General features: G+C 46.4%; 191 protein-coding genes, 1 tRNA gene, 1 other RNA gene and 2 other annotated features (1 of these 195 cut by a window edge). Of the genes, 75 read left to right on the forward strand and 118 right to left on the reverse strand.

Features of this window, described 5'->3' with window-relative positions; translation table 11 throughout:
* Positions 1 to 458: 458 nt before the first annotated feature.
* The 6 genes from hpf to yjjX all read left to right on the forward strand — a co-directional run bounded on the left by hpf (position 459) and on the right by yjjX (position 7,297).
* Positions 459 to 794: a ribosome hibernation-promoting factor, HPF/YfiA family gene (gene hpf, locus KI655_RS09090; protein ID WP_285403833.1), complete on the forward strand. Its 336-nt coding sequence runs from the start codon at positions 459 to 461 to the stop codon at positions 792 to 794.
* Positions 795 to 905: 111 nt separating this feature from the next.
* Positions 906 to 1,027: a sequence feature (Phe leader region), on the forward strand.
* Between the two features lie 12 nt (positions 1,028 to 1,039).
* Positions 1,040 to 2,215, forward strand: coding sequence for a prephenate dehydratase (gene pheA / locus KI655_RS09095; RefSeq protein WP_285403835.1), 1,176 nt, complete (start codon positions 1,040 to 1,042; stop codon positions 2,213 to 2,215).
* 97 nt (positions 2,216 to 2,312) lie between these two features.
* Positions 2,313 to 3,389: a PotD/PotF family extracellular solute-binding protein gene (locus KI655_RS09100; protein ID WP_285403837.1), complete on the forward strand. Its 1,077-nt coding sequence runs from the start codon at positions 2,313 to 2,315 to the stop codon at positions 3,387 to 3,389.
* Positions 3,382 to 4,422 carry a spermidine/putrescine ABC transporter substrate-binding protein gene (locus KI655_RS09105; protein ID WP_285403839.1) on the forward strand — a complete coding sequence of 347 codons (1,041 nt, stop codon included), beginning with the start codon at positions 3,382 to 3,384 and terminating at the stop codon, positions 4,420 to 4,422. The genes KI655_RS09100 and KI655_RS09105 overlap by 8 nt, the downstream gene beginning before the upstream one ends.
* Entirely contained in the window at positions 4,406 to 6,754 is a 2,349-nt protein-coding gene (locus tag KI655_RS09110) for a bifunctional diguanylate cyclase/phosphodiesterase (protein ID WP_285403841.1), read from the forward strand. The genes KI655_RS09105 and KI655_RS09110 overlap by 17 nt, the downstream gene beginning before the upstream one ends.
* Before the next feature lie 18 nt (positions 6,755 to 6,772).
* Complete coding sequence (gene yjjX, locus KI655_RS09115; protein WP_285403843.1) at positions 6,773 to 7,297, forward strand: inosine/xanthosine triphosphatase; 525 nt, start codon at positions 6,773 to 6,775, stop codon at positions 7,295 to 7,297.
* Between the two features lie 147 nt (positions 7,298 to 7,444).
* Here yjjX and trpR read toward each other — a convergent pair whose 3' ends face one another.
* Together trpR and sltY are read right to left on the reverse strand one after the other, a co-directional pair.
* Positions 7,445 to 7,738, reverse strand: coding sequence for a trp operon repressor (gene trpR, locus KI655_RS09120; RefSeq protein WP_216651666.1), 294 nt, complete (start codon positions 7,736 to 7,738; stop codon positions 7,445 to 7,447).
* Positions 7,739 to 7,879: 141 nt separating this feature from the next.
* Positions 7,880 to 9,829, reverse strand: a complete 1,950-nt coding sequence (gene sltY / locus KI655_RS09125) for a murein transglycosylase (protein ID WP_285403846.1) — start codon at positions 9,827 to 9,829, stop codon at positions 7,880 to 7,882.
* A gap of 264 nt (positions 9,830 to 10,093) precedes the next feature.
* Here sltY and ettA point away from each other — a divergent pair, with 264 nt between their 5' ends.
* The 3 genes from ettA to KI655_RS09140 all read left to right on the forward strand — a co-directional run bounded on the left by ettA (position 10,094) and on the right by KI655_RS09140 (position 13,318).
* Positions 10,094 to 11,761 carry an energy-dependent translational throttle protein EttA gene (ettA, locus tag KI655_RS09130; RefSeq protein ID WP_032553197.1) on the forward strand — a complete coding sequence of 556 codons (1,668 nt, stop codon included), beginning with the start codon at positions 10,094 to 10,096 and terminating at the stop codon, positions 11,759 to 11,761.
* Between the two features lie 85 nt (positions 11,762 to 11,846).
* Positions 11,847 to 12,242: a PilZ domain-containing protein gene (locus KI655_RS09135; RefSeq protein WP_285403849.1), complete on the forward strand. Its 396-nt coding sequence runs from the start codon at positions 11,847 to 11,849 to the stop codon at positions 12,240 to 12,242.
* A 38-nt stretch (positions 12,243 to 12,280) separates the two neighbouring features.
* Positions 12,281 to 13,318, forward strand: a complete 1,038-nt coding sequence (locus tag KI655_RS09140) for a M23 family metallopeptidase (protein WP_285403851.1) — start codon at positions 12,281 to 12,283, stop codon at positions 13,316 to 13,318.
* 157 nt (positions 13,319 to 13,475) lie between these two features.
* On the opposite strand, the gene tyrA is transcribed toward KI655_RS09140, so the two are convergent.
* From tyrA to nagZ, 3 genes are all read right to left on the reverse strand, one after another.
* Positions 13,476 to 14,603: a bifunctional chorismate mutase/prephenate dehydrogenase gene (gene tyrA / locus KI655_RS09145; protein ID WP_285403853.1), complete on the reverse strand. Its 1,128-nt coding sequence runs from the start codon at positions 14,601 to 14,603 to the stop codon at positions 13,476 to 13,478.
* Positions 14,604 to 14,645: 42 nt separating this feature from the next.
* Positions 14,646 to 15,719, reverse strand: coding sequence for a 3-deoxy-7-phosphoheptulonate synthase (locus tag KI655_RS09150; RefSeq protein ID WP_150895798.1), 1,074 nt, complete (start codon positions 15,717 to 15,719; stop codon positions 14,646 to 14,648).
* A 247-nt stretch (positions 15,720 to 15,966) separates the two neighbouring features.
* Entirely contained in the window at positions 15,967 to 16,956 is a 990-nt protein-coding gene (gene nagZ, locus KI655_RS09155) for a beta-N-acetylhexosaminidase (RefSeq protein ID WP_285403856.1), read from the reverse strand.
* A 99-nt stretch (positions 16,957 to 17,055) separates the two neighbouring features.
* Between nagZ and KI655_RS09160 the strand changes: the two genes are divergently transcribed.
* Together KI655_RS09160 and murQ are read left to right on the forward strand one after the other, a co-directional pair.
* A complete protein-coding gene (locus KI655_RS09160) occupies positions 17,056 to 18,171 on the forward strand; it encodes an anhydro-N-acetylmuramic acid kinase (RefSeq protein ID WP_285403858.1) in 1,116 nt (371 codons plus the stop codon).
* Between the two features lie 31 nt (positions 18,172 to 18,202).
* The gene (murQ, locus tag KI655_RS09165) at positions 18,203 to 19,132 is read left to right on the forward strand and encodes an N-acetylmuramic acid 6-phosphate etherase (protein ID WP_285403860.1); all 930 of its coding nucleotides are present in this window, start codon (positions 18,203 to 18,205) and stop codon (positions 19,130 to 19,132) included.
* Positions 19,133 to 19,276: 144 nt separating this feature from the next.
* Here murQ and KI655_RS09170 read toward each other — a convergent pair whose 3' ends face one another.
* Positions 19,277 to 19,627 carry a DUF2799 domain-containing protein gene (locus KI655_RS09170; protein ID WP_285403862.1) on the reverse strand — a complete coding sequence of 117 codons (351 nt, stop codon included), beginning with the start codon at positions 19,625 to 19,627 and terminating at the stop codon, positions 19,277 to 19,279.
* 290 nt (positions 19,628 to 19,917) lie between these two features.
* On the opposite strand from KI655_RS09170, the gene KI655_RS09175 reads away from it, so the two are divergent.
* The 3 genes from KI655_RS09175 to btsR all read left to right on the forward strand — a co-directional run bounded on the left by KI655_RS09175 (position 19,918) and on the right by btsR (position 24,068).
* Positions 19,918 to 21,405 (forward strand): carbon starvation protein A, encoded by a 1,488-nt coding sequence (locus tag KI655_RS09175; protein WP_285403864.1) that lies wholly within the window; start codon positions 19,918 to 19,920, stop codon positions 21,403 to 21,405.
* Positions 21,406 to 21,597: 192 nt separating this feature from the next.
* On the forward strand, positions 21,598 to 23,268 hold the full coding sequence (locus KI655_RS09180; protein ID WP_285403866.1) for a sensor histidine kinase: 1,671 nt from the start codon (positions 21,598 to 21,600) through the stop codon (positions 23,266 to 23,268).
* A gap of 68 nt (positions 23,269 to 23,336) precedes the next feature.
* Complete coding sequence (gene btsR / locus KI655_RS09185) at positions 23,337 to 24,068, forward strand: two-component system response regulator BtsR (protein ID WP_285403868.1); 732 nt, start codon at positions 23,337 to 23,339, stop codon at positions 24,066 to 24,068.
* Positions 24,069 to 24,189: 121 nt separating this feature from the next.
* Here btsR and ispH read toward each other — a convergent pair whose 3' ends face one another.
* The 6 genes from ispH to murJ form a co-directional block, all read right to left on the reverse strand.
* Positions 24,190 to 25,134 carry a 4-hydroxy-3-methylbut-2-enyl diphosphate reductase gene (ispH, locus tag KI655_RS09190; protein ID WP_285403870.1) on the reverse strand — a complete coding sequence of 315 codons (945 nt, stop codon included), beginning with the start codon at positions 25,132 to 25,134 and terminating at the stop codon, positions 24,190 to 24,192.
* Between the two features lie 142 nt (positions 25,135 to 25,276).
* Positions 25,277 to 25,708: an FKBP-type peptidyl-prolyl cis-trans isomerase gene (gene fkpB, locus KI655_RS09195; RefSeq protein WP_285403872.1), complete on the reverse strand. Its 432-nt coding sequence runs from the start codon at positions 25,706 to 25,708 to the stop codon at positions 25,277 to 25,279.
* Between the two features lie 126 nt (positions 25,709 to 25,834).
* Entirely contained in the window at positions 25,835 to 26,335 is a 501-nt protein-coding gene (gene lspA / locus KI655_RS09200; protein ID WP_285403875.1) for a signal peptidase II, read from the reverse strand.
* 220 nt (positions 26,336 to 26,555) lie between these two features.
* On the reverse strand, positions 26,556 to 29,393 hold the full coding sequence (gene ileS / locus KI655_RS09205) for an isoleucine--tRNA ligase (RefSeq protein WP_285403877.1): 2,838 nt from the start codon (positions 29,391 to 29,393) through the stop codon (positions 26,556 to 26,558).
* A gap of 63 nt (positions 29,394 to 29,456) precedes the next feature.
* The gene (gene ribF, locus KI655_RS09210) at positions 29,457 to 30,392 is read right to left on the reverse strand and encodes a bifunctional riboflavin kinase/FAD synthetase (protein ID WP_150895806.1); all 936 of its coding nucleotides are present in this window, start codon (positions 30,390 to 30,392) and stop codon (positions 29,457 to 29,459) included.
* Between the two features lie 70 nt (positions 30,393 to 30,462).
* A complete protein-coding gene (murJ, locus tag KI655_RS09215) occupies positions 30,463 to 32,025 on the reverse strand; it encodes a murein biosynthesis integral membrane protein MurJ (protein ID WP_373417282.1) in 1,563 nt (520 codons plus the stop codon).
* Between the two features lie 251 nt (positions 32,026 to 32,276).
* Between murJ and rpsT the strand changes: the two genes are divergently transcribed.
* Positions 32,277 to 32,537 carry a 30S ribosomal protein S20 gene (gene rpsT, locus KI655_RS09220; RefSeq protein WP_032553178.1) on the forward strand — a complete coding sequence of 87 codons (261 nt, stop codon included), beginning with the start codon at positions 32,277 to 32,279 and terminating at the stop codon, positions 32,535 to 32,537.
* Positions 32,538 to 32,673: 136 nt separating this feature from the next.
* Here rpsT and KI655_RS09225 read toward each other — a convergent pair whose 3' ends face one another.
* Both KI655_RS09225 and nhaR read right to left on the reverse strand, forming a co-directional pair.
* Positions 32,674 to 32,967, reverse strand: coding sequence for a metalloregulator ArsR/SmtB family transcription factor (locus KI655_RS09225; RefSeq protein WP_285403883.1), 294 nt, complete (start codon positions 32,965 to 32,967; stop codon positions 32,674 to 32,676).
* Between the two features lie 104 nt (positions 32,968 to 33,071).
* Entirely contained in the window at positions 33,072 to 33,962 is an 891-nt protein-coding gene (gene nhaR, locus KI655_RS09230) for a transcriptional activator NhaR (protein WP_285403885.1), read from the reverse strand.
* Positions 33,963 to 34,349: 387 nt separating this feature from the next.
* On the opposite strand from nhaR, the gene KI655_RS09235 reads away from it, so the two are divergent.
* A complete protein-coding gene (locus tag KI655_RS09235) occupies positions 34,350 to 35,495 on the forward strand; it encodes a Na/Pi symporter (RefSeq protein WP_285403887.1) in 1,146 nt (381 codons plus the stop codon).
* A gap of 672 nt (positions 35,496 to 36,167) precedes the next feature.
* On the opposite strand, the gene KI655_RS09240 is transcribed toward KI655_RS09235, so the two are convergent.
* The 5 genes from KI655_RS09240 to rppH are packed head-to-tail and all read right to left on the reverse strand — an operon-like array spanning position 36,168 to position 41,475.
* Positions 36,168 to 37,019 carry a thymidylate synthase gene (locus KI655_RS09240; protein WP_285403889.1) on the reverse strand — a complete coding sequence of 284 codons (852 nt, stop codon included), beginning with the start codon at positions 37,017 to 37,019 and terminating at the stop codon, positions 36,168 to 36,170.
* Positions 37,020 to 37,028: 9 nt separating this feature from the next.
* Positions 37,029 to 37,850 (reverse strand): prolipoprotein diacylglyceryl transferase, encoded by an 822-nt coding sequence (lgt, locus tag KI655_RS09245; RefSeq protein ID WP_285403891.1) that lies wholly within the window; start codon positions 37,848 to 37,850, stop codon positions 37,029 to 37,031.
* 54 nt (positions 37,851 to 37,904) lie between these two features.
* Positions 37,905 to 38,696, reverse strand: a complete 792-nt coding sequence (locus KI655_RS09250; protein WP_285403893.1) for a sulfite exporter TauE/SafE family protein — start codon at positions 38,694 to 38,696, stop codon at positions 37,905 to 37,907.
* A gap of 8 nt (positions 38,697 to 38,704) precedes the next feature.
* Complete coding sequence (ptsP, locus tag KI655_RS09255) at positions 38,705 to 40,954, reverse strand: phosphoenolpyruvate--protein phosphotransferase (RefSeq protein WP_285403895.1); 2,250 nt, start codon at positions 40,952 to 40,954, stop codon at positions 38,705 to 38,707.
* Between the two features lie 2 nt (positions 40,955 to 40,956).
* Entirely contained in the window at positions 40,957 to 41,475 is a 519-nt protein-coding gene (gene rppH, locus KI655_RS09260) for an RNA pyrophosphohydrolase (protein ID WP_032553170.1), read from the reverse strand.
* 614 nt (positions 41,476 to 42,089) lie between these two features.
* On the opposite strand from rppH, the gene mutH reads away from it, so the two are divergent.
* Positions 42,090 to 42,755, forward strand: coding sequence for a DNA mismatch repair endonuclease MutH (mutH, locus tag KI655_RS09265; RefSeq protein ID WP_285403898.1), 666 nt, complete (start codon positions 42,090 to 42,092; stop codon positions 42,753 to 42,755).
* 31 nt (positions 42,756 to 42,786) lie between these two features.
* On the opposite strand, the gene KI655_RS09270 is transcribed toward mutH, so the two are convergent.
* The 9 genes from KI655_RS09270 to xerD all read right to left on the reverse strand — a co-directional run bounded on the left by KI655_RS09270 (position 42,787) and on the right by xerD (position 52,125).
* On the reverse strand, positions 42,787 to 43,098 hold the full coding sequence (locus tag KI655_RS09270; protein WP_032553168.1) for a DUF6482 family protein: 312 nt from the start codon (positions 43,096 to 43,098) through the stop codon (positions 42,787 to 42,789).
* Between the two features lie 191 nt (positions 43,099 to 43,289).
* On the reverse strand, positions 43,290 to 43,541 hold the full coding sequence (locus tag KI655_RS09275) for a DUF1127 domain-containing protein (RefSeq protein ID WP_285403900.1): 252 nt from the start codon (positions 43,539 to 43,541) through the stop codon (positions 43,290 to 43,292).
* Positions 43,542 to 43,648: 107 nt separating this feature from the next.
* The gene (locus KI655_RS09280) at positions 43,649 to 43,771 is read right to left on the reverse strand and encodes a hypothetical protein (RefSeq protein ID WP_263641666.1); all 123 of its coding nucleotides are present in this window, start codon (positions 43,769 to 43,771) and stop codon (positions 43,649 to 43,651) included.
* A gap of 317 nt (positions 43,772 to 44,088) precedes the next feature.
* Positions 44,089 to 45,423 carry a cyclic-di-GMP-binding transcriptional regulator VpsR gene (gene vpsR / locus KI655_RS09285; protein ID WP_285403904.1) on the reverse strand — a complete coding sequence of 445 codons (1,335 nt, stop codon included), beginning with the start codon at positions 45,421 to 45,423 and terminating at the stop codon, positions 44,089 to 44,091.
* Between the two features lie 276 nt (positions 45,424 to 45,699).
* A complete protein-coding gene (gene lysS, locus KI655_RS09290) occupies positions 45,700 to 47,217 on the reverse strand; it encodes a lysine--tRNA ligase (protein ID WP_285403906.1) in 1,518 nt (505 codons plus the stop codon).
* A 50-nt stretch (positions 47,218 to 47,267) separates the two neighbouring features.
* Positions 47,268 to 48,366, reverse strand: a protein-coding gene (gene prfB, locus KI655_RS09295; protein ID WP_150895812.1) for a peptide chain release factor 2 whose coding sequence is annotated in 2 segments (ribosomal slippage) — positions 47,268 to 48,290 and positions 48,292 to 48,366 — 1,098 coding nt in all. Because the reading frame shifts where the segments join, the coding sequence is not laid out codon by codon here.
* A gap of 227 nt (positions 48,367 to 48,593) precedes the next feature.
* Positions 48,594 to 50,330, reverse strand: coding sequence for a single-stranded-DNA-specific exonuclease RecJ (gene recJ, locus KI655_RS09300; protein WP_285403909.1), 1,737 nt, complete (start codon positions 50,328 to 50,330; stop codon positions 48,594 to 48,596).
* Between the two features lie 74 nt (positions 50,331 to 50,404).
* Entirely contained in the window at positions 50,405 to 51,184 is a 780-nt protein-coding gene (locus KI655_RS09305; protein ID WP_285403911.1) for a thioredoxin fold domain-containing protein, read from the reverse strand.
* Between the two features lie 26 nt (positions 51,185 to 51,210).
* Positions 51,211 to 52,125, reverse strand: coding sequence for a site-specific tyrosine recombinase XerD (gene xerD / locus KI655_RS09310; protein WP_285404381.1), 915 nt, complete (start codon positions 52,123 to 52,125; stop codon positions 51,211 to 51,213).
* A 150-nt stretch (positions 52,126 to 52,275) separates the two neighbouring features.
* Here xerD and fldB point away from each other — a divergent pair, with 150 nt between their 5' ends.
* Positions 52,276 to 52,797, forward strand: coding sequence for a flavodoxin FldB (gene fldB / locus KI655_RS09315; protein WP_285403913.1), 522 nt, complete (start codon positions 52,276 to 52,278; stop codon positions 52,795 to 52,797).
* A gap of 123 nt (positions 52,798 to 52,920) precedes the next feature.
* Here the strand turns inward: fldB and brnQ are convergent, their stop codons facing one another.
* A complete protein-coding gene (gene brnQ / locus KI655_RS09320; RefSeq protein ID WP_285403915.1) occupies positions 52,921 to 54,234 on the reverse strand; it encodes a branched-chain amino acid transport system II carrier protein in 1,314 nt (437 codons plus the stop codon).
* Positions 54,235 to 54,546: 312 nt separating this feature from the next.
* On the opposite strand from brnQ, the gene KI655_RS09325 reads away from it, so the two are divergent.
* Positions 54,547 to 55,269: a tRNA1(Val) (adenine(37)-N6)-methyltransferase gene (locus KI655_RS09325; RefSeq protein WP_285403917.1), complete on the forward strand. Its 723-nt coding sequence runs from the start codon at positions 54,547 to 54,549 to the stop codon at positions 55,267 to 55,269.
* Between the two features lie 108 nt (positions 55,270 to 55,377).
* Positions 55,378 to 56,610, forward strand: a complete 1,233-nt coding sequence (gene srmB, locus KI655_RS09330; RefSeq protein WP_285403919.1) for an ATP-dependent RNA helicase SrmB — start codon at positions 55,378 to 55,380, stop codon at positions 56,608 to 56,610.
* 125 nt (positions 56,611 to 56,735) lie between these two features.
* Here the strand turns inward: srmB and yaaA are convergent, their stop codons facing one another.
* Positions 56,736 to 57,512: a peroxide stress protein YaaA gene (gene yaaA / locus KI655_RS09335; protein WP_285403921.1), complete on the reverse strand. Its 777-nt coding sequence runs from the start codon at positions 57,510 to 57,512 to the stop codon at positions 56,736 to 56,738.
* Between the two features lie 209 nt (positions 57,513 to 57,721).
* Positions 57,722 to 59,149 (reverse strand): sodium:alanine symporter family protein, encoded by a 1,428-nt coding sequence (locus KI655_RS09340; protein ID WP_285403923.1) that lies wholly within the window; start codon positions 59,147 to 59,149, stop codon positions 57,722 to 57,724.
* A gap of 709 nt (positions 59,150 to 59,858) precedes the next feature.
* Here KI655_RS09340 and KI655_RS09345 point away from each other — a divergent pair.
* Positions 59,859 to 60,047, forward strand: coding sequence for a DUF3545 family protein (locus KI655_RS09345; protein ID WP_285403925.1), 189 nt, complete (start codon positions 59,859 to 59,861; stop codon positions 60,045 to 60,047).
* A 127-nt stretch (positions 60,048 to 60,174) separates the two neighbouring features.
* On the opposite strand, the gene KI655_RS09350 is transcribed toward KI655_RS09345, so the two are convergent.
* The 4 genes from KI655_RS09350 to nfo all read right to left on the reverse strand — a co-directional run bounded on the left by KI655_RS09350 (position 60,175) and on the right by nfo (position 62,843).
* Positions 60,175 to 60,726, reverse strand: a complete 552-nt coding sequence (locus KI655_RS09350) for a hemerythrin domain-containing protein (RefSeq protein WP_285403927.1) — start codon at positions 60,724 to 60,726, stop codon at positions 60,175 to 60,177.
* A gap of 86 nt (positions 60,727 to 60,812) precedes the next feature.
* Positions 60,813 to 61,493 carry a uracil-DNA glycosylase gene (gene ung / locus KI655_RS09355; protein WP_285403928.1) on the reverse strand — a complete coding sequence of 227 codons (681 nt, stop codon included), beginning with the start codon at positions 61,491 to 61,493 and terminating at the stop codon, positions 60,813 to 60,815.
* A gap of 195 nt (positions 61,494 to 61,688) precedes the next feature.
* Positions 61,689 to 61,823, reverse strand: coding sequence for a hypothetical protein (locus KI655_RS09360; protein WP_285403930.1), 135 nt, complete (start codon positions 61,821 to 61,823; stop codon positions 61,689 to 61,691).
* Between the two features lie 114 nt (positions 61,824 to 61,937).
* Entirely contained in the window at positions 61,938 to 62,843 is a 906-nt protein-coding gene (gene nfo, locus KI655_RS09365) for a deoxyribonuclease IV (RefSeq protein ID WP_285403932.1), read from the reverse strand.
* A gap of 327 nt (positions 62,844 to 63,170) precedes the next feature.
* Between nfo and grcA the strand changes: the two genes are divergently transcribed.
* Positions 63,171 to 63,548, forward strand: a complete 378-nt coding sequence (gene grcA, locus KI655_RS09370; RefSeq protein ID WP_150895821.1) for an autonomous glycyl radical cofactor GrcA — start codon at positions 63,171 to 63,173, stop codon at positions 63,546 to 63,548.
* Positions 63,549 to 63,628: 80 nt separating this feature from the next.
* Here the strand turns inward: grcA and KI655_RS09375 are convergent, their stop codons facing one another.
* From KI655_RS09375 to thrA, 4 genes are all read right to left on the reverse strand, one after another.
* On the reverse strand, positions 63,629 to 64,288 hold the full coding sequence (locus KI655_RS09375) for an NADPH-dependent FMN reductase (protein WP_285403934.1): 660 nt from the start codon (positions 64,286 to 64,288) through the stop codon (positions 63,629 to 63,631).
* A gap of 140 nt (positions 64,289 to 64,428) precedes the next feature.
* Complete coding sequence (gene thrC, locus KI655_RS09380) at positions 64,429 to 65,712, reverse strand: threonine synthase (protein ID WP_285403936.1); 1,284 nt, start codon at positions 65,710 to 65,712, stop codon at positions 64,429 to 64,431.
* A complete protein-coding gene (gene thrB / locus KI655_RS09385; protein WP_285404383.1) occupies positions 65,709 to 66,665 on the reverse strand; it encodes a homoserine kinase in 957 nt (318 codons plus the stop codon). Before thrB ends, thrC begins: the two co-directional genes overlap by 4 nt.
* Before the next feature lie 17 nt (positions 66,666 to 66,682).
* The gene (gene thrA / locus KI655_RS09390; protein ID WP_285403938.1) at positions 66,683 to 69,142 is read right to left on the reverse strand and encodes a bifunctional aspartate kinase/homoserine dehydrogenase I; all 2,460 of its coding nucleotides are present in this window, start codon (positions 69,140 to 69,142) and stop codon (positions 66,683 to 66,685) included.
* 32 nt (positions 69,143 to 69,174) lie between these two features.
* Positions 69,175 to 69,290, reverse strand: a sequence feature (Thr leader region).
* 320 nt (positions 69,291 to 69,610) lie between these two features.
* Between thrA and KI655_RS09395 the strand changes: the two genes are divergently transcribed.
* Entirely contained in the window at positions 69,611 to 70,078 is a 468-nt protein-coding gene (locus tag KI655_RS09395; RefSeq protein ID WP_285403939.1) for a ribonuclease regulator, read from the forward strand.
* An 11-nt stretch (positions 70,079 to 70,089) separates the two neighbouring features.
* Here KI655_RS09395 and KI655_RS09400 read toward each other — a convergent pair whose 3' ends face one another.
* The gene (locus tag KI655_RS09400; protein ID WP_285403940.1) at positions 70,090 to 70,575 is read right to left on the reverse strand and encodes a putative 4-hydroxy-4-methyl-2-oxoglutarate aldolase; all 486 of its coding nucleotides are present in this window, start codon (positions 70,573 to 70,575) and stop codon (positions 70,090 to 70,092) included.
* Between the two features lie 541 nt (positions 70,576 to 71,116).
* Here KI655_RS09400 and arcA point away from each other — a divergent pair.
* Complete coding sequence (gene arcA, locus KI655_RS09405; protein ID WP_004741534.1) at positions 71,117 to 71,833, forward strand: two-component system response regulator ArcA; 717 nt, start codon at positions 71,117 to 71,119, stop codon at positions 71,831 to 71,833.
* 130 nt (positions 71,834 to 71,963) lie between these two features.
* Here the strand turns inward: arcA and KI655_RS09410 are convergent, their stop codons facing one another.
* From KI655_RS09410 to KI655_RS09425, 4 genes are all read right to left on the reverse strand, one after another.
* Positions 71,964 to 72,404: a hypothetical protein gene (locus KI655_RS09410; protein ID WP_285404061.1), complete on the reverse strand. Its 441-nt coding sequence runs from the start codon at positions 72,402 to 72,404 to the stop codon at positions 71,964 to 71,966.
* Positions 72,405 to 72,411: 7 nt separating this feature from the next.
* The gene (gene arcB / locus KI655_RS09415) at positions 72,412 to 74,757 is read right to left on the reverse strand and encodes an aerobic respiration two-component sensor histidine kinase ArcB (protein WP_285404062.1); all 2,346 of its coding nucleotides are present in this window, start codon (positions 74,755 to 74,757) and stop codon (positions 72,412 to 72,414) included.
* 127 nt (positions 74,758 to 74,884) lie between these two features.
* Entirely contained in the window at positions 74,885 to 76,657 is a 1,773-nt protein-coding gene (locus KI655_RS09420; protein WP_285404063.1) for a diguanylate cyclase domain-containing protein, read from the reverse strand.
* Between the two features lie 121 nt (positions 76,658 to 76,778).
* A complete protein-coding gene (locus KI655_RS09425) occupies positions 76,779 to 77,729 on the reverse strand; it encodes a TIGR01212 family radical SAM protein (protein ID WP_285404064.1) in 951 nt (316 codons plus the stop codon).
* A 531-nt stretch (positions 77,730 to 78,260) separates the two neighbouring features.
* Between KI655_RS09425 and gltB the strand changes: the two genes are divergently transcribed.
* The 12 genes from gltB to KI655_RS09485 all read left to right on the forward strand — a co-directional run bounded on the left by gltB (position 78,261) and on the right by KI655_RS09485 (position 98,177).
* Positions 78,261 to 82,808: a glutamate synthase large subunit gene (gene gltB, locus KI655_RS09430; protein WP_285404066.1), complete on the forward strand. Its 4,548-nt coding sequence runs from the start codon at positions 78,261 to 78,263 to the stop codon at positions 82,806 to 82,808.
* Entirely contained in the window at positions 82,808 to 84,277 is a 1,470-nt protein-coding gene (locus KI655_RS09435) for a glutamate synthase subunit beta (protein WP_285404068.1), read from the forward strand. Before gltB ends, KI655_RS09435 begins: the two co-directional genes overlap by 1 nt.
* 512 nt (positions 84,278 to 84,789) lie before the next feature.
* A complete protein-coding gene (locus KI655_RS09440) occupies positions 84,790 to 90,240 on the forward strand; it encodes a glutamate synthase-related protein (protein ID WP_285404070.1) in 5,451 nt (1,816 codons plus the stop codon).
* 137 nt (positions 90,241 to 90,377) lie between these two features.
* Complete coding sequence (locus tag KI655_RS09445) at positions 90,378 to 92,135, forward strand: sulfite reductase flavoprotein subunit alpha (RefSeq protein ID WP_285404071.1); 1,758 nt, start codon at positions 90,378 to 90,380, stop codon at positions 92,133 to 92,135.
* 147 nt (positions 92,136 to 92,282) lie between these two features.
* Positions 92,283 to 92,711, forward strand: a complete 429-nt coding sequence (locus tag KI655_RS09450) for a DUF1499 domain-containing protein (protein WP_285404072.1) — start codon at positions 92,283 to 92,285, stop codon at positions 92,709 to 92,711.
* A gap of 133 nt (positions 92,712 to 92,844) precedes the next feature.
* The gene (gene mtnN, locus KI655_RS09455) at positions 92,845 to 93,540 is read left to right on the forward strand and encodes a 5'-methylthioadenosine/S-adenosylhomocysteine nucleosidase (RefSeq protein ID WP_239841577.1); all 696 of its coding nucleotides are present in this window, start codon (positions 92,845 to 92,847) and stop codon (positions 93,538 to 93,540) included.
* 10 nt (positions 93,541 to 93,550) lie between these two features.
* The gene (locus KI655_RS09460) at positions 93,551 to 94,504 is read left to right on the forward strand and encodes a cobalamin biosynthesis family protein (protein ID WP_285404073.1); all 954 of its coding nucleotides are present in this window, start codon (positions 93,551 to 93,553) and stop codon (positions 94,502 to 94,504) included.
* A gap of 1 nt (position 94,505) precedes the next feature.
* On the forward strand, positions 94,506 to 95,366 hold the full coding sequence (locus tag KI655_RS09465) for a cobalamin-binding protein (RefSeq protein WP_285404074.1): 861 nt from the start codon (positions 94,506 to 94,508) through the stop codon (positions 95,364 to 95,366).
* Positions 95,367 to 95,440: 74 nt separating this feature from the next.
* The gene (locus KI655_RS09470; RefSeq protein ID WP_285404075.1) at positions 95,441 to 96,061 is read left to right on the forward strand and encodes a TRIC cation channel family protein; all 621 of its coding nucleotides are present in this window, start codon (positions 95,441 to 95,443) and stop codon (positions 96,059 to 96,061) included.
* Between the two features lie 220 nt (positions 96,062 to 96,281).
* Complete coding sequence (locus KI655_RS09475; RefSeq protein WP_285404076.1) at positions 96,282 to 96,695, forward strand: VOC family protein; 414 nt, start codon at positions 96,282 to 96,284, stop codon at positions 96,693 to 96,695.
* 3 nt (positions 96,696 to 96,698) lie between these two features.
* Positions 96,699 to 97,271, forward strand: coding sequence for a flavodoxin family protein (locus KI655_RS09480; RefSeq protein WP_285404077.1), 573 nt, complete (start codon positions 96,699 to 96,701; stop codon positions 97,269 to 97,271).
* A 60-nt stretch (positions 97,272 to 97,331) separates the two neighbouring features.
* Positions 97,332 to 98,177 (forward strand): LysR family transcriptional regulator, encoded by an 846-nt coding sequence (locus KI655_RS09485; protein WP_285404078.1) that lies wholly within the window; start codon positions 97,332 to 97,334, stop codon positions 98,175 to 98,177.
* Here the strand turns inward: KI655_RS09485 and KI655_RS09490 are convergent.
* The 22 genes from KI655_RS09490 to rsmI form a co-directional block, all read right to left on the reverse strand.
* The gene (locus tag KI655_RS09490) at positions 98,128 to 98,907 is read right to left on the reverse strand and encodes a TSUP family transporter (protein ID WP_285404080.1); all 780 of its coding nucleotides are present in this window, start codon (positions 98,905 to 98,907) and stop codon (positions 98,128 to 98,130) included. The genes KI655_RS09485 and KI655_RS09490 overlap by 50 nt on opposite strands.
* Positions 98,908 to 99,082: 175 nt before the next feature.
* The gene (gene carB / locus KI655_RS09495; RefSeq protein ID WP_285404082.1) at positions 99,083 to 102,313 is read right to left on the reverse strand and encodes a carbamoyl-phosphate synthase large subunit; all 3,231 of its coding nucleotides are present in this window, start codon (positions 102,311 to 102,313) and stop codon (positions 99,083 to 99,085) included.
* A gap of 16 nt (positions 102,314 to 102,329) precedes the next feature.
* Complete coding sequence (gene carA / locus KI655_RS09500; protein ID WP_285404084.1) at positions 102,330 to 103,469, reverse strand: glutamine-hydrolyzing carbamoyl-phosphate synthase small subunit; 1,140 nt, start codon at positions 103,467 to 103,469, stop codon at positions 102,330 to 102,332.
* A gap of 482 nt (positions 103,470 to 103,951) precedes the next feature.
* On the reverse strand, positions 103,952 to 104,776 hold the full coding sequence (dapB, locus tag KI655_RS09505) for a 4-hydroxy-tetrahydrodipicolinate reductase (RefSeq protein ID WP_285404086.1): 825 nt from the start codon (positions 104,774 to 104,776) through the stop codon (positions 103,952 to 103,954).
* A 77-nt stretch (positions 104,777 to 104,853) separates the two neighbouring features.
* Positions 104,854 to 105,264 carry an 8-oxo-dGTP diphosphatase MutT gene (mutT, locus tag KI655_RS09510; RefSeq protein WP_285404088.1) on the reverse strand — a complete coding sequence of 137 codons (411 nt, stop codon included), beginning with the start codon at positions 105,262 to 105,264 and terminating at the stop codon, positions 104,854 to 104,856.
* 361 nt (positions 105,265 to 105,625) lie between these two features.
* Positions 105,626 to 108,352, reverse strand: coding sequence for a preprotein translocase subunit SecA (secA, locus tag KI655_RS09515; protein WP_285404090.1), 2,727 nt, complete (start codon positions 108,350 to 108,352; stop codon positions 105,626 to 105,628).
* Positions 108,353 to 108,731: 379 nt separating this feature from the next.
* Positions 108,732 to 109,649: a UDP-3-O-acyl-N-acetylglucosamine deacetylase gene (gene lpxC / locus KI655_RS09520; protein ID WP_032553123.1), complete on the reverse strand. Its 918-nt coding sequence runs from the start codon at positions 109,647 to 109,649 to the stop codon at positions 108,732 to 108,734.
* A gap of 95 nt (positions 109,650 to 109,744) precedes the next feature.
* Positions 109,745 to 110,974, reverse strand: coding sequence for a cell division protein FtsZ (ftsZ, locus tag KI655_RS09525; RefSeq protein WP_032553122.1), 1,230 nt, complete (start codon positions 110,972 to 110,974; stop codon positions 109,745 to 109,747).
* A 30-nt stretch (positions 110,975 to 111,004) separates the two neighbouring features.
* Positions 111,005 to 112,273, reverse strand: coding sequence for a cell division protein FtsA (gene ftsA, locus KI655_RS09530; protein WP_032553121.1), 1,269 nt, complete (start codon positions 112,271 to 112,273; stop codon positions 111,005 to 111,007).
* The gene (locus KI655_RS09535; RefSeq protein ID WP_032553120.1) at positions 112,266 to 113,045 is read right to left on the reverse strand and encodes a cell division protein FtsQ/DivIB; all 780 of its coding nucleotides are present in this window, start codon (positions 113,043 to 113,045) and stop codon (positions 112,266 to 112,268) included. Before KI655_RS09535 ends, ftsA begins: the two co-directional genes overlap by 8 nt.
* A 194-nt stretch (positions 113,046 to 113,239) precedes the next feature.
* Entirely contained in the window at positions 113,240 to 114,700 is a 1,461-nt protein-coding gene (gene murC / locus KI655_RS09540; RefSeq protein WP_152468145.1) for a UDP-N-acetylmuramate--L-alanine ligase, read from the reverse strand.
* A 13-nt stretch (positions 114,701 to 114,713) separates the two neighbouring features.
* Positions 114,714 to 115,775 (reverse strand): undecaprenyldiphospho-muramoylpentapeptide beta-N-acetylglucosaminyltransferase, encoded by a 1,062-nt coding sequence (gene murG / locus KI655_RS09545; RefSeq protein ID WP_032553213.1) that lies wholly within the window; start codon positions 115,773 to 115,775, stop codon positions 114,714 to 114,716.
* 7 nt (positions 115,776 to 115,782) lie between these two features.
* Complete coding sequence (gene ftsW / locus KI655_RS09550; protein ID WP_373417284.1) at positions 115,783 to 116,970, reverse strand: cell division protein FtsW; 1,188 nt, start codon at positions 116,968 to 116,970, stop codon at positions 115,783 to 115,785.
* Positions 116,971 to 117,000: 30 nt separating this feature from the next.
* Complete coding sequence (gene murD / locus KI655_RS09555) at positions 117,001 to 118,317, reverse strand: UDP-N-acetylmuramoyl-L-alanine--D-glutamate ligase (RefSeq protein WP_285404098.1); 1,317 nt, start codon at positions 118,315 to 118,317, stop codon at positions 117,001 to 117,003.
* A 59-nt stretch (positions 118,318 to 118,376) separates the two neighbouring features.
* Positions 118,377 to 119,459 (reverse strand): phospho-N-acetylmuramoyl-pentapeptide-transferase, encoded by a 1,083-nt coding sequence (gene mraY, locus KI655_RS09560; protein WP_032553116.1) that lies wholly within the window; start codon positions 119,457 to 119,459, stop codon positions 118,377 to 118,379.
* On the reverse strand, positions 119,456 to 120,832 hold the full coding sequence (gene murF / locus KI655_RS09565) for a UDP-N-acetylmuramoyl-tripeptide--D-alanyl-D-alanine ligase (protein WP_285404100.1): 1,377 nt from the start codon (positions 120,830 to 120,832) through the stop codon (positions 119,456 to 119,458). Before murF ends, mraY begins: the two co-directional genes overlap by 4 nt.
* Positions 120,825 to 122,315, reverse strand: coding sequence for a UDP-N-acetylmuramoyl-L-alanyl-D-glutamate--2,6-diaminopimelate ligase (gene murE / locus KI655_RS09570; RefSeq protein ID WP_285404102.1), 1,491 nt, complete (start codon positions 122,313 to 122,315; stop codon positions 120,825 to 120,827). Before murE ends, murF begins: the two co-directional genes overlap by 8 nt.
* 18 nt (positions 122,316 to 122,333) lie before the next feature.
* Positions 122,334 to 124,094, reverse strand: coding sequence for a penicillin-binding transpeptidase domain-containing protein (locus KI655_RS09575; protein ID WP_285404103.1), 1,761 nt, complete (start codon positions 124,092 to 124,094; stop codon positions 122,334 to 122,336).
* Positions 124,091 to 124,408 (reverse strand): cell division protein FtsL, encoded by a 318-nt coding sequence (gene ftsL / locus KI655_RS09580; RefSeq protein WP_150870876.1) that lies wholly within the window; start codon positions 124,406 to 124,408, stop codon positions 124,091 to 124,093. The genes KI655_RS09575 and ftsL overlap by 4 nt, the downstream gene beginning before the upstream one ends.
* A 3-nt stretch (positions 124,409 to 124,411) precedes the next feature.
* Positions 124,412 to 125,362 carry a 16S rRNA (cytosine(1402)-N(4))-methyltransferase RsmH gene (gene rsmH, locus KI655_RS09585; protein WP_285404106.1) on the reverse strand — a complete coding sequence of 317 codons (951 nt, stop codon included), beginning with the start codon at positions 125,360 to 125,362 and terminating at the stop codon, positions 124,412 to 124,414.
* Between the two features lie 228 nt (positions 125,363 to 125,590).
* Positions 125,591 to 126,018, reverse strand: an RNA gene (gene rnpB / locus KI655_RS09590) — RNase P RNA component class A.
* A 467-nt stretch (positions 126,019 to 126,485) separates the two neighbouring features.
* Complete coding sequence (gene rsmI / locus KI655_RS09595) at positions 126,486 to 127,352, reverse strand: 16S rRNA (cytidine(1402)-2'-O)-methyltransferase (protein WP_285404108.1); 867 nt, start codon at positions 127,350 to 127,352, stop codon at positions 126,486 to 126,488.
* Between the two features lie 62 nt (positions 127,353 to 127,414).
* Here rsmI and KI655_RS09600 point away from each other — a divergent pair, with 62 nt between their 5' ends.
* From KI655_RS09600 to KI655_RS09615, 4 genes are read left to right on the forward strand one after another with little or no spacing between them, the layout of a single operon-like run.
* Positions 127,415 to 129,226, forward strand: a complete 1,812-nt coding sequence (locus tag KI655_RS09600) for a penicillin-binding protein activator (RefSeq protein WP_285404110.1) — start codon at positions 127,415 to 127,417, stop codon at positions 129,224 to 129,226.
* Entirely contained in the window at positions 129,213 to 129,611 is a 399-nt protein-coding gene (locus KI655_RS09605) for a YraN family protein (protein WP_285404385.1), read from the forward strand. The genes KI655_RS09600 and KI655_RS09605 overlap by 14 nt, the downstream gene beginning before the upstream one ends.
* A gap of 2 nt (positions 129,612 to 129,613) precedes the next feature.
* Positions 129,614 to 130,204: a phosphoheptose isomerase gene (locus tag KI655_RS09610; RefSeq protein ID WP_004729817.1), complete on the forward strand. Its 591-nt coding sequence runs from the start codon at positions 129,614 to 129,616 to the stop codon at positions 130,202 to 130,204.
* Positions 130,205 to 130,214: 10 nt separating this feature from the next.
* Positions 130,215 to 130,847, forward strand: a complete 633-nt coding sequence (locus tag KI655_RS09615) for a BON domain-containing protein (protein ID WP_152468138.1) — start codon at positions 130,215 to 130,217, stop codon at positions 130,845 to 130,847.
* Positions 130,848 to 130,930: 83 nt separating this feature from the next.
* Here the strand turns inward: KI655_RS09615 and sspB are convergent, their stop codons facing one another.
* The 8 genes from sspB to zapE form a co-directional block, all read right to left on the reverse strand.
* On the reverse strand, positions 130,931 to 131,431 hold the full coding sequence (gene sspB / locus KI655_RS09620; RefSeq protein WP_285404136.1) for a ClpXP protease specificity-enhancing factor: 501 nt from the start codon (positions 131,429 to 131,431) through the stop codon (positions 130,931 to 130,933).
* A gap of 5 nt (positions 131,432 to 131,436) precedes the next feature.
* A complete protein-coding gene (sspA, locus tag KI655_RS09625; RefSeq protein ID WP_032553106.1) occupies positions 131,437 to 132,072 on the reverse strand; it encodes a stringent starvation protein SspA in 636 nt (211 codons plus the stop codon).
* Positions 132,073 to 132,168: 96 nt separating this feature from the next.
* Complete coding sequence (locus KI655_RS09630; RefSeq protein WP_285404139.1) at positions 132,169 to 132,906, reverse strand: cytochrome c1; 738 nt, start codon at positions 132,904 to 132,906, stop codon at positions 132,169 to 132,171.
* Positions 132,903 to 134,168, reverse strand: a complete 1,266-nt coding sequence (locus KI655_RS09635; protein WP_285404141.1) for a cytochrome bc complex cytochrome b subunit — start codon at positions 134,166 to 134,168, stop codon at positions 132,903 to 132,905. Before KI655_RS09635 ends, KI655_RS09630 begins: the two co-directional genes overlap by 4 nt.
* On the reverse strand, positions 134,168 to 134,758 hold the full coding sequence (petA, locus tag KI655_RS09640) for a ubiquinol-cytochrome c reductase iron-sulfur subunit (protein WP_137358368.1): 591 nt from the start codon (positions 134,756 to 134,758) through the stop codon (positions 134,168 to 134,170). The genes KI655_RS09635 and petA overlap by 1 nt, the downstream gene beginning before the upstream one ends.
* Positions 134,759 to 135,090: 332 nt before the next feature.
* Complete coding sequence (rpsI, locus tag KI655_RS09645; protein ID WP_004740758.1) at positions 135,091 to 135,483, reverse strand: 30S ribosomal protein S9; 393 nt, start codon at positions 135,481 to 135,483, stop codon at positions 135,091 to 135,093.
* A 15-nt stretch (positions 135,484 to 135,498) separates the two neighbouring features.
* Positions 135,499 to 135,927: a 50S ribosomal protein L13 gene (gene rplM / locus KI655_RS09650; protein ID WP_032553102.1), complete on the reverse strand. Its 429-nt coding sequence runs from the start codon at positions 135,925 to 135,927 to the stop codon at positions 135,499 to 135,501.
* Between the two features lie 246 nt (positions 135,928 to 136,173).
* Positions 136,174 to 137,277, reverse strand: coding sequence for a cell division protein ZapE (gene zapE / locus KI655_RS09655; protein WP_285404163.1), 1,104 nt, complete (start codon positions 137,275 to 137,277; stop codon positions 136,174 to 136,176).
* A gap of 219 nt (positions 137,278 to 137,496) precedes the next feature.
* On the opposite strand from zapE, the gene zapG reads away from it, so the two are divergent.
* The 3 genes from zapG (at position 137,497) to degS (ending at position 140,658) form a co-directional block, all read left to right on the forward strand.
* On the forward strand, positions 137,497 to 137,952 hold the full coding sequence (gene zapG / locus KI655_RS09660; RefSeq protein ID WP_285404165.1) for a Z-ring associated protein ZapG: 456 nt from the start codon (positions 137,497 to 137,499) through the stop codon (positions 137,950 to 137,952).
* A gap of 125 nt (positions 137,953 to 138,077) precedes the next feature.
* Positions 138,078 to 139,433 (forward strand): DegQ family serine endoprotease, encoded by a 1,356-nt coding sequence (locus KI655_RS09665; RefSeq protein ID WP_285404167.1) that lies wholly within the window; start codon positions 138,078 to 138,080, stop codon positions 139,431 to 139,433.
* Positions 139,434 to 139,593: 160 nt separating this feature from the next.
* Positions 139,594 to 140,658, forward strand: a complete 1,065-nt coding sequence (degS, locus tag KI655_RS09670; protein ID WP_285404169.1) for an outer membrane-stress sensor serine endopeptidase DegS — start codon at positions 139,594 to 139,596, stop codon at positions 140,656 to 140,658.
* Positions 140,659 to 140,787: 129 nt separating this feature from the next.
* On the opposite strand, the gene parC is transcribed toward degS, so the two are convergent.
* The 6 genes from parC to nudF all read right to left on the reverse strand — a co-directional run bounded on the left by parC (position 140,788) and on the right by nudF (position 147,726).
* A complete protein-coding gene (gene parC / locus KI655_RS09675) occupies positions 140,788 to 143,040 on the reverse strand; it encodes a DNA topoisomerase IV subunit A (RefSeq protein ID WP_285404171.1) in 2,253 nt (750 codons plus the stop codon).
* 3 nt (positions 143,041 to 143,043) lie between these two features.
* The gene (parE, locus tag KI655_RS09680) at positions 143,044 to 144,924 is read right to left on the reverse strand and encodes a DNA topoisomerase IV subunit B (protein ID WP_285404173.1); all 1,881 of its coding nucleotides are present in this window, start codon (positions 144,922 to 144,924) and stop codon (positions 143,044 to 143,046) included.
* 241 nt (positions 144,925 to 145,165) lie between these two features.
* The gene (gene yqiA, locus KI655_RS09685) at positions 145,166 to 145,771 is read right to left on the reverse strand and encodes an esterase YqiA (protein WP_285404175.1); all 606 of its coding nucleotides are present in this window, start codon (positions 145,769 to 145,771) and stop codon (positions 145,166 to 145,168) included.
* Complete coding sequence (gene cpdA, locus KI655_RS09690; protein ID WP_285404177.1) at positions 145,771 to 146,595, reverse strand: 3',5'-cyclic-AMP phosphodiesterase; 825 nt, start codon at positions 146,593 to 146,595, stop codon at positions 145,771 to 145,773. Before cpdA ends, yqiA begins: the two co-directional genes overlap by 1 nt.
* A 53-nt stretch (positions 146,596 to 146,648) precedes the next feature.
* Entirely contained in the window at positions 146,649 to 147,092 is a 444-nt protein-coding gene (locus tag KI655_RS09695) for a DUF1249 family protein (RefSeq protein WP_285404179.1), read from the reverse strand.
* Between the two features lie 4 nt (positions 147,093 to 147,096).
* A complete protein-coding gene (gene nudF / locus KI655_RS09700; RefSeq protein WP_285404181.1) occupies positions 147,097 to 147,726 on the reverse strand; it encodes an ADP-ribose diphosphatase in 630 nt (209 codons plus the stop codon).
* A 226-nt stretch (positions 147,727 to 147,952) separates the two neighbouring features.
* On the opposite strand from nudF, the gene tolC reads away from it, so the two are divergent.
* Positions 147,953 to 149,260 carry an outer membrane channel protein TolC gene (tolC, locus tag KI655_RS09705; protein WP_285404183.1) on the forward strand — a complete coding sequence of 436 codons (1,308 nt, stop codon included), beginning with the start codon at positions 147,953 to 147,955 and terminating at the stop codon, positions 149,258 to 149,260.
* A gap of 117 nt (positions 149,261 to 149,377) precedes the next feature.
* On the opposite strand, the gene hldE is transcribed toward tolC, so the two are convergent.
* The 3 genes from hldE to KI655_RS09720 form a co-directional block, all read right to left on the reverse strand.
* Positions 149,378 to 150,808, reverse strand: coding sequence for a bifunctional D-glycero-beta-D-manno-heptose-7-phosphate kinase/D-glycero-beta-D-manno-heptose 1-phosphate adenylyltransferase HldE (gene hldE, locus KI655_RS09710; RefSeq protein WP_285404185.1), 1,431 nt, complete (start codon positions 150,806 to 150,808; stop codon positions 149,378 to 149,380).
* Between the two features lie 134 nt (positions 150,809 to 150,942).
* A complete protein-coding gene (gene glnE, locus KI655_RS09715) occupies positions 150,943 to 153,795 on the reverse strand; it encodes a bifunctional [glutamate--ammonia ligase]-adenylyl-L-tyrosine phosphorylase/[glutamate--ammonia-ligase] adenylyltransferase (protein WP_285404387.1) in 2,853 nt (950 codons plus the stop codon).
* 139 nt (positions 153,796 to 153,934) lie between these two features.
* On the reverse strand, positions 153,935 to 155,191 hold the full coding sequence (locus tag KI655_RS09720; protein ID WP_285404187.1) for a methyl-accepting chemotaxis protein: 1,257 nt from the start codon (positions 155,189 to 155,191) through the stop codon (positions 153,935 to 153,937).
* Positions 155,192 to 155,289: 98 nt separating this feature from the next.
* Between KI655_RS09720 and KI655_RS09725 the strand changes: the two genes are divergently transcribed.
* Positions 155,290 to 156,039 carry a potassium channel family protein gene (locus KI655_RS09725; protein WP_285404189.1) on the forward strand — a complete coding sequence of 250 codons (750 nt, stop codon included), beginning with the start codon at positions 155,290 to 155,292 and terminating at the stop codon, positions 156,037 to 156,039.
* A gap of 39 nt (positions 156,040 to 156,078) precedes the next feature.
* Here the strand turns inward: KI655_RS09725 and KI655_RS09730 are convergent, their stop codons facing one another.
* On the reverse strand, positions 156,079 to 157,596 hold the full coding sequence (locus tag KI655_RS09730; protein WP_285404191.1) for an inorganic triphosphatase: 1,518 nt from the start codon (positions 157,594 to 157,596) through the stop codon (positions 156,079 to 156,081).
* Between the two features lie 208 nt (positions 157,597 to 157,804).
* On the opposite strand from KI655_RS09730, the gene KI655_RS09735 reads away from it, so the two are divergent.
* The 3 genes from KI655_RS09735 to KI655_RS09745 all read left to right on the forward strand — a co-directional run bounded on the left by KI655_RS09735 (position 157,805) and on the right by KI655_RS09745 (position 160,695).
* Positions 157,805 to 158,485 (forward strand): TIGR00153 family protein, encoded by a 681-nt coding sequence (locus KI655_RS09735; protein WP_285404192.1) that lies wholly within the window; start codon positions 157,805 to 157,807, stop codon positions 158,483 to 158,485.
* A 129-nt stretch (positions 158,486 to 158,614) separates the two neighbouring features.
* Positions 158,615 to 159,877 carry an inorganic phosphate transporter gene (locus tag KI655_RS09740; protein ID WP_285404194.1) on the forward strand — a complete coding sequence of 421 codons (1,263 nt, stop codon included), beginning with the start codon at positions 158,615 to 158,617 and terminating at the stop codon, positions 159,875 to 159,877.
* 206 nt (positions 159,878 to 160,083) lie between these two features.
* The gene (locus tag KI655_RS09745; protein ID WP_285404196.1) at positions 160,084 to 160,695 is read left to right on the forward strand and encodes a TIGR04211 family SH3 domain-containing protein; all 612 of its coding nucleotides are present in this window, start codon (positions 160,084 to 160,086) and stop codon (positions 160,693 to 160,695) included.
* A gap of 68 nt (positions 160,696 to 160,763) precedes the next feature.
* Here KI655_RS09745 and KI655_RS09750 read toward each other — a convergent pair whose 3' ends face one another.
* Both KI655_RS09750 and KI655_RS09755 read right to left on the reverse strand, forming a co-directional pair.
* The gene (locus KI655_RS09750) at positions 160,764 to 161,693 is read right to left on the reverse strand and encodes a general secretion pathway protein GspB (RefSeq protein ID WP_285404198.1); all 930 of its coding nucleotides are present in this window, start codon (positions 161,691 to 161,693) and stop codon (positions 160,764 to 160,766) included.
* On the reverse strand, positions 161,693 to 163,345 hold the full coding sequence (locus tag KI655_RS09755; protein WP_285404201.1) for an ExeA family protein: 1,653 nt from the start codon (positions 163,343 to 163,345) through the stop codon (positions 161,693 to 161,695). Before KI655_RS09755 ends, KI655_RS09750 begins: the two co-directional genes overlap by 1 nt.
* Positions 163,346 to 163,381: 36 nt before the next feature.
* On the opposite strand from KI655_RS09755, the gene KI655_RS09760 reads away from it, so the two are divergent.
* A complete protein-coding gene (locus KI655_RS09760) occupies positions 163,382 to 164,689 on the forward strand; it encodes a multifunctional CCA addition/repair protein (protein WP_285404203.1) in 1,308 nt (435 codons plus the stop codon).
* Between the two features lie 88 nt (positions 164,690 to 164,777).
* On the opposite strand, the gene KI655_RS09765 is transcribed toward KI655_RS09760, so the two are convergent.
* Genes KI655_RS09765 through folB form a run of 3 tightly spaced genes read right to left on the reverse strand, consistent with a single transcriptional unit; the run spans position 164,778 to position 166,436 of the window.
* Entirely contained in the window at positions 164,778 to 165,581 is an 804-nt protein-coding gene (locus tag KI655_RS09765) for an undecaprenyl-diphosphate phosphatase (RefSeq protein WP_285404205.1), read from the reverse strand.
* A 16-nt stretch (positions 165,582 to 165,597) separates the two neighbouring features.
* Positions 165,598 to 166,080, reverse strand: a complete 483-nt coding sequence (folK, locus tag KI655_RS09770; protein WP_285404207.1) for a 2-amino-4-hydroxy-6-hydroxymethyldihydropteridine diphosphokinase — start codon at positions 166,078 to 166,080, stop codon at positions 165,598 to 165,600.
* Complete coding sequence (gene folB / locus KI655_RS09775) at positions 166,077 to 166,436, reverse strand: dihydroneopterin aldolase (protein ID WP_032553075.1); 360 nt, start codon at positions 166,434 to 166,436, stop codon at positions 166,077 to 166,079. Before folB ends, folK begins: the two co-directional genes overlap by 4 nt.
* Positions 166,437 to 166,558: 122 nt before the next feature.
* On the opposite strand from folB, the gene plsY reads away from it, so the two are divergent.
* Entirely contained in the window at positions 166,559 to 167,155 is a 597-nt protein-coding gene (gene plsY / locus KI655_RS09780; protein WP_285404210.1) for a glycerol-3-phosphate 1-O-acyltransferase PlsY, read from the forward strand.
* Positions 167,156 to 167,201: 46 nt separating this feature from the next.
* On the opposite strand, the gene KI655_RS09785 is transcribed toward plsY, so the two are convergent.
* Complete coding sequence (locus KI655_RS09785; protein WP_285404212.1) at positions 167,202 to 168,020, reverse strand: alpha/beta fold hydrolase; 819 nt, start codon at positions 168,018 to 168,020, stop codon at positions 167,202 to 167,204.
* Positions 168,021 to 168,084: 64 nt separating this feature from the next.
* Positions 168,085 to 169,104, reverse strand: a complete 1,020-nt coding sequence (gene tsaD / locus KI655_RS09790) for a tRNA (adenosine(37)-N6)-threonylcarbamoyltransferase complex transferase subunit TsaD (protein ID WP_285404214.1) — start codon at positions 169,102 to 169,104, stop codon at positions 168,085 to 168,087.
* Between the two features lie 229 nt (positions 169,105 to 169,333).
* Between tsaD and rpsU the strand changes: the two genes are divergently transcribed.
* From rpsU to KI655_RS09825, 7 genes are all read left to right on the forward strand, one after another.
* The gene (gene rpsU, locus KI655_RS09795) at positions 169,334 to 169,549 is read left to right on the forward strand and encodes a 30S ribosomal protein S21 (protein WP_001145625.1); all 216 of its coding nucleotides are present in this window, start codon (positions 169,334 to 169,336) and stop codon (positions 169,547 to 169,549) included.
* Between the two features lie 25 nt (positions 169,550 to 169,574).
* A complete protein-coding gene (locus KI655_RS09800; protein ID WP_032553070.1) occupies positions 169,575 to 170,018 on the forward strand; it encodes a GatB/YqeY domain-containing protein in 444 nt (147 codons plus the stop codon).
* Positions 170,019 to 170,134: 116 nt separating this feature from the next.
* Positions 170,135 to 171,886 carry a DNA primase gene (gene dnaG / locus KI655_RS09805; RefSeq protein ID WP_285404216.1) on the forward strand — a complete coding sequence of 584 codons (1,752 nt, stop codon included), beginning with the start codon at positions 170,135 to 170,137 and terminating at the stop codon, positions 171,884 to 171,886.
* A 99-nt stretch (positions 171,887 to 171,985) separates the two neighbouring features.
* Positions 171,986 to 173,836 carry an RNA polymerase sigma factor RpoD gene (rpoD, locus tag KI655_RS09810; protein ID WP_285404219.1) on the forward strand — a complete coding sequence of 617 codons (1,851 nt, stop codon included), beginning with the start codon at positions 171,986 to 171,988 and terminating at the stop codon, positions 173,834 to 173,836.
* 162 nt (positions 173,837 to 173,998) lie between these two features.
* Positions 173,999 to 174,074 (forward strand) — tRNA-Ile (locus tag KI655_RS09815).
* Between the two features lie 245 nt (positions 174,075 to 174,319).
* The gene (locus KI655_RS09820; protein ID WP_285404220.1) at positions 174,320 to 175,588 is read left to right on the forward strand and encodes an O-acetylhomoserine aminocarboxypropyltransferase/cysteine synthase family protein; all 1,269 of its coding nucleotides are present in this window, start codon (positions 174,320 to 174,322) and stop codon (positions 175,586 to 175,588) included.
* Positions 175,589 to 175,898: 310 nt separating this feature from the next.
* Positions 175,899 to 176,975 carry a TRAP transporter substrate-binding protein gene (locus KI655_RS09825; protein WP_285404221.1) on the forward strand — a complete coding sequence of 359 codons (1,077 nt, stop codon included), beginning with the start codon at positions 175,899 to 175,901 and terminating at the stop codon, positions 176,973 to 176,975.
* Positions 176,976 to 177,050: 75 nt separating this feature from the next.
* Here KI655_RS09825 and glmS read toward each other — a convergent pair whose 3' ends face one another.
* Together glmS and KI655_RS09835 are read right to left on the reverse strand one after the other, a co-directional pair.
* Positions 177,051 to 178,883 (reverse strand): glutamine--fructose-6-phosphate transaminase (isomerizing), encoded by a 1,833-nt coding sequence (glmS, locus tag KI655_RS09830; protein ID WP_285404223.1) that lies wholly within the window; start codon positions 178,881 to 178,883, stop codon positions 177,051 to 177,053.
* Positions 178,884 to 178,991: 108 nt separating this feature from the next.
* The gene (locus KI655_RS09835; protein WP_285404225.1) at positions 178,992 to 179,762 is read right to left on the reverse strand and encodes a DeoR/GlpR family DNA-binding transcription regulator; all 771 of its coding nucleotides are present in this window, start codon (positions 179,760 to 179,762) and stop codon (positions 178,992 to 178,994) included.
* Between the two features lie 430 nt (positions 179,763 to 180,192).
* On the opposite strand from KI655_RS09835, the gene pykF reads away from it, so the two are divergent.
* Positions 180,193 to 181,605 carry a pyruvate kinase PykF gene (gene pykF, locus KI655_RS09840; protein ID WP_285404227.1) on the forward strand — a complete coding sequence of 471 codons (1,413 nt, stop codon included), beginning with the start codon at positions 180,193 to 180,195 and terminating at the stop codon, positions 181,603 to 181,605.
* Between the two features lie 188 nt (positions 181,606 to 181,793).
* Positions 181,794 to 182,453 carry a GntR family transcriptional regulator gene (locus KI655_RS09845; protein WP_285404229.1) on the forward strand — a complete coding sequence of 220 codons (660 nt, stop codon included), beginning with the start codon at positions 181,794 to 181,796 and terminating at the stop codon, positions 182,451 to 182,453.
* A gap of 514 nt (positions 182,454 to 182,967) precedes the next feature.
* Here KI655_RS09845 and KI655_RS09850 read toward each other — a convergent pair.
* The 10 genes from KI655_RS09850 to KI655_RS09895 all read right to left on the reverse strand — a co-directional run bounded on the left by KI655_RS09850 (position 182,968) and on the right by KI655_RS09895 (position 197,887).
* On the reverse strand, positions 182,968 to 184,851 hold the full coding sequence (locus KI655_RS09850; RefSeq protein ID WP_285404231.1) for a sensor domain-containing diguanylate cyclase: 1,884 nt from the start codon (positions 184,849 to 184,851) through the stop codon (positions 182,968 to 182,970).
* A 103-nt stretch (positions 184,852 to 184,954) separates the two neighbouring features.
* A complete protein-coding gene (gene ilvN, locus KI655_RS09855; RefSeq protein ID WP_285352336.1) occupies positions 184,955 to 185,449 on the reverse strand; it encodes an acetolactate synthase small subunit in 495 nt (164 codons plus the stop codon).
* A 1-nt stretch (position 185,450) separates the two neighbouring features.
* Positions 185,451 to 187,190, reverse strand: coding sequence for an acetolactate synthase 3 large subunit (locus KI655_RS09860; protein ID WP_285404234.1), 1,740 nt, complete (start codon positions 187,188 to 187,190; stop codon positions 185,451 to 185,453).
* A gap of 458 nt (positions 187,191 to 187,648) precedes the next feature.
* The gene (locus tag KI655_RS09865; protein ID WP_285404236.1) at positions 187,649 to 189,457 is read right to left on the reverse strand and encodes a long-chain fatty acid--CoA ligase; all 1,809 of its coding nucleotides are present in this window, start codon (positions 189,455 to 189,457) and stop codon (positions 187,649 to 187,651) included.
* Positions 189,458 to 189,659: 202 nt separating this feature from the next.
* On the reverse strand, positions 189,660 to 190,619 hold the full coding sequence (gene leuO / locus KI655_RS09870) for a transcriptional regulator LeuO (protein ID WP_285404237.1): 960 nt from the start codon (positions 190,617 to 190,619) through the stop codon (positions 189,660 to 189,662).
* Positions 190,620 to 190,965: 346 nt separating this feature from the next.
* Complete coding sequence (locus KI655_RS09875; protein ID WP_285404239.1) at positions 190,966 to 192,030, reverse strand: MJ1255/VC2487 family glycosyltransferase; 1,065 nt, start codon at positions 192,028 to 192,030, stop codon at positions 190,966 to 190,968.
* A 59-nt stretch (positions 192,031 to 192,089) separates the two neighbouring features.
* Positions 192,090 to 192,614, reverse strand: a complete 525-nt coding sequence (locus KI655_RS09880; protein ID WP_285404241.1) for a phosphatase PAP2 family protein — start codon at positions 192,612 to 192,614, stop codon at positions 192,090 to 192,092.
* Between the two features lie 175 nt (positions 192,615 to 192,789).
* Complete coding sequence (locus KI655_RS09885) at positions 192,790 to 195,897, reverse strand: efflux RND transporter permease subunit (RefSeq protein ID WP_285404243.1); 3,108 nt, start codon at positions 195,895 to 195,897, stop codon at positions 192,790 to 192,792.
* Complete coding sequence (locus tag KI655_RS09890; protein WP_285404245.1) at positions 195,894 to 197,225, reverse strand: efflux RND transporter periplasmic adaptor subunit; 1,332 nt, start codon at positions 197,223 to 197,225, stop codon at positions 195,894 to 195,896. Before KI655_RS09890 ends, KI655_RS09885 begins: the two co-directional genes overlap by 4 nt.
* A 5-nt stretch (positions 197,226 to 197,230) precedes the next feature.
* Complete coding sequence (locus KI655_RS09895) at positions 197,231 to 197,887, reverse strand: TetR/AcrR family transcriptional regulator (protein WP_285404247.1); 657 nt, start codon at positions 197,885 to 197,887, stop codon at positions 197,231 to 197,233.
* Between the two features lie 559 nt (positions 197,888 to 198,446).
* Between KI655_RS09895 and leuA the strand changes: the two genes are divergently transcribed.
* From leuA to leuD, 4 genes are all read left to right on the forward strand, one after another.
* On the forward strand, positions 198,447 to 199,994 hold the full coding sequence (gene leuA, locus KI655_RS09900; RefSeq protein WP_285404249.1) for a 2-isopropylmalate synthase: 1,548 nt from the start codon (positions 198,447 to 198,449) through the stop codon (positions 199,992 to 199,994).
* A 97-nt stretch (positions 199,995 to 200,091) separates the two neighbouring features.
* On the forward strand, positions 200,092 to 201,183 hold the full coding sequence (gene leuB / locus KI655_RS09905) for a 3-isopropylmalate dehydrogenase (RefSeq protein ID WP_285404250.1): 1,092 nt from the start codon (positions 200,092 to 200,094) through the stop codon (positions 201,181 to 201,183).
* 106 nt (positions 201,184 to 201,289) lie between these two features.
* Positions 201,290 to 202,702 carry a 3-isopropylmalate dehydratase large subunit gene (gene leuC, locus KI655_RS09910; protein WP_285404252.1) on the forward strand — a complete coding sequence of 471 codons (1,413 nt, stop codon included), beginning with the start codon at positions 201,290 to 201,292 and terminating at the stop codon, positions 202,700 to 202,702.
* Positions 202,703 to 202,717: 15 nt separating this feature from the next.
* Positions 202,718 to 203,320, forward strand: a complete 603-nt coding sequence (leuD, locus tag KI655_RS09915; RefSeq protein ID WP_285404254.1) for a 3-isopropylmalate dehydratase small subunit — start codon at positions 202,718 to 202,720, stop codon at positions 203,318 to 203,320.
* 125 nt (positions 203,321 to 203,445) lie between these two features.
* On the opposite strand, the gene KI655_RS09920 is transcribed toward leuD, so the two are convergent.
* Together KI655_RS09920 and KI655_RS09925 are read right to left on the reverse strand one after the other, a co-directional pair.
* Complete coding sequence (locus KI655_RS09920; RefSeq protein ID WP_285404256.1) at positions 203,446 to 204,840, reverse strand: hypothetical protein; 1,395 nt, start codon at positions 204,838 to 204,840, stop codon at positions 203,446 to 203,448.
* Between the two features lie 57 nt (positions 204,841 to 204,897).
* Positions 204,898 to 206,703, reverse strand: a complete 1,806-nt coding sequence (locus KI655_RS09925; protein ID WP_285404257.1) for a hypothetical protein — start codon at positions 206,701 to 206,703, stop codon at positions 204,898 to 204,900.
* Positions 206,704 to 206,897: 194 nt separating this feature from the next.
* Between KI655_RS09925 and KI655_RS09930 the strand changes: the two genes are divergently transcribed.
* Entirely contained in the window at positions 206,898 to 207,680 is a 783-nt protein-coding gene (locus tag KI655_RS09930) for a DUF547 domain-containing protein (RefSeq protein ID WP_285404259.1), read from the forward strand.
* A gap of 84 nt (positions 207,681 to 207,764) precedes the next feature.
* Here the strand turns inward: KI655_RS09930 and KI655_RS09935 are convergent, their stop codons facing one another.
* Positions 207,765 to 208,310 carry a DUF924 family protein gene (locus KI655_RS09935; RefSeq protein WP_285404261.1) on the reverse strand — a complete coding sequence of 182 codons (546 nt, stop codon included), beginning with the start codon at positions 208,308 to 208,310 and terminating at the stop codon, positions 207,765 to 207,767.
* Positions 208,311 to 208,363: 53 nt separating this feature from the next.
* A complete protein-coding gene (djlA, locus tag KI655_RS09940) occupies positions 208,364 to 209,218 on the reverse strand; it encodes a co-chaperone DjlA (RefSeq protein WP_285404263.1) in 855 nt (284 codons plus the stop codon).
* Positions 209,219 to 209,367: 149 nt separating this feature from the next.
* Here djlA and lptD point away from each other — a divergent pair, with 149 nt between their 5' ends.
* The 6 genes from lptD to KI655_RS09970 all read left to right on the forward strand — a co-directional run bounded on the left by lptD (position 209,368) and on the right by KI655_RS09970 (position 216,156).
* A complete protein-coding gene (lptD, locus tag KI655_RS09945) occupies positions 209,368 to 211,722 on the forward strand; it encodes an LPS assembly protein LptD (RefSeq protein WP_285404265.1) in 2,355 nt (784 codons plus the stop codon).
* A 44-nt stretch (positions 211,723 to 211,766) separates the two neighbouring features.
* On the forward strand, positions 211,767 to 213,062 hold the full coding sequence (gene surA / locus KI655_RS09950) for a peptidylprolyl isomerase SurA (protein ID WP_285404267.1): 1,296 nt from the start codon (positions 211,767 to 211,769) through the stop codon (positions 213,060 to 213,062).
* Positions 213,052 to 214,041, forward strand: a complete 990-nt coding sequence (gene pdxA, locus KI655_RS09955; protein ID WP_285404269.1) for a 4-hydroxythreonine-4-phosphate dehydrogenase PdxA — start codon at positions 213,052 to 213,054, stop codon at positions 214,039 to 214,041. The genes surA and pdxA overlap by 11 nt, the downstream gene beginning before the upstream one ends.
* The gene (rsmA, locus tag KI655_RS09960; RefSeq protein ID WP_285404271.1) at positions 214,038 to 214,853 is read left to right on the forward strand and encodes a 16S rRNA (adenine(1518)-N(6)/adenine(1519)-N(6))-dimethyltransferase RsmA; all 816 of its coding nucleotides are present in this window, start codon (positions 214,038 to 214,040) and stop codon (positions 214,851 to 214,853) included. The genes pdxA and rsmA overlap by 4 nt, the downstream gene beginning before the upstream one ends.
* Before the next feature lie 81 nt (positions 214,854 to 214,934).
* Positions 214,935 to 215,315, forward strand: coding sequence for a Co2+/Mg2+ efflux protein ApaG (gene apaG / locus KI655_RS09965; RefSeq protein WP_285404273.1), 381 nt, complete (start codon positions 214,935 to 214,937; stop codon positions 215,313 to 215,315).
* 37 nt (positions 215,316 to 215,352) lie between these two features.
* Positions 215,353 to 216,156, forward strand: coding sequence for a symmetrical bis(5'-nucleosyl)-tetraphosphatase (locus KI655_RS09970; RefSeq protein WP_285404275.1), 804 nt, complete (start codon positions 215,353 to 215,355; stop codon positions 216,154 to 216,156).
* Between the two features lie 53 nt (positions 216,157 to 216,209).
* Here the strand turns inward: KI655_RS09970 and folA are convergent, their stop codons facing one another.
* The 6 genes from folA to rplU form a co-directional block, all read right to left on the reverse strand.
* A complete protein-coding gene (folA, locus tag KI655_RS09975; protein WP_285404277.1) occupies positions 216,210 to 216,689 on the reverse strand; it encodes a type 3 dihydrofolate reductase in 480 nt (159 codons plus the stop codon).
* Between the two features lie 38 nt (positions 216,690 to 216,727).
* The gene (locus KI655_RS09980; RefSeq protein WP_373417283.1) at positions 216,728 to 217,195 is read right to left on the reverse strand and encodes a threonine/serine exporter family protein; all 468 of its coding nucleotides are present in this window, start codon (positions 217,193 to 217,195) and stop codon (positions 216,728 to 216,730) included.
* On the reverse strand, positions 217,195 to 217,962 hold the full coding sequence (locus KI655_RS09985; protein ID WP_285404281.1) for a threonine/serine exporter ThrE family protein: 768 nt from the start codon (positions 217,960 to 217,962) through the stop codon (positions 217,195 to 217,197). Before KI655_RS09985 ends, KI655_RS09980 begins: the two co-directional genes overlap by 1 nt.
* A 123-nt stretch (positions 217,963 to 218,085) precedes the next feature.
* Positions 218,086 to 219,252 (reverse strand): Obg family GTPase CgtA, encoded by a 1,167-nt coding sequence (cgtA, locus tag KI655_RS09990; protein ID WP_285404282.1) that lies wholly within the window; start codon positions 219,250 to 219,252, stop codon positions 218,086 to 218,088.
* A 250-nt stretch (positions 219,253 to 219,502) separates the two neighbouring features.
* The gene (rpmA, locus tag KI655_RS09995) at positions 219,503 to 219,760 is read right to left on the reverse strand and encodes a 50S ribosomal protein L27 (protein WP_032553028.1); all 258 of its coding nucleotides are present in this window, start codon (positions 219,758 to 219,760) and stop codon (positions 219,503 to 219,505) included.
* 19 nt (positions 219,761 to 219,779) lie between these two features.
* Positions 219,780 to 220,091: a 50S ribosomal protein L21 gene (gene rplU, locus KI655_RS10000; RefSeq protein ID WP_032553027.1), complete on the reverse strand. Its 312-nt coding sequence runs from the start codon at positions 220,089 to 220,091 to the stop codon at positions 219,780 to 219,782.
* A gap of 253 nt (positions 220,092 to 220,344) precedes the next feature.
* Between rplU and ispB the strand changes: the two genes are divergently transcribed.
* Positions 220,345 to 221,316 carry an octaprenyl diphosphate synthase gene (ispB, locus tag KI655_RS10005; RefSeq protein ID WP_285404285.1) on the forward strand — a complete coding sequence of 324 codons (972 nt, stop codon included), beginning with the start codon at positions 220,345 to 220,347 and terminating at the stop codon, positions 221,314 to 221,316.
* Positions 221,317 to 221,390: 74 nt separating this feature from the next.
* Here ispB and KI655_RS10010 read toward each other — a convergent pair whose 3' ends face one another.
* Together KI655_RS10010 and mdh are read right to left on the reverse strand one after the other, a co-directional pair.
* Positions 221,391 to 221,582, reverse strand: coding sequence for a hypothetical protein (locus KI655_RS10010; RefSeq protein ID WP_285404287.1), 192 nt, complete (start codon positions 221,580 to 221,582; stop codon positions 221,391 to 221,393).
* Positions 221,583 to 221,703: 121 nt separating this feature from the next.
* Positions 221,704 to 222,639, reverse strand: coding sequence for a malate dehydrogenase (gene mdh, locus KI655_RS10015; protein ID WP_285404289.1), 936 nt, complete (start codon positions 222,637 to 222,639; stop codon positions 221,704 to 221,706).
* Positions 222,640 to 222,970: 331 nt separating this feature from the next.
* Here mdh and argR point away from each other — a divergent pair, with 331 nt between their 5' ends.
* The 4 genes from argR (at position 222,971) to KI655_RS10035 (ending at position 228,133) form a co-directional block, all read left to right on the forward strand.
* Positions 222,971 to 223,441, forward strand: a complete 471-nt coding sequence (argR, locus tag KI655_RS10020; protein ID WP_285404291.1) for a transcriptional regulator ArgR — start codon at positions 222,971 to 222,973, stop codon at positions 223,439 to 223,441.
* A 342-nt stretch (positions 223,442 to 223,783) separates the two neighbouring features.
* On the forward strand, positions 223,784 to 224,752 hold the full coding sequence (locus tag KI655_RS10025; protein ID WP_032553022.1) for a TAXI family TRAP transporter solute-binding subunit: 969 nt from the start codon (positions 223,784 to 223,786) through the stop codon (positions 224,750 to 224,752).
* A 259-nt stretch (positions 224,753 to 225,011) separates the two neighbouring features.
* Entirely contained in the window at positions 225,012 to 227,591 is a 2,580-nt protein-coding gene (locus KI655_RS10030) for a TRAP transporter permease (RefSeq protein ID WP_285404293.1), read from the forward strand.
* Between the two features lie 104 nt (positions 227,592 to 227,695).
* Positions 227,696 to 228,133, forward strand: a complete 438-nt coding sequence (locus KI655_RS10035; RefSeq protein WP_285404295.1) for a universal stress protein — start codon at positions 227,696 to 227,698, stop codon at positions 228,131 to 228,133.
* A gap of 75 nt (positions 228,134 to 228,208) precedes the next feature.
* On the opposite strand, the gene KI655_RS10040 is transcribed toward KI655_RS10035, so the two are convergent.
* From KI655_RS10040 to rapA, 3 genes are all read right to left on the reverse strand, one after another.
* Positions 228,209 to 229,171: a D-2-hydroxyacid dehydrogenase gene (locus tag KI655_RS10040; protein WP_285404297.1), complete on the reverse strand. Its 963-nt coding sequence runs from the start codon at positions 229,169 to 229,171 to the stop codon at positions 228,209 to 228,211.
* Positions 229,172 to 229,209: 38 nt separating this feature from the next.
* Positions 229,210 to 229,944, reverse strand: a complete 735-nt coding sequence (locus tag KI655_RS10045; protein WP_285404299.1) for a pseudouridine synthase — start codon at positions 229,942 to 229,944, stop codon at positions 229,210 to 229,212.
* Positions 229,945 to 230,067: 123 nt separating this feature from the next.
* Positions 230,068 to 230,686, reverse strand: the end of a protein-coding gene (gene rapA / locus KI655_RS10050) for an RNA polymerase-associated protein RapA (RefSeq protein ID WP_285404302.1). The gene runs 2,291 nt beyond the window's last position; only the last 619 of its 2,910 coding nucleotides appear in the window; the start codon falls outside the window, past its right edge; its stop codon occupies positions 230,068 to 230,070.

Raw genomic sequence — 230,686 nt, forward strand, 5'->3', positions numbered from 1 at the left:
TGGTGACTTTAGCTAAGGAAGCTAAGGAAGCTAAGGAACCTAAGGAAGCTAAGGAAGCTAAGGACAAGTTCACAGCTCCGACAGCTTGCCGTAAACAACAAAAAGCTGCTTGAAGCTATGCTCAAGCGGCTTTTCAAATTTGGCAGATTATCAAAAAAATTCTGATGTGACACACATCACAAAAACAAAGTGTACATTTATTCGCCAAGCACCTTTTGAGGGCTGAACGATTTCCCTAAAAACCGTTGTAATTTTTAGCGAACCCTTGGTTTCAATTTATCCTTTTTATTATTGATAACAAGCATTTTTCTCGAAAAACATAGCAATGTTTGCGTGAGATCACATTTGATTTCAATCCTAAAAAACGCCCACCAAAAGGCGATCTAGATCACATTCTTTCTCACCTAAAAACGTAATCTGGAGTTAACCCATGAGGGATACAACAGAGGAAAACTTCTATGAAAATGAACATCACTGGTAAGAACATCGACATCACCTCTGCAATCCGTGAGCACATAGAAAGTAAATTTAGCAAGCTAGAAAAGTGGCAAGTAGACATCATTAGCTGCCAAGCAAGCTTTAGTGAAGAGCCTAACAAGAAGAAAAAATTTGAAGCGGTAATTACCGTACCAAAAGGCCAGCTTGTTGCTTCATCAATCCACGATGACCTATACGTCGCCGTTAATGAGGTTGAACAGAAACTAGAACGACAACTGAATAAGCTAAGACACAAACCAGAAGCTCGCCGCGCTGAAAAGCCTCAAATTGAAGAGCTAGAAGCTGAAGTAGAATAAGAGAAATAAAAGGATTCGAAGATAGCGCCAATACGGCGCTATTTTTTTGCTTGACGCTTGTAGCTCGCTTGCTTATTGTGTTTAAACATTCAAAAAACAAACTATTTTTATGCACACTCAAACTCTGTTTATTTTTGACTTCTTTTTCCTTCCGTAAATCGGAGGCTAAGTCGTTTTAGAAAAACAAGTCAAAAACGAACAGAAAGCCTCCCACTCAAGGGAGGCTTTTTTATAAGGACCCATTTATGACTGATCAACCCATTTCGCTTGATGAAATTCGCCTTCGCTTAAATGAGCTTGATGACCAGCTCCTAAGCTTGTTGTCTGAGCGCCGTAAACTCAGCATTGAAGTTGCTAAAAGCAAAGTAGAGACATCAAAGCCAGTTCGAGATGCCGTTCGTGAGCAACAACTGCTAGTGAAACTGATCGGTAATGGAAAAGACAAGTACGAGCTTGATGCTCAGTACATCACAAAACTGTTTCACACCATCATTGAAGATTCCGTCCTTCTACAACAGTCTTATTTGCAAAACCTTGCTAACCCACAAAGCCGTAAGCCATTGGCACGTGTCGCTTTTCTTGGAGCAAAAGGGTCATACTCACACCTTGCGAGCCGCGAATACTTCAGCCGTCGTAATACCGAGCTGATCGAACTGAACTGCAGCCACTTCAAAGAGGTGACATCAACGGTTGAGTCTGGTCATGCTGACTATGGCGTGCTGCCAATTGAGAACACCAGCTCAGGGTCAATCAATGAGGTTTATGACCTACTACAGCACACGACGCTCTATATCGTGGGTGAACTGTCTCAACCTATCGAGCACTGCTTGGTCGCGAAAAAAGACATTCGCTTAGAAGACATCACCACATTGTACTCGCACCCACAACCGCATCAGCAATGTAGTGAATTCTTAAGCCGCTTAAAGGGTGTGACTCTAGAGTCTTGTGCGAGCACTGCTGACGCAATGAAGAAAGTCAAAGATCTTGATGACGACACCGTAGCTGCGATCGGTAACTCTTCAAGCGGTAAGCTTTACGGCCTTCAGCCAATTCAAGGCAACATTGCCAATCAAACCGAAAACCACACTCGCTTTATTGTAGTTGCGCGTAAGCCCGTTGAAGTATCAACCCAAATCCCAGCGAAAACGACTTTAATCATGTCAACTTCGCAAGAAGCGGGCTCTCTAGTGGAAACACTACTGATTCTTCAACGCTACGGTATCAACATGACTAAGCTAGAATCGCGTCCAATTATGGGTAATCCTTGGGAAGAGATGTTCTATGTTGATCTAGAAGCTCACCTAGATTCCGACAACATGCAACAAGCAATTGCCGAACTGACCAGCATTACGCGCCACTTGAAAGTTCTTGGTTGCTACCCAAGTGAAAACATCAAAGCAACACAAGTAAAGCTCAACTAGTTTGTTAACAAATTGGTTATTTAGTTAAAAAACAGAATAAGTAGCTACTGACTTATTAGCCTAGAAACCGTACAATACCCCCATTAAGAGGTGATGTATGCGTTTGTTATGTTCGTTGGTTAGTGGCTTACTTATTGTGTTAATGCCATGTTTTGCTGTGGCAAAGAGTAACCCGACCCTCACTATCTTCAACTGGCAACACTACCTTTCTGACCACGTCATCGCGCTCTGGGAGCAAGAGACGGGCGTCACCATCAAACAACTCTATTTCGACAGCGATATCAAACGTGATCGCATCATCAATCAGTTGACACGTAACGACCTAGATATCGCGATTTTAGATGAAGTCTCTGCGCGAAACTTTTCTCGCCAACACCGGCTCCATAAGCTGAGTGATAGCGCATTGATCCCTAATCAAAGCAACATTCCAGAGCTATGGCGCAATCAGTGTGGTGAATATGCCGTCCCTTATTTTTGGGGCACTATCGGCCTTATCTACCGTAAAGATATGTTCCCAGAGCCACCGACAAGCTGGAACGAGATTTTATCGCCGAAGCCAGAGCATCAAGGTCATCTAGCTATGCAGGGTGACTATATCGACCTACTGCTCCCCTCTTTGTTTGTGCGCGGCGTATCGGCACATACTACCAATCAAGCGGTGCTCAAAGAGGTTTATCAAGAGTTACTGGCACAGGTTCCCTACGTAGCAACCTATGAATACCTACTAACGTACATCGAGAAAGACCCATCACGAGCGAGCAACATTCACCTTGCCGCTGGTTACAGCGGTGATGAGGTAACACTGCAAAGCTTCACTCCCGATTATGAATGGGGGTTCAATGTTCCAGACGAAGGGACTATTTTGTGGGTTGATTGCCTAGCTATACTCAACGATGCACCAAATCCTGAACTGGCCGCGCGCTTTCTTAACTTTCTTCATCGTCCAGATATCGCGGCTCTCAATGCATTAGATTTGTCGATGACCACCACTAACGACCAAGCGCACCAGCATATTCCTCCTTACGAGAAGCAGTATTTGGCGCTCTATCCCGACCAAAGTTTGCTGGACAAGGCGCAGTTCTACTCTACCTTAATCAATACCTCGATGACGCTTCGCAACCGAATCAGCCATGCGGTGATTCAACATCACAGGCAGCTTACCGACAATGATTAAACCGTTTTTATTTTCTCTCGCTGCAATGCTCCCCACAGCACTCAATGCAGCAGAACCACTCCAGCTTTATGTCTGGGAAGATACATTGGGCTCAGGGGTGCAGAAGAAGTGGGAATCGGACAATAACCAGTCCTTACTGTTGCACTACTTTGATAATGATGATGAACGCAACAAGCTAATGCTCAACAGCGATAGTTTGCCGTTTGATGTTGTGGTATTCGATAATGTTTCTGCCAACATTTATGGGAAACAAGGGGCGCTCGTCGATCTCTCTGAATTACCTAATCGCCAGCACATCAGTCCGCGTTGGTTAGAAGCGTGTGGTGATCACGCTGTTCCTTATTTTTGGGGCGTCTTGGGTCTGGTTTATCGAGAAAGCAAACTGGCGGTTCCTCCCTCGTCATGGCGTGAACTCATCTATCCAAGCAGCGATGTGAAAGGTCACATTAGCCTTATCGAGGATACCATAGAGACACTTTTACCCGTGATGTACGTACTTGGTTACCCAACTCATTCGGACGATACTAAGTCACTGAGAGAAGCGCATCAGGTATTGCTTAATCTCCAGCCCGATATCTTGACCTATGAGTATCCAATCTCATACGTCAAAAGCCATGATAATGCGGACTCTCTCTTTCTATCAATGGCTTACAGCGGCGATCAATTCTCGCTAAATCAATCTCTTGAACAGGAGGATTGGCAGTTTGTTATTCCGTCTGAAGGTACGCATATTTGGGTCGATTGTATCGCGATTAATAGCGCATCAATACAGCAAGAAAATGCTAAGAAACTTCTGAACGATCTTATGAACCCTGCTATTGCGGCACAAAACGCCTTGGAAGTAATGGCAGCGACACCAAACCTTTCTGCGCTCGCACTGCTTCCGGAATCTTATACTCAAGACAGCACACTGTTCCCTTCACAGGAAATCATCAGCAAAAGTGTAATTGATAGAAGACTTACTCCGAATAACATAAACTTGCGAGCTAAAATCATTAATAATGTTGTGAAAAGTCATGAAGCTCAGTACTAAAATATTACTTCTCATTGCACCAGTGATTCTTTTCAGCGCGGCCGCTTCGAGCTACATCATCTACACCAACCAAAAAATTAGCTTAATTAAACGAGAAGACAACGCACTTCAACTGAGCATGGAAAAATTGGCGGGGCACTTTCGTCAATCGCGCTCTTTTCTCAACAGTTACTCTTATACCCTAACTAAAAGCGACATCGTAAAGCGCTACTTCTTGGTTGGCGATAACCCCTACCGAGAGTTGGAGCTGATCGACAACTTGCAACAGACTATTCAGCTACTTCAAGATGGCAATGAAAGCTTCACGGGATTAGCCCTATTGGACGGCAACCGCCAGCTCAGCTACTACGCCGAAAACAGCAGTGACCCATTTGCCGAAATAGATCCTAAGATCCTGAAGTTTATCAACGATAAGTACCTTGAAACCGCCGCAACCTCTAACATCAGTTACACGCAGAACTCCCAAGGAGAAGGCATGTTAGTGCGTTATGAGGTTCTCGATAAACGCACTATCTCGACACCGCTTAGCTATCAACTCGACGATGTATTCTTTGTGGTGGTCTCAGTCTCGTTAGATAAATTCAATTCATTGCGCAAACAGATAGAGTTTGAATATCAGACCAGTCTGTTTTTCACCTCATCGCCCGTTGCGCCGGAAAGTGAATTGACCCAATCAGTCAGGTTGGCACCGAGCCTCTATGTCACCGTAGACCCAGCCAAGTTCCTCCTCAATAACAAACTCCACTCGATCTGGAATGAGATCAGCTTCTCCTTTGCCTTATCAGCGCTAGTTACTGTCATTCTGCTTCTGTTGCTACTTTCTCGGAGCGTGATAAATCCGATCGCGAGACTGGATCGACAACTGCAGCAGGTTGAAAAGCGCCAACGTAAAAACATCGAGCGACTGAGCAGCAACGATGAAATCGGCCGCCTGTCTGAGCGATTTTACGATATGTACCAAGAGCTGGATGATACCTACCAGCAGACCAAGATATTGGCGGAAAACGATCCGCTAACCAAGATCGCCAATCGTCATCAATTTCAGTCCTTTGTCGACAATGCGCTGCCAGAGAAAGACGCCACCAGCAATACTTGGATCCTCTACTTAGATCTCGATAACTTTAAGTTTGTGAATGACAAGTATGGCCACCAAGTCGGTGACTCGATCTTGATCGCCTTTTCAGAAAGAATCACCGCGCTATGTCAGGAATATCAAACTCGCCACTTAGCCCACTGTATGCCTGCAAGGCTTTCTGGCGATGAGTTTGTGGTGTTCATCAATGCGCCTGAAATATCAGGCAATATTGAGCACTCGTTCTCAGAGCAACTACTGACACCGCTCCAACAAGGCTTTGTTACGCACTCGGGCAACTTCCCTATCACCGTCAGTATTGGGGTTGCGACCTACCCGAATGATGGTGAAGACATAGAGAAACTGCTGTCCAATGCCGATACCGCCATGTATCAAGCCAAGCGAGCAGGTAAGAACCAATCGGCCTACTACTCACGCGATTTAGACAAAGCGATTCAGCGTCAAGCCAACATTGAACGTGCACTGCGTGACGGCAGCTGTAATAGTGAATTCTCGCTGGTTTATATGCCGTATATGAACGCCAGCGGTGAGACCGTGGTCGGTTTTGAGGTATTACTGCGCTGGCATTCGAAGCAGTTAGGGTTTGTTCCTCCTGATGAATTCATCCCCATTGCTGAACAGACCGGGCTATTTGAGCAGGTCGATAAATGGGTTATCGAGCACGCCTTTAACGGTTTTGACCGCCTACAGTCACAGTTCGAACACCCGGTTCAGTTATCGATCAACCTCTCCTCTGCGGGTATTGAAACCACGCACTTGGCAGAGTTCATCGATCAACATGCCGACGCTCACAACATTCCGCCTCACCTGATCGATTTCGAGATAACAGAGACCTTTGAATCAGGTGCTCAAGGTTTCCCTCTGCTCAACGAGCTGTCCCGAATGGGCTATATGCTGGCAATTGATGATTTTGGCTCCGGCTTTACCTCGATAACCCAACTGGTTCAGTACCCAACACAAAAAATCAAACTGGATAAGGGCTTCTTAGAGACCTTAATTGAAACCGATAATCAAAACATAGTGAAACCTGTAATCGAGCTATGTCACGCTCAAGGTAAAAAGGTAACGGCTGAGGGCATTGAAACCCAAGCGATGCATCAATGGTTAGTTGAAGCAGAGTGCGACCTTTTGCAAGGCTATTATTTTGGCAAACCGATGCCACTAGAGGAGCTCGGTATATGGTATAAAAGCCATCAGGATCGATGGAGCGCATCGCCACAAAAAGCACTAACAAAATAACGAATAAGAAAGAGAATCATGAAAACAGTCATTATTGCGTCACTCAACCCAGCCAAAATCAACGCGGTAAAAAGTGCGTTTGATGCCGCTTTCCCAAATCAAGAATTTGACTTTCAAGGCGTTAGCGTTGCCAGTGGTGTTGCGGACCAACCGATGAGTAATCAAGAGACCTATCAAGGTGCCGTTAATCGCGTGAACAACGCTATTCAAGCCAGCCCAAATGGCGATTTTTATGTTGGCCTAGAAGCCGGGATTGAAGGCAATGTTACCTTTGCTTGGATGGTGATTGAATCGAACGGGCAGCGTGGTGAATCTCGCTCTGCAAGTTTAATGCTACCACCGCTGGTTATTGAGAAGCTCGCCGATGCTAATGAACTGGGTGATGTCATGGATGAGGTGTTTGGCACTGACAACATCAAACAGAAAGGTGGCGCGATTGGGTTACTGACTCATAACCAACTCACTCGCAGTTCGGTCTACCACCAAGCGCTCATTCTAGCTCTGATTCCATTTGTAAATCCTGAGCACTTCCCAAAACAATAACGGGAGCAAATGAGGGCGTGTCTTTCTGAGTCGATAAAAGAGAGCGACCAATCAGAGCAATATCGTTGAAGAGAAAGCCGTTCCTTGAATTAAAAAGCAAAAACGCTAGCCGAAGCTAGCGTTTTTTTGTTGTCTGATTAAGATGCGCTATTTAAGCAACAACTGGGCAATCTCTTGCTTCTCTTGTTCCGACTTGGCCTTTAGCTCATTGGAACCTCTAGTGATGGTTGCCACACCTACCCCTAGCATCTGGCTGATTTGGCGCTGAGATAGATCACCTTTCATCAACTCACAAAGAATGTTAACACGAGCGACCAAGGCTTCACGCTCATCGGGTGTCATCATCATGGTCAGTAACAGTTCATGCTGATCATTTTCAGCGGCACTTTTTACTAAATCCATCAACTCTTGCCAATTGCTGTACTCTGGTTGTGATGCCATATCCCTACACTTATCTCTTACTGTCATTCAATCTAATAAAGGCAGACGCGCTGCGACTGCCTTTTAATGTATACCGAAACCCTATAGTGAATCCAATTTAAAAAAGAATTCCATCAGCAATCACTAGGTTGGGTTTGACGGTTAGTATTTTGCTTCACGCTCATGAGAGGCTAGAAAGCTCCCCTGCTCACCCAAAATATCGCGATAGTAGGTTTCAAACATCAAGATATTTTGTACGTAACCACGCGTCTCTTTAAACGGAATCATCTCAATGAAGGCGAAAGCATCCAGCTTGCCTTCACTGCGAGAGCGCCACTGCTTAACACGATGTGGGCCAGCATTATAAGCCGCTAATGCAAAGATGCGGTTGTTATCGTATTGATTCAGCAATCCATCCAGATAATGGCTACCTATCTCAATGTTTTTACCAACATCATACAAGTCTTCACGGCCTTGGTACTTTAACTTGTACTTCTGCGCCGTGTATTTAGCCGTCGCTGGCATGATTTGCATGATGCCGCGCGCGCCAACCGGAGATCGAGCTTCACTGTCGAGCGCACTCTCTTGTCTTGCTAAAGACATCAAGGTCACGAGGTCAATATCATGCTTTTCGGCGTAGAAGTTAAACCACCACTTATGTGCTACCGGAAAACGTAGCTCTAGGTTATCCCACATTTTAGCCGAGATACTCGCGGTCACGGTGAGATGGTTCCATCTCTGTTTATGGGCATAGGCAGCCAGCATCGACTTCTGCTCTTTGTCAGAGTTGGCTAGCAACCAACGCCATTCACTTTTGGCCGCAGCAATTTTATCGCGTGTGATCAGCTCATCAATACGTACCAAAGCGGTATCAAATGGCTCCACAACCTTCGCGTTGTAAGTCAGTGACGACGTTTCATAGCTCACTGATTTATCGAGCTGTTTCGCCGCTGCAACACTGTAGAAGTTGCGTTGACCAAGAATATCAGTCAGGCGCTTGGTGCCCTCTGATTCTTGTCCCGAAGCAAGCTCTGCTCTACCACGCCAGTATTGCCAACGTATCGAGCTTTGATGTTTATCATCTAGCTTGCTGATCCAGTGCTGCAAGCCTGCCCAGTCCGCATGCTGAATAGCAAGGCGAGCCCGACGCTCAATCAGCACTTGTTTAGATGAGGTCTCTATCGCCTTGTCTCGCCACGCCATCATCTCTTCAGAATCGGTGTTGATCAGACGAAATGCGAGATAGTCGGCCAACTGCTGAGTCTTCTCTTTTGAAAACTTCTGCCCATCAATGACTCTATCAAACGCCTTTTGAGCCGCTTTGGCATCTTTACGAGCCAACTTCTGGAAACCTAGCTCGGTCTGCTTTTGATAGAACTCATTGACCTTGTGTTTTTTAGCAAAGCTCGCGACGCTTTCAGGTTTGCTGAACAGAGCTTTCATCTCTTTGCCCTGCTTCGATGCTTTGTCACCATCAAGCTGCTTAATAAGGTAGTTCATCAGCTTACCGTTTCGGCTTTCAAACGCTAGCAGTAGCCTATCAAGAATCAACTCATCACTGCGCAGGCCTGCTTTATCCCAAGCAGAGAACAGTGGGTCACAGCTATCATCAACGCCATTACCACTTAGCCAAAGCTGGTTTGCACCTTTGTAAGCAAGCTCCTGATTACCCTGCTCATAATGAGCGCGATAATAGATACATTGATACTTCTCACCGGTAGGCTCCTGAGTCTGAAACTCCAGTATCGTCGACCACTTTTTCTGGGACTCTAACGATGCTAAATACGGCGCACGGATGCGGTTAGAAAATGGTAGTCCACGATGGCTCTCAATGAAGGCTTCGACCTCCTGAGGAGAGCGCTGTCCAAGGTTAATTAAGAAGGCACGGTAATCGGTGTATGGCGTCAATGGGTATGTTTGAATTTTAGGGCGCAACTTGGCGTAGGCCTTGAGGTCACGCTTGTCCAATACGTCTTGTGCTTGATCGTAAGTGTCACGCTGCATTTCTAGCTCCGAAGCACGGCTCGCTAAAGCCTCTGGAGCCAATAGAATAGAAGGCAAAATTACTGATGCAGCAACAGCAATTTTTCTATTGAAAAGTCGGAAAAACATTCGCTCTTTCCTTAGTGCGTGTTTGAATGCGTAAGGGCTATTTACGCCCTACATCACATCAAATGTAAAGGGTTTGAGTGTAAATATTATTAATATTTAACACTTCGCCTCCAAAGCTTTAAAAATAGGCTTTTAGTGAGAATTTTGACAATAAAAAGCTAAGATTTATCCATCAAAAGCCTTTTCCACTCGGGGAGTAACATCTTTGGGCAGATTGGTATAAAATAATCGTTTATTTTGAACAATAAGTAGGAACGATCGGCAATGGCTGAATACGTATATACCATGTCGCGAGTGAGCAAAATTGTGCCACCTAAGCGTCAAATTCTGAAAGACATCTCTCTAAGCTTTTTCCCTGGTGCCAAAATTGGTGTTTTAGGTCTGAATGGTGCAGGTAAATCAACACTGCTACGTATCATGGCCGGCATTGATACCGACATCGATGGTGAAGCTCGTCCACAACCGGGTCTAAACGTCGGTTACCTACCACAAGAACCTGTACTTGATGAATCGAAAACGGTTCGTGAGATCGTTGAAGAAGCAGTATCTGACGTAGCGGGTGCAATGAAGCGTCTTGATGAGGTTTACGCAGCATATGCAGAACCTGATGCAGATTTCGATGCACTGGCGAAAGAGCAAGGTGAACTTGAATCTCTTATCCAAGCGAAAGATGGTCACAACCTAGAGAATGCTCTAGAGCGTGCTGCTGATGCGCTTCGTCTTCCTGAATGGGATGCGAAGATCGAACACCTATCAGGTGGTGAGCGTCGCCGTGTTGCTATCTGTCGCCTACTTCTAGAGAAGCCAGATATGCTTCTACTAGACGAACCTACCAACCACCTGGATGCAGAATCTGTAGCGTGGCTTGAGCGCTTCCTAGTTGATTACAACGGTACTGTTGTGGCGATTACCCACGACCGTTACTTCCTTGATAACGCAGCGGGTTGGATTCTAGAACTTGACCGTGGTGAAGGTATTCCATGGGAAGGTAACTACACTTCTTGGCTAGAGCAAAAAGATGCGCGTCTACAACAAGAAGCATCTCAAGAAAAAGCTCGTCAGAAAACGATTGAGAAAGAGCTTGAGTGGGTTCGTCAGAATCCAAAAGGTCGTCAGTCTAAATCTAAAGCACGTATGGCTCGTTTTGAAGAACTGCAAAGCGGCGATCGTCAGAAGCGTAACGAAACCAACGAACTGTTCATCCCGCCAGGTGAGCGTCTAGGTGATAAAGTTATCGATGTGAAGAACCTGACTAAGTCGTTCGACGGCCGTGTTCTTATCGATGACCTATCATTCAGCATGCCTAAGGGTGCTATTGTCGGTATCATCGGTGCCAACGGTGCGGGTAAATCTACCCTATTCAAGATGCTAAGCGGCACTGAGCAACCAGACTCGGGTACTGTTGAACTTGGTGAAACAGTAAAACTGGCATCGGTTGACCAATTCCGTGACAGCATGGACGACACGAAAACAGTCTTCCAAGAGATCTCTGAAGGCGCTGATATCATTAAGATCAACAACTTCGAAATCCCTGCACGTGCATACTGCTCTCGCTTCAACTTCAAAGGTTCAGACCAACAGAAGATCATCGGCGAACTTTCTGGTGGTGAGCGTAACCGTGTTCACCTGGCTAAGCTTCTTAAGACGGGCGGTAACGTACTGCTACTCGATGAGCCAACCAACGACCTTGACGTTGAAACGCTACGTGCACTAGAAGAAGCACTACTGGAATTCCCAGGCTGTGCAATGGTTATCTCGCACGACCGTTGGTTCCTAGACCGTATTGCTACGCATATCATTGACTATCGTGATGAAGGTCAAGTTAACTTCTACGAAGGTAACTACAATGAGTACATGGAATGGCTGAAGAAGACGCTTGGTCCTGAAGCAGCTGAACCACACCGTATTAAATACAAGCGTGTAACTAAGTAAGTTTCGCTTGTAATTTATTCTAAGGCCGCTAAATTAGCGGCCTTATATAATACAGCATCCCAAACTTATAGGTGAGGAAGTCTCTATGATGGAAAGGCGTCGATTTTCAAGGATTGTTTATCAAGTCGCTACCAAACTAACCCAAGATACCTCAGTGGTTCAAAATAACTCAGTGGTTGAAGGCACAGTACAAGACTTGTCGTTGCAAGGTTTATTGATAGATTGTGCAGACCACCACCAGTTAAACCATCAATTGCCTGTTATGATCAGCTTTCAATTAACAGACAGTGATATCAACATTCAACTAGAAGCCTCTATTGTCTCTACCATCAATACCTCAGTGCGCTTACGCATAGAGCATTTAGATATTGATAGTATCAGCCACCTTAAGCGCCTTGTGGAGCTGAACGTTGGTGATGATGAGTTACTTTATCGAGAAATAGAACATCTAACAGATTTAGGCGAAGAGTCAGCAGAATAAAGCACGCTCTTCGAATTATTTTTATTTAATACGTCATCATGTCTCAGAAAATTTCGATTACTGTTCCTTCTAGCCAAGGGGAGCAGACATTTTACTTCGGCCGTAAAGCCGTGCTCTTTTGCACCTCTGCAGTCCTTTCCGTTCCCCTTTTAATTGGCGGTGCAATCTATCTACATTACGACGGTCAGCAGAAGCTATCTGCATCTGAACAACACGCCTCTGATCAGGCCCATGATGCACAGAAGCTGATCGAGACTTTGATTGTTGAGAAAGACAATATGGAGTTTATGTACGATGAGCAGATTGAAACCAATCACTCATTAGCACAAGCTCTAACGGAAAAAGAAGGCACTATTCAATTGCTCGGCAAGCGTGTATTCGACGTTGAGTCAGTACTTGGCCTTGCCGATGAAGAACTGGTTAACGATGAGACCTCTCTTGAAGAGCGAATCGACGCCGCGGCCATCGACTCGGCGGTACGTGCAACCATGTTCCGCTTAATCCCTAACGATAGTCCAATGGCTTATCAACGCATCTCATCATCATACGGGAGTCGTATCAACCCTATTACAGGCAAGCGTCATACTCACACTGGTATCGATCTCACCTGTAAGCGCGGTGAAGATATTCTTGCACCTGCTGACGGTGTCATTGAAACCGTGCGCCCGAGTAAGAAAGGCTTTGGTAACTTCCTGACCATGCGCCACTCTTTTGGCTTCATGAGCTCTTACGCTCACCTGCAGAAGTTTAAGGTTCGCAGCGGTCAGTTTGTAAGTAAGGGTGATGTGATTGCAAGCTGTGGTAACTCAGGAAACTCAACCGGCCCACACCTGCACTACGAAGTACGCTTTTTGGGTCGCTCTTTGAATCCACAATACTTGATGGACTGGACACCAGAGAACTTCAACTATGTGTTTGAGAAAGAGAAGAAGGTGAAATGGGGGCCCCTGGTTCAACTCATCGATAATGTTGTGCGTCTGCAAATCAACCTGACCAATGTGCCTTACATCAACTCATCAATTGAAACCGTGTCGAGTGATGAGACCAAGGCAAAGGCAACACTCGCAACCAACTAACGCTTAAGAGCTTTTAGCCTATGATGATCTTTTTACCTACAGTAGGCCAATAACTTTTAAATCAATGATAATTAAATAAAAAAGAGCCACCTAAATTAGGTGGCTCTTTTTCTATCTATTCTTGACTCAATATTATTTGAGCTAACTCCAGCGCAGGCTAGCCACGATGAATCGAGTCATGTGCTTGCTTAAGAAGACTTTGGCTCTCTTGCAGGAACTGCTGTGAGTAATCACCAAACCACTCGCTCACTTCATTAAAGTTTTCAACGAATTGAGCCTTGTCTTTGCCTTCCAGAATCTTCAGAGCTTCACCAAAGCAGTGGTGGAAGCGGCGAATCATCGCGATGTTTTCATCTGAAGAGAGAATAATGTCACCGTATAGATTCGGGTCTTGAGCAAATAGACGACCAACCATCGCAATCTCAAGGCGGTAGATTGGTGAACTCAGTTGAAGCAGGCGATCAATATTCGGGTTCTCTTTGCTTAGGTGCAGGCCGTAAGCAAATGAAGTGAAGTGGCGCAGCGCTTGGATCAGCGTCATGCCGTGATCGTGCTCTTGCGCATCCATACTGCATAGGCTCGCACCCCAGATACCGAATTGCTCGAGTAGCCATTGGTAACTCTCTTGTCCACGACCATCACTGTAGACAATAACCTGCTTCGCAAGGCTTGGTACATCTGGGCCAAACATTGGGTGCAGACCAACTACAGGGCCCTGGTGAACCGCTAACATACGTTGCAATGGCTTAGACTTGATTGACGTTAAGTCACACAAAATGCAGTCACTTGGCAAGTTGTTCAGCTTATCAATAACGCCCTCGGTCAGGTGGATTGGCACAGTAACAACCACAAGACCTGCGTCTTTCAGTAGTTCGTCTGCTTTGTCCCAGTCTTTACTACCTAGCACTTTTACATCGTAGCCAGATAGCTTGAACATACGCCCAAATAGACCACCCAGCTGGCCGTTACCACCGATAACAACAACTGAACGCAGTTCAGGGTTCAGACACTTAAAGCCCGAATCCTTTTCACTTGCGTACGACTCACGCATAGTACGACGCAGAATGTCTTCAATAAGCTGTGGCGGCACACCTAATTTTTCAGCCTCTGCACGGCGAGATGCAAGCATCGCTGCCTCACGTTCAGGCACATAAATCGGTAAACCGTGCTCGCTTTTCACCTCACCTACTTTCTCAACCAGCGCCAAGCGCTGGGCAAGAAGCTCTAACATCTGTTTATCGACAACGTCAATTTGGTCGCGTAATTCGTTCAGTTCAACGGCCATTCTTCTTCCTTTCTAATCCTTAAGCCTCGATTTGTGCTGGCACTAGCCTTTTAGACGATTTTCCAAGAATGGGACTAGTTCCGTGTGTGCACGCTTCAATAGTGCCTCAGTTGAATCCCAATTGATACACGCGTCGGTAATTGAAACGCCGTATTTCATCTGATCGAGAGGAATGTCAGAAGATTGGTTGCCCTCGTTAAGATGACTTTCAATCATCAAACCGATAATTGATTTGTTGCCTTCACGAATTTGGTGGATTACGTCTTCAGCAACTAGCGGTTGACGACGGAAGTCTTTACGAGAGTTAGCGTGGCTACAATCAACCATAAGTGCAGCACCTAGACCTGCTTTTGATAGCTCTTCTTCACACTCATGCACCGAAACAGAATCGTAGTTAGTTTGCTTACCACCACGAAGAATCACATGGCCATTTGGGTTACCTTGAGTTGTAAGTAGCGCAACTTGACCTTCACGGCTGATACCCATGAAACGGTGGCTTGAAGAGGCTGCTTGCATCGCGTTAATCGCAGTACCTAGGTTGCCATCAGTACCGTTTTTGAAGCCGATTGGCATAGATAGACCACTTGCCATCTCACGGTGAGTTTGAGATTCAGTAGTACGAGCACCGATCGCCGCCCAGCTAAATGTGTCTGCTAGGTATTGTGGGCTGATTGGGTCAAGAGCTTCAGTCGCTAGTGGGATTTCCATCTCTGCCAATTCAACCAGCAGTTCACGACCTACGTGAAGACCATGCTCGATATCAAATGTGCCGTCTAGATGCGGGTCATTAATTAGACCTTTCCAACCAACGGTTGTACGTGGTTTTTCGAAGTACACACGCATTACGATGTAAAGTTGATCACTTAGCTCTTCAGAAAGTGCTTTCAGGCGTTTTGCGTACTCTTTAGCAGCTTCAACGTCGTGAATCGAACATGGGCCACATACCACCAGCATACGGTGATCTTTCTTGTGGATGATGTTGGCGATGGTTTGACGAGATTCTTGAATAAAACGACGAGCATTATCACTCAGAGGTAATTTTGCTTTTAACTCGTCTGGAGTAATCAGTACCTGTTCGTCGATAATATTAACATTGCTTAATTCACTTTTCTGCATAACTCAACCTGTATTCTTTTCTTTACACCCAAGTAATCCATATGGGCTAACAATCTTTGAAAACTAAAATAACAGCTATAGAAACGATTGCAAGTGTAAACAATAAAAAACATTTAATGTAAATTTAAATTTACACTTTGAGTTTAGTTAGGCTTGGATAGAAAAAGGAAGGAAATCAGGCTTTCTATAAACAAAAAAGGCGATATTTATCATATCGCCTTCTAAAAAATTCAAATGTGTTTATTTATTACCCACGGTCGAGTATGCGCGCCATCTGCTCAGACGCCTCTTTCCATCGAGTGTCCGACTGCAATGTCGCCAAGTCAAAAGCGTGCTTTTTCAACAATGACTGCGCCATAGGTACACTTTGTATCTCAAGGTTATCCAAAGCCTCAATTTGTGCATCTCGTTTATTACACATCAACACCATATTGCATCCGGCATCTAGCGCAGCTTGCGCTCTTTGTGCTGGCCCCCCCATGATCGCAGCCCCTTCCATTGTCAGGTCATCGGAAAATACCAAACCTTTAAAACCAAGCTGCTTTCTCAACACATCTTGTAGCCAATAGCGTGAGCCACTTGCTGGCTTGTCATCGTAGTTCGAGAAAACCACATGCGCCGGCATCATTGCATCCAGAATACCCGCCTCAATTTGCGCCTTGAAGATCGCCATATCTGTTTCAAAAATGTCATCTCTTGGGTCGTAAGGTGTCTCTAGATGCGAATCTGCAATCACGCCACCATGTCCTGGGAAGTGCTTACCCGTTGTAGCCATGCCCACCGACTTCATGCCTTTAATGAACGCGCTACTATGACGAACGATGGTATCAATATCCTCACCAAACGCTCGATTGCCTATCGCTTTACAGTCGTGGCCTTTATCTAATACTGGCGCGAAGCTCAGGTCTATATCATGCGCGACTAACTCTGCCGCCATCAACCAACCAGCTTGCTCGGCTAATTGCTCACCATTACGGTATTGAGCAAATTCTTGGGCCGCAGGGATAATAGAAAAGCCGTCGCGAAAGCGCTGTACTCGTCCACCCTCTTGGTCAACACCAATTAAGATAGGACGCTTGGCTGCTTTTCGAATCTCTTTAGTAAGCGCGGCAAGTTGTTTGCTGTCATGATAGTTACGAGCAAAAAAGATCAATCCACCCACAGTTGGGTGCTCTAAAATTTCTCTATCTTCAGCAGTGAGCTCGTAGCCTGCAACATCTACCCACAACGGTCCCATATTTATCCCTTACTAAGCCAAAATTGATAATCTTCACGAGGTTATTCCGTTTGAATTTGCATTACAATGTTTTTAATTCACGGCCAAAAGAGTTTAGGAATGGATCATAAAGAGTTATACATCGGCGTTATGTCAGGGACCAGTATGGATGGAGTCGATACTGCGCTCGTGAGCATCGTAGGCAACCAGATTGAGCTCATTGCCCATGATGAATTTGCCATGCCTGATACGCTCAAAACACGCTTACTTGACGTCTGTATTGGTCAACAAACGGATTTGATAACCATTGGTGAACTTGACCATCAGCTTGGTCACTTATTCGCAGATGCAGTGCTGCAACTCTTAGAAAAGTCAGAGACTCCCCCTTCAGCTGTCAAAGCAATTGGCAATCATGGCCAAACTGTATTTCATCAGCCTAGTGGGAATCACCCATTTACTATGCAGTTAGGTGATGCCAATATCATTGCGACGAAAACCAATATTGATGTTTTAGCTGATTTTCGTCGCAAAGACATGGCGTTGGGTGGGCAAGGAGCACCTTTGGTACCTGCATTTCATCGAACCATATTTGAGGCCAAAGAGAGCAGCGTAGTGGTACTAAACATTGGTGGCATATCGAATATTTCAGTACTTCAACCAGACAAACCAACGCTGGGTTATGACACAGGCCCGGGCAATATGTTGATGGATGCTTGGGTAAACAAACACTGCGGTAAAAAGTATGACCAAGATGGCGAGTTTGCTCGCAGTGGCCAAGTAAATTCGGCGCTACTGAATTCACTGCTTGAAGAAGCCTACCTTGCTGGGCTACCACCGAAAAGCACAGGACGAGAGCTGTTCAATCTGCCTTGGCTGGAAAACAAATTAAAGGCATTACCAGTAATATCGAAACCCGATGTACAGCGCACCCTTTGTGAGTACAGCGCCATCACCATAGCTAATGAAGTCGTGAAGCATCAATCTGGCTCATCCCCTGCCTTATATGTATGTGGTGGAGGTGTCAGAAACCCACTTTTGATGGGGCGCCTTGCGAAGCTGCTTCCTGACTGGCAAGTGAGTTCTACTTCCGCTAAAGGAGTCGATGCCGATTACATGGAAGCCATGGCATTTGCATGGCTGGCTCAACGTTACGTACATAAGCTACCAAGCAACCTTCCCGAGGTGACAGGAGCTTCACAAAGCGCTTCTCTTGGCGTGCTGTACCGCGCAAACTGACCATCAATAGAGATTAGATTTAAGGATATTTATGAGTAACGACGCTCTTATTTCAGCACTATCACACTTAGTCTCTGAGGGTAGAAACCCTGAAACCATGGACATTGATCTGCTCTCCTCTCTGGAAGTAGTAGAGAAAATCAACCAACAAGACAAACAGGTACCACTCGCCATCGAAAGTGAGCTACCACAGATAGCGAACGCAGTTGACCATATCGCCGACGCCTTTCGTAATGGCGGTCGCCTTATCTATATGGGCGCTGGCACCAGTGGCCGACTCGGCGTACTCGACGCTTCAGAGTGCCCACCGACATTTGGCGTTTCCGACCAGCTCGTTATCGGACTAATTGCAGGAGGCCCAGAAGCGATATTAAAAGCGAAAGAGGGAGCAGAAGACTCACTCACGCTCGGCGTTGACGATCTTAAAGCGATTCACTTTAATGCTAAAGATATCGTTGTGGGTATCGCGGCCAGTGGTCGCACTCCGTATGTGATTGGTGCGCTCAAATACGCCAATGAGATTGGCGCGACCACAGTGTCACTCTCTTGTAACCCTGACTCACCTATCGCTCAGTTGGCTAAAATTCCTATCAGCCCAGTGGTGGGCCCTGAAGCGCTCACTGGCTCGACCCGTCTCAAATCAGGCACCGCTCAAAAACTGGTGCTCAACATGCTGACCACTGCCAGTATGATCCGCATTGGCAAAAGCTATCAAAACCTAATGGTGGATGTTAAAGCCACCAATGAAAAGCTGGTAGCTCGCGCCGCTCGAATCGTTATGCAGGCGACAGATTGCGATAAAGAGGTGGCAAGAGAAACGCTGGAAAAGACCAGCTACGATGTGAAACTGGCGATCCTAATGATACTGACGGGATTAAACCTAGAAGCTGCAAAACAGCAACTGAACCAGCAAGATGGTTTCCTGCGTAAAGCGGTTGAGCACAATCAACCGAACGAGTAGCGCATCAAGGTGTGCACTCTTTAATTGAGTTCACCCTTCTCAAAGCAATAAGCGATAAGCGATAAGCGATAAGCGATAAGCGATAAGTAAAAAGTAAAAAGCACCGGATAGTCGGTGCTTTTTCTCATCGCATCATACGGCTCGTTAGTGATCGTTTGAGAATTCATCCCAGCCGCGTTGCCACTCCATACGAAAACGCTGAGCATCTTCGGTGCCAGAACAGACACCTTCATAAACCTGACCAGAAAGACCGATCTGATAAGCATGGTTAGGGTTACAGTATTCACTGACACCTTGGTAGTAACCTTCGCTGTATGCGGCTTGATCGACAGCGCCCAGCTTGGTCATCTCAGAATAGGAACGCTGAGTATTACCTCTTACGCCATCACGGTAGCCAATCTCTTGCCAATTTCCCTCTGCTGCTAAGTCTTGCACGTTTGTCGCGCAGCCTGTCATACCTAGAGTCAATAGCAAGGCTACGGTTACTTTCTTCATTTGAATCCCTTATCTTCTTATTATTCATTAGGTGCTATCACTAGCCGACGTATCTCGATTCTCCGCTTAACCCGCTAAAATGTCCACTGCTTCCCCTAAGTCGCCGCTTAGTTCGAGACAAAACCACTTAACCTGGCACCCAACCGCTTAACAAATCTGAAAACCACTCAATCAACCACAGCGCCACTTAAATCGCTATACGACCACTAACGTCTTAAGCACAAGCTTCTCGCCAACTGCTCGCTTATTATCCACCCTGACTTAATTAATACATTCAGGGATAACAGATTATGATGTGGTTTCTAACCTGTGTTGCGGCACTCATCGGCGGTTACTTTCTTTATGGCACTTTCATTGAGAAGGTGTTCGGCATAAACGAAAAACGCCAAACTCCGGCTCATACAAAACAAGATGGTGTGGATTACGTTCCAATGTCGACACCAAAGGTTTACCTTGTGCAACTGCTTAACATTGCAGGTGTTGGTCCAATCTTCGGCCCTATCATGGGTGCCTTATACGGCCCAGCAGCAATGCTTTGGATTGTGCTCGGTTGTATCTTCGCAGGTGCCGTACACGACTACTTCTCAGGTATGTTATCTATCCGTAATGGCGGAGCTTCGGTTCCTACCATCACTGGACGTTACCTAGGCAATGGCGCAAAACACTTTATGAACATCTTTGCCATTGTTCTACTGCTTCTAGTTGGTGTGGTATTCGTATCAGCTCCAGCAGGCATGATCACGAACCTAGTAAACGACCAAACTGACTTCGCGATGTCTGCAACAACGATGGTTGTGGTTATCTTCGCTTACTACATCATCGCAACAATTGTCCCTGTTGATAAAATCATTGGTCGCTTCTACCCACTGTTCGGCGCACTGCTTATCTTTATGTCTGTTGGCCTAATCACAGCAATTGGCTTCTCAGATGAGCACCAAATCATGGGTGGCTTTGAGATCAGCGACATGTTCACTAACATGAACCCGAATGATTTACCACTATGGCCTGCTCTATTCATCACTATCGCTTGTGGTGCAATCTCTGGCTTCCACGCAACTCAATCACCACTGATGGCGCGTTGTATGGAAAACGAGAAGAACGGTCGCTTCGTCTTCTACGGTGCAATGATTGGTGAAGGCATCATCGCTCTAATCTGGTGTGCACTTGCACTATCATTCTTCGGTTCAGTTGAATCTCTATCTGAAGCAGTCGCAAACGGCGGTCCAGGTAACGTGGTATACAGCGCTTCATTCGGCCTACTGGGTGTATTCGGCGGTATCCTTGCTTTCCTAGGCGTGGTTATCCTACCAATCACTTCTGGTGACACAGCATTCCGCTCAAGCCGTCTAATCCTTGCTGAATACTTCAACATGGAACAGAAGACACTGCGTAACCGCCTATTGATGGCTCTACCACTATTCGTTATCGGTGGCATCCTGACTCAAGTAGACTTCGGCATCATCTGGCGCTACTTCGGTTTCGCTAACCAATCAACAGCAGTAATGATGCTGTGGACAGCTTCTGCTTACCTACTACGTCACAACAAACTGCACTGGGTAACGACGGTTCCAGCTATCTTCATGACGTCTGTGTGTATCACATTCATCCTGAACAACAGCCAACTGGGCTTCGGCTTACCAATGCAAATCTCAACTATCGTTGGTGTGATTAGTGCACTAGGTGTTGCAGCTTACGTGATTAAGATTTCTAAAGGCAAAGGCGAAACTGACCTTGCTGATGAAGATAAAGAAGCAAAAGGCGTGACTAAAACAGCCTAGCTTATCGGGTGCAAATCCCTTCGCTTGCTCCACCTTAAATTAAGGTTGGAAACTCTACAAAGCCCATCCTAGTGATGGGCTTTGCGTTATAAGGCGAAAGCCCTTTACACTATAACCATAACCGATGCTGCATTGATGACAGAGTCAATCAGCGCCTCACATCTCCGGTGCAGATACCTCAATAGTGGATATATGGAACTGATTCTCTCGCTACTTCAACAAACCTGTGTCTATTTAGTGCTGGCTTATATGATCAGTAAGACCCCTTTGATCTTGCCACTGTTGAGTATCTCATCTCGACTGAGCCACAAAGTCAGCTGTTATATTCTGTTCTCACTGTTTTGCATCATGGGTACCTACTTCGGCTTGCAGATCAACGATGCGATCGCTAACACCAGAGCGATGGGCGCAGTAATGGGTGGCTTGTTTGGAGGCCCAGTCGTGGGCTTTGCTGTCGGTTTTACAGGTGGTATCCATCGCTACACCTTAGGTGGATTCACCGACTTAGCGTGCGCCATATCGACCACAGCTGAGGGCTTGATTGGTGGCCTGCTGCACGTCTATTTGGTGCGTAAGAACAAAGCGAGTCAGCTGTTCAATCCGATGGTGGTGTTTTCCGTGACCCTGTTTGCTGAAATCATTCAGATGCTGATCCTGTTGGCGGTCGCTAAACCATTTGCCCAAGCCTATGCACTGGTGTCCGACATTGCAGCGCCAATGATCATTGCAAACTCAGTCGGTGCTGCGCTGTTCATGAGCATCATCCAAGATAGAAAAACCATCTTTGAAAAATACTCTGCGACCTTTTCGCGCCGCGCACTGACCATTGCCGAGCGTTCGGTTGGTATTCTTCATGGCGGCTTTAACTCAGACAACGCACAAAAGATTGTTCGTATTATTTATGAAGAGACCAACGTTGGCGCAGTGGCAATTACCGATAGAGAGAAGATTCTCGCGTTTGTTGGTATTGGCGATGAGCACCATATCCCTAATACTCCGATCTCGTCTCAAAGCACTTTAACGGCGATGGATAAGAACGACATCATCTACTTAGATGGCAAAGAGAACCCATATCAGTGCTCTCTCTCAGCAGATTGTAAGTTAGGTTCTGCTTTGATTATCCCACTGCGTGCGGGGAACGAGGTTGTCGGAACCATCAAGCTCTACGAACCGAAGCTTAAACTCTTTTCGACCATCAATATGTCGATGGGTGAAGGTATCGCCCAGCTGCTATCGAGCCAGATTCTGTTTAGCAACTATCAACAACAGCAAACCTTGCTGACACAGGCTGAAATTAAACTACTGCATGCGCAAGTCAATCCACATTTCTTGTTTAATGCCTTGAACACCATCAGTGCGGTGACAAGGCGTGAACCAAACAAAGCGCGAGAGCTTATCCAGCACTTATCGCACTTCTTTAGAAGTAATCTTAAACAGAACATCAACACCGTTAAGCTCAAGGACGAGCTGGCGCACGTGAATGCCTACCTCACTATCGAGAAGGCGCGATTTACCGACCGCTTAGAGATCGAGTGGGATATTGATCCGCAACTCTATGAAATGGAGCTGCCAAGCTTTACCTTGCAGCCATTGGTGGAGAACGCCATCAAACACGGCATCTCTAATCTACTCGAAGGCGGTCAGGTTAAAATTTACAGCGAGCGATACCAAGACGGCTATCGAATCACTGTTGAAGATAATGCAGGCAGTTATCAGGAGCCAAGCAGCGATCATGTTGGACTAGGCATGGAGATTGTGAACAAGCGCCTAACCAATTTCTTTGGACAAGACTCATCTCTAAAAATAGAATCTCAACCACAGCAATTTACGCGCATGAGCTTTATCATTCCAAAGGCTCTGTAACGCGCGATTCAACATAACAGCGTATACTGAAAACAGACTTCACAGGCGTATGGGATTAAGGTAATTGGATGTTAAAGGCATTAGTAGTAGATGACGAGCTGTTTGCTCGCGAAGAGCTGATTGAGCTACTCACCGAAACAGGAAAAGTGGACGTGATAGGCCAAGCCAGCAATGCCATCGAAGGACTAAAGCAGATCAATCACCTAAAGCCAGACGTCGTCTATTTAGATATTCAAATGCCGCAGATCACCGGTATTGAACTGCTGAGTATGCTTGATCCTGAGAATATGCCTTACGTGGTGTTTGTCACCGCGTATGACCAATATGCGATTCAAGCCTTTGAAGACAACGCCTTTGATTACCTTCTCAAACCGGTTGAACCATGCAGACTAAACAAGAGTGTCTCGCGCCTCTGTAAGGTGATTAAGCAGAGCCTACAAACACCAGAGCAAGACATCAATGCCATTGCGCCATCTCATCTTGAGCAGATCCCATGTATCGGTCACAACCGCATTGTGATCATGGCAAGCCAAACGGTCGAGTGTGCTTACTCTGATCTCAGTGGTGTGCATGTCCGCAGCGCTTCGCAAACCGCCTCTTCTCAATTGACGCTCAAAGTACTGGAAGAGAAAACCGATCTGATCCGCTGTCATCGCCAGTATTTGATCAATATAAAAGCGATCCAAGAGATCAAGTTACTAGAGAATGGACTGGCAGAGATCATCACCCTCACCGGCTTTGAAGTCCCTGTTAGCCGCCGTTATCTGAAAACGCTCAAAGAGCAACTTGGTATTCAATAACTCTTCGCTAATACACTCATAACTCCTCACGCGAGCAACAATTAGCACGATCAAAAAAGCCAACGTATCAACGTTGGCTTTTTAGTATCTGCGAATCGCAGGTGTCACTCATCGATAAAGACTAGTCGACTTGTTTAATCTGCAGCTCTTTTGGTACCTCGAAGAACATGTTCTCTTCGCGGCCTTGGATCTCTTCAATGCCATCAGCACCCAATTCACGGATACGATCTAGGATCTGATTCACCAGCTCTTCTGGCGCAGAAGCACCTGCCGTCACGCCGATTTTCTTCTTACCTTCAACCCACTCTGGTTGAATGTCTTCTGGGCAATCTGTTAGGTAACCCGGAGTGCCAAGCTTTTCAGCCAGTTCCTTTAAGCGTGTTGAGTTCGATGAGTTCTTAGAACCAACCACAATCACCACATCAACGTCGTTCGCCATATCACGCACTGCATCTTGACGGTTTTGCGTTGCGTAGCAGATATCATCTTTACGCGGGCCTTGGATCTCTGGGAACACTCGGCGCAGCTCTTCAATCACATCCGCAGTCTCATCAACCGACAGTGTTGTTTGGCTTACGTAGTGAAGGTTGCTTGGATCTTTCACCACCAGCTTTGACACATCTTCTGGCTTCTCAACCAAGTACATGCCGCCAGTATCACTCGCATATTGGCCCATGGTGCCTTCTACTTCGGGGTGACCTGCGTGACCAATCAAGACCACTTCCATATTTTTACGGCTCGCACGAGCCACTTCCATATGTACTTTAGTCACCAAAGGACAAGTCGCATCAAAAACCGTTAGGTCGCGCTCTTTGGCTTCTTTACGAACCGCTTGAGAGACGCCGTGAGCAGAAAAGATAACAATGTTATCGTCTGGAACTTCATGAAGCTCTTCCACGAAAATCGCGCCACGCTGCTTCAAACCTTCAACAACAAAACGGTTATGCACCACTTCATGGCGAACATAAATCGGCGGTTGATACATTTCTAGAGCGCGTTCTACGATACTGATCGCTCGATCAACACCGGCACAAAAACCACGCGGGTTAGCTAACATTATTTTCATTTTATTGCTCAGTTCTTTTATTGCGAATCGCTTTCAGCGCGACCAAGATCATTTCTACAGTTCGCGTTCAGCGAAGCGGGCATTCTACAGTGAAGCGCAAAGACAGTGAAGTATCGAATTGTTGGCAAAGATGAATCGCCGCTTATTCCACTTCCAAGATATTCACATCAAACGTCACGTCTTGACCTGCCAGTGGGTGATTGAAGTCCACAGTAACAGAGTCGCCAGCAATGTCGGTAATGATGCCCGGAATTTCCATACCATCACGACCAGAAAAAGCCATGATAGTGCCTACTTCAATCTCAGTATCGCCAGCAAAACGTGCGCGATCCATATGATGAACATTATCTGGGTTTGGCAAACCGAATGCATCTTCGGCTTTCAGGTCAATCGACTTTTGCGTACCAGCTTCAAGGCCAAGCAGGCACTGCTCAAAGTTCTCACTCAGGCTGCCATCACCCATAACGAATTTTGCTGGTTTGCCCATGTTCTCGGTGCTATCAGCAACAGAACCGTCTTTCATCTTAATCGTAAAATGAAGCGTTACTGCGGAGTCATTCTTAATTGCGGTCACGTTACTATCCTTGGGTTATATCAATTATTATTTTCCTCACAGAGGATAAACAAAAAGCGCCGCCGGAATCAACCGACAGCGCTTAGGGCTATTACAATCTGTGAGTCATTAAGTGACTTGTAGAGCCTATTTGCTCTCATCTTTTTTGCGGAAACCATCGAGAATGATCATCGCAGCGCCGATACAGATACCCATATCCGCTAAGTTGAATGCAGGCCAGTGGTATGTACCCCAGTAGAAGTCTAAGTAATCGACAACAAAACCGTGTACCACGCGATCGAATACATTACCTACCGCACCACCTATGATGATCGCATAAGCGATGTTGTTCCACTTCTCGCTTGCTGGCAGTTTGCTCATCCAGTACGTCAGCATACCAGTGACCACAAACGCAATCCCGGTGAACAACCAACGCTGCCAACCACCTTGATCACTCAAGAAGCTGAAAGCCGCACCATAGTTATGAACGTACAAGAAGTTAAAGAATGGCAGTACCTCAATGCGGTTTGCCCAACCGTAACCCATGTTGTCCATCACAAACAACTTGATGCCAATGTCCGCAAGAAAGACCAATAAAGCCAGCCATAACCAACGTACGCCTGACTGCTTTAGTGAAAAATCACTCATGCTTATTCCTATAAATCTATGAACTTCACTATTCTATACAGCAAGATACGCACATGAAAGGGCAAGATGAAGACCTCTTCACCATCTGCAATCATGTTGCGCGTCACTGCATAAAAATGACAAGCCGCGATGCTCGAGTATTTTATCTCAGTTAAAAATAACCCCAGTAGATACTGGGGCTATAATATTTCAATAAAGTTCCGAGAACTCTTGCTCTAAGTTATGCGAACTTGCGAACTTCGCCTTCACCATCAACGTTAGACACACAACGGCCACAGATCTTCTCGTGTCCTTCAATTGTGCCAACGTCTGGCGTGTGGTGCCAACAACGGTCACACTTCTCGTTCTCTGTCGCTGCAACTTCAACGAATAGACCTTCAAGGTCTGTCGCTTGTGCTGCATCGCTCTTCTCGCTTAGAGGCTTAACAACAGCAGCTGAAGTTAGAAGAACAAAACGTAGTTCGTCTTCTAGCTTGTTGATTTTCGCCGCTAGTGCATCGTCTGCGTACAGAGTCACTTCAGCTTGCAGTGCGCCACCGATAGTTTTCTCTTTACGAGCGTCTTCAAGAAGCTTGTTCACTGCGCCACGAACAGATTGGATTTCAGTCCAGAATTCGTTGCTAAGCTCTTCGCCTTCCGCTAGACCAAATAGACCTTCGAACCACTCACCAGTGAATACGAACTTGTCACGTTGGCCTGGCATCTCGTTCCAGATTTCGTCTGCTGTGAACGACATAATAGGTGCCATCCAACGAACCAGAGCTTCTACGATGTAGTAAAGCGCAGTCTGACAGCTACGTTGAGCGTGGCCGCCCTTCTTCGCTGTGTACTGACGGTCTTTAATTACATCTAGGTAGAAAGAACCCATCTCGATAGAACAGAACTGCATTAGACGTTGAGTTACACCGTGAGTGTTGTACTCACCGTATGCTTTCACGATCTCTTCTTGTGCAGCTTGTGCGCGGCCTACAGCCCAACGGTCTAGTGCCACCATCTCTTCAGCTGGAACTAGGTCAGTTTCTGGGTTGAAACCGTTCAAGTTCGCTAGGAAGAAACGCGCTGTGTTACGAATACGACGGTAAGCATCTGCTGAACGCTTCAGGATCTCATCAGATACCGCTACTTCACCTGTGTAGTCTGTAGAAGCAACCCATAGACGCAGGATATCTGCACCTAGCTTGTTGGTTACATCTTTAGGTGCAACAACGTTACCGATAGATTTAGACATCTTACGGCCGTTACCATCTACTACGAAGCCGTGTGTTAGCACTTGCTTGTATGGCGCTTCGTCTTTCATCGCGATAGATGAAATTAGAGAAGATTGGAACCAACCACGGTGTTGGTCTGAACCTTCTAGGTATAGGTCAGCTTTGTTGCCGTTGTACTCTTCACGAGCGTCAACAACTGAGTAGTGTGTTACACCTGAATCGAACCATACGTCTAGTGTATCTAGTACTTTCTCGTATTTGTCCGCTTCTTCGCCTAGTAGGTCAGAGATTTCTAGATCCCACCAAGCTTGAATACCTTTCTGCTCAACAAGTTGAGCAACTTGCTCGATAAGCTCAAGCGTGTTCGGGTGCAGTTCTGCTGTCTCTTTATGAACGAACAGAGCGATTGGCACACCCCAAGTACGTTGACGAGAGATACACCACTCAGGGCGACCTTCGATCATACCTTCGATACGGCTTTGACCCCACTCAGGCATCCACTCAACACCCTTGATTGACTCAAGAGCTTTAGCACGTAGGCCAGCTTGATCCATCGATACGAACCATTGTGGTGTCGCACGGAAGATGATTGGCGTTTTGTGTCTCCAACAGTGTGGGTAGCTGTGCTCGTAAGCGTGGTGATGTAGTAGAGCGCCTTTCTCTTTCAGTACTTCAAGTACAGAGTCGTTCGCTTTAAATACGTGTTGACCAGCAAATAGCTCAGTGTCAGGTAGGTAGACACCGTTTGAACCTACTGGGTTTGCTACTTCTAGACCGTACTTGTTACCAACCGCGAAGTCTTCTTGACCGTGGCCCGGTGCTGTGTGAACTACACCAGTACCTGAATCCGTTGTTACGTGATCGCCAAGGATCGCAGGAACAGTGAAGTCGTAGAATGGGTGGTTGAACTGAGTTAGCTCAAGATCAGCGCCGCTTGCAAAGCCTAGGTTATGGAAGTGCTCGATACCCGCACGATCCATTACATCTTTAGCTAGCTCAGAAGCAACGATGATACGCTGTGCAGCTTGATCGCCATTCGCTTCTACTTGGATTAGAACGTATTCAAGATCGTCACGTAGACATACTGCGCGGTTTGCAGGTAGTGTCCATGGTGTTGTAGTCCAGATAACGATAGAGATATCGCCCTGGCCTTCGTGACCTTCAGCTAGCTTGAATTTAGAAACTAGCGCAGTTTCATCAGCCGCTGTGAATTTCACGTCGATTGATGGAGAAACTTTATCTTTGTACTCAACTTCCGCTTCCGCTAGAGCAGAACCACAGTCAGTACACCAGTGAACAGGTTTGAAACCTTTCAGTAGGTGGCCGTTGTCTGCAATTTTACCTAGAGCGCGGATGATGTTTGCTTCAGTGCCGAAGTCCATAGTGCGGTATGGCTTGTCCCACTCACCCATGATACCTAGACGTTTAAAGCTCTCTTTTTGACCTTCAACTTGGCCCGCAGCGTACTTACGACACTCTTCACGGAACTCAGAAGCAGAGATCTTCTGACCTGGTTTGCCTTTTTTCTTCTCAACCATCAGCTCGATTGGAAGACCGTGACAGTCCCAACCTGGGATGTATGGAGCATCAAAACCAGACAGAGTCTTAGATTTAATAATAATGTCTTTAAGAATCTTGTTTAGCGCGTGACCAATGTGAATATCGCCGTTCGCGTAAGGAGGGCCATCATGCAGTACGAAAGATTTTTTACCTTTCTTCGCTTTACGGATTTCGCCGTAAAGATCTTCTTTGTACCAACGCTTAAGCATTTCTGGCTCACGATTTGCCAGATTACCGCGCATTGGAAACCCTGTTTCAGGTAAGTTCAGGGTATCTTTATAATCACTCATCGATTCTTAATTCCGTTATATTGGGCGAAGTTAGACATTATGTTAATCGGTGGAATCAACCGATTAATTCTTTAGCTGACGCAGCCACACCCTTGCTGCTTCAGCATCCAATTCTATTTGATTCTTTAGTGCGTCGAACGATTCAAATTTTTTCTCGTCGCGCAATTTGTGCAAAAGACGTACTTCTAACTGTTTACCATATAAATTGGCTTTAAAGTCAAAAAAATGCACTTCTAGTTGCTGACGAACCCCATTTACGGTTGGTCGTTGTCCGATATTTGCAACACCACCGACAGGTGAACCATCGATGTCGACTGCTTCAACAACATACACCCCAGAGACTGGAGAGACACAACGTTTAAGTGGGATATTCGCCGTTGGGAAACCTATGGTTCTTCCCAGTTTACGCCCATGAGACACACGACCACTGATACTGTAATCACGCCCTAACATGGCAGCGCTAGAGGTTAAATCGTCAACCGCTAGAGCATTGCGTATTTCAGTGCTACTTACACGCAGCTGGTTTAAGCAGAAGCTTTGGGTACTAACCACCTCAAAACCATACTTTTCACCCGCTTCTTTAAGCATAGCGAAATTGCCGGTGCGACCTTTACCGAAGCAGAAGTCATCACCCACCACCAAAAACTTCACACCAAGTTTGTCCACCAACAGATCTTTAATAAAAGCATCCGCCGATAGGTTCGCGAAGTAGTGGTTAAAATTGACACACAATAAACGGCTAATATCCAGCTTACTCAGCTGCACGAACTTATCTCTTAAACGAGTTAAACGTGCAGGGGCTTTGTCACGAGCAAACAGTTCCATGGGCTGAGGCTCAAACGTCATCACAACAGAGGGTAAGCCCAATGCCGCAGCTTGCTTGGATACCTGGCTCAGTACTTCCTGATGTCCTAGATGTACACCGTCAAAGTTGCCTATGGTTAATACACAGCCGTGATGCTGCGCTTTAATATTGTGAATGCCTCGGATTAGTTCCATTACGACCAGCTAAAATCTGTTATTTGCATCATTCATTGTGTGAAACCGACGGATTATATACTAATCAGTATTACTCTGTCGCTGCTTTTAAATGTTTTACTCGGATACCTAAAGCGAACACAGAGACAATATAAGCAAAGCCGCCAAGCGCAATCAAGCCTGTAAGCATAAGCGCTCGATAACTGAAGCTCCATTCAAGCCATTGTTGCATACTCTCAAGTTGCCATAAAATCACCGCAACCATTGCCGCACCTGCCACCAGCAACTTAGCGCTGAAGATTAAGGTTGTCTTAGTTAAATGGTATACGCCCGCCAAGTGCAAGCCTCTATATAGCAGAGCCATATTGACAAAGGCCGACAGCGCGGTCGCAATCGCCAAACCTACGTAACCATAGAAATAAGCAAAGATGGCATTAAACACCATATTGCTTACCATTGCGATAATACCGTACTTAACTGGGGTTTTAGTGTCTTGGCGTGAGTAGTAACCCGGCGCTAGCACCTTAATCAACATGAAGTTAAGTAGACCCGACGCATAAGCGACCAGAGACATCGAAGCCTGCTCCACGTCATGAGGGCTAAACTCACCACGCATGAACAGCACCATCAACATAGGCTTCGCTAGCACAATCAAGCCGAACATAGCAGGAATACCCAGCAACAGAACCATGCGCACCCCCCAGTCCATAGTATGAGCAAAGCCCTCACCTTGTGCATCGACATATTTACGAGATAGCGCAGGCAGAATCACGGTTGCGATAGCAATACCAAACAAGCCTAATGGAAACTCTAAAAGGCGGTCAGAGTAATAAAGCCAACTGATAGAGCCTGTAGCTAGGAAACTGGCAATAAAGGTATCAAACAGCAAGTTAATTTGGCTAACTGACACACCAAACAGCGCAGGGATCATCAAAGTACGGATCTTAACAACGCCAGGATCGCGCCAACCCCACTTAGGCTTAACTAAAACGCCCTCTTTAATTAAAAAGGGTAATTGGAACAGAAACTGAACCAAGCCGCCTAAAAAGACACCAATCGCCAATCCAATTTCAGGTTGCTCTAGATTCGGTGCAATAAAAAGCGCAGAGCCTATGATCATGACGTTTAAGAACACAGGCGTAAAAGAGGAGACCGCAAACTTACCTAAGGTATTAAGAATCGCCCCAGATAAAGCAACGAAGGTAATGAACCATAAATAAGGAAAGGTGATTTTGAGCATCAAACTGGCTAACTCAAATTTATGAGCCGACGGACCACCATTAAGCCAGTCGATAAACCAACCCGCACCAAACAGTGCTGTAATGGCACCAGAGCCAATCACACCAACAAGAGTGACAATCGAGACCAGAACCCCGAGCGTACCAGACACCCTAGCTATCAATTCGCGAGTCTTATCTTTATCTCCCGCAGCGTGATACTCAGTTAGAACAGGAACAAAGGCTTGTGAGAAGGCGCCTTCAGCAAACAGACGACGTAGGAAATTAGGGATCTTATTGGCGAAGAAAAAAACGTCAGCACTGGCCCCAGCACCCATCAAATTGGCCACGACAACGTCGCGCACAAGTCCCAATACACGGGAAACAAAAGTCATCGCACTTACTATCATGCCTGACTTTAATAGTCGTTTACTCACAAAAACCTCTGACACTGATTGATTAGTTCTAAGCGAGGATAAATACTATCCGATCGTTAGAAGCATATTTATTAGCATTGGTCTAAAAATGCTGTTAGAATCCCCGCCATCTTAACCGCGATAACCTTTCCATTCCAAAATTTGTTTGGCTACGATTGGTTTTTGCACAAATCATTTGACAATTAAGCGCAAATGAGGGATAGTCCTCGCCCTTAAATTGTCACCGAACTAAGTTTTTGGGAGTTAGACCCTTGGCAAACAGTAAATCTGCTAAGAAGCGCGCTATCCAAGCTGAGAAACGTCGCCAGCACAACGCTAGCCGTCGTTCTATGATGCGCACTTACATGAAAAAAACTATCGCAGCTATCGCAGCTGGCGATAAAGAAGCTGCAACTGCTGCTTTCGTAGAAGTTACACCACTTCTAGACCGCATGGCGACTAAAGGCCTTATTCACAAGAATAAAGCTGCTCGTCATAAGTCTCGTTTCGCTGCTGCAATCAAAGCTCTTTAATAGAGACTTGATTTCAAAGCAAAACGAAAAAAACCGGCCTTGGCCGGTTTTTTTATATCTGCGATTTGCCTTTTGGCTTCATTTGCCGTGATGACACACATCCATGTGCTCTCTGAAACTCTCGCCTTACACGATATTACTTGCAGTAAATACCATGCAGTAACGTAATCATCGCCTTCACTTCTTCACTACTCAATGTGTAGTAAACCGTTTGAGCCTCTTTACGCGTTTCAACTAAACCATCTCGTCTTAACCATGCTAAATGTTGAGACAAAGCCGACTGGCTAAGCGCTAACTTATTACACAACTCACCTACCGATAACTCTGTACCATGCAACAAGCACAAAATCTGTAGACGACGTTCGTTAGCCATCGCTTTTAACAACACTACGGCTTGGGCCGAGTTTTTCTCCATTTCTTGCAAGTTCATAGTTTGGCTCCCTACTACCTTCAACGCCAACTACGGGCTATCAGTACTACTTACGGCATATTGTAGAGTTATGATAATCGATATCAATTCATTAACAAACTAACTCACTCGAACAAATTACTAAAATCTGCGTCGCATACATTTTTTACTGCCGGATGTTGGATCATCCTCTCAGCGAATATAACGTAATACTCTTCTTTCAGCTCCTCAATACCACCCAACATTTGTAAAGATGTATCTTCTTCAACCTCTGATAGGTAGAGAGTCGGCGCTAGGAAAATGGCATCGTGATGATAACGGGCAAACGCCTTCATTAAAGCAGCATCATCAAACTCACCCAGAATGTCTGGTTTTAAGCCTTGTCTATCAAACCACTGCAGAACTTTACGCCCCATCGAGGTTCTGCTTCCTGGAATTAACAGCTTTCTTTGCTCTAGTACTGCTGGGAAACTCACATTCTCAACCTTACCGGTACAGAAGAAGCTCATCCCACTCTCGCCTAACTTCTTACTAAACAAACCCGGGCTTTGACTAGAATCCACAGGGCAATCTGACAAGATCATATCAAGCTTATGCTGTGAGAGTTGTTCAAGCAGCATTTCGTGGGTCGATTCAAAACAGCGAAGATGGATGCTGTTATCTTCCGGGATGGTCGACATCAATATCTTGCTGACCAGCCTTTTCGAGAGAGCATCGGCAACGCCGACATCAAACAAAATATTCGAGTGCTGACTGTAATTCACAATATCAAGCATCTCATAACTCAAACCGAACATACGATCCGCGTATTTAAAGACCAGCTGTCCAAGCTCGGTAGGCTCTACACTCCGACCGTTACGCTTAGTGAGCTTGCCATCCATTCGCTCTTCGAGCGCTTTAATTTGTCCAGTAACAGTTTGAGGAGTTAGAAACAGTGCTTCAGCGGCTTTAGTGATCGAGCCTTGTTTGCATACCATCCAAAAATAGTAGAGATGATTGTAATTGAGATGCGACATAGTTACGCCGTGTAGAGTTGTTTGGTCTTCTTTTATAGCAAATATGACACCCCGCCTCAATAACTTCGGTTTTTACACGGTATAACCACACAAACCCATACATTTACCGAAACATTAGCATTCACACTGTCATATTTAATGATGGAAAATCGATTTATTTTCAATTTTTTCGATCAAAACCGCAATAAACCAAAGGATATAAAAACCTTAAAATACAACAACTTAAATACATAAAATTGACTGTCAAAATATTTAAACAGCAAATCATCACAAAAAAAAGCCGCACCAATAAAAATGTAATATTACTGAAATATTTCCCCTCTAACATCACGCTCAGATTAACTAACAGACCAAACACAGACTTTAACGGTCCATGGAGAAAACATTATGAACCAAGCTACTACTGCAGCAGCGCCAATCTCGAGCACTACTCGCTGGCTACGCTGGGCTAACTTGGCATTCATGCTTTACCTACTACTTCTTTCTGTATCAATGGTAGGTACTGGCTTTAAATGGGCAACAGGCGAACAAGCAAAGGTTCTATTTGAATTTGCTTCACACCCAGTTGCAGGCTTAATGATCGGCTTGGTAGCAACAGCACTTATCCAGTCATCAAGCACCGTGACATCTATTATTGTTGGCTTAGTAGCAGGTGGTTTACCTGTTGAAGTTGCTATCCCTATGATCATGGGTGCAAACATCGGTACTACTGTAACCAACACGCTGGTAAGCCTTGGTCACGTTCGTTGTAAAGAAGAGTTTAAGCGTGCGTTCGCAAGTGCGACGATTCACGACTTCTTCAACCTACTGGCTGTAATGATCTTCCTACCGCTAGAGATGATGTTTGGCATCCTTGAGAAAATTTCTCACTGGTTGGTATCGCCAATGCTTGCAACTGGCGACATGAGCATGAAAGGTCTTAACTTCATCAAGCCAATCACTAAGCCTGTAGTAAGTGCAATCAAAGAGCCACTATCTACATTCGGTGACACAGTAGGTGGCGTACTACTTATCGCTCTGGGTATCGCAACTATCTTCGTTGCTATCACAGTGATGGGGAAACTAATGAAGAGCTTAATGGTAGGACGTGCACGTGAAATCCTAAAGAACGCTATCGGTCGTGGTCCAATCCACGGTATCGCTTCTGGCTCTATCGTAACTATCCTTGTTCAGTCTTCTTCTACGACGACAAGCTTGATGGTTCCACTAGTAGGCTCAGGTGTTCTTAAAGTACGTGACGTTTACCCGTTCACTCTAGGCGCAAACATCGGTACGTGTATCACTGCACTACTAGCAGCAACAGCTGTATCTGGTGAGTTCGCAGTATTCGCACTACAGATTGCTCTGGTACACCTAGTGTTCAACGTAATGGCAACAGTATTCATCTTCGGTATTCCGTTCCTACGTGAACTACCAGTTAAAGCAGCTGACCTGATTTCAGACATGGCTGTGAAGAACAAAGCAGTGGTAGCAGGTTACCTAATCGCTATCTTCCTAGTGCTACCAGGTTCAATCCTAGCGCTAACTGCTTAAGCAAAAAGTCCATCGCATAATCAAAGCCCGCAACGAAAGTTGCGGGCTTTTTCTTTTTTAAGAGCAGATGAGGGATACGAGTAAACGAGTAGCGAAGAGCTAGAAGCAGATTAGAGATACAGGTAAGCGCCCCGCGAAAAACCAAAAGAAGATTAAGAATAGGGTAAGCGAGTAATGAACATCTCGAACTGTGAGTGTCGATATAGGTTCAACACGCTCTTCGTATCTCTAATCTCGTTCACTCGCACCGGCTCTTGGCTTTTCGCATCCATCATCCCGCTTACTCGCATCTAAAAACCGTCATTCCCTACAACGAGGAACGAGCGTGATAGGGAATCTATCGAACGTATCACTCAACAGACTCCCTACTCCTTCCTCCGTCAGTCTAGGGAATGACGAAGGAGAGCAGATGAGAGATTCGAGTGAGCGAGTGAGCGAAGAGCCAGAAGCTGATGAGGGATAAGAGGAAGCGAGTAATGAACAGTACGAACTGTGATTGTCGATTTGTCATTCACTCAAAATAAACACGCTCTTCGTATCCCGCATCTCGTTTACTCGCATCTGCTCTTAGCTCTTAGCTCTTCGCATCTCAAATCCCGTTTACTCGCCACTGCCCTTCAGACACAAAAAAGGCTGCACCATGGCAGCCTTTTATAACATTTCGAGAGCGTATTATACCGAGAATGGGTACTTAATCGCTTCGTGGCACTCGTAGCCTTCTACCCAGAAGTCATCCATCGTTACCCATGTTTCCAAGTCTTCTAGCGACTTGATCTCTGGGTTGATGTGGAAGGTTGCTGGCGCTAGAGGCTCACGCTTCAATTGGATATCACGCATTGGTGCGAGTTGGTCTTCGTAGATGTGAGCATTCACTAGCTTGTGATAAGCCACACCCGGCTTCTTGCCCGTGATTTGCGCCATGATCGCTAGGAACACGTAAACCTGGACCATATTGAAGTTAAGACCTAAAGGTACATCACAAGAGCGCTGCGTGCTGTTCAGGTACAGAGTATCACCGAGTAGAGAGAAGTGATGGCTGTACATGCACGGACGAAGACAACCCATGTGGAATTCGCCAGGGTTGTAGAAGTTTAGGATCTCACCACGGTCATCGACACCACGCTTTAGGTCATCGACAATCTTTTTCAGTTGATCGATGTGCCCGCCATCAGGCTTAGCCCAAGCACGACCTTGAACACCGTAAACACGGCCCATGTCGTCTTCACCTTTACGGTAAGCGTTGTTCAGCCATGCTTCATTTAGGTTTGCGTTGGCATCCCATGTTTTCGTGCCCAGCTTACGGAAATCTTCAGCGTTGTCGTAGCCACGGATGTAACCCAGTAGTTCAGCAACGGCTGCTTTCCAGAAGCTCTTACGCGTTGTCACAAGTGGGAACTGGTTGTTGCCAACATCATACGTTAGATCGGCATTGATCACCGTCAGGCAGCGCTTGCCTGTACGCTCATTCTCAATCCAAGTGCCTTCATCAACGATTCGCTGACAGAGTTCTAAATACTGCTTCACACCAATTCCTTACTTCGTTTGTTGTGGTAGTTCATCTTTGTAGTGACCGCGCTTGTAAGCCCAAACCACCATAAGAACACCGATGATAACCATTGGCAGAGATAGGATTTGACCCATAGAGATAAATCCACCAAACAGACCTAGGTGAGCATCCGGTTCGCGCACGTATTCTACTAGGAAACGGAAGCTTCCGTAACCCGCAAGGAACAAACCAGAAACCGAACCGAGTGGACGTGGCTTCTTGATAAACCAGTTCAAGATGAAGAATAGAACAATACCTTCCAGCGCCATCTCGTACAGTTGAGACGGGTGACGTGGCAGAGGACCGCCATTAGGGAATACCACAGCCCAAGGCACATCAGTCACGCGGCCCCATAGCTCACTGTTCATGAAGTTACCTAGACGTCCCATACCTAAACCAAACGGTACGAGTGGTGCGATCATATCGGCGACACCGAAGAAGGTGCGACCGTTCTTTTTCGCATACCAGAACATCGCGGTGATAACACCCAACAGACCGCCGTGGAAGGACATACCGCCCGTCCATACTTTAAATAGATACAGAGGGTCAGCTAAGAAAAGATCGAAGTTGTAAAACAGCACGTAACCGACACGGCCGCCGACAACCACACCCAAGAAACCAGCAAACAATAAATCTGAAACTTGCTCACGAGTCCAGCCGCTGTTTGGTTGGTCTGCACGACGATTTGCCAGCCACATCGCAAAGACAAAACCGACAAGGTACATTAAGCCATACCAACGAACAGAAATTGGCCCTAGTTCAATCAGAACAGGATCGATATTTGGGAATTCGATAAAACCCTGAGACATATTTAGCTCTCTATTTATTATAAAAAGAATTAGCCAACGGCTAAGAGGAATACACTACAGCAGCATAGTTGCGGCTATAAACATTAAAAAGACGGCAAACACTTTCTTTAATACCGGTGTTGGCAGCTGCGTTGCTAACCTGGCCCCAATACGTGTGGTCAGTACCGATGTGCAAGAGATCGCCACCAATGCTGGCAGGTACACATACCCTAAGCTGTATGCTGGAAGCGACTCAACCGATGAGCCATGCCAAATAAAACCGACCATGCCTGAAATCGCAATCACAAAACCACATACAGAAGACGATCCAACCGCCTTACGCATCTCAACGCCGTGGTGGTTAAGAAAAGGCACCGACAACGAGCCTCCACCAATCCCAGCCAAACTAGAGATCACGCCAATACCACCACCACACAAGACTGTTTTGGTTGGTGCCGGCATGGTTTTCTGACTACGAGAACGAATCGAGAGCAACATCTGCAATGCCAGAAGCAACACTATGATACCAAACACTTTAGGCAGGTATTGAGACGGTATTGAATCAGCAATGAAAGAGCCCGTGAAGCCACCGACAACAACGCCGGGCATCAACCACTTCACCACGAACATCTCAACATTACCCAGTTTCAGATGATTCAGCGCCGAAGAACCTGAGGTCACAATAATGGTCGACAAAGAGGTCGCCAGTGCCATCTGCATCGCAAACTCTTGCGCAATACCTGCCTTAGGCAGCAAGAACAACAATGCGGGAACCACCAATAATCCACCGCCAATGCCCAATAAGCCAGCCAATACACCAACGACGGCGCCGAGGCCCGCTAGCAAACCAATCAGTTCGTATGACACGTTTAATCCTATTTTTTGCCCGCTCGAATAAAGCCGGTAAATTCACGCTGTTCGAAATAGGACAGCATCATACTATAGATGTCACTGCCATACGGTTGTGAGAGCGCATTATTTGCTAAATCTTGTAAATCACTCAATGAGGACTGACGTATCAAATATTTGGTTCTTGCCACGTTCGAGGTGTTCATACTCAAGGTTTGATAACCAAGACCAATCAATAGCAGAGCACCCATCGGGTCACCTGCTAACTCACCACAGATACACACCGGCAGTTGAAACTGTTTACAGGTATCGTGGATCTGTTTAAGCGCCATGATCACTGCGGGGTGCATGGATTCATAGACATCAGAGACTCGAGAATTGTTCCGGTCAACCGCCAATAAATATTGGGTTAAGTCATTGGTACCGACAGAAACAAAGTCGACACGGTCTGCTATCAGAGGAAGCAAATAGAGCATAGAAGGCACTTCCAACATAATCCCGATACGCGGCATACGCACGCGACTATCCAGTTCATGTACCTCATCGTAGGCTTGCTCTATCAATTGCAAAGCATCATCCAGTTCACGAGCCCCAGAAATCATCGGCAGCAGAATACTGAGATTTTGACTACCACAACTGGCGCGCAGCATCGCTCTGAGCTGAATAATAAAAATATCTGGATGGTCGAGGGTGAATCGAATCCCACGCCAGCCCAAAAATGGGTTGTCCTCTTCTATCGGTAAATAAGGCAAAGCCTTGTCGCCACCGATGTCTAAGGTACGCATCACCACCTGTTTATCTGGGTAGCTTTCGAGTACCGATTGGTATTGCTTCACCTGCTCATCTTCCGAAGGAAAGCGTTGCTGAAGCAAGAAAGAGATCTCTGTACGGTAGAGTCCCACCCCATCCACACCTTGGTTCAGTGCGATATTGGTATCGGCACTCAAACCTGCGTTGAGCAAAATCTCCACTTTCTGATCGTCTTGAGTGGTCGCGGGCAAATGAATATCGCGATTTACCATAGAAGAGAGTTCAGTCTCTTCCAGAATCAGCTCTCGATACTCTTTCAGTAAGTTCAGAGCCGGCTCAATAAAGATCTCACCGCTGTAGCCATCGACAATCACTTGCTTGCCATTCACATTGGCAAGATTAAGAGTCACCCCCATCACCGATGGAATGCCCAGTGCGCGTGATAAAATCGCCGCGTGAGAGTTAGCTGCACCTTCTAGCGAGATCACTGCGAGCAGCTTCTCTTTCGGGATCGATGCTAACACCGATGCGGTCAGCTCTCGCACCACCAATACGATAGGCTTCTCTAAATAACGTTGCTCTTGCTCTGAGTTATGGAGGAAATAGAGTAGACGCTGCCCGAGCTCTCGGATGTCTTGCGCCCGCTCACGCAGGTACACATCAGACATGCGCGCAAAACGATTCGAATAACTCTCAACTACCTGTCTCAATGCCCAGTCCGCTTTGTCGCCCTTCTGAACCTGCGCCTTGAGATCTTTACGCAGCATCGGATCATTCAATAAGTGGGTAAACAGGTCGAAAATAGCTAAGGCATCTTTATTGATATCACTATCGAGACGCTTACGCATACGTTTGAAGTCATTCAGTGCGTTCTCAACGGCGACTGCGAGCAACTCATGCTCACGTTCGATATCAAGTGTTGACGCAGGATAAACATCCGTGAGTTCAGGTTGAGTGTTGTCCCACCACAGCTCACCAATGGCGACACCAGATGAGGCAGCAATGCCTTTAGTCGAGGGTTGCTCTTGATGCTCCAACAGCCACAGACCTTGCGTTTGAGCATGGGCAACAATCACTGCCAGCTGTGCAGAGAGAGTAACGAGAAACGACTCTTCCATTTCACTGAATAAGCGAGGGGATTTCTGCTGAATCACCAATACGCCAAGCACTTGCTTGCGGTGAATAATAGGGGTACCAAGAAATGAGTGGTAAACATCTTCCCCGAGTTCAGGGAAAAACTTATAAGCAGGATGCGCGGAAGCTTGCGCTAAGTTAATGGGTTCAGCACTGCGTTTAACCAAGCCGACTAAGCCCTCGTTAAACCCAATATGAATACTGTTCCCTTCAAAAATGAGGCCTTGAGTTGCCATCAACTCAAGGCGTTCCATATCATTGTTGGCTAAGTACACAGTGCAACACTCTGTCTGCATCGCGCTGCACGTCTCTTTAACTAAAATATCCAATGCGGTTGAGACATCTTCAACCCTAGATACGTGTTCAACTATTTCCCTTAGTTGACTGAGCATGCTTAACCTCTACGCTGTTTGCGTTTTCCTTTTATTTTTCGCTCTTTAAATGGCATAGCTAAAGAAGCGAACTCTTTCATTGCACGACGATAAACATCTCGCTTGAAAGAAACAACTTGTCGAACTGGGTACCAGTAACTTACCCAACGCCAACCATCAAACTCAGGTGTACTTCCGCGCTGCATGTTAATACGCGATTCATCGCAGTCTAAACGCAGAAGAAACCACTTCTGTTTTTGTCCAATACAGACAGGTTTTGAATCCCATCGAACTAGTCGTTTGGGTAGCTTATAGCGTAACCAATGACGACTTGTCGCGACGATCTTTACATCCTTTTTGGTAAGGCCAACCTCTTCATATAACTCACGGTACATTGCCTGTTCCGGAGTTTCACCTTCATCGATTCCCCCTTGAGGGAACTGCCATGAATGTTGCCCGTATCGTTTAGCCCAGAAGACCTGACCATGGTTGTTACAGATTACAATACCAACGTTTAATCGGTAACCATCGCCATCTATCACTGGCCAACCTCTATTTAAATTTTTAATTGCACTGATTTTTCCACATATCCCCAAGCGGAGCAAACTTCGTGACGTGATTAGGGCGATATTTATGAATAATTTCTTAAAACTGGATAACTTTTGCTCATAAAATAGTTACCCACACAATAGTGAGACATAGACCACATTTATTCACCTTTTCTGTGAATAACTATGTGCAGAATTCACCGCAAACGTTTTATTTAATCCATACTTTCATCAACAGACAAAATAAACAATCTAACCAACTTAAAAATAAACATTTAAAATCAATACTTTAAAATAAAATCTATATAGAAATATAATTCTTATTTTGGAATGATCTTTTCAAAACTCAACATGGTTAAAGATCAACCAGCCTTAGCTTTATCCACACTCAACATCAAAAGATTCATTTTGAACGCCATTTGGCAAGTATTTTATCCCCTTAAAACCCCTGTTTATTTATCCATTATTTTGTTTTTATGGAATTTTTAGCCCTCACCCTGTGGATAACCATAGGATTGATCCCTAAATCGCCACTGTGATCATTTATTAACCACACTGCATTTTCATTTGAATCTGATAAAATTGGCGTTTTACCAACTCGAAGTGTTATGAAACCTGAACCACAAACGGAAGCAGAGCTGCTCGAACGAGCTTACGCCATTGCCGGTATGACCTTTCAAGAACTGGCTGATGAAGCAAAGATGACTATGCCCAAGGATCTTAAGCGAGATAAGGGCTGGGTTGGACAACTCTTGGAGTGGCATTTAGGAGCGCCAGCAGGCAGTAAACCTGAGCAAGACTTTGCGCACTTAGGCATTGAGCTCAAAAGCATTCCGATCAGTTATAGTGGTAAGCCATTAGAAACCACCTTTGTGTGTGTAGCTCCTCTGATGGGTGTTCAAGGCCTGACTTGGGAAACCAGTCACGTCCGCAATAAACTCTCTAAAGTGCTATGGATCCCTGTAGAGGGCGAGCGCGAGATCCCGCTGGCAGATCGTCACGTAGGGTCACCACTGTTGTGGACGCCAAGTGAAGAGGAAGAAGAGATTCTCAAGCGAGATTGGGAAGAACTGATGGAGTTGATCGTTTTAGGTAATGTCGAGCAGATCACGGCACGTCATGGTGAAGCATTGCATCTTCGTCCAAAAGCAGCGCACAGCCGAGTGCTAACCGAGGCCTACGGCGCGAGTGGCAAGCCAATAAAAACCAAACCACGCGGCTTCTACTTAAGAACTCAGTTTACTCATCATTTACTAACAAAACACTACGCTTAACAGAGAGTTAGTACTACTTACCGACACCAGTTTAATGCGGGTTAAGTGCAAGCTCTATATCGCAATAGCGCTGGCTTGGCTCGCTGCCAAATTCGTCATACGTGTTGTGGAGGCGTAAATAGGCCTTATCAAAACCAAGCCTGAGTAATTCCTCTTTGACTTGATCGAGTGAACCAAAATGTACGGGCTCACCGCCTTGCTTCACTGGCTCTAATTTATGCTTATATTCCACTGCTAATAGATACTCTGGGATATCGGAACAACCAATAACATACACTTTGGGTGTTCGATAAGAGTCTTTGTGATCGCCATGCAACCACATATCTAGTTGATGCTTTTGCATACCCCACCTCCATCAATATCTTTAGCTTAGTAGAACTGCTTTTGTTTGCTAAATAACCTCACGAAAAATATGAAAAAAGAAGCATAAAGCTTCTCTTTTCATCGGTGCTGATTCAGAGGAGAGCCTCCGACGCCATAACCAGCACCTATTTCTTTATCCTAGGGAGTGACAGGTGCCATCACTCCCTCGGATTACGTCAGTATTCGCGCACTTAAGACACGACGAAGATGACGAACGCGACGTTCAATAGTGACAGCTTCAGGCTCTGAGAATCCGATTGGTCGTCCATCTGCTTCTAGGCCGATATCTCTGAGTAAGTGTGTATTCTCCCATGGAAGATCGTAAGCACTACGACGAACTTTCCGTTTCCAAGCTCGCTCTTCATGACGAAGATCGGCGCGAATAAGAACTGTGGCTAATTTTAGGTAAACTGAGTGACGCATAATGTATTCTCCAGTAGTGGAATTAAACTGGGGAAAAATAGCGCGAAATAAGAGATAGAGATGTCTTAGCTGCTATTTTTCCGCAGCCAAGTAAGGATACGGATTAATTAGTTAGATTTATCTTGGGTGTTACGATCGGCCATCACTGATAGTCGTGGCATAGCAGCCACCATGTCAGTGCTAGGATCAAACGACGCGCAAATGTGCTGAATAAAATCGAAATGTTTCATTTGCGCCTCCAAGCTAAGTAATTAATCCAATAGAAGATGTGATTTGAATGCTGATAGGTTTGATGCCAAACCATTGCTTTCACGGTTAAATTCTATCCAAATGAGAACATTATTCAACCACTAATCTATTAACATTCTGAAAACAAAGCATTCACCTAAAATATTAGTTGCATATAAGATGAGGCATAAGATATTCACTATGATTATATAAATTTATAGAGCTTATCTCTGGCCTTAGTCGTTTCCTAAAATAAAAAACCACCGTAACCAAACAAAAAAAGCCACGTAATACGTGGCTTTAGAGCATAACCGGTTGTTTAAATTAAACCTTCCGATATCAAACTGTGTTTATTGAGCAGACGATACATGGTTGCCCGTGAAACCCCAAGCTCCTTCGCTGCTAAAGAGACCTGCCCGGCATGTGACTCCAATACCACGATCAACGCATCACGCTCTGAACGCTCACGAATGCTTTTCAGGCTGCGTTTCTCATCTTGTTGCTTTGGCAGATCAAGATGCTCTTCATCAATAATAATGCTATCGGACATCAGAACGACTCGCTTGATTTGGTTCATCAGCTCACGCACATTACCGGGCCAATGGTAACGCGATAATGCACTAGTCGCCGCCTCAGAGAAGCTCTTAGCCTGCGCATTAAACTCCTTCGAATAATCATGAAGAAAGTGATTCGCCAGAATAGAGATATCACTAACACGCTCTTTTAGGCTCGGTACATGAATCCGCAGGACATTGATGTAGTGATAAAGCTCCTCATTGAAGTCCCCTTCTATTAAGGCTTTCTCAATATCTGAGGAGTTCGAGGCCAGAATACGCACATCAACCGAGCGTAGACCTTTTGAGGTCTCTACCTTGCCGTCTTGCAAGAACTTAAGCAGATTCATCTGCTGATTTCTTGGCATCGCCAAAATGTCATTCAGAAGGATTGTGCCACCATCGGCCTCTTCTAACATACACGGGATGTCTTTCGACTTACCTTCTAATCCAAATAACTCGCTCTCGATACGAGACTCAGACAGCGCACGGCAGTTCACCGTCAAAAATGGGTGCTTTGCGCGAGACGAGTGCCTATGAATAGAACGTGCTACCGTTTCTTTGCCTGCACCACTGTCTCCAGAGATCAAGATGCTGACATCGGTTGGACCAATTCGTTTGACCTGATCCCTCAGTCGCTTGACTGCAACGGAATCCCCCAATAAGCCCATATCACTGTTCAAGCCGTAATTCGGCCACACCTTCTTCTCAAGCTTTAACATGCCTAACTGGTGCCCTATGGTACTCAGTAGCTGTGCATCTGGGATCGGTGTCGTGAAGAAGTCGATACAGAAGTTAACGATAAACTGGCAGATAGTGTCTGAGCTTAATTGTGATTCACGAATCAGAGCTAACCATCGTACCTGTTTGTTATTACTCACTAAATTAGCCACACCATTGAGACTAAACTCATCATGGCTAAGATCAACGATACCAATACAAGGACCTGTTTCCGTAAACAGTGCATCCGCCTTTCGTAGGTCTGCACACTGGGTGCATTGCCAACCAACTTGTTCTAATACAGATAACCAAGGCTCGTACGCACCACCAACGACGATAAGAGAGCCTGGTAAGGAATCCATCTTAAATTGAGTTCCCATCCTTCTTCCTTATTCAATTTTCTATTATTTGGCGAGTAAGACTCTGCTGCTCTTCCCTATATATGGGAAATTTATTGTGCGAGCAAGTTCATAATCACACCAAAGACGTATAGTAGTGAGACTATCTAAGATTCTTCGTCTCAATAGTAAGACTATGTCACAAATAATGATTTTTCGAACTCAGAGTGCGGTACAGGTAAGGTTTTGATACGTCTAGAAATAAAAAAGCCACCCGAAGGTGGCTTTTTTGATTCACGCGAATGCGAAAGCGAAGAGTTACGCTTGTGGACGCATTGCTGGGAATAGAATCACGTCACGAATTGTGTGCGTGTTAGTAAATAGCATCGCTAGACGATCGATACCGATACCTTGACCTGCTGTTGGCGGTAGGCCGTGCTCAAGTGCTGTGATGTAGTCTGCATCGTAGTACATTGCTTCATCATCACCTGCGTCTTTCGCGTTAACTTGCGCTTTAAAGCGCTCGTCTTGGTCTTGTGCATCGTTAAGCTCAGAGAAGCCGTTCGCTACTTCACGACCACCGATGAAGAACTCAAAGCGGTCTGTGAAGAACGGGTTGTCATCGCTACGACGAGCTAGAGGAGAGATATCTGCTGGGTAGCCCGTGATGAACGTTGGTTGAATTAGCTGAGGCTCAGCCGTTTCACCAAAGATCTCTTCAAGAAGCTGACCACATGTCCAGAACGTTTCTACTTCTACGTGTACAGATTTCGCGATTGCTACCATCTTCTCACGGTCTTGTAGGTCTGCTTCTGTTAGTGCTTGGATCTCAGCGTGCTCAGGATTGTAGTGTTTGATTGCTTCAAACATGCTCATGCGAGCGTAAGTGCCACCAAATTCTACTGTCTCGTCACCGTAAGGCATAGAAGTCGAACCAAGAACGTCCATCGCTGCTGTGCTTAGCATCTCTTCTGTTAGATCCATCAGATCTTTGTAGTCAGAGTACGCTTGGTAGAATTCCATCATTGTGAATTCTGGGTTGTGACGTGGAGATAGACCTTCGTTACGGAAGTTACGGTTGATCTCGAATACACGGTCAAAGCCACCTACAACTAGACGCTTCAGGTAAAGCTCAGGTGCAACACGTAGGTACATGTCGATGTCTAGTGCGTTGTGGTGAGTGATGAATGGACGTGCAGTCGCACCACCAGGGATCACGTGCATCATTGGCGTTTCAACTTCTAGGTAGCCTTTTGAGCTCATGAAGTTACGGATTGAAGATACAAGCTTAGAGCGCACGATGAATGCGTTGCGAGAGTCTTCGTTCACGATTAGATCAACGTAACGCTGACGGTAACGCATCTCTTGGTCAGTCAGGCCGTGGAACTTCTCTGGAAGTGGACGAAGTGCTTTAGTTAGCAGCTCGTAAGACTCCATGTTCACGTAAAGGTCGCCTTTACCTGACTTGTGAAGTGCACCTTTAACACCGATGATGTCACCGATATCTAGGCCTTGGTATTTCTCTTTAAGCTCTTTTTGAACATCTTTTGCTGCGTATGCTTGGATACGGCCAGATGTTTCTTGAATAGCTAGGAATGGACCACGCTTAGCCATTACACGGCCAGCGATTGCAACAACGTGGTTTAGCTCTTCTAGCTCTTCTTTAGTCTTTTCACCGAATTCCGCTTGAAGGTCGCCAGCTAGGTGCTCACGACGGAAGTCGTTTGGGTGGCCGTTTGCTTTGCAGCTCTTACGGATATGATCCAGTTTAGCGCGGCGCTCAGCAATCAGCTTGTTCTCTTCTTGTGCGTTTTCGTTTTGAACAGCATCAGTCATTTTCGATGTATCCTGTCTTTCTTTGTGAAAATTGTTTTTCGGTGAAAAGCTTACAGACCTGATTTCAGGCTAGCTTCAATAAATTTGTCTAAGTCGCCATCAAGAACCGCTTGAGTATTGCGGTTTTCAACGCCAGTACGTAGATCTTTGATGCGCGAGTCATCCAGTACGTAAGAGCGGATTTGGCTACCCCAACCGATGTCAGATTTAGCATCTTCATTCGCTTGCTTCTCTGCGTTCTGCTTTTGAATCTCTAATTCAAACAGTTTTGCACGAAGCTGCTTCATCGCTTGGTCTTTGTTCTTATGCTGAGAACGGTCATTCTGACATTGCACCACAGTGTTGGTTGGAACGTGAGTAATACGAACCGCCGATTCCGTGGTGTTTACGTGCTGACCACCCGCGCCAGATGCACGGTATACGTCAATACGTAGATCAGAAGGGTTAATGTCGATATCAATGTTGTCATCAATCTCTGGGTAGATAAACGCAGAAGCAAATGACGTATGACGACGACCGCTTGAGTCAAATGGAGACTTACGAACTAGACGGTGTACACCCGTTTCTGTACGTAGCCAGCCATAAGCGTACTCACCAGAGATGCGAACTGTTGCACCTTTCAGGCCAGCAACTTCACCCTCAGACACTTCAATTACTTCGGTCTTAAAGCCTTTCGCTTCAGCCCAACGCAAGTACATGCGTAGCATCATTGAAGTCCAGTCTTGCGCTTCTGTACCACCCGAACCTGATTGTAGGTCGATGTAGCAATCAGATGCGTCGTGATCGCCTGCGAACATACGACGGAACTCTAGCTTTTCTAGCTTAGCTTCTAGCTCAGCCAGTTCAGGTTCGATCTCGTCAAATGTCTCTTGATCTTCTTCTTCAACCGCTAGCTCAAGTAGGCCTTCCACATCTTCAACACCTTGGTCAAGTTGGTCGATAGTCTCTACCACAGCTTCCAGTGATGCACGCTCTTTACCTAGTGCTTGCGCACGCTCAGGCTCGTTCCATACATCCGGTTGTTCTAGTTCTGCGTTTACTTCTTCTAGACGCTCTTGTTTAGCGTCATAGTCAAAGGTACCCCCTCAGGATATTTGTGCGCTCAGACACATCCTGCAGACGGTTTTTGATTGGATTGATTTCAAACATTTTAGCTCATCATTTATGAGTAGAATTTAACCGAAGAATTGTACTCAAAAGTGTGACGGAGATACAGGAATTTTTAGATAAGAAAGTCGAACAATCGCTGATGAATGCGCAAAAGGAAATCAGCGAGATAAGAATGGGGTTAACATAAGGTTAAAAACAACAATAACGCGCCCCAAAGGAGCCGGGGCACGCGTTCAATTTTGCTTTTAGCGTAAACGAATTGGTCGCTACTTAGCTTCGATATTGTCGATCATTAACTGCAATGATTGATTACCGCGGAACTCGTTGATATCCAGCTTATAGGCAAGGTGCACGGTTTTAACCGACGCATCTGGCCAGCGACGCAAATCGACATTAAAAGCAATACCATCAATCATCACATTGGTCGGGTGACCTTTGTAAAGTGGCTCCAGCATCAATTTCAGGTGCTTCTCACCGACTAGCTTTTGATGAAGCACTTTAAATTCGCCATCAAAGATTGGTTCTGGGAAAGCTTGTCCCCAAGGACCACCAGCACGCAAAAACTCAGCGGTATGCATAGAAAATTCTTCAGGAAGCAGCTCTCCATCCGACAAGATAATGCCTTTGAGTGCCGTTTCACCAAGATCTTGTTTTACCGCTTCATCAAACAGTTTGCTAAAGCGTTCGAAATCTTTTTCCATGATGGTTAAGCCTGCAGCCATTGCGTGGCCACCGAACTTAACAATCAGACCTGGATTCTGCGTATCAATGCGATCCAGCGTATCACGCATGTGCAAGCCCGGAATCGAGCGACAAGAGCCTTTAATGCTGCCCTCGCCACCATCAGCAAACGCAATCACTGGACGGTGATATTTGTCTTTAATACGTGACGCCAGAATACCAATCACCCCTTGGTGCCAATCGCGTTGGAACAACGCTAAGCCGCAAGGCAAATCCGCCTCACCAAACTCTAGACGCTCACAAAAAGCAATTGCCTCTTGCTTCATGCCTTCTTCGATCTCTTTACGAGTCTGGTTCAAGCCATCGAGTTCACTCGCCATACGACGCGCCGCATGGATGTTATTGCTCATCAGCAGCTCAACACCAAACGACATATCATCAAGACGACCAGCGGCATTAATGCGTGGCCCAAGAGCGAAGCCAAAATCAGACGCCACCAAACGACGAGCATCTCGCTTCGCAACTTCAATCAGAGCCTGAATGCCCGGACGCGCTTTACCCGCACGAATACGTTGCAAGCCTTGATGCACCAGAATACGGTTATTCTCATCAAGTGGTACCACATCGGCAACCGTACCCAGAGCCACCAAGTCGATAAGCTCCATCAGTTTCGGTTCAGTCATGCCCTGCTGCGCAAACCAGCCCAGCTTTCGCATGTGAACGCATAGCGCCATCATTAAATAGAAAGCCACGCCCACACCTGCTAGAGCTTTAGAAGGAAACGCACAGCTTTCTAGGTTTGGGTTAACCATCGCATCCACCATCGGCAGTTCATGCCCCGGCAAGTGGTGGTCGGTGACCAATACGTCTAAGCCCTTCTCTTTAGCAAAGCGTACCCCTTCAATCGATGACACTCCGTTATCCACGGTCATGATCACGTCTGCGCCAATCTCAATCGCCTGCTCAACCACCTCTGGGCTGAGACCGTAGCCATCTTCAAAACGGTTCGGCACTAAGTAGTCGACGTTATTACTGCCGAGCATACGCAGAGCCAATACAGAGAGTGCTGAACTGGTCGCGCCATCGGCATCAAAATCCCCGACGACAATAATGCGCTTCTGCTGCTGAATAGCTTTGAATAGCAACTCAACTGCCGCATCGATCCCGCCAAGTTTTTGGTACGAGTGCAAGCCTTTGGCTGCCGTCTCTAACTGGGCTGGGCTATTGATTCCACGACTCACGTAGATACGTTTGAGTAGTTCTGGTAAATCTGCTGGCAGAACGGAGGTATCGACTTCAGGGCGGCGTTGTATCTCTATCATGACCTAATGGGCCCAAGCTCAGTTGGGCCACTCCTTATGTGTATATTTGGGAAAGCGTATTGAGGAAGTGTAGATTACTGCTCTAAACGTTGAATAAGCTGTGCTGGAGGCAGATAGCCACTCACAAGCTCACCACTTGGTAAGAAGATAGCTGGCGTGCCGCTGATACCAAGCTCGCGACCTAATTGGTATTGCTTAGCAATCACAGATTTGGTTTCAGACGTTGCTTTTGCCGAGTCTGGCATTTGACGGTTCACTTTCGCATCGTGCATCGCTTCTTGTGGATCCTCAGAACCCCAAATCGCAGCCATCTGTGTTGCGACTTGACCCGTTGCACCCTGACGAGGGTACGCCATGTAGCGAACCGTAATACCTAGGTCGTTGTAACCCTGCATTTGGCTATGCAGACGAACACAGTAGCCGCAAGTGATGTCAGTAAAGACAGTGATTGCGTATTTTTCGTTATCCGCTTTGTATTCGATCGCGGTATCTGACATTTCAGCAATCTTCGCCGCATTAATTGGCGCCTGACGCTCAGCCAAGACATCGCTGAATTTACCATTCTCATCTAAAGAGTAGAGCGTGCCAGCAATAAAGTGCTCGCCCGTTGGTGATGAGAAAATGATGCCGTTATTGGTTTGAACTTCGATAAGACCATCAATATCCGATGGCACAACGTCGATAACTTTGACACCAATTTTTTCAAAACGCTGGGTCAGAGCTTTAACATCGTAGGCTTGAGTAGATGCAGCCTCTACCGCAGTTTTTACCTGCTCTGTGTTTTCTTCAGATGCATTACACGCAGTAATAACAAAAGGCAGTGCCAGTAGAGGAAGACGGCGTAATACGCTCATTAAGTTCACCTTAAAATTATTTGAATCTAAGCACGCGGGTGGTGCTGAGCATGGATCTGCTTCAGTCTTTCCGTCGCCACGTGAGTATAAATTTGGGTTGTCGATAAGTCACTATGTCCCAATAACATCTGTACGACTCTGAGATCGGCACCATAGTTCAGTAAATGTGTCGCAAACGCGTGTCTTAGAACGTGCGGCGACAGAAGTTCAGTATCAATGCCAGCAACAACGGCATAGTGCTTAATACGGTACCAAAAGGTTTGACGGGTCATCTGTTTAGCACGTTTACTTGGAAACACCACATCTGAGCTGTTTTCACCCAGCAGTTGTGGGCGTCCTTGTTCAATAAAGGTCTCTATCCAATCTACGGCGTTTTCGCCCATCGGCACCAAGCGCTCTTTGCCACCTTTACCAATCACGCGCACCACGCCTTGTCGTAGGCTGATGTTCTCCATGGTTAGGCTTACCAGTTCGGTGACACGCAGGCCGGTAGCATAAAGCAATTCTAGCATCGCTTTATCTCTGAGCTCGATAGGGTCATTGGGATCGGGCGCATCCAGCAGTGCATCAACCTGCTCTTCACTGAGATCTTTTGGCAAACGCTGAGGCAGTTTTGGGCTCACCAACAGCGCACTCGGATCATCGGCTCTGACCTTTTCACGATGCAGATACTGAAACAGACGACGAATCGCCGACAGCATACGCGCACGGGAAGTCTGTTTAAAGTTCGCATCAACCAGCCAACTCTGATAATCCTGCAAGCCGGATAAGCTAATGAAGTCCAAGCGATAATTATTGTTTTCCATCCAATCCAGCAACTTGGAGAGATCAGTTCGATAAGAGGTGAGCGTGTTTTCTGAAAGCCCGCGCTCCATCCACATTGCATCTAAAAACTGTTCAACAAGACCATGATCGGCATTCTGCCCTTGCGGCGACTGCATAGTTATTCTCATCATATTGGAAACTGTTTTGAGGGTAAGCCAGAGCCCTGATGAAAGCTATAAAAATTACGACTTGCGCGGATAATCGCTGCAATCGAGTTCGATTTATGGTTAGAATTCGCCATCTCAAATAAAAATCGAACACTTGCTATGAAAATTGGACTGTTTTACGGCTCAACCACCTGTTACACAGAAATGGCTGCAGAAAAGATTCGCGGCATCATCGGCGAAGACTTAGTCGACATTCACAATGTAAAAGAAACGCCACTTTCATTAATGGCAGACTACGACCTACTGCTACTGGGTATCTCGACTTGGGATTTCGGAGAGATTCAAGAAGACTGGAATGAAATCTGGGACGACCTAGCAACCACGCCAGTAAAAGGCAAAGTGGTGGCGCTGTTCGGACTGGGCGACCAAGAGGGCTATGGCGAATGGTTCCTTGATGCTATGGGCCTGCTGCATGACGAACTAAAAACTGTTGGTGCAGATTTCGTGGGCTACTGGCCAAACGACGACAGCTACGAGTTTGAAGCATCAAAAGCCCTAACAGAAGACCAATCACAATTCGTTGGCCTCGCTCTGGATGAAGACTCACAGTACGAGTTAAGCGATGACCGAATCGCGGCGTGGGTTGAACAGGTGCTGGTTGAGTACAGCGAAAAAATCTAATTCATCAATCTGCGGCGTCAAGAGTGTCTGTCAGATTTTGAAAGCCTAGAGACAAAAAGGCCCCACTACAAAACCGTAGTGGGGCCTTTTCTATGTCATGGAGAACGGCTATCTAACTAAAGGCTAAACCGTCTCTTCCGCCATCTCTTGCTCTGTCGATTTACCAACAAAGAACATACAGATGATTGCAGCCGTCGTTGGTAGCAACCAACCCATGCCGATCTCGAACAATGGCAGCATGTTCAGTGCAGATACGTCTACACCCGCAACTTTTGCACCATCGATAAGAGCGAACAGCAGTGATACCAATACCACCACGCGGTATGCCGCTTTTGGATTCGGGAAGCGACTACGCAGGAATGTCAGCGCCACTAGAGCGATTGCCACTGGGTAAAGCGCAAACAGAACTGGCACAGACAGAGAAATAAGCTGAGAAAGCCCCACATTCGCTACCGTTGCACACGCAACACCAACGATGATCACCCAAGTCTTGTAAGAGAGTGATGTCAGTGAGCTGAAGTAATCAGAACATGCCGATACCAAGCCAATTGCCGTCGTTAGACACGCCAGTAGAACGATCACAGACAGAACGATTTGACCTGAAGGACCAAACAGTGATTGAACATATAGACTTAGGATTGCACCGCCATTGTCAGCACCCGCCGCAACCGTTGAGCTAGTTGCACCAAGGAAGAATAGAGAGATGTAAACAAACGCTAGGCCTGCTGCTGCAATGCAACCAGCACTGATCAGGTACTTAGTTGTAGCCGCGCGATCCGTAATACCTTTGCTACGGATAGAGTCCACAATCAACATACCAAACATCAATGACGCGAAGGTATCCATGGTGTTGTAGCCTTCAAGGAAACCTTTTGTCAGTGGCTGAGTAATGTATTCACCGTGAGCGGCAAGAACGTCACCCTGAGGGTTAACAAATACAGCAATTGCTAGGACAACCAGACCCACAAATAGCGCAGGGGTTAGTACCTTACCAATAACGTCAATCAGCTTACCTTGAGACCATGAGAAGAACATGGCAACCACAAAAAACGCGATAGAAAAGAAAGTCAGGTGAGCTTGAGAGGCATCAATGAAGAACGGTTTCACCGCCATCTCGTAAGCTACTAGGCCGGTACGTGGCGCAGCAAATGCAGGACCGATGATAATAAAGATCAGCACTGCCATGATCGTCGCAGCTTGCTTAGGAAGATCCTTGGTCAAATGACCCCAGGAGCCACCTGCTAGAGCAACAGCAACAATAGTGATTAACGGCAGACCAACGGCGGTCAGCAGGAAACCAGACATCGCTGGAAGAAAGTGATCACCAGCCAACTGGCCAGCTAGTGGTGGGAATATGATGTTACCCGCACCCAAGAAAAACGCAAAAAGCATAAAGCCCAATGCCATTATATCTGTTAGTTTTAGACTCTGTTTCACAGATAATCCTTAATTATATTTTTGAAATGATGTTGTGCTTGCGTGAATGTTACAGTTCAAAACTGCCACTCAATCTATAAAATAGTCGCGCATAATGACGAAACACTTAGTCAGCTGCAAGCTACCGCAGAAAAACACCATATTAATTTGCATTTTCAGGTCAAAAGCAGTTTATTTCACTAGTTTTGAAAACATAGCTACAATTATAAACTACTCATAAGTGGTAACAATTTAAACCAACCCAGAACAAAACCCTGTACAAAAGATCAACAATAAAGCTAAATAGTTAAAAATTCCGGTACCCGCAGATTTATGAAAGAAAAAACGTTAGAGACCAAAAGCTTTAATTTTAAACAGTTTTCCATTTATGGCGGACAGAGCGGAATGCCGGTCAGCACCGATGGCGTTCTATTAGGCGCTTGGACACAGCTCAACCACCAGCAACAGGTATTGGATATTGGTACGGGAACGGGTCTACTCGCACTGATGTTGGCTCAGCGCTTCCCTTCTGTGACAGTGAGTGCGATTGATATTGATCCCGATGCGATTCATGCAGCGAAAGTGAACTTCGACCACTCGCCTTGGAGCCATCGTCTGCAGCTCTATTTTGGTAGCGTGCTAGAGGTTGATCTTACAGAGCAGTTTGATGCCATCATCTGTAATCCGCCTTATTTCAACTCGGGTGAGCAAGCGACGCACCATCAACGTGCTACCGCCCGTCACACCACCAGCTTGGATCACAAGGCGTTGGCGACGCGCTGTTATGAACTCACGACACCGATGGCGACCGCGAGCTTTATTTTGCCTATGGTAGAGGGCGAGCAATTCATCGATCTCGCCTCGGAGTATGGTTGGCACCTGTCTCGTCGACTGGATGTTCAGACCACAGCCAGAAAGCAGCCAACGCGTCTCCTGCTTGAACTCACCAAGGATCCTGATGTGCAACTCGACCATCAACAGCTATTGATTCACGATCAAAATGGGTACAGCGACGCCTTTATCGCGTTAACCCAAGATTTTTATCTCAAGATGTAGCAAATACCATGTGATCCTAATCACTAATGCTTCTATAATGTCCGACTACTCTTTTTTATCGTCTGCCAACGACGTGCAGACACATTTATTGCTTGTGGAGAAACAACAGTGATCAGAACCTTTGCAGAACTCGATCTAGAACAAGAGCTGCTTAAAGCAATCGACGAGATGGGTTACGAACGCCCAACACAGATACAAGCTGAAGCAATCCCACAAGCGTTAGATGGACGAGACGTTTTAGCTTCTGCACCAACAGGTACTGGTAAGACTGCATCATTTGTTCTACCAGCACTTCAATACCTATTGGACTTCCCACGTAAGAAAGCGGGCCCAGCACGTATGCTGATCCTAACGCCGACGCGTGAGCTAGCGATGCAGATCGCAGACCAAGCTCGTGATCTTGCGAAATACACCAGCCTTAATATCTTCACCATTACTGGCGGTGTAATGTACCAAGAGCACGCCGATATCCTGGGCACGACTCAAGACATCGTTGTTGCAACTCCAGGTCGTCTAATGGAGTACATCGAAGCTGAGCGCTTTGATTGCCGTGCTATCGAATGGCTAATCCTAGATGAAGCAGACCGCATGCTAGACATGGGCTTTGGTCCAGTGGTTGACCGTCTATCTGCGGAGTGTCGCTGGCGTAAACAGACGCTACTGTTCTCTGCAACACTCGAAGGCAAAGGCGTTGAAGGCTTCACTGAAGATCTACTGAACAACCCAGCAGAGATCGATGCAAAATCTTCTCTACGTGAGCGTAAAAAGATCACTCAGTGGTACCACCGCGCAGACACAGCAGAGCACAAGCTGGATCTTCTAAAGCACATCATCACTGAACAAGCTGAACGTACTATCGTGTTCCTTAAAACACGTGAGCGTTTGGCTGATCTACGCGCTCAACTAGAGAGCTCACAGATCCCATGTGCTTGGATTCAAGGTGAAATGCCGCAAGACCGCCGTAACAACGCGATTGCTCGCTTCCGTGACGGTTCAGTAAACGTGTTGCTTGCGACGGACGTAGCAGCTCGTGGTATCGACCTACCTGACGTGAGCCACGTAATTAACTACGATATGCCGCGTACTGCGGACGTTTACCTACACCGTATTGGCCGTACAGCGCGTGCGGGCAAGAAAGGTAATGCTATCTCTATCGTAGAAGCGCACGATCAACCAATGATTGAGCGTGTAGCTCGTTACACTAAAGAGAGCATCAAGGAACGCTTCATTGAAGGCATGCGTCCTACGCACAAAAAACCTGTCTTCAAGAAGAAGAAAAAGGTAAAGAAAGACGACAAAAAAGGCGCAGCTAAAAAAGTTGCGAAGAAAAAGAAGAAGTAATTCTCTTCGTGTCGTATTCGGTCACTGACACGGTGACCGAACATTCTGACCAACAGAATAACAAAAGCCCCTGATAGCAATGCTGTCAGGGGCTTTTTAGTGATAACTGTCTTATGTGTTTGGCGTTAGTTTTGCTCTTCGCGCTTAAACACCAACTCTTTTGCATTCGACTCTTCTTCAACGAAGTAGTAACCCGCCGTATCGAATTTGGTTAGCGCTTCAATTGAGTCCACTTTGTTCTCAATAATGTAGCGAGCCATCATGCCGCGTGCTTTCTTCGCGTAGAAGCTGATCACCTTGTATTGACCATTCTTGCAGTCTTTAAATACTGGCGTGATCACCTGACCGTCTAGGTTCTTTGGTTTAACCGCTTTGAAGTATTCGTTCGATGCTAGGTTGATAAGCACGTTATCGCCCTGAGCATTTAACGTCTCATTGAGCTTATCAGTGATCAGGTTGCCCCAGAATTGGTATAGGTTAGTACCACGAGCATTCGCCAGACGTGTACCCATCTCTAAACGATAAGGCTGCATCAGGTCCAATGGCTTTAGCAAACCGTAAAGGCCTGACAGCATGCGCAGATGCTTTTGTGCGTATTCGAAATCCGCGTCCGTCAGAGTTTCCGCTTCAAGGCCGGTGTAAACATCGCCCTTAAACGCAAGAATCGCTTGGCGAGCATTCTCTTGAGTGAAGGTCTCGCTCCACTGCTCAAAGCGCGCTACGTTAAGGCCAGCAATCTTATCGCTCACCTTCATTAGTGCCGATACATCTGCAGGCGTTAGTTTACGGCACTCTTCAATCAGCTCGGCAGAGTGTTCAATAAACTCTGGTTGAGTGAACTGCTCAGTAGCCAATGGTGATTCATAATCTAATGTCTTTGCTGGTGATACGACAACTAACATAACTTTACCCTAATCGGTTATCTGACTTTATGCCTGATAGAGTATAGAAAAAACATCAATTTGTCTTTATGACTCTTCCTATTACTTCGATAGATAAACACCTATATAACTAATGTCCACACAATAAAAAAGGCTAAGGTATCACTACCTTAGCCTTTCAATTTGAGAAACGGTGGACGCTCTATTTTATGCAGCGTCTCTTCAAGAGATTACTTCTTGTTGCCGTCCCAAATACCATCTTCTAGTTGAGACTTAAGCTCTGGGAAGTCGTTCGCATCAAACGTTGGAACTTTACCCGCGTCTAGTTGACGGTTGTAGTCTTTCGCTAGCTTAATCACGATGCCAGATAGCAGGATAATCGCTACCAAGTTAACAATCGCCATTAGGCCCATAGATACGTCAGCCAATGCCCATACTGTTGGCAGTGTTGCCATTGAACCGAACATTACCATACCTAGAACGATGATACGGAAAAGCACTAGGCCTTTCTTGTTGTTGTGCTCTAGGAAGATGAGGTTTGTTTCAGCGTATGAGTAGTTCGCGATGATTGAAGTGAAAGCGAAGAAGAAAATCGCTACCGCTACAAAGATACCACCCCAAGAACCCACTTGTGCTGTTAGTGCACGCTGAGTTAGCTCGATACCTGTTACTTCGCCGTGTGGTACATACTCACCCGACATTAGGATGATAGCCACAGTTGCTGAACAGATAACGATAGTGTCCATGAATACACCTAGCATCTGCACGTAACCTTGAGATGCAGGGTGCGGTGGGTAAGGCGTTGCTGATGCCGCTGCGTTTGGCGCAGAACCCATACCCGCTTCGTTCGAGAACAGGCCACGTTTGATACCGTTGATCATTGCTTGAGCAATTGCGTAACCAAGGCCACCCGCTGCTGCTTCTTGCAGACCGAATGCACTCTTGAAGATAAGCGCTAGTACTTCTGGCACTTTCTCGATGTTTGCAAACATGATGAACAGTGCAATCGCAAGGTAAGCCAGAGCCATGATTGGAACGATGATTTCAGCAGTACGTGCGATCTTACGGATACCACCGAAGATAACGAATGCAGAGATAATCACAATCGCCACACCTGTGTAGCTACGCTCGAAATCAAACGCTGTATTCATTGCGCTTGCAATCGCGTTTGCTTGTACAGCGTTGAAAACAAGACCGAATGCGATGATTAGGAAGATAGAGAATAGAACCCCCATCCAACGCATGCCTAGGCCTTTCTCCATGTAGTATGCAGGGCCACCACGATAGTTACCGTCGTTATCACGCGTTTTGTATAGCTGAGCCAGAGTACTCTCGGCAAACGACGTTGCCATACCTAGCATTGCAATCAGCCACATCCAGAAGATAGCACCAGGGCCACCCGCCGTTAGTGCAACAGCAACACCAGCCATGTTACCTGTACCAACACGAGCAGCAAGACTAGTACAAAGAGCTTGGAAAGATGAGATACCAGCGCTGTCTGCTTTACGGCTGTTCTTCAGAACAGAGAACATGTGGCCAAAATGGCGGAATTGAATGAAGCCTAGTCGTACAGTGAAGTAGATACCCACACCAACCAGTAAGTAAACTAAGATTGATCCCCAAAGAAGATCGTTCATTAAATTGATTAAGTCTGTCACGTGAACCTCGTATTGAGTTTAAGCACTGATCATGCTTCCTAGCCTTCCTCTTAATCGCCTATGCCTCTGTCAATGTTGTGTCGGCACTCATTGTTATGTTCTTGCGGCGATTGAGACTGTAAATGTCGCTTCATGCATCCATTTTACGTATCAGTGTATTTTTGACGGGCGGATAATGCAGTGAGATTCAGCAAAAATCAATATGCAAAACAACACATAACAAAGTGACATTTCACTAATAAATCACCTTTTGTTAACACAAACCGCAACAACAACACCCCAGAAAAGTCACATTATCGGGTGATAGGCTCAACAATGGGCAGCATCTCACTTTAACCTGCACAGCATCCCATAAAATCGCCGTCAGGCTAGGCTTTACAAGGTATAGTGAAGATTCATCATTTTTGGAAGTGAGAAGTAAAACTCCTTCACTAACACCTGATAAGTGCTTAATTGCATTACAACCAAAATAGCATCCGCTTCGCACAATGAATTAACATTCGTACAGGGTGAATTTAATCGTTTTCCTATGTTTGTTTGCTCACTTTTTAAGCATAAATATAGGCCGTATGTGTGAGGGTAAGTCAAAAAACCACACGAAACCTTCATGAATATGAAACAAATGAGAAACAAATCAAAGTTATGGTGGCATTAAATATGGTATTTAATGAGTCCGAAAGGACTATTCCCACGGAAGGAGATATAGCTTATGGATAACTTTCAATTTGATGAAATCACAGAACTTGATCTACCTCGTGCAACGCAAAAAGCGCGTTCTAAGCCTCTAAAGCGTAAATGGCGTGAGATTGAAGAGATTAACGACCGTCGCCGCCTTCAAAAAGAACTCATGGACATGAATCTTGGCCTCGATTTCGACCTCGACGACATTAAGCTTTAATAGACACGATAAATAAAATAAAGGCACCCAACTGGGTGCCTTTTCTCTTTAACCGTTAACTGAGGTTGTGGGTGACCAAAATGCCGCTTTCCTAGCGACACATCAACGCCTCACCTAACCTTGTTCACTACACGCACTCTTCTTCACTCTGACGAACTCGAGTCGCAAGCTGACGATATTGATCCGCAATGGTGTCACCAAACACAGGATCATCTTCAGGTTGTTGCCACAACTCTTCGACACTGCGCCAATCATGCACAGAAAAAGCGGCAACGATGATGGGTAGTATGACTTTCTCTTCATACTCCATGTGTTTTCTCTGCGCCTCGATAAATGTCGCCAACTGATCGATGAAAACATGCTGAGGAACAACGGCATCTTGCAGAATCATATCCACCACATCTAAGAAATCAGCGGTCTTCTCCGAAAGCAATTGGTGCTCAAGCTCCAGATCTTCGATGGCTTGTTGCTTACCATAGTGCTTTAAGTAGTGGCGGTAGATAATGTCTTCTTTTGGGTGATGCACCTTATCCGAGTGACTCATAAGATAATGCACCACTTCCGCCACTAGGCTGTAATTGATCGCTCGCTCTTGTTGCAGCAACTCAAGCTTATTCTTCAAAATCATGAGCAGACGAGCCATGTAGCCATGCTCTCTTCTTATCCTTTCTATCATCATAGTATTGCACTCCATTACACCTACTCTTTGTAAGTGTATATGAAGATGAGAGAATAGGGTTTGATACTGCTCAGAAAACAACCAAACTAAATGTCAAATGGTAAACGCCAGTCAATTGCAGGCAAATTCTGTGACTTTAGTAGCTCATTGGTTTTCGAAAAATGCTGACAACCAAAGAAACCACGCCTTGCCGACAAAGGAGATGGGTGAGGGGCATTCAAAACAAAGTGCTTATTGCTGTCTATGGATTGTCCTTTCTTTTGAGCATGGGCGCCCCACAATAGAAAGACGATCGGTTCAGAGCGTTGATTAAGCTGCTCGATGATATGGTCAGTAAATGTCTCCCAGCCACATTTCGCATGGGAGTGCGCCTTCCCTTCTTCTACCGTGAGTACGGTATTCAGCATTAATACGCCCTGCTCTGCCCACGATTTAAGATAACCGTGTGTTGGTGCCTCGAATCCCTCAATATCTTCGGCTAATTCTTTGTACATATTACGCAGAGAAGGTGGGATCTTAACACCCGGCAACACTGAAAACGCCAAGCCATGAGCCTGATTCGCCCCGTGGTATGGGTCTTGGCCTAAGATAACCACACGCACCGCCTCAAAAGGTGTCATCTCAAACGCACTAAAGACCTGCTCTTGCGGTGGGTAGATAAGCTTACCACTGTCTCTCTCCTGCTCAACAAAAGCTCTGATCTGCTGAAAATAATCCTCACTCTCTTGCTGCTGAAGAATAGACTGCCAAGTCTGCGACGAACTCATTGAAATGCTCCCAAGCTTGTTCATTCGACCCACCAATAGGGTTCGAACAAAGGTCACTCAATAAAAATAGCGATATGAGTGACAACCGTGACTGTAAAGACTAGTTATACCTCATACCGCTATTAATAGACATGATTGTCGGGATTAACAGATTGGCATTCATGAGAGCGCACCGCTCATCGAGTTATTGAAAGGTTACGATTGACCCTTTTGCGGAGTTCGATGGTGGCCATGGCTGTGAATATGACGATTTGGCATTGGCAAACGTGGGGCTGCATGAATCGTTGAAACATGAAGGTTCGCTTTCGGCGTGTAGGTGGTCGAATACATAATGGCACCCTCCTCTATTACATAGTGAAATACATATTCAATAAACACTATGAAAGAAAGGTGCCAACAATCTTATCTATCCACAATTATTTTATGGTTTATCCAAACAAATGATCAGTCAGCGTTTACTGCTGAGTGATGAAACATTCTAAGCTGTTGAATTTCCTCTTTCCAAATTGTCGAATCAATGGTTTCTAAAATAAGAGGGATACCATCAAAGCGAGAATCAGAGGCAATATACTCAAAACAATCCCAGCCAATTTCGCCCTGACCAAGCGAATGATGTCGATCGACACGGCTCGCAAACTCAGCTTTTGAATCATTGATGTGCATTGCTCTGAGATAGTGCATGCCGACAATACGGTCGAACTCAGCAAAAGTATGTTCACACGCTTCTTTCGTTCGCAGGTCATAGCCAGCCGTAAAGGTGTGGCAGGTATCTAAGCATACGCCTACACGCGTTTTATCTTCTACTTGCTCAATGATCTCAGCAAGGTGCTCGAATCGCCAACCCAGGTTTGTGCCTTGCCCAGACGTATTCTCAATCACGGCAATTACATCTGGCACTGCGCGATGAGCAATATTGATAGATTCCGCGATCCTCGCCAAACAGTCACTTTCAGAAATTTTCTTTAAATGACTCCCAGGATGAAAATTAAGTAGCGTTAATCCAAGTTGGTTACAACGCTCCATTTCATCAATGAATGCCGCTCGCGACTTCTCGAGCTTCTCCTCTTCCGGAGCACCCAAATTAATCAAGTAAGAATCATGAGGAAGAATATGCTCCGCACCGAAACCCAACATCTTACAGTTGGCTTTAAACGCACTGATGGTTTTTGGCTCCAATGGCTTTGCTGCCCACTGTCTCTGATTCTTAGTAAATAGCGCAAAAGCATTCGCTCCAATTTCACGCGCGCGCATAGGAGCTTGATCGACACCGCCAGCTGCCGAAACATGTGCGCCAATAAATTTTTGGCGAGAGTTTTGGTCTTTTTTTCCCAGAGAATTACTGTTTGTCATTAAATCACTTCACACTTACAGAATGGTGGATAAAAGCTTGTTTATATCCGCGTCAGTTCAATAAAAGCACAACTTTTGTAGTAAAATTACAACAAAATAGACCGTTAAATATTTTTTATAGTTTAAAATATTTTGTAACTATATTGTTTTCAAAGGTTTTATTGATTTAACTCAAAGTAATTACCATTAAAAAATTAAGGTTTTTGGTTGTTTTTTGACTTAAATCAATATTACACTAGCACAAAATGGGTATATATAACCCAGCTCAACAAAATTCGAAAGTTAACACCATAAATCAAACCACATTCAGTGGACTAGGAGATAGTGATGATCCAAGGTATTCAAATTACTAAAGCAGCAAACGACGAACTACTTAACTCAATCTGGCTACTAGATAGCGAAAAGAACGAAGCGCGTTGTGTTGCAGCAACAGCTGGTTTCGAAGCTGACCAAGTTATCCCAGCTGCTGATCTAGGTGAGTACGAGAGCCGTGAAGTTGCAATCGAAACTGCACCTCGCATCGAAGGTGGTCAACACCTAAACGTAAACGTTCTTAAGCGTGAAACGCTAGAAGACGCAGTTGCTCACCCAGAGAACTACCCTCAGCTAACTATCCGTGTATCAGGCTACGCTGTACGTTTCAACTCTCTAACTACTGAACAGCAACGTGATGTTATCGCACGTACGTTCACTGAGTCTCTATAATTTAGAACTCTAGAGTTACCGAATGTAAAAAAGCTTGGTCTTCGTGACCAAGCTTTTTTTTCATCTCAATAACAGTGACGTTATGGCGCGTTGCGTTGCGATGGGTCTTTGCGAAAGGCTTTAGCTAACTGAGTAGGATCTTGCTTCTCCCTTTGATGTGCTGATCCCTCCGCCCACCACACCAACTGATGCAGAGTACGGTTCATGTACTCATCCCATTGCTCCTGATCGGTCTCGTCTGTCACATCCCCCTCTTCATCAAACACTTGCTGTGCTTTTGGTAGATGAATCATAGCTGAAACCGGTAAGCAGCCAAGTTCAGATAAGAAGGTTCGCATTGAGACTGATGCACGAGCTCCGCCCCATTGGCCCGCAGAATAGGTCACAATTGCACTTGGCTTGTAAGAAAATAGCGAACTACCGAAGTGGTTCAGAATATTCGCCAATGCTGGGCTCATCGAATGATTATACTCAGGGCTGACCATGACATAGCCATCGGCTCGAGTGATTTTTTCGGCCAAGTTACTGAGTGAGTCTGGAACTTGTGAACGTCGGTATGAGAACTCTGGTTTAAAAATCGGCCCCAGTTCGTAATCCAAGGGATCAATGATCTCAACTGTATGCTCAGGGTAGGTCTTGTTGAGTAATTTCAGACAGGCTCGACTTACTCGCTCACCCACTCTTGCCGGTTTCGGTGGTGTACTCTCTCGTACCGAACCTAAAAACACTAAAAAGTGCATTTCGCCTCCTTTATCTAATCGGCCATAATTCGTCCTCAATGTTCAGGACGGGTCACACCAATAAAAAAGGTGAATACCAATGGCACTCACCTTTTCATTCTAATCTAACAATGCCATTCTTGGCTTGTTATCACCATGCGCTATGGTTGTACTCGACGAAGTACTGCTTTAAGAGCATCAAAGTCATTTGCAAGGTCTTCAGACAGCAGTTCCATCGCAGCGTGTTTCGCTAGAGGGCCCGGCAGGTCAATGTCAGAGCCTAAGATGTCATCAACCACTTCTTTGAACTTCGCTGGGTGCGCTGTACACAGGAACAAGCCAGTTTCACCGTCTTGCAACTGCTCGTCTAGTAGACGGTAAGCAATTGCACCGTGTGGTTCACATAGGTAGCCTTGTGCTTTTAGGTCACGCACTGATTCTGCGCTCTGTTCGTCAGATACTTTACCTTTACCCAGTGTATCCAAGCCCCAACCTTTCAATTGGCAAAGCTCTTCAATACGCGGCCAGTTGTTTGGTTGGCTCACATCCATTGCGTTTGAGGTAGTTGCAACAGTCGGCTTTGGATCCCACTCACCGGTTTCTAGGTAGCGTGGCACTGTGTCATTTTCATTAGTTGCAGCGATAAAGCGCTTAACTGGTAGGCCTAACGCTTTCGCCAATAGACCCGCTGTTAGGTTACCAAAGTTACCACTTGGTACTGAAATAACGAGGTTTTCACGCTGCTCTTTAGTTAGCTGAGATGCTGCTTCAAAGTAGTAGCAGATCTGAGCCATTAAGCGGCTGATATTGATTGAGTTCGCTGAGTTAAGACCGATCTCTTCACGCAGTGCTGCATCATCAAATGCGTCTTTAACCAGTGCCTGACATGCGTCGAAATCACCATCAATTGCGACAGTGTGAATGTTTTTGCCTAGCGTACAGAATAGCTTCTCTTGCAGCGGGCTGATTTTGCCTTTCGGGTACAGGATAACAACGTTGATATCTTCCATACCGTAGAATGCGTGCGCAACAGCCGCACCAGTATCACCAGATGTCGCAGTAAGAATAGTGATCTTGCCACCGTCTGAAACCGCCGCTAGAGATTGCGCCATAAAACGGCCACCAAAATCTTTAAACGCCAGCGTTGGACCGTGGAAAAGCTCAAGCGCGTAAACGCCATCTTTCACTTGGTTGATAGGTGCAGGGAATTGGAATGCTGCATCCACCATTTGATCGATCTGCTCTTTTGGTAGTTCATCACCAATCAGTGCCGATAGGATCTTTGCGCTACGAGGGACAAAGTCCTCTGCAAGCAGTGCATCGATATCATCAAACTTTGGTAGCTCTGATGGGAAAAATAGACCTTGATTGCGACCTAGCCCTTGGCGAACGGCTTGGCCAAAAGAGACTTGTTCATCATTTTCTTTGATGTTGTACAGCTTCATAACTCACTTCCTGTAACGATCGAGCCTTGTTTATCTAGACGACAAACATGGACGAATCCTTCTTCATTTTGTACGTAATTTTGTTCTAACCAGCGTGCAACACGCTCAGCGACATCTTTTTCTTTGCAAATGCTAAATAGGGTTGGACCGCTGCCGGAGATTCCCGTAGCAAGCGCTCCCGCTGACAGCGCGTATTTACGAGCGTCAGCAAAACCTGGTAGCAGTTTCTCACGATATGGTTCTGCGATCACGTCTTTGATCATTTTTGCAGCAAGCTCTGGTTGACCAGAGTGACACGCGTGAATAAAGCCAGCAAGGTGACGACCATGAGCAATGATATCTTGGCGACGGTATTGAGATGGTAGGATCTCTCGCGCTTCAGCTGTAGAAACCTTAATACCCGGATACGCCATCACCCAGTACCAGTCGTCAAAACATGGGACTTCTTGGCTGATGATACCCAGTTCTTCCAGCATTAACTGAACACCGCCGAGGTAACATGGTGCGACGTTATCGTAATGCACACCGCCCGAGATCTTACCTTCCATCTCACCCATTAACGCAAGCAATTCAGTCTCGTCTAGAGGTTGACCATGGAAACGGTTCAAGGCATCCAGTGCTGCAACAATTGAGCATGCACTTGAACCCAAACCAGAACCAATCGGCATGTTTTTTTCAAGCGTCATCTCTAGTGGTTTAAGCGCGACACCCTTCTTATCGATTTCACGAGCAAACACTGTCCAACAGTCGTAAACAATGTTCTCTTTAGGTTCAGTTGGCAGCTTAGAAACAAAGCTGCCTGCTGTTTTTAGAGAGAATGGTTCATCACCCGATTTCACCATAACTCGGTCACCGAGCAGTGTGCCATCAACGGGAGACACTGCCGCACCAAGTACATCAAAACCTACGCTGACGTTACCGATTGAAGCTGGAGCGTAAACGACAACATCCATATCACTTGAACTCATTCTTAAACTCCTAATTTCCAACCTAGAGTACGCATCACATCAGAGAACACACCTGCCGCCGTTACTTCAGTACCAGCACCGTAACCACGCAATACCAGTGGGATTGGTTGGTAGTAACGGCTGTAGAATGCTAACGCGTTCTCACCATCTTTAATCTTGAACATTGGGTCATCGCCATCAACAGCAGCGATACGCACCTTACATTTACCGTCGGCAATTTCACCCACGTAACGTAGTACTTTACCTTCTTCAGCCGCTTTTGCTGATTGCTCTTGGAAGTAAGCATCCGCTTCTGGAAGACGTGCCATAAACTCTTCTACGCTGCCAGAGTCATCAAAACCTGGTGGCAATGCTTGGTCAACTTCGACGTCTTCAAGCTCTAGAGCCATACCCGCTTCACGAGCCAAGATAAGCAGCTTACGCGCCACATCCATGCCTGATAGGTCATCACGAGGATCTGGCTCAGTAAAGCCATTGTCTTTTGCAATATTCGTTGCTTGGCTTAGAGTCATGCCTTCATCAAGCTTACCGAAGATGTAAGAAAGAGAGCCTGACAGAATGCCGTTGAACTTCTCAAGCTCATCACCTGCAGAGATAAGGTTCTGCAAGTTCTCGATAACCGGAAGGCCAGCACCTACCGTTGTCTCGTACATCAGTTTACGACGTGAGTTACGCGCTACTTCACGAAGTTGGTGGTAGTACGCCATACTCGCTGTGTTTGCTTTCTTATTCGGTGTAACAACGTGGAAACCCGCTGCTAGGAAATCTGCATATTGGTTAGCGATCGCCTCGCTTGAAGTACAGTCAACCAGTACTGGATTGATGATGTGATTACGCTGAACCAAAGCCGCAAGACGTGGCAGACTGAACTCTTCTGTTGCACTGTTCATGCGGTCACGCCAGTGCTCCAGTGGTAGACCTTCGCTATCAAGCAGCAGACCTTTACTGTTTGCTAAACCACATACGCGGATCACAATGCCCTTTTCAGCCAGTTTGCCTTGCTGACGCTTGATTTGATCCACCAGCTCACCACCAACGCCGCCAACACCAACAACGAAGACGTCAAGGAAGTGTTTAGAGTTAAATAGGTTTTCGTGACACGCTTTGATCGCTTCTGAGATTTTATCCTCAGGAATCACAGCAGAAATTGCTCGCTCAGAAGAGCCTTGTGCAATCGCTACGATATTAACGTTCACTTCAGCAAGAGAAGAGAAGAACTGAGATGCCACACCACGTGAAGTACGCATGCCGTCACCAACCAAGGTAACAATAGCTACGTCATCCATAAACTCTACTGGCTCAAGTAGGCCATCTTTCAGCTCAAGTTCAAACGCTTCAGACAACACTTGTTGTGCTTTCTGTTTATCTGCAGATTCAATACAGAAGCTGATGCTGTACTCAGATGATGATTGAGTAATAAGAACAATTGAAACGCCAGCAGAAGACATTGCACCGAATACACGGCTTGCCATGCCAACCATACCCTTCATGCCCGGGCCTGAAACGTTAACCATAGTTAGGTCACTTAGCGTAGTGATGCCTTTGATTGCTAGATTGTCTTCGCCAGTGTCTTGACCAATCAGTGTGCCCGCACCTTGAGGGTTAAAGCTGTTTTTGATCAGACAAGGGATATGGAACTGCGCGATAGGTGCGATGGTTTTCGGGTGAAGTACAGAAGCACCGAAGTACGATAACTCCATCGCTTCTTGGTAGCTCAATGATTTAAGGAGACGCGCATCGTCCACTAAGCGAGGGTCACAGTTGTAAACGCCGTCTACATCTGTCCAGATCTCACAACAATCTGCACGCAGACATGCGGCCAATACTGCTGCTGAGTAGTCAGAGCCGTTACGACCTAGTGTCACTAGCTCGCCTTTATCATTACCGGCTGTAAAGCCCGGCATGATGTTAACGTGTCCTTGAGGAAGAGGGTTTTGACGGAAATTCTGCGTTGAAACATCCACATCAACCATCGCTTCTAGGTGATCACCTTTCGCGTATAGGTATTGAACCGGGTCGATAAGATTTGCTGGTTGGCCCTTCGCTTCTAATACCGCCTTCATCAGCTGAATAGAGATTCGCTCACCTTTACTGATGATGCGTGCGTTAACGTGATTCGGGCACATGCCGAGTAGGTCGATACCGTTCACAAACTGACGCAGTTGAGCCAGTGATGTGTCGACTTGCTCTTGGAATGCCGTGCCATCCACGCCCGGTACCAATGCTTTGATGTCAGAAAACAGTGCAGTAAATGATGATTCAATCTCTGAAATCTGAGATTCAGCTTCACCATGCTTAAGTGCCGATTCAATCACCGCAACCAGTTTATTGGTTGTTTTTCCCGGTGCTGATAGCACAACCGCTAGCTCTTCTTGCTGGGCATTATTAGCGATGATATCCGCCGCTCTTAAAAAACGATCGGCGTCCGCTAATGATGAACCTCCAAACTTTAAAACTCGCATCCCTTCCTCTCCATAAATCATAAAAAATGGTATAAAAAAAGGCCTGTATCTTGTGGGATACAGGCCTTTTTTTGTAAATCCGTTAGTTAGCAGCCTGCCCCAACAATTGTAATGTCGGTAATAATAATGGTTGTGGTCATTACTAGGTGGCTTGAGTGCTGCATATTCAATTCTCTGCGTTTGCTTATCTCTACGTGTATCAAGTTTTGCTACATCTCGTCAATGAAAAGTTACTTTTTTTTCGCATTCACGACATTTTTCATAGTAAGACGTTATTTAGAGCAGAAAGTCACCATGAAATGCAAGACATCGAGAATGGACATAACTTGCCCCAGATCGCAAAAGCAACTAATTGCGTATATAGATCTAACAAAAATGTATATTGGCAGTACAGCTAATCGACAATATCTGTGCTTTAATTAGGCAATAAACGTATATAACAAAAAATAACGACATCAGGAGTGGGAAGTGAAAAGATTACTATTTCTTTTAGCCTTTGCTGTGCCTGTTGTTTGTTCCGCTAACTCACTGCCTCTATTGCCGAGCCAGCTAGACACCTCTGCCCACAAATTTTTTATTTCAAGCCAAAGCACCGCTAACCAATCTTTTGATGTTTGGAAAGTCGACAGTGGTTACTCTTACTCAGTCTTTAAAAACGTGGATTTGTACGTTGGAGCCCGTATCAATAGCGATTCACTAAGAAACGAGAATGGCTTTCTCAGCGGCGTTAGTTACCAATTGAGTGATCGCATCTCCTTCAACAGTACTCTGCATACTTACACCAATGAAGAGGATGTCGAACAGGGGAAAGAAAAGTCGATTGCAGCAGAGGTCACGAGCCGAGTTCAACTGACGGATAACCTCGATTTGCATGCCACCCTCGACTACGAAGAGTGGCAGCAAGGTGTTGAAGTCGGAATAGGGTTCCGCTTCTAGTCAAAGATACTCTATGGGTTAATCAGAAGTTCCGAAGAGAGAAGTGCGCCATTCCAGTCGGCATAGATGTAGTCTCCAGGCTGGATCAGTTGGTTATGAATCGTGAGTGTCACGTTCACCTGACCACTACCGCGCTTTTCCGTTTTGAATGGAGAAGAGCCGAGCGCTTGAACGCCAAGATCCATCTGCGACATCATACCGACATCACGGATAGCACCATTGACTATCACCCCTTCCCAGCCGTTTTCAATCGCCAATATGGCTAACTGGTCACCCAGCAGTGCTTTCTGGCATGAGCCGTTGCCGTCAACCACCAGCACTTTGCCTTTGCCGTCACCTTCTAACACATCACGAACCTTAGAGTTATCGTGATAGCAACGTACAGTTACAATTTCACCCCAGAACGCAGCTCGTTGTCCGAAGTTCTGTAAAGGGAGATTGAGTAGCGTCACTTTGCTTTCGAACTCATCACATAAGTCCGGTGTTATATCGTGCATATATCCTCCATGAGCGAGACAGGCAGCCCATGCTGCTAGCCCCATGCTTAAAGTAAAAATAAATCCTTTGTTTTCAATGCGTCTATACTTAAGAGACAGCTTATCGCTTCCTAGGTTCCACAGCCTACTCTTGATGTGGCTAAGTGTGACTATGGAAGCAAAATATACGAGCCAGTTCGAATAGCCATTCCATATTTATGGCTAATTAATCATTAATAGAGTTGATTAGGCAGTAGCTCATACTATTAGAGTTTGTTACCAGACAGCAATTGATATAAATCAACAAAGTGAATGGAATTAACATTATCGCGTTGTTAGCATGCTGTTAACATTATAGAATTCTCAACAATCACTAACAGAATGATTAAAAGGCGTACTGGATTTACGTTATTGGCAATACTTCAGGGAAGGCAGACAGCTGGAAGTAAGTGTATTTTTGAAAACTTTGAGTTATCATCAAAATTACATTACCTGTATGTTATGTTTTTGCCTAGAATTTATTCTATTAGCACAGTTTCGTCACAAATTTAGGTACCGCCAAATGCAAACCCCGCAGATTCTTATCGTTGAAGATGAGCAAGTAACTCGTAACACTCTTAAGAGTATTTTTGAAGCAGAGGGATATGCTGTTTTTGAGGCTAGCGACGGTGAAGAGATGCACCAAGTGCTGTCTGACAACCAAGTTAACCTTGTTATCATGGACATCAACCTACCTGGTAAGAACGGCCTTCTACTTGCACGTGAACTACGTGAGCAAGCAAATGTTGCGCTAATGTTCTTGACTGGTCGTGATAATGAAGTTGATAAAATCCTTGGTCTAGAAATTGGTGCAGATGACTACATCACTAAGCCTTTCAACCCTCGTGAACTGACTATTCGCGCACGCAACCTTCTTAATCGTTCAATGAGCACAAGCTCTGTTCAAGAAGAGAAGCGCAGCGTTGAGAAGTACGAATTCAACGGTTGGGTTTTGGATATCAATAGCCGCTCTCTAGTAAGCCCAGACGGCGAAGGCTACAAGCTGCCTCGCTCTGAATTCCGTGCACTACTGCACTTCTGTGAGAACCCAGGCAAGATCCAAACACGTGCTGACCTTCTTAAGAAGATGACAGGCCGTGAGCTTAAGCCACATGACCGTACAGTAGACGTAACAATCCGTCGTATCCGTAAGCACTTTGAATCTGTATCTGGCACGCCAGAGATCATTGCTACGATCCACGGTGAAGGCTACCGTTTCTGTGGTGACTTAGAAGACTAATTTATCGGATGGGTATACCATCTAGATGAATCGAAAAAGGGAGAGTGCTCAGCACTCTCCCTTTTTTAATATCCGTTTCACGCGGCACGAATAGCATGCTTGATCATGCTATTCGACCTTTCAGTAATACTTAATAAACGGTGTCGACTTTCACATCTTTCTCGACCAACCACTTCACGGTCTCACCGTCTTTTAGCTCAACAGCCACATCCACAGGCTTATCACTGTCTATCTCAAGCTGCCACACAAACGCCACTTCCCATTGGGTTTGGCTGTGCGTTCTTAAATCAAGATCATCGCTGGTCACCAGTAGAGTATCCGCACCCTGTTTTACAGTCAGGCTTTCAACAGCAAGCGTGGCTGGAAGCTGAGTGTCTGATTCAAGGTAAATAGCACCATGCAAAGTCTTGTCTTGGCTTTCACCAATGGTTGGCATCTTGTTCAACCACAGGTTGCTTTTCATAGTGATTGTCGTCTCAGCCACTTCGACTTGATTATCTTGTTGCCATTCAACCTGAGCCGTTGAACAGCCTGCCAGTGCGATGACACAGGCCAATGCTAATTTCTTCATTATTCTATTACCTCTGCTTTAACCAACGTTTTAAGACTTCAATGTCGTTTTGGTATTCATTGCTGATCTCATCAACCCAGTCGGAGATGTTCTCCCACCATGCTGGTAAGTCGGGTGATTGCGCTTTTTGAGCCACTTGCTGGATACGTTTTAGACCTATCGAGCCGGCCGCCCCTTTTATCTTATGCGCCTCAGACACAATGTTGGCCTGATCTTTCGCGACCATATTCGAGTTAAGAATCTCCATATAGTCTGGCATCATCTCTTCAAACATCGCGATACTGTCGAGTACAGGCTTAGGTCCAACAATATCAACATAAGACTCTAGCATCTCAATATCAAGCAGGCTGGTGTCGATCGACGTGATTTTCGGTTCAACAACGCGAGCCTCTTCAATCGGTTGAGGTATCTCTTGTTGTTTATTCTCAATCAATTTGGCAATCACGTCCTGAATCGCTTTGACCGACAACGGCTTACTGATGGCGTCATCCATGCCTTTATTGAGGTACTCTTTTTTGTTGTTGAGCACATTGGCTGTCAAGGCAACTAAAGGCGGTAGCTCAGAGTATTTCTCGCGGTAGTATTTGGCGATATCAAACCCTGTCATATCTGGGAGCTGGATATCAAGAAGAACCAAATCAAACTCTTGCGGATTAAAGGCAATCTGCGCCTCTTTACCCGTCATCACCACAGTCACTTGATGACCTAGACTTTCTAGTAGTGAGCGAGCCACCGTGACATTCAGCTCGATGTCTTCCACCATGAAGATGTTCAATTGAGACTGCTTTCTTGGGGTCTTAACTAAGGCCTGCGTATCGTGATTGACCGGCACTCGAATAGAGACCGTAAAGGTACTGCCAAAGCCCTCTTCACTGCTGACTGTAATGTCGCCATCCATCATGTTAATCAGCTGCTTCGAGACGGCTAAACCAATCCCCGTACCGACTGCATGCAGGTTGTCTGAGCCGGATTTCACTTGGTAATACATCGCAAAGATCTTGTCGATTTCGCTCTCTGGAATGCCGATACCGGTATCTTCAACCTCCATCGTAATATGAGCGAAGTCGTCTTCAATATCGGCACTAACCGTCATCACCACGCCACCATCTTTGGTGAACTTCATCGCATTACTGACAAGATTCCACAGAACCTGACGTAGGCGAGTACCATCGACCTCAACAGCGGTTGGCAGCTCAGACAATCTTTCAAGATCAAACCTCAATCCCTTCTGTTCTGCCATCAATGCCGAGATACTCTCCATTTCAGAAACGAAGTCTTCGAAGTTGATTGGCGTTGGGAACAGCTCTAGTTTGCGACGATCAAACTTGTCCATATCAATGATGTCATTAAAGATGTTACCCAGCGTGACCGCACTGACTTTAATGGTCTGCATGTGCTTGCGCTGCTCTGTGGTCAGCTGACTATCGAGAAGCATACGACTGAGGCCGACAATTCCGTTCAGTGGTGTGCGCAGCTCATGACTGATGGTTGAGATGAAGGTAGTTTTATCGCGACTGGCTTTCTCAAGTGATTCTTGGTGCTCTTTACGCTCGGTGATATCACGGCCAAAGCCGACCAAGCCTAAGTGGCGACCATCTTTGCTGTAGAAAGGGACTTTACGCAGTTCAAAGTAGTTCTTGCGCCCGTCTGGGTACTCAAGCCACTGCTCGTAGGTCACTGCTTGATTGTCTGCGAACACCTTTTCATCGGTTTCCACCACCTGTTGAGCGACCTCTTTGCTGTAGACATCCCATGGTGTTAAGCCAACGAGGTCTTTCTCTGTTTTTCCGGTTAGCTCTTCCACCGCTCGGTTACATCCTGAGAAAACCCCGTCTTCGTTACGGTAGTAGATAAGGTCAGGAGAGGCATCGATAAACGAACGCAGCAGTGCGGTTCTTTCTGCCAGCTCTAGCTGAGTACGCTCACGTTGAAAGACTTCGTTTTCAAGATCTTGCATCGCTTCGGCACGCGCTTCTTCCGCTTTCTCACGCTCTTCAATCTCTTGATTGAGCTTTTCGATATTGAGCTTCAATTTGCTGTTTAGCTCTTGGTCACGCTCACGCATGTCCCCTAGTTTAGAGACTAACTTAGCCAAGCGCTGTCGAGATTCTTCAAGCTGATCAACAACTACAGAAAGGAAATAGACGGCCCAAGGTGTAATAACAAGGCCAAAGAAAACAGAACGAACAATATCGATATCATCAACATTGCCCTTAAGAGCCAGAGTGATACCTACTTGAACCACAACAGCAAGCGCAACCAATGCTAATGCGAGTAGAATAGAGAATCGGACGATACCCAGCTTTACGAGCAGATCAACGTAATACTGAGCGAGATTTTTCATGGGTTTCATTTAGCGCTCCATGCGATAAGACTAGCAACATTCTACCCTGTTTGAACAAGGGAGGTAAGCTAGCCATATCACATGCAACACCGATGTGAGGATTTAATTGAGTCTATTCACTTACAGTGATTCAAACTCATGAACCTAAAGTATGAAGACGCCCAGTAGAATTAGGGTGAACGCTGGTTTGATTACGGCCATCAGCCTTGGCTTGATAGAGTGCGCTGTCGGCCAATGCCACGGCAGATTCCATCTCATCATCAAGTGTTGGAATGTAAGAGACGACGCCGATACTCACGGTTATCCACTCAGAGACAAGTGACTTTTCATGAACGATGCCTAAGCTTTGAATCTCATCATGAACTCGCTGAGCAACAAGTTGAGCCCCCTCTGTTGCCGTGTTTGGCAAGATAAACGCGAACTCTTCACCACCGTAACGAGCGACACAGTCAGACGATCGGTTCAGCACACGCTTAAAGGCTTTCGATACCTGAATCAAGGCATCATCACCCTGTTGGTGCCCGTAAAAATCGTTATAACCTTTAAAGTAATCAATATCACACAGCATGATGGTCAATGGCTGCTTCTCTCGAACGTGGAAATGCCATAATGTCGAAAGCTGCTCATCAAAGCGACGACGGTTAGAAACTTGCGTTAAGCTGTCTAAGAAACTCAAGCGTTCGAGCTCAAGGTTCGCCTCTTCTAATTTCTGCTCTGCAAGGTAGCGCTCTGAGATATCTCGAGCCATGATCAGCACGCCACTGGTACTGGATGCCGGATCTTTAAAGGGCGATTTCACCACGTCATACCAAGTAAATTCCCCATCACTGGAAACCACTTTATCGATATAACGAAGCGACTTTCCTTGATGTAAAACTTGATGATCGGAATCAGACAAGCGCAGATACATGCTGTTTGGTACCACATCCTGTAGACGCTTACCAACGAGATCACTGACCTCAGAGATCCCAAGCGCAGCAACGAAAGGCTTATTACACGCTTGGTAGACCATGTTCTCATTAAAGATACCGATCGAGTCCGGACTGGCTTCTAAGATATTTTGCAGGATGGTATCACGCTGAGCCAGCGCCACTTCGGTGTCTTTACGCTTCTCCATCTCATCGCGTAACTGCTGCTGCATATCATGCCAATCGGTCACATCATGGCTAATTGAGAGTGTGCCAATCGTCTCCCCACTGCTACCAATCAATACACTTTGATAGGTTTCCAGTAGGCAGCTTTTTCCTTCTTGATCTGTGGTCCAGCTGCGCTGACTGACGCGTCCTTTCAATGCACCACTTGAGACACTCTGAGTGCCCTCTTCCAGACGACCATGCCAGAATTTTTTAAACGATCGGTTGCTGGCAACCAGTTCGCCCTTTTGATCTTTAACGTGAATTAATTCTGATAACGAGTCCAAAGCGGTACGAGCGACATTCAATGCGCGCAGCTCTTGAGACTGTTCTTCACTGGAGTGTTTATGAGGCGTTGCATAGATCATCCATACTCGCTTACCACGGAAGATCATTTTTCGGCCAATCACATTGATCTTAAAAGATTCAAATTCAGATGGTGCCCACATCATTCGCAGTTCAAATGCGTGGTCACTCTGGTGACGGGAAAGATGCTCGATAAAGCTGTGTTTGCTGTCACTTGTCGGGTAGCGAAAATGACTCCCCATCTGGCGGATCCCCAACAACTGCATCGCTTGACGGTTGGTGTGCACGATCTCGCCGCGCTTTAGTTCAATCAAACACAGTGGAGAGGGAGTAGCGAGTACCAGCTGTTCGATATGAGCTTGATAACGGGAATAGAGATACCAGCCGAACAAGGTAAACAGTAATAGGGTCACAATAAACGATCCATAACAAATCGCATTATCCCACAACCAAGTCATCAACGGTTCCATCTACCCTCTATCTATATATAGCTTGAATCGAAGAGATGTTATCACTATTTGATATTTTTATCTCTACAAGCGACAGAGGGTTGCGAGCGCGTTAGGCTTCCACTCCGGTTGAGGCGCTCAACTAAGACGGGTTAAGTTGTGGCAGTGTGTACTCGAATGCCTCACCATGTAGGCAGCCCTGTGCACCACTTTTATCCAAAGCACGACCAATTTCCGTCATCGCTAACCAGCGGTTCTCGCACCACAGTGGTGATAGCAACGTCGGCCTGCGCGCTGCAGAAGACACACGATGATAAATCACCTCAGCAGGTGTGCGTTGAATCATCTCTTTGGCAATATCGACATACTCTTCTAAAGAAGGCGCTTCCAGCTTGCCCGCTTTCCATGCCTTAGCCATCGTTGAGCCTTCAACAATATGTAAGCCGTGCAGTTTGATTCCATCGGTACCAACGTTTAAAACGCGATCTAACGTTTCAAGGTTGTCAGCTTTGGTCTCTTTAGGTAGACCAACGATCAAATGAGTACAGACTTTGATGCCAAGAGCTCGTGCGCGCTTGGTAATGGTTTCGTAAATCGCAAAATCATGCCCACGATTGATACGCTTAAGCGTTTGATCATTTGCCGTTTGTAGCCCTAACTCCAGCCAGATTTCATAGCCCTGTTTGACGTAACCGGCCAACAGTTCCAATACTGAATCCGGCACACAATCAGGACGTGTACCAACACACAAACCAACAATGTCGGCACCCGGTGCTTTGAGCGCTTCTTCGTACATGTTTTTAAGCACCTGCACCTCAGCATAAGTACTGGTGTAGGCTTGAAAATAAGCTAGATACTTTTTGGCGCGCGCAATCTCTCCCGCTCTATCGGTCAGCTGAGCGGCGATGCTTTGTACCTGAGTCTGCTCATCGGCAAACGACGCCACATTACAAAACGTACACCCACCGCGACCTATCGTGCCATCGCGGTTAGGACAACTGAAACCACCATGCAGGGTGAGTTTATGGACCTTTTCGCCATAGCGACGTTGGAGATCTTGACCAATCGTATTGACCAATTCGTGTAATTGCATGAGGGGTACACCAAATCTAAATAAGAATGAATATCAATTTCATCTATGTAAGTTAATTACAGAATTTCATAAATGAAGCCGGGCAGCTTACTGAAAAGTGTTTGCGAGACACCTAACAAATATCAATAAAAATGCAAAAAAGCGGCTCTATTTGCCTAATGTTGCACAATTGTTATGCAAAAAATTCAGATGGATACGAAAAAAATGGTCTACATCGTTCAACTTTCATTGCAATTATCCTTAACAAAATTGTAGGATACTTACACATATTGGCCTTTTTTGAGCAATTTATTACAACTCAAACTTGCTAATAAGTCGGTGTTATCCAAATCCCACCTATATAAACCACTAGTTTGTGGTCAAAAATAAATGGATATCACTAAGGATTGTTTTTCTCGCAAAATTTTTCCTGCGAGAGACAGAAAGGACTCAAACCGCCAGCACAGGCAGGTTTAGACTCATAAATATAAAAGGACAAGGCTGACTAAGTGCAAACTAGTTACGCCTAGATTTAACTGGAAGGATGTATCTATGGTAGATCAAGAGCAGAACTCACAGGGTCTGTATACTCCTGAATTGGAGCATGACGCTTGTGGTATCGGTTTTGTAGCTCACCTAAAAAACCGTAAGTCTCATGAAGTAGTGACCCAAGCACTAGATATGCTAGCTCGAATGGAACACCGTGGTGGCCAAGGCTGCGATCCGTGTTCAGGTGATGGCGCAGGTATCTTGCTGCAAAAACCACACGAATTTCTACTTGAAGAGACGGTAAAGCTGGGTATCAAGCTGCCATCTTTTGAAAAATACGGTGTTGGTGTTGTACTTTTCCCTAAAGATGAACACAAACGCGCACAGTGTCGTGACATTCTGGAGCGCAATGCACAACGCCTAGAGTTAGAAGTAATCGGTTACCGTGTGTTGCCAACTGATAACTCAATGATCGGCGCAGACCCACTGAGCACAGAGCCTCAATTCGAGCATGTATTTATCTCTGGTGGTCCAGGTATCACACCTGAAGAGTTAGAGCGTAAACTGTACGTTCTACGTAACTACACGGTTCGAGTATGCCTTGAGAGTGTGTCTAACATTGGTGATGACTTCTACATCAACTCTATGTCTTACAAGACGGTTGTGTACAAGGGTCAACTAACCACTGAACAAGTACCTCAGTACTTCCTAGACCTACAAAACCCAACGATGGTAAGTGCTCTTGCGCTAGTTCACTCTCGTTTCTCTACCAATACATTCCCTCGCTGGCGTCTAGCACAGCCTTTCCGTTACATCGCTCACAACGGTGAAATCAACACAGTTCGCGGCAACCTGAACTGGATGAAAGCCCGTGAAGCGATCATCGAATCTGACCTGTTCACTCAGGCTGAGATCGACATGCTACTGCCTATCTGTCAGGAAGGCAGCTCGGATTCATCTAACTTCGATATGGCACTTGAGCTCCTAGTTCTATCTGGTCGCAGCCTGCCACACGCATTAATGATGATGATCCCTGAAGCATGGCAAGAAAACAAAAACATGGATCCAACTCGTCGCGCGTTCTACCAGTACCACGCGAACGTAATGGAACCGTGGGATGGCCCGGCATCTGTATGTTTCACTGACGGTGTTCAAGTAGGTGCAACCCTTGACCGTAACGGTCTACGCCCTTCTCGCTACACAGTGACCAAAGATGACTTCCTAGTAATGGCTTCAGAGTCTGGTGTTGTTGAAATCGAACCAGAGAACGTTGAGTTCCGTGGTCGTCTACAACCAGGTCGTATCTTCGTCGCTGACCTAGAGCAAGGTCGCATCATTTCTGATGAAGAAGTGAAGGACGGCATTGCATCAGCACAGCCATACGAGAAGTGGGTTGAAGAGAACCTACTGAGCCTGAAAAAACTGCCAGATGCGAGCAACGAATTCAGCCAGCCTTCACCAGAGAAGCTACTGCACAAGCAGCAAGCGTTTGGTGTCAGCTCTGAAGAAGTCAACGAAATCATTGTACCGATGGCGAAAGATGGTAAAGAGCCACTTTCTGCAATGGGTGCCGACTGGCCGCTAGCGATTCTTTCGCACCAGTCACAACATCTATCAAACTACTTTAAGCAGCTGTTTGCTCAGGTAACTAACCCGCCAATCGACCCGATTCGTGAGCGCATGGTTATGTCGCTGAACACTTACCTAGGTAAGGATCAGAACCTACTTGCTGAGTCTCCAGAACACTGTCAAAAAGTAGAGCTTGAGTCGCCAGTTCTATCTAACTCTGAGCTAGAAAAACTGCGTGCTATCGATAATGAGCACCTTCAAGCGAAAACGCTAGACATCGTATTCCAAGCAAGCGAAGACGAAGGAAAACTAGAGCGCGCACTTAAGCGTATCTGTCAGTACGCAGAAGATGCAGTTATCGATGGTTACTCAATCATCCTTCTAACTGACCGTGCGGTTAACTCTAACCACGCAGCAATCCCAGCAATGCTGGCGGTTGGCGCAGTTCACCACCACCTAATCCGTAAGGGTTTGCGTGCGAAGTGTGACATCGTGGTTGAGACAGGTGATGCGCGTGAGACGCACCACTTTGCAACTCTGATCGGTTACGGCGCAAACGCTATCAACCCATACCTAGTTATTGAAACTATGGTTGATCTGCAGCGTACGAAGAAGCTTGATCCAGAGACAAACGTTCGCGAACTGTTCGAAAACTACCGTAAATCAATCAACGGCGGTCTTCTGAAGATCTTCTCGAAGATGGGTATCTCTACGCTGCAGTCTTACCACGGTGCACAGATCTTTGAAGCGCTTGGTATCAGCAAGTCTGTGGTTGATAAGTACTTCACTGGTACGGTTTCACGTATCCAAGGTCTAACGATCGATGACATCGCGAAGGAAGTTCTAGTACGTCACCGTATCGGTTTCCCAACGCGTGAAATCCCAGTACAAGTTCTTGATGTTGGTGGTGTTTACCAATGGAAACAACGTGGTGAAAAACACCTGTTTAACCCTGAGACTATCTCACTACTACAAGAATCAACGCGCAACAAAGACTACGCTCAGTTCAAGAAATACGCGAAAGCGGTAGATGACCAAGGCGATAACGCAGCAACGCTACGTAGCCAACTAGACTTTGTTAAGAACCCAGCAGGTTCAATCCCGCTAGAAGAAGTTGAGCCAATCGAAAACATCCTCAAGCGTTTCGCAACAGGTGCAATGTCATTCGGTTCGATCTCTTACGAAGCGCACTCAACACTGGCAGTAGCGATGAACCGCATTGGCGCGAAGTCGAACTCTGGTGAGGGTGGTGAAGACCCAATGCGTTTCGAGCGCAAAGAGAACGGTGATTGGGAACGCTCTGCAATCAAACAGGTTGCATCGGGCCGTTTCGGCGTGACGTCTTACTACCTGACTAACGCAGATGAGCTACAAATCAAGATGGCTCAAGGCGCGAAACCAGGTGAAGGTGGTCAACTACCAGGTGATAAGGTTGATGACTGGATCGGTGCAACGCGTCACTCGACTCCGGGCGTAGGTCTAATCTCGCCACCGCCGCACCACGATATCTACTCAATCGAAGATTTGGCTCAGCTGATCTACGACTTGAAGAACGCAAACCGCGCTGGCCGTGTAAACGTGAAGCTAGTATCGGAAGCGGGTGTTGGTACCATCGCATCAGGTGTTGCTAAAGCGAAAGCTGACGTTGTACTTATCGCTGGTTTCGATGGCGGTACAGGTGCATCACCAATGTCTTCTATCCGTCACACAGGTCTACCTTGGGAGCTAGGTCTAGCAGAAACGCACCAAACGCTTCTGAAGAACGGCCTACGTAACCGTATCGTGGTTCAATCTGATGGTCAGATGAAAACTCCTCGCGACCTTGCAGTAGCAACGCTACTGGGTGCTGAGGAATGGGGTGTAGCAACAGCAGCGCTTGTCGTTGAAGGCTGTATCATGATGCGTAAGTGTCATAAGAACACCTGTCCTGTTGGTATCGCAACACAGAATAAGACTCTGCGTGAACGTTTCGACGGCCGCGTAGAAGACGTAGTAACCTTCTTCCAGTACATGGCTGAAGGTCTACGTGAAGTGATGGCTGAGCTTGGCTACCGCACTATCGATGAGATGGTAGGTCAATCGCACAAACTGAAAGTGCGTGAAGACATCCAACACTGGAAATACAAGAACCTAGATCTGTCTCCTGTGCTTCACATTGAGCAAGCTCGTGATGAAGATGGTGTTTACAACCAAACACAGCAGAACCACAACCTAGAAGAAGTTCTAGACCGTAAGTTGATTCAAGCTGCGATTCCAGCACTCGAAAAAGGCGAAGCCGTAGACGCGGAATTCCCTATCATCAACACGGACCGCTCTGCGGGTACCATGCTATCGAACGAAATCTCTAAGGTTTACAAAGACGCAGGTCTACCTCAACCAATGAATGTGAAATTCAATGGTTCTGCGGGCCAATCTTTCGGTGCTTTCCTTGCTAAGGGCGTGAAGTTCGAAGTGGAGGGTGATGCGAACGATTACTGGGGTAAGGGTCTATCTGGCGGTACGCTAGTACTTTACCCAGATGCGAAATCAACCATCGTTGCTGAAGATAACATCGTTGTCGGTAACGTATGTTTCTACGGCGCGACCTCTGGTGAATCATACATTCGCGGTATGGCGGGTGAGCGTTTCTGTGTACGTAACTCAGGCGCGAAAGTGGTTGTAGAGGGTGTTGGTGACCACGGTTGTGAATACATGACTGGTGGTGTCGCAGTAATCCTTGGCTCAACAGGTCGTAACTTTGCGGCAGGTATGAGTGGCGGTGTGGCTTACGTTTGGGATAAGTCTGGTGACTTCGAAACTAAGCTAAACCCTGAGTTGGTAGACCTAGATCCAATCGAAGAAGAAGATCGTGAACTACTGAAAGAGATGCTAACTAAGCAGGTTCAATTCACAGGAAGTGAAGTTGCTCAGTCTTTCCTAGACAACTTTGAAGTAAGCCTAGCCTCAATGGTTAAGGTTATGCCGCGCGACTACAAAGCGGTACTTCAAAAGCGTAAGGCTGAAGCAGAGCAAGCACAAACGGAACAAGTGGAGGCAGTATAATGGGTAAGCCTACTGGATTTTTAGAGCACGGTCGTGAGCTTCCAAAGAAGCTCGACCCATCGGTTCGTATCGAAGACAACAAAGAGTTCGTACTTAACGAAGAGTTTGGCGACAAGATCAATACTCAGGCTTCTCGTTGTATGGACTGTGGTGTCCCTTTCTGCCACAGCGGTTGTCCGATTGGTAACATCATCCCAGAATTTAACGACGCGGTTTACCGTGACAGCTGGGAAGAGGCTTGGAACATTCTAAGCTCTACCAACAACTTCCCTGAATTCACAGGTCGCGTGTGCCCTTCTCCTTGTGAGAGCGCTTGTGTTCTTGGTATCAACCAAGACCCAATCACTATCTGTAATATCGAGAAGACAATTGTAGAAACTGCGTACCGTGAAGGGTACGCAAAACCTAAAACGCCTCGTTCTCGCACAGGTAAAACTATTGCAATCATCGGTTCTGGCCCTGCAGGTCTTGCAGCGGCTGAACAGCTCAACAGTGCAGGTCACTCTGTGACTGTATTTGAGCGTGATGAAAAAGTTGGTGGCCTACTGCGCTTCGGTATTCCAGACTTTAAACTGGGTATGGACGTAATTGACCGTAAGGTTAACCTTATGGCCGAAGCGGGCGTTGAGTTCAAAGTTAACCAGCACATCGGTGTTGATGTGAATGCTCAGCAGCTTCGTCAAGAGTTCGATGTTGTACTGCTAACAGGTGGTTCAACGGTTCCACGTGACCTTCCAGTTCCAGGTCGTGAACTGAAAGGCGTTCACTTCGCAATGGAATTCCTTGGTCAAAACAACCGCCGTGCGAACGATATGGATCTTAAGGGTGAAGAGATTCACGCGAAAGACAAACATGTTGTGGTTATCGGTGGTGGTGATACGGGCTCTGACTGTGTGGGTACCTCTAACCGTCACAAAGCAGCAAGTGTGACTCAGGTTGAGATCATGCCGATCCCACCAGAGAAGCGTCCTGCGAACATGCCTTGGCCTCAATACCCAATGATCATGAAGACAACCACCTCTCACGAAGAAGGTTGTGAGCGTCACTGGAACATTCTGACCAAAGAATTTATCGGTAACGATAAAGGCGAAGTCACTGGTCTACGTATTGCTGATATCGTTTGGCAAGATGCTAAGCCAGGTGAACGCCCAGGGTTTGAAGAAGTAGCAAACTCAGAGCGTGTTATTCCATGTGACATGGCGTTCCTAGCGATGGGCTTCCTACATCCAGAACCAACAGGTGTACTTGCTCAACTTGATATCAAACTAGACGAGCGCGGAAACGTGGCAACGGATGGTTTCGCAACAAGTCAGAAAGGTGTGTTTGCTGCGGGTGATATGCGTACTGGTCAATCTCTGGTTGTACGTTGTATCAACGAAGGTCGTGAGTGTGCTATCGCGATCGACGATTACCTAATGGGCAATTCAAACCTTGAAGCGAAAGCTAACTCTTTGATGCTTTCCGCATAGAATTTTAATAACAATTCCTTCCAAACTTTTGGCCAACACTCTGTGTTGGCCTTTTTTGTATCTCCGATTCCAGTCACTCATTATTTATCTATTTATCCATTTTTTATGAATTAAGACGAAAAAACCACATGCAACAATTATGATTAATAATCATTATCAACTGGGTTAATAAGTCTAAAAAATACGATAAAACAACAACAAAAGAATCGAACCGGTTAATTTTGGTTCGATTATTTAGATTAATTAACTATTCAAATAACCTTGAGCTAGAAACCTAACTACTTGCTATCAATTTTTTAACATGATAAGTATGGAGATCGCTTTAAAAGAACAAGAATCGTTCAATGAGAAAACCAGCAATTTTTCTGCAGGAGCAGTTAGGTTGGTTTCCCCAAATCGATGCTGCGAACGGCTTCGCACTCGACTGGGCTATAAGCTGAGGCTTCGGCACTGTAGTGATACATGCCAAAGGAACCCGCAGTCCAACTGCAAGCAATCAAGGAAATGATCGAATGAATCAGGAATATCGCTCGCTTTATGACAGCGAGCATGAACACTCCAGCTGTGGGGTGGGCTTCATCACCGATAAAACTGGTGAACAGACCCATCAATTGCTATCACTGGCCCACCAAGCTCTGTGTACTATTCCACATCGTGGGGGTATGAATGCAGAAGGCATTGGTGATGGCGCAGGGGTCAACATTGACCTATCGATTAACTTTTACCGTCATCTACTTAAGACCTCAAACCTTGAGTCAGGCGATTTTGGTGTTGCGAATTTTTTCTTTCCTTTCAATCGTGAACACCATACTCAAGCAAAACAACTCATAGAAAACTTTCTATCTAAATATCAATTGGATATCGCACTATGGCGCGAAGTCCCAATTGACCCATCGGCCGTCAATGATGCATCACGCGCCGTGCAGCAATCCATTCAGCAGGTGGTATTCTTGAATGGTGATTTGTCTCGCAACGCTGAACATTTCGAACACCAAATCAACCTCGCATTAGGTGAGATTGAATCGGTTGGCTTTACCGATGATGACCTATCGGGCTTCTATCCCTTATCGATGAGCTCAAAGACTCAGGTCTACAAAGGTCGCTTAAACTCATGGGAGGTCGTCCCTTACTTTAGCGATCTCAGCCACCCAGAGCATCACATCACTACCCTATTCTTCCACACGCGTTTTTCGACCAATACCGCGCCTGCCACCATGATGGCACAGCCTTTCCGTCGCATGGCGCACAATGGTGAATTGAATACCGACAAGAAAAACCGACTCAGTGAAGATGCCATCGCTCGACAGCAGCAAAAGCGCGTTATCTTTCCAAAGGGTCAGTCCGATTCCGCTCGACTCGACCAAACACTGGCGCGCCGCGTGGTTGAAGATGAACTGGATATCGTGACAGCAGTACTGGCAATGATGCCACCAGCATGGGAAAACGATGAGCGTCTCTCTCCTGAAGTGAAAGCGATGCTTGAGTACTTCAGCCTATCGGAAGAGAAAAACGATGGCCCAGCGGCTCTGATTTTCTCCGATGGTCAGAAGGTGGGTGCTCGACTAGACCGCTTAGGCCTTCGTCCATTACGTAGCGTTGAGACAGACCGCTACCTTGCTGTGATGAGTGAAGCCGGTCAGATCGATTTTCCTGCAGAAGAGATTGTCCGATTTGGTCGAATTCAAGCTGGCGGCATGATCTATTTCGATCACGCAACGGGTCGTAGCTATGAGACCAATGAGATCCTCGAAACTCTGGCTAAAGAGCGTAACTACAGCGCGCTGCTTGAATCGGCACGTATTACACTGGGTGACCTTGAAGCGTCATCTCTCGATAAAGTGACCGAGAACGATAACTTTAGCGCCTACAGTCGTCACGTGGCTTACTCTCTAAACCAAGAGAGCTTTAAATTCTTCCTTGATCCTATGATTGAGCATGGTGCAGAAAAGATCACTGCGATGGGCTTTGGCCTAGCGCCAAACGTGCTGACCGACGAAGAAGGCGGCATGTCCAAGTACTTCAGCCAACGCTTTGCACAGGTCACCAACCCACCTCTCGATTCTTTACGTGAATCGGATGGTATGACGCTGCGTGTTGCGCTGGGGGCCAAACCTAACTTCAGCCCAACCGAAACGGTTCAGCTTGTGCTTGAATCTCCAATTCTTCAACCACAGCAACTTGAGCAGATTTTTACGCAAGATCGCATCAAAGTAGAGACATTTGACGCCCTATTTAACCCGACATTAAACAGCCGTGAAGACAACGCACAGCGCGTATCAGAAGCACTAACTTCCCTCTGCGACCAAATTCAAAGCTCGGTTGAGGGCGGTACCAATATCATCGTGTTAAGCGATAAGCAGATTGGCAATGGCAAAGCTGCCCTACCCGCTATTTTAGTTGCAACAGCAGTTAACCAACGATTAATCAAGCGTGGCCTGCGCTTTGATGCCAGCGTGATTTACCAAACGGGCCAAGCTGCAAGTAGCCACGACATTGCATGTATTCTTGGTTTTGGTATCTCTGCGGTATGCCCAGTCTCGGTTTACCACAGAGCGAAAACGCTGTGTAACAACCAATCTATCGAACAAGGGCTCAAGAACTTCCAAAAAGCCTGCGAAAAGTCGCTGATGAAGACCATGGGTAAATTTGGCCTGTGTACAGTAGAGAGCTACATCGGTGGTGAGTTCTTCGAGTCTAACTTCCTTGATACCGACTCAGAACAGCTTAAGGCTTTCTTCCCAAATATCAGCTCGCCAGTTGGCGGGGCACAGTTTGATGATCTCGCGTGGAGCTCAGCAAAGTGGCACTTTAAAGCCCTAGCGATCAATGAAGAGAATCAGATTCCATTACTAGGTCTGTTTAAAGAACGCCAAGATGGCGCGGGCCACAGCTTCGGTAATACCGCGGTTCGTGAGTACATCAACATGACGCAGGAAGAGGTGCGCTACGTTGACCCCGTTGCTGAGCAAGCGCTTGAATCAACCGTCGCCACCAGCGAAGATGTCGCCTACAAGCAGACTGGCTATGAGAAACTCAGCCCTGAAGAGATCGATAAGTTCCAAGTAACGCCCGCTTATCGCGCCTTTGCTGACAATCTGTATCGTGAGCGTGAAACACGTCCTGCGACGTTGCGAGACATCTTGTTATTGCCTCTGAACTTCAATCAAGCTAAGAGTGCCGATGAGTTCTCTCACCTACTCGACCGCTTCCACTTTGAAGGCAATGTAAACTACTTGTGGTCAGGGTTAGAGGTGCAAGCGTCTTCCGAGGTCGCTAACCAATTTGTTCTTACTCTTAATAACCGTGAGCTTATTAACTCACTAAGAATTGCGATTGAGACCACTTGGTCAGAAAAAATAGAGCGTGTCGCTGTCGTCGATGAAACGATACATCTTACCGCCAAGCCTGTTCTTGAAGCTTTCTTATCTCGCGTTAAATCAACCAAATCATCGATTGCGCTTGAGCAAGTCGAGCCAGCTCACCTGATTACGCCAGCCTTTGCTTCTGGCGCAATGAGTCACGGTGCGCTTAACGCCAACGCGCACCAAGCCGTGGCACAAGGCACCAACATAGCAGGTGCGATGAGTAACTCAGGCGAAGGGGGTGAACACTCTTCTCGCTTCAACTCAATCAAGTCGAGCAAGATTAAGCAGTTTGCTTCAGGTCGTTTTGGTGTCTGGGTCGGCTACCTTGCAGACCCGCAGCTTGAAGAGATCGAAATCAAGATCGCTCAAGGGGCGAAACCGGGTGAAGGTGGTCAGCTGCCATCACCAAAAGTGACAGTAGAAATTGCCGCTGCACGTGGTGGTACTCCGGGCGTGGAACTTGTCAGTCCGCCGCCACACCACGATACCTACTCGATTGAGGATTTAGGTCAGTTGATCCACGACGCTAAAGCCGCTCGCGTGCGCGTGATCGTTAAGCTGGTATCGTCAGAAGGTATCGGCACCATCGCCGTTGGTGTCGCCAAAGCAGGGGCAGACGTGATTAACGTTGCGGGTAATACCGGTGGTACCGGTGCCGCGGCCGTAACCAGTTTGAAAAACACAGGACGTGCTGCAGAGATCGGTATTGCCGAAGTTCACCAAGCACTCAGCGAAAACGGCCTGCGCGATAAAGTCACACTTCGCTGTTCGAACGCACACCAAACTGGTATCGACGTCATTAAGTCTGCCATCATGGGCGGCGACTCATTTGAGTTCGGTACCACAGCACTGATGATGCTCAAGTGTGTAATGGCTAAAAACTGTAATGTGAAATGTCCAGCCGGCCTGACGACCAACCCAGAGTTGTATCAAGGCGATCCACGAGCCCTTGCTCAATACTTCCTAAACGTTGCCCACGAGGTTCGTGAGATCTTGGCTCGCCTCGGCTACAGCAGCTTGCAAGAGATCCGTGGTAAGAGTGAGCTGCTTCACCTTGCTAACCACCACAGCATTGTTGGTAAGCTCAATGTCACCGGTCTACTGCGCGAAGTCGACCTTGTTAAGGTTGCGAAACCCATTTATCTAGAAGCTGACTTCACGCCAGATGACAACCTTATTGAACAGTTACTCGCTGACTACTTTGAACAAGAAGAGCGCAACATTGTTCTCGATGCGGGTAAGCTCAATAACCGCAACAAATCAACAGGTGGTCAACTCTCAATCGACATCGAGCGTGCCCTGAACTACCAAAGCAAGGCGCAACAACACCCAGCAACACTCACAGCGGCTAATGGTCGTCGTTTCTTTGATGCCGAGTCTATCGTTGTCAAAAGCCACGGCAGTGCAGGTCAAAGTTACGCTGCATTTAATAACAGCGGTCTGGTCATGGAGCACACTGGTACCTGTAACGACGGTGTCGGTAAAGGCTCAAGTGGCGGTCATATTGTGGTTCGCTCGCCAAGTCAACGTAAACTGAAAGCAGGCAACAACGTCCTTATCGGCAACTTTGCACTGTTTGGCGCAACTGGCGGCCAAGCCTTTGTTCAAGGCGAAGCGGGCGACCGTTTTGCAGTACGTAACTCTGGTGCTGTAGCCGTGGTTGAGGGGGTTGGTGACTTCTGTTGTGAATACATGACTAACGGCTCAGTGATCAACCTTGGAGGCTTTGGTAAAGGCTTCGGCAACGGCATGTCTGGTGGTATTGCTTACCAGTACGACATCGATGGTCAATTCGTAAATAGCTGCAGCGCCGACTCAGTACTCACAGTGCCATTGATTGAACAAAACCCGGGATACGAAGAAGCACTTAAATGGCACCTAGAACAGCACGTTCGCTTTACTGGTTCACTCAAGGCGCAGCGTATCCTCAAAGATTGGCCGACCAGTCGCACCTTGTTCACGCTTGTAGTTCCATTTGCTCTATTACACAGCCAACATCCAGAGAGTATTCTGACCTCTCACACGCGTAAGCAGATGCTGGAAGAGCTCATCCAAGGCCAAGCCAATAACCTGATCGAAGCGGTGCACTTTGCCTACCGTGATCAAAAGGCTCTGTCTAATGGATTGAGCCCACAGTATGGCGATATGGATACACCGCTCATCTGTGATCTATTAACCCACAGTGGCGTGCTGCATCGAGCTCATCAACTCGCTAAAAACAGCGCCGGTGATGCTCAAGTGATCCAACGAATGTTTGAGCTGAAAGATAAAAAGCTCTACGACCAACTGCTTAAAGATGTTAAGGAAGCGGTCTCTAACTACAGCGACGATGAACTTTCAGTACTGCTCGCTAACAAACGCATTCAAGACTACAAGGCTTCACTCGAGAGACGCGATGTGTGGGATACCCACAGCCGCGGCACAACTGTGTGGATCATGGCAAGAGAACAAGATATCAGCAAAGATATGAAAGCGATTGAGCCAATCAATCAGCGCCTAGCAACGCTTTACTGCTACACCTTTGCCGATGTGATCCGCGAGCAGATCGAACAAGCAGAACAAGAAGCCCATACTCAAAATAATTGGGTCTACAGCTAGGCAACAAGCACGTTCAGCCCTATGAGCATAGTTTTGTTATGTGATTAGGGTGAACGTGAGCAGTTAACAACGCTGTAGATTCAAATATGACGAGTATTATCGCCTAAGGACAGGCAAAGTATTAAATAGGAAGAAAAATGAAAGTACCTCATTTGCCACAAGATATACCATTTAATGAAGACCAAAAAACTTGGTTGGCGGGCTTCTTTTCAGGCCTTCATTCACGCCTTTTGGTTAAGGAAGAGTCCGTTGTACATGCGGAGTCTAAGCCTCAAGTAAAAGGGCTAACCATCCTCTATGGTTCACAAACAGGTAACGCAGAGAGCGTTGCCTATGACACTGCAGAGAAGGCCAAAGAGTACGGCTTAACTGCCACCGTTCAAGATATGGATGACGTTGACGCGCAAGTCTTTGTTAAGTCATCGCGTATTCTGATTGTCACTAGTACCTACGGCGAGGGTGAACATCCAGATAATGCAGAGACTTTGTGGGAAACCATGAGTAGTGACAATGCACCTCAACTTAGTAACACCTACTTCTCGGTTCTGGCTTTGGGTGACACCAGCTATGACGATTTCTGTTTGGCAGGTAAAGAGTGGGATGAGCGATTGGTTGAGCTTGGGGCAACGCGTGTGACTGACCGTGTCGACTGCGATATCGACTTTGAACAACCTGCAGAAGAGTGGATGATCGCTACCCTACCGGCTATCGCGGCACAGGGCGCAGATAGCGAAGCGGTATCTGGCTCATCACCGGCAGCGAAGCAAAAATCCAAGTACGGTCGTAAGAACCCTCTGCAAGCAACACTGAAACATAAACGTGTGCTGACCCAACAAGGCTCAAGTAAAGAGATCGTACACTATGAGCTTTCACTAGAGGGTTCGGGCGAGTTCTACAAACCGGGTGATGCTCTTAATGTGATCCCAGAAAACCAACCTGAGCTAGTGAGCGCGCTACTCGATCACTTCCAGTTCAGCGGTGATGAGAAGCCATCATGGAATGGCGAAAACCACAGCTTACGTGAGCTGTTCACCAGTTACCTAGATATCCGAACGCCATCAAAAGAGCTAGTCAAAGCTCTTGCAGAAGCAGCCAGCGATCACCGAGTGATCCAGATGCTAGGCAGTGACGATACCAGTGCACTGAACGACTTCCTTTGGGGTAAAGATATCCTCGATCTTGTGAAAGCTTACCCAACAGTGTCGTTGTCACTGGCTGATATTTTATCTTTGCTAAGACCAATCGCGCCACGCGCTTACTCGATCTCATCAAGCTTAAACAAACATAACGATGAAGTTCACCTCACCATTGGCAGCGTGCGTTACAACAATGGTGAACGAGACTACAACGGTACTTGTTCGACATGGCTTGCAGACCTCGTTGAAGAGGGTAAGAAAGTCCCTTGCTACTTTGCACCAAACAAAAACTTTGCAGTTCCTGAAGATGATAAAGCGCCAATGATTATGGTAGGTCCAGGGACAGGTATCGCACCATTCCGCGCCTTCCTTGAAGAGCGTGAAGTGCAAGCGTCTCCTGGTGACAACTGGTTGATCTTTGGTGACCGCAATAGCGCTACCGATTATATCTACCAAGAAGAGATCGAAGCCTTGCAACAGAAAGAGGTACTGACGCGACTTGATCTCGCGTTCTCACGTGACCAAGAACAGAAGGTGTATGTACAAGATAAGATGCGCGACAACGGCGCTGAGCTATTTGCTTGGCTAGAGCGTGGCGGGTACTTCTTTGTTTGTGGCGACGCCTACTACATGGCGAAAGACGTCGATAAAGCACTGCATGAGATTGTTGCTGAGCATGGTGGTCTCGATGACGATGGCGCTAAAGCGTACGTCAATCAGCTCAAAAAGCAGAAACGCTACGTGCGTGATGTCTACTAGGCGTTTTAGCTCTAGGTAACACATTAAAAATAAAAGGATCTCATTAGGGATCCTTTTTCCTTTTTAAGTCATATAATTAACCCTTAGTATTATGACGATCATCAATGGGTAAGCCGTATACTCCCATTAAAGACAAAGGAAAAAACAATGAAAAAAATCGTCTTGCTCTCCACCCTTCTTATCGGCCTCGCAGGCTGTAGCCAAGGAAATCAAACAATGGAAGACAGAACCAAAAACCCATGTGGCGACAAGCCTAACTGTGTCTCAACTCAAGACACTCGTGAACAACACAACATTGCTCCATTTACTCTCGCTGATGGCGTCAGCCTGTCTCAGATTGAAGCGGTCATCTTACAACAGCCTAGAACCAAAACAGCCGTAAAGAATGACGATTACTTACGTGTCGAATTTACCAGCAAGATCATGCGTTTTGTCGATGACTTAGAACTCAAAGTTGAAGACAATAACCTTTTGGTTCGTTCAGAGTCTCGTACCGGTCACTCGGATTTCGGCGTCAACCGTAAGCGAGTCGATACACTGCGCGCAGAGCTAACAAAAGCAGGGCTCATCCAGTAACCCCACTCACTTGGTCACGTAAGAAAGAGTGAAAGGGTACCAGAGAGAAGTACACAAGTGCTGTCGCTTGATGCTTCTCTTCCATGCTACAATTTCACCCTATTGTAAAAACAACCTTATTAAGAGACTACACATGAAAATCGGCATCATTGGCGCAATGGAGCAAGAAGTTGCGATCCTAAAATCAGCAATCACAGAGATGACAGAAGTGAAAAAAGGCGGCTGTACTTTTTTCTCAGGTCAGTTAAATGGTGTTGATGTTGTGTTACTGCAATCAGGCATTGGTAAGGTAGCGGCTGCGGTAGGTACTTCTATTTTACTAAGCGAATACCAACCTGACGTTGTACTAAACACTGGCTCTGCAGGCGGTTTTGACTCAACGCTAAACCTAGGCGATGTGGTTATCTCTACTGAAGTTCGTCACCACGATGCAGACGTAACAGCATTTGGTTACGAGATCGGCCAAATGGCAGGTCAACCAGCGGCGTTCCAAGCTGATGCGAAACTAATGGATGTTGCTGAGAAAGCACTAGCACAAATGGAAGACACACACGCAGTACGTGGCCTAATCTGTACTGGCGATGCCTTCGTTTGTACTGCTGAACGCCAAGAGTTCATCCGCAAGCACTTCCCTTCTGTGGTAGCAGTTGAGATGGAAGCCTCTGCAATCGCACAAGCTTGCCACCAATTCCAAGTACCATTCGTTGTAGTACGTGCTATCTCTGACGTAGCAGACAAAGAGTCACCAATGAGCTTTGAAGAGTTCCTGCCTCTTGCAGCGAAGAGCTCTTCTGAGATGGTGATTAAGATGGTAGACCTACTAAAATAAGTCACTCAAGATGCAAACACTGTTTGATCAGGTATTTGCAAATGGCGTGCTCCTCGTAATGTGGGGGGCACTGCTCTTTCATTTAATTTTACCTATTCCTCACGCGGCTCATCCCGTGACCTTATGGCATAAGTTCGCTGAACTGCTTGCCAACAAAGTAAACAATAATCGCAACTACTCACAGAGTTTGATCTCTGGAACCTTAGCTTGGTTGTTGATGTGTTTCCCCGCCCTAATTCTGCTGATCGCCCTCAAGCCATTGATGTGGCAGCCACAACTTTTTGAACTGGCACTGCTGTTATTGGCCATTGATTGGCGTAACAACGAGAAGCTAGCCAGCCAACTTATTCGAGCGCTCAGCCAAGATAACAAACCACAAGCACGTAAGTTGCTCGCCCCGATTGTCAATCGACAAACCGACACACTGTCCACATTGGGCTTGGGTAAGGCATCGGCCGAGACACTCATTATGGGTTACGGGCGTAACGTCATCTGTGTGCTCTTTTGGTATGCCATTGGCGGAGGCATTGCTGCCCTGATGTATCGCTTAACGGTTGAATTGGCACGCGCATGGTCACCAAGCCGACAACGCTTTGCGCCGTTTGGTTCAAGTGTCATTAAAGTGGTGGCGGTTTTAGAATTCATTCCAATGAGACTGTTCTCACTGATGATTGTGGTTGGTCACAACGCAAGCAATACCTTCTCGATGATGCTGACTCAGAGTCGTTCTTGGCCACTACCGGGCCCCGCATGGCTTATCACCTCAGCAGGTAACAAGCTTGAGCTATCACTGGGTGGTCCTGCGATCTATGACAATGTCAAAGCAGTCAGAGCCAAGCTCGGAGGCCGAATTGCGCCCTCTGCACTCCACTTATCCCAACTGCAAAAGATGCTCGCTTGGCGTATATTGGCTTGGCTGATGCTACAAAGCGCTCTACTACTTATTATTCACCAAGGGATTTAACGTGAAATCTGCCACCTCTTGTGCCGTGCTGTCTGCACTCTCTGTTTGTTTTTGGCTACCTCAGGTTCACGCTGAGTCTTCTTCTTCTGATTCAGTAGCTGAAAAACGTGTCGTCAGCCTTGCTCCTCATGCGACAGAGCTGGCCTATAGCGCCGGACTGGGAGAGAACTTAATCGCGGTGAGTGACAGAAGTGACTACCCACCAGAGGCCGATAAATTGCCTAAGGTAGCCAACTACCAAGGCATAAAAGTAGAGAAGATCATCGCCCTACAACCAGACTTAATCTTAGCGTGGCCAGCGGGAAATCCACCAAGGGAGCTTGCCAAGTTGGAGCAGTTTGGTTTGGATATCTACTATTCACAAACCAAAAGCTTAGAGAGCATCGCTAGCAATATTGAACACCTAAGCGAATACGCCAGTGATCCTTCTGTCGGCCTTAACAACGCCAAAGAATATCGAGAACAACTGGAACAGCTCAGAGCAAAGTACAAAGATGCAGAGCCTGTACAATACTTCTATCAGCTAAGTGAAAAGCCGATCATTACAGTCGCACAGGGTCATTGGCCAAGTGAGGTGTTCGAATTCTGTGGTGGCCAGAACATCTTTGAAGATGCTGCAACCTCATACCCTCAAGTGAGCATAGAGCAAGTAGTATTGAAAAAGCCTGAGGTGATCTTCACTTCTCGTCATGCCATCGAGAATGGCACCATGTGGAAGGATTGGGCTAACGAGATCCCTGCAGTCGATAAAGAGCAGCTTTGGTCGCTCAATTCAGACTGGATAAATCGCCCGACGACACGAACTTTGCAAGCAATCCGACAAGTGTGCGATTACTTCGATAAAGCGCGCCAAAATCGCTAACTTTTTATTGCGATTTTTCGTACAATTCGCGCTATATCTGTCCCTCAAATTTTAACTATAAGAGCACCAGTATCATGGACTCCATGCTGCTTTACTTTATCGACTTATTCGGTACGGCAATTTTTGCCATCTCCGGCGTATTTGTCGCCGGTCGCCTAAAAATGGACCCATTTGGGGTAGCAGTTCTAGGCAGTGTTACCGCCATTGGTGGCGGTACGATTCGTGACATGGCGTTAGGCGCAACGCCCGTTTTCTGGATCACTGATACCACTTATCTGTGGGTCATCATTATTACCTGTCTACTGACAATGATCATCGTTCGACGCCCCAAACGACTCGCTTGGTGGATTCTCCCTGTCTGTGACGCAATAGGCTTGGCTGTATTTGTTGGTATTGGTGTAGAAAAAGCGCTGATTTATCAAGACTCAGCACTAGTCGCGATTATCATGGGTGTAATTACTGGCTGTGGTGGCGGTATTATCCGAGATGTTCTGGCTCGTGAAGTTCCAATGATCCTACGAAGCGAAGTGTACGCCACAGCATGTATTATTGGTGGTGTGTTCCACACAACGGCGCTTAGCATGGGGCAAGACTCAGAGACCGCTTTCCTAGCTGGTGTTTTCTCTACCCTGTTGATTCGCCTCGGCGCGATTCGCTGGCACTTATCTTTACCCACGTTTGCACTAAACAAATAGTTATCAGACACGTCCAGTCACAGTGATCGTTTAGAAAGGCTCTTAGGAGCCTTTTTTAATATCTAAATATCCTATCTCCCTCGCACGATCTCACTCCGTCTCTCATCAATAGGTATTAAATAAGTTTTTTTGTTTACTTAGTCGTTTTTTGAACTATATTAGTAAACAAATAACTTTATAAAGTTATTTGTTTACTAATTAGAGAACACTGGAGGTTCCCATGCAGGCTTATGTTGAACACGCGAATGTCACCGTCAGCAATATTGATGACGCGATCCAATTTATCCAAACCGCGATCCCTGAATTTAAAGTGCGCCATCGTGGAGAAACACAATATCGATGGTGTCATATCGGCACAGATAACAGTTACATCGCTCTACAAAAGATGGTGGCACGAGAAAAAACCGATCGTGCGCCCTATCTCGATGTGGGGATCAACCATATAGGTTTGGTCGTTAATGACGTTGACCAAGTTAAGCAGCGTTTATTGAGTGACGGCTATCAGCAGAATGATATTGGTGAAGAAAACTCTTATCGAAAGCGCATCTACTTTTATGATCGCAGCGGTGTTGAATGGGAGTTCATCCAGTACCTAACTCAAGATTCCACCAAGAAAAACAGCTATGAGGATTAAACCATGCAGCAGATAGGTATTGTTTTCTTCTCTAAGTGTGGTGCAACGAAAGCTGTCGCTCATGCCCTCGCCGAAGGTGTCGAGACTCAATCTCAATCCGTCACCATGATTGAGGTGTTACCCAGTGAAATTGTAGAGGGTCGTTACATCAACGAACAAAAGCTCAAGCGACTTGGAGAGTGCGACGCGATTGTATTTGGATCACCGACCTACATGGGAAGCCCAGCCGCGCAATTTAAGGCATTTATGGACGCCAGCAGTGAGCCCTACTGTGCTAAGGCTTGGCGAAATAAATTCGCCGCGGGCTTTACCACAGGCGGCAGTCTTAATGGTGAGCAGCAACAAACACTGCTGAGTTTTTTCACACTGGCATGTCAGCATGGGATGCTCTGGATTGGTCTTGATGCCTCCAAGCACACCGACAATTTGGGACTCAATCGAACCGGATCGAACATCGGCTTGGTGTCGAGTATTGATGACGGAGAAGAGAGCGTGAATCAGAATGACTTACAAACTGCTCGCTATTACGGCCGCAGAATCGCCACTTTGGTTCAAGAACTGACAAACAAACACTAGAGTCGTCGTTTTGATTGAGATAAGTTGGGGCTATTATTCCCAACTTTCATCAATAATCTTATGTTACTTGAAGGTATCGAAACCCTACTGGTACTCAGCAAAGCCAAAACCATGAGCCGCACGGGTAGCTTGCTGTACATCAGCCAATCCGCCGTCAGCAAACGGATTGCCAACCTAGAGAAAAAACTGGGAAAGAAGCTCATTGAACCCAATGGGCGACAAATAAAGCTCTCACCTGATGGCCTTGCCCTGATCGAAAGCATCGGCCCCGCTTTCAACGAACTTCGAGGGCTTATTTACGAGCAGCAAGAGTTGGAAGATACCACCCTCATCACCTTAGATAGCTCTAAGTCTCTGATTGCAGGCTATCTCGGTAAGATGATGGGAGACTTTATCCAGCACGACAAATACATCACCATTACCACTAACCACACCCCAAGAATCATTGAGCGAGTTCAGTCTGGTAAGGCGACACTTGGGCTATGCGCGGGAGTGTTACCTCCCCATCACGGGCTGATGACCTTTCACCTGTTTGATGAGCCTTTCTATATCGTAAGCGCGACACCTTTAGAGACCCTGCCAGCGCGGGTGATCACCAATGATATGACCAACCCTGCCAATAGTTATCAGCTATCACTGTTGGAGAAGTTTGGGGTTAAGCCTTTAATGGAGATGGATGCCTATACCGCGGCAGCGCAGCTTGCATTGGGAGGAACTGGGCCCGCTTTGATTCCGCTTTCGATCGTCAAAACACTCAATATAGCCCCTCAATACCTGTTTAGTTTTGAGGAGCTGAAGAATCTAATTCGACCTATTCATATCTGTGTTCGTCCGAATAGCTACCAATCACCACGAGTTAAAACACTGATAGAATCCATTGTTGATGCTGTTCCCAAAGCAGTTTAGAGGCCATTAGCATCGACATCACAATAACCAAAGGGCGAATCCACTTTTGTCCTTTGGTGACCACTACCTTCGCGCCCAACTGTGCGCCAATAAAGCCACCGACAGCCATCACCAAGCCAAGCTCCCAGATTGGTAGACCCGCGATAATGAAGAAGATCAGTGCGGCAATATTCGATGTAAAGTTCAGGACCTTGGTACGTGCGGTTGCATCGACCAAAGAGAAGTGACCAATTGCAACAAAGCAGACGGTGAAGATAGAGCCGGTACCCGGCCCAAAGAAGCCATCATAAAAACCGACACCACCACCGATACACAGTGCAAACATCGCTTCCGATAAACGTTGTTTCCCATCCGTAGTTTTAGTGGAAGGAGCCAACAAAAAGTAGAGAGAGATAGCGATCAGTAACAGTGGGATCAAGCTAGTGAGCAAACTGGCATCGATATATTGAACCAGTTCAGCACCAATCGCAGAGCCAATAAAGGTGCACAGTATCGCGAAGCGCATCTCTTTGATGCTCACAATACCATTACGCACAAAATACCAACTTGCTGAGAAGCTACCAAAAGAGCTTTGGAGTTTATTGGTTGCAAGTGCTTGTGTTGGTGGCACTCCTGCCGCGAGTAAGGCTGGTAGAGTCAGTAATCCACCACCACCAGCCATGGCATCAATAAAGCCTGCAGCGGTCGCTACAAAGAAAAGTATGGCTAGAATTTCAATGGTGATGTCCATGTCATGTCACTCCTTAACGACGAGAACACAAATTACCACTGAAATAAAAATGAAAACAACGAAACACAAGACAGTGACCTATTCCACTTTTTCATGATTAGTTTCACAATGCACCTGACATAAAAAAGGCCGCTCTATTGAGCGGCCTTTGGCATTTATATCCGTTTAACAGTGATTATGCTTCAGCAGCTTTAACCTGAGCGTGTAGCTCTTGAACTGAAGTTACTGTTGTTTTCGCGTCAGCTGTGTGAGCCATACACGTTGCGAACGCTGCGTTTAGCGTTGTTGTGTAGTTCACTTTCTCAGCAAGTGCGCCACGACGAAGTACTTTAGAGTCTTCAATCGCTTGACGGCCAGCTGCTGTGTTCACTATGTAGGTGTACTCATTGTTCTTGATGCGGTCAAGAATGTGAGGACGACCTTCGTGTACCTTGTTAACTAGACGTGGATTAATGCCCGCTTCGCCAAGGATAACCGCTGTGCCGTGTGTTGCATCTAGTTGGTAGCCAAGCTTTGATAGCTTAGATGCTAGGTCTACAACACGCTCTTTGTCGCCTTCGCGAACAGAAAGAAGTGCACGGCCGCCTTCTGGGTAGATGTTGCCACAACCCAATTCAGCTTTAGCGTAAGCTTCTGCAAACGTTGCACCAACACCCATAACTTCACCAGTAGAGCGCATTTCTGGGCCTAATAGTGGGTCAACACCAGGGAATTTGTTGAACGGAAGTACCACTTCTTTCACTGAGTAGTAAGGTGGGATGATTTCTTTGGTAAAGCCTTGAGCTTCAAGTGATTGACCCGCCATTACACGTGCTGCAATCTTAGCGATTGGTGCACCTGTTGCTTTAGATACGAACGGTACCGTACGCGCTGCACGAGGGTTCACCTCGATTAGGTATACTTGGTTGTTCTTAACCGCAAACTGCGTGTTCATTAGACCACGAACACCCAATTCGAATGCTAGCTTTTCAACTTGCTCACGCATTACGTCTTGGATTTCTTGGCTTAGCGTGTATGCAGGAAGAGAACATGCTGAGTCACCAGAGTGAACACCCGCTTGTTCGATGTGCTCCATGATACCGCCAATCACTACGCGCTCACCGTCGCAGATAGCATCGATATCGACTTCAACTGCGTCATCTAAGAAGCTATCAAGAAGAACTGGAGATTCGTTCGATACGCTTACCGCTTCGTTGAAGTAGCGACGTAGGTCTTGCTCGTCGTATACGATTTCCATCGCACGACCACCAAGTACGTAAGAAGGACGTACAACCAATGGGTAGCCGATTTCACGAGATTTCTCTACCGCTTGTTCCATTGTTGTTACTGTCGCGTTCTCTGGCTGTAGTAGGCCTAGACGGTCAACGGCAACTTGGAAACGCTCACGGTCTTCTGCACGGTCGATTGCATCTGGGCTAGTACCAATGATTGGCACGCCAGCCGCTTCAAGAGCACGAGCCAGTTTCAGTGGCGTTTGGCCACCGTACTGAACGATAACGCCTTTTGGCTTCTCAACGCGAGCAATTGCTAGTACGTCTTCCAGAGTTACTGGTTCGAAGTACAGACGGTCAGATGTGTCGTAGTCTGTAGAAACTGTCTCAGGGTTACAGTTAACCATGATAGTTTCGTAACCATCTTCACGTAGTGCTAGAGATGCGTGTACACAACAGTAGTCAAATTCGATACCTTGGCCGATACGGTTTGGACCGCCGCCTAGAATCATGATCTTGTCTTTGTCTGTTGGGTTCGCTTCACACTCTTCATCGTAAGATGAGTACATGTAAGCCGTGTCAGAAGAGAACTCAGCCGCACACGTATCAACACGCTTGTACACTGGGTGGATGTCGTATTGGTCACGTAGACGACGGATTTCGCTTTCAGACACACCTAGAATCTTAGATAGGCGAGCATCAGCAAAACCTTTACGTTTCAGCTTGTTCAGTTCGTCTTTATTCAGACCAGCAAAGCCTTTCGCTTTAAGCTCTTGCTCAAGCTTAACGATGTCTTCGATTTGAACTAGGAACCAACGGTCGATTTGCGTTAGGTTGAATACGCCATCTACAGACATACCCGCACGGAATGCATCCGCGATGTACCAAATTCGCTCTGCGCCCGCTTCTTTTAGTTCGTGACGAATTGTTGTTAGTGCGTCTGGCGCATCTAGGTCAACCATTTCGTCAAAGCCAGTCGCGCCAACTTCTAGGCCGCGAAGTGCTTTTTGTAGCGATTCTTGTTGGTTACGGCCGATAGCCATAACTTCACCAACAGACTTCATTTGCGTCGTTAGACGGTCGTTAGCACCTGCAAATTTCTCGAAGTTAAAACGAGGAATCTTAGTTACTACGTAGTCGATTGTTGGTTCGAATGATGCTGGTGTTGCGCCACCCGTGATGTCATTTTGCAGTTCATCTAATGTGTAACCCACAGCCAGTTTCGCTGCAATTTTAGCGATTGGGAAACCTGTCGCTTTAGAGGCTAGAGCAGAAGAACGAGATACACGTGGGTTCATCTCGATGATAACCATACGGCCATCTTTCGGGTTGATACCAAACTGTACGTTTGAGCCACCTGTTTCAACACCAATCTCACGCAGTACCGCTAGAGATGCGTTACGCATCAGTTGGTATTCTTTGTCTGTTAGAGTCTGTGCTGGTGCAACTGTGATTGAGTCACCCGTGTGGATACCCATTGGGTCGAAGTTTTCAATCGCACATACGATGATACAGTTGTCCGCTTTGTCACGAACCACTTCCATCTCGTACTCTTTCCAACCGATTAGAGATTCATCGATTAGAAGTTCGTTTGTTGGAGAAAGGTCCAGACCACGACGACAGATCTCTTCGAACTCTTCTTTGTTGTATGCGATACCACCGCCAGTACCACCCATAGTGAATGATGGACGGATGATACAAGGGAAGCCAACCATATCTAGAACAGCGTAAGCTTCTTCCATGGTTTTCGCAGTGTCTGCACGTGGACACTCTAGGCCGATAGACTTCATCGCCTTATCGAAACGAGAACGGTCTTCTGCTTTATCGATAGCGTCAGCCGTTGCACCAATCATCTCTACACCGAACTCTTCAAGAACGCCGTGCTTCTCAAGATCTAGTGCACAGTTAAGAGCCGTTTGACCACCCATTGTAGGTAGAACTGCGTCTGGCTTCTCTTTCGCAATGATGTTGCGAACAACTTCCCATTGGATTGGCTCGATGTAAGTTGCATCAGCCATATCTGGGTCAGTCATGATGGTCGCTGGGTTCGAGTTTACTAGAATAACTCGGTAACCTTCTTCGCGAAGCGCTTTACAAGCTTGAGCACCAGAGTAATCGAACTCACATGCTTGGCCGATAACGATCGGGCCAGCACCTAGAATTAGAATACTTTTAATGTCAGTACGTTTTGGCATTGTCTACTACTCCGAATTACGCTGTGTGCTGTTTAATTAGTTCAATGAAGTGGTCGAAAAGCGGTGCCGCGTCTTCTGGACCTGGGCTCGCTTCTGGGTGACCTTGGAAGCTAAATGCTGGCTTATCTGTGCGGTGGATACCTTGCAGAGAGCCGTCAAATAATGACTTGTGCGTTGCACGTAGATTCGCAGGTAGCGTCTCTTCATCAGCAGCAAAGCCGTGGTTTTGTGAAGTAATCATCACAACATCACGATCTAAATCTTTAACTGGGTGGTTTGCACCGTGGTGACCAAACTTCATCTTCACCGTCTTCGCACCAGATGCTAGCGCTAGGATTTGGTGACCAAGACAAATACCGAAGATTGGTAGGCCTTTATCTAGAAATACTTTGGTCGCTTCAATTGCGTAAGTACATGGTTCTGGGTCACCAGGGCCGTTTGATAGGAAAACGCCGTCTGGGTTAAGAGCCAGTACTTCTTCCGCTGACGTTTCAGCTGGAACAACCGTTAGGCGGCAGCCGCGGTCAACAAGCATGCGCAGGATGTTGCGTTTTGCACCGAAGTCGTAGGCAACAACGTGATATGGCAGTTCAGAGTCTGCTTTCGCTTCAGGAAGTCCACCCGTAAGCGTCCACGAACCTTGTTTCCATTGATACGCTTCTTTTGTTGTAACTTCTTTCGCAAGGTCCATACCTTTCAGGCCAGGGAATTCTTTAGCTTTAGCTAGCGCTAGAGCCTCGTCGATATTGTTGCCTGCAACGATACAACCGTTTTGAGCACCTTTTTCACGAAGAATACGCGTCAGTTTACGAGTATCGATATCAGCGATACCAACAACGTTTTGCGACTTTAGGTAATCAGAAAGGGATTGTTCATTACGGAAGTTAGAAGCGATAAGAGGGAGATCGCGAATCACAAGGCCTTGAGCGTGGATTGAAGAAGATTCTTCGTCTTCGGAATTGGTTCCGGTATTGCCAATGTGAGGGTAAGTAAGCGTTACAATTTGTTGAGAATAGGAAGGATCAGTGAGGATTTCTTGGTACCCCGTCATCGAGGTATTAAAAACGACTTCACCAACAGCAGAACCGTCTGCGCCAATGGATTCACCGTGGAATACTGTCCCGTCTTCTAGGACTAGCAATGCTGACTTTTTCAAGACAACCTCCAGAAATAAAAATGCATTAAAATTGATTTAATTTGCAAATCTACCTTCCTGCAACACCCAAAACTGCGTGTTTATGGAAATTAGACAAATTGGCGGTATTTTAGTGATGCACGTGATATGTGTCAACATTTAACGCAAAAGAAATTAAACATTTGTAGCCACTTGTTCAACTTTCTCCTTTAAAGCTTCAAAAGTACTAGTTTTACAGGGGTAAGGCGGGGAAATCGTGATTTTTCCAACTTCAAGTGGTCTTTCACTCAAAGTTAGACTGATAGAAATATTGATAAGAAAGCGCAAACGATAAATAAGAAGCGCAAAGACGCAATAAACACCACTTCAAACAAAAAACACCAACAACAACACAAAAAAAGCACTAAACTATGGTTATTTTTACAGCTTTAGTTCGGTTTAATTATCATTAGTGTTGGCTAAATAAACAAAGCGCCGGCAAGTGCCAGCGCATAATTATCTATTTATAGCTCATTCAACCCAAGCACATCTGTCATGGTATAAAAGCCCGCTGGCTTACTATCAAGCCAAACTGCCGCCTTGATAGCGCCATTAGCAAAGGTCATGCGATCAGTGGCTTTATGGGTAATTTCAACGCGCTCACCGATGTCGGCAAACATTGCGGTATGTTCACCAATAATGTCACCGGCGCGAATCGTCGCAAAGCCGATCTCATCCTTGGTGCGCTCGCCAGTAATGCCTTCACGTGCCCAAACCGCAACGTCATTCAGCTCATTGCCCATCGCACCCGCGATCGCTTCACCCATACCAATTGCAGTACCAGATGGTGCATCCACCTTGTGACGGTGGTGAGCTTCAACAATCTCAACATCACAGTAATCACCCATCACCTTGGCTGCTTTTTCAAGAAGCTTAAACACTAGGTTTACGCCAACGCTGTAGTTAGGCGCCATAACGATAGGCATCTCTTTCGATGCAGCAGCGATAACTTGCTTCTCTTCCTCAGAGAAGCCCGTTGTACCAATTACAAGCTTCTTGCCGTGCTTCTTACACAGTTCGATGTTCGCTAGTGTGCTAACAGGTGCGGTAAAGTCGACAATCACATCAAACTCTTCCACCACTTTAGCTAGGTCATCAACCAAAGCGACCTCAAAACGGCCTTCACCACACAGCTCACCCACATCAACGCCGACTAGCGATGACTCTGGACGCTCTGAACCAGCACCAACCGTTGCGTCTTTATTATGGTGAGTAGCTTTCACCAAGTTACGACCCATGCGACCTGCTGCTCCTGCAATTGCAATTCTTACCACTGCATCTATCTCCATTGTTTGGTTTGCGTCCCGCAGAAATACGCAGAACGACTCAAATTCACTGTCTCTTTAAACTAACAACAATCTCAGACTCAGGCTAGCGTTTCAGAAAACTCTTTTACTACACGTTGTAAAATCGGCACGTTGGCCTCTGGGAATTCGTAGTTTGGCAATGATTCAATGGCGACCCATTGCCCTTGCTGCCCCTCTTTACCGAAAGGTTCTTGCTCAAAAGCGGTGACGCAGATGAAATCAAACTTCAGAGACTTTTCTGGGTAGTCGAACTCTAGGTGTTCAAACAGGCTCTGCTCTGTCACTGCAATGCCGATCTCTTCATCAAGCTCACGAGCCATTGCTGCTTCAATAGTCTCTCCCTCTTCAACCTTGCCACCAGGAAACTCCCAAAAGCCGCCTTTATGTTTATCACTCGGGCGCTTGGTAATGAAGATTTGCGACTTATCTTGATTGAAGATGATTCCCGCTACGATATGGATTCTTTTCATTGATGGTGTTCCTTCTGTTACCGCTATAGCCAACTCAACCATGAATTACGTCATCCTCAAGAAGGAGGAACGACTGAGTTGGGGATCTAACACGACATCGTTAAGCCGAATAACCAAGCAAGATTCCCTACTACGCTCGTTCCTCGCTATAGGGAATGACGATTGAGTTGCCACTCAAAGGGCTTAACGACTAAATTCACATACAAAAAGAGCCGCCTAAGCGACTCTTTATATTCTATTTTTCAGTTTTTCTGAAGCTAAGCTGTAGTGCTTGAGAGCAAGGCGGTGGCACGGAGCTTACGATAGTAAGTGAGTACCACCAACGCGGCTATCAGGCGCTACGGCGACGATTCATAGAAACTTAGTTGATTTTACCGTGACACTGCTTGTACTTTTTACCACTACCACATGGGCATGGCTCATTACGGCCAACTTTACGCTCATCACGTACAACTGTCTGAGGAGCATCCGCTTCTGCTTCATCATCACCCAATTGGTTTTCAGCTGTTGCGTGTTGTGCTTGTGCACGACGTGCTGCTTCTTCCGCTTGAGCTTGACGCTGCGCTTCCATCTTCTCAACTTCTTCTTGCTGTTGAACTCGAACTTTAGACAGAATCGTAATTACGTCAGATTTCAGTACTTGCAGTAGACCTTCAAACAGCTCAAACGACTCGCGCTTGTACTCTTGTTTCGGGTTCTTCTGAGCGTAGCCACGTAGGTGGATACCTTGACGAAGGTGATCCATTGCCGCCAAGTGCTCTTTCCATAGACCATCAAGTGTTTGTAGCATTACAGACTTCTCGAAGTTACGTAGCACTTGTGCGCCAACCACTTCTTCTTTCTGCTTGTACTCATCAACCGCTAGACCAAGGATACGCTCACGTAGTGCTTCTTCGTAAAGCTTGTCGTCTTCGTCCAACCAACCTTGAATATCAAAGTCTAGATCGAAGTCGTTCTTCAGGCGATCTTGTAGGCCAGCGATGTCCCACATATCTTCTAGAGATTGTGGTGGGATGTACTCATCGATCACAGACGTGAACACGTCTTCACGGTTATGTTCGATCATCTCGCTGATGTCGTCAGAGCTCATTAGCTCATCACGCAGTTCGTAAACCACTTTACGTTGATCGTTCGCTACATCATCGTATTCTAGAAGCTGTTTACGGATATCGAAGTTACGGCCTTCAACTTTACGCTGTGCTTTTTCGATAGAACGAGACAGCATCTTAGATTCGATTGCTTCGCCTTCATCCATACCGCTCTGGATAAGACCAGCCATACGATCAGATGTGAAGATACGCAGTAGCGAGTCTTCCATTGATAGGTAGAAACGAGATGAACCTGCATCACCTTGACGACCAGAACGACCACGTAACTGGTTATCGATACGACGAGATTCGTGACGCTCAGTACCAATGATGTGTAGACCACCAGACTCAAGTACTTTGTCGTGAACCACTTTCCAATCCGCTTTGATCTTGTCGATCTGCTCTTGAGTTGGATTTTGTAGTTTCTCAACTTCTGCCTGCCAGCTACCACCTAGCACGATATCGGTACCACGACCGGCCATGTTAGTTGCGATAGTAACAGCGCCCGGTGTACCTGCTTGCGCTACGATTTCCGCTTCTTTCTCGTGGAATTTCGCGTTCAATACGTTGTGCTTGATCTTCGCTTTTTTCAGTGCGTTAGACAGTAGCTCAGATTTCTCAATTGAAACCGTACCAACTAGTGATGGTTGACCTGCCGCTACGCGCTCTTTAATGTCTTCAATGATCGCGTTGAACTTGTCTGCCTCAGTACGATAAACCACATCTGGCATGTCGTTACGAACCATAGGCTTGTTGGTTGGGATAACCACAGTTTCTAAGCCATAGATCGATTGGAATTCGAATGCTTCTGTATCCGCTGTACCTGTCATACCTGACAGTTTTTCGTATAGACGGAAGAAGTTTTGGAAAGTGATCGAAGCCAGCGTTTGGTTTTCGTTCTGTATCTTAACGCCTTCTTTCGCTTCCACAGCTTGGTGCAAGCCTTCAGACCAGCGACGACCTGGCATTGTACGACCAGTGTGCTCATCAACGATAACCACTTCGCCTTCTTCAGTAACGATGTAGTCGACGTTCTTCTCGAATAGTACGTGTGCACGCAATGCTGCATTAACGTGGTGCAGTAGGCTGATATTGGTTGGAGAGTAAAGCGTATCGCCCTCTTCCATCAGGCCGTTTTTCACCATTAGCTCTTCAACAAACTCTTGACCGTTTTCAGTCAGGTGAACCTGTTTCGATTTCTCGTCCATGGTGTAGTGACCTTCACCACGGTACTCTTCTGAATCTTCTTTGTCTTGAAGTTCAAGATGAGGGATCAGCGTATTGATACGAGTGTAAAGATCTGAGCTATCTTCAGCAGGGCCAGAGATAATAAGAGGAGTACGAGCTTCATCGATTAGGATTGAGTCCACCTCATCGACAACCGCGAAGAAACGTTCGCGTTGCACACGGTCTTCAGCACGGAAAGCCATGTTGTCACGTAGGTAGTCAAAACCGAATTCGTTGTTTGTTCCGTAAAGGATATCGGCTTGGTATGCGGCTTTTTTCTCAGGCGGAGCCATGTTTGGTACGTTCACACCAACACTCATGCCTAGGAATTCAAACAGTGGACGGTTTGTCTCAGCATCACGCTTAGCTAGGTAGTCATTCACGGTTACGACGTGAACACCCTTGCTTGGTAGGGCATTAAGATAAGCAGGTAGCGTCGCTGTCAGCGTTTTACCTTCACCAGTACGCATCTCTGCAATTTGACCAGCGTTTAGAACCATACCACCAATCAGCTGTACATCGAAGTGACGCATGCCGTACACACGCTTAGACGCTTCACGTACTGTTGCGAATGCTTCTGGTAGAAGTTGGTCTAGTGTTTCACCTTTATCTAAGCGCTCACGGAACTCAACAGTCTTTGCTTTTAGCTCTTCATCAGACAGGGCTTCGAACGTTGGTTCGTAGTTATTAATTTCTTTTACAATTTTTCTAAGGCGGCGCAGTGTTCTGTCATTGCGACTGCCAATTACCTTTGTCAGCAGCTTAGTAATCATGTGCTTGGAATCTCTTCGTTCTCAGATCGTCCGCGATCTATTTTAAATGCCGTCAGTCTCTACCAGTTGTGAACTAGTGTTAGTTACGAACCAAGGATACTGAGATAAATCTAGTACCTCTGATATTGTGTTGGAGAGTAGAGTTTTCAAGGCTTGAGTTAAAATTATTGGCATCTAGTGTAAGTAATTTTCACCTCAACGACCATTTATGAGGTCATTTGTTTGATGTGGTTTGAACTTTTATTACCAATTGCCGATGGAATAAACAACCTCAAGGCTAGCCTAACGCTTATTCCAATGCTTTATCGCACTTTAGCTTTATTACAGATACAAAAAAACCAGGCGCATTGCCTGGTTTTTAAAATCTTTGATTGCAGTTTTATGCTAAAACCATTCCTGGTTCTGCAAAGGCAACTGGTGAGCCTGCTTCTTCTTCGAATGTTGCCCATTCCCAAGCTTCTGCATCAGCAAGAACTGCACGTAGAAGTTGGTTGTTTAGGCCGTGACCCGATTTGTATGCACGGAACTCACCAATGATAGCGTGTCCACACATGTAAAGGTCACCAATCGCATCCAGCACTTTGTGAGTAACAAACTCGTTATCAAAACGAAGACCTTCTTCGTTAAGAATACGGTACTCATCAAGCACGATAGCGTTATCAAAGCTACCACCTAGAACTAGGTTCTGAGATTGTAGGTATTCGATGTCACGCATGAAGCCGAAAGTACGAGCGCGAGAAATCTCTTTAACAAAACCTTGTGAAGAGAAGTCAAACAGAAGACGCTGCTCATCAGCTTCAATCGCTGGGTGGTTGAAGTCGATCTCGAAGTCCATACGGAAGCCGTTGAATGGTACAAACTCTGCCCACTTATCACCGTCTTCAAAGCGTACTGGCTTTTTGATACGAATAAAACGCTTCGCTGCATTTTGAGTTTCCACACCAGCTTGCTGGATTAGATACACAAACGGGCTTGAACTGCCGTCCATGATTGGAATCTCAGGAGCATCTACTTCAACAATGATGTTGTCGATACCCATACCTGCTAATGCTGCATTCAAGTGTTCAACCGTTGAAATACGCACACCTGCATCGTTTACAAGCGCTGTACACAACATAGTGTCACGAACTGATGCTGGATCAGCTGGGAAATCTACAGGAGGGTTTACATCGGTACGACGGTATACAATGCCTGTATTTGCAGCTGCCGGGCGAAGAGTAAGTGTGACTTTACGACCAGAGTGGAGACCCACACCAGTTGTTTTCACAATTTCTTTCAGAGTACGTTGTCTGATCATCTGCCTGCCTCTTATCAGTGCTACAAATCACGGCCAGTATTTACCGACCGCGAATTTTACCACTAAATTGACTATAGTCAAATATTGGTTGTTTGTTAATCAGCCTGACGTCGTAAGAATGCTGGAATATCTAAGTACCCACTCTCTTTTTCTGGCTTAGGTGCTGCACTTTGGCTAGCGCCTGTACCAGAAGAAACAGGTGACGTTGTTGGCTGTGGTTTCACTTGAGGTTTAACCTCAGTTTTTTCTTGCAATGGCTGTGCCACTTTCTCTTCCACTTTTGGTGCAGCTTGTACTGCAGCTTGTGGTTGAGGAGCCGAAGCCACTTTTGCTTTACCACCAGCAACTAACGTAATGTCTGGCTTTCTCTCAGTGCCAATACCTGTTGCTACCACAGTTACGCGGATTTCGTCCGTCATATCTGGGTCTAGAGAAGTACCGATTACTACTGTTGCATTATCAGAAGCAAAGGCCTTAACTGTGTTACCTACGGTCTCGAACTCATCTAGACGCATATCTAGACCAGCTGTGATGTTAACAAGCACACCACGAGCGCCCGCTAGGTCGATATCTTCTAGTAATGGGCTAGAAATTGCCGTTTCAGCCGCTTCCTCTGCACGGTCTTCGCCTTTCGCGATGCCGCTACCCATCATTGCATGACCCATTTCCGACATCACAGTGCGTACGTCCGCAAAGTCGACGTTAATCATGCCAGGGCGAGTAATTAGCTCTGCAATACCTTGAACCGCGTTCTTGAGAACATCGTTCGCGCTTGCGAATGCTTCCAGTAGTGTTACACCACGACCCAGTACTTTCAGTAGCTTCTCATTTGGAATCGTAATCAATGAATCCACATGTTTAGAAAGCTCTTCAATACCTTGTTCAGCAAACGCTAGACGCTTTTTACCTTCGAAGCTAAATGGCTTAGTTACAACAGCGACTGTTAGTACGCCCAGCTCTTTTGCTACTTCAGCAATTACTGGAGCGGCACCAGTACCTGTACCACCACCCATACCAGCTGCGATAAATACCATATCGGCGCCAGTTAGAACTTCTTTAATTCTTTCTCGGTCTTCGAGAGCTGCATCACGGCCAACTTGTGGGTTTGCGCCAGCGCCTAGACCCTTAGTGATGTCACCACCAATTTGGATCACGCTGCTCACGCTAGTTTTGCGAAGTGCTTGAGCATCAGTGTTTACGCTAATGAACTCAACACCTTCAATTGACTCACGTACCATGTGCTCAACAGCGTTACCGCCACCGCCACCAACTCCAACGACTTTAATTACTGCATCGTCAGACATTTCCATCATCGGTTCAAACATGTGTTATCTCCGTTTTTCCTGCAACTCAGGTTAAAACTCTTTTTGTATCCAATTACGCAATTTACCAAACAAACCTGTCATCGAAGGTGCGCTACGCTTTGGCTCGCTGTAATCACCTTCATCGTTTATTTGGCAGTCTCTTGCGTAATGAAGTAAACCAACCGCCGTAGAATGATACGGCTCTTTAACATAATCGGTTAAGCCACTAACTTCTAACGGCTTACCCACTCGAACTTGATTGCGGAAAACGCGTTCCGCACACTCTACTAATCCTTCAATCTGTGCAGCACCACCAGTTAAAACTACACCGGCAGCAAGATGATGTTTAATACCCTCATCTCTTAACTGTAGTTGAACAGTATCAATAGTTTGGTTAACAAGCCCCATTAATTCTGTATAACGTGGTTCAATCACCTCAGAAAGTGTTTGTCTTTGCAAACTACGAGATGGTCGACCACCCACACTTGGGACGTTAACTGAGTCATCCTTGCTTACAAGTTCACTCAGAGCGCAACCGTGGTTTACTTTGATCTCTTCGGCATCACTTACAGGTGTACCGAATGCGAAGGCAATATCACTGGTTACTGCATTTCCTGCATAGGAAAAGACTTCTGTGTGTCGCAGTGCACCACCGGTCCAAATGGAGATATCCATCGTCCCTGCACCAATATCGACCACACACACTCCAAGCTCTCTCTCGTCTTCAGTGATTACCGCATTACTTGAGGCAAGCCCTGAAAACACGATCTGCTCTACTGTGAGACCACATCGTTCAACAGCTTTAATAATGTTTCTCGCCATATCGCTGTGGCAAGAAATCAGGTGAACACTCACTTCCATTCGAACCCCAGATAAGCCAAGTGGGTTCTTAATGCCCTCTTGGTAATCGATGGTGAATTCTTGTGGAATCACGTGCAGAATTCTCTGCTCGTCACCTATTTTAATTGATTTCGCGGTATGGATTGCTCGGTCCATATCGTCTTGTGACACTTCCTCATCCGAGATGGTGCCCATGCCTTTTTCAATTCGGCTTGCGATGTGCTTACCCGATAGTGAGATAAATACATTGCTGATTTGGCATTCAGCCATCAGTTCCGCTTGATCAATAGCACGCTGAACCGATTTCACTACCGACTCTAGGTCGTTAACACCGCCTTTATCCATACCTCTGGATGGGCTCTGCCCAGATCCAATGATATTGATTTGACCATCAGGCAGTACCTCACCTACTAGAGCTGATATGGTTGCAGTGCCTATATCAAGACCAACAATTATGTTGTCATCTGCGGCCTTAGTCATCTGTACTCTCTTCTAACTCTTGCTCTGGAAACCAGCCTACAGCGGCTCCCGTATCATACCTGAGGTCGATGTAGCTCACTCGATTCGCTTTATCACCTAACTCGTTATAAAGCGAAATAAAGCGCTCAACACGCTCGTCTAAAGAATCTTTACCTAGCTCTAGGCGAATGCCGTTGTCTAGGATGATTTGCCATGCTCTACGTTCATTCAGAACCAATGAAGTGACACTCAATCCCACGCTATTGATCAGCGGAGTAATTTGACGCCACTTGGCGATCACTTCTTGACTCGAATCTTGAGGGCCATAGAGTTTGACTCTGTCACCTTCAAGTTGGCCTATATCTCCATTAAACACATCGCCATTTTCGTTTAGCAGCATGTTACCGTTCCAAATCGCGGCAGCTTGATGCTCAGTCAGAAAAACTTTAATCGTGTCAGGCCATTGCTTACGAATAGAGACAACAGATACCCAAGGAAGTGCCTCTAAACTGTCTTGTAACACATCAATATCTTGCGACATGAAGGTTCCAATATGTTCAAGCTGGCTAAACGCATGCTGAACATCACTGGCGGAGACATATGTTAAGTCGCCTTGAAGTACAATTTTAGAGAGGGGCAATCGTTGATCGTCCCACATCCAACTCAGAGTGGTATAGAAAAGAAACCCAATGAAAAGCACTACCAAAATCAGAAAAGAACCACCAAGGGCGTGTTTCTTTAACGATGGTAAGCTGAATAGGTGGCGGTTTTCGCTGAAAGTACTTTCTACCAAAACCCGCAGTCCCTGTCGTTGGTTCGCAATTCTATTCCCTATCTTTTCGTAATAGAGGTAAAAGCACTTACTTTAACCTATGAATTATACTGAGCAAAATCAAACTATCAAACGTTGATAATCAGATTTTTGGTTAAATTTGGGTCAAGCGCAAGAAGTGAGCGCTCGACCACAGTATGTGAGAACTTATTCTATTAAGCGCTCTGCATTTTATTAATGTCTAACTGCAACGCTTCAAGCTGTTTCGCTACACGGCCAACATCGCCTGCGCCTTGTGTTAATACGAGGTCTCCGCCTTGGATAACATTGGCTAATGTCGAAGGCAGCGCAGTAATGTCTGAGACAAAAATAGGGTCGATTTTACCGCGGCCACGAATGGTTCGGCTCAACGCACGGCCATCAGCGCCAGCAATCGGTTTTTCACCTGCTGAGTAGACATCAAGCAGGATTAAAACGTCAACCTGCTCAAGAACGTTAGCAAAATCATCAAACAGATCACGGGTGCGGCTATAACGGTGCGGCTGGAATATCATCACCAGACGCTTATCTTCCCAACCGCTGCGTGCTGCTTGGATAGTCACGTCGACCTCAGTTGGGTGATGGCCGTAGTCATCCACCAGCATTGCCACACCTTTACCAGTTTCGTATTCACCTAAGTGATCAAAACGGCGACCAGTGCCCTGAGTGCCAGCCATTGCTTTCAGGATTGCTTCATCGCTGATGTCATCTTCTGTAGCTACTGCAATCGCAGCTGATGCATTCAATGCATTGTGGCGTCCTGGGATGTTAAGTGTGATATCCAAATTCGCTTTGCCTTCACGAACTACCGTGAATTTGCCTTGTTGACCTTCTTGGCGGTAGTTCTCAATACGCACATCTGCATCTTCAGAGAAACCGTAAGTGATCACTTGGCGACTTACTTGAGGGATAAGCTCACGTACCACTGGATCATCAACACACATGACAGCCTGACCGTAAAACGGCAGGTTGTGTAGGAAGTCGATGAAGGTCTGCTTTAACGTTTCGAAGTCACCACCGTAGGTATCCATGTGGTCAGCTTCGATGTTAGTCACGATGCTTACCATAGGTTGCAGATGTAAGAACGATGCATCACTCTCATCAGCCTCTGCAATCAAGATGCGGCTTGAGCCTAGACGAGCATTAGTGCCCGCGCTTTTTACCAGGCCACCGTTAACGAAGGTTGGATCAAGACCCGCTTCAGAGTAAATCTGTGTAACCAGAGCCGTCGTGGTTGTTTTGCCGTGCGTACCAGCCACTGCAATACCATGACGAAAGCGCATTAGCTCTGCGAGCATCTCTGCACGACGAACAATCGGTGTGCGTGCTTCACGAGCCGCAACGATTTCAGGGTTCTCTTCGTTGATTGCAGTCGAAACGACCACCACACTTGCGTTAGCAACATTACTCGCTTGATGGCCAATGTAGACCGTTGCACCCTTGCTAACCAAACGCTCTGTTACTGGGTTTTGAGCAATGTCAGAACCTGTAATCTGGTAGCCTTCGTTTAGCAAGACTTCAGCAATCCCGCTCATACCTGCGCCACCAATACCGATGAAGTGGATAGATTTCACTCGGCGCATTTCTGGCACCATTGCACGGATCTGCGCTAAGTCTTGCGTATGTTCAATCGTCATCAAATTTATCTCGTTATTTTGCTAAAGCTTGAATGGCTTTAGCGACGGTCACATCAGCGTCCAGCTTCGCAGCTTGGCGTGCCTTTGTTGCCATCGTTTTTAATTCATTTCTGTCTAGCTGAGCGATGGTGTTCGCTAGCTTTTCTGCCGTTAGATCTGGCTGTTCGATCATCAACGCAGCGCCGCAATCAACTAAGTGGTCGGCGTTAAGCGCTTGCTGGCGGTCTTTATGCATGAAAGGCACAAAAATAGAGCCAACACCTGCAGCAGAGACTTCAGACACTGTTAACGCACCTGAACGACACACTAATAGATCTGCCCATGCATAAGCTTGCGCCACATCATCAATAAATTCAGTCACTTGAACATTGTTCACAGAATGAGAATTATATTGTTCAATAACTTGCTGTTGATTGTTTTTGCCCGCTTGGTGCATCACTGTGAAGCCTTCACCAAGCTGCCCCAAAGCAACTGGCAAGGTATCATTGAGGATCTTGGCACCTTGGCTACCGCCCATAACTAGGATACGGATATCACCGTCACGTTCCGCCATGCGCTCACTTGGCTCAGGCAATGCAACCACATCTTCACGTACTGGGTTACCCACAACATCCGCACTAGGGAATGCACCCGGGAATGCTTGAAACACCTTTTTCGCGATCTTAGATAGCCATTGGTTGGTTAAACCGGCCACTGCATTCTGCTCATGCAGAACCACTGGAATACCCGATAACCAAGCTGCGATGCCACCTGGACCACTCACATAGCCGCCCATGCCAAGCACCACATCTGGCTGCCACGCCTTAATGTGTTGCTTTGCTTGAAGTATGGCATTAATAATTTGGAAAGGCGCTTTAATTAACTTAGCGATGCCTTGGCCTCGCAGTCCTTTCACCTTAATGAAATCAATCTCGATACCGTGCTTTGGCACCAGATCCGCTTCCATACGATCAGCCGTACCTAGCCAGCGAATCTCCCAACCTTGTTGTTGTAGTTTTTTCGCGACCGCTAAGCCTGGAAATACGTGACCGCCGGTACCACCAGCCATCACCAATAATCTTTTGTTCTTTTTCATGCTGCTACTATTCATTTAATTCGTTCTGATGCTCAGCATCCTGTTGTTCTATTAGGCGACATTCATGGTCAATTCGCAGCAACATAGATACCGCGACTGACATGATGATCAAGCTGGAGCCACCATAACTGATCAGTGGAAGAGTCAGGCCCTTGGTCGGTACGATACCTGATGCCGCACCAACGTTAACCAAGGTTTGAAAAGCAAACCAAATACCGATGCCAAAAGCGAGGTAACCGCTAAACACCTGGTCGTTTTCAAAGGCTTTCTTACCAATAAAAATCGCTTTGAAAACCAGACTGAAGATCAGCATCAATACCAAGGTCACGCCCACAAAACCGAGCTCTTCGGCAAGTACAGCAAATACAAAGTCGGTATGCGCCTCCGGCAAGTACTCTAGTTTTTGAATCGAGTTGCCTAAGCCTTGCCCCATCCAATCCCCACGACCAAATGCCATCAGAGATTGTGTTAGCTGGTAGCCACTACCAAATGGGTCATTCCAGGGTTCCCAGAATGAGGTCACACGTCGCACACGGTATGGCTCTATCACAATCAAGCCAACAACCGCAGCCACACCAGCAACCATGAGAGCGATAAACTGCGACAGTTTCGCACCAGCAATGAACAGCATGCCAAACAGAGTCACCAGCATCACAACCACGGTACCTAAGTCGGGCTGACCTAGTAGCAAGACTGCAAAGGCCCCAAACACCATAATGGGTTTAGCAAAACCACCGAAGAAGGTCTTTCTCACTTCGTCTTGCTTACGAACCAAGTAACCGGCCATGAAGATAAACAACGACAACTTCGCCACTTCGGCAGGCTGGAGGTTGAATAACCCCAAAGGAATCCAACGCGATGCGCCGTTCACCGATTTACCAACAGCCAATACCACTATCAACAAGAAGAATGATAATCCCAGTAGGTACATACTGTATTGGAGCCAGCGTTTCATCGGGATTTGCAATATCACACTGGATACACCCAAAGCGAGCAGCAAAAAGATCGCATGGCGGAACATAAAGTGAAAAGGCTGATCGGTTAAACGAGCACTGATTGGGAACGAAGCAGACGTCACCATTACCAATCCAGTCAGCATCAGCCCAAGCGCGATCCAGACCAATTGACGATCATAAAGCGCCTCTGGCGTAGAGCGGTTAAGCCATTGCCAAATTGAGTGGTTGAGCTGTCTCACTTTCTGCACTGGGTTCCAGTCCTTTAACGATTAAGCGTACTTTTGAGCAAGCTCGGTGAATGCATCACCCCTTGCCATGAAATTACTAAACTGATCGAAGCTTGCACACGCAGGCGACAACATCACCATATCTCCCGCTACCAGCTTTGGTGAAACGGTTTCGATAATCTGCTGCATGGTGTCAAACTTTTGTGCCGATGGATGCAGAGGCATAAACTGGTCAGCATCTTCACCAAAACAGCACAGTTTAACGCGTGCGATATTGTTGAGTACCGGTGCAAGCTCACTGAAGTCTGCCCCTTTACCCACACCACCGACTAACAAATAAAGTGTTCCTGCACACTCTAGACCAGACAAAGCCGCTAACGTGCTGGCAACGTTGGTTGCCTTAGAGTCATTAACCCACTTCACGTCACGCTTGTCTGCGACGACTTGGCAACGATGAGTCAGGCCGTTATATGCTTTTAATGCATCAAGACTGTTGGTGTAGTCGATATTTGCCAGTTTAAGTAGTGCTAAAGAAACCAAGGCATTTGATACATTGTGTCGACCAACCAGAGTAAGGTCTTGGCTGCGAATAACCGGCACACCATGATCAATGAGCCACTCTTCGCCATCAATCACATCAACACCGAACTCTTGGCTATCAAAACCAAAGCTTACGACCTGTTGTGAATCCAGCGGATAGGTTTCGCGATCATCACGGTTTACTAGAGCGTATTGCGCATGTTTGAAGATACGGCGCTTAGCATCACAGTAATCGGCCATACCTTGATAGCGATCCATGTGATCTTCAGAGAGGTTCAAGAAGGCCGCCGCCGCTAATTTAAGACTTGATGTGGTCTCTAACTGGAAGCTCGACAATTCTAAGACATAGAGGTCGGCATCTTGTTCAAGTAGATCCAGAGCTGGTACACCGATGTTGCCACCAACGCCCACCTTAAGACCCGCAGCTTTGGCAAGCACACCCGTAAGATCTGTCACAGTGCTCTTACCGTTAGAGCCCGTGATTGCCACGACAGGCTTCTCAACTGCCCAAGCAAACAGTTCAATATCACCCACAACAGCACCACCGCGCGCCAACACAGTTTGAATCTCTGGTGTTGCCAGTGCGATACCTGGGTTTGCAACCACAAGGTCGGCTTGTGCTAACCACTTGTTTTGCCAGCTCCCAGAATGCAGAGCAACACCATCAGGCAGTGACTCTGTGCCCGGTGGATTATCGCGAGTGTCGATCACTCTCACCATGCAGTGAGGCTGATATTTTACAAGATGTTTAACGACAGAGAGCCCGGTAATACCGAGCCCTACAACCACTACATTCTGAATATTTTGCCAAGGTTCCATTTAAACAAGACGCTCTATAATGTGGATAAAGCCCCGTATTAACGAGGCTTAAAGTGGAATTAACGAACTTTCAGTGTCGCTAGACCAATCAAAACAAGAACCATTGAGATGATCCAAAAACGCACGATTACACGTGGCTCTGGCCAGCCTTTCAGCTCGTAGTGGTGGTGAATTGGTGCCATACGGAAAATACGCTGACCGCGCAGCTTGTAAGAGCCTACCTGTAAGATTACTGATAGCGTCTCCATTACAAATACACCGCCCATAATAACCAGTACCAACTCCTGGCGAACCAATACCGCGATAGTACCTAAAGCACCACCGAGTGCTAGAGAGCCAACATCGCCCATGAATACTTGCGCTGGGTAAGTGTTAAACCATAGGAAACCAAGGCCAGCACCAACAATAGCGGTACATACAACAACCAGCTCAGACGTAAACGGGATATATGGAATATGTAGGTACTCAGCAAAGTTAACGTTACCCGTCGCCCATGCAATCACCGCAAAACCAGCAGCTACCATTACCGTCGGCATGATTGCTAGACCGTCTAGACCATCTGTTAGGTTAACCGCATTACTGGTGCCCACGATAACAAAGTACGTCAACACAATGTAGAGTAAGCCAAGCTGTGGCATCACATCTTTGAAGAAAGGTACAACAAGCTGAGTCGCTGCCGTGTCTTGACCGTGTGCATACAGTGCAAACGCCACAACCAGCGCAATCGCTGATTGCCAGAAGTACTTCCAGCGAGCAATTAGGCCATCGGTATTCTTACGGACAACTTTACGATAGTCATCAACAAAACCAACCGCACCATAACCGCCAAGTACTGCCATCACAGCCCATACATAAGGGTTAGAAAGATCTGCCCACAATAGAACAGTAATGATGATCGCAGCCAAGATCATCACACCACCCATGGTTGGGGTACCGCGTTTGCTGAAGTGAGATTCAGGACCGTCATTACGAACAACTTGACCGATTTGCAGCATTTGTAGACGCTCGATTAAACGAGGTCCCATCCACAGTGACAAGCATAGAGCCGTTAAAATACTCGCGATTGCTCGAAACGAAAGATATTCAAACAAACGAAAAAACGAAAAGTGTGGCTGTAGCAGCTCTGCAAGCCAAATAATCATGAAAAGTTCTCCTTTAAAGCAGCGGCAATTTTACTCATTCCTGCACTGTTTGCGCCTTTAACTAACAGTGTGTGCGACGCATTATTTGGCAAGCTTAACTGCTGCTCTATATGTGCGATCATCGCTTGATGCGTGGCGAAGTGAATGCCGTTGCAGACCTCACTGATCACCTTTGTATCATCACCGTAAGTGAGTACATGCTCAAAAGCGAATGGGGCAGCATATTCACCGACTTGACGGTGAAGTGCAAGGCTTTCATCGCCTAATTCAGCCATATTGCCTAAAATCAGCCAACGCTGCCCTTTAAAGCTAGACAACAGTTTTGCCGCCGCCTTCATCGCAGGCACGCTGGCGTTGTAGCTGTCGTCAATTAGCTTAATTTGTTCACTCAGCTGTTGAACCTCAACGCGGCCCTTTACTGAGTTTAAGTTTTTTAAACCAGTCTGAATATCATTCAAACTCGCACCGAATTGGATACTTAATGCGGCTGCAGAAAGCGCATTTGCCACATTATGTTGACCTATGATACCTAGCTCAATAGCGATAGCCCCTTGTGGGGTGTGTATTGTGAAGCAGGCTTCGCCTTGATCATTAAGCTCAACTTCGTCGGCAAAGTAATCGGCAGCAGAGTTTACATCGGAGAAGGTAAACACTGACTTATCTGCCAAGACTTCTTCCCAATATGCACCACCATTGCTCTCTAAGTTGACGATAGCGGTATCTCCAGCAGAGAGGCCTTGGTAGATTTCCCCCTTAGCTTGCTTTACACCATCCATTGAACCAAAGCCTTCAAGGTGCGCTGCGGCAACATTATTTACCACCGCCACTTGCGGCTTCACCAGTTGTGTCGTGTAAGCAATCTCACCGATGTGGTTAGCACCAAGCTCAATCACAGCGAAGTCATCACTTGGCTCACTACGCAGTAACGTCAGAGGTACCCCAATATCATTATTGAAATTGCCCGCGGTAAACAGTACTTTTCCACGCTGTTGTAAAATGCTAGCGACCATCTCTTTGACTGTGGTTTTGCCACAGCTACCTGTGATAGCCATGGTTGGCACTTCACATTGAGCATGCACCCATGCACTCAACTGACCCAACGCAAGTTTAGTATCCTCAACAATCACTTGAGTAATATTTAGGTCAAGTTTTCGTTCGACTAACAACGCGCTAGCTTGTGCTTCGACCGCTTGATGGCAAAAGTCATGCGCATCAAATCGCTCGCCAACCAAAGCCACGAACAGAGCACCACTTTGAACGGTACGTGTATCTGTAGATACAGAATGAATCATGGTCGCTTTCCCTGCTTCCGTTGATTCAATTAGTTCACCATTAACGGCCTGACAGACCTGTTCTAGTGATACATCAATCATTGTGAATACCTAATAATTGCAGTGCTGACTCTCGGTCAGAGTAGTGCACAGTTTCATCTTTTAATACTTGGTAATCCTCATGGCCCTTACCTGCCAGTAGGATAATGTCATTGTTACCAGCTTGCTCAAGGGCAAACTTCACCGCTTGATAGCGATCATGCTCAACGTATGCGACTTGAGGCTGCTTAAGCCCCACCAGCATATCTTTGACGATTTCCGCCGGGTCTTCACTACGAGGATTATCATCAGAGATAATGATCTTGTCGGCGAACTGTTCCGCCGTCTCCGCCATCATTGGACGCTTCCCTTTATCTCTATCACCGCCGCAACCGAAAATAGCCCATAAGTTGCCAGAGCAATGCACGCGCAGTGCAGCTAATGCTTTTTCCAGTGCATCAGGCGTGTGTGCATAATCAACCACAACTTTGGCTTTTTGCGGCGCTTGGAATAGTTCCATACGGCCGATCACTGGCTGTAACTTTGGCGCACTATCAACCAGTTGTTGTTTATCAATACCTAAAGCAAGCAGTGTTGCGAACGCTACCAAAACATTAGAGGCATTGAATTGACCGATCAAAGGTACCTGCAGTGACCCCATGCCCCACGCACCATCGAAATCCATACGGATGCCAGTTTCGGCATAAGCCACGTCTGAGGCCCACACCGCATTGGCGCGATCAGTCATAGGATTAAGCGATACTGCAACGGCATCAGGTAATTCTGATAACCACGCCAAACCCACTGGGTCATCGGCATTAATGATAGCGTGCTGGCAGTGATGCTTGGTAAACAGACTCTGTTTGGCTAACGCGTACTCTTCCATCGTGCCATGATAGTCAAGGTGGTCTCGACTCAGGTTGGTAAAAACACCGGCTGCAAATTTGAGTGCTTTAACACGGCCTTGAACCAAGCCGTGTGATGAGATTTCCATTGCAGTATAGGCCGCATTTTGAGCCGATAATTCACTCAAAGTACGTTGAATTTCAATCGCACTACCCGTGGTATTTTTTGCGTTTTGCAGGTCGTCAAGAAAACCATTCCCTGTCGTGCCCATAACACCAGAGCGCTGACCAACTAAATCAAGCCACTGAGCGATAAGTTGAGTAATTGTGGTTTTGCCATTGGTGCCTGTCACGCCAATCAGCTGAGTCGCATCTGATTGATAGACACGACCAGCTAGAGCAGAGAGCTCTTGGTTCAGATCTTGGATATAAACAATGGTGACACCATTTCGCTGCTCAATACTGCCGTGAGCATGCTCTTCACACGCTTGTGCGATAACGGCGCTAGCGCCAAGCTCAATAGCCTTATCAATAAAGCGGCGGCCATCCACAGCGTGACCAATAACAGCGACAAAAATGTCTCCCGAGCGCACGGCTCGGCTATCTAGCTCCAGATGCGTCACTTCGATTTCAGCCAGTGTGGCGTCATCAAATGCTCCCCATGAGGCTAGTAAGCTAGATAGTGTTAGGCAATTACTCATATCGAATCCTGATTCGCTCTATTCTTGAAACTTGTTTTCGTCAGCAGGTACATTAAGAATTTGCAGCGCGCCTTTCATGATCTCAGAGAAGACAGGGGCTGCCACTGAGCCACCGTAGTAAAGATCACCCTGCGGCTCGTTTACGACCACAACCAGTGATACTCGAGGGTCGCTCACCGGTGCTACGCCTGCGGTAATCGCGATGTATTCATCACTATAGCCACCCGCTTCCGCTTTACGTGAAGTACCCGTTTTGGCTGCGACGCGATAACCCGGTACCGCTGCTCGTGTTGCAGTACCGCCTTTTTGGGTGACGCCTTCCAGCATCTCTAGTACCAGCTGCGCATTGTCTCTATCAATGATCTGCTTAGAAAAATCTTGCTCATTGTTTTCAATGATGTGAATCGGCTCATAGACGCCTTTGTTCGCGAGCGTTGCGTAAGCATGAGCTAATTGAATTGGGGTGACCGATAAGCCGTAACCAAAAGATAGAGTCGCGATTTCAAACTTCGACCAACGGCGACGGTTAGGGAAAATACCCGTTGTTTCACCGACCAGATTCAAGCCTGACATTTCGCCAAGACCAACCGAACTGTAAAGCCCAAGTAGCGCTTCCAGCGGCATATCCAATGCCAGCTTAGCCACACCGATGTTACTCGACTTTTTAAGGATCATCGCTAAGTCAGCCTTGCCGACTTTGGAGGTATCACGAACACGGCTACCACCAATCTGCATGATGCCGTTACCGGTATTAATGACTGTGTCTGGGGTTGCTGCACCGTTTTCGAGTGCCGCCAAAACAACAAAGGGTTTAACCGTCGAGCCTGGTTCCATCGCGTCGGTCAAAACGCGATTACGCATCTTAAAGCTTTGTAGGTCAGCACGATTGTTTGGGTTGTAGGATGGGGCATTGACCATGGCTAACACCGCACCGGTTTTGACATCCAGCAGAATCGCCGAGCCTGAAGTAGCACGGTGATCGGCTACCGCTTGTTTGATCTCACGATAGGCGATCGCTTGAAGGCGTTGGTCGATGGTCAAGGTCAAGGGTTTGCCTTGCTCACGCTCTTCCAAGGCAATATTCTCGACTACGCGCCCATAGCGGTCTTTACGAATGGTACGCTTACCCGCTTCACCCGTTAGCCATTTATCGTAGCTGCGCTCCACGCCTTCTAAACCATGACCATCAATACCGGTCACACCAATTAGGTGCGCACTGATTTCACCCGCAGGATAGTAACGTCGAGACTCCGCCTTCAGGCCAACGCCCACCAGCTTTAGATCGCGAATGTACTTCGCCATCGCCGGACTAACTTGTCTTTGGAGATAAATGAAGCGGCGCTTTTTATTGGCTGAGATCTTATCGATCATCGATTGACGCTCTAGCCCCAATACATCCGCAAGGGCATACCAGCGATCAATCTGAGCAAGACCGTCTTTATCAAAAATGGTTTTCGGATCAGCCCATACCGCCTCAACCGGCACACTCACGGCAAGGGGTTCATCGTTTCGATCAGAAATAATACCGCGCGCGGAAGGGATAGCTTTGACGCGAACAGAGCGTAGATCACCTTGGCGAATCAGGTTGTCCGGCTCGATAATTTGAATATAGGCGACGCGCGACACCAGCGCAGCAAACGCAAGAAATACAAACGCGATAACGAGGTTAAAGCGCCATTTGATCAAGATAGGATCGGCATCCTTTTCATTCGCTGCGACAGCTTTGGCAGAAACGGCTTCGGCTTTCTTCGCAGGTGCTTTTTCCTTTTTTGCGGTCATTTCAGTGAGATCACAACTTCTTTGTCTGAGTCAGGGCGCTTCATATCAAGCTCTTTAATCGCAGAGGCTTGTACTCGGCTGTGTTCGGCCAGCGCGGTCTCTTCGAGCATTAGGTTTCGCCACTCGTCATCAAGCTGCTCACGCTCCACCAAAGCCATATCTTTCTGGGTAATGGCCTGGCGAGACATGTGTGTAGTAAGAACGACCCCCATCGCACTCGCGAAGATAGCAATGAGCAATAACAGTGGGACGCGACCCACTGATATTAGATCAAAGAAGATAATCTTGGCTAAGTTTGGCTTGGCGGTCTTCATCTACTACAGCTTTTCTGCAATGCGTAATACTGAGCTACGTGAGCGAGTGTTTTCATCAACCTCGTGTTTAGAAGGTTTGATCGCTTTGCCGACAGGCTTAAGATCAGCACTGCCTAGCGCTTTAATCTGCTCTTCTGTCAGTGGCAAACCGTGAGGAACCTGAGGACCTTGGCTCTCTTTACGGATAAAACGTTTTACCATGCGGTCTTCAAGTGAGTGGAAGCTGATAACAGACAGGCGACCTTCCGGTGAAAGAATGCTTGCTGCGCCTTTCAGTGCCGTATCAATCTCTTCCAGTTCACTGTTGATGTAAATACGGAATGCTTGGAAAGCACGTGTTGCTGGGTGCTTTTTCTCTTTGAAGCTCTTTGGTGCCACATCAGAGATCAGCTTAGCCAATTGACCCGTGCGTGTTAGCGGTTCGTTCTCTTCGTTTTCACGGTAAGCAACGATGCCTTTCGCAATACGACGTGCGTGCTTGTCTTCACCAAACTCACGGATAACCCATGTGATGTCATCAAGATCGGCATCCATTAACCACTGAGAAACAGGGATACCCGAGGTTGGGTCCATACGCATATCCAGCGGGCCATCTTTCATGAAGCTGAAGCCGCGCTCTGCGTCATCCAGTTGAGGAGAAGAGACACCAAGGTCGAGAAGTACGCCATCTACTTGGCCGACAAGATCGTAGCGCTCCGCGTATTCAGCCATGCCAGAGAAAGGGCCGTGGATGATAGTAAAACGAGGATCATCAATTTTTTGTGCTTCTGCGATCGCTTGTGGATCGCGGTCGATACTAAATAGTCGTCCATTCTCGCCCAGTTTAGACAGGATTGTACGGCTGTGACCACCACGGCCAAAAGTACCGTCAATGTAGGTACCATCGGGTTTGATCGCCAGTCCGTCAATTGATTCGTTAAGCAATACTGAAATATGTTTGAACGCTTCTGTCATAGTCTTCTCAGTGAGTGGATTAAGCCTTTAGTTCGGCTACAAATGATTCTGTTAACGTTTTAGTGTACTGATTTCGCACGTTATCTCCACTACATTGTGTGTAGCGAGTTGGTATTTTTCACCCAAGTCTTTACAAGAAAAGCGGATTTTAAGGAAATCTAAATAGTTTACGTCAATATAAAGCAAAAAACCCATCACTACTGTTAAGTAATGATGGGTTCTTGGAATAGGTGGAGTCGACATATAAGCCGGGTTCTGTTCCGCTTGCGCGGTAGTAGCCATTCGTCTAGGCCAGCAATCGCTCACTGGCTCAAGCAACCTACCCGCCTCCTTACGCGAGCAACGCAATGTGGAGGCCTATTTGGTCTTGCTCCGGGTGGAGTTTACCCTGCAACGGACTATTGCTAGCCGTCCGGTGCGCTCTTACCGCACCCTTTCAGCCTTACCTGTGCCCTAGGGCCATCGGCGGTCTTCTCTCTGCTGCACTTGTCGTGGGCTTGCGCCCCCCAGGCGTTACCTGGCACCCTGCTCTATGGAGCCCGGACTTTCCTCCCCTTCATCAGTCTCCCGAAGGACGTCAACGTCAGTCTCCCAAAGGACTTCAACGCCAGTCTCCCGAAGGACATCAATGAAGCAGCGACTACCCAGTCAACTCCGAGGGCGGATTGTATAGAGATTAGAGTGCAGTGTCTAGCCAGATCACAAATATGATGCAATCGGGGTGTTAACTGGTGGGGAATTGAACGAAAGAGCAGATGAGAGTGACGAGATGAGGGATTCGAAGGGATAAAAAGAAAGATGCGGGTGGCGAGATGCGGGATTCGAAGGGATAAAAAGAAAGATGCGGGTGGCGAGATGCGGGATTCGAAGAGATAAAAAGAAAGATGCGGGTGGCGAGATGAGGGATTCGAAGGGATAAAAAGAAAGATGCGGGTAGCGAGATTCGGGATGAGAAAAGAACTAAGAGCAGAATAGAGTGCTGTGATGAGAGACTCGAGAAGAGATTTAAAAGAAGGTGCGAGCAAAGGGACTCGAAAGACGTGAAGAATAGATTAGAGATACAGATAAAAAGATGGTTGGGTTTCTTGTTTATCTGTATCTAAATTGTGTAACTAAGGAAGCACTAGTTGTCTAGGTGCTCTAGGCCCCATTTGTACAGCGCGTTCTTCTTCAGGTTGTAGATCTCTGCGGCCATGGCAGCAGCTTTCTTAAGTGGCAGCTCTTTGGTCAGAATGCCCAGTGTGCGTGTCGCTTCGTCTGGCAGGTCAGTGCTCGCCTCTTCGCGATGGCCGTGAATCAGTAACACCATTTCGCCGCGCTTGCGATTCGCGTCTTCTTCAATCCACTCAATCAACTCGCCCAGAGGCATGCCTTGAATGGTTTCGAAAGTCTTCGTCAGCTCACGTGCTAACACCACTTCGCGGTCTGGGCCTAAAATCTCCAGCATGTCTTGCAGTGAGTCAGAGATACGATGTGGTGATTCGTAGAAAATACAGGTGCGCTCTGCTTTCGCGATCTCAAGGAACTTATCCTTACGACCTTTACTCTTAGGAGGTAAGAAGCCTTCAAAACTGAAGCGATCTGACGGCAGGCCTGACGCACTTAACGCAGTGATGACAGCACATGCACCAGGAAGTGGTACAACTCTCACACCCGCCTGACGACATTGAGATACAAGATGGTAACCTGGATCACTGATTAAAGGGGTTCCAGCATCTGAGACTAATGCGATAGACTGACCCTCTAATAATTTTTCTACTAGAACTTGAGCCTTAGTTTGCTCATTATGGTCATGTAACGCGAACGTTCTGGTGGATATATTGAAGTGAGCAAGCAGCTTACCCGTGTGACGTGTGTCTTCCGCTGCAATAACATCGACACTTGATAATACTTCGATTGCTCTTTGCGTGATGTCTCCCAAATTTCCGATAGGAGTCGGCACGATATAGAGAGTTGGGCTCTCTGTGAGCAAGGTTTTGTTATCTGTCATTTGTTTACCATCACTTCAACGATTAATATAGATACAAATTTATACGGAATTAAAAAGAACTCATGGCAACAATGAACCATAAGAGACTCAGTGTACCACGCTTACTAACTCCAATTGCATTAGCAATTTCATTGGCGGCTTGTTCTTCTGCGCCACAAGCCCCGACGCGTGTTGATATTACACTTGATCCAACACAATCGACAGAAAGTTACATGATGCAAGCCGACAGTAGCAAGGGAAGTCTACAAAATGATTGGCTAATCATGGCGCTTAAGTCGTCGGTGCAAGCAGGTAAAACCGATCAAGCGACGTTGCTGATCAAACGTTTAGCCAAACAACCACTCTCGGATACTCAACAAGCTGAGTGGCAATTAGCGCGTGCACAGCTGCTGTTTAATAACCAACAAACAGAGCAAGCGTATCAACAACTGAATTTCCAGCCGTGGTGGAAACTGCCGAATGAGCAGTGGAAAGACTACCACAACCTACGCGCTGACATCTTAGAAGTGCTAAACCAATACTTCGAAGCAAGCCGTGAGTTAACCAAGCTGGAAGAGTTTGATGATGGCGAAAACCAACAGCAAATTTCCGACCGTATCTGGCAAAACCTAAATAGCTACTCACAATACGAAGTGCTAGCGCTTAAAACGGCGCCAGACGAAGACGTATTGGCGGGTTGGTTACAGCTATCTATCTACCTGAAGACGCTGAACGGCAACCTGCCTGAACTACAAAGTACGTTGCAAAATTGGTTTGCTGAAAATCCATACCACCCAGCAGCGACCTACACGCCACAAGCGATTACTGACATCTTGGCTTTAGAAATCAGCAAGCCAACCAGTACTGCACTGCTGCTGCCTCTAACCGGTAAGTACAGCAAGCAGGCACAATTAGTGCGTGATGGCTTTATCTTCGCGATGATGAACGACAAAGAGCGTGAGGAAGACGCGACGCTGACCGTGTTGGATACCAACACTCAGAGCGCGGAAGAGATCAAACAGACTCTCGTCGACAACAAGGTTGATTTCATTGTTGGCCCTCTGATTAAGAGCAACATCACTAAACTTCAGCAAGCTCAGAAAGGTCATGAGAATGCCATTCCTGCGTTGGCACTGAACATTCCAACTCAGTTAGAACCGGATACCAAACTTTGCTACCTAGCATTGTCGCCAGAGCAGGAAGTTGAGCAAGCCGCGAAGCACCTCTTCACTCAAGGTTACAAATACCCGCTTATCTTGGCACCGAAAGGCCGATTGGGTGATCGTATCGAAGAAGCATTTAAGGAAGAGTGGTCAAAATACAGCAACAACGAGGTTGCGACGTCATTCTTCTCTGACAAGCGCCAGCTGCAACGCAACGTTAACCAGATTTTTGGCCTACAAGAGAGCCAACAACGCATTGCGCAAATGGACAATCTAATTAACCTGCCGCTAGAGACAGAGCCTCGCAGTCGTCGCGACGTGGATGCGGTATACATTGTGGCGAAGAACTCTGAGCTAACGCTTATTAAGCCTTTCATCGAAGTAGCGATTAACCCAGATGCGAAGCAACCTGCGTTGTTCTCTAACTCTCGCAGTAACAGTGGTGATAAGCAGTACGAAGACCTAACTGGCGTTTTCTACAGTGATATCCCTCTTCTGGTTGAAAGCAAGGGTGAACTGAACAAGCAGCTAAACGAGCTGTGGCCATCACACTCAAATGGTCAGAAGCGCCTTCAGGCCCTTGGTATGGATGCGTACTATTTGATGGACGCACTACCGCAAATGAAAGCCGTTGAAGGGCACAGCATCTCTGGTGAAACTGGCGTGCTAACCATTGACAATAACTGTGTGGTACAGCGTCAAATCAGCTGGGCTGAGCATGGGGCTATTTAGCCGAACTAAGCTCGTACAAAAACTTAACGCCCACCGACAAGTGGGCGATAAATACGAACGCGTGGCCCTAGATCACCTCAAAGGCCACGGACTCTCTTTAATAGAGCAAAACTTCGTAGCAAAATGTGGTGAGATTGATCTTATAATGCACCACAACCAGACTATTGTGTTTGTTGAAGTCAAATACCGAAAACAGACACGTTATGGACATGCCGCCGAAATGGTCACCGCTCGCAAGGCGAACAAGCTGATCAACACTGCCAACCTATGGCTGATGAAACAGGGCATGTCGGTACACTCGACTAACTTCCGGTTTGATGTTGTGGCTATTGAAGGGCCAAGTGAACAAATCAACTGGATAGAAAATGCAATTACCCAAGGATAAACATGCTAGATAGCATCAAAGAAAGTTTTACAGAAAGTATTCAGATCCAAATCGCGGCAGCAGAAGCCCTGCCAGATGCTATTACCCATGCCGCTCAAGCCATGGTTGCAACCTTGCTTAATGGTAATAAGATTTTATGTTGTGGTAACGGTGGCTCAGCTTCGAACGCACAGCAGTTTGTCTCTTGCCTACTTAACCGCTTTGAAACCGAGCGCCCTAGCCTGCCTGCAATGGCGCTAACCGCCGACAACACTACGCTAACTGCGGTTGCAAACGACTACCACTACGAAGAGATCTTCTCAAAACAGGTACGTGCTTTTGGTCAAACTGGCGATATCCTTCTTGCTATTTCGACTAGCGGTAACAGCAAAAACATCATCAAGGCTATGGAAGCGGCAGTAACCCGTGATATGACCATCATCGCTTTTACCGGTAAAGACGGTGGTGAGATGGCTGGTCTTCTAGGCGAACACGATGTAGAGATTCGAATCCCATCACATCGCACCGCTCGTATCCATGAAGTTCATATGGTCACACTGCATTGCTTGTGCGATCTCATTGACCAAGTTCTATTCCCAGCTCACGAGGAGTAATTGGAGTAACATGAAGTTTTCTATTGTTAAGTTGCTCAGCGTTTCACTGCTGACACTATCATTGTCTGGATGTGCGGGGCTGTTCATTGCAGGCGCTGCGACGACAGCAAACTTAGTCACCGACACTCGTACTACCAAAGAGATTTGGAATGATAACAATATCGAGTTCGAAGTTGCAGCCATCACTAACAAGGCTCCATATCGCGGTAACGTTCGAATCACTGCCAGCTCTTACCGCGGCACAGTGGTACTGATGGGCCAAGCATCAACAGAGGCGGAACGCCGCTCATTTGAGAGTGAAGCGAGAAAAGTGGCTGGTGTGAACAATGTCCATAACCAAGTACGCGTTAAGCCACCACTGAGCGTGAGTGAGATCAGCAAAGACAGCTGGATCACAACCAAGGTAAAATCTGCTCTGCTGGCCAATGCCGAGCTAAATGGCATCAAGGTTAAAGTTATCACCGAAGATGGTGAAGTGTTCCTACTCGGCCTTGTGACTCGTGAGCATGCTGATATTGCAACCGATGTAGCTCGTAATATCTCAGGGGTCAAACAAGTCATTCGAGCATTCGAATATGGTGATGAGGCAACGGTGAAGGCTGAAGCGGCGGCGGAAACTGAAGCAGAAACTGTCGTTAACTAACTTCATCCAAATATATAAACTCCAATAAAAATCGAGTTATAAAAAAAGCAGCGAATCATCGCTGCTTTTTTAATGTCGTTCGGTTACTTGATAACTCGAAGGCTTGGTCGGCCTTTAGTTGGGCGCGGTGGTTCAGGCTCAGGGTCTGAATCTTCCGCATCAACTTCAACCTCTGCCGTTGCAACACTCAGTGAAGGACCTTGTTCCGGAGCTTCAAATGGCCCCTCTTCAATGCCTTCTTCCAGCACATCCATGTAAGCCTCTTCAGGCTCAAACATAGTACCAGCGCCATTTTCACGAGCGTAGATCGCTTGAACAGCATAAAGCGGTACGATCACAGAGTGAGGACGTCCACTGAAGCGGGCACTGAATGTCACCGCTTCGTTGCCAAGCTCAAGATTGCCTACCGCACGAGGAGCAATATTCAGGATGATTTGACCATCTTGAATAAACTCTTCAGGCACACGAACACCCTGCAATGTTGCTTCAACAACAAGGTGTGGTGTCAGTTCGTTATCAACCAGCCAATCATAGAATGCACGAAGCATATATGGACGGCGTGGCGTCATCGTTGAGATATCCATAACGATTAACGAGCCAGTCGCATCTCGCGCTCAGCTTCTGTTAGAGAAGCTAGGAATGAATCACGCTCAAATACACGGTTCATGTAAACTTTCAGTTCTTTAGAACCTGGGCCAATTAGCTCGATACCTAGCTCAGGAAGACGCCATAGTAGCGGAGCAAGGTAACAATCGATTAGGCTGAATTCTTCGCTCATGAAGTATTCGTACTCTGCGAAGATAGGAGCCAGAGTTAGTAGGTCGTTGCGCAGCTTAGTACGTGCTGCTTCAGACTCTTCTGCATTGCCTTTTACAATCTTCTCAGCAACTGAGTACCAGTTACGTTCGATACGATACATCATTAGACGGCTGTTACCACGAGCAACAGGATAAACAGGCATCAATGGTGGATGAGGGAAACGCTCATCTAGGTATTCCATGATGATTTTTGAGTCGTATAGAGCCAACTCGCGATCAACTAGAGTGGGTACTGATTTGTACGGGTTCAGTTCAACAAGCTCTGCTGGAAGATTATTTTCATCAACCAACTCAACTTCAACACTTACGCCTTTTTCAGCAAGAACAATGCGCACCTGATGGCTATACATATCAGAAGCACTTGAGAAAAGAGTCATCACAGAACGTTTATTGGCAGCTACAGCCATGGAGCCCTCCAGTACACTTTAAATAAAAACAATGGAGGCCTAAGCCTCCATTGTACATTAACATAATTTGGGAATTAGCACGGTATTATAGCACAATTAGTGCACATCACGCCAATACTCTTTCTTCAGTAGAATCACAACGATAGTGAACAATACTAAGAAGGCCATTACCCACCAACCTAGAGCGTGACGCTCAAGTTGAACTGGGTCACCAGAGTAAACTAGGAAGTTAACCAAATCACGTACAGCTTCGTCGTACTCGCCTGAACTTAGTTCACCAGAACCGTCAGTTTCAGTACCTACAACCACTTCTACTTCTTCACCATCTACGATGTGAGTTTCGTAGATTGGCGTTGGGATGCCTTGTAGCTCTTCAAGCACATGTGGCATACCAACACTTGGGAAAACAATGTTGTTTACGCCAAATGGACGAGATGGGTCTTCGTAGAAAGTACGAAGGTAAGTGTATAGCCAGTCTGCGCCACGAACACGAGCAACCAGTGTTAGATCCGGTGGCGGAGCACCGAACCAGTTTGCCGCTTGTTTCGCAGGCATTGCGTTAACCATCAGGTCACCAACCTTCGCTTCAGGATCGAAGACTAGGTTCTCTTTCATCAGATCCACAGGGATCTCAAGGTCGTTAGCAACTCGCTCATAACGCTGGTATTGCGTTGAGTGACAGCCAAAACAGTAGTTCATGAACAGCTTCGCGCCATTTTGCAGTGAAGCTTGGTCCGTTAAGTCATTGTTCGCTTTGTCTAGCGGAACATTTGCGCCCGCTGCCATAGCTAATGACGGCAACATAGCAAATAAAATTACAATCCATTTTTTCATTTGAATGTCACCCTTTCTGGTAATGGTTTCGTCGCTTCATTCTTACTGTAGAACCACAGTAGTACGAAGAACATGAAGTAACCTAAGCTAAATACTTGTGCAAGTATTGTGTACGTTGGTGTTGCTGGAAGCGCACCAAGAATACCAAGCGCAATAAAGCTTATTGTGAATTGGATGATGTTAATCAAATGCAGTTTGCTACGGTAACGGTACGAACGTACTTTACAACGGTCGAACCATGGCAGTAGGAATAGCACAACAATCGATGCGCCCATTGCTACAACACCTAGCAGCTTATCAGGAACCGCACGTAGGATTGCGTAGAACGGTGTGAAGTACCATACAGGAGCGATGTGCTCTGGAGTCTTCAGCGGGTTCGCAGCTTCAAAGTTTGGCGGCTCAAGGAAGAATCCACCCATCTCAGGGTTAAAGAACAGCACATAACAGAAGAAGAATAGGAAACCAGCAACACCAACCATATCTTTCACAGTCCCGTATGGGTGGAAAGGAATAGAGTCAATGATGTCGTATTTCTTAGTGTAATCCTTGTGGAATGGGAACTGAGTTTTGTAGTCGTCGCCCATTGTGCCCTTAGGAAGCTTAGTTTCGATACCGTCTGGGTTGTTTGAACCTACTTCGTGCAGCGCTAGTACGTGAAGTACGATAAGCAGCAGAAGTACGATTGGCAGAGCGATAACGTGCAGTGCGAAGAAACGGTTCAGCGTTGCACCAGAGATGATGTAGTCACCACGGATCCAAAGCGTTAGGTCATCACCGATAACCGGAATCGCACCAAACAGAGAAATGATTACCTGAGCACCCCAGTATGACATTTGACCCCATGGTAGTAGGTAACCCATGAATGCCTCAGCCATAAGCACTAGGAAGATCAACATACCGAAGATCCACAGTAGCTCACGAGGTTTTTGGTAAGAGCCGTAGATTAGACCACGGAACATGTGCAGGTAAATTACAACGAAGAATGCCGAGGCACCCGTTGAGTGCATATAACGTAACAACCAGCCGTATTCCACATCACGCATGATGTATTCAACAGATGCAAACGCGCCTTCGCCCGATGGTACGTAGTTCATTGTTAGCCAAATACCCGTAAGGATTTGGTTAACCAGTACTAACATTGCCAAAGAACCAAAAAGGTACCAAAAGTTAAAGTTCTTAGGCATTGGGTATTCAGATAAGTGCTTTTTATAAGCATTCATCGCGGGTATACGTTTCTCTACCCAATCTAGTAGTCCTTGCATTATGCATCTCCCTCGTCAATACCGATCAGGATCTTGGTGTCACTTAAATACATATGCTTTGGCACAACAAGGTTAAGCGGTGCTGGTACGCCTTGGAATACTCGACCAGCCATGTCGAACTTAGAACCGTGACATGGGCAGAAGAAACCAGACTTAACACCTTGAACTTGCTCTGCAAAAGAATCAGGTAGGTAAGTTGGAGAACAACCTAAGTGAGTACAGAAACCAACAGCAACAAAGAATTCCGGCTTAATTGAACGGAACTCATTTTGAGCGTATTCAGGTTGTTGTTCAGCTTCCGATTGAGGATCTCGAAGTTGACCACCAATGGATTTCAAGTTTTCTAGTACCGATTCAGCACGGCGTACAACCCATACAGGCTTACCTTGCCACTCGACACGAACCATTTGGCCAGCTTCTAATTTACTGACTTCCACTTCCACCGGCGCACCCGCAGCTTTCGCCTTGGCACTCGGATTCCATGATTTAATAAAAGGCACGGCTACAGCAGCAGCCCCTAAACCACCAACAACGGCTGTTGTTGCGGTTAGGAAACGCCTGCGACCGTTATTTAAAGGCGCGTTGCTCATCCAAACATTCTCCCATTTGCTCCTTGTGGATTGAAATTATTCCGATTAAAGAGCATGGCTAACAAAATATGTATTTAGTTCTATTTATTGACGGCAAATGATAAATAAAACCCTACTTTTTGACAAGATAAAGCTACCTTTTTGTAACAATCATGAGGCAAAGCGCACATTGGGTTACAAAAGCTATCAAAATATAAGAATTTGGAAATAAAACGAGGGAGGAAAAGCGTTTAGCGGGGAGTAGAAAAACAAAAAGCCCGGCATATAGCCGAGCTTTGAACCACAATTCCAGTAATAAAACTGGGAGCGTGTATTTTCCGGTAAAGGAAAAATTAACGCTTAGAGAATTGAGGTTTACGACGTGCTTTACGTAGACCAACTTTCTTACGTTCAACGCAACGAGCGTCACGAGTAACGTAGCCAGCTGCACGTAGAGCAGGACGTAGAGTTTCATCGTACTCCATAAGAGCGCGAGTGATACCGTGGCGGATTGCGCCAGCTTGACCAGAAATACCACCACCAGAAACAGTGATGTATAGGTCAAGTTTCTCAGTTAGTTCAACTAGCTCAAGAGGTTGCTTAACAACCATACGAGAAGTTGGACGACCGAAGTAAACATCAAGGCTACGCTTGTTGATTACGATCTCACCAGAACCTGGTTTGATGAAAACACGAGCTGCTGAGCTTTTGCGACGACCAGTGCCGTAGTATTGATTCTCTGCCATTTTCATAATCCCCAATTAGATGTCTAGTACTTGTGGTTGTTGAGCAACATGGTTGTGCTCAGCACCAGCGTATACTTTTAGCTTACGGTACATAGCGCGGCCTAGAGGACCACGTGGTAGCATACCTTTAACAGCTAGTTCAAGAGCCATCTCTGGCTTACGGTCGATCAGCTTTTCAAAAGTGATAGACTTAAGACCACCAGGGAACTCAGAGTGACGGTAGTAAACCTTACCCTTAGCCTTGTTACCAGTTACAGTAACTTTCTCAGCGTTAACAACGATGATGTAATCACCAGTGTCTACGTGAGGAGTGTATTCAGCTTTGTGCTTACCGCGTAGGCGAGAAGCGATTTCACTTGCAAGACGACCTAGAGTTTTACCTTCAGCGTCTACAACGTACCAGTCGCGTTTTACAGTTTCTGGTTTAGCAACGAAAGTTTTCATGCTAATAATTACCTATTAAAAAAATTTACACTTAAGGAATACTGAGTATTCCCACTGTCTAAGAGTCACCATTCATCACCCCTTCGAGTGTTGGAAAACTCTTGGCATAACGTGATTTAACTCATCGTTAGAGGCCCGCAGTAACGGTAGGTCGCAGGATTATAGAGAAGAGCGAAGAAAAAATCACCTCTTTTTGAACAAAATCACGAATTTTTTCTACCATTTTGCTAATAACGAAATCCAAGCCTAACTTAGGTGCTCTTTTGCCAGATAATCATGGCTCTGCATTTCGATTAAACGTGACTGACAGCGTTTAAATTCAAACTCTAACTGACCGTGGGTATAGAGTTCTTCCAGTGCTACTTCGGCTGAAATAATCAATTTTACGTTTCGCTCATAAAACTCATCGACTAAAGCGATAAAGCGTCGTGCCGCATCATCCGAGGTCGCACTCATTTGCTCCACTTCCGCCAGCAATACGGTGTGGTAGATTTTAGACAGTTCAATGTAATCGTTTTGACTGCGAGCAGACTGACACAACTGAGCAAAGGTGCCATGCAGCACGCCATCACTTGCTTCGACCACATCTAATTGACGATGGTTGACCTCAACCTGAGTCAGCACCTCTTTACCCTCTCCTACCAATTGCTGGTAGTAAGTACGCAGGTTTATATCTGCTTGCGCATCCAGTGGGAAGTGATAGATTTCCGCTTGTTCAAGTGTACGCAGTCGATAGTCGACTCCACTGTCGACATTCAGGATGCGGCAGTTTTCTTGGATCAGTTTAATCGCTGGAAGAAAACGCGCGCGCTGCAGACCATTTCGATACAAGTCTTCCGGTGGAATATTCGAGGTTGCTACCAAGATAACGTTACGAGCGAACAGCTCTTGGAACAGTGTACCAAGGATCATCGCATCGGTAATATCGGATACAAAAAATTCGTCAAAGCAGATGATGTCCGCTTCTTGCTTAAACTTATCCGCCACCAGCGGTAAAGGATCACTCACTTCGCCTAGCGCTTTCAGTTCATCATGAACGCGATACATAAAGCGGTGAAAGTGGACACGCATTTTGCGCGAGGTCGGCAAGGCATCACAAAAGGTATCCATCAGATAGGTTTTACCTCGCCCCACTCCACCCCAAAAATAGAGCCCTTTCGGTGGCGTAGGCAGTTGCGGCTTTTTACCTAACAACTTTTGAAAACGCGTCAGCTGTGGCACTGGCGCATTTTGGTATTCTTGAAATTGGTGGAACAGTTGGTCGAGCGCCTGAACGGCTTGTTCTTGGGCTGGATCTCTTTGAAATCCATGTTCTTTTATATCTTGTTCGTATTTTTTAACGGGATTCATGACGACATTTCCACAATGAAATCGATATCAACCAGCAAAGGAAAAAGGGCTTCAACAGTACAATAGGCGGGGTCTGAGCGCTGTATGTGCAGCTTCAAACTGATAGCTAGCGCACACGCATTTCTCTTTATACTGTCGCTTTCTCATAGTACCATGAAGCTGCATTATGTGTAACTAAGCAGTAACAAACATGTTAAAAAACAACAATAAGGAGCTGTTATGCCTTGGATGTATGCCGTTGGCGGTTTACTAATCGGACTTATCTTAGGGGTTGCTATCTCTCGCCTCACGACTCCTGAGTACAAGAAGCAAAAGAATGTTCAAAAAGAATTAGACACAGCAAAGTTTGCCCTAGAGCAGCAACGCCAAGAGCTTGCAGACCACTTTGCTAAAACAGCTGAAATGTTGGATACGTTAGGTAAAGACTACACCAAGCTTTACCAACACATGGAAAAAACCAGCGCTGAGTTAATCCCCAACTTACCAGAGCAGGATAATCCATTTGTGAAGACAGCTGCTGCACACTCAGACAAACCGTCAGAGAAAGCAGAAGCAAAAGCGTCAACACTCGATGAGCAACCAAAAGATTACGCCAATGGCGCAACAGGTTTGTTCAGCGATGAGAAGAAAGAAGTCATTGAAGCACCAGAGGTTGTGACTGCGAAAGCATCTTAAACAACTAATAAATCAGTGAACTTTACAAAGGTTTTTGAGTCATAACCTTCACTTGGGTCGTATAACACTTGGATATAGTCCAACTCTATATGTGTTACAAGGCCTTAACTAACGAGGAGTTTATGATGAAAAAACCTTTGCTTGCTTTATCGGTACTGACTTTAAGCTTAAGTTCCATCATCGCACCGATTCAGGCAACTGCGGCACTGCCCCTCAGTGTCGACAACCAACAATTACCTAGCCTTGCGCCAATGCTTGAAAAAGTGACCCCAGCGGTCGTCAGCATTGCTGTGGAAGGTAAACAAGTTCAACGTCAACGCATCCCAGAGCAATTCCAATTCTTCTTTGGCCCAGAGCAAGCGCAAGAGCGCCCTTTCAGAGGCTTAGGTTCTGGTGTCATTATTGATGCGAAGCAAGGCCACATCGTTACCAACTACCACGTCATCAACAACGCCGATGAGATTCGTGTAAAGCTGCATGACGGGCGTGAGTACGATGCCGAGTTGATTGGCGGTGACGAAATGTCAGATATCGCCCTGCTTAAACTCGAAAAAGCCAAAGACCTAACAGAGATTCGCTTCGCCGATTCAGACAAGTTGCGCGTCGGTGACTTCAGCGTCGCAATTGGTAACCCGTTTGGTTTAGGTCAAACCGTCACATCAGGCATTGTTTCAGCACTAGGCCGAAGCGGGCTTAACCTCGAAAACTTTGAAAACTTCATCCAAACCGATGCCGCAATCAACAGCGGTAACTCTGGCGGCGCACTGGTTAACCTCAACGGTGAGCTAATCGGTATCAACACTGCAATTCTTGGCCCTAACGGCGGAAACGTCGGTATTGGCTTCGCGATTCCATCTAACATGATGAGAAACCTAACCGACCAAATTCTAGAGTTTGGTGAAGTGAAACGCGGCATGCTTGGCGTTCAAGGCGGTGAGATCACCTCCGAACTGGCAGAAGCCCTCGGTTATGAGTCCAGTAAGGGTGCCTTTGTCAGCCAAGTGGTTCCAGACAGTGCTGCAGATAAAGCAGGCCTGCAAGCGGGCGACATTATCGTGGCGATCAACGGCAAGCGTATCGATACCTTTAGTGAGTTAAGAGCAAAAGTTGCCACTCTTGGCGCAGGTAAAGAGATCGAGCTAGGTGTGGTTCGTGATGGCAAGAATAAGACCTTTGATGTCACTTTGGGTGAGTCTACCAACAGCAAAACTCAAGCGGAAAAACTGCACGAAGGTTTAGCGGGCGCAGAGCTCACCAATACCAATGACAGTGATCCAGTGAAAGGTGTTAAGGTGACAACGGTAGCCAAAGGCTCTCCTGCCGAGGCATACCAGCTTCAACCAGACGACATCATCATTGGTGTTAACCGTCAGACGGTGAAGAACTTGGCGCAGTTTAGAGCTATTGTAGAGAAGAATCCTGGCGTGCTCGCTCTGAACATTCAGCGCGGCCCAAGAACCATCTACCTTGTGATTCGCTAACACTTATTAATCATTTTTGAGGGCGGGTTGAGTAAGTTCGTATAGAACTTAGTCAGCCTGCCCTTTTATTTAAATGAATCAAAATGCTATGCTTCACAAGTAACTCAAACTGGTCACCCATGTGCGGAGGCTCAATACCTTACCTGTCGAAGAGGGAAACATGCTGTCCTTTCTATTTCGTTCTATTTCCCTTGGATTAGTATCAGCACTGATTATTCTGGTCGCTTTCCCACAGCTAAGACCGAACTTCGTCTCTGACGCGGCAAGCAAACAAGTAAGCAATATCGGCTCGCTGCAACTGTCATTCAACGACGCAGTAAGACGCGCTGCGCCTGCGGTAGTGAATATCTATAGCCGTAAGTATGATGAAGCCGACCGTAATAAACTCCTTACTCAAGGTCTAGGCTCAGGAGTTATTGTCAGTGAAAAGGGCTACATCATTACCAACTACCACGTTGTCGCACAGGCCGATCAAGTGGTTGTCGCTTTGCAAGATGGTCGCGCCGCTGCTGCTCAGTTAGTGGGTTCAGATAAGCGAACAGATATCGCGATACTGCAAGTCAGCGGCGATAACCTGCCCGTCATTCCACTGAACCCTAACTACGAAGCCAATGTAGGCGATATCGTATTGGCGATTGGTAACCCTTATAACCTTGGTCAGACGACGACCTTCGGTATTATCTCGGCAACCGGTCGCTCTTCGATCAGTGCCGACCGCCATCAAGCCTTTATTCAGACAGATGCTGCCATCAATGAGGGTAACTCTGGTGGTGCACTCGTTAACTCACAGGGTGAACTGGTCGGTATTAACACGGCTTCTTTCCAACAGGCGACAGACATGGAGACCTACGGGATCTCTTTCGCTATCCCTTATGCGCTCGCTAACAAGATCATGCAGAAGATCATTGCCGACGGTCGTGTGATCCGTGGCTACATAGGTATCGATGGTCAGGACATCAACTCGGTGACCTCTCGATTACTCGGTAATAAGAATATTGGTGGGATCGTGGTTCTGGGTATCGACCCTGTTGGTCCAGCGGCCGATGCGGGCTTTGAGGTTCAAGACATCATCATCAGTATCGACAACATCAAGGTAAACGGCCGTCAAAGCGTGATGGATATTGTTACCGACCTAAGACCCGGCACTGTGATTGATGTCGGGATCCTGCGTCAAGGCGAGAGTAAAACACTTAAGGTGACAATTGCTGAGGATACGCGCTTATAGAGCTTGTAGAGCTTGTAGAGCTTGTAGAATAAGCGTGATACTCCCTTTATTCGATCGCTAACATAGACATACAAAAAACCCAGCTCTAGGCTGGGTTTTTTATTATCTAAACTAGGGCATTGCTAGAGATTACTCATCGCTCTCAATATCAATGCGAGTCACGCGCTGTAGGCCTCTTGGCAGTAGAGCACCACGACGACCACGCTCACCACGGAAGTTATCAAGGTCAGCAGGCTTCAAGCCCAGCTTACGCTTACCTGCGTACAGTGTCAGCGTTGTCCCTTGTGGAATCGCCATCAGATGCGAGACAAACTCTTCACGCTCTTTGGCCTTCGCCGAAGGGATGTTGATGATCTTGTTACCCTTACCTTTGCTCAATTGAGGAAGGTCTTTAATTGGGAACAACAACATACGACCTTGGTTGGTGATCGCTAGAATCTCGTTGGTCTCTAGATCTTCAATCGGGCTTGGTAGCATCACTTCAGATGCCTGAGGCAAATTCACTAAGGCTTTACCGCTCTTGTTCTTCGACAAAAGATCGCTGCCTTTACACACGAAACCGTAGCCCGCATCAGAGCCAACCAGCCATAGCTGATCGTCTTCACCCATCACAACTTGACGAATTGAACTGCCAGCACTGATGTTCAAGCGACCCGTAATCGGCTCACCTTGGCTGCGCGCCGAAGGCAGAGAGTGTGATTCAAGCGAGTAGCTACGACCATCACTGCCAAGGAACACGGCTTGCTGATTACTCTTACCACGCGTGCTCGCAAGGTATTTGTCACCAGACTTGTAGTTCAAGCCTTCCGGATCCACTTCATGGCCTTTAGCGTGACGAATCCAACCTTTCTCTGAAAGTACCACTGTGATTGGTTCACTTGGCACAAGGTCGCGCTCTGTCAGTGCTTTCGCTTCTGCACGCTCAACAAGTGGAGAACGACGATCATCACCGTACTTATCTGCGTCCGCTTGAATCTCTTTCTTAATCAGAGTATTCAGACGACGCTCAGAGCCTAGTAGCTTCTCTAACTTTTCACGCTCTTTCTCTAGCTCATCTTGCTCGCCACGGATCTTCATCTCTTCCAGCTTAGCAAGATGGCGAAGTTTGGTATCTAGAATTGCGTCTGCTTGAATCTCTGTGATACCAAAGCGCTCCATAAGCACTGCTTTCGGATCGTCTTCAGTTCGGATGATCTCAATCACTTCATCAAGGTTGAGATAAGCAACCAAAAGACCTTCTAAGATGTGTAAGCGCGCTAGCACTTTATCAAGACGGTGCTGTAGACGACGACGTACTGTTGTGCGGCGGAACTCAATCCACTCTTTAAGGATCTGAACTATGCCTTTCACTTGAGGACGGTTATCGAGACCGATCATATTTAAGTTAACGCGGAAGTTTTTCTCAAGATCCGTAGAAGCAAACAGGTGGCTCATCAGTTGATCGCAGTCGATACGGTTCGAACGAGGTACAACAACGATACGCGTTGGGTTCTCGTGATCCGATTCGTCACGCAGGTCGTCAACCATTGGCAGCTTCTTAGCGCGCATCTGGTTAGCGATCTGTTCAAGTAGCTTGGCACCCGACACTTGGTGAGGCAGAGCTGTGATTACAATGTCAGAGCCCTCTTTGTGCCAAACCGCGCGCATCTTGATGCTGCCACGACCCGTTTTGTAGATCTTCTCGATATCCGACTTCGGAGAGATGATTTCAGCTTCTGTCGGGTAGTCTGGGCCTTTCACATGCTCCATCACTTCCGACAGCTCAGATTTCGGGCTATCAATCAGCTTGATCGTTGCATCAGCAATCTCACGCACGTTATGTGGTGGAATATCTGTTGCCATACCTACCGCGATACCAGTGATACCGTTAAGTAGAATGTGAGGCAGACGCGCTGGCAGCATTTGCGGCTCTTTCATCGTGCCGTCAAAGTTTGGTTGCCACTCAACCGTGCCTTGACCTAGTTCGCCCAGCAGAACCTCAGCAAACTTAGACAGTTTCGCTTCGGTATAACGCATCGCAGCAAATGATTTCGGGTCATCTGGCGCACCCCAGTTACCTTGACCATCTACCAATGGGTAGCGGTAAGAGAACGGCTGTGCCATCAATACCATGGCTTCGTAACACGCTGAGTCACCGTGTGGGTGGTATTTACCCAGTACGTCACCAACGGTACGTGCAGACTTCTTGTATTTTGACGCTGCTGACAGACCAAGCTCAGACATCGCATAGATAATACGACGTTGTACAGGCTTAAGACCGTCACCAATGTAAGGCAATGCACGATCCATGATTACGTACATTGAGTAATTTAAGTAGGCATCTTCGGTGAACTTGCGCATCGGCAATTGTTCAACGCCATCAAAAGTAATTTCGTTAGACATTCATTATACCTCGGCCAAATCACCGTTGTTTTGTAGCCATGAACGGCGATCATCAGCACGCTTCTTACCTAGCAGCATGTCCATCATCTCATTGGTCGCTTCGCTGTCATCAATGGTTAATTGAACAAGGCGACGCGTGTTTGGATCCATGGTAGTTTCACGTAGCTGAAGTGGGTTCATCTCACCCAGACCTTTGAATCGTTGCACGTTGATCTTGGCTTTCTTCTTAGATAAACGCTCTAGCACACCATCTTTCTCGTCGTCATCAAGGGCGTAAAACACCTCTTTACCACAGTCGATACGATACAGAGGCGGCATTGCCACATAGATGTGACCCGCTTCTACAAGAGAGCGGAAGTGACGTGTAAACAACGCACAAAGAAGTGTTGCGATGTGTAGACCATCCGAGTCCGCATCGGCAAGGATACAGATCTTACCGTAACGCAGACCAGACAGGTCACCGTTATCAGGGTCGATACCCAAAGCCACTGAGATATCGTGAACTTCTTGAGACGCTAATACTTGATCAGCAGACACTTCCCATGTATTCAAAATCTTACCACGTAGTGGCATCACGGCTTGGAACTCACGATCGCGCGCTTGCTTCGCTGAACCACCCGCCGAGTCCCCTTCCACGAAGAAGATTTCAGTGCGGTTTAAGTCTTGAACCGAACAGTCCGTCAATTTACCCGGCAGTGCAGGGCCTGAAGCCACTTTTTTACGCACAACTTTCTTGCTCGCACGCATACGACGGTGCGCATTAGCAATGCAGGTTTCGGCTAATTGCTCGGCCAGTTGTGGTTTTTCATTCAGCCACAAACTGAACGCATCTTTCACAACACCAGAAACAAAGGCTGCCGTTTGACGAGAAGATAAACGCTCTTTTGTTTGACCTGCAAACTGAGGGTCCTGCATCTTCACTGATAACACGTATGAACAGCGATCGAAGATGTCATCACCCGTTAGCTTAACGCCACGCGGCAACAGGTTACGGAATTCACAAAACTCACGCATTGCATCCAATAGGCCTTGGCGTAGACCGTTTACGTGAGTACCACCTTGTTTGGTTGGTACTAGGTTCACGTAACTCTCCGTGATCATCTCACCGCCTTCTGGCTGCCAGATCACCGCCCAGTTTGCCATTTCCGTTTCAGCTGTAAACTCGCCGATGTATGGTTCTTCTGGCAGCAAGGTGTAGCCCTTAACGCCTTCCGCTAGATAGTCTTTAAGACCATCTTCATAGAACCATTTATGTTCTTCGTTATTCACCTTATCGCTGAAGGTGATCTCTAGACCTGGACAAAGTACCGCTTTCGCACGCAGGTTATTCACCAAGCGCAGTACTGAGAATTTAGAGCTATCGAAGTATTTCGCATCTGGCCAGAAGTGTACCGATGTACCGCTATTGCGCAGGCCACAAGAGCCAGTCACAGTTAGGTCGGTGACCGCAACGCCGCTTTCAAACGCAATTTCATGCACCTGACCATCACGACGAACCGTTACTTCAACACGCTTAGAGAGCGCGTTCACTACCGAGATACCTACACCGTGTAGACCACCCGAGAACTTGTAGTTATTGTTTGAGAACTTACCACCTGAGTGGAGCTTGGTTAGGATTAGCTCAACACCTGAGATGCCTTTCTCTGGGTGAATATCGACAGGCATACCACGACCATCGTCCACCACTTCCAAAGATTGGTCAGCGTGCAAGACCACTTTGATCTTCTTCGCGTGGCCAGCCAATGCTTCATCTACAGAGTTATCGATAACTTCTTGGGCTAAGTGGTTCGGCCTTTCAGTCTCTGTATACATCCCCGGACGGTGTCGAACCGGGTCGAGACCTTCAAGAACCTCGAGGTCTTTTGCATTATATTGTTCAGTCATAATACGGAGTTTACTCAAAAAATTTACGTCTGTTCGCTGGGCACTAATTCGATATAACCGCGTTAGCTGCCGTGAACCCTCACAACAGAGCGAACGAGCGAAAGTATTGGGGAATATAGTCTGGAAGCAGGGGTTTGATGTCAAGCTCGTTCAAAAACTATGACACCAAACTATGATATTTCACCACTGACAGATGAAATAACAGGCAAAAAAGATAAGATAGTGCGGCTGAAGTTCAACCTTATAAGGTTAAGAATTCAATTATCTTCTGAGGGTAGCGTTCAAAATCCACAAAACTGTGGTCGCCCCCTTCTTCTACTGTCTGCTTCGCTCCTTGAAACTTAGTCACCGCTTGGCGGTAGTCGAGAACTTCGTCCTCGGTTTGTTGCAGTAGCCAAAAATCACTGGGTTGAGAGATGGATGCCACGTCTAATGCCTTGAGCTCTTCAATGTGTTTCTGTTCCAACACATAATGCTCATTGGTGTACGGATTGACCTGCTCTCCAAGATATTCAGACAGCAACTCGTATGGCTTGACCGAAGGGTTGACCACTGCCGCTTTAAAACCATAGTGCGCATTTAGCCACGTCGACAGATAACCACCCAACGAACTGCCCACCAGCGCGATCTGGTACTGATCTTTATGTTGCTCTACTACGTCTTTCAAATGTGCCGCTGCCATAGCAGGGAAACTCGGCAACTGTGGTACCAAAACTTTGATATCAGGGCGATGCTCAGCACAATACTCAGCCATCACATTGGCTTTGTGTGAGCGAGATGAGCTATTAAAGCCGTGAATGTAGAGCAGCAGTGAAGGCTTACGCTGTGGCATCTCTACGGACGGCATCAGTAACCCTCAGCGTTAAAGTCAGGGGTAAAAGCACCATTGGTTAATCGACGCACTTGAGTTGCGATCTCACCACTTGGTTTAAGCTCCAGTTCTCGCCAACCCGGGCTGAGCGTATCAAGCGCAAAATCATCAGAGTTTGGCTTAAACTGAACACAGGTAGACGGCGTTGCCATGACTTGAACACCCAAATGCTCACGATTCATATCTTGATGCACGTGACCACATAAAATACCACGAACATTGTTGTGCTGTGATACGACATCCCAGAACTGCTCTGAGTCTTTTAGGTTGTGTTGATCAAGCCAAGCACTACCCACCAGCAGTGGATGGTGATGAAGCAACACTAAAGTGTGTTTCTGCGGATGCTCAGAAAGCTTTTGCTCTAAGAGATCCAGTTGTTGATCGCTCAAGCGGCCATGGGGTACACCCACGACTTGAGAATCGAGCAGGATCATTTGCCAGTGTTCACCCAAGAGTACATGTTCCACACACTGTATCTGAGGAGATGGGATAACACTGCCCATATTAGGTTTGTAGTCGTGGTTACCCGGCAACCAGTAACAAGGCTTTTCTAGAGGCTGAATACCTGCCTCAAATTTTTGATAAGACTCTGCGCTGTGATCTTGAGAGATATCACCAGTCGCAAGAACCGCTTCATATTCAAAACCTTGGTTCACAATGCCATCGACAACAGCACGAAAGCTATCTTCTGTATTGATGCTCAGCAGGCTGCCATTACTTGGCGCAAAGAGGTGCGTGTCGGTCAGTTGCACTAACTTGATGCTGCTCTCATCTAATTTTGAAGTGTGTGATAATTCCAAAATAACAAATCCAGATACGTTACTGTTAGATCTTCAAAGTATTCAAACGTACGCTAATTCAGCGTAATGGGTGTTCGGCTGATTCCATTTTTTAAACAAAATGTTAACCAATCGCCAAGAAACTTATTGAGTTGAAATTTCTCGTCTTTTTGCAGAAGTTTGGTGTTTGGGTAGTCGTATTTTGCTTTGACTCTTGAGAAGTCCCCACTGGCACACACTTCTGCAACGCGAGCGTCGTGATATAGCCTGACAGACATTTTTGGCAAAGGGAATACTGGCAACGCATCACTCTGACATATATCTATTAATGTGGTGTATTTTGTGACCTCATTCACTGTCAATTGATACACCATATTAACCGCTTGATAACAACGCACATCTCCAACCTCATGTCCAGATGGGAGTAGCGCGTTCAATTTCGCGTAATTTGTCTCATAGACTCGCATCAATTCAGCAAGATCAACATGATACGGCTTCTTCACCGCTATATTTGGCATAGCGCTACTCTTTCCACTGTGACTGTAAATCTAGGTAGTTCAATTGCAACCATTGCAAAGCAATAATAGTAGCACCATTTTCGAACACACCTTGTTTTACTAGCTGATAGGCCTGTTCACGGCTCATCACCTGCACACGAATGTCTTCACCCTCGTAGTCAAGGCCGTGGACGCCTTTAGCTGTGGTCGCATCGACACAGCCAACCATCACATCGAGCTTCTCAGAGCAGCCACCTGATGATGGGTAGTATGAGGTAATTGGCAGAACATGCGTCACTTCAACGCCAGCCTCTTCGACAGCTTCGCGGCGCGCAACCTGCTCTGGTGACTCGTCGGTATCGATGATTCCTGCAACAATTTCATATTGCCAAGGGTTTTCATGCTCAAGCGCACCCACTCGGATTTGCTCAACAATCACCACTTCGTCTCGAACAGGATCGTAAGGCAGCAGTGCAGCAGCATGTCCACGCTCAAACATTTCGCGTTCTATCGGCTTACTCCACCCGCCTTCGAACAGTTTGTGTCGAAAGGTGTACTTAACCATTTTGAAAAAACCACGAAAGAGCGTTTCTTTTGAGACAATTTCCACATCTTGCGGAGTAAACTCATGTTGTTGATTGTCATACTGTTGCATTTAGCACCTCACTAAGTGATCTTTATAGTTTACTCATTGTACGAGTTAACTACCAAGGACTAGGTTCAACTTTTTATACAAAATTTATAATTAAATTTAAGTATCCGAAAATAAATATTGCACAAGTGGACAGTTAAATGTAAAAAAGTGCAAAGTTTCGAGTAAATTACCACCAAACTGAGTTAAACTCTTTAAAGAAAAATTCTATAAAGGCAGGAATAGGAAAATGAGAAAACTGCTTCCACTATTTATCAGTGCAGCAATTGGCAGCCTGAGTTCATCAGCTTTCGCTGATACGCTAGCCGAAGTTTATGACCAAGCAAAACAAAACGATCCAACACTTCTTCGTTCAGCAGCGCAGCGTGATGCCGCTTTTGAAGCAGTCACTTCTAGCCGTAGTACACTACTACCGCAAATCAACCTAACTGCGAACTACGACATCAACCGTGGTGACCGTAGCAGTGTAAACAATGACAGCAATGTTTGGGGCGCAGGCATTGGCTTCACACAAGAGCTTTACCAACGCTCTTCTTGGATCACGTTAGACACAGCAGAAAAGACTGCACGTCAAGCTGATTCAGCTTATGCGGCAGAGCAGCAAGGCCTGATTCTGCGCGTAGCAACAGCTTACTTTGAAGTATTGCGTGCTCAAGACAACCTTGAATTCGTTCGTGCCGAGAAAGCAGCGGTTGCTCGTCAGCTAGAGCAAACCAAGCAGCGTTTCGAAGTTGGTCTATCAGCCATCACTGACGTACACGACGCGCAGGCACAGTACGATGCAGTATTAGCAGATGAAGTTCTTGCTGAAAACACACTGACTAACAACTATGAAGGTCTACGTGAGATCACAGGCCAAGAGCACTCAAACCTGAGCATTCTTGATACTGACCGCTTCTCTGCAAGCAAGTCTTCTGAATCAGCGGCTGCGTTGGTTGAGCAAGCACAAGAGAAGAACCTAAGCCTACTGGCTTCACGAATCTCGCAAGACATCGCGAAAGACAATATCTCTTTGGCGAATTCTGGTCACCTTCCAAGCCTAACGCTTGACGGTAGCTACGCTTTGACTGACCAGTCGAACAGCTCAAGTGACTACGACCAAGACAACCTAAACATTGGTCTAAACCTAGTTGTGCCACTTTACACCGGTGGTAACACGACCTCGCTAACTAAGCAGGCTGAATACAACTACGTTGCAGCAAGTGAAGATCTAGAAGCAACTTACCGTAGTGTTGTTAAGGACGTTCGCGCGTTCAACAACAACATCAGCGCATCGATCGGTGCACTGCGTGCTTACGAGCAATCGGTAGTTTCAGCTCAATCAGCTCTTGAAGCAACAGAAGCAGGCTTCGATGTAGGTACTCGTACTATCGTTGACGTACTTGATTCAACTCGTCGTCTGTACGATGCGAACAAGAACCTATCTGACGCTCGTTACAACTACATCCTAAGCGTACTGCAACTACGCCAAGCGGTGGGTACTCTGAGCGAGCAAGACATTGTTGATGTAAACGCAGGCCTAAAACCAGCGAGCTAATAACTCAACACACTGTCTGATAGAGAGCGAGCTCATCGCTCTCTGCATACACAGATACTAAAATGCCGCTCAGTGAGCGGCATTTTTATTTATGGATCATAAAATTGGGTGAGACGCTTAGCCACGACCGCCTTTGATCGCTTCAATGATTTCAGTGGTTGAACAGCCGTCTTCGAAGTTAAGTACCTTCACTTCACCGCCAGCAGCAATCACTTCTGCACCACCCGCGATCTCTTCCGGCTTGTAGTCACCGCCTTTAACCAAAATGCTTGGTAACACCTCAGAGATTAAGCGTTGTGGTGTATCCTCAGAGAATGGTACTACCCAATCTACTGCGCCCAAACCAGCAAGAACCGCCATACGACGATCAGTTGGGTTTACCGGACGACCTGGGCCTTTCAAACGTTTAACAGATTCATCGGTGTTCACAGCAACAATCAGGCGATCACCCAGCTCTGCAGCGTGGTTCATGTAAGAGACATGGCCTGCATGAAGGATATCGAAACAGCCATTAGTCATAACCACTTTCTCGCCTTTAGCGCGCGCGCGTTTCACCGCTTCAATCAGAGCGGCCTCTGAAATCACGCCGTAATCGGTATCTTGGCTGCCGTGTACTGCTTCCGCTAACTCAATCATAGAAAGCGTTGAAGTACCCAGCTTACCAACCACAACGCCAGCTGCAGCGTTAGCTAACGCACACGCCTCATCCAGTGGCTTACCCGCTGCAACAGAAGCAGCAAGTACCGAGATAACCGTGTCGCCCGCACCCGTTACGTCATACACTTCTTTCGCTTGTGTCGGCAGGTGGAACGGGGCTTGGCCCTTACGCAGTAGCGTCATACCGTGCTCACTGCGAGTCACAAGTAGCGCCTCAAAGTCGAACTCTTCAATTAGAACTAAGCCCTTCGCAACAAGCTCTTCTTCTGACTTCACTTTGCCCGCAACTAACTCAAACTCCGCCATGTTCGGCGTTAGCAGCGTTGCACCACGGTAGCGTTCAAAATCCGCACCTTTCGGGTCAATGAACACAGGGACATTGGCTGCGCGCGCTTTTTGAATAAAGCTCTGTACATGCTCAAGAGCACCCTTCGCGTAGTCAGACAAGATCACTGAACGTACGTTAGGAAGCGCTTGTTCCATGCGAGACAGGACAAGTTCAGGATCGGTATTCTCAAATTTATCTTCAAAATCAAGACGAATCAGCTGTTGGCCACGGCTCATCACGCGAAGCTTAGTGATGGTTGGGTAATCTTCTAGCTCAACAAAGTCACAGTTCACTTTAAGTGCACTTAGTGTGTTCTTAAGTACTTGTGCAGGCTCATCTTTACCCGTTAAACCAACGATATGCGCATGGCCGCCTAGTGATGCAATGTTCATTGCCACGTTCGCTGCACCACCTGGACGCTCTTCGTTATTTTCTACTTTTACTACTGGCACTGGCGCTTCTGGTGAAATACGACCGGTTGGGCCATACCAGTAACGGTCTAGCATTACATCACCGACAATCAACACGCCTGATTGGCTGTAGTCAGGTAGAATAGGTTTCATTAGGGATCTCCAAAAATCGAATCTGGATAGAGTCTAGCACACTGATACTAGTGGCTAAACCATAGAAAAAGACAATGAGGCGGTTTGAGCCACCGCTTCACATACTAGACAAGTTGACCAACGAAAAATTCCCGTTAATCGTTAAGCATCCACTGCTGCCACGCCTGTGTCACCAAAGCTCGCTCTTGCTCAAATTTATCAATCGCCACATCCGCATCGAGGTTGAGCAGGTTGCGGTGATGGATCTCATCACGCAGTGTGGTGTAAGCATGAGTGAGTGCCATTGCTTGTGGTTCATCCATGATACCTTGCGACATGAGGCTCTCAAAGATACGCACATTGTCACACCAACGTGTCAGTTTAGGCTTTTCGTGGCTGTACCTTAGCACTAGATATTGAGCAAGAAATTCAACATCCGTGATACCGCCATTGTCTTGTTTCAGCATAAAGCGATCGGATTTTTTGCCACCGAGATGGTCACGCATTTTCTCGCGCATCTTCACCACCTCTTGTTTGAGACTTTCACCGTCCCGCTCTAAACACAATACCTCATGACGAGTCTTGTTGAATACTAGTGCTAGCGGCTCATCACCATAGATCATGCGTGCACGAGTGAGTGCTTGATGTTCCCAGGTCCACGCTTCTTTGTGCTGATACTCATCAAAGGCGTCGGTTGGGCTCACCAACAAGCCAGATGCACCAGAAGGTCTCAAGCGAGTATCGACTTCATAGAGAATGCCAGAGGCAGTGCGAGTCGAGAAGATATGAATGATACGCTGCGCAAGTCGAAGGTAGAACTGACGACCGTCGATCTCTTTCTTGCCATCGGTATATACATGGACTGGGCAGTCGTGCATAAAGACGATATCGAGATCTGAGTTGTATCCAAGCTCCCAGCCACCGACTTTACCGTAGCCGACAACCGCAAAACCGCGTCCTTCACGATCTTTAATGTGCGTCGGTTCACCATACTTAGCCGATACCTGCAGCCAAGCTTGGTTAACACCGGCTTCGACAATCGCTTCTGCAAGATAGGTCAGGTGATCGCTCACCTTCATCACAGGTAATACCCCCGCGATATCGGCAGCAGCAATTCTCAAGATACAGGTCTGCTTAAACTGACGCAGGCCCTCCATCTGCTGTTCCATGTCATCTTCAGGAATACGCGCAAGATAATCACGAAGCTCGGTCTTGTAGGACTCTAAAGGCACTGGGTTATACAACTGCTGCGGATCAATCAGTTCATCCAGCAGGATTGGGTAACGCCCGAGCTGCTCTGAGATCATTGGACTTGCGGTACACAAGCGAACCAGTTGAGTCAACGCTGCGGGATGCTCATCAAGCAGCTCGAGATAGGTGGTTCGAGTCACAATTTTATGCAGCAGATGCAGCACACGTGACAAACCAAATTCGGCGTCTTTATTGGTGTACAGAGCTTGGAAGACCTTTGGCATCAATCGATTGAGCACTTCACGACCACGTGGGCCTAAGGTTTTTTTAGCCAAGTCAGCCTTAAATTGAATAATGGTATTGGCTGCTTTTACTGGGTCGACGGCTTCAATATCGGTTTCAAGCACATGCTCAATCACATCTTGCTTATGTGCCATATCCCAAAGCTCACTAAAGTGGCTAGCAATCGGGTTAGCTTCTTCCTCTTCAATACCGATCAGCTCTTCAAACACAGCATGAACATTGGCCATATGTTGGCGCGTCTCATCAATCATCGCTTGCCAGCTATCAAACTGCATCGCAACCGCCAGTTGCAGCTGCTCTTGCTCACCGTCTGGCAGAGTTTGAGTCTGCTTATCGGCCATCGCTTGTAATAGGTTCTCTAAGCGGCGCAGGAATAGGTATGCCTCTCTTAACTGTGCGACCTCTCCGTTCTCCAATAGCTTCAAGCTATTAACCGCTTCAAGCGTCTCCAACAAACCACGACCGCGTAGGCTTGGCTCACGACCACCACGAATCAACTGGAACACTTGCGCGATAAATTCGACCTCGCGAATGCCACCCGGTCCCAGCTTAATGTTGTTCGACAATCCACGACGACGCACTTCACTACTGATCATCGACTTCATTCGACGCAATGATTGAATCGCACTGAAGTCGATATAACGGCGGAACACAAAAGGACGCAGCATCTGACGCAATTCTTGGTATTCAGGGTACATCTCACGTCCCATCACGCGCGCTTTAACCATGGCATAGCGCTCCCAATCACGTCCTTGCTCTTGGTAGTAATCTTCCAATGCCGCATAACTCATCACCAAGGGACCGCTTTCACCGAATGGACGCAGGCGCATGTCTACGCGATAACAGAAGCCATCAAAGGTCTGCTGGTCGAGCGCTTTGATAATGCGTTGCCCGAGACGAGTAAAAAACTGCGCATTTGCAATACTACGGCGCGCGCCTTGCGTCTCGCCATTCTCAGGATAAGTAAAGATAAGGTCGATATCAGAAGAGAAATTCAATTCACCACCGCCTAGCTTACCCATCCCAATGATCAGCATAGGTTGAGCGTCGCCCTGAGCGTTACAAGGTGTGCCCCACTCTTGGCAACAGATATTGTATTGCCATTGGTAGGTTTCAAAGATCATCGCCTCAGCAAGCATCGATAGGTGTTCAAGGCTCTGCTCTAATGGCCAAGATGCGGTAAAGTCACGCCAAGCAATGTATGACATCTCACGATTACGGAACTGACGCAGCACGCGTTGACCACTCATTTCGTCTTGGCACTGCGAAAGCAATTGCGCCAGTCGCTCTCGGTAGCCTTCAGCACGCTCTTCACACGCCAGCATCTCTGGTAGCACCTTGGCTAATTCACCATCACGCTGTAAGCAGTCGCCGATAAAACAGCTCAGCCCTAATACATACTTAAGTTGTTCTTGATATTGGGGAGACCAAGCCGAAATCGCTTCGCCTTGGTGTTCAAGTAGGTTTTCTAAAGCCGATTGAGAGTGCTGAGTAAGTGAAGCAGGCAATTGCATTTTTCGTCCTTGTTTGGCTAAGCGCATACTGTCTCTATTTATATCAAACTTACGCCAATAAAAAACGCCCACATCAGCAATGTGGGCGTTTTATCGAGTTAGAAGAAGATCTAAGTCAGCGAAACCGAGTTAAAGTCGCTTATACCTTGAACTGCTTGATCTTGCCGTCTAACTCTTCTGCGTTATTCTGCATAATTTGCGAGGTTTCAAGCAGCTCGCTCACCACAGTGACGGATGCTTCCACCAGCTCTCGAACATTGGTGAGGTTTACGCTCATCTCTTCTGCAACACTGCTCTGTTGACCAGCCGCTGTCGCAATTTGGAAGTTCATGTCGTTAATTTGATTTACTTGGCTCACGATACCATCGAGCTCCGAGCCTGCGTTGGTGACCAAATCCACGCCCTCGGCAGCTTCAACAACACTCTTCTCCATTAGCTCAACCGCTGAGTTAGCGCTGGTTTGTAGATGAGTGATCATGTCTTGAATCTCAACCGTTGCCTGCTGAGTACGTTGAGCAAGGTTACGAACTTCGTCAGCAACCACCGCAAAGCCACGACCCGCCTCGCCGGCACGTGCCGCTTCAATCGCTGCGTTAAGTGCTAGTAGGTTAGTCTGCTCAGAGATGCCTTGGATAGTGCCAACAACGCTACCAATCGAATCAACACGCTCTTCAACTTGGTTTACTGCTGCAGCAGAGGCTGCGATGTCCGTTGAAAGTTCGCTCATTTTAGAGACAGAGCCTTGCACAAACTTCTGACCCGTTAGAGCCTGACCTGAGGCTTGCTCAGTGAGTGACGATGCATTCTGTGCGTGCTCTGCCACCGTTTGAACGGTTGACGTCATCTCGCTCATCGCAGTTGCCAGTTGATCGATCTCGTTGAACTCTTCCTGCGCTGACTCTTTGGTCTCAGACATGCTAATAGTCATCACCTCAGTCAGCGTGAATAGCTCATCAGAAGAGGCAACTTGCGTTTTGATCATGTCGTTAAGTTGAACACGGGTTCTCTCTAGCTCACGCGCCACATCGCCGTATTCATCTTTACAATCCATGTGAATTGGCACCGACAGATTCTTATCTGCCATGGTTTTGATTGCATCGCTCAGGTATTGCGTTTGACGCAGCATTACACGTGCTGCTGTCAGAAGAAGAACCACAAAGGCCACAATCATCAAGCCGGTCTGCCAAGCCACTTGTACTAGGTACGTTTCATAGTGTTCTTGCGCTACTTGTGCGTTGTTCGTTACTGCAAGCAGTGAATCGTAGAATGTGCTGGCATCCCACAACTGCTTAGCAATGATCAACACGGTACTGAATACCATCAGCATGATCATTTTTGGAACGAGACGAACGTCAGAGATTACCCTTTCCCACGGCTTGAATGACAGTTTGGTCATTGTCAGTTCTCCATTAAGTCTTATATATTGAACGCTTCCATAACCGCGCAGTAGCCTTTTTGAGCTAGAGATTGCGATTTATTTCGAGCTTCGTATGAATGTTAAATAGTACCAAAGACACGCCCAAGCCAATGAGCTTATTATCACTGATTCTCTCTTTCTTAGCGTTATTTGTGATCTCTGGCTTATTGTTCGCCCCTATCGATAACGAATCTAAACAAGTTCTTATCGGCCTCGATTTTATAATCTGTAGTGTTTTTCTTTTTCAGCTCACGATTGACCTATTTCGAGCAGATAACAAAACGTCATACTTAAAGATTCACTGGATTGACTTCCTTGCCAGCATTCCGATGGTAGAACCGTTACGCTTTGCGCGTATCTTTCAGATACTACGGGTTATTTTGGTTCTGCGCTCAAGCAAACGTATTTTTAGAGAGCTGTTTCGCAATCGAAAAGAGACGACTTTGGCCTCGATCATATTGTTGCTGGTTTTGTTACTGACGATTGGTGCTGGCACGATTCTATTGCTAGAGCACAAAGACCCGGCAGCGAACATCACTACCGGGCAAGATGCGTTGTGGTGGGCATTCGTGACCATTAGTACCGTGGGTTACGGCGATCATTACCCCGTGACCAGTTCTGGAAAGCTGATCGCCTCATTGGTCATCATTTGTGGTGTGGGTGTGTTCGGTATGATCTCTGGCTTGATCACCTCACTGATTACTGAGCCGACCGATCTTCAGAATCAGCAGATTGAGAATAAAGATCGCAAGCTCGACCTTATCTTAGAGAAGCAGCAACAGATTCTCGAACGGCTGGATAAGCTGGAACAGCAGACAAAAAAATAGGGCTCTCGGCCCTATTTTTATGTTCATTCTACGCTGTGATTAGTCTTGCCAATACGGCTCAACTTCAACACTGATTTGGCGCGTTTGCTCCATCGCATGCAGGATAGAGACCTCTTGGCGAGCCAACCAACGCTCTAGTTGAACCTTCTCATCACCCTCTAACTTTTCGGTGAGTGGCGAAAGTGTTCTTAGCATCAACAGATCATCAATGCCCTGAATCATATCCGCCCAAGGCAGACGGAAACTGTTACGCTCATCGGCATCGTATAAGCTAGCAAAGCCAACACCCGAATAGAGGTTTCGCATCAAACGGTACTGCTGGTCGATATACGCTTGGCTAGTCATCACGCGCTCTGGCGGGAACGCCTCCATCAATTCAGCCCAAGTACGATCAAGCTGCTTAACCGAGAACCATTCAATGCCGCGCGCCATCTGTTCACGAGCTTTATCATCAAGGAATGGCTGCCAGCCACGCGAAAGGATCCAGCGACTCAAGTCCAGAAGCAAACCTGTGTAACGCGCCGAGCTCAGTAGCGTTAACAGCTCTTCACGGTCTGGTAGCTGCTCTTGCATCTCTTTTAGCTCAGCCACCAAGAATTTGCGCGCGTCTAACTTACGCAGAACGTGACCTTTGTCTTCAAGCAGGTCTTCAAAGTGGTCATAACTCTTAAGCCACTCTAGCTCTTGTTCTAGCCACTTAAGTTCTTGGCGCAGAATCGCACTTGCACGACGCGGCACAATCCCACCATAAATAGTGAAGGTTTGACGAATGAAGCTCAGCGAGTGGCTGATCTCATGCAGCGCCTCAATCGATTGGCGCTCAGTAAAGATCTGCTCGTGATAATGCCAATGTGACAGAGCGTGCTCTAATGACTGAATAAAGCAAGACTCCACCGTGTCATTCTTGTCGGTATCGACCAAGGCCAGAGGCTTAACTTCATCGCCTTGGTAACCCTGTGCCAAGCGATAGCCTTTAGCCGCTTTACTCAGGTTACCCAGACGCATACCGCCCTGTTCACAGAACTGGCGTGATAGTGTGAATAACGCATCGGCCTGCCCTGATTTAAGTTCTAATTCCACTTCACAGATCGGTTCTTGCTTATCACCAGACTCAACAAAGCCTTGGTCAAACGCAACCTCGATTTGACTGCCGTCAGGCATACCCACCAGCCACTGTTCACGAGTGAAGTTGGTCGAAAAAAGAGGAATCAGTTCAGATTGCAGTGTGTCGATATCTTTACCGGCTGGCCAGATATCGCCAGGGTGAAGAGATAGATTCGGCTCATTGCTGTCATGTTCTGCATTGTATTCAGGTCGTTGATGAAGACCCGCAACCACGCGACCAGCGGTCTTTACGGTTTGTACAAATACGTCATCAAAGCGTCGAATGCGCAAGCCAGTATCGTGCTCACGTAGCCAGTTGTCCGGCGTATCAAAGTAGATGTTACCTAACTCTCGACAACTGTGCTGAAGTACCTTCGTTTCAGCAATCTTATTGCGTAAAGTCTCTGAAAAATCAGGAGAAACAAAAAACTTCAGTTCTATCTCGGTTTCCATAGTTATACCTTTCTGGGAAGATAGGGACAGGATATTGCCAATTTTAAAACTCGGCAAGTCAGAAATATCGCCCATATGATGATCTAAAACAGTTTTAATGAGAGATTGATTAGGTTAACATGCGCGACTTTATAGCCATCGCTTAACATTTCACCACGATTATGGTGTATGTTTTTTTTAAGGTTATTATTTATTAGGTTGGACAACCATGCCAGTAAATACAATTATGGGGTTATTTGCAAAGTCCCCAATTAAACCTTTGCAACGTCACGTTGTGTGTGTGAACGAATGTTGTTCTCACCTAGTTAACTTCTTTGAGGTTTCTTCAAAGGGTGACTGGGAAAAGGCATCGGAAATTCGTGCGCAGATTTCTCATCTAGAGAAAGAAGCAGACGTACTAAAACGTGAAATCCGCCTTAAACTTCCTCGCGGTTTGTTTATGCCGGTTGATCGCACCGATATGTTGGAGCTATTAACTCAGCAAGACAAACTTGCAAACCTAGCGAAAGACATCGCGGGCCGTGTTTACGGTCGTCAGCTTGTCATTCCTGCTCCTCTACAAGAAAATTTCATCGCTTACGTTAAACGTTGCCTAGATGCAGCGAACCAAGCACAAAACGTAATCAATGAACTTGATGAATTACTTGAGACTGGCTTCAAAGGCCGTGAAGTAACACTCGTTGCTGAGATGATTCATCAATTAGATGTAATCGAAGATGATACAGACGCGATGCAGATCGAGCTACGCCAACAACTAATGGCAATCGAAGCAGATCTAAACCCTGTCGACATCATGTTCTTATACAAGATTCTTGAATGGGTCGGTGGTATTGCAGACCAAGCGCAGCGTGTTGGCGCTCGTCTTGAAGTAATGCTTTCTCGATCTTAAATCAAACGTTAACTATATAACGAAGAGCACTTTTTAACCAAAACCACTTATGCGTTGAGTATTTCTCTCGCTGAGCGGTTTTTTGCGTCTAAATTTGCTCCGCTTGTTATCAAACAACTAGGTATTACGATGGATATCCTTGCTAACTACGGCACTGTCCTGATTCTTATTGCAGCAGCTTTCGGTTTCTTGATGGCTATTGGTATTGGTGCGAATGACGTTGCGAACGCAATGGGCACCTCAGTAGGCTCAAAAGCTCTAACCGTTAAACAAGCGATCATTATCGCAATGATCTTTGAATTCGCTGGTGCATATCTTGCCGGTGGCGAAGTAACAGATACGATCCGTAAAGGCGTTATCGAGACATCTCTATTCGCACACCAACCAGATGTACTTGTGTTCGGTATGATGTCAGCACTTCTTGCTGCTGGTACATGGCTACTACTTGCTTCTTACATGGGCTGGCCTGTATCAACCACTCACTCAATAATCGGTGCAATCATCGGTTTCGCTTGTGTATCTGTAGGTACTGAAGCTGTGGACTGGGGCAGTGTTCAAGGTATTGTTGGTAGCTGGATCATTACGCCTGTTATCTCTGGTTTCTTCGCTTACGTTATCTTCGTAAGTGCACAGCGCCTAATCTTTGATACAGAGAACCCGCTTTTCAATGCGAAGCGTTTCGTACCTGTGTACATGTTCATCACAACAATGGTTATCGCGCTAGTAACGATCAAAAAAGGTCTTAAGCACGTTGGTCTTCACCTAAGCAACACTGAAGCATGGGTTTGGGCTGCAGGCATATCTGCAGTTGTAATGATTGGTGGTTACCTGTACATCCAGAAGAAATTCGCGAACCGCGAAGAAGACCACGGTTTTGCCGGTGTTGAAGGTATCTTCTCTGTACTAATGGTTATCACAGCGTGTGCGATGGCATTTGCACACGGTTCAAACGACGTTGCTAACGCGATTGGTCCACTGTCTGCTGTTGTATCAACGGTTGAGCACATGGGTGAAATCACAGGTAAGAGTACTATCGCATGGTGGATTCTTCCTCTAGGTGGTTTTGGTATCGTGGTTGGTCTTGCGACTCTTGGTCATAAAGTAATGGCAACGGTTGGTACTGGTATTACAGAACTAACACCTAGCCGTGGCTTTGCAGCACAACTTGCTACAGCATGTACCGTTGTACTGGCTTCAGGTACTGGCCTTCCAATCTCTACTACGCAAACGCTTGTAGGTGCGGTTCTGGGTGTTGGTTTTGCTCGTGGTATCGCGGCGCTTAACCTTGGCGTAGTACGTAACATCGTTGCATCATGGATCGTAACACTGCCAGCAGGTGCGCTACTTGCGGTTGTATTCTTCTACGCAATTCAAGCTGCATTCATCGGCTAGATACCCCTTTTGTGGGGTATAACTCGCGTCAGAAGATTGTGAGTTTCGGTAACGATATGTAAATCTCATGTCATTATTGACTCAAATACACAGAAAGGGAGGCTTAGCCTCCCTTCTTTGTTGCACCCTAATGAGAAACTAAATACTATCTGCTAACTGAGGCTGACTTATTGCCCACCCCAATTGAAATCGTTAAGGGATTTACTGTGAAAAAACTGATTAGCTTCGTTTTGTTCGCAATGCTTGCAGCCCCAGCTGCGTTTGCGCAAGACCGTTATATTGCTGATAAACTATTTACTTATATGCACTCTGGCCCAAACAACAGCTACCGTATTATTGGTAGTGTCGATGCAGGTCAAAAAATCACATTCCTACAAGCAAATAAGCAAACTGGTTACACCCAAATTCAAGACAACCGTGGCCGTAAAGGCTGGGTTGAAAGCAAGTTTGTGACCTCTCAAGAGAGCATGTCACTGCGTATGCCAAAGCTAGAGAAAGAGCTGGCAGAAGTGAAAGAAAAACTGGCTAATGCACGTCAAAGCGCAGACAGCGAAAAAGCAGGCCTAGTAAGTTCACTTGACTCTCGCAATACTCAAATCTCTGAGCTAGAGCAGAACTACAGCGAGATCAGCCAACAGCTGACAAGTGTTCAAACAGAGAACCGCGAGCTACGCGCTAAGCTAGACACACAAAAAGATGACCTACTATTGAAGTACTTCATGTACGGCGGTGGTGTTGCGGGCTTGGGTCTACTATTCGGCCTTATTCTTCCGCACCTTATCCCGCGTAAGAGAAAGTCACCAAACGGTTGGGCTTAATCTCAAGAATCAAAAAAGGAGCACTCAGGTGCTCCTTTTTATTTGCCTATTCTTTTCCTTCAGCGTGATTAGCCTTGCCACTCATAAAGGGCTGGGATTTCGATCGCCTGCTCTTCAAACTCCACCACAATCGATTGGGGCTTCACTTCGATTAGCTGCACCTCTGGAGTTACCCACTCACCCTGCGCGACCTCTTTATCATTAATCTTTACCCAACGCCTCTCTGCACTGCTCGAGTACATATGCGTTTGCAGGTTCAAGCTAGGTAGACGACCACTTAGACTACGGGTATGGGACTCCAGTTGAATGGTCGGTTGCGGGCGGTATTGGTCAATATCCACCTCAGGGGAAGAGTCATTGTTGTCGAGAATCGACTCGATCTTCAGCGCCAACTCAGGAGACAGCTCAGTAAGGTCTAACCCTTGAAGCAAGTCGCTCTCCGTGGCCTCACTATTTGTACTCTGCGGGTTTTGATTCAGCGGTTCCGGCTCAGCCGCGATCAACGATTGCTCACTCTCTGTATTCGATGTGCCCAATACCACAGAGTCTTGTTCATTCTCCCATTGTGTCTGCTGCGCTGTGTCTTCAGCAGTAACCTCATTCACCTCAGCGAAACTGAGTTGACGAGGTAATGCCTTCAGCTGACCAAACTCTGGTGCTGGGCGAATGGCGAACAGCTCCGGCTCTGATTCTAGCTCTACAACCTTCTCTTCTACTTTTGGGGCGAGTGGCTGTAGCGGCTCATTCAGTGTTGTCGCAGTTTTTTCATCGGTCTCAAGCTGAACCAAAGGCTCAGAGGCTGCCGCTTTCGTTTCTGTAGAACGCTGTTGATAGAGTAAACCACCGGCGACGATCAACGAGGGAACCAATAAGATAAGTAAGCTCAGCGCAATCGACGCACCTCGGTGAGAGCGTGGGGGGGAAGGCGGATTCGCGACATGGTGTTGCTGAAAACCTGGCAGCTCTGACTGCTGTAAACGGTTCATCGTTCGAGACATTAGCCTTGCTCCTCATTAATGCTCATCAATACCGGCGAATCAAACTGAGCCACACGCTGCAGTCTTGCCAATGTGCGTCGGCCAGCGATACCGTCAACTGCCATGCCCTGCCACACCTGAAATGCCTCAACTTTACGTTTTAGCTCTTCATCAAAGCGATCTTGGCCAGTGACGTTTTCGCCTAATACCTCAGACAACAACAGGTCGAGCAGCGCAACCGCTTCACCAGTGTCGCCCTCTCGTAATGTCTCTCGCAGTGGCTGCTTCCATATCGCCACGTAGTCGCCTTGCCATAGTGTCTCTAATGCTGACACAGGTAGTTGCACTATCGATTGATTGACCAACAGCTCCACAGAGTCCTTAGAGATTCCATACAGCACAGCGTGATATGACTGCCCCTCAAGCTGGAGATTAAGTACGACTGGCGAGTTTAGTTCGATAAGCTCTGCCAGTGACGCCTGACCTTCCACACACACAAACACGCTTTGCGGCTCACTCAAACAGAGCCCATCTCTGAGCGAAGATTGGTACCCCCAAAGCTGATAGAGGTCTTGAATAGCGGATGCTCGGTTTGTTCCTTGCTGTATCTGGTTAGCAATGTCATCAGGCAAAACCGAAGGCTTGATCTCGGCTTGCATCTCAATCGGTGCTTGTACTGCAGTCTTAATCTGAGGTTGAACCTCATCCACGACATCATGGCTGGCAGACCACTGCTCGATACCTTGAGGTAAATAATTCAATGTACCCCACGCTAAACCCAAACCTATAACAGCAACGGCGCTGTATTGCACCATCTTAGGCCACATCGTTGAGATCTGTTTTACCGGCGCTTGGTACACCTCTGCTTGGAAAGACATGATCTGCTGACAAGCCTGCTCCACCGTTGTTTGAGACGGGGTTTTCTCGCCCTGATGAAAACTCAGCTGAAGTGCTTTATCGCACACCAAGTTAATCAACCTTGGAATGCCATGGGTATATTGAGCAATCGACTTCACCGCTCGGTTCGAAAACAGCATCTGCTGCGCGCCTGCGGTCTCCAAACGAAATGCAATGTACTTACCCGCCTCTTGAGCATTAAGAGGTAGCAGGTGATAACGCCCTGTGATGCGTTGTGCTAGCTGTCGCAGTTGATTGGTTTGTAGGTGTTGTTGCAGTTCTGGCTGCCCCACCAGCAATACCTTCAATAATTTTCGGCTGTCAGTCTCTAGATTCGTCAGCAGTCGCAGCTGCTCTAACACATCGGCAGCAAGGTGTTGGGCTTCATCAATCACCAGTAGGGTTTGAATCCCCTGCTCATGGCTATCGAGTAAGAAACCATGGATAGCTTGGCTCAACTGCTTAAGTGAGGCTTGCTCTGGATAATCAATCTCGAACTCATCACAAACCGCTTCTAGCAGTTCAATGTTAGAGAATGTCGGATTCAGTATAAGGCCCGCTTGCGTCTGTTCATCCAAAGATGCCAGCATCGCTTTGGCGACCGTGGTTTTACCCGTTCCCACTTCCCCTGTCAGCATGGCAAAGCCACCACCATCGCCAAGACCCGCCTGCAGGTTCTGCATCGCTTCTTGGTGACGCTGACTTAAAAACAAGTAGCGAGAATTTGGTACAATCGAGAATGGCATCTCTACGAAGCCAAAATATTCCTTATACATGGGCTGCCCTATAATTACGATAAATGGAAATTACCATTGCTTGCCGTAAAGTCCAGCAGTGATAAAAGATTTCGAGGTGATAAGTTGCAAAACTACGATGGCTTACCAATACACCAAGGCCTAAAACGATATTTAGTGGGTGGTGCGGTACGCGACCAGTTACTGGAAATAGCGAGCTACGACAAAGACTGGGTTGTTGTCGGTAGTACCCCGCAGCAAATGGAAGCGCTTGGCTTTACTGCGGTTGGTAAAGAGTTTCCGGTATTCCTTCACCCGAAAACCAAACAAGAGCACGCATTAGCAAGAACAGAAAAAAAATCAGGTTCTGGCTATACGGGTTTTGAGTGCTACTTTGCCCCCGATGTGACCCTAGAAGAAGATCTCATGCGTCGCGATCTAACCATCAACGCGATCGCACAAGATGAACAAGGCACGCTATACGACCCTTACCGTGGGCAACAAGATCTAGAGAACCGTATCTTAAGACACGTTTCAGATGCCTTTGTTGAAGATCCTCTGCGCGTCCTGCGCGTGGCTCGATTTGCTGCCAAGCTCCATCATCTAGATTTTACCATTGCGCCAGAAACCCTGGACATGATGCAGCATATTGTTGAATCTGGAGAGCTTGAGCACCTAACTGCTGAACGCGTTTGGCAAGAGTGGTACAAATCGCTCAGCACCCCGCACCCAGAAGTATTCCTTTCAACCCTTCACGATTGTGGTGCACTTGCGGTGGTTCTTCCTGAACTGGATGCGCTGTTTGGCGTCCCTCAACCTGAAAAGTGGCACCCTGAAATCGACACTGGGATTCACACCTTGATGGTTGCTCAGCAGGCTGCTCTATTAAGCCCTTCACTACCCGTGCGCTTTGCGGCGCAAGTGCACGACCTTGGTAAAGGTGTTACACCAGAAAGTGAATGGCCAAGCCACAAGATGCATTGTCATACCGGCCTTAAGCTGATCAAAGGCTTATGTGAACGCGTGCGTGTGCCGAATGAATTTCGTGATTTGGCATTGCTTGTGTGTGAACAGCACTCCAACATCCACCGTGCTGGTGAACTCAAGCCTGCTACCTTCCTTAAGATCCTCAACAAGTTTGATGTGTGGCGTAAACCAGAAAGACTTGATGACATCTTGCTATGTTGCCAAGCCGATCATGCAGGAAGAAAAGGATTAGAGTCTGAGCCTTATCCACAAAAACCGCGCTTTGAAGCCGCGTACCAAGCCGCACTTGGGGTGGATGTGAAAGGCGTGATTGCAGACGGTTTTAAAGGCAAAGAGATTCGAGATGAACAAGAGAAGCGCCGTATTGAGGCTATTGAGAGTGCTCTCACTTCTGCTTAAAACAACTCGCTGGTATTAATCCACCCCGAAAACAACAAAGCCCGCTGAAGTCAGCGGGCTTTGTACGTATTAAACGTTGAGTCGAGGCTTATTGCATCATCAAGAAAGCAAACAGACCACAACCTAGAATCAGGCGGTAGATAACAAATGGAGTCATACCCATACGAGAAATCAGCTTCAAGAAGAAGTGAATACAGATATAAGCACTAATGAAAGAGACCGCAATACCGGTCAACAAAGTACCGACATGGATAGGGTCACCGCTTGTGACTAGCTTAAGGCCTAGGTAACCACCCGCCAATGTAATGATTGGAATCGACATCAGGAACGAGAAACGAGCAGCCGCTTCACGAGTAAAACCAAGGTAAAGCGCTGCAGTGATGGTTGCACCTGAACGAGACGTACCCGGGATCATCGCCATCGCTTGTGCAATACCAATGAATAAGGCTTTTTTCCAACCCGCTTGATACTCATCATCACGTAGTGCTGAGTTCTTATCGACCCACCACAACAACAAGCCAAATACGATGGTTGTTGTCGCAATCACCCATGCGCTACGCAAGTAGATTTCGATGATGTCTTTCATCAGTAAGCCAAACACACACGCGGGAATGGTCGCTAAGATGATCATCCAAGCCAGTTTAGCTTCTTTGCTACGATCGCCTTTAAAGACAGATCCGAAAAAGGCATTCAGCAGTGAGACCACCTCTTTGCGGAAGTAGATCACGACCGCTGCCAAGGTACCTACGTGCACTGCAACATCGAATGCCAAGCCTTGATCATCCCAGCCAAGTACCGCTGAAGGAAGGATCAAGTGTGCAGAACTTGAGATAGGCAAAAATTCGGTAAAGCCTTGCACTAACGCCAAAATAAACGCTTCAAAATAACTCATTTCTAACCTTATAAATTTATAGTTGTATATCTACGGCTGAGAGGGAATCTAGCTGCTCCATTTTCTGCCATATTTCACTGACGGTTCGTCCATCCTGAGGAATAACCCGCGCAGGACAGAGATCATAAAGTGGTTGTGTGACAAAAGGATATTTAAAGATATCGCTACGAGGAATTTGAGGCTTTTGAGAAGAGATAACCTCACCAAATAACACGATATCGAGATCCAAGTTGCGGTCTTGTAGCTTGTTGGCATCCTTCGCGCGCCCGTATTTAAACTCAATTTTACGCAACTGTTGTGAAAATTCGGTCAATGACAACAAAGTATCGAGCTCAATCACAAAGTTATAGAACGGATGGCTATCAAAACCGACCGGTTCACAATGATAGATTGGGGAGCAACGTAAATTGCTCCCCAAAGATTGCAGCTCTAGCCAAGCGGCTTTAGCGTGTTTGTCACGGTCGATATTAGTACCGACCCCGACATAAGCAATGGTCATGCTTGGCCTCGTTCGATGACAACACCTACCGCTTTCGCTTGAGGTACTGCACCCGGCTTAGCAAGACGAATCTTAATCCAAGGTACAGAGAACTGAGTCATGATCAGCTCTGCGATCTCTTCTGCGACACGCTCTACCAGTAGAAATCGACCATTCTCAATATGCTCAAGGACCGCAGTGCTCACCTTAGAGTAATCTAATGCATCAACAACATCGTCGCTCTTGCCAGCAGGGCGATTGTCGTGAGCCATCTCAATATCAAGCACCAGTTTTTGCTTAATCTCTTGTTCCCAATCGTAAACACCAATCGTCGTGATTACTTCTAACTGTTCGATGAAAACTTTATCCAGTGCCATTAGTTGTCCTTTTAGAGGTCGGATACCCAAAATTGGGAAAAAAACGTATTATTTGCCTAATTCAAGATATGATATCAATTACTCTTGGATTGAGCATTATTTTCGCACCATTAAGGACAGACATGACTCCACTGGCACTCATTATGATCATTGCAGCCTATCTATTGGGTTCAATCTCAAGTGCGGTCTTAATATGCCGAGTCGCGCGTCTGCCCGATCCAAGGACAGTCGGCTCTAATAACCCCGGAGCAACCAATGTATTGCGCATTGGAGGCAAGGCTGCTGCGGCCTCTGTACTGCTGTGTGACATGCTAAAAGGGACCATTCCGGTCTGGCTTGGCTACTTTCTCAATATCGATCCAATCATTCTGGGCGTGGTCGCCATTGCCGCTTGTCTTGGTCATATGTATCCAATCTTTTTTCACTTTAAGGGTGGCAAAGGCGTCGCAACTGCTCTGGGTGCGATAGCCCCAATTGGTCTCGACCTTACCGGGATGATCATGGCGACTTGGTTACTGGTAGCGTTTCTATTTCGCTATTCCTCTTTGGCTGCGATCGTGACGGTGCTAGTCACGCCTTTCTATGCTTGGATGGTGAAACCACAATACACCCTACCGGTGGCTATGCTGTGCTGTCTAATCGTGTTGCGTCATCACCAGAATATTCGTCGCCTACTCGATGGCAGCGAGCCAAAACTCGGACAAAAAAAATCGGCGTAACCTATTTAGACTACGCCGACTTTCCATCATTTCGTTGGTAACTCGATTACACCAACAGGTGCTTATCTAAGAAGCCTGCTAGCATCTCATTCACAAACTCTGGTTGCTCTAAGCTACTGATGTGTCCTGCATTGGGAATCACCACCAACTCACTGCCAGCGATACAATCGTGCATCAGGTACGACTCCAATACTGGGCGAGGTTTATCTTCTTGACCTACAGCGACCAATACGGGCAGTGCAAACTTCTCGATCGTTTCAATCATGTCACGACGACCAAACACCATGCGACCAATTTGCGCCACTTGCTCTGCCTGCTCACCCGCTAAGTTCGCCAGTTTTTCCGTGAACGCTTGCACTAATTCAGGTGTGTTTTGCTCGGCTTGATTAGCGAAGAACAGCGGAACTACCGCTTCTACGATAGGTGGTGGAACCATCTTGGTTTGCGCGATGGTATCCAGCATTGAGAAGTACTTAGCATGCGCCACTTCAGGCTCAAGGCCGACGAAGGTGTCCATAAGGGTTAGGGTTTTCACTCGTGCAGGCGCCAGTTCTACAAGCTCTGTGCCCCACATACCACCGACAGATAAGCCAACGATAGAGAACTCATCAATCGCTAAATGATCCAGCAGCGCCAATACATGTTGAGCATAATCCTTTAGCGTCCGCATTGAGCTTGGCGCTGCATCAGATTGGCCATGTGACCAAAATTCAGGAACGATGCAGCGGTACTTAGATTTAAGCGCCTCTACCTGCGGTTGCCACATTGCACTATCCCACAGATAGCTGTGCCCAAATACCAATACAGGCCCCTGCCCTTCATCCAAGTAGGTCATGGTTTGATTATCAATCGTGAAATTATTCATTCTCTTCCCTAATTCATACAAAAACGGCCGCTACTTCGGCGGCCGTTTATCAATAAAGCTTTGGTTAGTCTGCGATAGGCTCAAGCTGATCGATTGGCCAACGTGGAGTCGCTTGTACAGAAAGATCAGCCACTTCACCATTCTTCAGACGCTGCATACCCGCGTACGCGATCATCGCGCCGTTATCGGTACAGAACTCAGTGCGTGGGTAGTACACCTCACCACCAATTTTCTTCGCTAGCGCTTCTAGCTCTGCACGCAACTGCTTGTTTGCACTCACACCACCAGCAATAACTATACGTTTCATGCCCGTTTCCGCCAAGGCGCGCTTACACTTGATTACCAAGGTACCACACACAGCTTCTTGGAACGCGTATGCGATATCTGCGCGAGTTTGGTCGCTGTCATCGTTGTCTCGAATGGTATTTGCCGCAAAGGTTTTTAGACCAGAGAAGCTCATATCAAGACCCGGACGGTCCGTCATTGGGCGTGGGAATTTAAAGCGACCTGGTGTGCCCTTTTCTGCCAAGCGAGACAGCAGTGGACCACCTGGGTAATCTAAGCCCATCAGCTTAGCGGTTTTATCGAAGGCTTCGCCAGCTGCATCATCAATCGACTCACCAAGGATACGGTATTCACCGATACCTTTTACTTCTACCATCATAGTGTGACCGCCTGAAACGAGCAGCGCCACGAATGGGAATGGTGGTGGGTTATCTTCTAACATAGGCGCAAGCAGGTGACCTTCCATGTGGTGCACAGGCACAGCAGGCACACCCCAAGCGTAAGCAATACTACGACCAATCGTTGCACCAACAAGCAGAGCGCCAACCAGACCTGGACCTGCCGTGTAAGCAACACCATCAATGTCTTTAGAGGTTAAGTTTGCTTCTTTAAGAGCGGCTTTAATCAGTGGGATGGTTTTTTTCACGTGATCACGTGATGCCAACTCAGGTACCACACCGCCGTAATCGGCGTGCAGTTTTACTTGGCTGTAGAGCTGATGAGAAAGCAGACCTTGCTCATCATCATAAATTGCGATTCCTGTTTCATCACAAGAGGTTTCAATACCAATAATGCGCATAATTTTCTCGGCACGCTTTCATCTTTAATGGGAAATTAGCGCAATATTACCCTGCCTAAGCTCAGCAAACAAATATTGTACAGACTATAATCGACAAAGTGCTTTACAAAGCCACTGTGATCGGATTAAAATTCCGCACCATTTTTGATCAAGCTGGTTAAGACTGAATATTTAAGTTCAGTTCACTAAGTTACCAGCGTTAACGAATAACCCCTGAGGTGAAAGGCATATGCCAGTAGTTAAAGTACGTGAAAACGAACCGTTCGACGTTGCACTACGTCGTTTCAAGCGCTCTTGCGAAAAAGCAGGTATCCTTTCTGAAGTGCGTCGTCGTGAGCACTATGAAAAACCAACTACAGTTCGCAAACGCGCTAAAGCAGCAGCTCAAAAGCGTCACGCTAAGAAGCTAGCTCGCGAAAACGCACGTCGCGTTCGCCTGTACTAATAACTTAATCCATAAGGACTGAGTTATGGCTCTTATTGAACAACTCAAAGAAGAGCAAAAATTAGCGATGAAAGCCAAGGACAAACCGCGCCTTGGCACTATCCGTTTAGCTCTTTCAGCTATTAAGCAACGTGAAGTTGACGAACAGATCACTCTGAACGACGACGACATCCTTGCTGTTCTAGTTAAGATGGTTAAACAGCGTCGCGATTCTGTTGCTCAATATGAATCAGCTGGTCGTCAAGATCTTGCTGACGTGGAACAAGCAGAAATTGCTGTACTTGAAGGCTTTATGCCTCAACCGCTTACTGAAGAAGAAGTAATCGCACTACTTGATAGCGCAATTGCAGAAGCTCAACCTGCGGGCATGCAAGACATGGGTAAAGTAATGGCTATCTTGAAACCACAAATTCAAGGGCGTGCAGATATGGGTAAAGTTAGTGGTTTAGTTCGCTCTAAACTCGCTTAAACCCAAATCAAATTGCAACAAGCCGTGCAATCCTATGGAACGCACGGCTTGTTTGTATCTGCTACCCATTCAAACTATTATCATCACTCTCAGTTAGTGCATTTTTCTAAGGTTTTATGGCTGGAATTATCCCACGTAGTTTCATTGATGACCTCCTCGCGCGTCTCGATATCGTCGACATCATTGACGCACGCGTAAAACTTAAGAAAAAGGGCAAAAACTACAGTGCTTGTTGTCCATTCCACAACGAGAAAACCCCCTCTTTTAGTGTAAGCCAAGAAAAGCAGTTCTATCACTGTTTTGGTTGTGGCGCACACGGCAACGCTATTGACTTCATTATGGAGTTTGAGCGCCTCGAATTTGTTGAAGCTATTGAAGAACTTGCGAGCTTCCTTGGTTTAGACGTCCCTCGTGAGCAGCGCAGTGGTGCCATTTCAACTCAGCCGCGTGCTAACACAGAGCAAAAGCGTAACCTATATGACTTAATGGGTGGTATTAGCCAATTTTACCGCTCACAGCTAAAACTCTCTGCCAGCAAACCCGCGATCGAATACCTCAAGAACCGAGGTCTGTCGGGCGAAATTGTGCAGAAGTTTGGTATTGGTTATGTCGCCGATGAGTGGGACCTCGTTCGCAAGAATTTCGGACAACAGAAAGAAGCGCAAGACATGCTGGTCACTGGCGGCATGTTAATTGAAAACGACAAGGGTAACCGCTATGACCGCTTCCGTGGTCGTATCATGTTCCCGATCCGTGACCGTCGCGGGCGAGTGATTGGCTTTGGTGGTCGTGTTCTTGAAGATGGCACACCAAAATACCTTAACTCCCCTGAAACGCCGATCTTCCACAAAGGCAAAGAGCTATATGGCCTTTACGAAGTCTTACAGGCTTACCGTGAGCCACCTCAAGTCTTGGTGGTTGAAGGTTATATGGATGTTGTCGCGCTGGCACAATATGGCGTAGATTACTCCGTCGCTTCTCTGGGCACCTCAACTACGGGTGACCATATCCAAATGCTATTCCGCCAAACTCATACGGTTGTGTGTTGTTATGATGGTGATAGAGCGGGTAAAGAAGCGGCCTGGCGTGCACTGGAAAATGCTCTAGAGTATTTGAAAACGGGTAACACCCTTAAGTTTCTGTTCTTGCCTGATGGCGAGGACCCTGACAGCTACATCAGACAGCATGGCAAAGCAGCTTTTGAACAACTGGTTCAAAACGCCACACCACTATCGACGTACTTGTTCGACAATCTAATTGAAATCCATCAATTAAATCTGGGAACAACCGAAGGTAAGTCGGCATTAAGAGCCCATGCTAGCGCCCTGATAAATAAGATTCCTGATAGCTACTTCCAAGAACTGCTCGAAAAGTTATTGGATGAACGCACGGGATTTGATAATCAGCTAAGAAGAGCTAGAGTTCATACCAAGAGCTCTACCCCTCAACCGCATAAAGAGCTTAAGCGCACCCCTATGCGAGAGGTGATCGCTTTGCTTCTACAAAATCCGAGCTATGCTGATATGGTACCGGATTTATCAAGTGTTCGAGAGTTGGCTTTACCTGGTTTAAGTTTATTCGTTGAAGTACTTGATAAATGCCATACTAGCCCCCATATCAACACCGGCCAGTTATTAGAGCATTGGCGACACAGTAAACATGAGGCACTTCTGTCTCGTCTCGCGAGCTGGGAAATCCCCCTCGATGATGACAATCAAGAAGATATATTCTTAGACTCATTGGACAATATTCTTGCCCAGTGCGTAGAAAAACAAATTGAAAACCTGCAGGCCAAAGCAAGAAGCGTCGGTTTATCAGCCGAAGAAAAAAGGGAGCTGCTAGCCTTGATGCTAGATTTAAAAGCGTAACCCTGTTTGATTAGTCAGCATTGATAAAATTTGTTAACATTTATGGTTTGCATTTGAGAATGCAACGTCCTTCACCAGACCTGAAGTTGGATATCATCTATGGATCAAAATCCGCAGTCACAGCTAAAATTACTTGTTATTAAAGGCAAGGAACAAGGCTATCTGACCTACGCCGAAGTAAACGACCACCTACCTGCAGAAATTGTTGATTCTGAACAGGTAGAAGACATCATTCAGATGATTAACGACATGGGTATCAAGGTAGTAGAAACTGCTCCTGATGCCGATGATCTAGCCCTTAATGATGACGATACCATCACAGATGAAGATGCAGCCGAAGCGGCAGCAGCAGCGCTTTCAAGCGTAGAAAACGAGATCGGTCGCACAACCGACCCGGTACGTATGTACATGCGTGAAATGGGTACCGTTGAACTACTGACTCGTGAAGGCGAGATCGATATCGCTAAGCGTATCGAAGATGGTATTAACCAAGTTCAGCTTTCTGTTGCTGAATACCCGGGCACTATCCCATACATCTTAGAGCAGTTTGACAAGGTTCAAGCTGAAGAGCTACGTCTTACCGACCTGATCAACGGCTTCGTTGACCCAGACGATGACGGTACAGCTGCACCAACGGCGACGCACATCGGTTCTGAGCTGGCAGAATCTGATCTTGACGACGAAGATGCAGAAGACGTAGAAGACGAAGACAACTCTGAAGAGGAAGAAGAAGATACAGGTATCGATCCTGAACTTGCTCTTGAGAAGTTCACAGCGCTTCGCACAAGCTACCAAAATCGTCAGCTAGCGATCAACGAATACGGCGCAGACAGCCCGAAAGCCGTGCTTGCAACAACTATGATGCAAGACGTATTTAAAGAGTTCCGTCTAACGCCAAAACAGTTCGACTACCTAGTAAACGAACTGCGTACTTCAATGGATCGCGTACGTACTCAAGAGCGCCTAATCATGCGCCAAACGGTTGAGTACGGCAAAATGCCGAAGAAATCTTTCATTGCTCTATTCACAGGCAACGAATCTAGCGAAGCATGGTTGGATGAAGTTCTAGCTTCTGACAAGCCATACGCAGAAAAGATCAAACGTAACGAGAACGATATCCGTCGCTCAATCCAAAAACTGGATATGATCGAGAAAGAGACATCTCTTACTGTTCAAAGCATTAAAGATATCAGCCGTCGTATGTCTATCGGTGAAGCTAAAGCTCGTCGTGCGAAGAAAGAGATGGTTGAAGCGAACTTACGTCTAGTAATCTCGATTGCTAAGAAGTACACCAACCGTGGTCTACAATTCCTGGATCTTATCCAAGAAGGTAACATCGGTCTGATGAAAGCGGTAGATAAGTTCGAATACCGTCGTGGTTACAAGTTCTCGACTTACGCTACATGGTGGATCCGTCAAGCAATCACTCGTTCGATTGCCGACCAAGCTCGTACTATCCGTATCCCGGTTCACATGATCGAAACGATCAACAAACTAAACCGTATCTCTCGTCAAATGCTGCAAGAGATGGGTCGTGAGCCACTACCGGAAGAGTTGGCTGAGCGCATGCAAATGCCTGAAGACAAGATCCGTAAAGTACTGAAGATCGCTAAAGAGCCTATCTCAATGGAGACACCTATCGGTGACGACGAAGATTCGCATCTAGGTGATTTCATCGAGGATACAACACTAGAACTACCTCTAGACTCTGCAACGGCAACAAGCCTGCGTGGTGCAACGAAAGACGTTCTAGCTGGCCTAACGCCTCGTGAAGCGAAAGTACTACGTATGCGTTTCGGTATCGACATGAACACTGACCACACTCTAGAAGAGGTTGGTAAGCAGTTCGACGTAACTCGTGAGCGTATTCGTCAGATCGAAGCAAAAGCACTACGTAAGCTACGTCACCCAAGCCGTTCAGAAACTCTACGTAGTTTCCTAGACGAGTAATCTCTTGCGAGATTTGACTAGCTTTTAAGCAGATAAGAAGAAAGGTGAGCGTTGGCTCACCTTTTTTGTATCTATATGATTTAAGTGGCTAAGAACTAAGCGCAATTGGTCCCTTTAGTGGCTAGACACCACCATTTGCATCCCCTATAATCATTGCCCTACGGCCCCTTAGCTCAGTGGTTAGAGCGCACGACTCATAATCGTTCGGTCCCCAGTTCAAATCTGGGAGGGGCCACCAAATTTAGAAAAGCCAGAACAGTTCACGCTGCTCTGGCTTTTTGCTTTTCTGGGCCAAACCACTTTTCTGCTCCCTCTTCCCAACCCTAGCTCTTCCTATTCACAGCATCTTTGAATCTATTTCCTCAACACTTCTTCACAGCACGGTGTATTCAATCACTTAGCTGTGACTTGATTTGCGTTTTTTTGTTTGAAAAGGCGGCACTATGAAAGGTCACAATTCCATCAACTGTTCAGGGAAGACACATGAAAGACGAAACTCTCTCGATTCATCACGGCTACGAAACTGACCCAACTACAAAATCGGTCGCCACACCTATCTACCAAACGGTGGCTTATGAATTCGATGACGCGCAGCACGGTGCAGACCTATTCAACCTTGAAGTTCCGGGTAACATCTACACTCGTATCATGAACCCAACCAACGATGTACTGGAAAAGCGCATGGCGGCACTTGAGGGCGGTATAGCGGGCTTGGTTGTGAGTGCAGGTAGTGCGGCAATCAACTATGCGATTCAGACCTTGGCACAAATTGGAGACAACATTGTTTCTACACCGCAGCTGTACGGTGGTACGTACACGCTGTTTGCGCACATGCTACCAAACCAAGGCATCGAAGTGCGTTTCGCGAAAGACGATAAACCGGAGAGCCTAGCAGAGCTTATCGATGAAAAAACCAAGGCAGTTTACTGTGAAAGTATCGGTAACCCTGCAGGTAATATCATTGATTTAGAGCGTGTGGCTGAGCTTGCCCACGCGCAAGGTGTTCCTGTCATCGTCGACAACACAGTTGCAACTCCAGTGCTATGCAAGCCTATCGATTTTGGCGCGGACATTGTTGTGCATTCATTAACGAAATACGTTGGCGGCCACGGTACCACTCTAGGTGGAGTCATTGTCGATTCAGGTAAGTTCCCTTGGGCGGAGCATAAAGATCGCTTCCCAGTATTCAACCAACCCGAGCCGTCTTACCATGGCGTGGTATACACCGAAGCCTTTGGTGAAGCTGCCTTTATCGGCCGAGCGCGTACAGTACCGCTGCGCAATACGGGGTCAGCACTTTCACCAATGAATTCCTTTATGCTGATGCAAGGCTTAGAGACCTTATCACTGCGTATGGAACGTCACACTGAAAATGCCTTCAAGGTTGCTGAGTACCTCAAGCAGCATGATAAAGTGAGCTGGGTAAGTTATGCAGGCTTGCCAGACTCAGAGTTCTACCCACTGGCAGAGAAATACATGCAGGCTAAACCTTCCGCTATTTTGTCTTTCGGCCTCAAGGATGGCTATGAAGCTGGAGTTCGCTTCTATGACGCGCTGCAGATCTTTAAGCGCCTGGTGAATATTGGTGATGCTAAGTCGCTAGCATGTCACCCAGCATCAACGACTCACCGTCAGTTAAGTGAGCAAGAACAGAAGCAAGCAGGTGTATCTCCAGAGATGATTCGTCTATCTGTTGGTATCGAGCATATCGACGATATTCTTGCCGACCTAGAACAAGCATTAAACGCTTAACTCTACGTTTCTATAACAAACAACACCATAGGCCAGCATGTATGTGCTGGCTTATTTGTTGACGCTATCGTTCTGTGATTAGCATATCAATTAAGCAATAACGATATCTTCCCTACTTCCCGCCTTCTTCCAGAATATCTTTCTACATAAGAGAGATATATATCCCCCAAACATCTTCATACCTAACTTAAACTTGAACGAAACGACTGTCACCGCTCACTTCTCATCAAATAAGCTTGATTGACCTTGCCGAGATAACTCGGGAGTCTAAGTTAAACCTATAATAATGACAGCCGATAATGGGAACCTCATGACGACTCGATACAAAATCCTCCCCCTAATCAAAGCAGCCTCAGTGGCGCTGCTCGCAACCGTTTCACTCTCCGCACACGCTGCAGACAAAGTCTACCGTTTGAAACTCGCCGAAACTTGGGGACCGAATACCCCAATCCTTGGCGATGCCAGTAAAAACATGGCCAAGCTCGCCAATGAAATGTCTAACGGCCGCCTGCAGATCCGTATCGACTCTGCCAACAAACACAAAGCACCGCTTGGCGTGTTCGATATGGTGAAATCGGGGCAATACGATTTGGGGCATTCCAGCTCTTACTACTGGAAAGGCAAGGTACCCAATACGCTCTACTTCTCGTCGATGCCTTTTGGAATGATGACCACAGAGCAGTACGCATGGTTTTATCAAGGTGGTGGCATGGAGCTAATGCAAGAAGTCTATGCGCCACATAACCTGCTCTCCTTCCCTGGTGGTAACTCAGATATTCAAATGGGTGGCTGGTTTAAGAAAGAGATCAACTCAATCGAAGATCTAAAAGGTTTGAAGATGCGCATCCCAGGCTTCGCTGGCGAAGTGTTTGCTAAGGTGGGTGCCAAGCCAACCAATATTGCACCGGGTGAACTCTATACCTCTCTAGAGCGTGGCACCATTGATGCGCTCGAATGGGTTGGGCCAGCCTTTGACCTGCGTATGGGCTTTCAAAAAATTGCGCCTTATTACTACACCGCATGGCATGAACCGGGGTCAGAGACTCAATTCCTCGTGAATAAGAAGACTTGGGACAAGCTACCAAAAGACCTGCAGCTGATTCTAGAGACCTCATTCCGCGTAGCCGCCTTTGATATGTACACCCAAGCGCTCGATGCTAACGCGAGCAGCTGGGCAACTATGCAGTCCGATTACCCAGATATTAAGGTCCGTGATTTTCCGCCAGAGGTACTGCAGACCATGCGTAGCGCTACCGATGAGCTTCTTGCTGAGCAGGCAGCAAAAGATCCACTCGCTAAGAAAATCATCGACTCTCAAGCTGAATACTCGAAGAAGGTTCGTGCATGGACCAATATCTCAACCAAGGCATACCTCAACCACGAATAACACAGGCTCAATACTGAAAAACAAAAAAGCCCATCGTAGTGATGGGCTTTCGTCTATTCAAAAGGGTGAGTTAACTTACTCTACTGTTACCGCTTTCGCTAGGTTACGAGGTTGGTCAACGTCAGTACCTTTGATTAGCGCTACGTGGTACGACAGTAGCTGCATTGGTACTGTGTAGTAGATAGGTGCTGTCACTTCGTTTACGTGAGGCACCTTGATGATCTTCATGTTCTCATCGCTTTCAAAGCCAGCCGCTTCGTCTGCAAATACGTAAAGCAGACCGCCACGTGCACGTACTTCTTCTACATTCGATTTCAGCTTCTCAAGTAGGTCGTTACTTGGTGCAATAACCACTACTGGCATATCCGCATCAATCAGAGCCAGAGGACCGTGCTTAAGCTCACCTGCTGCGTATGCTTCAGCGTGGATGTAAGAGATCTCTTTCAGTTTTAGAGACGCTTCCATCGCAATTGGGTAGTACTCACCACGACCTAGGAATAGAGTATGGTGCTTATCAGCAAAGTCTGTCGCTAGTGCTTCGATCTCTTTGTCGAATGCCAGCGCTTTCTCGATATCTGTTGGCAACTGGTGAAGAGCTTGAACGATTTCCGTTTCTTTTGCTTGATCAATACGGCCTTGTAGGCGACCAATTGATGTCACCATCATCAGCATTGCTGCTAGTTGAGTTGTGAAAGCCTTAGTTGAAGCAACACCAATCTCTGTGCCCGCGCGAGTCATGAATGCAAAATCAGATTCACGAACCAAAGAAGAACCCGCTACGTTACAGATAGTCATCGCAGACATGTAGCCTTTCTCTTTCGCAAGACGAAGTGCTGCTAGTGTATCTGCCGTCTCACCAGATTGAGACAGAGTCACAAGTAGGCTGTTTGGACGAACAACGAAGTCACGGTAACGGAACTCAGACGCGATTTCTACGTCACAGCTTACGCCAGCTAGAGACTCAAACCAGTAGCGCGCAGCCATGCCTGAGTTGTAAGACGTACCACAAGCGATGATTTGAACGTGTTCAACCTTGCTAAGGATCTCTTCAGCTTTTACGCCAATCGCATTAGTGATAACAGAAGTATCAGAGATACGACCTTCCATTGTGTTGATCAGCGCTGTTGGCTGTTCAAAGATTTCTTTTTGCATGAAGTGACGGTATTTACCTTTGTCACCTGCATCGTGCTCTGCGTTAGATTCAACGATTTCACGCTCAATACGCTCACCGCTTGCGTCAAACACAGTCACTTCACGACGAGTCACTTCAGCCACGTCACCCTCTTCTAGGTACATAAAGCGGCGTGTTACGCTAAGCAATGCAAGTTGGTCAGAGGCTAGGAAGTTTTCGCCAACACCAAAGCCGATTACGATTGGGCTACCAGAGCGAGCCACAACGATACGAGAAGGATCTTTGCGATCAACAGCTACTGTGCCGTATGCACCATCAAGTTGCTTCGCTGTCTTCTGTAGAGCTTCAACAAGAGAATCAGAAGTACGCAGTTCCCACTCAACAAGGTGAGCAATAACTTCGGTATCTGTTTGAGATGTGAATTCGTAGCCACGACCTTGAAGAAGCGTACGCAGCTCTTCATGGTTTTCGATGATGCCGTTGTGAACAACCGCGATATCACCAGACATGTGTGGGTGAGCGTTCGCTTCAGAAGGTTCGCCATGTGTTGCCCAACGAGTGTGAGCGATACCCGTACCACCGATCACTTGTTGCGCTTCAACCGCGTCTGCTAGCTCTTGTACTTTGCCTAGGCGACGTACACGAGTTAGGTTGGATTCGCTATCAACAACTGCGACACCAGCAGAGTCGTAACCACGGTACTCAAGACGGCGTAGGCCCTCTACTAAAATTTCTGCTACGTCACGTTGTGCTACTGCACCAACAATTCCACACATAATGTTACTCCATCAATTTTTGGTTATTCCTATTTGGCAGCAAGCAAAGGCCATGTCTCATTGAGATCAATTATAGGAAGTAAAATGCATATAATTAAAATTTGGTTTCTATACTGGCTCGGTGAGAATCACACGTACACCTTGAGACTCAATACTCTGTTTGGCTTCTTCGGCCAGTTCTGTATCGGTGATCAGGATATCGATGTGCTCCCAAGACAGCTCAAGATTCGGGATCTTTCGGCCGACTTTCTCAGACTCAGCCATCACCACAACTTCGCGCGATACCTCGGCCATGACCTTGCTTAACCCCACCAACTCATTAAAGGTCGTGGTGCCTCTATCAAGGTCGATGCCATCGGCACCAATAAACAGCTGATCGAAGTCGTAAGCACGCAGTACTGATTCGGCGACTTGCCCTTGGAATGAATCTGAATGTGTATCCCAAGTACCACCTGTCATCAGTAGTGTCGGTTCGCTCTCTAGTTCATTAAGGGCATTTGCAACATGCAACGAGTTGGTCATCACCACCAAGCCACGTTTGCTATTAAGCTGCTCAATGAGAGCTCCAGTTGTGCTTCCGCTATCGATCACAATGCGGTTATGGTCGCGAATTAGGTCTGCCGCGGCTTTTGCTAGAGAAAGCTTTCGAGTCGAAACTTTTTGACCTATCTCGTCATTCACAACTTCTTTCGGTAATGAAACAGCACCGCCATATCGGCGCAAAAGCTGACCATTTTTCTCTAAAGACGCCAAGTCCTTTCTAATTGTGACTTCTGAGGTTTCAAACTTAGCGGACAATTCATCAACACTAACCTCGCCTTTCTCGTTAACTAGGTTAGAAATTGCGTGTCTTCTGAGCTGAGTGTTTCGTTTCGACATTTAAAAAAGAGCCATAAGTTTCGATATGAAAGATATTATAGTTACATCGAAACCATTTAGTCCATTTATTTCGATCCAAAAAATTAATAAATAGCGCAAAAACCTTGTCCTAAGACAATTGTTAAGCAGTGATATTGAGTTCATTCGGTGGTAGAATCCGCACCCGAAAAGAAAAAAAATTACAAAAATGACCGTTATTTTTCTGCAACTTTCACCTGATATATTGGGGTAAGTCACAGAAAACCGATGTTGAATCAAAATCATTTGGTCATAAAATGACTAAAATTGATGAAAGACTTACAACTCTGAAGGGCAATTGATAATCCCCTCTATTATCGCAGCAGGCACAAAATGCTGACGAAATGGGTAGGCCGCTTCAGAAAACAGATAAATTTCAATTTGTAACAAAACTTACCGGAGAGTACCTTCCATGAAAAAGACCAAAATCGTATGTACGATTGGCCCTAAAACTGAATCTGTAGAGAAGCTAACTGAACTAGTAAACGCAGGCATGAACGTTATGCGTCTTAACTTCTCTCACGGTGACTACGCAGAGCACGGCACTCGTATTGCGAACTTCCGCGAAGTAATGGACAAAGTAGGTAAGCAACTGGCTATCCTTCTTGATACTAAAGGTCCAGAGATCCGTACTATCAAGCTAGAAGGCGGCAACGACGTAGATCTAGTAGCTGGTCAAGAATTCACTTTCACAACTGACACTTCAGTTGTAGGTAACAAAGAGACTGTAGCGGTAACTTACGCTGGTTTCGCTGCTGACCTAAACGCGGGTAACACAATCCTAGTAGATGACGGCCTAATCGAAATGGAAGTTATCTCTACTACTGAGACTGAAGTTAAGTGTAAAGTTCTTAACAACGGCGCACTAGGCGAAAACAAAGGTGTTAACCTTCCTGGCGTTTCTGTTCAACTTCCAGCTCTATCTGAAAAAGATAAGAACGACCTTAAGTTTGGTTGTGAGCAAGGCGTTGACTTCGTTGCTGCTTCTTTCATCCGTAAAGCATCTGACGTTAAAGAAATCCGTGAGATCCTAGACGCGAACGGCGGTTCTGACATCCACATCATCTCTAAGATCGAAAACCAAGAAGGTGTTGATAACTTCGACGAGATCCTAGAGCTTTCTGACGGCATCATGGTTGCTCGTGGTGACCTAGGTGTTGAAATCCCAGCTGAAGAAGTAATCTTCGCTCAGAAAATGATGATCGAGAAGTGTAACCGTGCACGTAAGATGGTTATCACAGCAACTCAAATGCTTGATTCTATGATCAACAACCCACGTCCAACTCGTGCAGAAGCGGGCGACGTTGCGAACGCAATCATGGACGGTACTGATGCTGTAATGCTTTCTGGTGAAACTGCTAAAGGTAAGTACCCAGTTGAAGCGGTAACTATCATGGCGCAAATCGCTAACCGTACTGACGGCGCACTTAAAGCTGAACTAGGTTCTCGCCTAGACAGCCCACGCCTACGTATCACTGAAGCAGTATGTAAAGGTGCAGTAGACACAGCTGAGAAGCTAGCTGCTCCACTAATCATCGTTGCTACTGAAGGCGGTAAGTCTGCACGTTCTGTACGTAAGTACTTCCCAACTGCAAGCATCATCGCTCTAACAACAAACAAGAAGACTGCAGCGCAACTAGTTCTTACTAAAGGTGTTCGCCCAGTTCTTGTTGATTCAATCGACAGCACTGACGCTTTCTACAAAATGGGTAAAGAGTATGCTCTTGAAGCTGATTTTGGTAAGAAAGGTGACATCGTAGTTATGGTTTCTGGTGCTCTAGTAGCTTCAGGCACAACGAACACTGCGTCTGTACACGTTCTATAAGACTGACGAATTCAATCATCAGTTAAATAAAAAAGAGGGCTTCGGCCCTCTTTTTTTATATATTACATCTTGCCCTCATAATCAGTACGCTGTATTATCAACCCAACAATAGAACTGCGTACTGTTAATTCTCTCCTTAGGTAATTCGAATTAACAGTCTAAGAATTCAAATTACATGAGGTTGCACAATGTCTAGCCCTACTCTCACCGATAAAGTATCAAAGATGATTCGCCAAGATATTCTCAACGGTGAATTACGCCCGGGTCAGAAACTGGTCGTGGCTGACCTAAAACAGAAATACAATGTTGGCGCATCACCAATTCGTGAAGCCTTGGTTCAACTTTCTTGGAGCAAGTACGTAACGCTTGAGCCACAAAAAGGATGCTGGGTAGCCCCTGTCTCTAAGAAAGAGCTTAATGACCTTTACGAGAGCCTACGCGTTGTCTCTTCTGTATTGCTGAAAAAAGCAATCGCTACCGGTGACGAAAGCTGGGAGCTAGAAGTACTGACTTCGTACCACAAGCTATCTCGCATCAATAACATCGCTGAAGAGTTCAATGGTGCAGAATGGGAAGAGCGCCACCAGCAATTCCACGTAGCACTATTAGAAGGCGCAGATTCAAAGAACATGTTTGAGTTCTTTAGTGATCTCATCAACCAAGTGAAGCGCTACCGTTTCCTTGCACTTTCAGAAGGCCAAGATTCAGAAGCGCTGTTTAATATCGACGAGCACGAGATGATCATGAAGCTGGTATTGTCGAAGAATGCAGAGCAAGCGACTGAGTTGCTTGACCAACACTTGATGGGTTCAATGAAGCGTATCGAGCGTGTTATCGAAGCGGCTTAGACCTGTAATTTAGGATTAGCAGCAAATAAAAAAACGGAGCCTAATGCTCCGTTTTTTCGATTTACCAGCCAAAGAACTCTTTATGATGAGTATTTAGTAGTAATACCATTGGCAAGAAATAAAGTGCACTGAGTTTAAAACCAAGGATCACCAATGTGCCTATGGTTAATCTCACTAAAAAATCGACAAACATACCACGCCTCTTTTAACCAGACAGTATGAATCCCTAACTCTCGCTCTTACTAACCTAATTCTACTGGTAAAAGTCGATGAAACTGAGCAGCTGAATTAAGTTAACGTTGTCATCCCTTTTTGAGATCTGGTCGCTCAAAAAGAGTCAGTACAGCACTAACTCTACGAAGCAAGGTAGTTTACTTATTGTTCAGTTTAGCTCAAATTTGAGTACAAATTAGACTTTAGTCTAACTGTACAAATATTGTGACGAAGATCTCTCAAAGATAAGACAGAGTGATTTCCAGTGGAGGGAGGTGACAACGCAAAGTGATCTTTTTAGCTAAGCAACGTCCGCCTGACTTGAGCAGATAGAGATGGTGTTGCGCCCTGATGATTTCGACTCATAAAGACCGATATCCGCACACTTGTATGAGTGAGTGCTATTGCCTGTCAGATCGGTATAACCAATGCTGACAGTGACCTTAGTACCACCAGAGAGTTGTACCTCAATTCGCAAGCGATCAAGCACGCGTCGCGCTTCTGCTGTAGAAGTATGAGGCATCAAAATGGCAAACTCTTCACCGCCGACACGGGCAACAAAGTCTGTGGTTCTCAGGCTCTCTTGGAGTATCGCCGCAACTCGAGCGATCACGCGATCCCCCTCATCGTGGCCTAACTCGTCATTGATGCGCTTAAAATTGTCGATATCAATTAGGGCTAAGCAGATTTGAGAATCGCCTGGGTAGCGCTCAACCATTCGAGAGTAGTACGCTAGCTGCTCCTCAAACTTGCGACGGTTCCAAAGTTTGCTGAGAGAATCTCTCTCACTTAGGATTCGAAGCCTCACTTCAAGCTCTTTGCGCACCGTAATGTCGACCAGCGAAGTAATAAAGTAACTCACCTTACCAGAGCTACTCTTCACCGCCTGAACTCGCATAATCGCGGTGAAAGGAATACGAAGCTTACTCTTACAGCTGACTTCCCCTTCCCATAAGTCATGCTCCTCAAGGTGAGCCCATATGGTTTCGGCGGTATGAGCCTGCTCACTGTTTTCAAGCAGCAGCTGCAGCGCATTTTTTCCATCGACCTGCGATTTACTGTAGCCGGTCATGTTCTCAAACTCGTTGTTAGTCATGATGGTGCGATGCTGCTTGTCTGAGATCATCACCGCTGACATGCCATTCAATGCAGCACGAGCTAATTTACTCTCCAGGTTGCGACGGCGGTAATGGGTAACCAGATATGCCAACGGGAACGCAAACACCATCACGGTGAAGAACACGATTAGCTGCTCTTGAGCTAGGTCGTTAAGGTCGCGCTCTGCTCGCTCTAGTAGCTGTGCAGAGTTCAACTGGATAATCAGATGCATTCTCTGCTGCTGGGCAAGATCAACTGTGTTGAAAGCGAATAGATTGCCATCTTCGAACACATAGCCCATGCGCTCAGACGAGAGTGCTTGCCAGGTCTTTGGTGCGATTTGAGCTAGGTTGAATCCTTTACGCTCTGGAATAGAGTCGCCAAACAGTTTGCTCTTGTTTTGGCTAGCAATGTAGTAGCCGTATTGATTCACCACCTCCGCACGGAAGTCGAAATCAGGAGAGAAGTTTAAACGCGAAGCTAATCCCCAAACATCGAGGTTTATCACCAGATAACCGACGCGGTGCTCTGGCGTCTGAACAGGCGTGATCACGCGCAGCACGGGTGTGTATGGGTAAGAGATCTCACCGTATTCGGTTTCCAACTCAATTCCCCAACCACCAATCTCCTCCTCTTCCAGAGTTTGAGCGTAATGGAAGTAGCTGTAATCCGATTTATCTTGTAGGTCTTTAGGCAGAGTGACAGCACCAGTTCGTGAGGCATAGTTGACTCTGACCCTCTCATGACCGTCGATATCAAGTAGATGGATCTGGGTGTACCATTTTTGGTTAACCAACACCGACTGCCACACTTCTTCCAAGAGATTCTGATTTTCTGGAGAAGGTGATGTTGCGAAGTCGACTAGGCTTTGACTGTGGCTAAGCAGTTGCATCATAGAGACCAACTGATCTTTCAGTACGTTGTAGTCTCGCTCAGCATAGACAAGTTGATGAAGTGCTTGTTTCGCAGTGCGTTGGTAGCTCTGCTTTTTGACATCTTGATAGCGCTGCTGGTAATACAATCCAATAGCTGCACAAAAGGTGACGCAAATAACGAGAAGCGTAGCGATTGTTTTTTTATTTCTCATTAGTTGCTCAAAATAGGATAAATATGGCGAGAATTATATCATTGTTATCAATTAACAAAATAAAAAAGCCGCACTTAATGCGGCTTTTTATCATACAATTTGCTTAAGCTTTCAGAGAGCGCTCGCCTCGAGCAATCCCGACTACGCCACTGCGCGCCACTTCAAGCACCTCAGTCACTTCAGAGAGCGCCTGAATAAATGCATCCAGTTTCTCGCTGGTACCTGCCATCTGTACCGTATACTGAGAAGCGGTGACATCCACGATCTGGCCACGGAAGATATCCGCTGTGCGTTTCACTTCTGCACGAGCAAAACCGCTCGCACGCACCTTAACCATCAGCAGTTCGCGCTCAATATGATCCAACTCTGAAACTTCTTGAACCTTAAGTACATCGATCAATTTGTGCAGCTGCTTTTGAATCTGCTCCAGTTGCATCTCATTCGAATTGGTTGTCACGTTTAGGCGTGAAAGCGTTGGATCATCTGTCGGAGATACGTTGAGCGATTCAATGTTGTAACCACGTTGAGAAAACAAGCCAACCACTCGAGACAAGGCGCCCGGTTGGTTTTCCATTAACAGCGAAATAATGTGTCTCATACTATGTTCTCTCCGTTTTGCTTAGCCACATGTTATCCATACCCTCGCCTTTGATCTGCATTGGGTATACGTGCTCGGTATCGTCAACGCTGATATCAACAAACACTAGACGATCTTTCATTGCCATTGCTTTCTCTAAACCTGACTCTAATTCGTCTGGAGAAGAGATACGCATACCTACGTGACCGTACGCTTCTGCGATAGCCGCAAAGTCTGGCACAGAGTCCATGTATGAGTTCGAGTGACGGCCTTGGTAAACAATGTCTTGCCACTGTTTCACCATGCCTAAGAAACGGTTGTTCAGGTTAATGATCTTAACCGGAATATTGTATTGCAGCGCCGTCGACAGCTCTTGAATATTCATCTGAATACTGCCATCGCCCGTTACTACAACCACTTCTTCATCGGGTTTAGCAAACTTAACACCCATGCCCGCAGGTAGACCAAAGCCCATGGTACCTAAACCACCAGAGTTGATCCAACGACGTGGCTTGTTGAATGGGTAGTACAACGCAGCAAACATCTGGTGCTGACCTACATCAGAGGCAACGTAAGCATCACCATTGGTGACTTTGTGTAGAGTCTCGATAACCTGTTGCGGTTTAATACGCTCAGGTGATTTTTCGTAAGCTAAACAGTCACGCTCTTGCCAGCCTTTAATTTCAGCCCACCACGCATCTAGCGCTTCAGCATCATTCGTACCGCCCTGCTCAATCAGCAGATTAACCATGCTTTCAAGTACGCGCTCAGCCGAGCCTACAATCGGTAGGTCTACTTTTACGTTCTTAGAGATCGACGATGGATCGATATCGATATGCATGATCTTGGCGTTTGGACAGTACTTCTCAAGGTTGTTGGTTGTACGATCATCAAAACGAACACCGACACCAAAAATTAGGTCTGCGTTGTGCATCGCCATGTTGGCTTCGTATAAGCCATGCATACCAAGCATACCGAGAGAGTTTTTATGTGTCCCTGGGAAGGCACCTAGTCCCATCAGTGTGCTAACCACGGGTAGATTAAGTGCTTCGGCAAGCTTAAGCAGTTGCTTGTCAGCTTCAGAGATAACCGCACCACCGCCAACATAAAGAACGGGCTTTTTCGCCTCAAGCAGCGCTTTAAGTGCTTTTTTGATTTGCCCTTTATGCCCCGTTACCGTCGGGTTATACGAACGCATCTTGATGGTTTCTGGGTACTGGTATGGCAGCTTAATTTGTGGATTAAGTACATCTTTAGGAAGGTCAATCACAACCGGACCCGGTCGACCTGTAGTCGAGATATAGAAAGCTTTTTTCACGATCTCTGGGATATCTTCGGCTTTCTTCACCAAGAAGCTATGTTTTACGATCGGGCGAGATACACCCACGATGTCACACTCTTGGAAGGCATCATTACCAATCAGGTTGTTCGGCACGTTACCGGAAATAACGATCATTGGGATCGAGTCCATATACGCAGTCGCAATACCCGTTACAGTATTGGTGGCACCAGGGCCAGAACATACCAGAACCACACCTGGCTTACCGGTTGAGCGCGTATAGCCATCAGCCATATGCGTTGCCGCTTGCTCGTGTCGTACTAATACGTGTTTAATCTTGTCTGTTTTTGCGTGTAGGGCATCGTAGATATCCAAAACGGAACCGCCTGGATAACCAAAGATCTGCTCAACCCCTTCTTCAATTAGGGACTGAACCACCATTTCCGCACCGGATAATTGGGCGCACTCTGGCTTCGTTGTCATATTGCTCTCCTTTCCAGGATCCCGTCAGTTGGGTAAGCTGAAGGGGCTGGTTTTTACATAGTCTAGGTCTTATTCGTAGCCTAATTCGAAATACTTCCACTTTTTCGGCTATGACTGCTCGTCGTGATAACAATAAGCAGTGGTACGAAACAACTGTAACGTTTTATTATCAACTGGTCTAACACCCTTCTACGGTCAATAATTCGATATAACCATGTTTTAGAAAAAAAACCTCATCTAACACCACCCCAGACCCATCAACCAGAATTTATCACCACAAACTACCCACAAAAAGATTCTAAATATTTCATAATCCATCTTTTTTCAGTGCGAACACCACGCTATAGATGTGCTCTCACGCACATTTACCTGATGTCATGACGTAAAAAATCCCCCTAGTCACCTTGATGTATGACTAGGGGGATTTTTAAACAACTAAAAAGTTAACTTAGATAAATCTACTTATCTTTCGACTTTTCAGTGTACATTTCTTCGATTTCGTCTTGATACTTATCGTTAATCACTTTACGACGCAATTTCTGAGTTGGAGTCAGCTCGCCATCATCCATAGAAAAAGCCTTCGGTAATAGCTTGAATTTCTTAACTTGCTCAAACTTAGCCAGCTCTTGTTGTAGGTCGTTAACGCGCTTCTCTAGCATCTCAACGATCTGATGGTGCTTAATCAGCTCAACGCGATCGTGGTACTTGATGTTAAGCTCTTTTGCATACTCTTCCAGTGAGTCGTAGCACGGTACAATCAAGGCAGAAACGAATTTACGAGTGTCAGCTATTACCGCAATTTGCTCGATAAAGTGATCTTTACCAATCGCACCTTCAACGACTTGTGGTGCAATGTACTTACCACCAGAGGTTTTCATCAACTCTTTGATACGGTCGGTAATGAACAGGTTACCGTTCTCATCGAAGTGGCCCGCATCACCGGTTTTTAGGAAGCCATGCTCATCAAACGTCTTCGCCGTCTCTTCTGGCATTTTGTAGTAGCCGCGCATCACCATTGGGCCACGCACTAAAATCTCGTTCTGCTCACCGATCTTCACTTCGGCGCCCGGCATCGACATACCGATAGAATCTGGGTTGAAACAGCGATCATCCCAACATGAAACCGTTGCTGTGGTTTCTGTCATGCCGTAGCCCAGCTTCACGTTGATACCAATCGCATGGAAGAAGCGACCGATGGTTTCATCCAGCTTAGCACCACCACAAGGCATGAAATTGATATTGCCGCCTAACAGCGCACGCAGTTTAGAGAGTACTAGCTTATCTGCTAATGCATGGCTTTTCTTCAGCATCAACGAAGGTGTACGACCCTCTTGGTGACATGCCGCCAGTTTCGCGCCCATGTTCACAGCCCAAGTAAAGAGCACCTTGCGAATGAATGGTGCCTTTGACACTTTTTCATGGATCGCAGAGAAGATTTTCTCGTAGAAGCGAGGAACCGCACACATCACGGTTGGTTTCACGTCACTCAGTGCATCACGTACTTGCATGGTGTCTTGCAGGTAGCAGTTGGTTGCACCTTTATAGAGGACATAAAAAGTCCAAGCGCGCTCAAACACGTGTGACAGTGGTAGGAAACACAAAGAGACATCATCTTTACTCAGGCTTAAACGCTCATCGTGACCTTCAAGCTGAGAGCCGATGTTAGCGTAGTCCAGCATTACACCTTTAGGTTGACCTGTCGTACCAGAGGTGTAGATAAGCGTCAGCAGGTCATCCATATTGGCATCGGCAAGGCGTGATTCAAGCTCAGCTTGTTGAGCCTCTTCACCACGTGCTATGAATTCCTGCCAAGAGATAGCAAAATCATGACCTTGAGTATCGATGTCATCTGACATCGCAACGATAATTTCTAACTGTTCGCACTCGTCAAAAAGGCTAATTGCCGCATCAAATTGTGGCTGTTCACCAACAAAAAGAACTTTAACGTCTGCGTTCTGAATAATGTAAGAAGACTGCGCTGCAGTGTTCGTTGGGTAGATCGGTACAGTTACAAGGCGAGCTTGTAGGGATGCAAAGTCTGCCACAGTCCATTGAGGCATGTTATTTGAGTAGATACCGATTTTATCTTGGATTCTCAGTCCTTGAGCCAATAGTGCGAGTGAAAGCTTATCGATCTGTTCACCAAATTGCTGCCAGCTAATGCCTTGCCATACATCATTGACTTTATGCTTTAAAGCCGTACGGTTGCCGCCTTGAGCAATCTGCTCGCGAAGTCGTTTTACGATATGAAAATCTAAATTGGCCATCTCTTTACCTTTGGCTTACACCTGTAAGCTTTTTTGAGCGCACAAGTGTACCTTTGATCATAAAAAAGGCAACTGATGGAGCTCAAAGTTATCAGTAATAGTACATCTAACTCTAAAAAATAAACGATGCTGATCTTGCCCGAATAAAAAAGCCCCAAACTAGCACGCTAGCTTAGGGCTTATAAATCAAGGTGTTCAGCGATTAGTCAAGAGCAACCACTTCGCCACAGATCATCATTAGCTGATCTCGTAACCAAATGTGTCCTTTGTCTTTCTCGCTTGATTCGTGCCAGCTTAGGAAGCCAGAGATTGCCGCATTATCGAATGGGAAATCTAGAATCTGTAGCTGCTCTTTATTTGCAGCGTGCTCAACCATCCAACGTGGTGCAATAGTTACTAGCTCAGACTGACCCACAACGTACAGTACGTTGCTTAGGCTTGTACCTTCGTAGTAAGGCATGCAATCTAGGTCACGGTACGCTTGCTCAGAGAAGCTGCGTTGGCCGTGGATGCGAGACAGTTTCGCGTGCTTCTCTTCTAGAAGCTCTGCCGCCGTTACTGAACCGTTGATGCGAGGGTGTGAAGCTGAAGCCACAACCACTAGCTCGTCTTGGAAGATTTCTGTGCTTGAGAAACCTTGCTCGTCAAAACGTGCGTAATCGATAACGAAGTCGATCTCTTGGTAACGCATGCGCTCTGAAAGCTGACGGTCAAACTCAGCGTCCATGTGCAGTTGAACACTTGGTGCAAGTTCGTTGATCGTCGACATAATCTTAGGTGCAAAACGCATATCACAAGGGCTGCAAATCGCTAGCTTGAATAGGCGAGAAGACGACTCTGGAGAGAATACAGAACTTGGTAGTTCGTTGCGTACCAGTTGTAGTGCTTGGCGGATTGGGCCAAACAGTTGACGAGCACGTTGAGTCGGTTGAATACCACGACCCTGACGCATAAATAGCTCGTCGTTAAACATCACTTTTAGACGTGCTACAGCGTTACTTACTGCAGGCTGAGACATACCCAAATTGTGCGCTGCACGGGTGATGTTTTGCTCTTGCATTACAGCGTCAAAAACAGTCAATAGGTTTAGGTCTACTCCACGAAGTGTGCTTTCCATTCGGTAGCTTGCAATAGCACTCATTGCGTCTTTTTTCTCTAACATTCAGGTTGCCTCTTGTCGGTATGACAGCGTTAAATTTGTAATAGTGTGGGAATAGATAACCACTAGTTCTTATATTTATCTGGCCGATGTGTTTCGGATAACATCTACTATTAACCAATCAATCGAACGCTACCAACAAGATTGATAAAGAATAATTTTATTTTACCTCACTGAATAATTATTAATTTAATATCAGACACTTGGTGATTTATAAAAAAACATAAAATGTCTAATTTTGGGATTTTCTTACGACTTATTTGACGGCTCAATCATTCAGTTACATTTGTTACAAATGATTGAGCCTATGAATTGATAGAGCAAGGCATTCAAAAACCTCGCCTATGAATCAAGTGATCGAAGCGTAACTTGGAAAATCAACCTTGTCCCAAAGCTGCCTTCTTAGCGTCTCCTGACAGTGCCAATTTTCCGCCAAGATCCACTCAACAATTGCACTGGCAACATCCGGATAAGAGACCATTTCAGCCTGTTTTTCACCTAACCAAGCACGCAACCCAGCAGGGTCAAGAAAGCTCATGGTTTGGGCAAGGCCTAAGGCCTCTAGCGTAGCGACGTTACTCTGTTGTTCAAACTGTCCATCCAGTGGTTTCAATAGTAGCTTTTTACCCAACGTCATCGCCTCAGAAGGAAGCTCAAAGCCACCGTTAGCAATCACACCAGAACAGGCATGTAGGTCTACTTGGAAGTTGTCATGGCTGAGCGGTTTGAACACGATGTTCTCGACGGTACGCTGCTCAATAATTTGAGGGTGATAACAGACAAACTGATGGGAGATAAACTTGACCAGTAAGTCAGTCACATCATCGAGGTCTTCAAACGGCAGGTAAACCAAGCTGAATTCAGAACCGCTATCGGTATAGGTTCGCTTCTCATGCTCTGTAAGCGTATGGACAATTGGCGGCAAGATCGGTTGTTCAAAATGGTACCAGTGCAATCCAATGTAGTGCTCGGTCGGTGCAAAGTGTTGGATCACCGAATGCTCTATCCAGTTGCCTCCCTTCTTCGGCACATCATAGCGAAATGCGTTCTGATGACTAATGCCAATACACGGCACCTTCTGTCTCTTCGCCGCCCACGCGGAAACAGGTTCAAAGTCGTTCAAGACCAGATCATATCGAGACAAATCGAGCTCTGCGATTTCACGACGAAAACGCCAAAGGTTGTTTTTTAGGAATGTTTTGCCGTATTTGACCTGCCCTTGCTCGCTAAAGAAGGTTAAGCCATGACGCGTCTGATAATCACCAAACGCCTCCATTGAGAAGTACTTATCCCCCTCTCGGCCTGAGAATAAGAAATCGACATCGACATTCTTTGCTTTCAATGCATTTGCCATAGCACGGGCACGCGCAATATGGCCGTTCCCTGTGCCTTGTACACCATAGAGTATTTTCATGTTCGGTCCTTGTTAGACTCTTGAATTGGAATGTTTTCCTGAAAGGGTTGCCTGCGAATTTAAAGCAGGCCATTAAGCGCCAAATTTGCACACGCGATACCCAGCGCGGCACCGATCAATACGTCGGTAAGAAAATGAACGCCAAGTAAAATACGTGAACCTGCTATCAAGCACGCCCATACCAAACTCAGTAGATAGACCTGCGGATAAAAATGACCAATAACGGTTGCCATTACGAAAGCAGCTGCCGAGTGACCCGATGGCAGGCTGTACTTATCGGAAGGCACAATGTAGGAGTGTAAGAATGAAGAAAACTCTGCAGGTCGGCGACGCTTGATGGTATTTTTCGCCAGCCAATAGATAGGCAGTTCGATGGCAAATGCTGCTAATCCAACCATCAGAAAAGCGCGTCCGGTTTGTTCATCGAGAAAGAGCGCCGCAATTGCAAATAGAAGATATAGGTGCCCATCGCCTGTATGGGAAATCGCTCGACTGACCTGAGCGCTCTGGTTGCTATAGCGACTCGTTAAGCAAAACACAGAAAATGCCACATCCCAGCGCACGATTGGTTCTATTGTTCTCATGTGATCCCTCAGCTCTTATCATTGCTTTGGGACTAAGTTAGAAGCTACAAATGACAATATGGTGACGATTTTGCGGATAAAAAATGAACATTTCATCCACCATATTCGCCAACCAAAAGAGAGAATTTAGACAAAAGAAAAGCGGCTCAAGGGCCGCTTTCCAATTTAGTTACCTTTATAAGGTGAGAGGCTCATGCTTCTTGACCAAACCAAAGTCGGCCAAGATGGCGTAAGCCGCCGGAATCATGAATAAAACCAGTAGCGTCGATGCAAAGATACCAAACACAATCGAGATCACCAGTGGCTGAATCACCTGAGCTTGCAAACTGGTTTCGGTCAGTAGAGGCAACAAACCAGCCGCCGTAGTCATCGAAGTTAAGAACACCGCGCGGAATCGCTCGCGACTCGCTTTCACCACCGAGTCATGCACGCTGTCCCCTTCATCAACATGGTGCCGGATGTATTGCACTAACAATATCGAATCGTTAACCACAATCCCCGCCAGCGATACAAAGCCCATCATACTCGGCATACTCAGAGCGTGTCCGAGCAACCAGTGCCCAACAACTACCCCAATAAAGGCAAGTGGGATCGCCAGCATCACCACAAAGGGTTCTAAGTAACTGCGGAACTGATAACTTAGAATAGTGAAGACACCAAACAACCCAAGCAAGAAGCCTTTACCCATAGATGCGCCCGTTTTCGCTGCATCTTTTGCTTCGCCTTCAAAGTCAAAGCGCAGCCCTGGGTATTTCTTCAACAGCTTCGGCGCTTCATCACGTTGGAACTGCGCCAAGATAGCCGACGAACTGGCCTTCTTGTTGTTCACATCACCAAAGATGCTGATGGTGCGCAGGCCATCAATGCGCTGGATTCTCACATAGTTTCGCTGAAAATCGAGCGTTGCCAGTGTTGCCAACGGGATCTGACTGCCGTCAGACGTAATGATTGGAAAGTTCGCCAGCTGTTGCACATCGCCCGCTTGCTGCTTGTCCAGACGTACCTCTATTGCGATGTTTTCAACTCCAACCTGAATCTCATCCGCGGTTTGCCCAAAGAACGCAGCACGCAACTGAGAAGCGATCATCTGCCCGTTGACGTTGTAGGTTTCTGCGCCCGGTCTCAGCTTAACCAAGATCTCCTCTTTACCCATGCGCATGTCATCAAGCACGCCATGCACACCATCAAATTGATTAAGGTACTCTTGGATATCAATAGAGGCTGCTTTCAGGGCTTGTAAGTCATCGTGCTTGGCGCGAATCTCAATCGCCCGACCACCCGGCCCAACTGTTGTTTGCTTAAACACCAATGAAATGGGATCGGCTAACTCACCAACATCATCACGCCACGCATCGATAAAATCATCAATAATAGTATTGCGACTTTCTGCCCCACGCAGATCAAGACGGACGGTTGCTAGATGCGGCCCAGATTCATTGGCATCTGCATTAGCATTAAATTGGCTGGTGATGTGCTCGACTAAGGTGTTGCCATCCTCGACCTCATCACTCCAACGCACATTCAGGCGTTCAGCTGAAGCCACAATATGTTCAACCACACGCTCGGTCTGCGCCAAAGATGCCCCCGGAGGCAAAATCACTCGTGCCTCGGCGATATCACCATCTAACTCGGGGAACGGCTGGAATTTCACTACGCCACCCGCAATAAGCGCAATCGAGAGCAGCAACAGGCTCACCACGCCTCCCATAAAGGCGTAGCGGAAAGAGACCACCTTCTCAACCATCACCATCAGGGTGGTGTTACGGAAGTTCTCAAACTTTTCCAGTAGTACCACTTTGAAACGCAGCGCCGGTTTCTCCTGCTTCTCTTTATGTAGAGAGTGCGAGAGGTGATTGGGCAGAATCAAAAATGCCTCGATTAAGCTCAATGAAAGTACCAGTATCAGAACCTGTGGCACAGCTTTAAGCACGGCACCCATTTCGCCATCTAAGAACAGCAGACTACCAAAGATACATACCGTGGTTAGAAAAGAAGACAGCACCCCGGGCAGAACCTTTTTCACCCCGTTGTAAACGGCATCGTCCACCTTTTGGCCCCGATCAAGATGCGATGCGATCGACTCTGCAATCACGATCGCATCATCCATCATGATACCGATCGCCATTAACAGCCCCACCAGCGACATGATGTTGATCGACAGACCGAGATTCGCCATCAAGAATAGACCACCAAGGAAGGCGACCGGCAGACCGGCGGCAACCCAGAATGAGTAACGCAAGCTGAAGAACAACCACATGGTCGCAAATACTAACGCGATACCCTGCCAACCATTACGCACCATCATGGTCAGACGGTCCCAAAGCACTGACGACAAATCATTGGTCAATTGTAATGTCACGCCGTCAGGGGCAATTGCACTCTGATCTTCGACAAATTGAGTAACACGTTCTTTGATACGCAGTGCGTCGTCTTCTTTGTTCTTACTGACTTTTAGCAGCGCCGATGGCTTACCATCAAACAATACCTTCTGTTCATCCAACTCAAAACGGTCGGTGATCACAGCAATATCTCGAAGACGAATAACAGAGCCGTTGGGCGCAGAGCCAACCACAATGCTTTCTAGTTCCAGTGGCGTCACTCGACGTTCGTCAAAACGAATCAAAAAGTTCTTATCGGGTGTTTCCACATTACCACTCGGCAGCTTGACGTTTTGACGCCCAATCTGCTCTGCGATGTCATTAACGGTAAGTCCCAGTTGACGAATTGCTTGCGTATCCAACTCGACACGGTATTGATGATCCGAAAACCCGCTGACTTCTACCAAAGAGACATCATAGTCAAGCTTCATGGTTCGTTTGAGCTGTTCCGCGTATACTTTAAGCTCTGGCCATGTGGTATCGGCAGTGATTGCTACATCAACGACTGGCTCGTTCCAATCAAGCTCTTGAACTACCGGTGACTCAATCTCTGAAGGAAAGTCGTTGATTGAATCAATCTGGGTTTGAACATCCACCAGCATACGACCGATATCGGCTTTCTCATTCAGTTTGAGGATCAGACGAGCACTGCCTTCGATCGCTTCACACTGCGTTTCCTCAATGTTTGCCAAGCCATCGACGGCGTCTTCCATACGAATACATAGGCTCTCTTCCACCTCTTGTGGTGATGCACCCGGGTATACAATCCCAGCCATGATGTAGGGAGGATCATATTCAGGAAAGGTTTCACGCTTAATGGTTGAGAGTGATGTTAAGCCAAGCACTAACAACCCCAACATCAGCAGGTTGGCTGCGGTTGGATGTCGAGAGAAGAACTTGATCATGAATCACTCTCCTGCATTGGCTGCGATTCTGATTCTGCACCCGCTTCTCTGAGTAGCATGCCCTCTATCGCAGGCAGGACATCATTGAGAATAAGCTTATCGCCTTGCTTCAATTCGCCACTCACCACCACTTGATTGTCGCGGCGGTACAAGACCTCAACCTTAACCATGGTTAGACGCATCTCACTGTCCATCAGGTAAATGGTGTCACCATGCAGCGCGCGCTCAGGAACGACCCATGCTAGGTTGGATGCGCCTTCTATCTGCGCCTTAACGAACATGCCATTGACAAGTGGAGGCAGACTGTTTGGTTCTAGTTGAGAGTAATCTTGCTGAATCTCTAGGATCACGCCGGCAGTCGCTTGGTTTTCATCCACCGTTTCACTAATGCGAGCAACACGTGCTGGCCAAGCTGCATTCAAATTGCCACTATTGAGTTCAATGGTTGCTGAAATCTCAGAGGTATCAGTATTCGGGATACCCGAGTCATCACGGCTGAACTCACCCAAACTCGACGCGAGAGTTTGCATATCGTGAATCGAAAGTTGAGCTTCAACCTCCATTACATCAATGCCGTGGGCGATAAACATAGTTTGCTGTAGGTTAACCACTTGATTGGTTTCAATATCGACCTGAGCAATACGCATCGCTTTAGGCAAGGTAATGGTGGTTTTTTCAAGCGATCGCTCAGCCTCTCTGACCTTAGAGACATTTACTTTGATCACCGCTTCTGCGACACGTTTTTCATCCGGCATCAGAGCAATCTGGTTCTCGATATCCAACACCAACTTCCTTTGCGACAGCGCACTCTGCTCTTGCAAATCAACATCTGATTGGGAGGTTAGCCCTTTCTTGCGCAGATCTTGTTTACGCTTAAGCTCTTTATTGCTGATCACTAAGCGGTTCTTCTCGATCTTCAGTGTTTGATTGAGGTTCTGCTCTTCTTGGTTAAGCTTGGCCAAAGAGGTTTGGGAAGATTTAAGGTCGGCCTGTGCTTGAGTAAGCTTTAATTCGTAATCAAGGGGATCTATTTTAAGCACCTCAGTACCCGCTGGGATCACTTGTCCTTTTTCCAATTCGGGATGACGATAAACGATCTTACCGGTGACTTCTGCAATCGCTTTCCACTCCACTTTAGGCACGACTTTACCGAAACCAATCGCAAGTGGTGCCATGGCTTGAGGTTCTAGTATCTCTATTTCCACCAAACGAGCTCGATCGCCTGCAGGCTTAGTTGGTAGATCTGGCTTAAGGTTAATCGCAACCACTAAACCGACAATACCGATCGCCAGCGCCGGAAAGAACAACAACTTTTTCCCTATTTTCATTCTGTTTAATCCTGAAGGTTGGAAGTGCTTGTGGTCGCCACAAAGCCCTCACTCATTAATTTAATATTGTGCTCAATCAGACGGTTAAGGAACTCTTCATTCAGTTCGATGCCGTGCAGTGCAAGCAAAGGCGGTGGCGCGATAAACGGAAATACCATCAAGCTTATATACGATACGCGGCATAACTTGGGATCCATATCTTTGCGAAGCACTCCCTCTTCGATCAGCTTTTCAAATATCACGTCTTGAGCGGGTTTCGCGATATCAACAAAGACTTTTTCAAGCAGCTCTCGTTGGACTTCCGAAGGGGGCATATTCATGACTTGCGCTACTAGACGTGGAAATTTCGGCACCTTAGCCATCTCTTTATAGTAAGTGCGCATCAGATCGAGAAAGTTCTCGTGGCTACTCTCATCGATCAGCTTTTGCATTTGCAGCTGCATCGGTCGTAAGGTTTCTCTCAACATCGCCTCAAACAACCCCGCTTTATTACCGAAGTAATAGCGAATCATCGCAATATTGACCCCCGCTCGCTCAGCGACCAAACGTGTCGAGACTTTATCGTAAGGTTGCACGACAAACAGATCACGAGCATGCTCAATTAACAGCTGTCGAACCTCTAAATTTTTTTGCGGTCGTCCTGCTTTTCGTCCCACTCTCAATTGACCCTATAATTAATCGTTTGATTAATTATAGGGTGTTTTCTACGCATATGGAGAAGATTAATTACTCACTATTTAATCAAGTGATTAATTATCATCAAGCGCATTATATTTTTCCCGTCATTCACTCTGTAAAAAAGATTTAGTACAAAGTTATAACCTAAACATCATGCAAACGATAAACTAACCACGCAATCAAAAAGCCACAAAGCAGACATAAACACCACCAAACTAAACCAAAACAGCACAAACCAAATGAAAAAGCTCACAATGCGAGCCGATATTGGATTTTCACGTTTGACGCTCAGAATAAATTACGGTAAATATGGTGTTAACAGTTTATTTACGGATATTTGTGCCATGACGTTTTCTTTTTCTCGACTGCTGAAACTTCTCCTTATCGTGAACCAATCGCGTGGGTAAGTTGTGGGTCAAGAACTGCACAAATATTAAAACCCGCGCTAAGCGGGTTTTTTTGTAACTAAGCTCATTAAAAGAACATCATTCTCAATAATATTTTGGATAGCAATCGATACAATATCGATATAAGGAAGCACCCATGAACGATCAAGTGATAATTTTTGATACGACTTTACGTGATGGCGAGCAGGCTCTAGCTGCAAGCCTGACAGTAAAAGAGAAGTTACAAATTGCTTATGCACTTGAAAGACTGGGTGTGGACGTAATCGAAGCTGGCTTCCCAGTATCATCACCAGGTGATTTTGAATCGGTTCAAACGATCGCAAAGAACATTAAAAACAGCCGCGTGTGTGCGCTTTCTCGTGCCGTTGCAAAAGATATCGATGCAGCAGCTGAAGCGTTAAAAGTGGCTGAACAGTTCCGTATTCATACCTTTATTTCGACTTCGACAGTACACGTACAAGACAAGCTTCGTCGCAGCTACGATGACGTGGTTGAGATGGCAGTAAAAGCCGTTAAACACGCACGTAACTACACAGACGATGTTGAGTTCTCTTGTGAAGATGCAGGCCGTACGCCTATCGATAATCTATGCCGCATGGTTGAAGCAGCCATCAACGCTGGCGCGAAAACCATCAATATCCCAGATACAGTGGGCTACACAGTGCCTAACGAGTTTGGCGGTATTATCAAAACACTATTTGACCGTGTACCAAACATCGACCAAGCGATCATCTCTGTCCACTGTCACGATGACCTAGGTATGTCGGTTGCTAACTCAATTGCAGCGGTACAAGCGGGTGCTCGCCAAGTTGAAGGTACCATTAATGGCATTGGTGAGCGTGCGGGCAACTGTTCTTTAGAAGAGATTGCAATGATCATCAAGACTCGCCAAGAGTTATTAGGTGTTCATACAGGCCTAGACCATCAAGAGATTCACCGCACCAGTAAATTGGTGAGCCAGCTTTGCCACATGCCAATTCAAGACAACAAAGCGATCGTTGGTGCTAACGCATTCAGCCACTCTTCTGGTATCCACCAAGATGGCATGCTAAAGAATAAGAACACTTACGAGATCATGACTCCTGAGTCTATTGGCTTGAAAAACAAGGCGTTGAACCTAACAAGCCGTAGTGGCCGTGCTGCTGTTAAGAGCCATATGGATGCTATGGGTTATAAAGAGAATGAGTACAGCCTTGATTCATTGTACGAAGACTTCTTGAAGCTAGCAGACCGCAAGGGCCAAGTATTCGATTACGACTTAGAAGCCTTGATGCACTTCGCTAACCTTCGCGACGAAGATGACTTCTACAAGTTGAACTACCTAAGTGTTCAATCTGGCAGTGTTATGTCGACCACCAGTATCAAGCTGCAATGTGGTGATGAAGAGAAATGTGAAGCGGCTGTCGGTAACGGCCCTGTTGATGCGCTATACCAATGTATCTACCGCCTAACGGGTTACGAAATCGTACTAGACAAGTTCGACCTAACCGCGAAAGGCGAAGGTGAAGATGGTTTGGGCCAAGCAGACATTATTGCTAACTACAAAGGCCGTAAGTACCATGGTACTGGCGTTTCAACCGACATCGTTGAAGCTTCTGGTCAGGCGCTACTGCACGTAATCAACAGCATCCAACGCGCAGACACCATTGCTGAAATGAAGCAGCAAAAAATCGCGACAGTTTAAGCACCCAATAACAGAGCCCTAGAGCCACTGTTGTTGGCTTTAGGGAAAAAATTTAAAACGAGCTCAATCGCTCAGTAACAAGAATTAAAGGATTAACATGACTGACAAATCATACAAAATTGCCGTACTACCTGGCGATGGCATCGGCCCAGAAGTAATGCAACAAGCACACAAAGTGCTAGACGCTATTGAACAGAAACATGCGATTAGCTTTGCACGTGAAGAGTATGATGTGGGTGGTATTGCAATCGACAACCACGGTTGCCCACTACCAGAGTCAACAGTTAAAGGGTGTGAAGAGTCTGACGCTGTATTGTTCGGTTCTGTCGGTGGTCCTAAGTGGGAACACCTTCCACCAAATGACCAACCTGAGCGTGGCGCCCTACTTCCACTTCGTAAACACTTCCAGCTGTTCTGTAACCTACGCCCAGCGCAGATCCACAAAGGTCTAGAGTCATTTTCACCATTGCGTGCAGACATCTCTGATCGCGGCTTCGACATCGTTGTTGTTCGTGAACTAACAGGTGGTATCTACTTCGGTCAACCTAAAGGCCGTGAAGGCGAAGGCGCGACTGAAAAAGCCTTTGATACTGAGGTTTACCATCGCTACGAGATCGAACGTATTGCCAAGATTGCGTTTGAATCTGCTCGTCTACGCAACAAAAACGTTTACTCAATCGATAAAGCGAACGTTCTACAAAGCTCTATCCTATGGCGTGAAGTCGTTGAAGAGATCGCAAAAGATTACCCAGATGTGACGCTAAACCACATGTACATCGACAACGCGACCATGCAGCTAATCAAAGACCCATCGCAGTTTGACGTCATGCTATGTTCAAACATCTTCGGCGACATCATCTCTGATGAGTGCGCAATGATCACAGGCTCTATGGGTATGCTTCCTTCCGCAAGCTTGAATGAAAGCAACTTCGGCCTATACGAGCCGGCAGGCGGCAGTGCTCCAGATATCGCAGGTAAGAACATTGCAAACCCAGTGGCACAGATTCTTTCTGCAGCACTGATGCTTCGTTACAGCCTAGGTGAAGAAGATTCTGCTCAAGCGATTGAGACTGCAGTGTCAAAAGCACTATCAGCGGGCGAGCTAACTGCAGACCTAGCGGGTGACAAACCTGCACTAACGACTTCAGAAATGGGCGACAAAATTGCTCAATACATTCTAGAAGCCTAATCGCGATACACATCATTATTCTAAAAGAACAATATCAGCTCACTGACCATCACAGCGGTGAGCTGAACTAAGCACTGGGAATATTGCTCCCAAGGAAGAACTAGCTATGTCGACAAACCAGCAAGCCAAAACCTTATACGAAAAAGTCTACGACGCGCACGTTGCCGTTGCAGCTGAGGGTGAAAACCCAATCCTATACATCGATCGCCACTTAGTGCACGAGGTAACCTCACCTCAAGCGTTTGATGGCTTACGTGAAAAAGGCCGTAAAGTTCGCCAAGTCGGCAAGACCTTCGCGACCATGGATCATAACGTTTCAACGCAAACCAAAGACATTAATGCGTCTGGTGAGATGGCGCGTATCCAGATGGAAACCCTATCGAAGAACTGTGAAGAGTTTGGCGTGACCCTTTACGATTTGAACCACAAATACCAAGGTATTGTGCATGTAATGGGTCCAGAGCTAGGCATTACTCTACCGGGTATGACCATCGTTTGTGGTGACTCACACACAGCAACTCACGGTGCATTTGGTTCACTGGCATTCGGCATCGGTACTTCAGAAGTTGAGCACGTTCTAGCGACTCAAACGCTAAAACAAGCTCGCGCAAAAACCATGAAGATCGAAGTAAAAGGAAAGGTTGCTCCGGGCATCACTGCGAAAGATATCGTCTTAGCGATCATCGGTGAAACGACAGCAGCAGGTGGTACAGGTTACGTGGTTGAGTTCTGTGGTGAAGCGATTACCGATCTAACCATGGAAGGCCGCATGACGGTATGTAACATGGCGATCGAGCTTGGTGCAAAAGCAGGCCTTATCGCACCTGACGAAACCACATACGAGTACATTAAGGGTCGTAAGTTCTCTCCACAAGGTGAAGACTTTGACGCAGCGGTTGAGTACTGGAACACTCTTAAAACTGATAGCGATGCAGAGTTCGATGCGGTTGTAACGCTTAACGCTGCAGACATCAAACCTCAAGTCACTTGGGGTACTAACCCAGGTCAGGTTATCTCAGTTGATACACCTATCCCATCACCAGAAAGCTTCTCTGACCCTGTTGAGAAAGCGTCTGCTGAAAAAGCTCTGGCTTACATGGGTTTAGAAGCGGGTAAATCTCTATCTGACTACAACGTTGATAAAGTATTCGTCGGCTCTTGTACTAACTCTCGAATTGAAGACATGCGCGCAGCCGCTGCAGTAGCGAAAGGCCGTAAAGTGGCTTCACACGTGCAAGCTCTAATTGTTCCGGGCTCAGAGCAAGTAAAAGCACAAGCAGAAGCGGAAGGTCTGGATGTGATCTTCAAAGAAGCTGGCTTTGAGTGGCGTCTACCTGGCTGTTCAATGTGTCTAGCAATGAACAATGACCGCCTAGGTCCTCAAGAGCGTTGTGCATCAACGTCTAACCGTAACTTCGAAGGTCGCCAAGGCCGTGATGGTCGTACGCACCTAGTTAGCCCTGCAATGGCTGCTGCAGCAGCGATCGCTGGCCACTTCGTCGATATTCGTGAACTTTAATTTAGAGGATTTAACATGTCAGGTTTCAAACAACACTCTGGTTTAGTCGTTCCTCTAGATGCTGCGAACGTCGATACTGATGCCATCATTCCAAAACAGTTTCTACAGAAGGTTTCTCGCCTAGGCTTTGGTAAGCACCTTTTTCATGATTGGCGCTTCCTAGATGACGCAGGCCAACAACCAAATCCTGAGTTTGTTATGAACGCACCACGCTACCAAGGTGCTTCGATTCTGCTGGCTCGTGAAAATTTTGGTTGTGGTTCATCTCGTGAACACGCACCTTGGGCGCTGGCTGACTACGGCATTAAGGCGATGATCGCGCCAAGCTTTGCCGACATTTTTTACGGTAACTCAATCAATAACCAGATGGTACCCGTTCGCCTTACAGAGCAAGAAGTCGATGAAATCTTCCAGTTTGTTGAAGCAAACGAAGGTGCACAGGTTGAAGTCGATCTAGAAGCAAATGTCGTTCGTGCCAATGGCAAAGAGTACTCATTCGAGATCGATGAGTTCCGCCGCCACTGCCTACTAAACGGCTTAGACAACATTGGTTTGACGTTACAGCATGAAGAGAAAATCTCAGCTTACGAAGCCAATATCCCAAGCTTCTTAAAATAGAACGAGCTCAAGATTAAGAGAAATCAAAAGGTTGGCCCAGTGCCAAGCCGTTCACTTAATTTGTGGAATTAATCTTTAAGAAAAAGGGGAGAGTGCTAACTCTCCCCTTTTTTAGTTCCTAATTGTTAATCCCATAATTTTTGGAATTCTTCAAAGCTTTCAAAAGCCTGCGGGATGTGATCTAGTAAGCAACTATCATTGATATATCGTCCATGAGCAATATCATTGCGATACTTTCTTATGTTATTTATCAGGGAGTTAATCTCTTTCCTAGAACAGCTAAATTTTTCTAGCTTATTGCAGTAGCCCACTAATCGGTATGTACTTGGTGGTAGTTTGTAATTAGGGTCACTTAGAAAGTGAGCTTCAAAAGCTTCTTCTGTAACAAAGCCTTTAGTCTTACTATCTAGATTTTCGTAAGATCTACCTGAATAGAACTGTTCAATGTCATCTTTTTCTAGATGCTTAGAAAGCCTTTCGTCCACTTTAATACCAACGAAGTTTTCAAATGCAATGTTTAAGTCCATTACAGCTTGGGTAAGGTTATTAATCCCGAAATTGAGTTTTGCATCCAGGTAACTATGTTTCCACACGCTCTGTGAAGGGTTTTCTAGCTCAAAACATAGTTTCTCAGTATCAAAGTCTTCCTCTCTAATAGTTTGAAAAAGACCTTGAGGTGGAAAGATCAATCTATGAACCTCTTCACCCGAAAGTGTGTATCGGATGTTAGTTTCAATGATAAGTTTGCTACTAACTTTAAGAAGCCACTCCTCGTCCATTGCAATACGATAAGCTTTGACAAAGTAATTAAGTAGATGAATCACTTCATCAGGATGAGCAAATCGTTTGTTAGTGGTAATGGTTATCAAAGTCTGTTTAGTCAAACCATGAATATCACCATCTAGAACAACACCTTCCGATTTAATTGGTGCATTTTGGTTATCATGGTAAGAAAACTCGAAAGAATAACAATGTCCTTCATATTCAAATTCCAAAGGGCGACAAATCACCTGTGAAGCGAGCTGAACGGTGATATGGGACTTGAATCCATTATCTCGTAGATCTTCAAACTTTCGGAGTTCAATTAGTCTGGATTTTTCATGAGGTGAGACTCCTCTTAGAATGGCACTTAACCTGGCTCTTAGTTTCTTAGTCGATAGGCTCTTGTCATCCATCCATTCTTGCAGAAGGGTTTTATTTACATAAAATATGTAGCGATGCAGGTAAGTAAGAAAAACTTCTCTATCTACTAGGTGTTGATAATTTTGCTCGAAGCTTTCTAGGTATTCACTGTATTGCTGTGAATCACCTAAAATAGTCAAAGCTTCAACTATAAGCCCCTGAACAAAGGGTTTATAGTTGCCTAATTTGAAAAGCTTGAACCTTATTAAACTTTTCTCACCGATTGATTCTAAATCCTCAACTGCCTTCAAAATGCTCTTTGCAGAGTTATCGTTTCGAGCCTGATTAATGTTCTCTTTGATAAGAGAATGCTTTGTTACTGCTTGGTTTTTATTCATTATCACTTCTCATGATGATTTTATGAACATCATACCATATAAGGCAATTTGAGTAGATCAAGCATCTAGGTTCTTATCCAAATACTTCTCATAATAGATAATATTTTCATAGGTAACTTTGCCTTTCGCTAAACCAAGACGCATAGCTGGAGTCTTCTTATCTTTGCGATCATTATGAATGTAGTTATAGAAAACCCGCAGAATCTCTGCGATTTTGACTATATATTCAGGGTTATATGCGCTGTAGCCATACCAAACACGCCTAGCGTTTGTCCCCGATGAAAACGGACGCTCGAACATTCTGACCCGCCTTCTTGTTTGTTGAAAGAAGCGGTCAATGCCATGCAATGAAGCGAGTTTGTACAAGTTAGCTTGGTGCTCTGGAGAGCAACCTGATATATCAGTTAATGCAGCAACCATTTTCTCTGGCTCAGAACGAGTAGAGAAGGGATATTGTAACCATGACTCCTTGGAGCCATAAATAGGCTTAATGTTACCCAGTTCTTCTAGGATCAGCCTTTGGATTATCTTCTGTTTTTCAGGGTATGGTAGAGCGGTATATGTTACACCATATTTTGCTTTTATCTTTCTGTAGCAGTCTCTCTCAAGCATACGCTTCTGATCTATTGTTAGGTCTTTATTCGCTTTGACATAAAATGCATCTGCACTTTTATCCACGACTCGATCTGAAAATGCCTGCATAAAAGCATTTCTAATCCCTGTGTCCTGATCTAAGTAAAAACGAACTTTATCTGTATTCTTTAAGATTTTTGCCATGAATTGAAAGTGAGCATACATGGTATATTCACTTCGAACTAACATGCCACTCTCAGGCAGACGCACTGAATCATCTACTTGTTCACTCGACTCAAGATTGTCTCTTTCTTTTTCGAGTAGATATTGCAGTTCGACTTCACTCTTTAGAGAGCCTGTAGCTTGAGGTGCTTTCTTTGATGATGACTTAGTAGTAGCTACTTGAAAATCTTGGTCTAGCCATAACCTGGCATGCTTTCGGTGAGGAAGTGCAGCTTCATAATCGCCATGACTGATCGCATCTTTCTCTATTTCATAAGGTTTCAAGCTAGGCTCAAAGTTGAAGTGCCACCCAAAGATATAATCAGTTCTATTATCTGCCGTACCAATACCTAAAATCTCAGTATTCCGCTTGTCTTTCCGTATTCTCCAGTTTGTAGAAAGTACTTGTCTATCTGTACTTAAATAGAGCCTATCGAAAGACATATTCTCTAGTAGCTTAAGCTCTCTGTTTTTTACAAAGCGCATTACTTGCTCATACAACCAATCTACTTTTTGATAGTAAGTGTTTGGTGATATTTCTAAAATATCGCAAGCTCGCCTAACTGGTACGTCATTTACGATCAGCTTAAATAGTGTTTTGTTTTTCTCTGGCTTACGTTGAGTTCTTCTCTTAGAGCCAGTCGAGAAGGTCTTTTTACAAAGCTTACATTGAAATCGAGGTGAGCCGTTTGTTGAGCCATGTTTGTAATAGGACTTTGGATGTGTCAAAGCATTCACTTCATGATTTGAACACTCACTATTCGGACATACTGCTTTCCCAGTCCCTAGATATGCGCTGATACGCTCTAGCTCTTGAAGTACCCCTTCATTACTTTTTACTGGGGTGATTTCTCCACATGACTTGCACTTTAAGCCTGGAAGGTTAGCTCCAAGCCCACTTATGGCATATAAAGGATCTCTTTTTAGTTTACTTTTTCCATCTTTATGTATAATAAGAGGCGCTTTATTGAAATTAGCGCATTTGGGGTTCTTGCAAGTGTTGACCTGTAACCCATTCATTTCCTTAGGTATGCGCTCTTGCTGCCTCTCAAAAGATTTCTTTTCCATAAAAAAAGACCCATAACCTCAATTACTATTGAAATTATAGGTCTATTGATGACATTCAGCTAACTTTTCCACAAATTAAGTGAACGGCTTGGCCCAGTGCCAACCTTTTTTATACCTAAGCATTAATTGAGAAAATTATGTGAAAGAAACAACCGACAGCTAAGGTCTTATAGATGTTATTGGGGAGAACATTTATGAAAAACTTACTTCTAGTTATTAGCTTACTCTTTTCAAGCTTGGCTTTTTCCGCACCAAAATCGGAGCTCTGGCCATATTGGGATAAGAGCAATGAATCTAGCGAGCAAAACATATCTCATGCTAGTTGGCAGAAATTTCTCGATAACTATCTGGTTGTTCAAGGAGAAAGCCACCTTATTCGCTATCAAGCCGTCTCTCAAACAGACCGTAAGGCACTGCAACAATACATTCAACAACTCGCAAAACTCGATCCAAGACAGTATCCCCAAGCTGAGCAGTACGCCTATTGGGTAAACCTCTACAATGCCATCACAATTGAACTCATTTTAGATGCCTACCCTGTGGAGTCGATTACCAAGCTTGGCGGCTTTTTCAGCTTTGGGCCTTGGGGAGATGACGTGGTCACCATAAATGGTAAAACTCTAACCCTGAACGATATTGAGCACCGAATTTTACGTCCGATTTGGCAAGATCCAAGAACCCATTACGCTGTCAATTGCGCTAGCTTAGGATGCCCCAACCTTCAGGCTGAAGCCTTCACTGCAGACAACACCGAAGCACTACTTGAGCAGGCTGCTCGTGACTTTGTGAACAGTGACAAGGGGGTACTGAATCTAAACAATAAACTGCAGCTCTCGTCGATATATGACTGGTTTATCGCCGATTTTGGTACAGAGAAGCAACTGTTTGAGCACATTAACCAATACCGAGCACAACCATTAACAAAGACTAAAAACATTGGCTATGAATACGATTGGGATTTGAATCAAGCACCATGATGAAAGGTGATTAGAAGTGAAAAAGAGCTGGCGATCGTCAGCTCTTTTATATTTGATTTAGGTCGTTGCGACTTGATATAGGGGCTAAAAGCTTGAACCCGGCTGTTGCAAGAACTCGATTTCTTGAGGCGTTGAGACACGCCCGAGTATTTCATTGCGATGCGGATAACGACCAAACTTTTCAATAATCACCTTGTGCTTCAACTCAAAATCCAAATTATGCTCTAATCCAGTTTGACTGAACAACTCGACCGCTTGTTGATGAATCACCAGAGATTCACTGTGCATGTAAGGCATATAAAGAAAACTTTTCTGTTGCTCATTCAACTGATGATCATATCCGCCCGAGACCGCCTCTTGAGCAAGCACCAATGCCATCGGATCCGCTGAAAACGCTTGTGGACTGTTGCGTCCAATATTGCGAGAAAACTGATCGAGCACGATGATCTCAGCCAAGCGCCCTGCTCCGCTCTCACGCCAAGTATAAAGTTCGCCTTGAACCGCAGCATTGTGCAGATCGCTAAAACGAGCGGTAATGACCTTGTCGACCTCTTCTCCGCCATTAAACCAATCTCGCGGCGTTAGTTCATCGAACCAAAAATCTAGAACGTCTTGATAACCGATTGTCATAATCACTCCCTTAAACGAAAAAGAGTCGCTTCAATGAAGCGACTCTATGGATATTATTTGAAGCCTTTAACTTTCTTAATCAAGTCGTAAGCGTTTTGAATCTCTTGAGATTTTTCTTTTGCTACGTTCATCATTTCAGGAGGCAGACCTTTCGCCATCAACTTATCCGGATGATGCTCGTTCATCAATTTACGGTAAGCCTTCTTCACCGCTTTGCCATCTGCAGATTCGCTTACACCTAAGACTTTGAAGGCATCAGCCAATTGATCTTGCTGAGTTGCTTGTTGCCAACCTGAAGACTGGCCTTGATGATGGCCACCACCGAAGCTTCCGCCTTGCTGCTGAAAACGAAATGCCGCTTCTTGCATCTGTAAACGACGCTCTAATTGCTCTGAAGAGAAACCAAGACCTTGAGCAATCTTGTGCAGCACTTGACGCTCGCTAGGGTGCAAACTGCCATCAGCAAATGCCGCCGAGACTTGCAGCTCTAGGAAGAACTGCAGTAGATCAAAACGACCACCCGACGAGATCTTCACTCTCTCTAGGGTCTCTTTAAGTGGGAAATCACTCTCTTTACCATCGCGGAAGGCGTTTTGAGCGGCAATACGCTGCTCACCATGCAGGTTCATGCGCTCCATCATGGTAGACGCCAACTGGATCTCTTCGCGTGTCACTTGACCTTTCGCCTTGGCAACGTGCCCCATAACCGCGAAAGCAGCTTTGAAGAACTCTTGCTGCTTTTCAGCCTGACTTGGCCCGTTACCAAAGCCTGATGAACTAAAGCCTGACTGGTTTAAACGACGCGCCTTATCAAATTGATGACCAAGAAATAGACCAAAAATTAGGCCCAAGGGTCCACCGAACAAGAAACCAAAAAAAGCGCCCAAAATTTTGCCAAATATTTGCATTATGTGTTCTCTATCTATGAATTTTATTCGAGTACTACTGTCTTATGGTGCTGAATGCTAAGATTTCCTTTATCATAAGGAAAAAGCTTTATTAATTGGATTGATACTAGATCAACCCTCCTTCTAGTGACACAGGATAGTTCAACTTCATGCAATGTTTCTCCCGCACCTTGTTAGCCGCATCGATTAGCTCTGCGTTATTTGTGCCGACAACTCAAGCTGAAACAACAATTGATAATAGTGTGCAGGAAATGCCCTCTACAGATCAATGTTTGATCGCATCATCTGACGATTCAGACCTTAATGCCCCTGCTTATGTCGAAGCCGATCGTCTAGAAGCCGTTAACGGTGAGAAGGCAAGTTATTCAGGCTCAGTAAAAGTCACTCAGGGTATCAAAACCATTGAGGCAGAAACGGTTACCCTGCACCAACAAGAGAACATTGTTGTCGCTGAAGGCAATGTGACGTTCAACGACGGACAGTTCAAAGCGACCTCAGACAAGGTGACAAATAACCTTACCACCAATGAGTTTGAGCTTGAGAACACTCAGTACCAAATGCTGTGTGAATCTGGCCGTGGTGATGCACGATACATTGCACGTACAGGAAAAGCGGTTTATGAGCTTGAAGACGGCACCATTACTTCATGTCCTCCGGGGGACAAATCGTGGCGCCTTAAAGCATCCAATATTGAACTAGACCAAGATGAAGAGAGCGCGACCTTCATCAATCCTCGCTTCGAAGTGCTCGATGTTCCAATTTTTTACCTACCATACCTGACGGTTCCAGTAGGTGAGAGTCGTAAAACCGGTTTCCTTTACCCAACATTTTCTTACGGCTCAAGCGATGGTTTCGAAACTGAGGTTCCATTTTATTGGAATATAGCACCTAATTACGACCTCCAAAGTACCATTAAGTACATGTCGGAGCGTGGCACCCAACTTAACAATGAGTTTCGCCATCTAAGCGAGTTCGGTCAAAGCACTATAACCTTTGAGTACCTCGACAAAGACAGTAAATTTAAAGACAAAGGTAGCCGTTGGGGTGGCCAGTTCGAGTTTGAAGGCATCTATAAGCAGGCATGGAAATTCGATATCGATTACTCCAAAGTCAGCGATGTCGACTACTTTACCGATGTTGATTCCAGCATCGGTAACCGTGAAGACGGCCAATTGATGCAATCTGGGTCGGTGGCGTATCGTGCGCTCAACTGGGATGCATCACTGGCTGTGCGTGACTTCCAAGTATTAACTGAGGGGGAAAACCAACCCTACCAACTGATGCCGCAAGTCAAGTTCAACTACTACGCCCCTATTTTATGGGACATGGTAGAAATGGATGTTATCAGTCATGTCTCTCGCTTTGAGACAGAAGCAAGCGGTAAGCCTGCAGCTACTCGTGCCCATGTTGAGCCAGGTATCAAGGTACCGCTGAGCACAACTTGGGGTTCTTGGACCACAGAGGCTCGCCTTCTGGGTACTTATTACAACCAAGACCTTAACGGGGTCGATACTTCGAGCGGCGAGTTTTCTGGTTTAGAAGAGACAGTCAGCCGAGTTATCCCTGAATTTAGAAGCCATGCAGGTATCGTTCTTGAGCGCGATACCACTTATCTAACTGGCTATACACAAACTCTTGAGCCGCAAGTTCAATATTTGTATGTACCAGAGCAAGATCAGAGTGATATTGGTCTGTATGACACAACCCTACTGCAAACTGACTACTACGGCTTGTTCCGTAGTCGAAAATACAGTGGTGTTGATCGTATCGCAGCAGCAAACCAATTGAGCTATGGCGCCTCTTCACGCTTCTTTGATGATGAGTATAAAGAGCGTCTCAACATCTCTTTTGGTCAGATTTTTTTCATCGATAAAGATACTAAGAATCCTGATGCAACTGTCGGAGAAGAAGCTCGCTCTAACTACTCATCATGGGCAGTTGAAATCGACTTTAACTATGATGATTACCTCTTCTACCACGGTGGTGTTCAATACGACATTGATGCAGGTGATATGCAATTAGCCAATAGTACGGTCGAATATCGCATTGATGAAAATGGCTTTGTACAAGCCAACTATCGCTACGTCACCAAAGAGTACATTGAAGACAATGTGGGTGACACCATTACCAACATTGACGACATTACCCGTGAAGGTATCTCTCAGGCAGGTTTAGTCACAGGCTACCAGTTCTCACCGAAATGGTATGCAAGTGCTCAGTACTACCACGACATGAATGAGAACATCGCTATCGAGTGGCTCGCTAACCTTCGTTACAAAGACGATTGTTGGTATGTAGGAGTGACTTACAGTAACGAATTACGAAGCTGGACGGGTGCGGGCTATACCGATATCAACGCCGATCCTGTTTATGAGAACAACTTTAGTATCAACTTCGGTATTGTTGGCTTCGGTACAGCTGCGGGTACAGGTTCAAATACCACAGGCTTTGATAGCTCGGGCAACTCACTTGAGTATGGTCGACCATTCTTCTTAAATAACTAATTTAGATTTTATTGGTCTTGAACCGATAATAGAAAGGACAACACATGACACTGTGGAAACACACATTAATCGCGCTTGCTACTGCTTGTACTGTTTCAGTAAGCCACGCGGCTCCAGTAGAACTAGACAAAGTCAAAGTGATCGTCAACGAGGGCGTTATTCTACAAAGTGATATCGATACCTCGATGAAAACACTTCGTGCGAATGCCAAGAAAAATGGTCAAGCGCTGCCTTCTCAAGAAGTACTGAAAGATCAAGTACTCGAGAAGCTGATCATTGATACGATTCAGACCCAAGAAGCTGAGCGTATTGGTGTCCGTATTGATGACAACCGCCTGGACCAAGCGATCGCGAGCATCGCCCAAGATAACAACCAAACAATCGAGCAGTTGACTGCGTCGGTTGCCGAGGAAGGCTTGAGCTACAACGCGTTCCGCGAACAGGTAAGAAAAGAGATTGCCGCGAGTGAAGCTCGAAATGCCCTAGTTCGCCGTCGCATCAACATCCTACCGGCTGAAGTCGACAACCTAGCAGATATTCTTGCGCAAGAAACCAATGCTACGGTTCAGTACAAAATTGGTCATATCCAACTTCGCTTTAACGATGATCAAACCAAAGAAGAATTAGAAGCACAAGCCAATGAACTCGTTGAAGAGTTGAATGCGGGCGATGACTTCAGCACCATGGCCTACACTTACTCAAAAGGCCCTAAAGCGCTGCAAGGCGGTGATTGGGGTTGGATGCGTAAAGAAGAGATGCCGACAATCTTTGCTGATCAAATAAAACTGCAAAACAAAGGCAGCATCATAGGTCCATTCCGAAGTGGTGTCGGTTTCCACATTCTAAAAATTGAAGATGTGAAAGGCCTTGAAACCGTCGCTGTAACCGAAGTAAATGCGCGACACATCCTAGTGAAACCAACGGTTATTTTGAGCGATGAAGGTGCACAAGAGCTGCTTCTCGATATTACGCGCCGCGTTAATGCTGGTGAAGCAACGTTTGGTGAACTGGCGCAGCAATACAGCCAAGATCCTGGTTCAGCGGTTCAGGATGGTGAACTGGGCTATCAAACACCGGACCTATATGTTCCAGAGTTTAAGCACCAAGTTGAGACGCTACCAGAGGGTGACATCAGTACACCATTCAAAACCGTTCATGGCTGGCACATTGTGGAAGTACTTGATCGTCGTGAAGTAGACCGTACCGATTCTGCTTTAAAGAATAAGGCTTACCAGATTCTTTTCAATCGCAAATTCAATGAAGAAGCTGGCGCTTGGCTACAAGAAATCCGTGCTAGTGCCTTCGTAGAGATGGTTGAGGAAGACCAAGATGACAACTAGAAGGATTGCGGTAACGGCGGGTGAACCTGCCGGTATCGGACCAGATTTAGTGTTGGCTCTCTCACAAGAGAGCTGGCCACATCAATTGGTGGTTTGTGCTGATAAACACATGCTAGCCGAGCGCGCACAAGCACTCAATATCAAGGTCGAACTGCTCGACTATGATAGTGAAGACGTAGCTCAACCCCAGCAAGCAGGAACCTTAGTTGTAAAGCACATCCCAATGGCAGAGCCTGCAATTGCCGGAGTGTTAAACGAGGCCAACGGTCATTATGTATTAAATACATTAGAAACAGCCGCAATGGGCTGTATGAATGATGAATTTGATGCTATTGTCACCGGCCCTGTTCACAAGGGCGTAATTAACCGTGCTGGCGTCGCATTTAGTGGCCATACCGAGTTCTTTGCTGAAAAGTCCAACACTCCACTTGTGGTAATGATGTTGGCAACTGAAGGTTTGCGAGTTGCGCTTGTCACAACCCATATTCCTTTGGCTTATGTTTCCCAAGCCGTCACAGAAGACAGGCTTGCGCAAATCATTGCGATTTTAAATAAAGATCTCGTCGAGAAATTTGCGATTAAGAAACCTAACATTTATGTGTGTGGTCTAAACCCACATGCTGGCGAAGACGGCTGTCTAGGGCGTGAAGAGATTGAAACCATCACTCCGACACTCGAAAAAATTCGCCAAGAAGATGGCATAAACCTGATTGGTCCTTTACCAGCAGATACCATTTTCAATGAAAAATATTTGCAAGATGCAGATGCTGTTTTAGGTATGTATCACGATCAAGTTCTCCCTGTACTAAAATACAAAGGCTTTGGTCGCTCAGTGAACATCACGCTTGGCTTGCCATTTATTCGAACGTCTGTCGATCATGGTACTGCCTTAGATTTGGCAGGGAAAGGCCAAGCTGATACAGGGAGCTTTAGAACAGCGCTCACGCACGCCATTGAATTAGTAGAGAAAAAACAATGAGAAATGATGTCCATTTAGGGCACAAAGCGCGTAAACGTTTTGGTCAAAACTTCCTAAACGATCCGTACATTATTGACGGAATCGTATCGAGCATTAACCCACTACCAGGTCAAAACCTAGTAGAAATCGGCCCAGGCCTTGGCGCAATTACCGAGCCAGTGGGTAAGCTTGTCGATAAGTTTACTGTTATCGAGCTGGATAGAGACCTTGCAGAACGCCTTCGCAACCACCCGGATCTTGCTGATAAGCTAACGATCCATGAAGGTGATGCGATGAAGTTCGACTTCGAGCAACTGGTTAAGCCAAACAACAAACTGCGTATCTTCGGTAACCTGCCGTATAACATTTCTACGCCGTTGATGTTCCACCTGTTTGAATTCCATAAAGACATCCAAGACATGCACTTTATGCTTCAAAAAGAAGTGGTAAACCGCCTAGCAGCTGGCCCTGGTAGCAAAGCTTATGGCCGCTTGACGGTTATGGCGCAGTACTACTGTAAAGTAACGCCAGTACTTGAAGTGCCGCCGACAGCATTCGTTCCGCCGCCGAAAGTAGACTCAGCAGTTGTGCGTCTTCAGCCATACGAAGTGCTGCCGTACCCAGCTAAAGACCTGAAGTGGCTAGACCGCGTATGCCGTGAAGGCTTCAATCAACGTCGTAAAACAGTACGTAACTGCTACAAATCTTTGATCAGCAAAGAAGTGCTAGAAGAGTTAGATATCAACCCAAGCATGCGTCCAGAGAACCTAACTCTGGTTCAATTCGTTGATATGGCGAACTGGTTATACGATAACCACAACGCGACAAAATAGACAAAAAAGGCTCCTCACTGCGGTTAGGGGCCTCTTTTTTATGTAATACTCTAGATTGAACGATAACGAAAAGGTGCGAATATGGATGTATCAACGCCTTGTATTAAGTGCCAAGTCCACTCGAAATACATAGAAGACCAATCAGAGCCGACTAAGAACCGCTATGTGTTCGCCTACATCATCACCATCAAAAACCTCAGTAAAGAGACGGTTCAGCTGCTCTCTCGCCGCTGGCTTATCACCGACTCTAACGGTAAACAGCTCTCTATTGAAGGCGATGGTGTCGTTGGTCAGCAGCCTGTGATTGAGTCCAGTGACGAATACACATACACCAGTGGCACTGTCATTGAGACCCCAGTGGGAGTGATGCAGGGACACTACATCATGACCGACAGCAAAGGTGCTGAGTTCATTGCTGAAATCGAGCCGTTTCGATTGGCAATCCCCAACATTCTCAACTAACCCTTAGCCTTCCCTACCGATTTTACAGGAATTAACTTTGCCGAATTATATTGTCGGAGATATTCAAGGCTGCTTTGATGAATTTCAGCAGCTCCTTGAGCAGATCCAATTCAATCCAATCAAAGATACCTTATGGGTTGCCGGAGACCTTGTTGCTCGTGGACCGAAATCGCTAGAGACACTTCGATATATTCGTGACCTCGGCGATTCTGCGAAGGTTGTATTGGGCAATCATGATCTTCACCTACTGGCAGTATCTCTAGGTTTATTCCCTGCGAAAGCAAAAGACAAAACCCAACCGATCTTAGATGCTCCGGACAAAGGAGCACTACTCAGTTGGTTACGTGAACAACCGCTGCTTCAAGAACATGATGAGTTTGTGATGGCACATGCTGGCATCTCGCCTCAATGGAGTTTAAAACGCGCTCGTAAAGAGAGTGAAAAGATCAGCGCATTGCTTCAGTCAGATAAATGGTCATGGCTGATTGAGAACATGTATAGCAACACCCCAGATCTTTGGAGCAAAGAGCTCAAGAAGATCGAACGCTACCGCTATGCGATCAATAGCTTTACACGAATGCGCTTCTGTTTTCCGGACGGCAGGCTAGATATGGGATGTAAGCTTCCGCCTAAAGAGGTGTCAGATAACACATTTATTCCTTGGTTTAACCTTCCGCAACGCAAACCACTTGGTAAAACGGTGTTGTTCGGTCACTGGGCAGCCTTAGAGGGCTATCAAGGAGAAGATGTGATCGGTCTAGATACAGGGTGTGTTTGGGGGGGAGAGCTCACCATACTGCGCTGGGAAGATAGGACCTTCTTTACTCAAGCGGCGTTATAATGAGATTAAAGCAGCTTGCGTTACAAGAGAAGTAACGCAAGCATTTCTATTAATTAGCGCTCAAGAATCACAAACTCCATATCGTGCTTGTTCTTGTCATCTGCCTTAAATGTTTCTGAATGGCTTTGTGTCCAACCCTCTCCCCAATCTGGGAATTGCGTATCACCATCAACGGCGAGATTAATATAAGTGAGATACAGCTTATCTGCTTTTGGTAGGCAATGCGCATAGATAGAGCCGCCACCAATGATCATCACCTCTTCGACATCACCGACCAGCTCTAATGCCTGTTCTACAGACGTCGCCATGGTCACACCTTCAATCACTAATGACGCATCACGACTAACGACCACGTTCATACGGCCCGGAAGAGGACGACCGATTGAGTCATAGGTTTTACGGCCCATAATAATCGGCTTGCCCATAGTAGAGCGTTTGAACCATGCGAAATCAGCTGGAAGATGCCAAGGCATTTGATTGTCTTTACCAATGACACGATTGTCTGCCATTGCCGCTATCATACTGATGATCATATCTATTGAGGTCCCACTCTTTATTGAAGTTAACAGGATTAGACGATAGGTCTACGGCGATAGAATAACAGCCCCGGCAACGCTAAGCCAACCGCCAAGCCTGCGATAATGAACATTGCTTTAAGGAAGTTTTCCATCAGCATCGCGACCAGTTCTGGCGTATAACCCATGTTATTAATCTCCACCATAGCGATCATCGCCTTAAAGGCAAACACGCCAGGAACCATTGGGATTAAAGCCGCAACCGTAAAGACCTTGGGGTGTGCTAACAGCTTACGAGACCAATGAACACCAATCATGCCGACAATCGTTGCAGCAAAAAACGTTGCCCACTCTATCGGAACACCGAAATGCATCATCAGATAGCGACTACCGTGCCCAATCGAACCACCAAGAGCACAATATAGAAGTGCTCGTTGAGGCACATTAAATACCAATGCAAAGCCCACCGCAGGGATGGCGGCAAAGAACATATCGTTTATGAGTCCAAACAATAAATCTAGCATTATCCAACCCATCCCCATACGCCTGATAAGCTCATCGCAGCAACAATGCCAAGGCTTGTCGCCAATGTCAGTAAACTCGCCATGGTAAAGCGTGCTAACCCCATGTTGATATGCCCTTTCAGCATGTCAGCAACAGAGTTAATCAGCGGAAAACCTGGAACCAGCATTAATACCGAAGAAGCCATGACAATAGTCGGCTGACCGCCGATATCAAACAGCACAGCTTGAGCTGAAATAGCCGTGGTTACGAAAGCCGTCACGGCAAAGTTAAGCAGAGGGTTAAAGTGACGATGACCAATTTCCTGACGAACAATCATTCCACACGCAGAGGCGATAAAGGTCATCATAAACACATGCCAATCACCGCCAGCGAGACGACTGAATGAGGCGCAAGAGAGACCAATCATTAAAACGACTAACCATCGGTTATAACGCTCTGGACTAATGTCGGAAATCTTTTTCTGAGCAAGATCGGCATCAAGGATTCCCTTCTCCATCATAATGCAGATTCGCTGAATATCAGTGACCACTTGCATGTTGATGCCACGGTCAGCACAGCTTCTGGTTGTGGTGATACAGTGATCACCCATGACTGTCGTGACCACTAATGCGTTGGCAGAGAGTGCGACTTCAACTTCATCGACACCTGATGCCAATCCAATTCGACGCATGATGTCCCCAACAAGAGTGCTCTCTGCACCGTGTGCTAACAGCATTTGTCCTGATTGAGCGACCAACCTTGATACCGCTCGTTGTTTTGATGCCATGATATCCTTCCCATTGGCGTTAATACTTAAGGGATAAATTTTGCCCTAATCCACAAATCTGAATCATGATTTAGATACAAAAAAACCGCAATTCTCATTGCGGTTTTTCTTTAATCGTTCAGATTAGTCACGAACGTAGATAACATGACCGTCATCTTCTTCGTCATCCCAATCGTCCCAATCATCATCAGTCACAACATTTTTGCCGCTCATCGCGTCTTTGTGGTAATCGTCCCACATGAAGTCGACTTTCTCTTCTTCAGTCACTTCTTCCTCTTCACGAGGTAGATTTTCCATGAAGTCAGCCAGCTTGTAACAAAGATCTTTGGTACCCAGTTTATTCACTGCAGAGATCTGGAAGTATTCACCTTCCCAACCTAGTGCATCGATAATCTCTTGGATCTTCTCTTGTGCTTCTTCCTCTGGCATTAGATCAACTTTGTTGAACACCAACCAACGAGGTTTTTGTGCAACTTTCTCGCTGTATTGCTCAAGCTCATCAATGATCGTCAATGCATTCTGGATCGGATCAGATTGATCGATCGGCATGATATCGATCATGTGCAGAAGAACACGACAACGCTCAAGGTGCTTCAAGAAGCGAATACCAAGACCAGCACCATCCGCAGCACCTTCAATTAGACCAGGGATATCGGCAACCACAAAGCTCTTCTCAGGAACCACACTCACTACACCCAGACTTGGGATAAGTGTCGTAAACGGGTAATCCGCTACTTTTGGTTTCGCTGCAGAAACAGAACGAATGAAGGTAGACTTACCTGCATTTGGTAGACCTAGCATACCTACATCAGCAAGCAGCAGTAGTTCTAGACGAAGTTCACGAACCTCACCCTTAGTACCCATGGTCTTTTGACGAGGAGCTCGGTTAACAGACGATTTAAAACGTGTGTTACCAAGACCGTGCCAACCACCTTTAGCTACCATCACTTTTTTGCCGTGCTCAGCAACTTCAGCCACGATTTCATTAGTGTGGATATCAACGGCACGAGTACCTACTGGCACTTTCAATGTGATGTCTTTACCACGCTTACCGGTACAGTTACCACCGCGGCCATTCTCACCACGCTCTGCATTGTAAAAACGTTGGAAACGGTAATCGATCAGTGTGTTTAGGTTTTCATCCGCTTGGATGTAAACATCACCACCGTCACCGCCATCACCGCCGTCAGGGCCGCCTTTAGCTACGAATTTCTCGCGCCAAAAACTTACTGTACCATTACCACCATCACCGGCTTCTACTTTTACTACCGCTTCATCAACGAATTTCATTTTTAACTCCGCACTTTGCGTTGCGTACCACTCATTAAAGAATGATATAAATTCTAGCAGATCCGTATTTAGATCGATCACCTAAGATCTAGGGTCTATCTGCAACTAAGGAACAAATAAGGAGGGGTTCTTTGCTGTACACGTAACAAGAGCACCTGCTTTTTTATTCTCGCTTTAATTTTTAATCTCACTATAAATAAAAAACCCCGCCTAACGGCAGGGCTTTTAAATTCATCTTGAGACTGAGAAATTACTCAGAATCGATGCTAACGAATTTACGGTTTTTAGGACCTTTCACTTCAAATTTCACTTTACCTTCAGTAAGAGCGAAAAGAGTGTGGTCTTTACCGATACCTACGTTAGTACCAGCGTGGAACTTAGTACCACGTTGACGAACGATGATGTTACCTGCAAGAACAGATTCACCACCGAAACGCTTTACACCAAGACGTTTGCTTTCTGAATCGCGGCCGTTACGAGTAGAACCGCCAGCTTTTTTGTGTGCCATTGTTAAACTCTCCTATAACTTAAGCGTTAATGCCAGTGATTTTCACTTCAGTGAACCACTGACGGTGGCCAGCTTGCTTACGAGAGTGCTTACGACGACGGAACTTAACGATTTTAACTTTATCGCCACGACCGTGTTGTACTACTTCCGCAGTAACCTTACCACCTTCAACAAGAGGTGCACCAACAGTGATTTCTTCACCGTTAGCAACAAGAAGAACTTTATCAAATTCAACAGTTGCACCAGTTTCAACGTCTAATTTCTCTAAACGAAGAGTTTGACCTTCGCTTACACGGTGTTGTTTACCACCAGATTGGAAAACAGCGTACATATTTTACTCCGCTTTTTCCGCACAGCCTCATTTGGGTGTGCGCTAAACTAATCATCAATAGGGCGCAGATTCTACAGAGAAGATACGCCTTTGACAAGCCATATTTTTAAAAAATTGGCGAAAACCTGTTCGCCAAAGAAAAGTGCGGCAATCATGCCCTTAAGCGATGTATTAATCAACGTTTTTTAGTGTATTATTCAACAATTAATACAACGTATAAGCCTTACAGGGTCTAACTTTAGCCGGATGAACAATGGATTTTAAAGCTATCCAAGCGCTTACTGCCAATGATATGGCAAAAGTGAATGAAACAATTCAAGCCCAACTTAATTCTGACGTAAGTTTAATCAACCAACTTGGTTTTTATATCGTGAGCGGTGGCGGCAAGCGCCTTCGCCCTTTGCTTGCTCTTTTATCAGCTCGTGCTCTTGGCTATCAAGGTGAAGCTCACATCACCTCTGCAGCCTTTATCGAGTTCATCCATACAGCGACCTTGTTGCATGATGATGTGGTCGATGAGTCAGACATGCGTCGCGGTAAAGCAACGGCCAATGCAGCCTTTGGAAACGCAGCTAGCGTATTAGTGGGTGACTTTATCTACACTCGCTCATTCCAGATGATGACCAAGCTAGGATCATTAAGGATCCTTGAGCTAATGAGTGAAGCCGTTAACGTGATCGCAGAAGGTGAAGTTCAACAATTGATGAACTGTAATGATCCTAATACGACCGAAGAAAGCTATATGCAGGTGATCTACTCGAAAACGGCACGTCTGTTTGAAGCAGCAACACAGATTGGCGCGATTTTGACTGAGTCTTCCCCTGAAGTCGAAACGGCAATGCAGAACTACGGCAAATACCTTGGTACCGCGTTCCAATTGATTGACGATGTCATGGACTACACCGCCGATGGTAAAGAGATGGGTAAGAACGTGGGCGATGACCTTGCAGAAGGTAAACCGACTCTACCGCTTCTTTACGCTATGCGTAATGGTACACCTGAGCAAGCGAGTATGATTCGTGATGCCATTGAGCACTCTAACGGTATGGAGAAGCTTGATGAGATCCTCGCTGCAATGAAAGCAACAGGCTCTCTGGAGTACACCACGCAGAAGGCTTACGAAGAGGCTGACAAAGCGATTGCAGAGTTGTCTATACTCCCAGACTCAGAATACAAGCAAGCGCTCACAACACTGGCTCACCTAGCGGTAAAACGCAGCAAATAGCCATTAAGCGCAACTGGCGATTCGTCAGATACACGAAAAAGAGCCATTGAGGCTCTTTTTTAGTTTGTGGACGCTTAGTAGCGACTGGACTCTAGCGACAAAGGAAGCTGAGCGTCTATTGCTTCTAACTCTTCTAGAGGCACTGCATATTGTTCATGGGTATGATACGACTCGACCAGTGCAGTCTGCTCCTGTTCATCGATCACCAACACCTTTCCTAGGTTTCCCAGATATTCAACATGCATCCCTTTTTGTACTCTACTCATACCCTACCCTCGGTTTTATATTTCAACGAGGAATACGAGCCTTTAGCAAACAAAGATCAAAGCCGAGATCAAAAAAGCCGCTCATCAGAGCGGCTTTCGAATCTAAACAATCTAAATGCGCCTATTTAGCGAATTCAACACCGATTTCGATGTCGCCATTTAGAGTTTCTAGCATGCTGTCTAGTGCATTGCGCTCAAAGTCACTTAGCTCACCGTAGCTTAGGATCGCTTCTGCGCCCTCTTTACCAAGCTTCACTGGTTGAGCGAAGAATGGTGCGTGCTCGCCTTCACCTTCAACGTATGCACATTCAATAACGTTCTCTTCACCTTGAAGTGCTTTCACTAGAGCTAGGCCGAAGCGACAAGCTGCTTGGCCCATAGATAGTGTTGCACTACCGCCACCCGCTTTAGCTTCTACTACTTCCGTACCCGCGTTTTGGATACGTGTTGTTAACGCTGCAACTTCTTCGTCTGTGAACTCAACGCCTTCTACTTGAGAAAGAAGAGGAAGAATCGTTACACCAGAGTGGCCGCCGATAACAGGAACACGGATGTCGCCTGGATCTTTGTCTTTTAGCTCAGCAACAAACGTTTCAGAACGAATAACATCTAGCGTAGTTACACCGAATAGACGACGCTTGTCGTATACGCCCGCTTTCTTTAGAACTTCAGCAGCAATTGGCACTGTTGTATTTACAGGGTTAGTGATGATACCAACACAAGCTGTTGGACATACCACTGCAATTTTTTCAGCTAGAGACTTAACAATACCCGCGTTTACGTTGAAAAGATCCGCACGATCCATACCCGGTTTACGAGCAACACCCGCAGAGATAAGAACCACATCTGCACCTTCTAGCGCTGGTGTTGGATCTTCACCTGCGTAACCTTTGATCGAAACAGGTGTTGGGATATGACTAAGATCCGCAGCAACACCTGGTGTTACTGGAGCGATATCGTATAAAGCAAGATCAGAACCAGCAGGTAGGCGGTTCTTAAGTAATAGGGCTAGGGCTTGACCGATGCCACCAGCGGCACCAATAACAGCTACTTTCATTGTTATTCTCCTTGAGAGATTTTCTCTTATAAGTTCTTAGTAGGGTAATTTGTGAGCGAATTTAAGTTCAAAAACTATAATAATCACAAAGTGATTACAATCAATTAACGCCAGCTTTGCGACCTCGCGCAAGTCAATAAAACCGTGCTACACAGCGAGTTTGCATTATGGGAATAATTACCTGAAATAACAAAGCAAATCGTCACAAATAGCATATTATTCCATTAAATATTTACAGTGATGTGACTAACAAATTGTCTGGATACTTTGGCTAAAAATGAATATGTATGCGAGAATATGCAAATAGATTTGTTAATAAGTAAGAAGACATATGCGCAATACAGAAAAACAAGACAACTTAGTTCGCGCTTTTAAAGCTCTATTGAAAGAAGAGCGTTTTGGCTCTCAAGGTGAGATTGTTGACGCACTCAAGCACGAAGGCTTTGAGAGCATCAACCAATCAAAAGTCTCGCGTATGTTGACAAAGTTCGGTGCGGTTCGAACTCGCAATGCAAAAATGGAGATGGTTTACTGTCTTCCTGCTGAATTAGGCGTACCGACAGTTTCTAGTTCTCTCAGAGAGTTAGTTCTAGATATTGACCACAACAATGCGTTGGTTGTTATCCACACCGGCCCAGGTGCAGCGCAGCTAATTGCTCGCCTTTTAGACTCTCTAGGCAAGTCTGAGGGCATTCTTGGCGTGGTTGCAGGTGACGACACTATCTTTATTACTCCAACGCTAGCCGTAAGCACAAAGCAGCTATTTGATTCCGTCTGCGAGCTGTTTGAATACGCTGGATAATGTCTTAAGTTTCATAAACATTAGCTAGCCGAATGGATCGCGAACAGTTATCAAGTTCGTGATCCAACTCACATCCTAGAATATCCATCCTCAACTGTTCAAAATCTCATAACTATTTGATTTTAAAAAATCTAGTTGCAAATAAAACGTTATATCAGTGCATCAATATTTAGATTTTTTCGCTATAAGTTTTAACATTCGAGTAATTTACTGCCAATTTTTTGATATTATTCAGCCACTTTTTCATCACATGGATTGAAAAAGGTGCCGTTTCCAAAGAGGAAACTCCAGGAGCAACTACACTTGTTCCAGGGTTAATAATGAATAAAGGAAGGGAAATTCATGGCATTTACCAAACTTCTTAAAGTTGGTGCGATTGCAGCTGCTGTAATGGGCGCTGGCGCAGCTAACGCTCAAGAGTTCATCACAATCGGTACTGGTTCTGTAACGGGTGTTTACTACCCAACAGGTGGTGCGATTTGTAAGCTAGTGAACAAAGGCCGCAAAGACCACAACATTCGTTGTTCAGTAGAATCGACTGGTGGTTCAATCTACAACGTTAACACTATCCGTGCTGGTGAACTGGATTTCGGTGTTGTTCAATCGGACTGGCAATACCACGGCTACAACGGTACCAGTAAGTTTAAAGATCAAGGCGAGTACAAAAAACTACGCGCTATGTTCTCTCTACACACAGAACCGTTCAACATCATTGCTCGTACAGACTCAGGCATCAATGGCGTTGCTGACCTAGCTGGTAAGCGCGTAAACATTGGTAACCCGGGTTCTGGTGACCGTGCAACTATGGGTGTTGTAATGGACGCAATGGGCTGGACTAACGACAGCTTCAAACTAGCATCTGAGCTAAAAGGTTCTGAGCGTTCTCAAGCACTATGTGACAACAAGATTGATGCATTCATCTACATGGTTGGTCACCCGAACGGTTCAATCAAAGAAGCGACAACATCTTGTGACGCTAAGCTAGTATCTGCAACTGGTCCTCAAATCGACAAGATCGTTGCTGAAAACCCATACTACGCATACAGCACAGTACCAGCAGGCATGTACCGCGGTACAGACGCTGACGTAAACAGCTTCGGTGTAGCAGCAACTATGGTAACAACGACTGACGTTTCAGACGATGTTGCTTACAACGTTGCAAAAGCAGTATTTGAAAACTTTGACACGTTCAAACGTCTTCACCCTGCATTTGCAAACCTGAAGAAAGAGGACATGGTACAAGCAGGTCTTTCTATCCCTCTTCACCCAGGTGCTGAGAAATACTACAAAGAAGTGGGTCTTCTGAAGTAATCCATCTTCAAACCTACTCTATCCAATAAGGAGGCGAGTCCTCCTTATTGGCTTTTCACGCTTTATAAAAAGAACCTAAGTGAAAAGAGACAAACCTTTAAGTCTCTCCAAATTGGAGAACTTACCTTCGTATCAAGCCTAAGACACAGACGATCAAAAACGCATTTTCCTGTCAGTTCACTACACTAGATAGGGAATAAAAATGACTGTCGCTGTGACAAGCGAAAAGGCTAGACCATCAATAATAAGGATAAAGTACATGACGCAGACAACATCACCGTCTTCTGATGTGCAAGAAATGGTGGCACAATCAGACACTGGAGCACGTAGCCCAAGCGGCATGCAGGGCCGTATTCTGTGGTTTGTGCCATTATGTTGGTCATTGTTCCAACTTTGGTATGCATCTCCGCTGCCATTTATTTTCGATTTTGCTGTATTGAACGACACCCAAGCGCGAGCTATTCACCTCACGTTTGCGATCTTTCTTGCATTCACTGCCTACCCAGCTCTAAAGAACTCCCCACGCGATCATATTCCAGCACTCGATTGGATACTGGCGCTCGCGGGTAGTTTCTCAGCCGCCTACATTTACATTTTCTATACAGAGCTTGCCGGCCGTTCTGGCGCTCCAACCACTTTAGATATTGTGGCTGCGGTTACGGGTATGGTGTTGTTACTTGAGGCAACACGACGTGCATTAGGTCCACCGTTAATGGTGGTTGCAGCGGTATTCCTGCTGTATACCTTTGGTGGCCCTCATATGCCCGACGTTATCGCTCACAAAGGTGCGAGTCTTAACAAAGCCATGTCTCACCTTTGGTTAACCACAGAAGGTGTATTTGGTGTTGCTCTGGGTGTATCAACGTCGTTCGTATTCTTGTTTGTATTGTTCGGCGCAATGCTTGAGCGTGCGGGCGCAGGTGCTTACTTCATCAAGGTTGCATTCTCACTGCTTGGTCACATGAAAGGCGGCCCAGCGAAAGCAGCGGTTGTGGCTTCGGGCTTATCTGGCCTTGTTTCTGGCTCTTCGATTGCTAACGTAGTAACCACAGGTACCTTCACAATTCCACTGATGAAGCGTGTTGGCTTCCCGGGCACCAAAGCGGGCGCGGTAGAAGTTGCGGCGTCAACCAATGGTCAATTGACTCCACCTATCATGGGTGCTGCTGCATTCTTGATGGTTGAATATGTCGGTATCTCGTACGTTGAGGTGATCAAGGCTGCACTGTTACCTGCACTGATTTCTTATGTGGCTCTAATTTACATTGTTCACCTAGAAGCATGTAAGGCGGGTATGACAGGCCTACCTCGTCGTCACACGCCAACTATCGTACAAAGCTTACTGTCTTTCACGGGTACCATTTTAGGTCTGTGTGTTATCAGTGCTGCGGTTTACTACGGTGTAGGTTGGACTAAAGATGTATTTGGTGATGCTGCAACTCCTATCGTGACGGTCGCTCTACTGATCTCTTACGTTGCGCTGGTCCGTGTTTCTGCGAAATATGCTGCTGAAGGCGGAATGGAGATCGATGCCGACCTTAAAGAGGTTCCAGATCCAGGCCCAACAATTAAATCAGGTTTGCACTTCTTACTGCCTATCGTGGTGCTGGTTTGGTGTCTAACGGTTGAACGTTTCTCTCCAGGCTTGTCTGCATTCTGGGCGACCGTGTTTATGATCTTCATTTTGATCACGCAGCGTCCGCTGATGGCTCTGATGAACCAATCAAGCGACCTTGCTGAGCAAACTAAAGCCGGTTTCGTTGATCTAGCAGAGAGCTTGGTTTCAGGCGCGCGTAACATGATTGGTATCGGTGTGGCGACAGCAGCAGCAGGTACCGTCGTTGGTGTGGTAACGCTAACGGGTATCGGCCTAGTGATGACCGACTTCGTTGAGTTCATCTCTGGCGGTAGCATCATCCTTATGCTTCTGTTCACGGCGGTTATCAGCTTGATCTTAGGTATGGGTCTGCCAACCACAGCAAACTACATCGTTGTATCAACACTGATGGCACCGGTTATTGTAACTCTAGGTGCAGCACACGGCCTTATCATCCCACTGATTGCCGTACACCTATTCGTGTTCTACTTCGGTATTCTTGCGGACGATACACCTCCTGTAGGTCTGGCTGCGTTTGCAGCGGCTGCAATTGCGAAATCAGATCCAATTCGTACCGGTATTCAAGGTTTTACCTACGATATCCGTACCGCAATCTTGCCGTTCATGTTCATCTTCAACACCCAACTACTATTAATGGGCATTGATTCTTGGTGGCATTTAGCACTGACGATCTTCTCTTCTGTAACCGCTGTACTGATCTTCGCAGCTGCGACGCAAGGTTGGTGGTTCACGAAGAACAAATGGTGGGAAACCGTTCTGTTGATTGCTCTGACGTTCTCATTCTTCCGTCCAGGTTTCTGGTGGGACATGATCTACCCAGAGAAGGTTCTTTCACCTGGAGTTGAGATTGCTCAAATCACAGAAAATCTTTCTGTGGGACAATCACTTGAGTTAAGAGTCGGTGGCGAAAACTTAGAAGGTGACTATTCTGAGAAAACAGTACGCCTACCATTTGAAGACTCTGCGACAACCAGTGAAGAACGTATCTCTTCAATGGGCTTAATGCTAACCGAAGCCGACGGCAAGATGATTGTTGATATGGTTGAGTTTGGTAGCCCAGCAGAAGCTGCCGGTATTGATTTCGATTGGGAAATTAAATCCGTTATTCAAGATGCGGAGCGACCAATGAAGGAGTGGGTATTCTTACCATGTCTACTTATTCTTATTGGTTTAGCAATGAATCAAAGAAGACGTGCTCGTAAGGACGAGATTAGCGCGTAACGATGGGAAGTGAGAGCGGATGGCGCTTTCACTTCTGTATTACACGGAAAGGATAGTGACGGCGTTTGATTTTATCGGCGCTGCTAAACGAAAGAGACAAATACATGTACAGACAAATCCTTGTTCCAGTTGATCTCAACGACAAAGGCTTTTCAGACAAAGCCGTTGAACTTGCAGTATGGCACGCTAAAAACAGCAACGCAGAGATTCACCTTTTGAACGTTCTGCCAGGTATTCACATGTCTATGGTCGCGTCTTACTTCCCGAAAGATGCAGCGAACCAAATGAAGCAAGACGTAAAACGTCAGCTGAAAGAGTTTGCAGACAAGTACATCGATGACGAAGTGATCTATAAAGTGCATGTGGCAGAAGGCAAGACTTACACGACGATCCTAGACCACGCTGAAAAGCTAGGCGCAGACCTTATCGTTATGCCAAGCCATAAGCGCTCTAAGATTGATAAAGTAGTTCTAGGCTCTGTTGCGAGCAAAGTAGTACAGAACTCACCAATCAATGTTTTGGTTGTGAAGCCTCAAGGCTAAATCTCTACCACATAAAACACAAAAGGTTGGCCTACGTGCCAACCTTTTTTATACCCAGTACAAGTAGACCTACGCCTAAACTACGCTATTTTGCCTATCTCCAGCCACGAAAGCTTCGATGTTATACATGAGAATATCCGCAAGTTTTTGAATCGCAGTATCACTGCCCCACGCCACATGAGGAGTCAGCAGTAGATTTGGCAGTTCGCTGTTAGCAAGTAGAGGATTCGATCTGTCTGCGGGCTCTTCAGTGAATACATCAACACCCGCTCCAGCAATCTCTCCACTGCGAAGTGCATCAACTAAGGCTTCTTCATCGACGAGCCCACCACGACCAGCATTGATCACCACACAGTTAGACTTCATCATCTGAAACTCAGCGCTCGAAAGCATGTTCTCTGTTTGAGTCGTTAACGGGCAATGCAAGCTAATCGCATCAGCAGCCTTGAGCACCTCTTCGAAGGTCATATAGCCCTCTCGACACTGACTCTTCCCCTTACGCTCTGCAAATATCACATTCATACCAATTGCTTTGGCTAACGCCGCGGTAGCTTGACCTAAACTGCCGCTACCAATCACGCCTAATGTGCTACCCGCAATATCTTGAATTGGGTGAGTGAAAAAGCAGAACTGCTTATCTCGCTGCCACACATCGTCTTCAATATCTTGATGATACCCTTTAAGATTCCGCTTTAGAGCAAACAGCATAGCGATGACATGCTCAGGTACAGACTGTGTCGCATAGCCCTGAATATTGCTGACTGAAATGGCGTTACTTTGGCAGTACTCCAAATCGATATTGTTGACACCCGTTGCTGAGACCGCAATAAAGCGCAACTGCGTTGCCTGCGATAAATTAGCAGCATTCAGTACCACTTTATTGGTGATAACAATATCTGCCTCTTTAACCCGCTGTGCAACTTGATTCGGTTGAGTAAAATCGTACTCAACCCAATCATGTTCGAAACTGAGCGGCTTGAGTGAAATCTGAGACGGTATGGTTGCTCTATCGAGAAACACTACCCTTGGTTTGGTCATTGTCCTTCCTTGCATCAAGATATAACTATCACTCCATTCTACCCTTTTAGCTTTTTGTAATCTGGTAGCGTTGGCTCAATATCGAAGTGTTGCGTTATCTGTGGTCTTGCCTCGGGATAAAAATCACACCCAACAAAGGCGGTAAACAGTTGGTCATTAACCGGATGGTAAAAACTCAATTCACAGGCATGAAGTTCTAATCGATCCGAGTAACTTAGAGCCGGTTCACTCGAATAAAACTCATCGCCCACAATAGGATGACCTAGCGCCATAGTATGAACACGCAGTTGATGAGAGCGACCGGTGATCGGCAGCAGCCTTAACACAGTCGTATGCTCTTCCATTTTTTCTACTTGATAGCGCGTTTGCGAAGGCTTTCCATGCTCAAAACAGACCTTTTGTCGTGGCCGATTCGGCCAATCACAGATCAAGGGTAGGTCTACCTCACCCTCTGCTGTATCTACGGCTCCCCAAACACGCGCATAGTAAAGCTTATGAGTCAGTCGATACTGAAACTGCTTCTTTAAATGACGCTCAGCCTCTTTATGCTTAGCAAATAGCATCAGCCCTGAGGTCGACATGTCCAAGCGATGCACGGCTTGCGCCTGTGGGTAAGCCTCTACGACTCTGCTCCACATACTGTCGTAGTGCTTTGGCTCTCGGCCGGGAACCGACAGCAACCCTGACGGCTTGTTAACGACTAAGATATCTGCGTCTTCAAACACAACCTCAATCCAAGGAGCGGTCGGTGGCTGGTACTCAATTAAAGCCATAGTGTGCCTTCTGTTGTGCCGCCATCATTTAATCTACTGATTTAAAAGCGTAGCTATAGGCGACAGGATAAAAGTAGGGCCTTCATAAAGAAGGCCCCAATCGATACTTTTCAGGTCAACGAATTAGTTATGCGAAACGACAATCAAACGCAGAGAATCAAGCTGTACCTGAGCTTTAGCAATGTAGCCCGTTAGCTGAGCGATTTGTGTTTCAATCACTTCTAGCTCTTCATCACGAATGTTCGGGTTCACTGCTTTCAATGCTTGGAGACGCTCTAGTTCACCGTTCAGATTCGCCTGCATCTCTTTTTGAGCTTGCTCTCGAACCTCTTCAACTTTCGGTAGCACTTGCGCTTCACCCGCTTCAATCAGCTTATGGATATCTGATTGTACTGACGTTACCAGCTTGCTCGCCAAGTGACGGTTTACAGGGCTCAGTTGGCGGTTAAAGCCTTCAAACTCCACCTGAGAAGAGAGATCGTTACCACGACCATCCATCATCAGACGAATCGGTGTTTTCGGCAGGAATTGACTGATACCGCTGCGCTTCGGTGCTTGTGCATCAACAAGGTAAACCAACTCCAAAAGAATTGTGCCTACAGGTAGTGCTTTGTTCTTCAACAACGATACCGCTGACGTACCCACACCTTCACTCAATAGCAGATCAATACCGCCTTGAATCATCGGGTGCTCCCAGCTGATGAAGTTCATATCTTCACGAGACAGCGCCGTAACACGGTCG

It is taken from the genome of Vibrio sp. D404a, from assembly GCF_030248535.1.
Classification (GTDB): Bacteria; Pseudomonadota; Gammaproteobacteria; order Enterobacterales; family Vibrionaceae; genus Vibrio.

Coding starts and splice junctions, on each gene's coding strand:
- parC (WP_285404171.1), bottom strand. CDS start 143,040: ATGTCTAACGAAATTACTTTTGATGGCGTTGAACAATTGCCGATGCGC.
- nfo (WP_285403932.1), bottom strand. CDS start 62,843: ATGACAAACAGTAATTCTCTGGGAAAAAAAGACCAAAACTCTCGCCAA.
- KI655_RS09270 (WP_032553168.1), bottom strand. CDS start 43,098: ATGCAAAAGCATCAACTAGATATGTGGTTGCATGGCGATCACAAAGAC.
- KI655_RS09885 (WP_285404243.1), bottom strand. CDS start 195,897: ATGATCAAGTTCTTCTCTCGACATCCAACCGCAGCCAACCTGCTGATG.
- djlA (WP_285404263.1), bottom strand. CDS start 209,218: ATGCAAATATTTGGCAAAATTTTGGGCGCTTTTTTTGGTTTCTTGTTC.
- KI655_RS09485 (WP_285404078.1), top strand. CDS start 97,332: ATGTTACTTGAAGGTATCGAAACCCTACTGGTACTCAGCAAAGCCAAA.
- mutT (WP_285404088.1), bottom strand. CDS start 105,264: ATGAAAAGAATCCATATCGTAGCGGGAATCATCTTCAATCAAGATAAG.
- glnE (WP_285404387.1), bottom strand. CDS start 153,795: ATGCAATTGCCTGCTTCACTTACTCAGCACTCTCAATCGGCTTTAGAA.
- recJ (WP_285403909.1), bottom strand. CDS start 50,330: ATGATAGAGATACAACGCCGCCCTGAAGTCGATACCTCCGTTCTGCCA.
- rsmH (WP_285404106.1), bottom strand. CDS start 125,362: ATGACAGAAGCGTTCAAACATATTTCAGTATTGCTTAACGAATCAATT.
- KI655_RS09750 (WP_285404198.1), bottom strand. CDS start 161,693: ATGTCTCGAACGATGAACCGTTTACAGCAGTCAGAGCTGCCAGGTTTT.
- KI655_RS09635 (WP_285404141.1), bottom strand. CDS start 134,168: ATGCAAGGACTACTAGATTGGGTAGAGAAACGTATACCCGCGATGAAT.
- mdh (WP_285404289.1), bottom strand. CDS start 222,639: ATGAAAGTAGCTGTTATTGGTGCCGCTGGTGGCATCGGTCAAGCCCTA.
- argR (WP_285404291.1), top strand. CDS start 222,971: ATGCGCAATACAGAAAAACAAGACAACTTAGTTCGCGCTTTTAAAGCT.
- KI655_RS09600 (WP_285404110.1), top strand. CDS start 127,415: ATGGCAACAATGAACCATAAGAGACTCAGTGTACCACGCTTACTAACT.
- KI655_RS09890 (WP_285404245.1), bottom strand. CDS start 197,225: ATGAAAATAGGGAAAAAGTTGTTGTTCTTTCCGGCGCTGGCGATCGGT.
- yjjX (WP_285403843.1), top strand. CDS start 6,773: ATGAAAACAGTCATTATTGCGTCACTCAACCCAGCCAAAATCAACGCG.
- KI655_RS09575 (WP_285404103.1), bottom strand. CDS start 124,094: ATGACCGCAAAAAAGGAAAAAGCACCTGCGAAGAAAGCCGAAGCCGTT.
- yqiA (WP_285404175.1), bottom strand. CDS start 145,771: ATGCCGTCCGTAGAGATGCCACAGCGTAAGCCTTCACTGCTGCTCTAC.
- KI655_RS09175 (WP_285403864.1), top strand. CDS start 19,918: ATGATGTGGTTTCTAACCTGTGTTGCGGCACTCATCGGCGGTTACTTT.
- hpf (WP_285403833.1), top strand. CDS start 459: ATGAAAATGAACATCACTGGTAAGAACATCGACATCACCTCTGCAATC.
- KI655_RS09665 (WP_285404167.1), top strand. CDS start 138,078: ATGAAAAAACCTTTGCTTGCTTTATCGGTACTGACTTTAAGCTTAAGT.
- KI655_RS09170 (WP_285403862.1), bottom strand. CDS start 19,627: ATGAAGAAAGTAACCGTAGCCTTGCTATTGACTCTAGGTATGACAGGC.
- carB (WP_285404082.1), bottom strand. CDS start 102,313: ATGCCAAAACGTACTGACATTAAAAGTATTCTAATTCTAGGTGCTGGC.
- rpsU (WP_001145625.1), top strand. CDS start 169,334: ATGCCAGTAGTTAAAGTACGTGAAAACGAACCGTTCGACGTTGCACTA.
- KI655_RS09325 (WP_285403917.1), top strand. CDS start 54,547: ATGAAAGAAAAAACGTTAGAGACCAAAAGCTTTAATTTTAAACAGTTT.
- murG (WP_032553213.1), bottom strand. CDS start 115,775: ATGAAAAAGAACAAAAGATTATTGGTGATGGCTGGTGGTACCGGCGGT.
- KI655_RS09400 (WP_285403940.1), bottom strand. CDS start 70,575: ATGCACGATATAACACCGGACTTATGTGATGAGTTCGAAAGCAAAGTG.
- KI655_RS09105 (WP_285403839.1), top strand. CDS start 3,382: ATGATTAAACCGTTTTTATTTTCTCTCGCTGCAATGCTCCCCACAGCA.
- ispH (WP_285403870.1), bottom strand. CDS start 25,134: ATGAAAATAATGTTAGCTAACCCGCGTGGTTTTTGTGCCGGTGTTGAT.
- pdxA (WP_285404269.1), top strand. CDS start 213,052: ATGACAACTAGAAGGATTGCGGTAACGGCGGGTGAACCTGCCGGTATC.
- leuD (WP_285404254.1), top strand. CDS start 202,718: ATGTCAGGTTTCAAACAACACTCTGGTTTAGTCGTTCCTCTAGATGCT.
- KI655_RS09110 (WP_285403841.1), top strand. CDS start 4,406: ATGAAGCTCAGTACTAAAATATTACTTCTCATTGCACCAGTGATTCTT.
- KI655_RS09450 (WP_285404072.1), top strand. CDS start 92,283: ATGAAAAAAATCGTCTTGCTCTCCACCCTTCTTATCGGCCTCGCAGGC.
- KI655_RS09235 (WP_285403887.1), top strand. CDS start 34,350: ATGAACCAAGCTACTACTGCAGCAGCGCCAATCTCGAGCACTACTCGC.
- tyrA (WP_285403853.1), bottom strand. CDS start 14,603: ATGGCCGTTGAACTGAACGAATTACGCGACCAAATTGACGTTGTCGAT.
- KI655_RS09440 (WP_285404070.1), top strand. CDS start 84,790: ATGAATCAGGAATATCGCTCGCTTTATGACAGCGAGCATGAACACTCC.
- ftsA (WP_032553121.1), bottom strand. CDS start 112,273: ATGACTAAGGCCGCAGATGACAACATAATTGTTGGTCTTGATATAGGC.
- KI655_RS09935 (WP_285404261.1), bottom strand. CDS start 208,310: ATGACAATCGGTTATCAAGACGTTCTAGATTTTTGGTTCGATGAACTA.
- KI655_RS09820 (WP_285404220.1), top strand. CDS start 174,320: ATGAAAGACGAAACTCTCTCGATTCATCACGGCTACGAAACTGACCCA.
- ettA (WP_032553197.1), top strand. CDS start 10,094: ATGGCTGAATACGTATATACCATGTCGCGAGTGAGCAAAATTGTGCCA.
- KI655_RS09605 (WP_285404385.1), top strand. CDS start 129,213: ATGGGGCTATTTAGCCGAACTAAGCTCGTACAAAAACTTAACGCCCAC.
- sspA (WP_032553106.1), bottom strand. CDS start 132,072: ATGGCTGTAGCTGCCAATAAACGTTCTGTGATGACTCTTTTCTCAAGT.
- arcB (WP_285404062.1), bottom strand. CDS start 74,757: ATGAAACCCATGAAAAATCTCGCTCAGTATTACGTTGATCTGCTCGTA.
- thrB (WP_285404383.1), bottom strand. CDS start 66,665: ATGGATGTTGTCGTTTACGCTCCAGCTTCAATCGGTAACGTCAGCGTA.
- vpsR (WP_285403904.1), bottom strand. CDS start 45,423: ATGGGAACTCAATTTAAGATGGATTCCTTACCAGGCTCTCTTATCGTC.
- leuA (WP_285404249.1), top strand. CDS start 198,447: ATGAACGATCAAGTGATAATTTTTGATACGACTTTACGTGATGGCGAG.
- rpoD (WP_285404219.1), top strand. CDS start 171,986: ATGGATCAAAATCCGCAGTCACAGCTAAAATTACTTGTTATTAAAGGC.
- KI655_RS09375 (WP_285403934.1), bottom strand. CDS start 64,288: ATGCACTTTTTAGTGTTTTTAGGTTCGGTACGAGAGAGTACACCACCG.
- KI655_RS09930 (WP_285404259.1), top strand. CDS start 206,898: ATGAAAAACTTACTTCTAGTTATTAGCTTACTCTTTTCAAGCTTGGCT.
- murQ (WP_285403860.1), top strand. CDS start 18,203: ATGAGTAACGACGCTCTTATTTCAGCACTATCACACTTAGTCTCTGAG.
- ung (WP_285403928.1), bottom strand. CDS start 61,493: ATGAGTTCGTCGCAGACTTGGCAGTCTATTCTTCAGCAGCAAGAGAGT.
- KI655_RS09825 (WP_285404221.1), top strand. CDS start 175,899: ATGACGACTCGATACAAAATCCTCCCCCTAATCAAAGCAGCCTCAGTG.
- ftsZ (WP_032553122.1), bottom strand. CDS start 110,974: ATGTTTGAACCGATGATGGAAATGTCTGACGATGCAGTAATTAAAGTC.
- nagZ (WP_285403856.1), bottom strand. CDS start 16,956: ATGGGACCGTTGTGGGTAGATGTTGCAGGCTACGAGCTCACTGCTGAA.
- zapG (WP_285404165.1), top strand. CDS start 137,497: ATGCCTTGGATGTATGCCGTTGGCGGTTTACTAATCGGACTTATCTTA.
- ileS (WP_285403877.1), bottom strand. CDS start 29,393: ATGAGTGATTATAAAGATACCCTGAACTTACCTGAAACAGGGTTTCCA.
- trpR (WP_216651666.1), bottom strand. CDS start 7,738: ATGGCATCACAACCAGAGTACAGCAATTGGCAAGAGTTGATGGATTTA.
- KI655_RS09985 (WP_285404281.1), bottom strand. CDS start 217,962: ATGGCATCAAAACAACGAGCGGTATCAAGGTTGGTCGCTCAATCAGGA.
- leuO (WP_285404237.1), bottom strand. CDS start 190,619: ATGTTAGAGAAAAAAGACGCAATGAGTGCTATTGCAAGCTACCGAATG.
- KI655_RS09610 (WP_004729817.1), top strand. CDS start 129,614: ATGCTAGATAGCATCAAAGAAAGTTTTACAGAAAGTATTCAGATCCAA.
- tolC (WP_285404183.1), top strand. CDS start 147,953: ATGAGAAAACTGCTTCCACTATTTATCAGTGCAGCAATTGGCAGCCTG.
- KI655_RS09140 (WP_285403851.1), top strand. CDS start 12,281: ATGTCTCAGAAAATTTCGATTACTGTTCCTTCTAGCCAAGGGGAGCAG.
- KI655_RS09435 (WP_285404068.1), top strand. CDS start 82,808: ATGGGTAAGCCTACTGGATTTTTAGAGCACGGTCGTGAGCTTCCAAAG.
- rsmI (WP_285404108.1), bottom strand. CDS start 127,352: ATGACAGATAACAAAACCTTGCTCACAGAGAGCCCAACTCTCTATATC.
- KI655_RS09345 (WP_285403925.1), top strand. CDS start 59,859: ATGGATAACTTTCAATTTGATGAAATCACAGAACTTGATCTACCTCGT.
- KI655_RS09875 (WP_285404239.1), bottom strand. CDS start 192,030: ATGAAAATACTCTATGGTGTACAAGGCACAGGGAACGGCCATATTGCG.
- KI655_RS09730 (WP_285404191.1), bottom strand. CDS start 157,596: ATGGAAACCGAGATAGAACTGAAGTTTTTTGTTTCTCCTGATTTTTCA.
- KI655_RS09490 (WP_285404080.1), bottom strand. CDS start 98,907: ATGGACATCACCATTGAAATTCTAGCCATACTTTTCTTTGTAGCGACC.
- ilvN (WP_285352336.1), bottom strand. CDS start 185,449: ATGAGACACATTATTTCGCTGTTAATGGAAAACCAACCGGGCGCCTTG.
- lptD (WP_285404265.1), top strand. CDS start 209,368: ATGCAATGTTTCTCCCGCACCTTGTTAGCCGCATCGATTAGCTCTGCG.
- KI655_RS09765 (WP_285404205.1), bottom strand. CDS start 165,581: ATGAGTTATTTTGAAGCGTTTATTTTGGCGTTAGTGCAAGGCTTTACC.
- surA (WP_285404267.1), top strand. CDS start 211,767: ATGACACTGTGGAAACACACATTAATCGCGCTTGCTACTGCTTGTACT.
- lysS (WP_285403906.1), bottom strand. CDS start 47,217: ATGACTGATGCTGTTCAAAACGAAAACGCACAAGAAGAGAACAAGCTG.
- KI655_RS09725 (WP_285404189.1), top strand. CDS start 155,290: ATGTTAAATAGTACCAAAGACACGCCCAAGCCAATGAGCTTATTATCA.
- folK (WP_285404207.1), bottom strand. CDS start 166,080: ATGACCATTGCTTATGTCGGGGTCGGTACTAATATCGACCGTGACAAA.
- KI655_RS09280 (WP_263641666.1), bottom strand. CDS start 43,771: ATGAAACATTTCGATTTTATTCAGCACATTTGCGCGTCGTTTGATCCT.
- KI655_RS09785 (WP_285404212.1), bottom strand. CDS start 168,020: ATGAATAATTTCACGATTGATAATCAAACCATGACCTACTTGGATGAA.
- KI655_RS09845 (WP_285404229.1), top strand. CDS start 181,794: ATGTCTAGCCCTACTCTCACCGATAAAGTATCAAAGATGATTCGCCAA.
- KI655_RS09425 (WP_285404064.1), bottom strand. CDS start 77,729: ATGCAATTACACGAATTGGTCAATACGATTGGTCAAGATCTCCAACGT.
- KI655_RS10045 (WP_285404299.1), bottom strand. CDS start 229,944: ATGGCTTTAATTGAGTACCAGCCACCGACCGCTCCTTGGATTGAGGTT.
- murE (WP_285404102.1), bottom strand. CDS start 122,315: ATGAGTAATTGCCTAACACTATCTAGCTTACTAGCCTCATGGGGAGCA.
- folB (WP_032553075.1), bottom strand. CDS start 166,436: ATGGCACTGGATAAAGTTTTCATCGAACAGTTAGAAGTAATCACGACG.
- KI655_RS09360 (WP_285403930.1), bottom strand. CDS start 61,823: ATGTATTCGACCACCTACACGCCGAAAGCGAACCTTCATGTTTCAACG.
- leuC (WP_285404252.1), top strand. CDS start 201,290: ATGTCGACAAACCAGCAAGCCAAAACCTTATACGAAAAAGTCTACGAC.
- KI655_RS09860 (WP_285404234.1), bottom strand. CDS start 187,190: ATGACAACGAAGCCAGAGTGCGCCCAATTATCCGGTGCGGAAATGGTG.
- murD (WP_285404098.1), bottom strand. CDS start 118,317: ATGGAACCTTGGCAAAATATTCAGAATGTAGTGGTTGTAGGGCTCGGT.
- xerD (WP_285404381.1), bottom strand. CDS start 52,125: ATGCAGTCGCCGCAAGGGCAGAATGCCGATCATGGTCTTGTTGAACAG.
- KI655_RS09475 (WP_285404076.1), top strand. CDS start 96,282: ATGCAGGCTTATGTTGAACACGCGAATGTCACCGTCAGCAATATTGAT.
- secA (WP_285404090.1), bottom strand. CDS start 108,352: ATGATTACTAAGCTGCTGACAAAGGTAATTGGCAGTCGCAATGACAGA.
- KI655_RS09925 (WP_285404257.1), bottom strand. CDS start 206,703: ATGGAAAAGAAATCTTTTGAGAGGCAGCAAGAGCGCATACCTAAGGAA.
- thrA (WP_285403938.1), bottom strand. CDS start 69,142: ATGCGAGTTTTAAAGTTTGGAGGTTCATCATTAGCGGACGCCGATCGT.
- KI655_RS09460 (WP_285404073.1), top strand. CDS start 93,551: ATGCAAACACTGTTTGATCAGGTATTTGCAAATGGCGTGCTCCTCGTA.
- KI655_RS09225 (WP_285403883.1), bottom strand. CDS start 32,967: ATGAACTTGCAAGAAATGGAGAAAAACTCGGCCCAAGCCGTAGTGTTG.
- KI655_RS10040 (WP_285404297.1), bottom strand. CDS start 229,171: ATGACCAAACCAAGGGTAGTGTTTCTCGATAGAGCAACCATACCGTCT.
- KI655_RS09880 (WP_285404241.1), bottom strand. CDS start 192,614: ATGAGAACAATAGAACCAATCGTGCGCTGGGATGTGGCATTTTCTGTG.
- KI655_RS09420 (WP_285404063.1), bottom strand. CDS start 76,657: ATGGAACCGTTGATGACTTGGTTGTGGGATAATGCGATTTGTTATGGA.
- KI655_RS09100 (WP_285403837.1), top strand. CDS start 2,313: ATGCGTTTGTTATGTTCGTTGGTTAGTGGCTTACTTATTGTGTTAATG.
- grcA (WP_150895821.1), top strand. CDS start 63,171: ATGATCCAAGGTATTCAAATTACTAAAGCAGCAAACGACGAACTACTT.
- dnaG (WP_285404216.1), top strand. CDS start 170,135: ATGGCTGGAATTATCCCACGTAGTTTCATTGATGACCTCCTCGCGCGT.
- mutH (WP_285403898.1), top strand. CDS start 42,090: ATGAAACCTGAACCACAAACGGAAGCAGAGCTGCTCGAACGAGCTTAC.
- KI655_RS09755 (WP_285404201.1), bottom strand. CDS start 163,345: ATGTATAAGGAATATTTTGGCTTCGTAGAGATGCCATTCTCGATTGTA.
- btsR (WP_285403868.1), top strand. CDS start 23,337: ATGTTAAAGGCATTAGTAGTAGATGACGAGCTGTTTGCTCGCGAAGAG.
- parE (WP_285404173.1), bottom strand. CDS start 144,924: ATGACTGAACAATATAATGCAAAAGACCTCGAGGTTCTTGAAGGTCTC.
- KI655_RS09410 (WP_285404061.1), bottom strand. CDS start 72,404: ATGAAGAAATTAGCATTGGCCTGTGTCATCGCACTGGCAGGCTGTTCA.
- KI655_RS09275 (WP_285403900.1), bottom strand. CDS start 43,541: ATGCGTCACTCAGTTTACCTAAAATTAGCCACAGTTCTTATTCGCGCC.
- KI655_RS09305 (WP_285403911.1), bottom strand. CDS start 51,184: ATGAGCGTATTACGCCGTCTTCCTCTACTGGCACTGCCTTTTGTTATT.
- gltB (WP_285404066.1), top strand. CDS start 78,261: ATGGTAGATCAAGAGCAGAACTCACAGGGTCTGTATACTCCTGAATTG.
- ispB (WP_285404285.1), top strand. CDS start 220,345: ATGGATTTTAAAGCTATCCAAGCGCTTACTGCCAATGATATGGCAAAA.
- sltY (WP_285403846.1), bottom strand. CDS start 9,829: ATGTTTTTCCGACTTTTCAATAGAAAAATTGCTGTTGCTGCATCAGTA.
- glmS (WP_285404223.1), bottom strand. CDS start 178,883: ATGTGTGGAATTGTTGGTGCAGTAGCACAACGTGACGTAGCAGAAATT.
- petA (WP_137358368.1), bottom strand. CDS start 134,758: ATGAGCAACGCGCCTTTAAATAACGGTCGCAGGCGTTTCCTAACCGCA.
- rsmA (WP_285404271.1), top strand. CDS start 214,038: ATGAGAAATGATGTCCATTTAGGGCACAAAGCGCGTAAACGTTTTGGT.
- nhaR (WP_285403885.1), bottom strand. CDS start 33,962: ATGTCGCATCTCAATTACAATCATCTCTACTATTTTTGGATGGTATGC.
- hldE (WP_285404185.1), bottom strand. CDS start 150,808: ATGAAACCTATTCTACCTGACTACAGCCAATCAGGCGTGTTGATTGTC.
- mraY (WP_032553116.1), bottom strand. CDS start 119,459: ATGATTATTTGGCTTGCAGAGCTGCTACAGCCACACTTTTCGTTTTTT.
- murF (WP_285404100.1), bottom strand. CDS start 120,832: ATGATTGATGTATCACTAGAACAGGTCTGTCAGGCCGTTAATGGTGAA.
- KI655_RS09865 (WP_285404236.1), bottom strand. CDS start 189,457: ATGGCCAATTTAGATTTTCATATCGTAAAACGACTTCGCGAGCAGATT.
- KI655_RS09150 (WP_150895798.1), bottom strand. CDS start 15,719: ATGCAGAAAAGTGAATTAAGCAATGTTAATATTATCGACGAACAGGTA.
- rpsI (WP_004740758.1), bottom strand. CDS start 135,483: ATGGCAGAGAATCAATACTACGGCACTGGTCGTCGCAAAAGCTCAGCA.
- lspA (WP_285403875.1), bottom strand. CDS start 26,335: ATGAGTGATTTTTCACTAAAGCAGTCAGGCGTACGTTGGTTATGGCTG.
- KI655_RS09630 (WP_285404139.1), bottom strand. CDS start 132,906: ATGAAAAAATGGATTGTAATTTTATTTGCTATGTTGCCGTCATTAGCT.
- plsY (WP_285404210.1), top strand. CDS start 166,559: ATGACTCCACTGGCACTCATTATGATCATTGCAGCCTATCTATTGGGT.
- rpmA (WP_032553028.1), bottom strand. CDS start 219,760: ATGGCACACAAAAAAGCTGGCGGTTCTACTCGTAACGGCCGCGATTCA.
- dapB (WP_285404086.1), bottom strand. CDS start 104,776: ATGGAGATAGATGCAGTGGTAAGAATTGCAATTGCAGGAGCAGCAGGT.
- KI655_RS09480 (WP_285404077.1), top strand. CDS start 96,699: ATGCAGCAGATAGGTATTGTTTTCTTCTCTAAGTGTGGTGCAACGAAA.
- ribF (WP_150895806.1), bottom strand. CDS start 30,392: ATGGAACTAATCCGAGGCATTCACAATATTAAAGCGCAGCATCACGGC.
- KI655_RS09350 (WP_285403927.1), bottom strand. CDS start 60,726: ATGATGATAGAAAGGATAAGAAGAGAGCATGGCTACATGGCTCGTCTG.
- KI655_RS09135 (WP_285403849.1), top strand. CDS start 11,847: ATGATGGAAAGGCGTCGATTTTCAAGGATTGTTTATCAAGTCGCTACC.
- KI655_RS09835 (WP_285404225.1), bottom strand. CDS start 179,762: ATGTCGAAACGAAACACTCAGCTCAGAAGACACGCAATTTCTAACCTA.
- KI655_RS09980 (WP_373417283.1), bottom strand. CDS start 217,195: ATGCTAGATTTATTGTTTGGACTCATAAACGATATGTTCTTTGCCGCC.
- cgtA (WP_285404282.1), bottom strand. CDS start 219,252: ATGAAATTCGTTGATGAAGCGGTAGTAAAAGTAGAAGCCGGTGATGGT.
- KI655_RS10025 (WP_032553022.1), top strand. CDS start 223,784: ATGGCATTTACCAAACTTCTTAAAGTTGGTGCGATTGCAGCTGCTGTA.
- KI655_RS09800 (WP_032553070.1), top strand. CDS start 169,575: ATGGCTCTTATTGAACAACTCAAAGAAGAGCAAAAATTAGCGATGAAA.
- KI655_RS09720 (WP_285404187.1), bottom strand. CDS start 155,191: ATGACCAAACTGTCATTCAAGCCGTGGGAAAGGGTAATCTCTGACGTT.
- rplU (WP_032553027.1), bottom strand. CDS start 220,091: ATGTACGCTGTTTTCCAATCTGGTGGTAAACAACACCGTGTAAGCGAA.
- yaaA (WP_285403921.1), bottom strand. CDS start 57,512: ATGTTAGTTGTCGTATCACCAGCAAAGACATTAGATTATGAATCACCA.
- zapE (WP_285404163.1), bottom strand. CDS start 137,277: ATGAATCCCGTTAAAAAATACGAACAAGATATAAAAGAACATGGATTT.
- mtnN (WP_239841577.1), top strand. CDS start 92,845: ATGAAAATCGGCATCATTGGCGCAATGGAGCAAGAAGTTGCGATCCTA.
- KI655_RS09470 (WP_285404075.1), top strand. CDS start 95,441: ATGGACTCCATGCTGCTTTACTTTATCGACTTATTCGGTACGGCAATT.
- KI655_RS10030 (WP_285404293.1), top strand. CDS start 225,012: ATGACGCAGACAACATCACCGTCTTCTGATGTGCAAGAAATGGTGGCA.
- KI655_RS09740 (WP_285404194.1), top strand. CDS start 158,615: ATGGATATCCTTGCTAACTACGGCACTGTCCTGATTCTTATTGCAGCA.
- lgt (WP_285403891.1), bottom strand. CDS start 37,850: ATGTCTCAGGGTTTTATCGAATTCCCAAATATCGATCCTGTTCTGATT.
- thrC (WP_285403936.1), bottom strand. CDS start 65,712: ATGAAGCTGTACAACATCAAAGAAAATGATGAACAAGTCTCTTTTGGC.
- folA (WP_285404277.1), bottom strand. CDS start 216,689: ATGATCATCAGTATGATAGCGGCAATGGCAGACAATCGTGTCATTGGT.
- KI655_RS10035 (WP_285404295.1), top strand. CDS start 227,696: ATGTACAGACAAATCCTTGTTCCAGTTGATCTCAACGACAAAGGCTTT.
- KI655_RS10010 (WP_285404287.1), bottom strand. CDS start 221,582: ATGAGTAGAGTACAAAAAGGGATGCATGTTGAATATCTGGGAAACCTA.
- tsaD (WP_285404214.1), bottom strand. CDS start 169,104: ATGCGCATTATTGGTATTGAAACCTCTTGTGATGAAACAGGAATCGCA.
- arcA (WP_004741534.1), top strand. CDS start 71,117: ATGCAAACCCCGCAGATTCTTATCGTTGAAGATGAGCAAGTAACTCGT.
- ptsP (WP_285403895.1), bottom strand. CDS start 40,954: ATGCTCAGTCAACTAAGGGAAATAGTTGAACACGTATCTAGGGTTGAA.
- ftsL (WP_150870876.1), bottom strand. CDS start 124,408: ATGAAGACCGCCAAGCCAAACTTAGCCAAGATTATCTTCTTTGATCTA.
- nudF (WP_285404181.1), bottom strand. CDS start 147,726: ATGCAACAGTATGACAATCAACAACATGAGTTTACTCCGCAAGATGTG.
- KI655_RS09445 (WP_285404071.1), top strand. CDS start 90,378: ATGAAAGTACCTCATTTGCCACAAGATATACCATTTAATGAAGACCAA.
- KI655_RS09850 (WP_285404231.1), bottom strand. CDS start 184,851: ATGAGAAATAAAAAAACAATCGCTACGCTTCTCGTTATTTGCGTCACC.
- KI655_RS09615 (WP_152468138.1), top strand. CDS start 130,215: ATGAAGTTTTCTATTGTTAAGTTGCTCAGCGTTTCACTGCTGACACTA.
- leuB (WP_285404250.1), top strand. CDS start 200,092: ATGACTGACAAATCATACAAAATTGCCGTACTACCTGGCGATGGCATC.
- apaG (WP_285404273.1), top strand. CDS start 214,935: ATGGATGTATCAACGCCTTGTATTAAGTGCCAAGTCCACTCGAAATAC.
- pheA (WP_285403835.1), top strand. CDS start 1,040: ATGACTGATCAACCCATTTCGCTTGATGAAATTCGCCTTCGCTTAAAT.
- murC (WP_152468145.1), bottom strand. CDS start 114,700: ATGACGATTGAACATACGCAAGACTTAGCGCAGATCCGTGCAATGGTG.
- sspB (WP_285404136.1), bottom strand. CDS start 131,431: ATGGATATCTCAACGATGACGCCACGCCGTCCATATATGCTTCGTGCA.
- degS (WP_285404169.1), top strand. CDS start 139,594: ATGCTGTCCTTTCTATTTCGTTCTATTTCCCTTGGATTAGTATCAGCA.
- KI655_RS09920 (WP_285404256.1), bottom strand. CDS start 204,840: ATGAATAAAAACCAAGCAGTAACAAAGCATTCTCTTATCAAAGAGAAC.
- pykF (WP_285404227.1), top strand. CDS start 180,193: ATGAAAAAGACCAAAATCGTATGTACGATTGGCCCTAAAACTGAATCT.
- rplM (WP_032553102.1), bottom strand. CDS start 135,927: ATGAAAACTTTCGTTGCTAAACCAGAAACTGTAAAACGCGACTGGTAC.
- lpxC (WP_032553123.1), bottom strand. CDS start 109,649: ATGATCAGACAACGTACTCTGAAAGAAATTGTGAAAACAACTGGTGTG.
- KI655_RS09695 (WP_285404179.1), bottom strand. CDS start 147,092: ATGCCAAATATAGCGGTGAAGAAGCCGTATCATGTTGATCTTGCTGAA.
- KI655_RS09735 (WP_285404192.1), top strand. CDS start 157,805: ATGCCAGTAAATACAATTATGGGGTTATTTGCAAAGTCCCCAATTAAA.
- KI655_RS09180 (WP_285403866.1), top strand. CDS start 21,598: ATGGAACTGATTCTCTCGCTACTTCAACAAACCTGTGTCTATTTAGTG.
- KI655_RS09160 (WP_285403858.1), top strand. CDS start 17,056: ATGGATCATAAAGAGTTATACATCGGCGTTATGTCAGGGACCAGTATG.
- fldB (WP_285403913.1), top strand. CDS start 52,276: ATGAAAATTGGACTGTTTTACGGCTCAACCACCTGTTACACAGAAATG.